Origin of the sequence: Zhihengliuella alba (assembly GCF_039538765.1) — a bacterium.
GTDB lineage: Bacteria > Actinomycetota > Actinomycetes > Actinomycetales > Micrococcaceae > Zhihengliuella > Zhihengliuella alba.
The window spans coordinates 516107-744554 of sequence record NZ_BAABCJ010000002.1 but is presented as its reverse complement, the minus strand read 5'-3'; the positions used below and the strand labels follow the sequence as shown (position 1 = coordinate 744554).

Annotated in this window: 201 protein-coding genes, 1 tRNA gene and 2 riboswitches (2 of these 204 cut by a window edge); of the genes, 120 read left to right on the top strand and 82 right to left on the bottom strand. The window is 72.0% G+C overall.

Going from position 1 to position 228448, the window contains the following annotated elements; genetic code table 11:
- Window positions 1-248, bottom strand: the 5' portion of a protein-coding gene (gene nirD, locus ABD784_RS09070; protein ID WP_344883146.1) for a nitrite reductase small subunit NirD. 172 nt of this gene lie to the left of the window's left edge; 248 of the gene's 420 nt are visible here — the first part of the coding sequence; its start codon is at window positions 246-248; its stop codon lies beyond the left edge, outside the window.
- A gap of 439 nt (window positions 249-687) precedes the next feature.
- Between nirD and nirB the strand changes: the two genes are divergently transcribed.
- From nirB to ABD784_RS09055, 3 genes are read left to right on the top strand one after another with little or no spacing between them, the layout of a single operon-like run.
- Window positions 688-3384, top strand: a complete 2697-nt coding sequence (gene nirB, locus ABD784_RS09065) for a nitrite reductase large subunit NirB (RefSeq protein WP_344883143.1) — start codon at window positions 688-690, stop codon at window positions 3382-3384.
- Entirely contained in the window at window positions 3381-4496 is a 1116-nt protein-coding gene (gene cobA / locus ABD784_RS09060; RefSeq protein WP_344883140.1) for a uroporphyrinogen-III C-methyltransferase, read from the top strand. The genes nirB and cobA overlap by 4 nt, the downstream gene beginning before the upstream one ends.
- Window positions 4496-5707, top strand: a complete 1212-nt coding sequence (locus ABD784_RS09055) for a uroporphyrinogen-III synthase (protein WP_344883512.1) — start codon at window positions 4496-4498, stop codon at window positions 5705-5707. Before cobA ends, ABD784_RS09055 begins: the two co-directional genes overlap by 1 nt.
- On the opposite strand, the gene ABD784_RS09050 is transcribed toward ABD784_RS09055, so the two are convergent.
- Window positions 5697-6245, bottom strand: a complete 549-nt coding sequence (locus tag ABD784_RS09050) for a DUF1697 domain-containing protein (RefSeq protein WP_344883137.1) — start codon at window positions 6243-6245, stop codon at window positions 5697-5699. The two genes, ABD784_RS09055 and ABD784_RS09050, sit on opposite strands and share 11 nt — an antisense overlap.
- Window positions 6246-6285: 40 nt before the next feature.
- A complete protein-coding gene (locus ABD784_RS09045) occupies window positions 6286-7836 on the bottom strand; it encodes an MFS transporter (protein ID WP_344883134.1) in 1551 nt (516 codons plus the stop codon).
- 113 nt (window positions 7837-7949) lie between these two features.
- On the opposite strand from ABD784_RS09045, the gene ABD784_RS09040 reads away from it, so the two are divergent.
- On the top strand, window positions 7950-8531 hold the full coding sequence (locus ABD784_RS09040; protein ID WP_344883131.1) for a TetR/AcrR family transcriptional regulator: 582 nt from the start codon (window positions 7950-7952) through the stop codon (window positions 8529-8531).
- A gap of 31 nt (window positions 8532-8562) precedes the next feature.
- On the opposite strand, the gene ABD784_RS09035 is transcribed toward ABD784_RS09040, so the two are convergent.
- Window positions 8563-8916, bottom strand: coding sequence for a hypothetical protein (locus tag ABD784_RS09035; RefSeq protein ID WP_344883128.1), 354 nt, complete (start codon window positions 8914-8916; stop codon window positions 8563-8565).
- 167 nt (window positions 8917-9083) lie between these two features.
- On the opposite strand from ABD784_RS09035, the gene ABD784_RS09030 reads away from it, so the two are divergent.
- A complete protein-coding gene (locus tag ABD784_RS09030; RefSeq protein ID WP_344883509.1) occupies window positions 9084-11612 on the top strand; it encodes a Tex family protein in 2529 nt (842 codons plus the stop codon).
- Window positions 11613-11695: 83 nt separating this feature from the next.
- On the opposite strand, the gene ABD784_RS09025 is transcribed toward ABD784_RS09030, so the two are convergent.
- The 3 genes from ABD784_RS09025 to ABD784_RS09015 form a co-directional block, all read right to left on the bottom strand.
- Entirely contained in the window at window positions 11696-13270 is a 1575-nt protein-coding gene (locus ABD784_RS09025) for a cation:proton antiporter family protein (protein ID WP_344883125.1), read from the bottom strand.
- A gap of 71 nt (window positions 13271-13341) precedes the next feature.
- Window positions 13342-14127: a DUF305 domain-containing protein gene (locus ABD784_RS09020; protein ID WP_344883122.1), complete on the bottom strand. Its 786-nt coding sequence runs from the start codon at window positions 14125-14127 to the stop codon at window positions 13342-13344.
- Between the two features lie 104 nt (window positions 14128-14231).
- Entirely contained in the window at window positions 14232-14720 is a 489-nt protein-coding gene (locus ABD784_RS09015; protein ID WP_344883119.1) for a hypothetical protein, read from the bottom strand.
- Window positions 14721-14949: 229 nt separating this feature from the next.
- On the opposite strand from ABD784_RS09015, the gene ABD784_RS09010 reads away from it, so the two are divergent.
- Window positions 14950-15453, top strand: a complete 504-nt coding sequence (locus ABD784_RS09010; protein WP_344883116.1) for a ferritin — start codon at window positions 14950-14952, stop codon at window positions 15451-15453.
- Between the two features lie 6 nt (window positions 15454-15459).
- Here the strand turns inward: ABD784_RS09010 and ABD784_RS09005 are convergent, their stop codons facing one another.
- Window positions 15460-15831: an RNA-binding S4 domain-containing protein gene (locus ABD784_RS09005; RefSeq protein ID WP_344883113.1), complete on the bottom strand. Its 372-nt coding sequence runs from the start codon at window positions 15829-15831 to the stop codon at window positions 15460-15462.
- Window positions 15832-16009: 178 nt separating this feature from the next.
- Here ABD784_RS09005 and ABD784_RS09000 point away from each other — a divergent pair, with 178 nt between their 5' ends.
- On the top strand, window positions 16010-17329 hold the full coding sequence (locus ABD784_RS09000; RefSeq protein WP_344883507.1) for a short-chain fatty acid transporter: 1320 nt from the start codon (window positions 16010-16012) through the stop codon (window positions 17327-17329).
- Window positions 17330-17442: 113 nt separating this feature from the next.
- Window positions 17443-18813, top strand: a complete 1371-nt coding sequence (locus ABD784_RS08995; RefSeq protein WP_344883110.1) for an amidohydrolase family protein — start codon at window positions 17443-17445, stop codon at window positions 18811-18813.
- Between the two features lie 6 nt (window positions 18814-18819).
- On the opposite strand, the gene ABD784_RS08990 is transcribed toward ABD784_RS08995, so the two are convergent.
- Window positions 18820-19971: a glycerate kinase gene (locus ABD784_RS08990; protein ID WP_344883107.1), complete on the bottom strand. Its 1152-nt coding sequence runs from the start codon at window positions 19969-19971 to the stop codon at window positions 18820-18822.
- The gene (locus tag ABD784_RS08985; RefSeq protein WP_344883104.1) at window positions 19968-21317 is read right to left on the bottom strand and encodes a mandelate racemase/muconate lactonizing enzyme family protein; all 1350 of its coding nucleotides are present in this window, start codon (window positions 21315-21317) and stop codon (window positions 19968-19970) included. The genes ABD784_RS08990 and ABD784_RS08985 overlap by 4 nt, the downstream gene beginning before the upstream one ends.
- A 303-nt stretch (window positions 21318-21620) precedes the next feature.
- Here ABD784_RS08985 and ABD784_RS08980 point away from each other — a divergent pair, with 303 nt between their 5' ends.
- The 5 genes from ABD784_RS08980 to ABD784_RS08960 all read left to right on the top strand — a co-directional run bounded on the left by ABD784_RS08980 (window position 21621) and on the right by ABD784_RS08960 (window position 27474).
- Window positions 21621-22547 (top strand): carbohydrate ABC transporter permease, encoded by a 927-nt coding sequence (locus tag ABD784_RS08980; RefSeq protein WP_344883101.1) that lies wholly within the window; start codon window positions 21621-21623, stop codon window positions 22545-22547.
- Window positions 22548-22590: 43 nt separating this feature from the next.
- Complete coding sequence (locus ABD784_RS08975) at window positions 22591-23523, top strand: carbohydrate ABC transporter permease (protein WP_425582956.1); 933 nt, start codon at window positions 22591-22593, stop codon at window positions 23521-23523.
- Between the two features lie 202 nt (window positions 23524-23725).
- Window positions 23726-25114, top strand: coding sequence for a Gfo/Idh/MocA family protein (locus ABD784_RS08970; RefSeq protein ID WP_425582955.1), 1389 nt, complete (start codon window positions 23726-23728; stop codon window positions 25112-25114).
- A 9-nt stretch (window positions 25115-25123) separates the two neighbouring features.
- Window positions 25124-26044: an NAD-dependent epimerase/dehydratase family protein gene (locus ABD784_RS08965; protein ID WP_344883092.1), complete on the top strand. Its 921-nt coding sequence runs from the start codon at window positions 25124-25126 to the stop codon at window positions 26042-26044.
- A 98-nt stretch (window positions 26045-26142) separates the two neighbouring features.
- The gene (locus ABD784_RS08960; RefSeq protein ID WP_344883089.1) at window positions 26143-27474 is read left to right on the top strand and encodes an FAD-dependent oxidoreductase; all 1332 of its coding nucleotides are present in this window, start codon (window positions 26143-26145) and stop codon (window positions 27472-27474) included.
- A gap of 44 nt (window positions 27475-27518) precedes the next feature.
- On the opposite strand, the gene ABD784_RS08955 is transcribed toward ABD784_RS08960, so the two are convergent.
- From ABD784_RS08955 to ABD784_RS08935, 5 genes are read right to left on the bottom strand one after another with little or no spacing between them, the layout of a single operon-like run.
- Complete coding sequence (locus ABD784_RS08955; RefSeq protein ID WP_344883086.1) at window positions 27519-28700, bottom strand: M24 family metallopeptidase; 1182 nt, start codon at window positions 28698-28700, stop codon at window positions 27519-27521.
- A gap of 58 nt (window positions 28701-28758) precedes the next feature.
- Window positions 28759-31086, bottom strand: coding sequence for a DUF6807 family protein (locus tag ABD784_RS08950; RefSeq protein WP_344883083.1), 2328 nt, complete (start codon window positions 31084-31086; stop codon window positions 28759-28761).
- 29 nt (window positions 31087-31115) lie between these two features.
- Entirely contained in the window at window positions 31116-32018 is a 903-nt protein-coding gene (locus ABD784_RS08945; protein WP_344883080.1) for a sugar phosphate isomerase/epimerase family protein, read from the bottom strand.
- A complete protein-coding gene (locus ABD784_RS08940; protein WP_344883077.1) occupies window positions 32015-33307 on the bottom strand; it encodes a dihydrodipicolinate synthase family protein in 1293 nt (430 codons plus the stop codon). The genes ABD784_RS08945 and ABD784_RS08940 overlap by 4 nt, the downstream gene beginning before the upstream one ends.
- Window positions 33304-34470 carry a Gfo/Idh/MocA family protein gene (locus ABD784_RS08935; protein ID WP_344883074.1) on the bottom strand — a complete coding sequence of 389 codons (1167 nt, stop codon included), beginning with the start codon at window positions 34468-34470 and terminating at the stop codon, window positions 33304-33306. Before ABD784_RS08935 ends, ABD784_RS08940 begins: the two co-directional genes overlap by 4 nt.
- A gap of 120 nt (window positions 34471-34590) precedes the next feature.
- Here ABD784_RS08935 and ABD784_RS08930 point away from each other — a divergent pair, with 120 nt between their 5' ends.
- The 7 genes from ABD784_RS08930 (at window position 34591) to ABD784_RS08900 (ending at window position 44283) form a co-directional block, all read left to right on the top strand.
- On the top strand, window positions 34591-35628 hold the full coding sequence (locus ABD784_RS08930; RefSeq protein WP_344883072.1) for a LacI family DNA-binding transcriptional regulator: 1038 nt from the start codon (window positions 34591-34593) through the stop codon (window positions 35626-35628).
- Window positions 35629-35877: 249 nt separating this feature from the next.
- Window positions 35878-37194 carry an ABC transporter substrate-binding protein gene (locus tag ABD784_RS08925; RefSeq protein WP_344883070.1) on the top strand — a complete coding sequence of 439 codons (1317 nt, stop codon included), beginning with the start codon at window positions 35878-35880 and terminating at the stop codon, window positions 37192-37194.
- An 81-nt stretch (window positions 37195-37275) separates the two neighbouring features.
- Window positions 37276-39240 (top strand): DUF2264 domain-containing protein, encoded by a 1965-nt coding sequence (locus ABD784_RS08920; RefSeq protein ID WP_344883068.1) that lies wholly within the window; start codon window positions 37276-37278, stop codon window positions 39238-39240.
- A complete protein-coding gene (locus ABD784_RS08915) occupies window positions 39237-40049 on the top strand; it encodes a sugar phosphate isomerase/epimerase family protein (protein ID WP_344883065.1) in 813 nt (270 codons plus the stop codon). The genes ABD784_RS08920 and ABD784_RS08915 overlap by 4 nt, the downstream gene beginning before the upstream one ends.
- Window positions 40050-40226: 177 nt before the next feature.
- Complete coding sequence (locus ABD784_RS08910; RefSeq protein WP_344883062.1) at window positions 40227-41546, top strand: ABC transporter substrate-binding protein; 1320 nt, start codon at window positions 40227-40229, stop codon at window positions 41544-41546.
- Window positions 41547-41771: 225 nt separating this feature from the next.
- Window positions 41772-43046 (top strand): ABC transporter substrate-binding protein, encoded by a 1275-nt coding sequence (locus ABD784_RS08905; RefSeq protein ID WP_344883059.1) that lies wholly within the window; start codon window positions 41772-41774, stop codon window positions 43044-43046.
- A gap of 217 nt (window positions 43047-43263) precedes the next feature.
- A complete protein-coding gene (locus ABD784_RS08900) occupies window positions 43264-44283 on the top strand; it encodes a LacI family DNA-binding transcriptional regulator (RefSeq protein ID WP_344883056.1) in 1020 nt (339 codons plus the stop codon).
- A 109-nt stretch (window positions 44284-44392) separates the two neighbouring features.
- Here ABD784_RS08900 and ABD784_RS08895 read toward each other — a convergent pair whose 3' ends face one another.
- The 6 genes from ABD784_RS08895 to ABD784_RS08870 form a co-directional block, all read right to left on the bottom strand.
- A complete protein-coding gene (locus ABD784_RS08895; protein WP_344883053.1) occupies window positions 44393-45988 on the bottom strand; it encodes an aldehyde dehydrogenase (NADP(+)) in 1596 nt (531 codons plus the stop codon).
- Between the two features lie 25 nt (window positions 45989-46013).
- Window positions 46014-46961 carry a 5-dehydro-4-deoxyglucarate dehydratase gene (gene kdgD, locus ABD784_RS08890; protein ID WP_344883050.1) on the bottom strand — a complete coding sequence of 316 codons (948 nt, stop codon included), beginning with the start codon at window positions 46959-46961 and terminating at the stop codon, window positions 46014-46016.
- A gap of 146 nt (window positions 46962-47107) precedes the next feature.
- Entirely contained in the window at window positions 47108-47998 is an 891-nt protein-coding gene (locus tag ABD784_RS08885; RefSeq protein WP_344883047.1) for a LysR family transcriptional regulator, read from the bottom strand.
- 50 nt (window positions 47999-48048) lie between these two features.
- Window positions 48049-48798: a FadR/GntR family transcriptional regulator gene (locus ABD784_RS08880; RefSeq protein WP_344883045.1), complete on the bottom strand. Its 750-nt coding sequence runs from the start codon at window positions 48796-48798 to the stop codon at window positions 48049-48051.
- A 1-nt stretch (window position 48799) separates the two neighbouring features.
- The gene (locus tag ABD784_RS08875; protein WP_344883042.1) at window positions 48800-49927 is read right to left on the bottom strand and encodes an L-talarate/galactarate dehydratase; all 1128 of its coding nucleotides are present in this window, start codon (window positions 49925-49927) and stop codon (window positions 48800-48802) included.
- Window positions 49928-50092: 165 nt separating this feature from the next.
- Window positions 50093-51565: an LVIVD repeat-containing protein gene (locus ABD784_RS08870; protein WP_344883039.1), complete on the bottom strand. Its 1473-nt coding sequence runs from the start codon at window positions 51563-51565 to the stop codon at window positions 50093-50095.
- 210 nt (window positions 51566-51775) lie between these two features.
- On the opposite strand from ABD784_RS08870, the gene ABD784_RS08865 reads away from it, so the two are divergent.
- Window positions 51776-52438 carry a DUF305 domain-containing protein gene (locus tag ABD784_RS08865; RefSeq protein ID WP_344883036.1) on the top strand — a complete coding sequence of 221 codons (663 nt, stop codon included), beginning with the start codon at window positions 51776-51778 and terminating at the stop codon, window positions 52436-52438.
- A 72-nt stretch (window positions 52439-52510) separates the two neighbouring features.
- On the opposite strand, the gene ABD784_RS08860 is transcribed toward ABD784_RS08865, so the two are convergent.
- The 10 genes from ABD784_RS08860 to ABD784_RS08815 form a co-directional block, all read right to left on the bottom strand.
- Window positions 52511-53143 carry a YdeI/OmpD-associated family protein gene (locus ABD784_RS08860; protein WP_344883033.1) on the bottom strand — a complete coding sequence of 211 codons (633 nt, stop codon included), beginning with the start codon at window positions 53141-53143 and terminating at the stop codon, window positions 52511-52513.
- A 54-nt stretch (window positions 53144-53197) separates the two neighbouring features.
- The gene (locus ABD784_RS08855) at window positions 53198-54382 is read right to left on the bottom strand and encodes an AI-2E family transporter (RefSeq protein ID WP_344883031.1); all 1185 of its coding nucleotides are present in this window, start codon (window positions 54380-54382) and stop codon (window positions 53198-53200) included.
- Window positions 54383-54476: 94 nt separating this feature from the next.
- Window positions 54477-56009: a DUF5129 domain-containing protein gene (locus tag ABD784_RS08850; protein ID WP_344883029.1), complete on the bottom strand. Its 1533-nt coding sequence runs from the start codon at window positions 56007-56009 to the stop codon at window positions 54477-54479.
- 7 nt (window positions 56010-56016) lie between these two features.
- Window positions 56017-57075 (bottom strand): aldo/keto reductase, encoded by a 1059-nt coding sequence (locus tag ABD784_RS08845; RefSeq protein ID WP_344883026.1) that lies wholly within the window; start codon window positions 57073-57075, stop codon window positions 56017-56019.
- 404 nt (window positions 57076-57479) lie between these two features.
- Window positions 57480-57662, bottom strand: a complete 183-nt coding sequence (locus ABD784_RS08840) for a hypothetical protein (RefSeq protein ID WP_344883022.1) — start codon at window positions 57660-57662, stop codon at window positions 57480-57482.
- A 286-nt stretch (window positions 57663-57948) separates the two neighbouring features.
- Window positions 57949-59253, bottom strand: a complete 1305-nt coding sequence (locus tag ABD784_RS08835; RefSeq protein ID WP_344883019.1) for an acyl-CoA dehydrogenase family protein — start codon at window positions 59251-59253, stop codon at window positions 57949-57951.
- 89 nt (window positions 59254-59342) lie between these two features.
- Window positions 59343-59882, bottom strand: a complete 540-nt coding sequence (locus ABD784_RS08830; protein WP_344883016.1) for a mycothiol transferase — start codon at window positions 59880-59882, stop codon at window positions 59343-59345.
- Window positions 59882-60727, bottom strand: a complete 846-nt coding sequence (locus ABD784_RS08825) for a TetR/AcrR family transcriptional regulator (RefSeq protein ID WP_344883013.1) — start codon at window positions 60725-60727, stop codon at window positions 59882-59884. The genes ABD784_RS08830 and ABD784_RS08825 overlap by 1 nt, the downstream gene beginning before the upstream one ends.
- Window positions 60724-62295 (bottom strand): DHA2 family efflux MFS transporter permease subunit, encoded by a 1572-nt coding sequence (locus tag ABD784_RS08820; protein WP_344883010.1) that lies wholly within the window; start codon window positions 62293-62295, stop codon window positions 60724-60726. The genes ABD784_RS08825 and ABD784_RS08820 overlap by 4 nt, the downstream gene beginning before the upstream one ends.
- The gene (locus tag ABD784_RS08815) at window positions 62292-63275 is read right to left on the bottom strand and encodes a PhzF family phenazine biosynthesis protein (RefSeq protein ID WP_344883007.1); all 984 of its coding nucleotides are present in this window, start codon (window positions 63273-63275) and stop codon (window positions 62292-62294) included. Before ABD784_RS08815 ends, ABD784_RS08820 begins: the two co-directional genes overlap by 4 nt.
- A gap of 112 nt (window positions 63276-63387) precedes the next feature.
- Here ABD784_RS08815 and ABD784_RS08810 point away from each other — a divergent pair, with 112 nt between their 5' ends.
- The 3 genes from ABD784_RS08810 to ABD784_RS08800 all read left to right on the top strand — a co-directional run bounded on the left by ABD784_RS08810 (window position 63388) and on the right by ABD784_RS08800 (window position 66324).
- Window positions 63388-64530, top strand: a complete 1143-nt coding sequence (locus ABD784_RS08810; protein WP_344883004.1) for a mechanosensitive ion channel family protein — start codon at window positions 63388-63390, stop codon at window positions 64528-64530.
- A gap of 67 nt (window positions 64531-64597) precedes the next feature.
- Complete coding sequence (locus ABD784_RS08805) at window positions 64598-65290, top strand: YqaJ viral recombinase family protein (RefSeq protein ID WP_425582947.1); 693 nt, start codon at window positions 64598-64600, stop codon at window positions 65288-65290.
- A gap of 182 nt (window positions 65291-65472) precedes the next feature.
- Complete coding sequence (locus ABD784_RS08800) at window positions 65473-66324, top strand: TVP38/TMEM64 family protein (protein WP_344882998.1); 852 nt, start codon at window positions 65473-65475, stop codon at window positions 66322-66324.
- A 47-nt stretch (window positions 66325-66371) separates the two neighbouring features.
- On the opposite strand, the gene ABD784_RS08795 is transcribed toward ABD784_RS08800, so the two are convergent.
- From ABD784_RS08795 to ABD784_RS08780, 4 genes are read right to left on the bottom strand one after another with little or no spacing between them, the layout of a single operon-like run.
- Window positions 66372-67130 (bottom strand): iron ABC transporter ATP-binding protein, encoded by a 759-nt coding sequence (locus tag ABD784_RS08795; RefSeq protein ID WP_344882995.1) that lies wholly within the window; start codon window positions 67128-67130, stop codon window positions 66372-66374.
- Window positions 67127-68233, bottom strand: coding sequence for an iron chelate uptake ABC transporter family permease subunit (locus ABD784_RS08790; protein ID WP_344882992.1), 1107 nt, complete (start codon window positions 68231-68233; stop codon window positions 67127-67129). Before ABD784_RS08790 ends, ABD784_RS08795 begins: the two co-directional genes overlap by 4 nt.
- Window positions 68220-69194, bottom strand: a complete 975-nt coding sequence (locus tag ABD784_RS08785; protein ID WP_344882989.1) for an ABC transporter permease — start codon at window positions 69192-69194, stop codon at window positions 68220-68222. The genes ABD784_RS08790 and ABD784_RS08785 overlap by 14 nt, the downstream gene beginning before the upstream one ends.
- 53 nt (window positions 69195-69247) lie before the next feature.
- Window positions 69248-70240 (bottom strand): ABC transporter substrate-binding protein, encoded by a 993-nt coding sequence (locus ABD784_RS08780; protein WP_344882986.1) that lies wholly within the window; start codon window positions 70238-70240, stop codon window positions 69248-69250.
- A 291-nt stretch (window positions 70241-70531) separates the two neighbouring features.
- Between ABD784_RS08780 and ABD784_RS08775 the strand changes: the two genes are divergently transcribed.
- The gene (locus ABD784_RS08775; RefSeq protein ID WP_344882983.1) at window positions 70532-71572 is read left to right on the top strand and encodes an ABC transporter substrate-binding protein; all 1041 of its coding nucleotides are present in this window, start codon (window positions 70532-70534) and stop codon (window positions 71570-71572) included.
- Between the two features lie 95 nt (window positions 71573-71667).
- Here ABD784_RS08775 and ABD784_RS08770 read toward each other — a convergent pair whose 3' ends face one another.
- Entirely contained in the window at window positions 71668-72582 is a 915-nt protein-coding gene (locus tag ABD784_RS08770) for an MBL fold metallo-hydrolase (RefSeq protein ID WP_344882979.1), read from the bottom strand.
- A gap of 104 nt (window positions 72583-72686) precedes the next feature.
- Here ABD784_RS08770 and ABD784_RS08765 point away from each other — a divergent pair, with 104 nt between their 5' ends.
- From ABD784_RS08765 to ABD784_RS08755, 3 genes are read left to right on the top strand one after another with little or no spacing between them, the layout of a single operon-like run.
- On the top strand, window positions 72687-73844 hold the full coding sequence (locus ABD784_RS08765) for a FecCD family ABC transporter permease (RefSeq protein ID WP_344882976.1): 1158 nt from the start codon (window positions 72687-72689) through the stop codon (window positions 73842-73844).
- Window positions 73841-74872 (top strand): FecCD family ABC transporter permease, encoded by a 1032-nt coding sequence (locus ABD784_RS08760; protein ID WP_344882973.1) that lies wholly within the window; start codon window positions 73841-73843, stop codon window positions 74870-74872. The genes ABD784_RS08765 and ABD784_RS08760 overlap by 4 nt, the downstream gene beginning before the upstream one ends.
- A gap of 1 nt (window position 74873) precedes the next feature.
- On the top strand, window positions 74874-76805 hold the full coding sequence (locus ABD784_RS08755) for an SIP domain-containing protein (protein ID WP_344882970.1): 1932 nt from the start codon (window positions 74874-74876) through the stop codon (window positions 76803-76805).
- A 52-nt stretch (window positions 76806-76857) separates the two neighbouring features.
- Here the strand turns inward: ABD784_RS08755 and ABD784_RS08750 are convergent, their stop codons facing one another.
- Both ABD784_RS08750 and ABD784_RS08745 read right to left on the bottom strand, forming a co-directional pair.
- Window positions 76858-78273, bottom strand: a complete 1416-nt coding sequence (locus tag ABD784_RS08750) for a glucose-6-phosphate dehydrogenase (protein ID WP_344882967.1) — start codon at window positions 78271-78273, stop codon at window positions 76858-76860.
- An 88-nt stretch (window positions 78274-78361) separates the two neighbouring features.
- On the bottom strand, window positions 78362-78862 hold the full coding sequence (locus ABD784_RS08745) for a MarR family winged helix-turn-helix transcriptional regulator (RefSeq protein ID WP_344882964.1): 501 nt from the start codon (window positions 78860-78862) through the stop codon (window positions 78362-78364).
- Window positions 78863-78931: 69 nt separating this feature from the next.
- On the opposite strand from ABD784_RS08745, the gene ABD784_RS08740 reads away from it, so the two are divergent.
- The 17 genes from ABD784_RS08740 (at window position 78932) to rpsN (ending at window position 96784) form a co-directional block, all read left to right on the top strand.
- Window positions 78932-80839 carry an ABC transporter ATP-binding protein gene (locus tag ABD784_RS08740; protein WP_344882961.1) on the top strand — a complete coding sequence of 636 codons (1908 nt, stop codon included), beginning with the start codon at window positions 78932-78934 and terminating at the stop codon, window positions 80837-80839.
- Between the two features lie 10 nt (window positions 80840-80849).
- Entirely contained in the window at window positions 80850-81959 is a 1110-nt protein-coding gene (locus tag ABD784_RS08735; RefSeq protein WP_344882958.1) for a pirin family protein, read from the top strand.
- 47 nt (window positions 81960-82006) lie between these two features.
- On the top strand, window positions 82007-82396 hold the full coding sequence (locus ABD784_RS08730) for a GNAT family N-acetyltransferase (RefSeq protein WP_344882955.1): 390 nt from the start codon (window positions 82007-82009) through the stop codon (window positions 82394-82396).
- Window positions 82397-82445: 49 nt separating this feature from the next.
- Window positions 82446-83579, top strand: a complete 1134-nt coding sequence (locus tag ABD784_RS08725) for a glutathione S-transferase family protein (protein ID WP_344882951.1) — start codon at window positions 82446-82448, stop codon at window positions 83577-83579.
- Between the two features lie 153 nt (window positions 83580-83732).
- Window positions 83733-84779: a ribonuclease HI family protein gene (locus ABD784_RS08720; protein ID WP_344882948.1), complete on the top strand. Its 1047-nt coding sequence runs from the start codon at window positions 83733-83735 to the stop codon at window positions 84777-84779.
- Between the two features lie 11 nt (window positions 84780-84790).
- Complete coding sequence (locus ABD784_RS08715; protein ID WP_425582946.1) at window positions 84791-85948, top strand: serine hydrolase domain-containing protein; 1158 nt, start codon at window positions 84791-84793, stop codon at window positions 85946-85948.
- A 63-nt stretch (window positions 85949-86011) separates the two neighbouring features.
- The gene (locus ABD784_RS08710) at window positions 86012-86806 is read left to right on the top strand and encodes an SGNH/GDSL hydrolase family protein (RefSeq protein WP_344882941.1); all 795 of its coding nucleotides are present in this window, start codon (window positions 86012-86014) and stop codon (window positions 86804-86806) included.
- A gap of 84 nt (window positions 86807-86890) precedes the next feature.
- A complete protein-coding gene (locus tag ABD784_RS08705) occupies window positions 86891-87925 on the top strand; it encodes a CPBP family intramembrane glutamic endopeptidase (protein ID WP_344882938.1) in 1035 nt (344 codons plus the stop codon).
- A 17-nt stretch (window positions 87926-87942) separates the two neighbouring features.
- The gene (locus ABD784_RS08700) at window positions 87943-88575 is read left to right on the top strand and encodes a trimeric intracellular cation channel family protein (protein ID WP_344883504.1); all 633 of its coding nucleotides are present in this window, start codon (window positions 87943-87945) and stop codon (window positions 88573-88575) included.
- Between the two features lie 133 nt (window positions 88576-88708).
- Window positions 88709-88808, top strand: a riboswitch (glycine riboswitch).
- A gap of 267 nt (window positions 88809-89075) precedes the next feature.
- Window positions 89076-91907, top strand: coding sequence for an aminomethyl-transferring glycine dehydrogenase (gene gcvP / locus ABD784_RS08695; protein WP_344883501.1), 2832 nt, complete (start codon window positions 89076-89078; stop codon window positions 91905-91907).
- 10 nt (window positions 91908-91917) lie between these two features.
- On the top strand, window positions 91918-93102 hold the full coding sequence (gene gcvT, locus ABD784_RS08690) for a glycine cleavage system aminomethyltransferase GcvT (RefSeq protein ID WP_344882935.1): 1185 nt from the start codon (window positions 91918-91920) through the stop codon (window positions 93100-93102).
- 37 nt (window positions 93103-93139) lie between these two features.
- Entirely contained in the window at window positions 93140-93520 is a 381-nt protein-coding gene (gcvH, locus tag ABD784_RS08685) for a glycine cleavage system protein GcvH (protein ID WP_344882932.1), read from the top strand.
- A gap of 194 nt (window positions 93521-93714) precedes the next feature.
- Window positions 93715-95145 carry an L-serine ammonia-lyase gene (locus ABD784_RS08680; RefSeq protein WP_344882929.1) on the top strand — a complete coding sequence of 477 codons (1431 nt, stop codon included), beginning with the start codon at window positions 93715-93717 and terminating at the stop codon, window positions 95143-95145.
- A gap of 84 nt (window positions 95146-95229) precedes the next feature.
- Entirely contained in the window at window positions 95230-95721 is a 492-nt protein-coding gene (locus ABD784_RS08675; protein ID WP_344882926.1) for a MarR family winged helix-turn-helix transcriptional regulator, read from the top strand.
- A 350-nt stretch (window positions 95722-96071) separates the two neighbouring features.
- A complete protein-coding gene (gene rpmB, locus ABD784_RS08670) occupies window positions 96072-96308 on the top strand; it encodes a 50S ribosomal protein L28 (RefSeq protein WP_309080910.1) in 237 nt (78 codons plus the stop codon).
- Entirely contained in the window at window positions 96308-96475 is a 168-nt protein-coding gene (gene rpmG, locus ABD784_RS08665) for a 50S ribosomal protein L33 (protein WP_149955989.1), read from the top strand. Before rpmB ends, rpmG begins: the two co-directional genes overlap by 1 nt.
- A gap of 3 nt (window positions 96476-96478) precedes the next feature.
- Window positions 96479-96784 carry a 30S ribosomal protein S14 gene (gene rpsN / locus ABD784_RS08660; RefSeq protein ID WP_344882923.1) on the top strand — a complete coding sequence of 102 codons (306 nt, stop codon included), beginning with the start codon at window positions 96479-96481 and terminating at the stop codon, window positions 96782-96784.
- A gap of 90 nt (window positions 96785-96874) precedes the next feature.
- On the opposite strand, the gene ABD784_RS08655 is transcribed toward rpsN, so the two are convergent.
- Entirely contained in the window at window positions 96875-97558 is a 684-nt protein-coding gene (locus ABD784_RS08655; RefSeq protein ID WP_344882920.1) for a DnaJ family domain-containing protein, read from the bottom strand.
- A 228-nt stretch (window positions 97559-97786) separates the two neighbouring features.
- On the opposite strand from ABD784_RS08655, the gene ABD784_RS08650 reads away from it, so the two are divergent.
- The 7 genes from ABD784_RS08650 (at window position 97787) to ABD784_RS08620 (ending at window position 108226) form a co-directional block, all read left to right on the top strand.
- Entirely contained in the window at window positions 97787-98068 is a 282-nt protein-coding gene (locus ABD784_RS08650; RefSeq protein ID WP_344882917.1) for an HU family DNA-binding protein, read from the top strand.
- Window positions 98069-98288: 220 nt separating this feature from the next.
- Entirely contained in the window at window positions 98289-99071 is a 783-nt protein-coding gene (locus tag ABD784_RS08645; RefSeq protein ID WP_344882914.1) for a copper resistance CopC family protein, read from the top strand.
- Between the two features lie 19 nt (window positions 99072-99090).
- On the top strand, window positions 99091-101151 hold the full coding sequence (locus tag ABD784_RS08640; protein WP_344882911.1) for a cytochrome c oxidase assembly protein: 2061 nt from the start codon (window positions 99091-99093) through the stop codon (window positions 101149-101151).
- Window positions 101138-102022, top strand: a complete 885-nt coding sequence (locus ABD784_RS08635; protein ID WP_344882908.1) for a hypothetical protein — start codon at window positions 101138-101140, stop codon at window positions 102020-102022. Before ABD784_RS08640 ends, ABD784_RS08635 begins: the two co-directional genes overlap by 14 nt.
- A 236-nt stretch (window positions 102023-102258) precedes the next feature.
- The gene (locus tag ABD784_RS08630; RefSeq protein ID WP_344883498.1) at window positions 102259-104178 is read left to right on the top strand and encodes an NHL domain-containing thioredoxin family protein; all 1920 of its coding nucleotides are present in this window, start codon (window positions 102259-102261) and stop codon (window positions 104176-104178) included.
- 460 nt (window positions 104179-104638) lie between these two features.
- Window positions 104639-106798, top strand: coding sequence for an HNH endonuclease (locus tag ABD784_RS08625; protein WP_344882904.1), 2160 nt, complete (start codon window positions 104639-104641; stop codon window positions 106796-106798).
- 180 nt (window positions 106799-106978) lie between these two features.
- Window positions 106979-108226 (top strand): MFS transporter, encoded by a 1248-nt coding sequence (locus ABD784_RS08620; protein WP_344882901.1) that lies wholly within the window; start codon window positions 106979-106981, stop codon window positions 108224-108226.
- Between the two features lie 60 nt (window positions 108227-108286).
- Here the strand turns inward: ABD784_RS08620 and ABD784_RS08615 are convergent, their stop codons facing one another.
- The 10 genes from ABD784_RS08615 to ABD784_RS08570 form a co-directional block, all read right to left on the bottom strand.
- Window positions 108287-109273: a hypothetical protein gene (locus ABD784_RS08615; RefSeq protein WP_344882899.1), complete on the bottom strand. Its 987-nt coding sequence runs from the start codon at window positions 109271-109273 to the stop codon at window positions 108287-108289.
- Window positions 109274-109286: 13 nt separating this feature from the next.
- Window positions 109287-110906, bottom strand: a complete 1620-nt coding sequence (locus ABD784_RS08610; RefSeq protein ID WP_344882896.1) for a helicase HerA-like domain-containing protein — start codon at window positions 110904-110906, stop codon at window positions 109287-109289.
- A 70-nt stretch (window positions 110907-110976) separates the two neighbouring features.
- Window positions 110977-111831: an amino acid ABC transporter ATP-binding protein gene (locus ABD784_RS08605; RefSeq protein WP_344882894.1), complete on the bottom strand. Its 855-nt coding sequence runs from the start codon at window positions 111829-111831 to the stop codon at window positions 110977-110979.
- Window positions 111818-112483 (bottom strand): amino acid ABC transporter permease, encoded by a 666-nt coding sequence (locus ABD784_RS08600; protein WP_344882891.1) that lies wholly within the window; start codon window positions 112481-112483, stop codon window positions 111818-111820. The genes ABD784_RS08605 and ABD784_RS08600 overlap by 14 nt, the downstream gene beginning before the upstream one ends.
- Window positions 112484-112508: 25 nt before the next feature.
- Window positions 112509-113354: an amino acid ABC transporter substrate-binding protein gene (locus ABD784_RS08595; RefSeq protein WP_344882888.1), complete on the bottom strand. Its 846-nt coding sequence runs from the start codon at window positions 113352-113354 to the stop codon at window positions 112509-112511.
- A gap of 275 nt (window positions 113355-113629) precedes the next feature.
- On the bottom strand, window positions 113630-114556 hold the full coding sequence (locus ABD784_RS08590; protein ID WP_344882886.1) for an AEC family transporter: 927 nt from the start codon (window positions 114554-114556) through the stop codon (window positions 113630-113632).
- A 3-nt stretch (window positions 114557-114559) separates the two neighbouring features.
- On the bottom strand, window positions 114560-114991 hold the full coding sequence (gene panD, locus ABD784_RS08585; RefSeq protein WP_344882883.1) for an aspartate 1-decarboxylase: 432 nt from the start codon (window positions 114989-114991) through the stop codon (window positions 114560-114562).
- A gap of 76 nt (window positions 114992-115067) precedes the next feature.
- Window positions 115068-115138: transfer RNA gene (locus tag ABD784_RS08580), tRNA-Gly, on the bottom strand.
- Between the two features lie 67 nt (window positions 115139-115205).
- The gene (locus tag ABD784_RS08575; RefSeq protein WP_344882880.1) at window positions 115206-116477 is read right to left on the bottom strand and encodes a multidrug effflux MFS transporter; all 1272 of its coding nucleotides are present in this window, start codon (window positions 116475-116477) and stop codon (window positions 115206-115208) included.
- 64 nt (window positions 116478-116541) lie between these two features.
- Window positions 116542-117069 carry an SseB family protein gene (locus ABD784_RS08570; RefSeq protein WP_344882877.1) on the bottom strand — a complete coding sequence of 176 codons (528 nt, stop codon included), beginning with the start codon at window positions 117067-117069 and terminating at the stop codon, window positions 116542-116544.
- Window positions 117070-117312: 243 nt separating this feature from the next.
- Here ABD784_RS08570 and ABD784_RS08565 point away from each other — a divergent pair, with 243 nt between their 5' ends.
- Entirely contained in the window at window positions 117313-119019 is a 1707-nt protein-coding gene (locus ABD784_RS08565; protein ID WP_344882874.1) for a fumarate hydratase, read from the top strand.
- Between the two features lie 39 nt (window positions 119020-119058).
- Window positions 119059-119913, top strand: a complete 855-nt coding sequence (kynA, locus tag ABD784_RS08560; protein ID WP_344882871.1) for a tryptophan 2,3-dioxygenase — start codon at window positions 119059-119061, stop codon at window positions 119911-119913.
- 163 nt (window positions 119914-120076) lie between these two features.
- Here kynA and ABD784_RS08555 read toward each other — a convergent pair whose 3' ends face one another.
- The gene (locus tag ABD784_RS08555; RefSeq protein ID WP_344882868.1) at window positions 120077-120985 is read right to left on the bottom strand and encodes a M15 family metallopeptidase; all 909 of its coding nucleotides are present in this window, start codon (window positions 120983-120985) and stop codon (window positions 120077-120079) included.
- On the opposite strand from ABD784_RS08555, the gene surE reads away from it, so the two are divergent.
- Window positions 120878-122098 (top strand): 5'/3'-nucleotidase SurE, encoded by a 1221-nt coding sequence (surE, locus tag ABD784_RS08550; RefSeq protein WP_344882865.1) that lies wholly within the window; start codon window positions 120878-120880, stop codon window positions 122096-122098. The genes ABD784_RS08555 and surE overlap by 108 nt on opposite strands.
- Before the next feature lie 160 nt (window positions 122099-122258).
- Window positions 122259-122840: a dCTP deaminase gene (gene dcd / locus ABD784_RS08545; RefSeq protein WP_344882862.1), complete on the top strand. Its 582-nt coding sequence runs from the start codon at window positions 122259-122261 to the stop codon at window positions 122838-122840.
- 66 nt (window positions 122841-122906) lie between these two features.
- Here the strand turns inward: dcd and ABD784_RS08540 are convergent, their stop codons facing one another.
- Entirely contained in the window at window positions 122907-124328 is a 1422-nt protein-coding gene (locus ABD784_RS08540; RefSeq protein ID WP_344882859.1) for an MFS transporter, read from the bottom strand.
- A 173-nt stretch (window positions 124329-124501) separates the two neighbouring features.
- Here ABD784_RS08540 and ABD784_RS08535 point away from each other — a divergent pair, with 173 nt between their 5' ends.
- From ABD784_RS08535 to mnhG, 6 genes are read left to right on the top strand one after another with little or no spacing between them, the layout of a single operon-like run.
- Entirely contained in the window at window positions 124502-127672 is a 3171-nt protein-coding gene (locus ABD784_RS08535) for a Na+/H+ antiporter subunit A (RefSeq protein WP_344882856.1), read from the top strand.
- On the top strand, window positions 127669-128268 hold the full coding sequence (locus ABD784_RS08530) for a Na(+)/H(+) antiporter subunit C (protein WP_425582945.1): 600 nt from the start codon (window positions 127669-127671) through the stop codon (window positions 128266-128268). The genes ABD784_RS08535 and ABD784_RS08530 overlap by 4 nt, the downstream gene beginning before the upstream one ends.
- Complete coding sequence (locus ABD784_RS08525) at window positions 128265-129998, top strand: Na+/H+ antiporter subunit D (RefSeq protein WP_344882853.1); 1734 nt, start codon at window positions 128265-128267, stop codon at window positions 129996-129998. Before ABD784_RS08530 ends, ABD784_RS08525 begins: the two co-directional genes overlap by 4 nt.
- Window positions 129995-130657, top strand: coding sequence for a Na+/H+ antiporter subunit E (locus ABD784_RS08520; protein WP_344882850.1), 663 nt, complete (start codon window positions 129995-129997; stop codon window positions 130655-130657). The genes ABD784_RS08525 and ABD784_RS08520 overlap by 4 nt, the downstream gene beginning before the upstream one ends.
- Window positions 130654-130923: a monovalent cation/H+ antiporter complex subunit F gene (locus ABD784_RS08515; RefSeq protein ID WP_425582944.1), complete on the top strand. Its 270-nt coding sequence runs from the start codon at window positions 130654-130656 to the stop codon at window positions 130921-130923. The genes ABD784_RS08520 and ABD784_RS08515 overlap by 4 nt, the downstream gene beginning before the upstream one ends.
- Complete coding sequence (mnhG, locus tag ABD784_RS08510; RefSeq protein WP_344882847.1) at window positions 130923-131405, top strand: monovalent cation/H(+) antiporter subunit G; 483 nt, start codon at window positions 130923-130925, stop codon at window positions 131403-131405. The genes ABD784_RS08515 and mnhG overlap by 1 nt, the downstream gene beginning before the upstream one ends.
- Before the next feature lie 49 nt (window positions 131406-131454).
- On the opposite strand, the gene ABD784_RS08505 is transcribed toward mnhG, so the two are convergent.
- On the bottom strand, window positions 131455-131724 hold the full coding sequence (locus ABD784_RS08505; protein WP_309080940.1) for a DUF4235 domain-containing protein: 270 nt from the start codon (window positions 131722-131724) through the stop codon (window positions 131455-131457).
- A gap of 77 nt (window positions 131725-131801) precedes the next feature.
- A riboswitch (TPP riboswitch) is annotated at window positions 131802-131938 on the top strand.
- Between the two features lie 42 nt (window positions 131939-131980).
- Between ABD784_RS08505 and ABD784_RS08500 the strand changes: the two genes are divergently transcribed.
- The 4 genes from ABD784_RS08500 (at window position 131981) to ABD784_RS08485 (ending at window position 137115) form a co-directional block, all read left to right on the top strand.
- Window positions 131981-132616, top strand: coding sequence for an ECF transporter S component (locus ABD784_RS08500; protein ID WP_344882844.1), 636 nt, complete (start codon window positions 131981-131983; stop codon window positions 132614-132616).
- Between the two features lie 9 nt (window positions 132617-132625).
- Entirely contained in the window at window positions 132626-135328 is a 2703-nt protein-coding gene (locus ABD784_RS08495; RefSeq protein ID WP_344882841.1) for an ATP-binding cassette domain-containing protein, read from the top strand.
- A gap of 159 nt (window positions 135329-135487) precedes the next feature.
- On the top strand, window positions 135488-136117 hold the full coding sequence (locus ABD784_RS08490; protein WP_344882839.1) for a DUF6318 family protein: 630 nt from the start codon (window positions 135488-135490) through the stop codon (window positions 136115-136117).
- 692 nt (window positions 136118-136809) lie between these two features.
- Entirely contained in the window at window positions 136810-137115 is a 306-nt protein-coding gene (locus tag ABD784_RS08485) for a hypothetical protein (RefSeq protein WP_344882836.1), read from the top strand.
- Between the two features lie 3 nt (window positions 137116-137118).
- Here the strand turns inward: ABD784_RS08485 and ABD784_RS08480 are convergent, their stop codons facing one another.
- A complete protein-coding gene (locus ABD784_RS08480; RefSeq protein WP_344882833.1) occupies window positions 137119-138027 on the bottom strand; it encodes an aminodeoxychorismate lyase in 909 nt (302 codons plus the stop codon).
- A gap of 165 nt (window positions 138028-138192) precedes the next feature.
- On the opposite strand from ABD784_RS08480, the gene cls reads away from it, so the two are divergent.
- A complete protein-coding gene (cls, locus tag ABD784_RS08475; RefSeq protein WP_344882830.1) occupies window positions 138193-139674 on the top strand; it encodes a cardiolipin synthase in 1482 nt (493 codons plus the stop codon).
- A gap of 40 nt (window positions 139675-139714) precedes the next feature.
- Here cls and ABD784_RS08470 read toward each other — a convergent pair whose 3' ends face one another.
- The 3 genes from ABD784_RS08470 to ABD784_RS08460 all read right to left on the bottom strand — a co-directional run bounded on the left by ABD784_RS08470 (window position 139715) and on the right by ABD784_RS08460 (window position 143201).
- Window positions 139715-141991 carry a chorismate-binding protein gene (locus tag ABD784_RS08470; RefSeq protein WP_344882827.1) on the bottom strand — a complete coding sequence of 759 codons (2277 nt, stop codon included), beginning with the start codon at window positions 141989-141991 and terminating at the stop codon, window positions 139715-139717.
- A 3-nt stretch (window positions 141992-141994) separates the two neighbouring features.
- On the bottom strand, window positions 141995-142495 hold the full coding sequence (locus ABD784_RS08465) for a low molecular weight protein-tyrosine-phosphatase (RefSeq protein WP_344882824.1): 501 nt from the start codon (window positions 142493-142495) through the stop codon (window positions 141995-141997).
- Between the two features lie 82 nt (window positions 142496-142577).
- Entirely contained in the window at window positions 142578-143201 is a 624-nt protein-coding gene (locus ABD784_RS08460; protein ID WP_344882822.1) for a LysE family transporter, read from the bottom strand.
- Between the two features lie 334 nt (window positions 143202-143535).
- Between ABD784_RS08460 and ABD784_RS08455 the strand changes: the two genes are divergently transcribed.
- On the top strand, window positions 143536-145116 hold the full coding sequence (locus tag ABD784_RS08455) for a DEAD/DEAH box helicase (protein WP_344882820.1): 1581 nt from the start codon (window positions 143536-143538) through the stop codon (window positions 145114-145116).
- Between the two features lie 221 nt (window positions 145117-145337).
- On the opposite strand, the gene ABD784_RS08450 is transcribed toward ABD784_RS08455, so the two are convergent.
- A complete protein-coding gene (locus tag ABD784_RS08450) occupies window positions 145338-146018 on the bottom strand; it encodes a MarR family winged helix-turn-helix transcriptional regulator (protein WP_344882817.1) in 681 nt (226 codons plus the stop codon).
- Window positions 146019-146226: 208 nt separating this feature from the next.
- On the opposite strand from ABD784_RS08450, the gene ABD784_RS08445 reads away from it, so the two are divergent.
- The 7 genes from ABD784_RS08445 to ABD784_RS08415 all read left to right on the top strand — a co-directional run bounded on the left by ABD784_RS08445 (window position 146227) and on the right by ABD784_RS08415 (window position 154995).
- Window positions 146227-148395: an MMPL family transporter gene (locus tag ABD784_RS08445; RefSeq protein ID WP_344882814.1), complete on the top strand. Its 2169-nt coding sequence runs from the start codon at window positions 146227-146229 to the stop codon at window positions 148393-148395.
- Between the two features lie 294 nt (window positions 148396-148689).
- Window positions 148690-150549 carry a molecular chaperone DnaK gene (gene dnaK / locus ABD784_RS08440; RefSeq protein WP_344882811.1) on the top strand — a complete coding sequence of 620 codons (1860 nt, stop codon included), beginning with the start codon at window positions 148690-148692 and terminating at the stop codon, window positions 150547-150549.
- 14 nt (window positions 150550-150563) lie between these two features.
- Window positions 150564-151295 (top strand): nucleotide exchange factor GrpE, encoded by a 732-nt coding sequence (locus ABD784_RS08435; protein ID WP_344882808.1) that lies wholly within the window; start codon window positions 150564-150566, stop codon window positions 151293-151295.
- 181 nt (window positions 151296-151476) lie between these two features.
- Window positions 151477-152466: a J domain-containing protein gene (locus ABD784_RS08430; RefSeq protein WP_344882805.1), complete on the top strand. Its 990-nt coding sequence runs from the start codon at window positions 151477-151479 to the stop codon at window positions 152464-152466.
- A gap of 9 nt (window positions 152467-152475) precedes the next feature.
- Window positions 152476-152928 (top strand): heat shock protein transcriptional repressor HspR, encoded by a 453-nt coding sequence (locus ABD784_RS08425; RefSeq protein WP_344882802.1) that lies wholly within the window; start codon window positions 152476-152478, stop codon window positions 152926-152928.
- Window positions 152929-153136: 208 nt separating this feature from the next.
- On the top strand, window positions 153137-153952 hold the full coding sequence (locus ABD784_RS08420) for an AMIN-like domain-containing (lipo)protein (protein ID WP_344882799.1): 816 nt from the start codon (window positions 153137-153139) through the stop codon (window positions 153950-153952).
- Between the two features lie 122 nt (window positions 153953-154074).
- A complete protein-coding gene (locus ABD784_RS08415; RefSeq protein ID WP_344882796.1) occupies window positions 154075-154995 on the top strand; it encodes an alpha/beta hydrolase in 921 nt (306 codons plus the stop codon).
- Window positions 154996-155109: 114 nt separating this feature from the next.
- On the opposite strand, the gene ABD784_RS08410 is transcribed toward ABD784_RS08415, so the two are convergent.
- Window positions 155110-156585, bottom strand: a complete 1476-nt coding sequence (locus tag ABD784_RS08410; RefSeq protein ID WP_344882793.1) for an alanine/glycine:cation symporter family protein — start codon at window positions 156583-156585, stop codon at window positions 155110-155112.
- Window positions 156586-156617: 32 nt separating this feature from the next.
- Complete coding sequence (gene trmB / locus ABD784_RS08405; protein ID WP_425582943.1) at window positions 156618-157421, bottom strand: tRNA (guanosine(46)-N7)-methyltransferase TrmB; 804 nt, start codon at window positions 157419-157421, stop codon at window positions 156618-156620.
- 82 nt (window positions 157422-157503) lie between these two features.
- Between trmB and ABD784_RS08400 the strand changes: the two genes are divergently transcribed.
- From ABD784_RS08400 to clpB, 3 genes are all read left to right on the top strand, one after another.
- The gene (locus ABD784_RS08400; RefSeq protein WP_344882787.1) at window positions 157504-157920 is read left to right on the top strand and encodes a YccF domain-containing protein; all 417 of its coding nucleotides are present in this window, start codon (window positions 157504-157506) and stop codon (window positions 157918-157920) included.
- 45 nt (window positions 157921-157965) lie between these two features.
- The gene (locus tag ABD784_RS08395) at window positions 157966-158451 is read left to right on the top strand and encodes an anthrone oxygenase family protein (RefSeq protein ID WP_344882784.1); all 486 of its coding nucleotides are present in this window, start codon (window positions 157966-157968) and stop codon (window positions 158449-158451) included.
- A 115-nt stretch (window positions 158452-158566) separates the two neighbouring features.
- Window positions 158567-161164, top strand: a complete 2598-nt coding sequence (gene clpB / locus ABD784_RS08390; protein ID WP_344882781.1) for an ATP-dependent chaperone ClpB — start codon at window positions 158567-158569, stop codon at window positions 161162-161164.
- Window positions 161165-161184: 20 nt separating this feature from the next.
- On the opposite strand, the gene ABD784_RS08385 is transcribed toward clpB, so the two are convergent.
- Entirely contained in the window at window positions 161185-161760 is a 576-nt protein-coding gene (locus ABD784_RS08385; RefSeq protein WP_344882778.1) for a septum formation family protein, read from the bottom strand.
- 296 nt (window positions 161761-162056) lie between these two features.
- On the opposite strand from ABD784_RS08385, the gene ABD784_RS08380 reads away from it, so the two are divergent.
- The 3 genes from ABD784_RS08380 to ABD784_RS08370 all read left to right on the top strand — a co-directional run bounded on the left by ABD784_RS08380 (window position 162057) and on the right by ABD784_RS08370 (window position 163906).
- Entirely contained in the window at window positions 162057-162272 is a 216-nt protein-coding gene (locus ABD784_RS08380) for a DUF3073 domain-containing protein (RefSeq protein ID WP_344882776.1), read from the top strand.
- A gap of 139 nt (window positions 162273-162411) precedes the next feature.
- The gene (locus ABD784_RS08375) at window positions 162412-163320 is read left to right on the top strand and encodes a Sir2 family NAD-dependent protein deacetylase (RefSeq protein ID WP_344882773.1); all 909 of its coding nucleotides are present in this window, start codon (window positions 162412-162414) and stop codon (window positions 163318-163320) included.
- Between the two features lie 121 nt (window positions 163321-163441).
- The gene (locus ABD784_RS08370) at window positions 163442-163906 is read left to right on the top strand and encodes a hypothetical protein (RefSeq protein WP_344882770.1); all 465 of its coding nucleotides are present in this window, start codon (window positions 163442-163444) and stop codon (window positions 163904-163906) included.
- Window positions 163907-164006: 100 nt separating this feature from the next.
- Here ABD784_RS08370 and purM read toward each other — a convergent pair whose 3' ends face one another.
- From purM to ABD784_RS08345, 5 genes are all read right to left on the bottom strand, one after another.
- A complete protein-coding gene (purM, locus tag ABD784_RS08365; protein ID WP_344882767.1) occupies window positions 164007-165152 on the bottom strand; it encodes a phosphoribosylformylglycinamidine cyclo-ligase in 1146 nt (381 codons plus the stop codon).
- Between the two features lie 46 nt (window positions 165153-165198).
- Complete coding sequence (purF, locus tag ABD784_RS08360) at window positions 165199-166764, bottom strand: amidophosphoribosyltransferase (RefSeq protein ID WP_344882764.1); 1566 nt, start codon at window positions 166762-166764, stop codon at window positions 165199-165201.
- 138 nt (window positions 166765-166902) lie between these two features.
- Window positions 166903-167244 carry a hypothetical protein gene (locus ABD784_RS08355; protein ID WP_344882761.1) on the bottom strand — a complete coding sequence of 114 codons (342 nt, stop codon included), beginning with the start codon at window positions 167242-167244 and terminating at the stop codon, window positions 166903-166905.
- Between the two features lie 52 nt (window positions 167245-167296).
- Entirely contained in the window at window positions 167297-167638 is a 342-nt protein-coding gene (locus ABD784_RS08350; protein ID WP_344883490.1) for a sterol carrier family protein, read from the bottom strand.
- Between the two features lie 241 nt (window positions 167639-167879).
- A complete protein-coding gene (locus tag ABD784_RS08345; RefSeq protein WP_344882758.1) occupies window positions 167880-169031 on the bottom strand; it encodes an asparaginase in 1152 nt (383 codons plus the stop codon).
- Window positions 169032-169167: 136 nt separating this feature from the next.
- Between ABD784_RS08345 and purD the strand changes: the two genes are divergently transcribed.
- Window positions 169168-170529, top strand: a complete 1362-nt coding sequence (gene purD, locus ABD784_RS08340; RefSeq protein ID WP_344882755.1) for a phosphoribosylamine--glycine ligase — start codon at window positions 169168-169170, stop codon at window positions 170527-170529.
- Window positions 170529-171425 carry a phosphoribosylaminoimidazolesuccinocarboxamide synthase gene (locus ABD784_RS08335; protein WP_344882752.1) on the top strand — a complete coding sequence of 299 codons (897 nt, stop codon included), beginning with the start codon at window positions 170529-170531 and terminating at the stop codon, window positions 171423-171425. Before purD ends, ABD784_RS08335 begins: the two co-directional genes overlap by 1 nt.
- Window positions 171426-171432: 7 nt before the next feature.
- Here ABD784_RS08335 and ABD784_RS08330 read toward each other — a convergent pair whose 3' ends face one another.
- The 4 genes from ABD784_RS08330 to ABD784_RS08315 form a co-directional block, all read right to left on the bottom strand.
- Window positions 171433-173241 carry an ABC transporter ATP-binding protein gene (locus tag ABD784_RS08330; RefSeq protein ID WP_344882749.1) on the bottom strand — a complete coding sequence of 603 codons (1809 nt, stop codon included), beginning with the start codon at window positions 173239-173241 and terminating at the stop codon, window positions 171433-171435.
- Window positions 173238-175118: an ABC transporter ATP-binding protein gene (locus tag ABD784_RS08325; RefSeq protein WP_344882746.1), complete on the bottom strand. Its 1881-nt coding sequence runs from the start codon at window positions 175116-175118 to the stop codon at window positions 173238-173240. Before ABD784_RS08325 ends, ABD784_RS08330 begins: the two co-directional genes overlap by 4 nt.
- Before the next feature lie 156 nt (window positions 175119-175274).
- Window positions 175275-176225, bottom strand: coding sequence for a metallophosphoesterase (locus tag ABD784_RS08320; protein ID WP_344882743.1), 951 nt, complete (start codon window positions 176223-176225; stop codon window positions 175275-175277).
- A 2-nt stretch (window positions 176226-176227) separates the two neighbouring features.
- Complete coding sequence (locus ABD784_RS08315; RefSeq protein WP_344882740.1) at window positions 176228-178594, bottom strand: transglycosylase domain-containing protein; 2367 nt, start codon at window positions 178592-178594, stop codon at window positions 176228-176230.
- A gap of 38 nt (window positions 178595-178632) precedes the next feature.
- Between ABD784_RS08315 and ABD784_RS08310 the strand changes: the two genes are divergently transcribed.
- The 3 genes from ABD784_RS08310 to ABD784_RS08300 are packed head-to-tail and all read left to right on the top strand — an operon-like array spanning window position 178633 to window position 180238.
- Window positions 178633-178788, top strand: coding sequence for a DUF4177 domain-containing protein (locus tag ABD784_RS08310; protein ID WP_309080978.1), 156 nt, complete (start codon window positions 178633-178635; stop codon window positions 178786-178788).
- Between the two features lie 30 nt (window positions 178789-178818).
- Complete coding sequence (locus tag ABD784_RS08305) at window positions 178819-179295, top strand: RidA family protein (RefSeq protein ID WP_344882737.1); 477 nt, start codon at window positions 178819-178821, stop codon at window positions 179293-179295.
- Window positions 179270-180238 (top strand): NUDIX hydrolase, encoded by a 969-nt coding sequence (locus ABD784_RS08300; RefSeq protein WP_425582954.1) that lies wholly within the window; start codon window positions 179270-179272, stop codon window positions 180236-180238. Before ABD784_RS08305 ends, ABD784_RS08300 begins: the two co-directional genes overlap by 26 nt.
- A 180-nt stretch (window positions 180239-180418) precedes the next feature.
- Here the strand turns inward: ABD784_RS08300 and ABD784_RS08295 are convergent, their stop codons facing one another.
- The gene (locus ABD784_RS08295; RefSeq protein WP_309080981.1) at window positions 180419-181096 is read right to left on the bottom strand and encodes a Crp/Fnr family transcriptional regulator; all 678 of its coding nucleotides are present in this window, start codon (window positions 181094-181096) and stop codon (window positions 180419-180421) included.
- A gap of 146 nt (window positions 181097-181242) precedes the next feature.
- Here ABD784_RS08295 and ABD784_RS08290 point away from each other — a divergent pair, with 146 nt between their 5' ends.
- Complete coding sequence (locus tag ABD784_RS08290; protein ID WP_344882731.1) at window positions 181243-182436, top strand: MarP family serine protease; 1194 nt, start codon at window positions 181243-181245, stop codon at window positions 182434-182436.
- Between the two features lie 30 nt (window positions 182437-182466).
- On the opposite strand, the gene ABD784_RS08285 is transcribed toward ABD784_RS08290, so the two are convergent.
- Window positions 182467-182949, bottom strand: coding sequence for a hypothetical protein (locus tag ABD784_RS08285; protein WP_344882728.1), 483 nt, complete (start codon window positions 182947-182949; stop codon window positions 182467-182469).
- Window positions 182950-183133: 184 nt separating this feature from the next.
- Here ABD784_RS08285 and ABD784_RS08280 point away from each other — a divergent pair, with 184 nt between their 5' ends.
- Window positions 183134-184495 carry a sensor histidine kinase gene (locus ABD784_RS08280; RefSeq protein ID WP_344882725.1) on the top strand — a complete coding sequence of 454 codons (1362 nt, stop codon included), beginning with the start codon at window positions 183134-183136 and terminating at the stop codon, window positions 184493-184495.
- Window positions 184492-185094 (top strand): response regulator transcription factor, encoded by a 603-nt coding sequence (locus tag ABD784_RS08275; RefSeq protein ID WP_344882722.1) that lies wholly within the window; start codon window positions 184492-184494, stop codon window positions 185092-185094. Before ABD784_RS08280 ends, ABD784_RS08275 begins: the two co-directional genes overlap by 4 nt.
- On the opposite strand, the gene ABD784_RS08270 is transcribed toward ABD784_RS08275, so the two are convergent.
- From ABD784_RS08270 to acs, 3 genes are all read right to left on the bottom strand, one after another.
- Window positions 185091-186158: a DUF2332 domain-containing protein gene (locus ABD784_RS08270; RefSeq protein ID WP_344882719.1), complete on the bottom strand. Its 1068-nt coding sequence runs from the start codon at window positions 186156-186158 to the stop codon at window positions 185091-185093. The genes ABD784_RS08275 and ABD784_RS08270 overlap by 4 nt on opposite strands.
- A 1-nt stretch (window position 186159) precedes the next feature.
- Window positions 186160-186672, bottom strand: coding sequence for a type II 3-dehydroquinate dehydratase (gene aroQ, locus ABD784_RS08265; protein ID WP_344882716.1), 513 nt, complete (start codon window positions 186670-186672; stop codon window positions 186160-186162).
- 218 nt (window positions 186673-186890) lie between these two features.
- Entirely contained in the window at window positions 186891-188873 is a 1983-nt protein-coding gene (gene acs, locus ABD784_RS08260) for an acetate--CoA ligase (protein WP_344882713.1), read from the bottom strand.
- Window positions 188874-189163: 290 nt separating this feature from the next.
- Between acs and ABD784_RS08255 the strand changes: the two genes are divergently transcribed.
- The 3 genes from ABD784_RS08255 to ABD784_RS08245 are packed head-to-tail and all read left to right on the top strand — an operon-like array spanning window position 189164 to window position 191816.
- Window positions 189164-190279: a hypothetical protein gene (locus tag ABD784_RS08255; protein ID WP_344882710.1), complete on the top strand. Its 1116-nt coding sequence runs from the start codon at window positions 189164-189166 to the stop codon at window positions 190277-190279.
- A 3-nt stretch (window positions 190280-190282) separates the two neighbouring features.
- Window positions 190283-191098 carry an endonuclease III gene (nth, locus tag ABD784_RS08250; protein WP_344882707.1) on the top strand — a complete coding sequence of 272 codons (816 nt, stop codon included), beginning with the start codon at window positions 190283-190285 and terminating at the stop codon, window positions 191096-191098.
- 10 nt (window positions 191099-191108) lie between these two features.
- The gene (locus tag ABD784_RS08245; RefSeq protein ID WP_344882704.1) at window positions 191109-191816 is read left to right on the top strand and encodes an NUDIX hydrolase; all 708 of its coding nucleotides are present in this window, start codon (window positions 191109-191111) and stop codon (window positions 191814-191816) included.
- A gap of 26 nt (window positions 191817-191842) precedes the next feature.
- On the opposite strand, the gene ABD784_RS08240 is transcribed toward ABD784_RS08245, so the two are convergent.
- A complete protein-coding gene (locus ABD784_RS08240) occupies window positions 191843-193660 on the bottom strand; it encodes a bifunctional 3'-5' exonuclease/DNA polymerase (protein ID WP_344882701.1) in 1818 nt (605 codons plus the stop codon).
- 144 nt (window positions 193661-193804) lie between these two features.
- Here ABD784_RS08240 and ABD784_RS08235 point away from each other — a divergent pair, with 144 nt between their 5' ends.
- The 7 genes from ABD784_RS08235 to ABD784_RS08205 all read left to right on the top strand — a co-directional run bounded on the left by ABD784_RS08235 (window position 193805) and on the right by ABD784_RS08205 (window position 199457).
- Entirely contained in the window at window positions 193805-195109 is a 1305-nt protein-coding gene (locus tag ABD784_RS08235) for a CpaE-like family protein (RefSeq protein WP_344882698.1), read from the top strand.
- Window positions 195106-196542 (top strand): TadA family conjugal transfer-associated ATPase, encoded by a 1437-nt coding sequence (locus tag ABD784_RS08230; protein ID WP_344882695.1) that lies wholly within the window; start codon window positions 195106-195108, stop codon window positions 196540-196542. The genes ABD784_RS08235 and ABD784_RS08230 overlap by 4 nt, the downstream gene beginning before the upstream one ends.
- Window positions 196539-197390: a type II secretion system F family protein gene (locus ABD784_RS08225; protein WP_344882692.1), complete on the top strand. Its 852-nt coding sequence runs from the start codon at window positions 196539-196541 to the stop codon at window positions 197388-197390. The genes ABD784_RS08230 and ABD784_RS08225 overlap by 4 nt, the downstream gene beginning before the upstream one ends.
- A complete protein-coding gene (locus ABD784_RS08220) occupies window positions 197387-198001 on the top strand; it encodes a type II secretion system F family protein (protein ID WP_344882689.1) in 615 nt (204 codons plus the stop codon). Before ABD784_RS08225 ends, ABD784_RS08220 begins: the two co-directional genes overlap by 4 nt.
- Window positions 198002-198181: 180 nt before the next feature.
- Window positions 198182-198436, top strand: coding sequence for a DUF4244 domain-containing protein (locus ABD784_RS08215; protein WP_344882686.1), 255 nt, complete (start codon window positions 198182-198184; stop codon window positions 198434-198436).
- Window positions 198437-198733: 297 nt separating this feature from the next.
- Entirely contained in the window at window positions 198734-199048 is a 315-nt protein-coding gene (locus ABD784_RS08210; protein ID WP_344882683.1) for a TadE family type IV pilus minor pilin, read from the top strand.
- Window positions 199038-199457: an Rv3654c family TadE-like protein gene (locus ABD784_RS08205; RefSeq protein ID WP_344882680.1), complete on the top strand. Its 420-nt coding sequence runs from the start codon at window positions 199038-199040 to the stop codon at window positions 199455-199457. Before ABD784_RS08210 ends, ABD784_RS08205 begins: the two co-directional genes overlap by 11 nt.
- Here ABD784_RS08205 and ABD784_RS08200 read toward each other — a convergent pair.
- Window positions 199454-201892, bottom strand: coding sequence for a DEAD/DEAH box helicase (locus tag ABD784_RS08200; RefSeq protein WP_344882677.1), 2439 nt, complete (start codon window positions 201890-201892; stop codon window positions 199454-199456). The genes ABD784_RS08205 and ABD784_RS08200 overlap by 4 nt on opposite strands.
- Window positions 201844-202509, bottom strand: a complete 666-nt coding sequence (locus ABD784_RS08195; protein ID WP_344882674.1) for a GNAT family N-acetyltransferase — start codon at window positions 202507-202509, stop codon at window positions 201844-201846. Before ABD784_RS08195 ends, ABD784_RS08200 begins: the two co-directional genes overlap by 49 nt.
- A gap of 195 nt (window positions 202510-202704) precedes the next feature.
- Between ABD784_RS08195 and trhO the strand changes: the two genes are divergently transcribed.
- From trhO to ABD784_RS08165, 6 genes are all read left to right on the top strand, one after another.
- A complete protein-coding gene (gene trhO, locus ABD784_RS08190) occupies window positions 202705-203658 on the top strand; it encodes an oxygen-dependent tRNA uridine(34) hydroxylase TrhO (protein WP_344882670.1) in 954 nt (317 codons plus the stop codon).
- A 125-nt stretch (window positions 203659-203783) separates the two neighbouring features.
- Window positions 203784-205472 (top strand): DUF7059 domain-containing protein, encoded by a 1689-nt coding sequence (locus ABD784_RS08185; protein WP_344883487.1) that lies wholly within the window; start codon window positions 203784-203786, stop codon window positions 205470-205472.
- An 80-nt stretch (window positions 205473-205552) separates the two neighbouring features.
- A complete protein-coding gene (locus tag ABD784_RS08180; RefSeq protein WP_344882667.1) occupies window positions 205553-206197 on the top strand; it encodes an ArsR/SmtB family transcription factor in 645 nt (214 codons plus the stop codon).
- 82 nt (window positions 206198-206279) lie between these two features.
- On the top strand, window positions 206280-209123 hold the full coding sequence (gene topA, locus ABD784_RS08175; RefSeq protein ID WP_344882664.1) for a type I DNA topoisomerase: 2844 nt from the start codon (window positions 206280-206282) through the stop codon (window positions 209121-209123).
- Between the two features lie 11 nt (window positions 209124-209134).
- On the top strand, window positions 209135-210205 hold the full coding sequence (locus ABD784_RS08170) for a Ppx/GppA family phosphatase (protein WP_344882661.1): 1071 nt from the start codon (window positions 209135-209137) through the stop codon (window positions 210203-210205).
- Window positions 210202-211044, top strand: a complete 843-nt coding sequence (locus ABD784_RS08165; RefSeq protein WP_344882658.1) for a sugar phosphate isomerase/epimerase family protein — start codon at window positions 210202-210204, stop codon at window positions 211042-211044. Before ABD784_RS08170 ends, ABD784_RS08165 begins: the two co-directional genes overlap by 4 nt.
- On the opposite strand, the gene ABD784_RS08160 is transcribed toward ABD784_RS08165, so the two are convergent.
- Window positions 211041-211607, bottom strand: a complete 567-nt coding sequence (locus ABD784_RS08160; RefSeq protein ID WP_344882655.1) for a dihydrofolate reductase family protein — start codon at window positions 211605-211607, stop codon at window positions 211041-211043. The genes ABD784_RS08165 and ABD784_RS08160 overlap by 4 nt on opposite strands.
- A gap of 144 nt (window positions 211608-211751) precedes the next feature.
- On the opposite strand from ABD784_RS08160, the gene proC reads away from it, so the two are divergent.
- Both proC and ABD784_RS08150 read left to right on the top strand, forming a co-directional pair.
- Window positions 211752-212615, top strand: a complete 864-nt coding sequence (gene proC / locus ABD784_RS08155; protein WP_344882652.1) for a pyrroline-5-carboxylate reductase — start codon at window positions 211752-211754, stop codon at window positions 212613-212615.
- 2 nt (window positions 212616-212617) lie between these two features.
- Entirely contained in the window at window positions 212618-213232 is a 615-nt protein-coding gene (locus ABD784_RS08150; protein ID WP_344882649.1) for a GNAT family N-acetyltransferase, read from the top strand.
- 85 nt (window positions 213233-213317) lie between these two features.
- On the opposite strand, the gene ABD784_RS08145 is transcribed toward ABD784_RS08150, so the two are convergent.
- Window positions 213318-213974, bottom strand: coding sequence for a potassium channel family protein (locus tag ABD784_RS08145; RefSeq protein ID WP_344883484.1), 657 nt, complete (start codon window positions 213972-213974; stop codon window positions 213318-213320).
- A gap of 7 nt (window positions 213975-213981) precedes the next feature.
- On the bottom strand, window positions 213982-215388 hold the full coding sequence (locus ABD784_RS08140) for a TrkH family potassium uptake protein (RefSeq protein WP_344882646.1): 1407 nt from the start codon (window positions 215386-215388) through the stop codon (window positions 213982-213984).
- Window positions 215389-215590: 202 nt separating this feature from the next.
- Between ABD784_RS08140 and ABD784_RS08135 the strand changes: the two genes are divergently transcribed.
- The 7 genes from ABD784_RS08135 to ABD784_RS08105 all read left to right on the top strand — a co-directional run bounded on the left by ABD784_RS08135 (window position 215591) and on the right by ABD784_RS08105 (window position 220699).
- On the top strand, window positions 215591-216790 hold the full coding sequence (locus ABD784_RS08135; protein ID WP_344883481.1) for an acetoin utilization protein AcuC: 1200 nt from the start codon (window positions 215591-215593) through the stop codon (window positions 216788-216790).
- Between the two features lie 78 nt (window positions 216791-216868).
- Entirely contained in the window at window positions 216869-217426 is a 558-nt protein-coding gene (locus ABD784_RS08130) for an ArsR/SmtB family transcription factor (RefSeq protein WP_344882643.1), read from the top strand.
- Between the two features lie 356 nt (window positions 217427-217782).
- Window positions 217783-218913: a 3-deoxy-7-phosphoheptulonate synthase gene (locus ABD784_RS08125; protein ID WP_344882640.1), complete on the top strand. Its 1131-nt coding sequence runs from the start codon at window positions 217783-217785 to the stop codon at window positions 218911-218913.
- Between the two features lie 206 nt (window positions 218914-219119).
- A complete protein-coding gene (locus ABD784_RS08120; protein ID WP_344882637.1) occupies window positions 219120-219332 on the top strand; it encodes a helix-turn-helix domain-containing protein in 213 nt (70 codons plus the stop codon).
- A gap of 140 nt (window positions 219333-219472) precedes the next feature.
- Entirely contained in the window at window positions 219473-219571 is a 99-nt protein-coding gene (locus ABD784_RS08115) for a 30S ribosomal protein bS22 (RefSeq protein ID WP_003792170.1), read from the top strand.
- A gap of 187 nt (window positions 219572-219758) precedes the next feature.
- Entirely contained in the window at window positions 219759-220013 is a 255-nt protein-coding gene (locus ABD784_RS08110) for a glutaredoxin family protein (protein ID WP_344882634.1), read from the top strand.
- Window positions 220010-220699, top strand: coding sequence for a redox-sensing transcriptional repressor Rex (locus ABD784_RS08105; protein WP_344882631.1), 690 nt, complete (start codon window positions 220010-220012; stop codon window positions 220697-220699). The genes ABD784_RS08110 and ABD784_RS08105 overlap by 4 nt, the downstream gene beginning before the upstream one ends.
- Window positions 220700-220846: 147 nt before the next feature.
- Here the strand turns inward: ABD784_RS08105 and ABD784_RS08100 are convergent, their stop codons facing one another.
- Both ABD784_RS08100 and ABD784_RS08095 read right to left on the bottom strand, forming a co-directional pair.
- Window positions 220847-221743, bottom strand: coding sequence for a hypothetical protein (locus ABD784_RS08100; RefSeq protein WP_344882629.1), 897 nt, complete (start codon window positions 221741-221743; stop codon window positions 220847-220849).
- Between the two features lie 172 nt (window positions 221744-221915).
- Entirely contained in the window at window positions 221916-222461 is a 546-nt protein-coding gene (locus ABD784_RS08095) for a YceI family protein (protein WP_344882626.1), read from the bottom strand.
- 348 nt (window positions 222462-222809) lie between these two features.
- On the opposite strand from ABD784_RS08095, the gene ABD784_RS08090 reads away from it, so the two are divergent.
- The 6 genes from ABD784_RS08090 to ABD784_RS08065 all read left to right on the top strand — a co-directional run.
- Complete coding sequence (locus ABD784_RS08090; RefSeq protein ID WP_344882624.1) at window positions 222810-223472, top strand: histidine phosphatase family protein; 663 nt, start codon at window positions 222810-222812, stop codon at window positions 223470-223472.
- A gap of 105 nt (window positions 223473-223577) precedes the next feature.
- Window positions 223578-224243: a TlpA family protein disulfide reductase gene (locus ABD784_RS08085; RefSeq protein ID WP_344882621.1), complete on the top strand. Its 666-nt coding sequence runs from the start codon at window positions 223578-223580 to the stop codon at window positions 224241-224243.
- Window positions 224240-224989 (top strand): cytochrome c biogenesis CcdA family protein, encoded by a 750-nt coding sequence (locus ABD784_RS08080; RefSeq protein ID WP_344882618.1) that lies wholly within the window; start codon window positions 224240-224242, stop codon window positions 224987-224989. Before ABD784_RS08085 ends, ABD784_RS08080 begins: the two co-directional genes overlap by 4 nt.
- 155 nt (window positions 224990-225144) lie before the next feature.
- A complete protein-coding gene (resB, locus tag ABD784_RS08075) occupies window positions 225145-226761 on the top strand; it encodes a cytochrome c biogenesis protein ResB (RefSeq protein WP_344883478.1) in 1617 nt (538 codons plus the stop codon).
- A gap of 14 nt (window positions 226762-226775) precedes the next feature.
- On the top strand, window positions 226776-227792 hold the full coding sequence (gene ccsB / locus ABD784_RS08070) for a c-type cytochrome biogenesis protein CcsB (RefSeq protein WP_344882615.1): 1017 nt from the start codon (window positions 226776-226778) through the stop codon (window positions 227790-227792).
- A gap of 69 nt (window positions 227793-227861) precedes the next feature.
- Window positions 227862-228448 carry the 5' portion of an RtcB family protein gene (locus ABD784_RS08065; protein ID WP_344882612.1) on the top strand. It continues 580 nt past the right edge of the window, so only the first 587 of its 1167 coding nucleotides appear in the window; the start codon lies at window positions 227862-227864; its stop codon lies beyond the right edge, outside the window.

Here is a 228448-nt window from a genome sequence, read left to right as displayed (position 1 = left end):
ATCCGGCCGCCCACGATCCCGCGGGACATGACGCGGGCGCCGGTCGCCGGGCAGCGCTGGTCCGTGGCGTGGACGCTGCCGTCCGGGAAGCGGAACAGCGCCACCTGGCGGCCGTTCAGCCAGGCCGCCTCGCCCCACCCGGGGGCGAGGTCCTCGACGCGGCAGGCATCGAGCCACTCCGCCCCGGTCTCGACGGCGGTGACAGCGGTGCCGCCGGCGGCTGCGTTCTCATCGAGCAGGATCGTCATGGTCCACTCCTCTTCACTCTGCTGGCGTCCCCGGGGCGGTTGCCTCCGGGGCGGTTTCATCAGCGACCGTGCCGAGAAGCCTAGGAAGCCCTTGTTACGGCCGGGCCCCGGGGGCCGTCACTGGGGTGTAAACGCTGCCTCACGCTCGGCCGCCGGCCACTGTGAGCCGCCGGCGCCGCCCGCCGGCCGCTCACTCGAGGCAGGTCCAGCCCTGTGTTGCCGGGCATGACGCAGCGTTTCGGTCAGGTTTCGTCCTTCTCACTCCGTCTCATGGGCGAAACAGAAAAGATGTTTCTATGGCGTGACACCCCAGCAACTGCCGGGCAAATCCAGATCCCTACATTCGTTATCGAGACCGCACGCAGAGCGGGCCCGCCGAACGCCGACCGCCACCCGGTCGGCGGCGGGCCGGGTGCACCAACTACCGAGTGAGGCAGCCATGACCAACCCCAGCAGCACGGAGAACCGCCGCATCGTCGTCGTCGGAGGCGGCCCGGCCGCGCACCGGTTCACCGACGCGATGGCGGCGCGGGGACTCGACGGCTTCCAGGTCACGGTCCTCACCGAGGAGCCGCACACCCCCTACGACCGGGTGGCGCTGTCCAAGGCGCTGACGAGCCGGGACGTCGACCTGACGCTCGGGGATGCCGCGCTCTGGCGGCGCGAGGGGATCGAGCTGGTCACCGGCACCCGGGTGGTCGACCTGGATCTGGACACCCGCGAGGCCGTGGCCGCGGACGGCCGCCGGTTCGCCTACGACGAGCTGGTCCTCGCCACGGGCTCCAACGCCGCGACGCTGCCGATCCCCGGCAACGAGCACACGCACGTCTACCGCTACCTCGAGGACGTGTGGACGATCAATCGGAGGATCGCCGAGCTGACGGAGGCCTACGGGCGCACGGTCACCGCCGTGACGATCGGCGGCGGCCTGCTGGGGCTCGAGGCCGCGGCGGGCGTCCAGTCGCTCGGTGCCCGGCCGGTCGTGATCGACGGCGGCCAGTGGCTCATGGGCACGCAGCTCGACGAGGGCGCCGGCCAGGCCATGGGCCGCCTCATCGCGGACAAGGGCCTCGAGGTCCACAGCGGCGTCTTCCCCTCGAAGGTCCTCACGGAGGACGTCGACGGCGAGACGCGGGTGACCGGCGTGGAGATGGCCGACGGCCGCGTCATCGACGCGGACCTGGTGATCGTGTCCATCGGTGTCCGTCCCCGCGACGAGCTCATCCGCCAGATCAACGGGCGGTCCCGCGAGGCCGCCGCTGCGGCCGCCGGGAAGAGCGTCGACGAGCTCGTCGGGACGGACCAGGAGCCGGCCGAGGACTACAGCCCGGTGTTCCGGATGGGGCCCCGCGGCGGCGTCGTCATCGACGAGACCTGCGCGACCGACGTTCCGCACGTCTGGGCCGCCGGCGAGGTCGCGAACTTCGGCGGGTTCTGCATCGGCCTGGTGGCCCCGGCCAACACCATGGCGGAGATCGTCGCGGACCGCATCCACGGCGGCGAGGCCACGTTCGCCGGCTTCGACACCGCCACCAAGCTGAAGCTCTCCGGCGTGGACGTGGCCAGCTTCGGCGACGCCTTCGCCAAGGCCGAGGGCGCGCTGGAGGTCGTCTACGCGGACCCGGCCCGCGGTGTCTACCAGAAGGTGGTGGTGAGCGACGACGCCCGCACGCTGCTCGGCGGCATCTTCGTCGGCGACGCCGCCCCCTACACGTCCCTGCGCCCGCTCCTGGGCCGGGAACTGCCGGCCGAGCCGGGCGCATACCTCTCCGCCGCCGGCGGCGGCGCGGCGCCCGAGACCGAGCTGCCGGACGACGCGACGCTCTGCTCCTGCAACAACGTCACGGCCGGCGCGATCCGCGACGCGGTCGGCGGCTGCGGCACCTGCGAGGGCAGCGAGCCGGTCCGCGAGCTCGCCGGCCTCAAGACGTGCACCCGGGCGGGCACCCAGTGCGGGTCCTGCGTGCCCATGCTGAAGAAGCTCCTGGAGCAGGAGCTCGTCAAGTCCGGGGTCGAGGTCTCCCGGGCGATGTGCGAGCACATCGCCTTCTCCCGCGCCGAGCTGTTCGAGGCCGTCCGCATCGCCGGGCTGACCAGCTACGAGGCCGTCATGGAGCGCTTCGGCACCGGCGACGGCTGCGACATCTGCAAGCCGTCCATCGCCAACATCCTCGCCTCCCAGCACAACGCCTACCCGCTCGACGGAGACCTGGGCGGACTGCAGGACACCAACGACCGGGCGCTGGCGAACATGCAGAAGGACGGCACGTACTCGGTGGTCCCGCGCATCCCCGGCGGCGAGATCACCCCGGAGAAGCTCGGCGTCATCGCCTCCGTCGCCCAGCGGTACGGGCTCTACACCAAGCTCACCGGCGGCCTGCGGATCGACATGTTCGGCGCGCGCCTGGAGCAGCTGCCGGACATCTGGAAGGAGCTCGTCGACGCCGGGTTCGAATCGGGGCAGGCGTACGGCAAGTCGCTGCGCACGGTGAAGGGCTGCGTGGGCTCGTCCTGGTGCCGCTACGGCGTGCAGGACTCGGTCTCCATGGCGATCGGGCTGGAGCTGCGTTACCGGGGCCTGCGCTCGCCGCACAAGCTGAAGATGGGCGTCTCCGGCTGCGCCCGGGAGTGCGCGGAGGCCCGCGGCAAGGACGTCGGCGTCGTCGCCACCTCCGACGGCTGGAACCTGTACGTGGGCGGCAACGGCGGCGCGAACCCCGCCCACGCCAAGCTGCTCGCCCAGGACCTCGACGACGCCACCCTGGTCCGCTACATCGACCGCTTCTTCATGTACTACATCCGCACCGCCGACCGTCTGCAGCGCACCGCGCACTGGATGGACGAGCTCGACGGCGGCGTCGACCACGTGCACGACGTGGTGGTGAAGGACTCGCTGGGACTGGGCGCGGAGCTGGAGGCCGCCATGGAGCGCCACGTCGCGAACTACGAGGACGAGTGGGCCGCCACCCTGAAGGACCCCGAGCGGCTGCGCCGGTTCCGCTCCTTCGTGAACGCGCCGGGCCAGGCGGACCAGAGCCTCGAGTACGTCGAGGAGCGCGGCCAGAAGCGCCCGGCCGGCCCCGTGCCGCTCGGCGCCACCATCCCCGTGGGCTCCCCGGCCGGGGGTGCCCGATGATGCTCCCGGGCACCCCGGACCTGACCGGGCGGACCGTGCTCGTCTGCGGGGAGCCGCGGGCCGCGCGCCGCGCCGTCGCACGGTACCGGGCGGCCGGCGCGGAGGTCCGCACCGCCGAGGCACCGTCCGAGGTGCTGCCCTCCGCCGCGCTGCCGTCCGGCACGGCGGCGGTCCCGGTGGCGCCCCTGGACGGCGTGGCGCTGGTCGTCGCCGTCGGCCCGGAGCCGGGGAGCGCGGACGACGGCGCCTGGGCCTTCCTGCCCGGGCTCTGCCGGGAGCGGGGGATCCTGCTGCTCGCCGAGCCGGGGGCCGCCGCCGCCGGGGGCGTCACGCTCGTCGGCGGCGGCCCGGGGCGCGCGGACCTGCTGACGGTCGCCGGGCGCACGGCGCTGGCCCAGGCCGACGTCGTCTACTACGACCGGCTGGGCCCGGCCGGGCCCGGCTCCGCGACGCCCGCCGCTGAGCTCGTCGCCGCGCTCGCCCCCGGTGCCGAGCTGGTCGACGTCGGCAAGACCCCCGGGCACCACAAGGTGCCGCAGGAGGAGATCGAGCGGCAGCTGGTGGAGGCGGCGCTCGCCGGCCGCTCGGTGGTGCGGCTCAAGGGAGGGGACCCGTTCGTCTTCGGGCGCGGCGCCGAGGAGGTCCGGGCGTGCGCGGCGGCGGGCGTGCCCGTGACGGTGGTCCCCGGCGTCACGTCGGCGATCTCGGTGCCCGGCACGGCCGGCGTCCCCGTGACGCACCGCGGGGTGTCCAAGCTGTTCACGGTCGCCTCCGCGCACCAGCCGTTCTCCGAGGAGGAGCTCGAGCACCTGGCCGGACTCGGCGGCACGCTCGTGGTCCTCATGGGCGTCGGCACCCTGCCGCAGACGGTCGCCGGCCTCCTGCGCCACGGCCTGGCCCCGGCGACTCCCGCGATGGTGGTCGAGCGCGGGTTCTGCGAGACTCAGCGCACCACCGCGGCCCCGTTGGAGGGGCTGGCCCTCGCGGCGGCGGAGGCCAAGTGCTCCTCGCCGGCGGTGATCGTGATCGGCGACGTGGTGGCGCTGGGGGACGAGTGGGTACGGCAGGCCGCGGACCTCGCGACCGGAGACCTGGAGGTCGAACGGACGTGATGGAGACAGCGCCGCCCGTGGACGGCACGGAGCAGGACCCCCGGGCGACGACGGCGGCGGGCCCGCCGGCCGGCCGGCTCGCCGGTCCGGGAGTCGGTCCGGGCCCGGAGGACGCGGCCGGGTCCCTGGCCGGGTTCCGGATCGGCGTGACCAGCGACCGCCGGTCCGCGGATCTCATCGACGCGCTCGAGCGGCGCGGCGCCGAGGTGCTCCACGCGCCGGTCCTGAAGATCGCACCCGTGGCCGAGGACGCGGCCCTGCAGGCCGAGACCGCGGCGCTGATCGCGGCGCGCCCCGACGTCGTGCTCGTCACCACCGCCTACGGCATGCGGCGCTGGATCGACTCGGCCGAGGCGCACGGGCAGGGCGAGGACCTGACGCGGACGCTGGAGCGGGCCACGATCCTCGTGCGCGGGCCCAAGGCCCGCGGGGCCGTGCGCGCCGCGGGGTTCGACGACGACGGCGCCGGCCACGACGAGCGGACGGCCACGATGGTGGACCTCGCGCTGGAGCGCGGGGTCGCGGGGCGGACCGTGGCGGTCCAGCTCCACGGGCTCGGCGACGCGGAAGAGATCGCCCGGCTCGAGGCGGCGGGCGCCCGGGTCCTCACCGTCTCGCCCTACCGGTGGGTGGTGCCGGAGGGCAGCGAGGAGAAGGTCGCCCGGCTGATCGACGCCGTGTGCGGGGGCGGCCTGGACCTCGTGACGTTCACTGCGGCGCCCGCCGTGGACGCGCTGCTGGACGCGGCGCGCCAGCGCGGACGCTACTGGGACCTGGTGGAGGCCTTCCAGACGCATGTGGTCGCCGCGACCGTGGGGCCCGTGACGGCGCAGCCGCTGCAGGCGGTCGGCATCGACCCCCTGGTCCCGGAGCGCTTCCGGATGGGGGCCATGATCCGGCAGGTGGTCGAGTTCCTCGGCGGTCGCGGCACCCGGCACTGCCCGACGGCGCTCGGCGACCTCACCATCCGCGGGTCCGTGGTGGCGCTGGCCGGGCAGGCCCGGGAGCTCGGCGCCTCGCAGCTGGCGCTGTTCCGGGCGATCGCGGACGCGCGCGGCGCCGTCCTCTCGCGGGCCGAGCTCATCGCGATCCTCCCCGAGGGACAGGCCGACCACGCCCTGGACATGGCCGTCAGCCGGCTGCGCCGCGCCCTCCCGGACCCGCGCCTGGTGACCACGGTGGTCAAGCGGGGCTACCGGCTCAACGTCTAGCGGCGACGACCTTCTCCAGCGTGTTGAGGTTGCGCGTGGTGTGGTGCTCCTTCAGGCGGGCCCCGGCGAGGATCCGCGCGAGCGGGTTCTCCAGCGTGGTCCCTCTGGGCGTCTGCCAGTAGAGGACGTCGTCCCGGGCCGTGGCCCGGTCCAGCGCGTCCGGCGCCTGGGCCTCCAGCCGCTCCAGCGCCGTCCGCGCCACGTCCGGCGCGGACGTGAAGGTCGCGTAGGTGTGCGCCGGGTGCCCCGCGTACTCGGCGGCGCGGTCGTACGGGCAGGCGGCGACCAGCTCGGCGACCTCGGGCACCGTCTTGACGAAGAGCCGAGCGGCGAAGCCGAAGCGCTCCCCGATCGCGGTCTCGAGCTGCCCGCGGGCCGCATCGCGGGACAGGCCGGAGGTGAAGAGGACGTTGCCGGTGGCGAGAACCGTCCGCACGTCCCGGGCGCCGGCGGACTCGACGCACGCGATCAGGTCCGGCATGGCGATCCGGCGCCCGCCGACATTGATCCCGCGCAGGAACCCCACGTAGTCGTTCATGGGCCCAGTGTGCCCCACGGGACCCCGGCTCGGGGAGCCCTCAGGCGTGCGGCTCCCCCGTCGGGGCCACCGCCACCGGCTGGCGGCGCAGCGCGCGGTGGATCACCACGGCCGCGACGACGGCGGTCGCCATCCCGATCGACGCGGTCACCGCCACGCCCGAGTCGAAGGCGTGGGCGGCCGACTCCAGCAGCGCGGCGGCCTGGTCCGACGGCAGGCGCGCGGCGACGTCGTGCGCACCCCCGAGCGTCTGGGACGCGGCCGCGGCGTCCGCCCCGCCCAGTCCGTCCGGCAGGCGGAGGTTGCGTGTGTAGGCGGCGTTGAGCAGCCCGCCGAGCACGGCAGTGCCGAGGACGGTGCCCGTCTCGTACGCCGTCTCCGAGATGGCGGAGGCCGCGCCGGCCTTCGCCGGCGGGACCGCGGAGAGCGCCAGGTCGTTGGAGAGGGTCTCCGAGAGCCCGACGCCGAGGCCGAGCACCGCGAACGCGCCCATCAGCGGCAGCACCGAGTCGGCCTGCGCCACCAGCAGGACCAGGCCGTAGGCGACCGCGTTGAGCCCGAGGCCGAAGACCATCAGCGTCGAGACCGCCACGTGGCGGGCCAGCCACGCTGCGCCCAGCCCGGAGACGATCGACAGGGCGAGGCCGGGGACCATGAGGACGCCGGCCTGCATGGGCGAGAGCCCCGCGACCAGCTGCAGGTGCTGGGTGAGGAAGTAGATGAACCCGACCATCGAGAAGATGCTGAGCAGGTTCACGGCCAGCGCGCCGGAGAACGTGGGGTTGCGGAAGAGGCGCACGTCCAGCATGGGGATCGGCCGGCGGAGCTGGCGGCGCACGAAGAGCCAGCCGCTCGCGAGCCCGATCGCGACGGCGGCCGCCGCGACGACGGGGTCCGCCCCCTTGGCGGCCAGTTTGATGCCGAAGACCAGCGGCGCCAGCGCGAGGATGGCGAGGGCGATCGAGAGCGGGTCGACGGGGCCCGGCTGCGGGTCCTTGAACTCCGGGATCAGGAACGGGCCGGCGAGGAGGATCGGCAGCAGCATCGGGACGGCCAGGAGGAAGACCGATCCCCACGCGAAGTGCTCCAGCAGCCAGCCGCCGAGGATCGGGCCGAGGGCGGCGCCTCCGGCGAATCCGGCCGCCCAGATGGCGATCGCGCGGCGGCGCTCGTCCTGGTCCGTGAAGATGCTGCGGATCAGCGACAGGGTGGCGGGCATCAGCATGGAGCCGAAGAAGCCCAGCAGGGCGCGGGCGGCGATGAGCCACTCGGCGCTGGGGGAGAAGGCCGCGAGCGCGGAGACCACGCCGAAGCCGGCGCTGCCGACGAGCAGGAGCCGCTTGCGGCCGATCCGGTCGCCCAGGCTGCCCATGGGCACCAGCAGGCCGGCCAGGACCAGCGGGTAGACGTCGATCATCCACAGCAGCTGGTCAGAGGTCGGGGCCAGCGCCTTGGAGAGCGCCGGCACCGCGAAGCTGAGCACGGTGTTGTCCACGGAGATCAGCAGCACGGGGAACATGAGCACGGCCAGCGCGAGCCAGCGGCGCGTGCTGGCCGGCGTGGTGGGGCGCGCTGAGGTGGTCTGTGTCATGGCTGTTCCCGGGGCTGGAAGGGGTGGATCTGGGATAACTGTACCGGCTGGACGGTTTAGAGGGAAGGCTCTGTGCGCGGTCTCACCGGGGCCGGCTCGATAGAGTGGTCCGCATGGCCCGTCCCCCCGCCGCCCGCGAGAAGATCCTCGCCGCCTACTGCGCGATCGTCAGCAGCGAGGGCGAGCGCGCTGCGACGCTCGAGGCGACGGCCGCCCGGGCCGGGGTCTCCAAGGGCGGCCTGCTCTACCACTTCAAGAGCAAGGACGCGCTCGCCGACGGCGTCCTGGACGGCCTGCGGCAGGCCGCGGAGGCGGATCTGGACCGCATGCGGCAGTCGCCCGAGGGGCCGTCGCGCTACTTCGTGCGCACGTCGGTCGAGACCGGCACCGAGCTGGACACCTTCTTCGTCGTGGTCATGCGCCTCGCGGCCGGGCAGCACCCCGGCGCGGCCGAGGCGCTCGCCGCCGTGCACGGGTCCTGGTGGCAGCTCATCCGGGAGGAGGTGGGCGACGACGCCGTGGCGGACGCGATCATGCTCCTCGGCGACGGCATGTACCACCACGCCGCGATGCCCGGTTCCAGCGCTCCGGGCTCGACGGCCGGATACTTCCGCGGCCGCCTCGACGCGGTGCTGGACCAGGTCGACGAGCTGCGCGCGCTCGCCCGGTCCCGCACGTCGCCGGACGCCGGCTAGGAGTTCCCGGCGCGGCACCGGGCGGCCGCGCTCACTCGGCGGCGGTCGCCTCGTCGGAGGCGGCGGCGGCCTCGTCGAGCAGGTCCTGCGGCGCCGAGTCGCCGGCATCGGCGAGGCGGCGCAGCGGATCGAGGACCTCGGCCGGGACGCCGGCGGCCTCCGCCGGCTCGACGAGCGAGGAGAGGAGTTCGACGTCGGACGCGTCCAGAGTGCCGTCGGTGACGGGCGCGCAGATCCTCGTCACGACCTCCTGCCGGGCGGACTCGGTGACGGAGCCCACGGCGGAGGCGGCGGCGTCCTCGGTGGCCTGCTGGACCTGGGCGCAGCCCGTCGCGCCGATCAGCAGGACGGCGGCGGCCAGGGCGACAGGTCGGATTCCACGCATGCTCCACAGTCTAGGGCCGCGGATCGCGGAGGGATGACCGGCTGCGGCAAGATGGACCGGTGACGATCTCCAACGCAGCCCCCGCAGGCCAGTCCACCCCCAGCGCTCCCGGCACACGGACGGGAGGCTTCGCGGCCCCCGCCGCCCCCGGCGCCGCGACCCGGGCGGTGGTCGCGCGCATCGCCGAGGAGCTCGGCGTCCAGACGTGGCAGGTCCAGGCCGCGGTGGACCTCCTCGACTCCGGCTCCACCGTCCCGTTCATCGCCCGCTACCGCAAGGAGGCGACCGGGACCCTCGACGACACGCAGCTGCGCACCCTCGAGGAGCGGCTGCGCTACCTGCGTGAGCTGGAGGACCGGCGCTCCGCCGTCGTCAAGGCCATCGACGAGCAGGGCAAGCTCACGGACGCGCTGCGCGGGGCGATCGCGGCCGCCACCACCAAGACGGAGCTCGAGGACCTCTACCTGCCCTACAAGACCAAGCGCCGCACCCGGGCGCAGATCGCGCGCGAGGCCGGACTGGAGCCGCTCGCCGAGGCGCTGCTCTCCGACGCCGGGCTGGACCCGCAGGCCGCGGCCGCGGAGTACGTGAACGACGCCGTCGCCACGCCCGACGACGCGCTCACCGGGGCCCGGGCCATCGTCATCGAGCGGGCCGGACAGGACGTCGAGCTCGTCACCGAGCTGCGCGAGCGGCTCTGGAAGCGCGGCGTCCTGCGCTCCGCCGTCGCACCGGGCGCCGGGGAGGCGGCCGCCAAGTTCTCCGACTACCAGGACTTCGCGGAGCCCCTGCACCGCCTGCCCGGGCACCGGGTGCTGGCCCTGCTGCGCGGGGAGCGCGAGGGCGCGCTCGCGCTGACGCTGGCGGAGGCGGACCCGGCCGACGAGGACGCGCTGACCGAGGCCCGGGCCGGCTACGAGGCCGCCGTCGCGCGCGCGGTGGGCGCGGACGCCCCGGCGGGATCGCCGGCGCACGGCTGGCAGAGCCGCACCGTCCGCCTGGCCTGGAAGAGCCGCATCCTCACCCGCCTGGAGACGGACCTGCGCACGCGCCTCTTCGAGGCGGCCGAGGAGCAGGCGGTGCGCGTCTTCGCCGACAACCTGCGCGACGTGCTGCTCGCGGCGCCGGCGGGCAACCGCACGGTCCTCGGCCTCGACCCGGGCCTGCGCACCGGCGTGAAGGTCGCCGTCGTCAACGGCACGGGCCGCGTCGTGGACACGGCGACGATCTACCCGCACGCCAACGGGAAGGCCAGCACCAAGTGGGAGGACTCGCTCGCGGTCCTCGAGTCCCTGGCCGTGAAGCACGGGACCACTCTCGTGGCCGTCGGCAACGGCACGGCCAGTCGCGAGACGGACCGGCTCGCCGGGGAGCTCCTGGCCCGGCTCGCCGCCAACCCCCGCTACGGGGAGGCGACGGCGGCCGCCGGCGTCCGCCCGGCGAAGGTCATCGTGTCGGAGGCCGGCGCGTCCGTCTACTCCGCCTCGGCCCTGGCCGCGGCCGAGCTGCCGGACCTGGACGTCTCCCTGCGCGGCGCCGCGTCGATCGCCCGCCGGCTGCAGGACCCGCTGGCCGAGCTCGTGAAGATCGAGCCGAAGTCGATCGGCGTCGGCCAGTACCAGCACGACCTCACGCCGGCGAAGCTCGACCGGACGCTCGACGCCGTCGTCGAGGACTGCGTCAACGCGGTCGGCGTGGACGTCAACACGGCCTCGCCGGCCCTGCTCTCGCGCGTCGCCGGCGTCGGTCCCACGCTCGGCCGGAACATCGTCGAGTACCGGGACGCCAACGGGCCGTTCGCGACCCGCGCCGAGCTGAAGAAGGTGCCCCGCCTGGGCGCCAAGGCGTTCGAGCAGTGCGCCGGCTTCCTCCGCGTCACCGGGGGCAGGGAGCCGCTGGACGCGTCCGCCGTGCACCCCGAGGCCTACGGCCTCGCGCAGCGGATCCTCGCCGAGGCGGGCCTGACCAAGGGCGACGTCGGCGCGGCGGCCGGCGCCGTCGGATCGCTCCGCCCGGAGCAGTTCGTGGACGAGCGCTTCGGCGTCCCGACCGTCCGCGACGTGATGGCCGAGCTCGCCCGTCCCGGCCGCGATCCGCGCGGCGAGTTCGTCACGGCCGCACTGAAGGACGGCGTCGAGACCGTCGGCGACCTGGAGCCGGGGATGATCCTCGAGGGCACGGTCTCCAACGTCGCGGCGTTCGGGGCGTTCGTGGACATCGGCGTGCACCAGGACGGACTGGTCCACGTCTCCGCGATGAGCCGCGAGTTCGTCTCCGACCCCCGCGAGGTGGTCAAGTCCGGTCAGGTCGTCCGGGTCAAGGTGCTCGACGTCGACCTCGCCCGGAAGCGGATCTCGCTCACCCTGCGGTTGGACGACCCGCTGCCCTCGGAAGCCGCCGCCGGGCGGCCCCGGGGCGGGACCTCCCGCAGCGGGGCCGCCGGTGCCGCGCAGGACGGCACGCCGAAGGGTGGCGGGCCGGCCGGCCACGGCGGAAGCCGCCCCCGGGGCGGCGGAGCACGCGGCGGCTCGGCGGCCGGCGGTGGCGCCGGCGGACGGGCCGGGCGCGAGCGCGCCGGTGGGCAGCCGGGCGGCCAGCGCGGCGGGCAGAAGGACGACCGGAAGCCGCAGTCCGGTGCCGCGGCCGGCGGCGACACCGCCATGGCCGAGGCCCTGCGGCGGGCCGGCCTGGCCTGACCGCTCCGGCCTGACCGCTCTGCTGCTCGGATCCGCCCGTTCCGGCCTGAGTGTTCAGGCCCGCCCACGGGCGGCAGGCGGTGTCAGCGCGCCCCGGGGGAGAGCAGGAGATCGGCCATCGCGATGCCGGCTCCCTCGTAGAGGTTGTAGACGCCGTCCACGCCGAGCCGCTGGAGGTGCTCGGCCTGGTCCGGGTGGTGCGCCACGGCGGTGATGCGACCCTCGAAGCCGGCCTCGCGGAGCTGGTCCAGGGCGAAGAGGTTGGAATCGTGGAACGGCATGGCGAGGACCACCGTCTGGACCAGACCGCCTTGGCAGATCCGGTACCAGAACTCGAGGTCGGTGGCGTCGCCCTCCATCACGTTCAGGCCGGCCTCGCGGAGCCGGCGGACCACGGCGTGGTCGTTGTCCACGGCCAGCACGCGCAGGTCGGAGGCCGCGGTGATCCGCTCGTAGGTGGAGCGGCCGATCTTGCCCATGCCCAGGATGAGCACGTCGGCATTGCTCGTGTCGATGGGGCGGTCGTCGGGCCGGATGCGGTCCGGGTCCTGCACGGGCAGTCGGGCAGCCAGCCCGGGCGCCAGATGGCTGCCGCGCCCGTTGAGCAGGGAGGAGGCCACCATGCTGAGGGCCACCGCGATGCCCACCACGGGCAGCCAGTCCGCCGCGAGCATCGCGGTGCCGACGCCGACGGAGACCACGATGATCGAGAACTCGGAGAAGTTCCCGAGCACCAGTCCCGTGCGCACGGCCGAGCGGTTCCGCATGCCGAACGCGCGCCCCAGCAGGATGAAGCCGAGAGCCCGGAGGGGGAGCAGGAGGACGGTCAGCAGGGCGGCCAGCCCGAGGTCGCTCCAGGTGGGCTGGTCCAGCATGCCGATGCTCAGGAAGAAGCCCACGAGGAACAGCTCCTTGACGCTGTAGAGCGACTTGGACAGTTCGATGGCCCGGGGATGCCCGGCGAACAGCAGTCCCATCACCAGGGCGCCGAGGTCGCCCTTGATGCCGACGGCGTCGAACAGGAAGTAGCCCGGCCCCAGCGCCATGGCGACGCCGTAGAGGACCAGCAGCTCGCCGTGCCCCGCGTGGTCCAGGAGCCGGCGGAAGACCCAGCCGGCGGGGACCAGGAGAACCAGGGCGAGTGCCCACAGGCTGGGCGGCTCGTCCGAGGTCAGGGTGATGAAGGCGACCGCGGCGATGTCCTGGATGACCAGGATGGCGATGGCCGTCTGCCCGTAGAACGAGCCGTCGTCCGAGCGCTCCTCCAGCACCTTCATGCACAGCACGGTCGAGGAGAAGGACAGCGCGAAGCCGACCAGCACCAGCGACTGCAGGTCCGCATACTGGGAGAGTCCGACGGCGGCCAGGAGCCCCAGCAGGCCGGCGCCGACGAGGACGCTGAGAATGATGTGCACGCCCGCCGTGCCGAAGGCCTCGCGGCGCGCCAGCGAGCGAATGTCGAACTTGAGCCCGATCGTGAACAGCAGCAGGGTCACGCCGATGTCCGCGAGCGAGTCCAGACCCGGGAAGCCGTCGAGGCCCAGACCGCCCAGCAGGAAGCCCGCGGCGAGGAAGCCGACCAGCGGCGGGACCCGGAGGCTGTGCGCCAGCCATCCGAGTCCGGCCGCGGTCAGGAGGGTGATGGCGATCTCTTCCACGGGCTCCCGTTCGTCGACGTGCGGCGTGGTCCTACTTTAGGGCCCGCGCGTCGCGAAGAGGGAGGGATGACCTATTGCTTCAGCTCCGCCAGGAGACCCTCCATCTCCTCGATCTCGGCGGTCTGGTCCGCGATGACCCGGTCGGCCAGCGCCAGCGCGTCGGCGTTCCGGCCGGCCTCCAGCTCCTGCTCCGCCATTTCGACGGCGCCGCGGTGGTGCTCGATCATCCCGGCGAGGAACTGCTCGGCGGCCTGCGGGCCGTCTGCTGACTCCAGCTGCTGCAGCTGTTCCTCGGTGAGCATGCCGTCCATCGCGTGATCGCCGTGATCGCCGGCCGCGGCGCCCCAGGCCTCGAGCCATGAGTCCATGGCCTCGATCTCCGGGCCCTGGGCGGCCTTGATCCGCTCGGCGAGGTCGCGGACCGCGGGCGGCAGGTCCTCCTTGGCGAGCATGATCTCGCTCATCTCGAGGGCCTGCCGGTGGTGGGGGATCATCGTCGCGGCGAACGTGACGTCGGCGTCGTTGTGGCCGCTGTCCGCCGTCGTGCCCGCCTCGGCGGAGGCATCCGACGGCGTGCCCTCGGCCGGCGCCCCGTGCCCGCCGGAGTGCGCCGCCGAGTCCGGGGCGGGGTCCGGGGCCGTGGGGCCGCACGCGGTCAGGGCCAGGGAGCCGATCACGAGTGCGACGGCGACGGCCGCCGCTCGTGCCGGAGCCCGTGAGCCGCTCCGGTGGGCGCTGCGGGACGGGGCCCTGCTGCTGTTCACCGGCGGTACGGGGCGCGCGGAGGATGGGCGCACGAAGGACGGGTTCTGCTCGGCGGGGCGCTGGACGGCCCGCGCGGGTGCGGTGTGGGACATGGTGGTTCTCTCTTCCGAAGTCGTGGTGGGCAGGCGTGGCCGTGCCGCCGGTGCGGTCGCGGGGCAGGTGGTGCGGCGGCGCATCGGCGGGACAGGCGAGCGGCCTACGTCCGACTGATCGAGAGGAAGAGGAGCGAGGGCGGCCGGGCCGGCCGCGGGGTCGGCACCCACGCGGGGACCGTGGTGCGCGGGGCGAGCGCCAGCCCGGGGAGGAGGTGCGCCCGCGGGCGCACCAGCCGGAGCAGGACGGCCAGCGCGAGGAGGCACCAGCCAGCGACCGCGACCGCGACGGCCGCGCCGTCGTCGTCGGCCGAGTGCTGACCGACGAACGCACCGACCTCCGCGTCGGACTGCGCCGGTAGCGCCAACTGCGCCGACGGGGCCGCTGCGGGCGCGGACTCCGCGGCGAACGGCAGCACCATGCGGTGGTGCGCGGACCCGGGGTCCGAGGAATGGGCGGCCGAGGAGTGCGGGGACCCGCGGTCCGGCGCGGTCGGCGCGCCCGGGAGCGACATGGCCAGCGTGTGCATCCCCAGCAGGGCTGCGAACAGGAGCGGGAGGAGCAGGAGCAGGCGACGTCGGCGTACGTGCATCTGGCCTCTCCTCTCGGCTCGATTGGCGCATGCGGCGCGACAGCAGGATAGCCCGACGTCCTGGGACCTGTCCTGGGATCGGTTCTGGGGGTCGGGAACAGTCGGCTGCCGCTGAGGTGAGCCTGCCCGAACCGGGGCGGAGGACGGCGGTGTTCGCTTATTGCGGCCGCCCGGATCAGTTAGGCCGAACTCCGGTGACAGCTGTTTGGAACGGGTCTAGATTGAAGGCATGGAACTCAACGGAAAGCTCGCAGAAGCATTCAACGAACAGGTGACCCTCGAGCTGGAGGCGTCCATCGTGTACCGGCAGCTGGCGGTGGACATGGACGCTCTGGACCTGCCCGGCATCGCCGGCTGGTTCCGCGCCCAGGCCGACGAGGAGATCGTGCACGCTGAGAAGTTCATCGCCCACATGGTGGACCGCAGCGCGCATCCGGCGATCGGCGCCATGCACGCCCCGAACACGCGGGCGACGACCGTGATCGCCGCCTTCCAGGCCTCGCTGGCGCACGAGGAGAAGGTCTCCGAGGCGATCCGCAACCTGTACCGGCTGGCCCAGCAGGAGGGGGACATCGACGCGTTCCCGCTGCTGAACTGGTTCGTCGAGGAGCAGCTCGAGGAGGAGGCCAGCGTCTCCGAGATCATCGGCCGCGTGAAGCTGATCGGCGAGGACGGCAACGGCCTGCTGCGCCTGGACGCAGAGCTCGGATCGCGCCAGGCCGGCGAGGAGTAGGCGGGCCTACAGGTCGAGGGACTGCCGCAGCCGGTCGAGCTCGCGGCGGTCCTTCTTCGTCGGGCGGCCGGCCCCGCGGTCGCGCACCGGCACCTGGGGGACCACCACCTTGGGCCGTGCCGGCGTGTGGTCGAGGTAGCAGGACTGGGCCACCTGGGCGCCGACGCGCTTGCTGATCGGCCGCGTGACCTCGAGGAACCGGTCCGCCCCGTTCTGGCGCACGCGGATCTGGGCCCCGGGCGCGACCGTCTGCGACGCCTTCACCGGCCGACCGTCCAGTTTCACGTGCCCCGCGCGGCACGCCGTCGTCGCGGCCGACCGCGTCTTGTAGACGCGCACCGCCCACAGCCACGCGTCGATCCGAACCTGCTCGCTCATGGGAGACCAGTGTAGGCGGCACCGGCTCGCGGGAGCCGCCCGGTAGTGTGACTGGCGTCACTGTTGAGACCCATCGTCGACGCCGGAGGTCGCCATGCGCACGAATTCCGTCCCGCCCGGTCCTCGCCCGGAGGCCGATCCCGACGACCGAGGGCGGGGCGCCGTCCTCGCCTCGGTCATGCGGCCCATCAATCACGTCGTCGAGCGGCTCATCCCGTCCGCGCTGGTCTTCGCGATCGCGCTGACGTTCGTCGTCGCGGCGCTCGCCCTGGCCCTGACCGACGCGGGCCCGGTGGCCGTCGTCGAGAGCTGGGGCGTCGGGCTGGCGGGGCTGCTGTCCTTCATGACGCAGATGGCCCTGATCCTGCTCCTCGGGCACATCCTCGCCAACACGCGGCCGGTCCGCGCCCTGCTGACCCGCGCAGCCCGCGTCCCGCGGACGGCCGTCCAGGCCTACGTCTTCGTCTTCCTCGTCGCCGCCGCAGCATCGCTCATCACGTGGGGCCTCGGGCTGGTGGTCGGCGGACTGCTGGCCCGCGAGGTGGCGGCGCAGGGGCGCGAGCGCGGGCTGCGCCTGCACTTCCCCCTGCTCGTGGCCGCGGGCTTCGCCGGGTTCGTCGTCTGGCACATGGGCTACTCGGCCTCCGGGCCGCTGGCCGCGGCGACGCCCGACTCGTTCGTGACCGAGCAGATCGGCCGCCCGCTGCCGATCAGCGAGACCATCTTCGCCCCGTGGAACCTCGCGGCGATCGGGGCGACCGTGGTGCTCGTGGCCGCCGCGATCATCCTGATCGCCCCGCGGGGACGGGACCGCGTCGTCGAGCTCGAGGTCGACGCCCGCGAGCGGGGCGTCGCGGTGGAGGACGACGTCGTCACGCCCGCCGACCGCGTTGACGCCAGCCGGGTGCCCACGCTCCTACTGGGGCTGCTGCTGGTCGCCTATCTGGTCATCCACTTCGCCGGCGGTGGCTCGCTCACCCTGGACATCGTCAACTGGAGCTTCCTCGCGCTGATCCTGCTCCTGGTCCGCAATCCGTTCGAGCTCATCGCCCTCACCAAGGACGCGGCCTCCAACGTCGGGGAGATCCTCCTACAGTTCCCGCTCTACGCCGGGATTCTGGGCATCATGTCCGGGACGGGGCTGATCCAGATGTTCTCCGACTTCTTCGTCTCCGTCTCGACCCCGGTCACCTTCGGGCTGTTCGCCTTCCTCTCGGCCGGGCTGGTGAACTTCTTCGTCCCGTCCGGCGGTGGGCAATTCGCCATCCAGGCCCCGATCCTGCTGGAGGCCGCCGAGCGGATCGGAGTGGACCCCGCGGTGGCGATCATGGCGGTGGCCTACGGTGACCAGTGGACCAACATGATTCAGCCGTTCTGGGCGCTGCCGCTGCTGGCGATCGCGGGCCTGAAGATGCGCGACATCCTCGGCTACACCACCGTGGTGCTGATCGTGTCCGGGGCCGTCTTCGCGACGACGATGCTGCTGGTCTCCCTGTAGCGTCGCCCGAGCGTCGCGGCGGGAGGACAACGGGGACGAAATATGGGATACCAAAACGCGCGATTCGCTGCTAGGTTGTCATGAGCCTGCTCTCGACGACAAGGAAGTCAGCCATGTGCGTCCACGACCACAACGCCCTGCCCGCCCCCGACTCCGCCCTCGCGCGCCGGAGCGTCCTCGCCGGAGCCGCCGCACTGGCGGGCCTGGGCGTGCTCGGAGTCCCCTCCGCGTCCGCGGCCGTCCCCGCTCTGGCGGCCCCGGCGGCGGGTGCCGCCGCGGCCTCGGCTCCGTCCGGGCGGCCCAGTGCTCCGGGATACCCCGGCTCCGCTCCGGAGACCCGCCCGCTCGTCATCGAGGGAGGAACCCTCGTGGATCCGGTCACCGGCGACGCGACCGCCGATGCCGTCGTGGTGCTCGACGGGGGCCGGGTGGTCGCCGCGGGCGACCGCGACGCCACCCGCAAGGCGGTCGCCGGTGTGGCCGGCCGGGCCGACGTCGTGGACGCCGCCGGCCGGTTCGTCGTCCCGGGCCTGGTGGACGCCCACGTCCACGCGAACGCGCTCGAGGACGCGCGGCTCATCCTCCACAACGGCGCCACCACGGTCCGCAGCGGCTCGTCGAGCTTCTACCAGGACATCGCGCTGGCGGCGCTGCCCGAGTGGGCGCCCGGGCTTTCGCCGCGCATGCACCCGGCGGGGTTGTTCGTCTCGCCGGAGCTCGGCGACTCCGTGCTCGCCGACCCGGAGCTCGCCCCGCTGGCGGCACTGACCGACGGCGTGCGCGAGGAGAAGGCGCTGGCGCACCTCACCGGGGTCAACCGCAAGCGCGGCGCCACGGTCATCAAGACGCGCGCGAACCCGCGCGCCGGCCTGCCGGAGCAGGACCCGCTGGAGCTGGTCTACGGGGAGGAGCAGCTCGCCGCGATCGTGCGGGCGGCCAAGGGCGCGGGCGTGCTCTGCCACTCCTACAGCGCCGAGGGCATCGCCGGCGCGGTCCGGGCGGGCGTGCGGAGCATCGAGCACGGCGTGTTCGTGGACGGTGCCACGCTGGCCGACATGGCCGCGCGCGGCACCTACTTCACGCCCACGCTGGCGGGCATCGCCTCCATGCAGGGCTCCGCCGACCCGGTCCTGGCCGAGCGCGGACGCGAGTACGCCCCGGTCCTCCGCGAGGCCGTCCGGGCCGCCGCCGACGCCGGGGTCGGGGTCGTCGCCGGCACCGACTCCTTCGGCACGGACGTGACGCCGATCGGCACCGAGGCGCGCGCGCTCGCCGACGCCGGCCTGCCGGCCCTGGAGGCGCTGCGCTCCGTCACGACGCGCCCCGCCGCGCTGCTCGGGGTGGAGCGCGAGGTCGGCCGGCTCGTCAAGGGGGCCGTGGCCGACGTGGTGCTGCTGGACTCCGACCCGCTCGCGAGCGCGGCGGCGCTGGAGCAGGTCTCCGCCGTCATCGCGCAGGGCCGGGTGGTCCGCAACGACGGCTGAGGGTGGTCACCGCCCGTGCGCGAGCAGCCCGCAGGCGTGGGCCGTCGTCTCCTCGATCAGCCGGGGGGCCTCGCGCAGGAGCTCGGGGAGCTCGGCCGCGCCGGGCGCGATCGAGAACGCCGCGGTCAGCCCGGCCTCCCGGGTCTGGGCGGCTGACAGCCGCACGGTCCCGGCGATGACGACCACGGCGGCCCCGGCGGGGGAGTGGCGCCGGACGGCGTCGACGACCTTGCCGCCGAGCGACTGCGTGTCGAGGGCTCCCTCGCCGGTCAGCACGAGGTCCGCCCCGGCGAGCGTCTCGGCCAGTCCGACGGCGTCGCCCACGAGCTCCGCGCCCGGCAGCGTCTCCGCGCCGAGCAGCCCCACGAGCGTCACGGGCAGCCCGCCGGCCGCGCCGAACCCGGCGGCGGCGCGCAGATCGTCGGGTCGCCGTCCGGCGGGCCGTCCCACCTCGGCGACCACCTCGGCGAGGTGGGACAACCCGGCGTCGAGCACGGCGACGTCCTCCGCGCTGGCACCCTTCTGCGGCCCGAACACGGCCGCGGCACCGCGCTCGCCCGTGAGCGGGTTGTCGACGTCCACCGCGATGCGCCAGCGAACCTCGCGCGCCCGGGGGTGCAGGTGCTCCAGGTCGATCCGGGCGATGTCGGCCAGCCCGCCGCCGCCTGGCGCCACGGGCTCGCCGCGGTCGTCGAGGAAGCGGGCGCCGAGCGCCGTCAGCAGGCCCGTCCCGCCGTCCGTGCTCGCGGAGCCGCCGATGCACAGGAGGATCTCCTCGGCCCCGGACTCCAGTGCGGCGCGGGCGATCAGTCCCACCCCGTGCGTGTCGGCGCGCAGGGGCTGCAGCGGGACATCGGACACCGCGGGCAGGCCGTTGCCCTCCGCCGCCTCGACGACGGCGGTCCGGCCGTCCGCCGAGAGCCCGAAGCGCGCGTTGCGCGGCCGCCCGAGCGCGTCCACCGTGCTCACGACCTCCGCCGCCCGGCCCCACGCCGCCAGCAGCGCGTCGAGGGTGCCCTCGCCGCCGTCGGCGAAGGGCAGGACGACGACGTCGGCGTCGCCGAGGACCTGCCGCGCCCCGCGCGCCATGGCCTCCGCGGCGCCGAGCGCGCTCACGCTGCCCTTGAACGAATCCGGAACGCAGACGATGCGCTTCATGGGTGCCCCTCCCGGGAGATGGTCGCGTGCTGGACGGTGTGCCGGTCCATGACCTCGGGGTCCGGTGCGAAGCCCAGTCCCGGCGCACCGGGCAGGACCACGGTGCCCGCCGGACCGGGTTCGATCGGCACGCTCCCATTGTGGCCCAGGACACCCCGCTCGGCCGTCTCGTCGGCGCGAACATGACCGTGCGGCCGGTCCCGGCCGTCCCGCTGGTGGTCCTGCTGCTGGTGGTGGCCGTGCAGGGGGTGCAGGCGCTCCGGCCAGTCCAGGAAGGGGACCTCCAGCTCGGGCAGCGCGCGGCCCGAGCCGTCCATCCCCGGTCGGCCACCGGTCCGCTGGACCGGCAGGGCGGCGATCAGCTGCGCCGTCGCGAGCAGCGCCGGACCGTAGTAGAAGCAGTGCGGGACCACGGGCACGCCGAGGCGCTCCCCGGCGCGGTACACCTCCATCATGGCGGAGATCCCGCCGAGCTTGCCGACGCTGGGCTGGGCCACGGTCACGGCGCCGGCGGCCATGTCCCCGATCAGCCCGCAGGTCCCCGAGGCGTTCTCGCCGGCGGAGACGATGCCGTGGCGGGCGTTCAGGCGGGCCAGGGCGTCACGGTCGTCGGGCGGGAAGACCGGTTCCTCCAGCCAGCACAGGTCCAGCCCGGCGAGGTCGGCCAGGGCGGCGTCGGCCGCGGCCTCGTCCCAGCGGCAGTTGACGTCCACCATCAGCGGGGCGTCGCCGGCGGCCCCGCGCGCGGCGGCGACGGCGGGCACCGTGCTCTCGTGGAGCTTGAAGGCCCCGAACCCGGCGGCACGTGCCCGCAGGATCTGCCGGGCGACCTCGTCCGGGTCCTCGCCGTAGTGCACCAGGGAGGCGTACGCGCCGATCGAGTCGCGGGCGCCGGCGTCGAGCAGGCGCCGCAGGGGCAGGCCGGCGCGCTGGGCGGCCAGGTCCCAGAGGGCCGTGTCGACCGCCGAGAGCGCGTAGTGGACGGGCCCCGTCCGGCCGAACGCATGGAAGGCGTGCTCGGCCCGGGGGCGCAGGTCGGCGGCGTCCGCCGGCTGGCCGAGGAAGAACGGGCCGACGATGTCCTCCAGGGCCGCCCAGGTGGCCGGGTTGGTGCGGTGCCCGAACGCCTCGCCCCAGCCGACCAGCCCGTCCGCCGTCGTCACGGACACGACCAGTGACTGCATGGCCGTAAAGGTGCGCGACGATGCGTTAAACGAATCGACCGTCTCCGCCGAGGCGGCGCCGTCCTCCCGCCGACCCGCCGAGAACGGCATCGACAGCAGCCGCAGGTCGATGCGCTCGATGGCCGGTGCGGCCCCCGGTTCCGCCGGACTGGCGGCGTTCACTGGGCGTCCCCCGCGGGCGCGGCCCAGAGGGTGGCGCGCGGCCGGGGCGGGCCGGTCCGCGCGTCGTCGGGGCTCGCCTGATTGATTCGATTCAATGCGTCGTCTCCCTGCCGGTGTAGGAAAATCTCCTGTGTGGTTGACCTCACAGGGCGCCTAGCCTACCGTTGAGGACGACAGATCGGAAAGCGCATTCCATCGGCCGGTTCGCACGGGCCGCCGGGAGTGCCGGAACAAGGAGCCAGCCATGCTGACCCACACCTCTCGCCGGCCATCGGCCGACGGTGCTGCGGCGGAGGCGACACCATGAGCGTCGTCGCCGAGCTGCAGAGCCTCAAGACGCAGAAGGGCGGGAAGCGCCAGTACAAGGACAACAAGGCCGGGCACATCTTCCTGCTCCCGTGGACCATCGGCCTCTTCGTCATCACGCTCGGTCCCATGGCCATGTCGCTCTTCCTGGCCTTCACGGACTACAACCTCCTGCAGGCCCCCGAGTGGTCCGGCATGGAGAACATCGAGCGGATGATCAGCGACGAGCGGCTCCACAACTCGCTGCGCGTCACCTTCATCTACGTGCTCGTCGGCGTCCCGCTGCAGCTGGCCGTGGCCCTCGCGATCGCGATGCTGCTGGACCGGGGCATGCGCGGTCTCCCGTTCTACCGCTCCGTGTTCTACCTGCCCTCGATGCTGGGCTCCTCGGTGGCCATCGCGGTCCTCTGGAAGCAGCTGTTCGGCACCACGGGCCTGGTCAACCAGGTCCTGGCCATGATGGGCATCGAGGGCATGGGCTGGATCTCCAACCCGGACACCGCCCTGAGCACCCTCATCCTGCTCCACATCTGGACGTTCGGCTCGCCCATGGTGATCTTCCTGGCCGGGCTGCGGCAGATCCCCTCGATGTACTACGAGGCCGCCTCGATCGACGGCGCCACCAAGGTGCGCCAGTTCGTCAGCATCACGCTGCCGCTGCTGAGCCCGATCATCTTCTTCAACCTCGTGCTCCAGATCATCGGCGCCTTCCAGAACTTCACGCAGGCGTTCATCGTCTCCAACGGCTCCGGCGGTCCGGCGGACTCCACGATGTTCTTCACGCTGTACCTGTACCAGCAGGGCTTCAAGAACTTCGACATGGGATACGCGTCCGCCATGGCGTGGCTGCTCGTCCTGATCGTCGGCGGCTTCACCGCCCTCAACTTCCTCGTCTCCAAGTATTGGGTGTTCTACGATGACTGAGCAGATCTCCTCCCCCCGGAACGCGAAGGACGACGGCTCGCTGATGGCCGCGCCGGCGCAGAACAAAGACCTCACGCTCACGCCGGACCTGGCGGGCGAGGGCAAGGTGGACAACCTGCCGGAGCCCCACGTCTACCGGCCCTCCACGGGCTCGAGGATCCGGGCGGTGGTCAAGCACATCGTCATGATCGCCTCGGCCCTGCTGATGATCTACCCGCTGCTGTGGATGCTCGTCAGCTCGCTGCGACCCAACGACGAGATCTTCCGCTCGCCGGGTCTGCTGCTGAAGTCGTTCGAGATCGAGAACTACGCCAGCGGCTGGGACGCCCTGTCCCACCCGTTCAGCCACTTCCTGATCAACTCGGCGATCGTGGTCCTCGGCTGCATCATCGGCAACCTGGTCTCCTGCTCCATGGCCGCGTACGCGTTCGCCCGGCTGGACTTCCGCTTCAAGAAGCTCATGTTCGCGCTGATGCTCATGACCATCATGCTGCCGATCCACGTGATCATCGTGCCGCAGTACATCATGTTCTCCCAGATCGGCTGGGTGAATACGTTCTGGCCCATCATCGTGCCGAAGTTGCTCGCCACCGATGCGTTCTTCATCTTCCTGATGGTGCAGTTCATCCGCGGCATCCCGAAGGACATGGACGAGGCGGCCCGCATCGACGGCGCCGGCCACGCCCGCACCTTCCTCCAGGTGATCCTGCCGCTCATGGTCCCGGCCCTGGCCACCACGGCCATCTTCACCTTCATCTGGACCTGGAGCGACTTCTTCACCTCGCTGATCTACCTGACCAGCCCGGAGAAGTACACGGTGCCGGTGGCGCTGAGCGCTTTCATCGACTCCACGGGCGAGTCCAACTGGGGCGCACTGTTCGCCATGTCGATCGTCACCCTGGTCCCGGTGTTCATCGCCTTCCTGATCGGACAGAAGTTCCTCATCAAGGGCATCGCCACCACCGGCATCAAGTAGGCCGGACCGGACCGAGACCCGTGGACGGCATGGTCCGCGGACAGTACGACGCCGGGGCGTCGCCGGCAACGGCGGCGCCCCGCCTCCCCTATCCCTTCCGCCCCGCGTGCGCGCCGTGAGCGTGCGCAGATCCTAGGAGCACGTGCCCGTGAGCACCCCCCGCACCCGCTACGCAGTGATCGGCACCGGCAACCGGTGCCAGATGTACATCGAGGCCATCCTCGGCCCGCACCAGGACGTCGCCGAGCTCGTGGCCCTCGCGGATACCAATCCGGGGCGCGTCGAGTACTACCAGGACGTCGTCGAGCAGACCTTCGGCGAGCGCGTCGGAGCGTTCGACCCCGCCGACCTGACCGCGTTCGTCCGCGCGCAGGGGATCGACCGGGTCGTCATCACCACGCCGGACTTCACCCACGCGGACCTCGTGTGCGAGGCGCTGGAGGCCGGCGCCGACGTCGTCGTGGAGAAGCCCCTGACGGTGAGCGCCGAGGCCTCGGCGCGGATCGCCGAGACGGCGGGGCGGACGGGCCGCGAGGTGATCGTGACGTTCAACTACCGCTACTCGCCGCGCAACACCGCCCTGAAGGCAGCGATCCAGGACGGACTGATCGGCCGGGTCACGTCCATCGACTTCACCTGGGTCCTGGACACCGTCCACGGCGCCGACTACTTCCGCCGCTGGCACCGCATCAAGGAGAACTCCGGCGGCCTGCTGGTGCACAAGTCCAGCCATCACTTCGACCTGGTCAACTGGTGGCTCGGCGACACCCCGGAGCGCGTGTACGCCGCCGGTGGACTGAAGTTCTACGGTGCCCCGAACGCCGCCGAGCGCGGCGTCGTCGTGCACGAGCGCGGCACGCGCGACGACAGCGCCGAGGACCCCTTCGCGCTCGATCTGCGCTCCGACGAGCGGCTGAAGCGGCTCTACCTCGACAACGAGGCGCACGACGGGTACCGGCGCGACCAGGACGTCTTCGCCGAGGGCATCACCATCGAGGACAATCTCGCGCTCGTGGTCGACTACGCCGGCGGCCCCGTCCTCTCCTACAGTCTCAACGCGCACAGCCCGTGGGAGGGCTACCGCGTGGCCGTCAACGGCACCGAGGGGCGCCTGGAGCTCGACGTCGTCGAGCGCGCGGCCGTCCTCCCCGCCGAGGGCGGTGCCCCGGTGGACCCGTCGGTGTACGACGACGAGGTGGGCAGCCACGTGCGCAGCACCGGCGAGCGGCTGATCCTGCAGCGCCACTGGGAGGAGGCCCACGAGCTGGAGATCGTCAACGGCGAGGGCGCCCACGGCGGCGGCGACGGTCTCCTGCTGGCCGATCTCTTCCGCGGCCCGGGCGAGGACCCGTACCGGCGTCCGGCCGGGCTGGTGGACGGGATCCAGGCGATCGCCGTCGGCATCTGCGGCAATGCGTCCCTCGCGTCGGGGCAGGCGGTCCGCGTCGCCGACGTCGACCTCGGGCTCGAGCGGGCCCGCGCGGCCGTCGCGCGCGCCGGCGGGGCGGCCTCGGCAGCGGCGTCCGGAGCGGAGACCAGAGCAGAGCCCGGTGCGGAGACCGGGGCCGGCGTCGCGGCGCCGGTCCGCTAGGGGGGCGTCATGAACGGCAGTGTCCAGCCGATCATCATCACCGGTGGCTCCGGGCGCCTCGGCCGCAGCGTGATCGAGGGCTTCGCCGCGGCCGGGCACCGGGTCGTCAGCGTCGACCGTCAGGCACCCCCGGAGCCGGTCGACGGCGTCCGCTACGAGGACGTCGACCTCCTCGACGCACGTACCACGGAGGAGCTCTTCACGCGACTCGGCCCGGCCGCCGTCGTCTCCCTGGCGGCGATCGCCGTGCCCTTCAGCGCGCCCGAGGACGTCATCCTGAAGACCAACGCCGGCATCGCGCACAACGTCACCGCCGCGGCGGTGGCCTCCGGCGCGCGCAAGGTCATCGTCGCGTCCAGCCCCTCGATCATGGGCTACGGCTCCCCGGCGGGCTGGGTCCCGCCGCGGCTGCCGCTGGACGAGGACGTCACGCCGCGCCCCTGGCACGCGTACGGGCTCTCGAAGTACGTCGCCGAGCAGGTCGCGGCGATGTTCGCCGCCCAGCACGGTCCCGGCGACGGGGAGCACGGCGTGAAGTTCGCGTCCTTCCGGCCCTGCTACGTGATCGCACCCGAGGAATGGGAGGGCGCCCCGACCCAGCAGGGGCACACGGTCGCCGAGCGCCTGGACGATCCGCGGCTGTCCGCGCCGGCCCTCTTCAACTACGTGGACGCCCGCGACGTCACCGACTTCCTGCTGCTCCTGCTGGAGCGGATGCACCTCATCGAGAACGGCGACGTGTTCTTCGTCGGGGCCGCGGACGCGATGGCCCGGGCCCCGCTGGCCGAGGTGTTCCCGGAGGTCTACCCGGAGCTGGCGCACCTGTCCGGCGGGCTGACCGGCTCGTCGCCCGCGTTCAGCATCGAGAAGGCGCGCCGCGTGCTCGGCTGGGAGCCGAAGCGCAGCTGGCGCACCGAGCTGAAGGTCTAGTCCGCCCGGGGCACGCCGCCCGGCGGAAACGCCCTATCGTCGCGGCAGGGGCCGGAGGTAGCGTCGGAGGGAGTCCTCGCCGCACGGAGGTGTCCAGGATGCTCCACCCGCTGCCAGTGGCCGAACAGTGCCAGCGCGCCGCCGACGATGACCTGCGCGTGCTCGTCGTCGGCGCCGGGATCGCCGGTCTCACGGTCGCGGGGCTGCTGCGCCGGCGGGGCCACCGCCCCGTCGTGGTCGAGCGGCGCCGTGAGGGAGCCGACCCCGGCTACATGCTGGCCCTCATGCCCATCGTGGATGCGGCGCTCGAGGATCTCGGCGCGCGCCGGGCCTACCGCGACGCGAGCACACCCCTGCGCCGGTACCGGGTCCTGTCCCACCGGGGCGTCCCGCTGCGGACCGACGACATGACCGACATCGTCGGCGAGTACGGAGACTACCGCGGCATCGGCCGCGGCCCGCTCGTCGACATCCTCAGCCACGAGGGCTGCGACGTCGCCTTCGGGACCACGGTCACCGGCCTCGAGGAGCACGACGGCGGCCCGGTCACCGTCGAGTTCTCGACGCCGGGAGACGCTCGAGAGCCCGCGGCCACGGGCCGGGGGAGCACGACGGGCGAGTTCGATGCGGTGATCGTGGCCGATGGCCTCCACTCCGGCACGCGCCTCCTCCTGCCGGGACCGCTCGCCACGGTGGACGGCGTGGACACCGGCTGGGGCGGATGGGTCGTCTGGGTGGGACTGGACCCGTCCGACGAGCCCGCCGAAGAAGTCACAGAACCACCCGGCGGGGGCGCCGGGCCGGGGAGCGACGAGAGCGCATCCGGGACCGGGGCCGACCTGGGCGTCGAGCTCTGGGGGTCCGGCTTCTTCCTCGGCTCCTACCCGGTCAAGGGCGCACTGGGGGCGTTCCTCGGCGGACCGGAGGAGCTCACCGCGGCCGGCCCGGAGGCCTATGTGGAGCGCGTGCGCTCCGAACTCTCCACGGTCACGCCCCGCACGGGACGCCTGCTGCGGGCACTGCAGGAGGCGGAGGACCCCTTCTTCTGGCCGCTGACCGACGTCCGGGCGCGGCGCTGGGCGTCCGGCCGGACGGTGCTGCTGGGGGACGCCGCTGCCGGCTTCCTGCCCACGGCGGGCATCGGCGCCGGAATGGCCATGGAGTCGGCGTGGATGCTGGCCGGCGCGCTCGACGGCGCCGCCGCAGCGGATGTGCCCCAGCGGCTGGCCGCCTACGAGGCCGCCCAGCGGCCCCGGGTCGAGGCGGCCCAGGACACCTCGCGGCGGCTGGCCCGGATCATGTTCCGGGGTGGACGCCTGATGGCTGGTCTGCGAGACCTGGCGGCCCGCGCCACGAGCGTCGAGGTCGCCGTCAAGCCCATCCTCCGGCTCCTGCAGCACCCCGCCGACCCGGGGGTCTTCCGCCGGTAGCGGGCGGCCGCCGTCCGGGCCCGGAGGCCGCCGCCGGGCCCGGACTAGCGGCGCAGGACTGCCGGGCGCAGGCGGCCGCCCACCTCGACGGCCGGCCAGCGCGGATCCACGGAGAGGACGTCCACGAACGGCTCGCCGTCGCGCAGCGTCAGCAACGCCGTGTCCTCGACCTTGGCGGTGACGCCGTCCGGACCGGAGGCGCTGGGGTTCCAGGCGAAGGCCTGATCGGCGACGATCGCGTCCGGCAGGCCGGGGGAGAGGCGCGGGTCCCGGCCGTCGTACCCGGCGACGCCGCCCTGGTGGTGCCGCGTCCACTCGTCCTCCGCGAAGCCGTGCCGCGGGTAGGAGGCCTGGATCAACGGCAGCATCCCGGTCAACGGCTCGCCGGGGCGCAGCGCGTCGAGGATCTCGCGTTCGACCTCGAGGATCGCGGCGTCGGCCTCCTCTTCGCCGTCGACCGGCTCCCCGAACGCGACCCACCGGGTGGCGTTGGCGATGAGCCCGTCCCGGCGGGCGCAGACCACGGCCATGGCGCGCCGGCCCAGCGGCGCCGTGGTCGGCAGCGGGTGCCGGTGGGCTGCACGATGCTCGCCGGAGACGAGCAGAACCACCGGGTCCGCGCCGATCCGGACCAGCCCGGCCGCCAGCGCGGCGGCGACCTCGCGCTCGGTGGTCTCCGCCGTCGTCGCGGTCAGGACGTCGGTGAGGACCACCGCGGTCTCCTGGCAGAGTCCGCGGTAGCGCTCCACCTCACCGGGCAGCAGGGGCGAGCGCGCCGCGCGCAGCTCGGCCTCGACCTCCGCCTGGTCCAGGACCGTCCAGCCGGCGGCGGCCGGGAACCAGCCGGCGACGTCCTCGAGGGAGCCGTGCCAGTCCACGTCGTGCACGGTGACGCCCTCGGTTCCCCCGAGCTCCTCGGCCCGGAGCCGCTCCGACTCGTTGGAGAACACGCCCAGCTCGGTGCCGCCGTGGTGGACCAGGGCCCGGACGATCGGCGCGCCCGCCAGGCTGATGTGCGTCCGGGCGCCGCCGAGGAACCAGCCCAGCGTGGCGGGGGAGGACAGTACGACGGCGTCGGCCCGGCGGCGCTCCAGGATCTCGACGATCCGGGCCTGCTTGGCGGCGTGCTCGGTGGCGAGCAGGTCGAACTGCTCCGGCGTCAGGGCCTTCCCGGAGAGGGCGGCGGCCGGCGTCGGATGGGTGGCTGCGGGCGAGGACGGGGTCATGGGTGCTCCTGCGGGGTGCGGATGCTGTGGGCGTTGGGCGTTGGGCGGTGGACAGGTCTCAGCGTGAGCGGTGGAGGACGGGCGCCGAGGGCTCCCGGCCGGCCAGCTGCTGCTCGGCGAGGGCCGCGACGGCGTCGCGGGACAGTCGGCCGTCCGCCACGATCACGCGGACGCCGCGCCCCACGGGGTGGCCCGGCTCGGCCAGGACCGGGGCGTCCCACGCGAGGGAGGCGCCCAGGCCCGGGTAGCCGGAGCAGCGGACGAACCACGGATCGGCGTCCGTGGAGACGAGGATCAGCGTCGCCGCGCCGTGCCCCACCGCGAGGTCGGCGGGCGCGACGGCGTCGGAGGAGAAGTCGGCGGAGAAGGCCAGCCAGTCGGTCACGCTGCCGTGCACGGCGTCCTCGCCCTCGGCCTCCGCCGTGAAGATCTCCGCGCCGGAGACTTCCGGCAGGCGCCAGAAGAAGCCGCCGTACCCGCCGCCGGTGCGCCCGTTGGAACCGGGGGAGCCGAGTGGGACGGTGCGCTCGCCGGTGGCGGCGAGGGCGTAGCGGAAGTCCAGGGTCCAGCCGGAGCCGCGGGCCCCGTCCGGCCCGGCCAGATGCGGGGCGGCCTCGTCGCCGAGGGGCCGCGCCAGCACCTGGCGATCCTCGTGGAGGAGGACCTCGCCGTCGTGCCCCGCGGAGCCGGCGCCGATCCACTCCAGACGGGCCTTCAACCGTTGAGCGCACGCGCCGTGCGCCTCGGCCTCGGTCACCACCGTCTCGGAGACCGTGCGGATCCGCCCGTGGTCCGGCCGCCAGATGTAGCGCCCGTCGGCGCGGGTGTAGGTGCGTCCGCCCCAGAAGTTGTTGCCGTCCACGTCCTGCAGCGCCACGGAGACGCCGAGGTGCCACGGGTGGTCCAGCGGCTGTTGGTCGGTGACGACGACGCCGGACAGGGTGCGGACCCGGTCCAGGAAGGGGCGCGGGGAGTTGGTCGGCGCGATGTCCGCGCCGGTGCGCAGCCGGGCGACCTCGATGCCGGAGCGACCGCCGGGTGGCGTGATCCGCAGGGTCCCGCTGCTCGCCGCTTCCGCGGCCCACGGGGCCCCGAGCGACGACCAGCCCGTCTGTGCCCGGACGGCCCGGGCCACGTAGTCCTCGATGTGGGGCACCACCGGGTGGAGGTCGGCGCCCTCGCCCTCCAGCCGGACCTGGCCGGTGGGGATCGGCGCCGGGTCCTCCGCGGTGCGGACGGCCTCCAGCACGCGCATGAAGGAGCCGGTCTCCTCGAGCGGGCAGAGCAGCCGCTCGGCGGCCCCGGTGCGCACGTCGATGAGGTTCTCGAGCAGGTCGGCCCGCCCGAACTCGATGGTCCGCCCCGACGCGATGGCCGCGCCGACGCCGGAGGCCCCGGCGAGGTCGGGGTTCGGGGTGACGACCAGCTCGTCGCGCGTGTAGTGGAGGACGGCCTCGCCCTCCGTGCCGTAGACGGTGATCCAGGGGTCCCGCGCCGTCTCGGCGCACACGGTGAGGGCGCACGTCACGGGGATCCCGGACGTGGTGGTCAGCCGGACGGTGGACGTGTCGTCCGCCTCGATCCGGTGCGCGTGGTAGAGCTCGGTGCTCAGGTCCGCGACGTCGTCGGCCGCCTTGGCGCCGGCGATGTGCAGGGCACTCATGACTGCGTGGGCGAGCGGGTTGGTGACCACCCCGTCGACGACCTGGACGCCGTCCAGCACCCGATGCCCGGCCCACGGGGAGCGCTCGTAGTATCCGCGGGTGCGGACCCAGAGGCCGCTCGCGCCGACGGCGCGCAGCCGGCCGATGGGGGAGGCCTGCCCGTCGCCGGCGAACCAGCGGTCCAGCTCCTGCAGGGCGAGGGAGCCGATGGCCTGGAAGCCCACCTGCACGCGCCGGCCCGCCTGCTGGGCGGCGGCCAGCAGGTCGCGGTACTGCTCCATAGTCGCCGTCGGCGGCTTCTCCACGTACACGTCCGCCCCGAGCGCGAGGGCCTCGAGCGCGATCCCGTGATGCGTGGCGATGGGCGTGGAGACGATGACGATGTCCGGGCGCACCCCGGCCGCGACGGCGTCGGCCAGTGACGCGTAGACCGGCGTCCCGGCCCCGCGCACGTCGGGGCCGGGGTCGTTGAAGTCCACGCCGGCGGCGAGGCGCATCCTGCCGAGGCCGACCAGACGCTCGATGTTGATCAGGTGCTGCCGGCCGAACCCGTTGAGGCCGATCAGCACGACGTCGGGCGCGTCCGTCGACACCCCGCCCGTCGGCGCTCCAGCGGCCTGCGGTGCGGCGGCCTGCGCTCCTGCGGTCTGGGGTGCGGCGGCCTGCGCTCCTGCGGCCTGCGGTGCGGCGGCCCGGGTGTCGGTGCCCTGGAACTCTGTCATCTTGCCTCTGCCTCCGTCGGGTCGGGTCTCTAGCGGGTGGGGACCGCGGCCGCGGCGCCGGCCTCGAGGTGCGGGAGCACCAGGTCCGCGTAACGCTGCTTCATGGTCGCCAGCGTGAGGGCTGCGTCCTGCCCGTTGACCTCCTCGTTGAAGATCTCCACCTCCACCGGTCCGGTGTACCCGGCCTCGGCGACCCAGCGGGAGATCGTCGCGAAGTCCACGTAGCCGTCGCCCATCATGCCGCGCGACTTCAGCGCGTCGGCGGCGATCGGCAGGTTGAAGTCGCAGATCTGATAGCTGGCGATCCGGCCCTCGCGCCCGGCCCGGGCGATCTGCTCCTGCAGCTGAGGGTCCCACCAGACGTGGAACGTGTCCACCACCACGCCGACCGTCTCGGCCGGGTGCGGCGCCGCCAGGTCGAGCGCCTGGCCCAGCGTGGAGAGGACCGCCCGGTCCGCCGCGTACATGGGGTGCAGCGGCTCCAGCACCAGCCGGACGCCGTGCTCGGCCGCGAACGGCACCAGCTCGGCCAGCCCGGCGGCGACCCGCTCGCGGGCGGCCACCACGTCCTTGTCGGCGGGGTCGCCGACGCCGCCGAGAACACCCGCGGCGGCCGGCAGGCCGCCGACCACCATGATCAGTTCCCCGGCGCCGACGGCGGCGGTCTCCAGGATCGCGGCCCGGTTCGACTCCAGCGCGGCGGCCCGGCCGGCGTCGTCCGACGCCGTGAGGAATCCGCCGCGGCACAGGGTGGTGGCGCTCAGGCCGGCGTCGGTGATGATCGCGGCGGCGCGCTCGGCGCCGCCGGCCTGCTCCAGCAGGTGCCGCCAGGGGCCGATGTGCCCCAGGCCGGCGTCCGCGACGGCGGCCGCGGCCTGCTCGAGGGTGAGGTTCGGCGTGGTGCCGGTGTTCAGCGAGAGTTCGAAGCTCATGACGTCGCCCCCGCCCCGTGGCCCGCGCCCGGCTGGGCGATGCCGTAGGTCTCCAGCAGGCCGCGCATGCGCTCCGCGGCGAGCTCGGGCCGCAGCAACAGACCGGCCTGGTCCGCGAGGACGAATGTGCGCGACAGGTGGGCGATCGAGCGCCCGGAGTGCAGCCCACCGACCATCTGGAAGCCGGCCTGGTGGCCGTTGAGCCAGGCCAGGAACGCGATGCCGGTCTTGTAGTAGAACGTCGGCGCCGAGAAGATGTGCTTCCCGAGCTCGCGGGTGGAGTCCAGGATCGCCCGGCCGCGCGCGTCGTCGCCGGCGTCGAAGGCTTGCAGGGCCGTGGACGCCGCCGGGTAGATCGCCGCGAAGATGCCCAGCAGCGCGTCCGAGTACGCCTCGCCGTCGCCGTGGATGAGCTCCGGGTAGTTGAAGTCGTCGCCGGTGTAGAGGCGGACGCCGGCTGGGAGCGCGGCGCGCAGCTGCGTCTCGTGCTCGGCGTCCAGCAGGGAGACCTTCACGCCGTCGACCTTGTCCGCGTGGGTGCGGATGAGCTCGAGGAACGTCGCCGTCGCCTCGGCGACGTCGTCGCTGCCCCAGTAGCCGGCCAGCGCCGGGTCGAACATGGTGCCCAGCCAGTGCAGGACCACCGGCTCCTCGGCCCGTTCCAGCAGCGTGCCGTAGACGGCCAGGTAGTCGTCGGCGCTCGTGGCGACCCGGGCGAGGGCGCGGGAGCACATGATGATGACCTTGGCGCCGGAGGCCTCGACGACGTCGAGCATCTCCAGGTAGGCGTCGCGCACCGCGGCCAGGCCCTCCGGCCCCGGGGCCACGGAGGCCGGATCGAGCTGGTCCGTGCCGGCGCCGCAGGCCACCAGGTCGCGGACCGTGCGCCCGGCCAGCGCCGGATACTTCGCCGCGGCCACCACCGTGGCGGCCTCCTCCGCCGAGCGGCGGATCAGCTCGCAGGTCGCGGCGTAGTCCAGGCCCATGCCGCGCTGGGCGGTGTCCATGGCGTCGGCGACGCCGAGGCCGTAGGACCACAGCTCGTGCCGGTAGGCCAGGGTGGCGTCCCAGTCGAGGGTCGCCGGGGCGCCGGGGGTGTTGTCCGCGTTCATGACCGGGACCACGTGCGCCGCGGCGTAGACCTTACGGGAGGCGATCGGCGCCTCCGGGCGGCCGAACGGGCCGAGCTCCGGGCGGGCCGCGCCCGCGAGGGTGTACTCGGCGACGGACCCGTCCGCGGACGGCAGGGCGAGGCTCGTGCGGGTGGCGGCTGTCGTCGCGGTACTCACAGCGTGATCTCCGGGATGTCGATGGTGCGGCGCTCGGCGGCGGACTGCAGGCCGAGCTCGGCGAGCTGCACGCCGCGGGCGGCGGAGAGGAGGCCGAAGCGGTGCTCGCGCCCGGCGACGGCGTCGGCCAGGAACTCCTCCCACTGCAGCTTGAAGCCGTTGTCCAGGTCGGCGTTCGCCGGGACCTCGAGCCACTGGTCGCGGAAGGACTCGGCGACCGGCAGGTCCGGGTTCCAGACCGGCTTGGGGGTGTGCGCGCGCTGCTGGGCGACGCACTTGTTCAGGCCCGCGACGGCGGAGCCGTGCGTGCCGTCGATCTGGAACTCGACCAGCTCGTCGCGGTACACGCGGACGGCCCAGGAGGAGTTGATCTGCGCGACGACCTCGTCGCCGCCCGGGGTCTCCAGCTCGAAGATGCCGTACGCGGCGTCGTCCGCGGTGGCCTCGTAGGCCTCGCCCTTCTCGTCCCAGCGGGTCGGGATGTGGGTGGCCGTCTTGGAGTTCACGGACTTCACCTTGCCGATGATCCCCTCCATGACGTAGTTCCAGTGGCAGTACATGTCCGTGGTCATCGAGCCGCCGTCGGCGAGGCGGTAGTTCCAGGACGGGCGCTGGGCCTCCTGGATCTCGCCCTCGAAGACCCAGTAGCCGAACTCGCCGCGCATCGAGAGGATGCGGCCGAAGAAGCCCTCGTCCACGAGGCGGCGCAGCTTGACCAGGCCGGGCAGGTAGAGCTTGTCGTGCACCACGCCGGCGGTGATCCCGGCGTCCTTGGCCTGCCGGGCCAGGTCGACGGCCTCGGTCAGCGTCTCGGCGGTCGGCTTCTCGGTGAAGACGTGCTTGCCGGCGGCGATCGCCTTGGACAGCGTCTGGTAGCGCAGCGAGGTCATGGACGCGTCGAAGACGACGTCGATCGACGGGTCGTCGATGAGCGCGTCGAGGTCGGTGGTGTAGTGCTCGACGCCGTGCTTCTCGGCGAGTTCGGCGATCTTGGCCTCGTTGCGGCCCACGAGGACCGGCTCGACGGTCACGCGGGTGCCGTCGGCGAGCGTGATGCCGCCCTGGTCGCGGATCGGCAGGATCGAGCGCAGCAGGTGCTGGCGATAGCCCATCCGGCCGGTGATGCCATTCATGGCGATGCGGAGGACACGGGTCTCGGTCATGGGGAGCTCCTCTGAGAGGGACGGGGAAAGAAGTCCTAGGTGGGAATGCGCTTTCCAAGGTAGTCTCGGGACGGCGCGTGTGTCAACTGTCACAGCCGCGCGCAGGGATAGGCTCTCTGGATGGCAGCGACGGAAGGGAACGGTGTGGCGGTTCGACTGGCCGATGTGGCCCGGGAGGCCGGCGTCTCGCCGGCGACGGCATCGCGCGTGCTCAACGGCTCCAGCCGGAAACCGGCGGAGGAGATCGCCGACCGGGTGCGCGTCGCGGCGCAGCGCCTCGGCTACTTCCCCAACGCCCAGGCGCAGGCGCTGGCGCGCAACACGGCCGGCCTGGTGGGGCTGATCGTCCACGACATCGCCGACCCGTACTTCTCCTCGATCGCCCGTGGCGTGCAGCAGGGCCTCGGGGAAAACGGTGTCCAGCTCCTGCTGAACAGCACGGGCCGGGATCCGCAGCGGGAGCTCGCCGCGGTGCGGGCGTTCATGTCCCACCGCACCGACGCCATCCTCCTGGCCGGTTCCCGCAGCCAGCAGGAGGACCACGAGCTGATGGAGGCCCTGCGCCGCTACCAGGACAACGGGGGCCGCGTCGCCATGATCGGCCAGCCGCTGCCCGCCGCCGGCGGCGTCCAGCTGGACAACGCCGGGGCGGCCGCGGCACTCGCCGACGAGCTGCTCAAGCTCGGCCATCGCCGTTTCGCCGTCCTCGCCGGGGACCAGTCCCTCGCCACCGCCCGGGACCGCGTCGAGGGCTTCGTGGGCAAGCTGCGCGACGCCGGCGTCGAGCCCGTGGCCGTCCGGGAGGGCGCCTTCACCCGCGATGGCGGCTACCACACGGCCGGGGACCTCGTCCGCGACGGCCTCCTCGAGGCCGGGCGGCAGACGTGCGTCTTCTGCGCCAACGACGTCATGGCGCTGGGCACCATGACGGCGGTGCGCGAGCGCGGGCTGCGCCTGCCCGACGACGTCGCCGTCGCCGGTTTCGACGACATCCCCACCCTCGGCGACATGTTCCCCTCCGTCACCACCGTCCGGATCCCGCTGGAGGAGATCGGTCGCATGGCCGGGGAGATGGTGATGGAGGACGGCGACGCCCGTCGCCTGGTGGTCTCCGGTCATCCCGTCCTCCGGGAGAGCACGCGCCCGGTCGGCGCCTGACGCCCTCGGGGCGTTCTCTTGACATGTGAGCGAGGGCACACCTACGCTCCCTCGTGAACGTTCACTCACCGCCGTGCTTCGCCCTCTGGCGCATAAAGTGAACGTTCTCGTCATCGGAGCGATGCCACCGCGGTTGCGTGAGGCGCGCGCCGGTGACGGCCCGAGCGGACCGAGAGGCGGCCCGGGTCGATCCGACAGTTGATCCGGCCTCCAGAGAGGCTCGGCCACCAGAACTCAAGGAGGAGAACGGTGCTCAACAACAGCACAAGGCGCTCATCGCAGCGGTCCCGGCTGGCCCGGGCCGTCGCCACGGCAGCAGTAGCAGGCCTCGCGCTGACGGCGTGCGGCGGCGCAGCAGGAAGCGACGAAGGCAAGGAGGGAGGCGAGCAGGTCAGTCTGCGGTTCTCCTGGTGGGGGTCGGACCAACGGTCCCAGAACACCATGGCGATCATCGAGGCATTCGAGGCGAAGAACCCGGACATCGACATCGTTCCCGAGCCGAACAGCTTCAGCGGCTACTGGGACAAGCTCGCGACGCAGTCCGCGGCCGGAGACGCTCCGGACGTGATGCAGATGGATCTGGCCTACTTCCGCGAGTACGCGGATCGCGGCGTCCTGCGGGACGTGCCGGACGTCGATACCTCCAAGATCAGCGATGACCTGCTGTCCCAGGGGCGAACCGACGAGGGTCAGTTCGGGATCCCCACCGGCTTCGCCTCGATCGCCATGATCGCCCATCCGGGGGTCTTCGAGGAGGCAGGCGTCGACCTGCCAGACGATCAGACGTGGACCTGGGAGGACTTCGCCGACGTCACCGAGCGGATCAGCGAGAATGTCGAGGGGGCCTACGGCTCCACCTCGCCGTTCGAACCAGTGGGCGGCTTCATGACCTGGCTGCGCCAGCAGGATCAGCACATCACGACCAGCGACGGCGAGCTCGGGTTCGAGGAAGCGGATCTGCAGCAGTATCTGGAGTTCCAGAAGGCCTTCGTCGATGCCGGGAGCTACCCCGATCCGACCGTCATCGAAGAGGACCGGGCGGCCGGTACCGAGCGCTCGCTGCTCGCCCAGGGCCGGATGGGCCTCCTGAGCGGCTGGACCAACCTCCTGCCGGCTGCCTCCTCCGCGTCCGGGGCCGAGCTGGTACCACTGAGGACGCCGAGCATGACCGGGAAGGCGGAGGACAACGGGCTGTGGCACAGGGTATCGATGTTCCTCTCGGCCAGTTCGGGGACCGAGCATCCTGAGGAGGCGCAACGGTTCATCGACTTCTTCGTGAATTCGGAGGAAGCCGGGATGGAGAACCTGACCGACCGGGGCCTCCCGGCGAACTCCGAAGTCAGGACCGCTGTGATGGATCAGTTGGAAGGGCGCGATCTGGCCGCTGCGGAGTTCCTGGACGACATCGAGGACGAGGTCTCCGAACCTGAGCCGGTGCCCGTTGCCGGATCGGCGGAGTTCGAGGGGATCCTCCACCGCTACGAGACCGAGGTCTACTTCGAACGGCTGACTCCCGGCGAGGCGGCCGCTGCCGCCTACGCCGAGATGAAGCAGGCCATCGGCTGACCCGGGGTCTCTCGAAACCGGACGGTCACCGAGGATGAAAGGGCGGCGCGCCGACGTGCGCCGCCCGGCACGTGAGGAAGCATGTTGAACGAGAAGACGTTGCCGGTTCCAGGCGACGAGAAGTGCCACCCGCCGGCTGACTGGGGTCGCAGTCCCATCACGGGGTATACCCGCGAGCATTGGGAATCGGCTGCGGATCGGCTCCTGGAGTCGGCGTGGCGGTGGGCCAGCCCTTCGGGCGCGGCCCTCAATCCTCCGGGACCAGCCTCGGCGAGCGGACCGGCGTCGGATGGCTTGGAAGGCTTTGCCCGCAGCATGCTCATCGCGGCCTTCCGCGTCGCGGGCTCGGGCGGCACGGATCGGCGCGGTTGGCTCGCCCGGTACGCCCGAGGCCTGCAGGCGGGGACGGCCCGCCCCGGGGATCCACTGCCGGCCGGTACGGCCGCCGAACCGTGGCCGGTCATCGGCGACCACTTCGACGGCGGCCAGCCGATGGTGGAAGCCGCGTCCGTCGCCCTCGCGCTACGGCTGACCCGACCGTGGCTCTGGGACCTCCTCGACCCGCTGGTCCAGGAGCGCGCCGTCGATTGGCTCTCCGGGGCCCTGCGGGCCGTGCCGGCCCCCAACAACTGGTACCTCTTCCCCTACACCGTCGCGGGCTTCCTCGAGTCCGTGGGGCGCGGCAGCGAGGAGACCCGGGCGGCCCGTAGACGGGCGCTGGCCCTGCTGGAGGGGTGGTACGGCGGCGACGGGTGGTACGCCGACGGCGAGGGGCGAGCCTTCGACCAGTACAACGGCTGGGCGATGCACTTCTATCCAGTCCTCGATGCCTGGATGGACGGCCGTACGGACGTGCACGTGGACCGGCTCGAGACCTTTCTGGCGCGCTTCCGCTACCAGTTCGGATCGGATGGCGCGCCGGTCTACATGGGTCGGTCCATGACCTACCGCTGGGCCGCCGGCACGGCGATCGCCGTGGGGGCCCTGACGGGCCGGACGCCGATTTCACCCGGCCAGTCGCGACGGCTGCTCAGCGGATCGCTTCGATACTTCCTAGAGCGCGGAGCGCTGAACGAGCACGGACTGCCCTCGTTGGGCTGGCACGGCGAGCATGCCCCGACAGTGCAGGACTACTCGGGGCCGGCATCGCCCCTCTGGGCCGCCAAGGCCTTCGTGTGCCTGCTCGCCCCGCGGGACTCCGCGCTATGGACGGCGACCGAGGAACTCGCTCCGGTGGAACGGGAGAGCAGAATGCTCGCCGATCCGGTGCCCAACTTCCTGATCCAGGCGACTGCCGACGACGGCATCGTCCGGCTCCACAACCACGGGTCCGACAAGGTGCGCCCGTACCAGGAAGCCGGTGCAGCGGGCGCCGATCCTCTCTATGCCCGCCTGGCCTATTCGAGCGCCACCGGCCCGACTCGCGCCGGCGAACCCGAGGACAATCATGTCGGCGTGAACTGGCGGGGAAACAGGTCGGCCCGCCGACGCATCCATCCGATCGGGGCCGCCGACCACGGCTGCTGGGGTTGGGCCGCGTCCTGGCACCGGCCGGTCTTCGCGACCGGCTCGACGTCGATCCCGGGGATGACGGTCGAGAGCTACGTGGTCGCCTGTGGAAGCACCGAAGTCCGGATCCAGCGGGTGCGGGGAGCTCTGTACGACGTCGTCCTGGAATGCTCGGGGTGGGCGGTTCCTCAAGGCTCTGCCCTGGAGTCGACGCTCGAGAACCTGCAGGGGTTCGTCTCGCGGGAGACGGCTGTCGCGCCGTCCGGGACCGCGTTCGGCGCGGGGCCCGCCGCGGTTCCTCGGCTGACCGCACCGGTACGGGGCGATGGGACGTTCGTCGCGCGCGCTCGCCTCGCACCGCACGGGACACGGGGCGCGGGGATCGAGGATGTGGAGGTCTCCGCCGACGGTGCCCGCGTGCGATTCCGGTTCGTCCCCTCGTCCGCGCCCCCGGAGCGGAGCGGGGACCCGCTGAACGCGCCGCTGTCGATCGTCGTGGACATGGCGCAGCAGACCGTCCAGGAGGCCCGGCGGTGAGCCGCCGATTCGCCGTCAGCACCCTGGGGATGCCGGGGCGGCCGCTGGCCGAGAGTGCTGCACTGGCTGCCCGTGCAGGCTGCGACGGGCTCGAGATCCGGACCCACGCGGACGAGGAAGTCAACGTCGACGCGGGGGACCGGCGGCTGAGGTCGCTGCGGACCGTCGTCGAGGACGCAGGGCTCCAGGTGGCGTGTCTCGCAGGCTATGTCCGCGTGTGCGCCGAGGCCCCTCCGGGCAATGTCGAATCCGATCTCCGACGGCTCATCGACGCGGCCCAGAGCATGGGAGCCCCGTCGATCCGCGTGTTCCCCGGAGGCGCTCCCGGCGACACTGCTCGGGGGCGGGCGCGCCTCCATGCGGTTCTGCCCGAATTGGAGACGGCGGGCGTCCAACTGCTCGTCGAGACGCACGACTCCCACCCGACGGTCCGAGCCGCCCGGGAGCTCGTGGCACCGCTGGAGCGCCCGGAGCAGTTCGGGGTCCTGTGGGACGCGGTCCACCCCTGGCTGGCGGGAGAGTCCCCGGCCTGTTCCAGGAGCTTGGCCGGTGAGCACCTCGCCTACTTCCAGATCAAGGATCTGGCGCTCCATCCGAAGGATCGGGACCGGCCCCTGCCCGCCGTCCCCGGGGAAGGCGATCTGCCTTTGGGCGAATTCGCCCGCGCACTGCAGGGGTGGCACAGCGATGCCGGCGGCAGAGATGCATGGATCTCTCTGGAATGGGAACTCGCGTGGTACCCCGAGATCGGCTCCGTCCGGCCGGCGCTCGAACAGGCCGGCCGCTGGTTCCAGGCCCTCGCCGAATGATGCTCTCTGAGTATCGTTTCATCTTCAATATGAAAGGTCAGAGCACTAAAAATCCTTGACCGTGATTGCCGTCACATCTAGATTCGAAACCGGAAAACGATTTCCCGGCCGGTTCGGATCCTGGTGGAGGCGCCTCGCTGAGGGGGCCCGGGTGATCGCTCAACGAGGAGGTAGCAAGTGTCACGAGGTAAGAACTCACAGCGCCGAGGCCCCGTGTTCGGTGGCCGTCGGCTGGCGAAGGCGGCGGCCATCGCCGCTGTGTCGGCCCTGGCCCTGACCGCGTGTGGAGGCGGCGGCGAGGCCGCCGAGGGCGAGGGTGGCAAAGTCACGCTCCGCTTCACCTGGTGGGGCTCGGACTCACGGGCCGACACCACCAACAAGATCATCGAGGCCTATGAGGCGCAGAATCCCGACGTCGACATCAAGGGCGAGTACGGCGACTGGAGCGGCTACTGGGACAAGCTCGCCACGCAGGTGGCGTCGAACGAGGCGCCGGACATCATCCAGATGGACGACAAGTACCTGCGCGAGTACGCCGATCGCGGCGCGTTGCTGGACCTCGAGGGCGTCGACGTCTCCAAGTTCGACGAGGGCGCCGTGGAGAACGGCCGCACGGACGACGGGATGTTCGGTGTCACGACCGGCATCAACGCCATGGTCCTGATGGCCAATCCCGCGCTGTTCGAGGAGGCCGGGCTCGAGCTGCCGGACGACACGACGTGGACGTGGGAGGACTACGCCGAGATCACCCAGCAGATCACCGAGGGCGTCGAGGGCAAGTACGGCGCCACGGGCCCCAACGAGCCGGCGGGCTTGCAGATCTGGCTGCGTCAGGACGGCAAGTCGCTCACCACCGACCAGGGTGAGCTGGGCTTCGAGGAGGCTGACCTGGAGAGCTACTTCCAGCACCACCTCGATCTCCTGAAGAATGGCTCCTACCCGCAGGCCTCCGTCATTGCCGAGGATCAGTCGCCGGGCCCGGACCAGTCGTTGACCGGTACCGGGGGCGCGGCCCTGGGCATGTGGTGGACCAATCAGCTCAGCGCGCTGTCGGGTTCCGCGGGTGTGGACCTCGTCCCGCTGCGGATGCCGACCCATACCGGCGACTCGAAGGATGCGGGCCTCTGGTACAAGTCCTCGATGCTCATGTCCGGCTCGGCCCAGACGGAGCATCCGGAGGAGGTCAAGGACTTCATCGACTTCTTCGTGAACTCGCAGGAGGCCGGCGAGCTGAATCTCACGGACCGGGGCCTTCCGTCCAACAGCGACGTCCGCGAACAGGTCATCGGCAGCCTCGAGGGTCCGGACGCGACCTCGGCGGAGTTCATCGCCGACATCGAGGACGAGCTCGGCCCGCAGGAGGCCGTGCCTGCCATGGGCTTCAGCGAGCTCCAGGACATCATCTATCGCTACGAGCTCGAGGTCTTCTTCGAGCGCCAGAGCCCGGCGGACGCCGCGAAGAAGGCGCACCAGGAGATGGCGGCCGCGATCGGCTGATCACTCGGCCGCGGGCCGGGAGGGTGGCACGTCCACCGTCCCGGCCCCTCGCCTTTCCGGGTGCCGGAGGAGGGCGCCACTTCCCAAGCGGCGGCAGGCCCGCTAGGATGTGGTGAGCATCACGGAAAGCGTATTCCCGTACGCGGGAAGTGAAACGTTACAGAGGGCTGAGGGACCGACTTCATGGAGGCCGCAGCACCGCGAGGAGGAACAACAATGGGGACCATGAACAAGAAGAGAGTAGCCCAGGCGGTGGCCATCGCCGCCGTATCCGCGCTCGCGCTGACGGCGTGCGGCGGAGGGGGCGAGAGCGAGGACGGCGAGGTCCAGCTCAGCTTCGCCTGGTGGGGCTCGGACGACCGGTCGGAGCTGACCGAGGAGATCATCGCCGCCTTCGAGGAGCAGAACCCGGATATCAAGGTCCAGGGCTCCTACTCGGACTGGAATGGCTATTGGGACCGACTCGCGACGCAGACCGCTGCTGGCGACGCTCCGGACATCATCCAGATGGACTCGCAGTACCTGCGTGAGTACGCCGACCGCGGAGCCCTGCTCGATCTCTCCGGCGTCGACGTCTCCAAGTTCGACGAGAGCGCCATCGACAACGGGCGCACCGAGGAGGGTCTCTTCGGGATCACCACCGGAGTCAATGCGCCGACCATCCTGGCGAACCCGGCCGTCTTCGAGGAGGCCGGGGTAGAGATCCCGGACGACACCACCTGGACATGGGAGGACTACGCCGAGGTCTCGCAGCAGATCTCCGAGGGCACGGACGGCAAGTTCGGGTCCTCCGGCCCGTCGGAGCCCCTCGGTCTCCAGGTCTGGCTGCGCCAGCAGGGCAAGGCGCTCACGACCGAGGAGGGCACGCTCGGCTTCGACGCGGCGGACGCGGAGGAGTACCTCCAGCACCATCTCGACCTGGTCAAGAGCGGCGCCTATCCGCAGGCGGCCATGCTGGCCGGTGACCAGACCGTGAGCGTGGACCAGTCCCTCATGGGCACGGGCCAGTCGGCCATGGCCCAGTACTGGACCAACCAGGTCAGCACGATTGCGTCCGCGTCCGGCGCCGACATCCAGCCGCTGCGTTTCCCGTCGCCGACCGGCAGCGCCGAGGACGCCGGCACCTTCTACAAGGCCTCCATGCTCCTCTCGGCCTCGGGCCAGACGGAGCACCCGGAGGAGGCGCAGAAGTTCATCGACTTCTTCGTGAACAACGTCGAGGCCGGCGTGATCGGCGGCACCGAGCGCGGCGTGCCGGCCAATAGCGAGGTCCGCGAGGCGGTCATGGCCGAACTCGAGGGCCCCGACAAGGCCTCCGCCGAGTTCGTCCAGGAAGTCGAGCCCGAGCTCGGCCCGGCCGAGCCGATCCCGCCGAAGGGCTTCTCGGAGCTGCAGAACATCGTCTTCCGGTACGAGACGGAGGTCTACTTCGAGCGCCAGACCCCCGCAGAGGCCGCCGAGGCCATGATCGGCGAGATGGAGCGAGCCATCGCTTCCTGACCCGACCCGAAGGCTCGGGTCGCGGCGGGCGGGTGGTGGATCACGCCTCTGGCCCACTCCGCGCCGACAGAACCGAACGAGGCCCCTCTCGCCGCTGGTGGGAGGGGCCTCGTCGTCTCCATTTGTGCCGGTGGCCGAGGCGTGCCAGATCGTCTGGGATGCGCACGTTCTCGTCGAGAGGGTGCGAGACTGTTCGGACGATCCAAGGAGGACAGGCATGTCGACGGCACAGCGGCCCGGCAAGCGCGCCACGATCATCGAGGTGGCGAAACTCGCCGGCGTCTCGCACCAGACGGTCTCACGGTACCTCCGGTCCGACGGCGGCATGAGGGAAGAGACCCGGGACAGGATCCGGGCCGCCGTCGAGGAGCTCGGGTACCGGCCCAACATCGCCGCCCGGGCCATGCGCGACCGGCGCACCGGGAGGCTGGCGCTGCTCCTGCCCAAGGGCGGCGCGATCAGCTCGCTGGAGGTGCTCGAGGGGGCCACCGAGGCGGCGGGCGCCCACGGATACGTGGTCGAAGCCGTCACCCTGGGCGGTGAGCCGCAGTCGAGGCACTTGCGAGTGCTGGAACTGGCCGACTGCGGACTCTTCGAGGGTCTGGTCTCCTTGTCCCCGATTCCGGAGATCGAACGACTCGGTCCCACTCTGCAGACCCCCATCGCGGTTGAAACGCAGTACGACGAGTCGATGCGGGGGATCGGAGACCTCGCCGACGCCTCGATCGTGTCGGAACTGGTCCAAGGGCTGGCGCGGCTCGGACATCGGACGTTCGTCCACGTGGCCGGCAACTACACGAATACGTCCGCCCGTGAACGCAGAGACGTCTACTTGAAGACGATCGAGCGACTGGGGCTCCGGTCGGCCGGTGTCATCGAGACCGGCTGGGATCCCGAGCGGGCGCGTGCGGGCGTCCTCGACCTGTCGGCCGCTGACGGCGTGACAGCGGTGATCGCAGCTAACGACCAGCTGGCAGCCGGAGTCGTCCGGGGAGCGGTGGAACGAGGCTGGCGGGTCCCCGAGGACCTCAGCGTGACCGGTTGGGACAACACAGTCGTGGGTGCCATGCTGCCCCCAGGTCTGACCAGCGTCTCCGTCGACTTCCACCGGATCGGTCGGCGGGCCATCAATCGGCTCCTGGCGTTGCTCGGTGCCGGTCAGGTGGAGGTGGAGCCGGACGCACCCTTGACGGAGATCGTCTGGCGCGGTTCCACTGGTCCTCCCGGTAGCCCGTAGGCGAGCACGACCGGTTCGCCGCGGGGTGTGCGATCAGAATTTACGGACGAAGGCCCTCCGCCATCTGGGCGGAAAGCCTTCGTCGTGGGGACCGAGTGCGTCGGGCGGCTCAGGCGGGGGAGGCGTTCCCGTCGATGCGGCGGTTGAGGCCGCGCGGGTTGGCCTCCTGCAGATCCTCCGGCAGCAGCACGTCAGGAAGGTTCTGGTACGCGACGGGCCGCAGGAAGCGCTCGATCGCCAGACTGCCGACCGAGGTCGTCCTGCTGTCCGACGTCGCCGGGAACGGGCCGCCGTGCACCATGGCGTGGCCGACCTCGACTCCCGTGGGCCAGCCATTGGCGAGGATGCGCCCAGCCTTGCGCTCCAGGACGGGCAGGAGCCGGCGTGCGGACTCCTGGTCCGAGTCGGTCAGGTGCAGGGTTGTGGTCAGCTGCCCCTCGAGGCGCTCCGCCGTCTGAAGTAGCTGTTCGGCGCCGTCGTACCGCACCACCAGCGAGGCGGCGCCGAAGATCTCCTCGTGCAGGACCGGGTTCGCCAGGAACGTCGGGGTGTCGGCGGAGAAGACGACGGGGGCCGGCGCATTCTCCGTCGCCCCGTCCGTTCCGCGGCCGACGATCTCGACGCCGTCCTGCCGGTCGAGCGCGTCCACGCCCGAGCGCCAGGAGTCGCAGATTCCGCGTGTCAGCATGGTCTGGCCGGCATAGTCCGCCGCCGCCCGTCCGACGGCCGCGACGAAAGCGTCGCCGGCGTCGCCCACGGGGACGAAGACCAAGCCCGGCGCGGTGCAGAGCTGGCCGCTGGAACCGGTGACGGAGCCGAGGTAGGCCGCCGCGAGCGCATCGAGGTCGCCCTGCAGTGCTCCCTCGAAGAAGAACACGGGGTTGATCGAACTCATCTCGGCATACACCGGGATCGGCTCCGGGCGGCCCGCGGCGGTCCGCATGAGGGCGGTGCCGGCACCGCGTGAGCCGGTGAAGCCGACCGCCTTGATGGCTGGGTCCGCGACCAGTGCCTGCCCGATCGTCGATCCCGGGCCGAAGACCAGGGAGAAGACGCCGGGGTGCAGATCGAACGCGCGGACGGCGTCCACGACGGCGCGGCCGACGAGCTCACTGGTGCCGGGGTGCGCATTGTGGGCCTTGAACACCACGGGGCACCCTGCGGCGAGGGCTGACGCGGTGTCGCCGCCGGCCGTGGAGAACGCCAGCGGGAAGTTGCTGGCCCCGAACACCGCTACCGGGCCGAGCGGGATCCGGCGCTGGCGGATGTCCACGCGGGGCATCGGCTGGCGGTCCGGGAGGGCTGGATCAATGCGGACCCCGCGGTGGTCCCCCTGGCGGACGACGGCGGCGAAGAGGCGCAGCTGGTTTGCGGTGCGGCCGCGCTCGCCGACCAGGCGCGCCTCCGGGAGGCCGGTCTCCGCCATGGCGCGGGCCACGATCTCGTCCCCCGAGGCCTCGATGTTCTCCGCGATGCGCTCCAGGAAGGCCGCGTGGATCTCCGGATCCAGTGCCCGGAAGGAATCGAACGCCTCGGCGGCCGCGCGCGTGGCCTCGCCGAGCTGTTCCGCGTCGATCAGGGTATAGGCGGGCTCGAGGAGCTCGTTCGTGGCGGGGTCGGCCGCAGCGGTGGTCCCTCCGCGGCCCTGGACGGCGCTGCCGTTGATGAGCGAATGCCCGGCGAGTGCGGTGGCGGTGCTGGTCATGATGCTCCCTTGCTCGGTGGTGCGGTCAGGCGGTGACGAGCGCGGCGTCTGCGGGTCGGATGCCGGCGGTGTCGATGAGGGCCGTGAGGTCGGCGAGGTCTTGTTCGGCGAGGTCCTGCAAGGGTGGGCGGACGCTGCCGGCGTCGCGGCCGACTGCTTTCAGGCCGCCCTTGACGATGGAGACACCGTAGCCCTTCACGCGGTCGCGGATGTCCAGGTAGGGCAGGACGAACCGGTTCAGCTTCTCGGTCACGGCCACGCGGTCCTGGCGGCGCACGTCGGCGTAGAACTCGAGGGCGAACTCCGGGACGAAGTTGTACATGGCGGAGGAGTAGGTGCTCATGCCGAGTTGGAGCATCGGCAGGGCGAAGGTCTCGGCGGTCGGCAGGCCGCCGAGGTAGAACAGGCGGTCGCCGGCGCGGGCGACGACGCGGGTGACGGCCTCGATGTCGCCGGTGGCGTCCTTGAAGCCGATGAAGTTGGGGTGTCTCTCCGCCAGCCGGACCACGGTCTCGGCGCTGTAGATGGCATTGGCCCGGTTGTAGACGATGACCGCGATGCTGGTCGCCGAGCAGACGGCGTCGACGTGGGCCAGGAGCCCGGCCTGATCGCACTCGGTCAGGTACGGCGGCAGCAGGAGCAGTCCCTCGGCGCCGGCGGCCTCGGCCGCGCGGGCGTTCTCCACGGCCTGGGCGGTCGAGCCGCCTGCGGAGGCGAGGACCGGGACCCGGTCCCCGGCGACGTCGACGGCGAGCTGGACCACGCGGGCGGACTCGGCCGGCGTGAGGCTGAAGCCCTCGCCCGTGCCGCCGGCGGCGAACAGCCCGGCGACGCCGTGGCTCGCCTGCCAGTCCAGGTGGCTGCGGTACGCGGCCTCGTCGAGGCGCAGGTCGGCACCGAACGCGGTCACGGGGAAGGACAGCAACCCGTCCTTGAGCTGTTCGGCGAGTTCCTGAGGGGCAAACTGGGGCACGGGTACCGTCCTTGATCGCAGATCCAGCGCGCACGGCGCGCGGGTGACAAGGCGAGCCTATGAACGGATTCAATACCTGTCCAAGCCCGAAATTAGATGGGATCATGCCTCGAGGGTATCGGGCCGTACTCGAGCGATAAGGACCCCTATCGGGGTGGCTCGCCGGCGTCCAGATACTCGGCGAGCCTGGCCACGGCGGGGTTCCGCGTCCCCCGGTGCCAGATCGCGTGGAGCTCGACGGCGTCACCGCCGGCGGAAGCCAGCGGCACGTACTCGACGCCCTCGATGCCGAGCCGGCGGGCCGACTCCGGGACGAAGGCGACGCCCCGGCCCGCGGCGACGAGCGAGACCATCGTCAGGATCTGGCTGACCGAGTGGATGACATTGCCGTGCTCCACGGGCATGTGCCGGACGGCCAGATCATAGAAATACCGGGCCTTGGTGGGCGAGTGCATGATCAGCGGCTGCCCGCGCAGGTCTCGTGCGGCGATCGGCTCGCCGGCCGTCGACAGCGGATGCCCGCACGGCACCGCCAGCAGGAGGGACTCGGCCAGCAGTAGTCGCGACTCGAACTCCGCAGCGTCGAACGGCGGGCGGGCCAGTCCCACGTCCAGTTCGCCGCCGAGCAGCGCCTGCATCTGCTCGGACGTGACCATCTCCTGCAGGTCGATGTCGACGTCGGGGAGCGTCTCGGCCAGGCCTGTCAGGAGGGAGCCCAGGACGCTGAAGCCGGAGGTGGCCGTGAAGCCGATCCGCAGCTGGCCGGCCTGACCCTGGGCGATGCGGCGCGCCGTGGTCGGGGCCTGCTCCGCGGTGGACAGCAGTCGGCGGGCGTCGGTCAGGAAGGCCCTCCCGGCGGCAGTCAGCGCCACGGAGCGGTTGTCCCGCTCGAGCAGCAGGGTGCCGATCGAGCGCTCGAGTTTCTGGATCTGGCGGCTCAGCGGGGGCTGCGTCATGTTGAGCCGCTCGGCGGCGCGGCCGAAGTGCAGCTCCTCCGCGACGGCGACGAAGCTGCGGATCTGGTCCAGTGTGAACATGATGCTCCCGGGGTATCGAACGGCGTCGAGGAATGCCTTAGTCAGGCATCCTAGGGCCGATGGCCCGCCGCCGACAGCCGTCGCCGCGATGCGGTCAGGTGCACTCTCATGGCGGCCGCCGCCCCGGCGGCGTCGCCGTCGGTCAGACTCGCGAGGATCTCCGCGTGCTCCGCCCCTACCTGCGCGTGCGCCGTCGCCCGGTCCGGCCCGACGACGGGCTCGCCGCCGCCGCGCGTCGCCGACCCGGTGTTCGCCCCAGGGGCGGCCGGGGTTTCGAGCCGGGCGCGCGGCATGGCGATCATGAGCGGGCCCAGCCCGGCGATAGCGTCGGCCAGGTACGGGTTGCCCGAGGCCCGGGCGATGCCGAGGTGGAAGGCGAAGTCGCTGCCGAGGGCCTCGGCCGGTCGGTCGGCTGCGTCGCCGAGGCGGACCAGGTGCCGGGAGAGCTCCGCCAGCTCCGCCTCGGTCCGGCGGCCCGCGGCCAGTGCAGCCGCCTCCGGTTCGAGCGCCAGACGGAAGCCCAGCAGGTGGAGGCGGTCCTCGAGGGTCCGGACGGGCCGGACCCCGGGAGCGGCCGCCGGATCGGGCGGCGGGGCGAGCACGAAGCTGCCCGCGCCCCGGCGGGTGTGGACCAGGCCCTCGGCCTGGAGGCGGGTCAACGATTCGCGGACCGCGGACCGCCCCACCCCGTGCTCCGCCATCAGCCCGGCCTCGCTCGGCAGCCGCGTCCCGGGCGGGAGGGCGCCGTCGACGATCTGCGCCCGCAGGTGGGCCGTCAGGGCATCGGTCCGTGTCGCCACCTCAGGCGGCTCCGAACTCGACCGAGTCGGTGGTCCAGGCGCGAGCCTGGTCGGAGAGCGTGACGCCGAGTCCCGGGCGGTCGGGGACGACCATGCGGCCATCGCGGGTCTCGAGGCGCTCGTTGAAGAGCGGGTCCAGCCAGTCGAAGTGCTCCACCCATGGCTCGCGCGGGTAGGCGGCGGCCAGGTGGAGATGGATCTCCATGGCGAAGTGCGGGGCCAGGTCCAGCCCGGCGTGGTCGGCGAGCGTGGCGAGCTTCAGGAACTGGGTGATCCCGCCGACGCGCGGGGCGTCCGGCTGGATGACGTCGCACGCCCGGGTGGCGATGAGTCGCTCGTGCTCGGCGACGGACGCCAGCATCTCGCCCGTGGCGATCGGCGTGTCGAGGGCGGCGGCCAGCGCTGCGTGCCCCTCGGCGTCGTACGCGTCCAGCGGCTCCTCGATCCACACCAGGCCGAACTCCTCCAGCCGTCGGCCCATCCGCAGGGCCGTGGCGCGGTCCCACTGCTGGTTGGCGTCCACCATGAGCGGGACGTCGTCGCCGAGGTGCTCGCGGATGGCGGTCACGCGGCGCAGGTCCTCCGCGCTGTCCGGCAGGCCCACCTTGATCTTGATGCCGCCGATCCCGTCGGACAGCGAGCGCGTGGCGCGGTCCTTGATCTCTTCGATGCTGGCCTGCAGGAAGCCGCCCGAGGTGTTGTAGGTCCGCACCGAGTCGCGGTGCGCGCCGAGGAGCTTGGCCAGCGGCAGGCCCGCACGCTTGGCCTTCAGGTCCCAGAGTGCGACGTCGATCGCGGCGAGCGCCTGCGTGGCCACTCCCGAGCGGCCCACCGAGGCGCCCGCCCAGAGCAGCTTGGTGTTGATGCGGCCGATGTCGCTCGGGTCCTCGCCGAGGAGGAGTTCGCCGACCTCCTTCGCGTGCGCGTACTGCGCGGGCCCGCCGGCGCGCTTGGAGTAGGAGAAGCCGATGCCCTCGTGCCCCTCGGCGGTGCGGATCTCCGCGAAGAGGAAGACCACCTCGGTCATCGGGCGCTGCCGGCCGGTGAAGACCTTCGCATCCGAGATCGGGGTCGCGAGGGGAAGGGTCGCGGTGGAAAGGCGGACGTGGCGAATGGTGTCGTGAGTCATGGAAGTAATCCTGCAAGCCGTCGACTTGTCAGACAAGCTATGGCGGGCAGTCGGTCCGCATCGGCATGGCGGGGTGCCGGCACGGCATGGAACGGCGGCGGGTCCGCTGGGGGCCCGCCGCCGTACTCGCTGTGGAACTGGCGCATCGTGTGCGCTACTGCGCGGTCAGAACCGCTGCTGCGCCTGCGGGTTGAGCTCCTTCAGGTTCTTCTTCGCCTTGCCGTCGATCGACGGGTCGAGCTTGAAGGTGTCGAAGCCCAGGTCGAGGTCGTTCGAGTACACGTAGCCGTTGTAGTAGTACGACGACCAGGTGCCCCCGTCGCTCACGCCCTCGCCGCGATCGAACCACGCGACCTCCTTCGGGTTCTCCGAGTCGGTGAAGTCGAAGACCGACGTGCCGCCCTGGTACCAGGACTGCACCATGAGATCGCGACCCTTCACGGAGATCAGCGAGCCGTTGTGGGCCACGCAGTTCTCGTTCTCCGTGTTCATCCGGGGGATCTTGTAGTAGGAGCCGAACTCCATCTCGCCGCCGGCGATGTCGTAGATCGCGTTGGCGCCGAGCTCCGGGCCGAACTCCTCGGTGCAGGTCGCCCAGCCGCCACCGCCGAGCTCATCGGTGAACACGACCTTGGTGGCGTCGTTGTTGAAGGTCGCCGAGTGCCAGAACGCGAAGTTCTCCGTGTCGCGCACGCGGTCGATCACCTCGGGGTTCTCGCGGTCGGAGATGTCCATCAGGATGCCGTCGCCCATGCATGCGCCGGCGGCCAGATCCTTCTCCACGTAGGTGGTGATGTCGTGGCAGCCGGACGTGGCGCTCGCGTTGCCGCGCTCGTCGCCCTCGTAGCCCCCGTCCGGGAAGAGGGACGGCTCGGAGACGACGGCGGCCGAGGCCGGGTCGCTCGTCGGGATCTTGACCACCGAGATCAGATCATGCGGCGGCTGGCAGTTCGCCAGGGCCTCGTTGGGGGAGTAGGACGAGACGTAGACGTAGAGGTCCTTGCCGTTCTTCGTCGGGGCCAGGGAGTTCGTGTGGGAGCCGCACTTGGTCTCGACCGCCTTGACGTACTTGGGCGCCGTCGGATCGCTGATGTCGAAGATCCGGATGCCCTCCCAGTAGTCCTGGGTGTCCGAGGTCCGCTCGCTGCCGCAGGAGGAGTCGGCCATGCGGGCGTCGACCGACGTGACGAGCAGGTCGCCGTGGACGGAGACGTCGTTCTGGGCTCCGGGGCAGTAGACCTCGACCACGGTGCGGGGCTCGGCCGGGTCCGAGAGGTCGTAGACCGTGAAGCCGTCGTAGTTGCCCGCGAAGGCGTAGTCGCCCTGGAAGGCGATGTCGGAGCCGGTGCCCTGCAGCGCGCCCTCCTGCGGGACGTTGCTGAGGTGCTCCATGTTGCTGCTGGCCACATCGCCAGGCGCGACATCCGGAGCGGAGGTCTGGGAGGCCCCGTCGGGGGCGGAGAGCTGCTCGGCGAACGCGTCCTCGGCGAACGCCTGGTCGGGGACGAGCGCGTCGTCGTCGGCGGGCACGGCCCAGGCAGGGGCCGTGGCGAAGAGGGCCGAGCCGGCGAGCAGCACGGCCGCGGCCGCTCCGAGCGCCGATCGGCCCCTCGGGCGGTTCTGTTGGGATAGACGCATCTTGCGTCTTCACCTCCTAGGTCGGGTGTCTGTAGTCTGTCGGGTGAACGAGCATTCGTCCAGAACTTTTCGGAACAGTTCGTTCGGTCGTGATCACCCGCACGAGAGGAACCAGACGTGGACCGCGAAACCCCGAGTCATCGTTCAATCTTCAACGAAACGAGGGGGTCCGTACGGCGACGACTGGCGGCCTCGAGCGCGGCGTGCATTATGACACTCGCACTCGTTTCCTGTTCGGCGACGGCCGCGGTGACGACGGGGAAGGGCCCCAAGAAGTCCGAGGCCCCGGCCTCGTCCCCCGCCGTCGTCATGCCCGGGGCACCCGGTGAGGAGGGCGAGACCGGCTCGCCCGGGGACCTCCCCGAGGATCCGGGGACGGACCAGTGGAACGACGCCGACGCCCACTTCATGGCGATGATGATCCCGCACCACGCCCAGGCCGTGGAGATGACCGCCCTGGTCCCGGACCGCGCCCAGTCGGAGCAGTTGAAAAACCTGGCCTCGCGCATGCACCTCGAGCAGGGCGCGGAGATCGACTACATGGCCGAGTGGTTGACGACGCGCGAGCTCGACGTGCCGCCCGAGGCCGACGGCGGCGGCTCCGGCCATCACGGTCACGGCGGGGACGCTCCGATGGAGGGGATGCTGACCGAGGAGGAGATGGCGGCGCTCGCCGCGGCCGAGGGGACCGCGTTCGACCGGCTGTTCCTCGAGGGCATGATCAAGCACCACCGCGGGGCGCTGGCCATGTGCAGCGACGTCCAGATCCACGGGATCGACCTCACCACCCAGGAGCTCGCAGCCCACATCGCCTCCGGCCAGTCGGCCGAGATCGCCCGCATGCAGGACCTGCTCGCGGCCCTGCCCGGGTGAACCCGCCGCGGCCCGTCGACCGGGTGCGCTAGGAGCGCCCTCGGGGAGATGGCCGGTGCCCGCCCCCGCCCATCACTCTGCGGAGGGGCTCTTCGGCGGCGACGGCTTCCGGGGCGGCGTCGAGAACCCCGGCTGCGGGTGCGGGGCGATCCGCTGCTCGAGCAGGGCGACGAGCTCCCGTGCGCGGCGCACCCGCGACTCGGGACGCTTGAGCGTCTGGACCCGGTGGTAGAGGGCGAAGCGGTTCGCCGCGTTGAGCTCCGCGTAGATCCCACGGGCCCCGGGATGCTCCGCGAGGGCGGCGGCCAGCTCGGCCGGAGGCTCCGCGCTCGCCGATCCGGCGTAGGCGCGCTCCCAGCGGCCGTCCGCCCGCGCCGCCTCGACCTGGGCGAGCCCGGCCGGCTGCAGGCGCCCGTCCGCGATCAGGCGCTCCACGAGACGCACGTTGCGCTGGGACCACATCCCGCCCGGGCGGCGTGGCGTGAAGCGGTTGGCGAAGGTCTCGGCGTCGCGGGCGTTGCGCCGCCCGTCGATCCAGCCGAAGCACAGCGCCTCCGCGACGGCCTGATCGTACGTGAGCTGCGTCGTCGTACCGTTCTTCTTGGTCAGCACCAGCGACACCCCGGCGCTGGACGCGTGGTGCTCCAGCAGCCACGCGTGCCAGGCGTCGGCGTCGGGCACGAGGAGCTCGGGGAGATCTGCCATGGGTCCTTCCGGGGGATGTGGGTGGCGGGGGGCCGGTCCTGTCCGCGGGTCCCGTCAGCGCTCGGCGACCGGCTCCGGGTCGTGCAGCTCCGGATGCGAGCGCCCGGACCAGACCTTGATGATCGCCCAGGTAGCGGCCGTGAGCGGCACCGCGAGGATGGCGCCGATCAGTCCGCTGACCACCGTGCCCATGGTCAGGGCGAGCAGGATGACCAGCGGGTGCAGGCTCAGCGTGTGGGCCATGACGATCGGCTGCAGGAAGTTGCCCTCGAGCTGGTTGACCAGGATGACCACGCCCAGCACGATCAGGGCGACGACCCAGCCGTTGGCGACGAGGGCCACGAGGGTGGCCAGCACGCCGGCGACCGTCGCACCGACCATCGGGATGAACGACGACAGGAAGACGATCACGGCGAGGGGCAGCGCCAGCGGCACGCCCAGGAGCAGCAGCGCGAGGCCGATGCCGACGGCGTCCACGGCGGCGATGATGGCCGTGCCGCGGATGTAGCCCCCGAAGGTGTCCAGCGCCTCGTCACCGGAGGCCCGCCACTTGGGCAGGTGGGCGTCCGGCATCCAGGACAGGAAGAAGGCCCAGATCTTGTCGCCGTCCTTGAGGAAGAAGAACAGGATGACCAGCAGCAGGACCGTCCCGGTGAGGAAGGAGCCCGCCGCGGTGATCCCGCTCAGGGCCCCGGCGCCGAACTGGCTGCTGGTGAGCCAGTCGGCGACGGTGTTCACCGAGTCGTTCAAGGCGGTGTTGAACTGGTCCTGGCTGACGTCGAACGGCAGGTTCCTGGACATGTCCTGGACCGTGGACTGCAGCTGTGTGAAACCCTGTACCGCCTGGTCCACGAGCCGCGGCCACTCGCTCATCACCGAGACCACCAGGCCCCACCCGAGACCGCCGAGCACCACGATCGAGCCGAGGAAGACGGTCCACGCCGAGAGCAGGGGGCTCATGACCCGGCGCAGCCGCGCCACCAGCGGCCACAGCGCGCAGGCGAGGATCAGGGCGATCAGCAGGGGCAGGACGGCGAGGCTGACGATCCGCGAGCCCCAGACGATGACGCCGACGACGGCGAGGACCAGCAGGATCTGGGCGGAGCGCGTCGCCGATGAGCCGAGGAAGTCGCCCCACATGCGGGCGACTCGGTCCGAATGGGTCCGTGCGGCCGCGCGGGCGACCGGCGGCCGGCTCGCTGCTTCCAGACGGCGGCGGCGGAAGAGTCCCATGGGCATGACGCTCCTTCGTGGGTGACGCGTGCTCGGTCCTCGCCGTGCGGGGAAGACCTGCGGATGGACGAAACTGTGTTCAGGCTACAGCGGGACGGGGTCAGAAACTCGACGACGAGCCCGTGCCGGAGAAACCGCCGCCGGTCGGCCCGTACCCCGTGGCCGTCCCGGACCCGCGGGCCGCGTCGACGGCCGAGGTGCCCGCGGTGTACCAGCCCGCGAAGACGGCGCTGTGCAGCAGCAGGGTCGCCGGGTGGGAGACCTCGAGGATGCCGGCATGGGGCCGGTCCGCGGAGCGCCTGCTCTCCGCCATCTGCTCCCGCAGGGTGTCCCTCTCGTCATCCGACTCGGCGTAGGCCTCGATGACGGCCTCGGCATAGGCCTCGAACCGGTCCGAGAGACCCGTGCGCAGCTCCTGCAGCTCGTCCAGGGCCAGATCGGGCGTGATCTGACGGGCGCCGAGACGGGAGCCGATGGTGCTCAGGTCCACCCGGGCCCTTCCCGCGAACTCGAGCAGCGCGGTCGCCTCCGGGCCGTCGGCCGCGGCCGGCTCGAGATCCACGATTCCCGGGGCCTCCTCCAGATCGGCGCGCAGGCCGTCGGCCTGCCGCTGCCAGGCGGCGAGCCACTCGCCGGTCATGGTCAGCAGGTCCGCGGTGTCCGCGACCACGTCGTCGAACGAGTCCAGCCGGGCCGCATCGTCCGCCCAGGCCTCCGCCCGCTCCGCAGCCTCACTGCGGGACCGTGCGGCCGGGTCCAGGGCCTCCAGGGCGGTGCGTTCCGAGCGGACCCGGGTCCAGTCGTCGGCGAAGGACCGGTACCGCTCCAGCACGGCCCGCCCGTGCGGCGACGTCGTCGGGATGCGGGCGGCGTCGCGCTCGGTCGCGTCCAGGTCTGAGGCCACGCTGGCCAGGTGCCCGTCGCCCCGGTCCAGGGCCTCCTCGACCCGGCGGCGGTTGCGTCCCCGGGTCGAGGCCACGGCCGCGCCGACGGTCCCGCCGGCCACTGCGGCCACGCCGAGCAGGATGTAGGGCGCCGGGCTCCGGTACCAGGGCCTGCCGATCCGGCTGGCCGCCTCCTCGGCGCCGGCCAGCACGCCCGCGTCCCACTCCTCGACGCGCAGCCGGTCCTTCGACGCTTCCTGGATGTCGTCCTGGGTCGACTGCGAGACGTCGAGGTCCTCGCCCGCGTACGTTCCCACGTGTCGCCCGACCGGGTCGACGGCCAGGATGAAGACGCCGTCGGCCCAGGTCCGGCCGTCCTCGCTGAGCCATTCGGGATGTTCCGCGCGGGCGTAGGCGAGGACGGCCTCGTTGAGATTGGCCGCTTCGCCGCCGTCCAGGGTGAGGACCACGAGGTCGACGGGGCGGTGGAAGTCGAGGTCCTCGAGCGCGGCCGTCAGGCTCGCCTCGTCCAGGACCGCCGCCGTGTCGAGCACCTCCACGCCCGACGGCGGTCTCGCCGCTGCCGGGCCGGCCAGGCCGAGCAGGGCGCAGAGCGCCAGGAGCGACGCGGCCACGAGCGGCGCCGCCAGGGCGCCGATCTGCGTCCCGCGCGAGCGGGCGTCCCGGACCGGGGCCTGGGCGGGGAGGGCCGGGGCGGGGAGGGCCGGGGCGGCGCTGACCGGTTCCACGGCCGACTCAGCTCCCGTTCTGGCCGCGTCGCGACTCGGCGCGGTTCTCCCCGGCGGTGATGCGGTCGATCAGCTTCAGCTCCTCAGCGGAGAACGCCGGCGCGTCCAGGGCGCCGAGGTTCTCGTCCAGCTGCGCCGTCGAGGAGGCGCCGATCAGGACCGAGGTCGCGCCGCCGTCGCGCAGGAGCCAGGAGATCGCCATCTGGGCGAGGGTCTGCCCGCGCTCCTCGGCGACGCGGGCGAGGCCGCGCACGATCGCGAGGTTCTCGGGCGTGAGCGCGTGCAGCGTCGTCCGGCCGCCGCTGGGGGTGGCGTGCTCGTCCTTGAGGTACTTGTTGGTCAGGAGGCCCTGGGCCAGCGGAGTGAAGGCGATCGAGCCCATGCCCTCGCGCGCCAGCGTCTCCAAAAGCCCTTCCTCGACCCACCGGTTCAGCAGGGAGTAGGCCGGCTGGTGGATGACGAGCGGGGTGCCGAGCCCCCGGGCGACCGCGGCGGCCTCCGCCGTCTGCTCCGCCGTGTAGGAGGAGATGCCGACATACAGGGCCTTGCCCTGGCGCACCAGGGCATCCAGGGCGCAGATGGTTTCCTCGAGCGGGATCTCGGGGGAGGGGCGGTGCGAGTAGAAGATGTCGACGTACTCGAGGTTCATCCGCTGCAGGGACGCCTCCGCGGAGGCGAGGATGTACTTCCGGGAGCCGCGGGTGCCGTACGGGCCGGGCCACATGTCCCAGCCGGCCTTCGAGGAGATGACGAGTTCGTCGCGGTAAGGCGCGAAGTCCTTGGTCATCATGCGGCCGAAGTTCTCCTCGGCGCTGCCGAAGGGAGGTCCGTAGTTGTTCGCCAGGTCGAAGTGGATGATGCCCCGGTCGAACGCGTGCCGGAGGATCTCCCGCTGGACGTCGAACGGCCGGTTGTCCCCGAAGTTCCACCAGAGCCCCAGGCTCAGTGGCGGGAGCAGCAGTCCGGAGCGCCCGACGGCGCGATAGCCGATCGAGTCATAGCGCTCCTCGGCGGCCACATAGGGTCGGTGCGTCTCCTCGACGCGCGAGCAACGGAACTCTTCCACCTGGACTCCTCGAAGTTGGGGCACTCATCGGCAGCGCTCGGCGGTGCGGCGGCCGGCGCTGTCGCGGCCTGTCTCTCCTTGCATTCTGCCACCAGCGCCGAGGCCGGGCGGGCCCGCCCTGGGGTCGCGGCCTCCGGACATGCGAGAAGCACCGGCCGAATGCAGACAAGGAGGCGATAAACCGCATTCGACCGGTGCTTCGTGATCACTCGCACCTTGAGAAGGTAGAACCAGCCTAGGAGGCGTTTCTTGGAGGTGCCTGAGCGCCGCGTCTGAGTGCGCTGAGGTCCCGGGCTGACTCGACGCGGAGGTTCGAGCGGCACGGAGCGGGCCGACCCGGTGGGTCGGCCCGCTCCGTGCCGGGGACTCCCGCCGTCCGGCCGGTGCCGGCGGCGGGGACGGGATCAGTAGTTGGACGGCGGATCCGAGCCCGGGAACGACTCGTCGATCCACTCCTCGACGCGCTCGTCGTCGTGACGGCGCTTGAGCTCCTCCTCGGGGATCTCGACGGGCTCGTCCTCGGACTTCGCGTTCAGGTCGTTCCGGTCCAGATCCTGCGGATCCGTTCCGGGTGCGCTGTTGCTCACGGTGTCTCCTCTCCGTTGGTGCTCTCAGTCTGCGTGGAGATGGGCCGCTTGGCCAGCCGGGGCGACCCCTGCGGCGATGCTCTAAGGAAGCTGCCAGCTACTGTCCAGCGGTGTGTTGCTCGGGGTGGGCCGTGGCGTGCTTAAACGAATGAGCACCGGCCGGCGGTTGGGGGGGAACCGTTGATCCGACCGGTGCTCTCATCACTCGCACCTTCATGAGGTGATTCCACTGTAGGAAGTGGACCTTGGCGCGTGCTGTGAAGCGAGTAGCAGCACGGTGGGAATCTCAGCCGGCGAAGGCCGAGCGGCCCGTGATGGATCGGCCGATGATCAGTGCCTGGACGGTCTCGGTGCCCTCGTAGGTGTGGATCGCCTCGATGTCCGCGAGGTGGCGTGCCACCCGGTGCTCCAGCAGGATGCCGTTGCCGCCCAGCAGGTCGCGGGCGTTCGCGGCGATCGAGCGTGCCGTCCGGGTGCACGTGTACTTGGCCAGCGACGCCTGCTCCGGCGTCAGGGAATCGGCCTCCGCCCGGGCCGTCATGTGCCGGACCATCGTCTGCATGGTCACCAGCTCGGACTGCATCCTGGCCAGCCGCTCCTGCACGATCTGGCTGGCCGCCAGCGGCCGGCCGAACTGCACCCGCTGCTGCGCATACTGGACCGCCGTCTCGTAGCAGGCCGTGGCGTGGCCGACAGCGGACCAGGCCACGCCCAGCCGCGTGGCGAAGAGGACGCGGGCGGTGTCCTTGAAGGTGCGGGCCTCGGGGAGGACGTGCGTGTCGGGGACGAAGACGTCCTCCATGCGGAGGTGTGCCTGCCAGATGGCGCGCAGGCTGAGCTTGTTCTCGATCGTCGTCGCGGTGTAGCCGTCCCACTGCTGCTCCACGAGGAAGCCGCGCACCGCGCCGTCGTCCTCGGTCCGCGCCCAGACCACGGTGACTCCGCCCTCGGGGGTGTCGGCCAGCGAGGCGTTGCCGATCCACTTCTTCTCGCCGCTGAGCCGGTAGCCTCCGTCGACGCGCGTCGCCCGGGTCTCCAGGGACACGGAGTCGGAGCCGTGGGCGGGCTCCGTGAGTGCGAAGGCGCCCCAGACCTCGGCGCGGGCGAGTCGGGGCACCCAGTGCTCCACCTGCTCGGGTGAGCCGCAGTAGGCGACCGAGCGGAGCGCCAGTCCGCCCTGCACGCCGCAGATGGTGCCCACCGAGCCGTCGGCGCGGGAGAGCTCCATGTTCACCAGGCCGGCGGCGAGGGTGGTCATCGGGGCGAATCCCTCGACGTGGACGCCGTCGCGCAGCAGGTCGAGCTCGCCGAGCCGGCGCCCCAGGTGCAGCGGATAGTCCGCGCGGTTCCAGTAGTCGTCGATCACCGGGCGCACATCGTCGAGACCGAAGGCGCGGGCCCGGTCGCGGTAGGCGCGGTCCTGCTCCGGGAGGTCCGCGAAGACGCCGGCCGGGTCGGTCTCCACCTCGCCCCAGACCTCGTACGACGGCGCCTCCGCGCCGTGCGGGAAGTCGTCGCCGCCCGCAGTGCCGCCGGGCGCCGGGCCGGGGCCGGGGGCCGACGGGCGGGTCGAGTGGGTCTCGGGGTTCATGGGTGGCTCCCTTGGCGTGGCCGCGCGCAGCGGTGGACGTGTCGAGACCACTATTGATGAAACTCAGTTCCACGTCAAGGAACTCAGGTTCATCCCGGTTCGCCTGTTGCCCCGTCCTCCAGTTCTCGGACGATGTCCAGATGGCCGGCGTGCCGTGCGTACTCCTGGAGCACGTGGAACCCGATCCAGAGCAGAGGCGGTGCCGGCGGCGTCGGGAACCGACCGCCGAGGCCGCCGTGCGTCGAGAGCGCGTTCCTGCGCAGGATCCGGGTCGTCGTCTCGCCGCCGGCGAGCAACTGGGTGCAGAGCTCGTCGGCGGTCCGCCGGGCGTCGTCGGTCGGCGGTGCCTCCCACGGACCATCGGCCGCTCCGCCAGCGTGGTCGCCGAATGGGGCGGGGACTGACTCGGCGAGGAATCCCCAGCGGAACCAGCGCTGCTCCATGTGGACCAGGTGGTTGAGCAGTTCGAGCGGCGTCCAGCCGGAGGGCAGCCGGGCCCGCGTCAGCGCGGCGGCGTCGAGGCCGCCCAGCTTCGCGACGACCACGCGACGGTAGTAGTCCAGGTAGGCGACGAGGTGTTCGGCCGGGTCGCTCGTGTCGAGCCGGGGTTCCTGCGGTTCGAGGGTCATCACTCCGCCTGCGCCGGCGGAGGGGCGGGGCGACCGCGCAGCTGGGCACGGACGGCCTCCAGCACGGCCGCCTCGTCCAGACCGCCGTCGAGCCCGGCCTCCAGGACTGTGACGACGACACTGGCCGGGCGGCGCGGGCCGTGCGAGGGTCCGGGCGTCCCGCCGGTGGCGCCCTCGCCGGAGCCGCCGGCTGCGGGCGGGATGCGCAGCAGCTGCCCGACGACGCCGCGCAGGTCCGCCTCGAGCCTCGCGCGCGCGGCAGCGGTCGCCGCGGCCGCTTGGTCCTCGGCCCGCAGCCACTCGCGCAGCCGTGTGTTGTGGACCGCGACGATGGCCGCGGCGAGCGCGGCCGACGTCGCGTCCTCCTCCAGCAGCGGGCGGAGGGCGCGGCGGAAGGCGCGCTCGTACCGGTGGGTGCTGACCAGCTCGCGGTCGCGCAGGGCCGGGACCGCGGTTAGGAGCCGGTGGCGCAGACGGGAGACCTCGGCGTGGCCGGTGTGGTGGTCGAAGACGGAGAAGGCCGTGGCGAGGAGCGTCTCGAGGATCTCGGCCTCCGGGGTCCCGGGCCGGTCCCTCCCGGCATGGGCCTCCCGGCACAATCCCGCGGCCGCGCCGTTCCCGGGCATGGGGTCTGCCAGCTCGCGCAGCGGCGCGAGGCCGTGCTCGACGGCGGCCAGGATCCCGTCCAGGTCGGCGAAGACCATGCCCTCCTTGGAGCCGTAGCGGCGGAAGAAGGTGCTGCGGCTGATGCCGGCTGCCGCGGCGAGCTGGTCCACGCTCGTCGCCTCGAACCCATCGCTGATCAGCAGGCGCAGGGCGTCCTGCGGGATCGCGGAGTCCGTCATGACGGCGAATCTAGCACGCGCTCGTCCGCCCGCTCGTCGTCGCGCACGTGCCGGAACCCCAGGGCCAGGACGCCGCCGAGCAGGGCCGCGCACCCCGGGAGGAGCAGCGACTGGCCGAGCCCGGTCGCGACCGCCTCGGCGAGTTGGGGCGGGATGGCGCCGGCCAGCAGCTCGCCCGGATCGCCCACCCCGCGGGCCGCCGCCGCAGTGCCGTCGCCCGACGCCGGCGCCGCGGCCTGGGCCGCCACGCTCGCCGAGATCCGCGCCTCCATCAGCAGCGCCACGACGGCGGAGCCGACCACGCCGCCGAGCTGGCGGGACGTGTTGTAGATACCGGAGCCGGCGCCGGCGTTGGAGTGGTCCAGGTCCCGCGTCGCCGTCAGGGAGATCGCGGGCCAGACGAACGCGCTGCCGGCGCCCATCAGGGCGGCGGGCACCAGCAGCCAGGGCAGCGGGATGTCCAGCGGCAGGAGGAGGCCGTAGCCGATGATGGATCCGCCGAAGCAGAAGAAGCCCAGGGCGGCCTGGATCCGTGGGTCGCGCCGGTTCACGAGGGAGCCCGCGTAGCGGGCGAGCAGCGCCCCGACCACCGCCATGGGCGCGATCAGCAGGGCGGCGACCGTCGGCGTCGTGCCGCGCACCGACTGGAGGTAGAACATGATGGGGATGTTCAGGCAGTAGATCACCAGGCCCATGCAGGTCACGGCGGCCGTGGCCAGTGTGAAGTTGCGGTCCCGGAACAGGCCGAGCGGGACCAGAGGGTCCAGCCGCGGCCACCAGCGGCCCTGCGCCGACTGCCAGAGGACGAAGACCACCATGATGACGGCCCCGGCGGCGATGAGGTGCCAGATCCCGACCCACCCGACCACCGGGCCCCAGTCGTACGACTCGGCCTCCTGCAGGCCGAAGACCAGGAGCAGGATCCCGACTGCCGAGAGCCCGACGCCGGCCCAGTCCACGGTGCGGGCGTGCGTCTCCAGCCGTGGCACGGCGACGACGACGCGCCAGAAGGTCACGACGCCGATCGGCACGTTGACGAAGAAGATCCACTCCCAGCCGAGGGAGTCCGTCAGGATGCCCCCGAGGAGCGGCCCGGCCAGCGAGGCGATGCCGGCGATCGCACCCCAGACGCCCATCGCGGTCCCGCGCCGCTGGGCCGGGAACAGGCGGGTGATGAAGGTCATCGACTGCGGGGTCATCAGGGAGGCGCCGAGTCCCTGGGCCACCCGGGCGACCACCAGGGTGGTCAGGTCCCCGGCGAGGCCGCAGGCGAGCGAGGCGGCGGTGAAGACCCCGAGCCCGACCAGGTAGAGGTTCTTGGGGCCGTACCGGTCGCCGAGCCGGCCCGTGATGAGCATCGGGACCACGAGGGCCAGGAGATAGGAGCTGTGGACCCAGACGACGCCGGAGACGCCGGCGTCGAGGCCGCTCATGATCGCCGGCATGGCCGTCGTGACGATCGTCGAGTCCACGAGGATCATGAAGAAGCCGATCGCCAGCGCCCAGAGGGCGCGCCACGCGGCCCGGTCCTCCTCGGTGATGGCCGCGTCGGGTGCGGCGCGGCTCACGGCAGCAGGACCGAGCCGTCGATGCACGTCACCGAGTGACCCGCGAGCCAGACGCCCTCGGCGTCGCGGTACGGGTAGAGGTCGCCGGCGCGGCCCACCCGGGTGCCCTGCCGGACGGAGTACGCGTCCTCGGCCAGGCCCTCCGACATGAGCCAGCGCGCGAACCCGGCGTTGAGGCTGCCGGTCACCGGGTCCTCGGGCAGCGCCTCGCCAGGGCAGAACGCCCGGACCTCGTAGTCGGCCGGTGCCTGCTCCACCGCCGAGCCGAAGGCGCTAAGGTTCATCGCCGCCGTGTCCGGCAGAGGCTCGAGCTCGGCGCGTGCGCCGCTCGGGCGGACCGCCTCGCGTGCCGGATCGTGGCGCATGACCTGATCGGCCCCCGGCCGCGAGTACGCGCCGATGACTCCGACCTCGAGCCCTTCCAGCGCGGCGAAGTCCGGCTCGATCCGCAGGACCGTCTCTGCGTCCTTGAGCAGCAGACCCGCCCAGTGCGGCCCGTTGACGAGCCACTGGTGCGCGACGACGTCGTCCGGGCCCAGCCCGAGCGCGGAGACCGCCCACTCCAGGACGTCGTCCTCCAGCGGGCCGGTGCGCACGAACTCGGGTCCCTTGAGCGCCAGCCGCGGACTCGTCCCGGCGGACTCGATCCTGACCTCGATCAGACCGGCGCCGCACTCCTGCACCAGGACGCCGGGGCGCGACGGCCGGCCCCCGGACTCGAGCCACGCGTGCGCGGTGCCGAGCGTCGGGTGGCCGGCGAACGGGAGCTCCGTGGTCGACGTGAAGATCCGCACGCGGTAGTCGGCCCCCGGGCTGGTGGGCGGGAGCACGAACGTGGTCTCCGCCAGATTCGTCCAGCGGGCGAAGTCCTGCATGTCCTGGGTGCTCAACCCGGACGCGTCCAGCACCACGGCCAGCGCGTTGCCGCGGTACGGCGCGGTGGAGAAGACATCGACCTGTTTGAAGGGGACAAGAGCCATAGGTGAATCGTGGCACAAGGGACCCTCGCTTGGGGCACGGCGGGCCAAGATGACCCGGGCCGCCGGGCGGGGAGCGGCCCATCCTCCCGGTCGGATGTGCCACGCTTGGACCATGCAATCTTCCGTCCTGACCGCCCCTGCAACGGATGAGCCGATCATCGATCCGGACCGGTTCGGCGAGCCGGACCCCGGGATGGGCAAGTTGACCGAGGAGGTCGTGGCAGGCCTGCCCGCCTACCTGCAGCCCTGGGTCGGCGCCGGCATCGCGATCGTCGTCGCGTTCGTGGTCACCTGGGTCGGGGCCGCCGTGGTGAACCGGGTCCTCCGACGCAAGCCGCTCCTGCGCGACGACATCAAGCGGGCCCGCTGGCCGTTGTTCCTGCTGCTCAGCTGCATCGGCACGCTGGGCTCGTTCGCCGTGACCGCGCCGGAGTCCGAGTGGCGCGGCTCGGTCGACTTCCTCCTGCTGGCCACGATGATCGCCGCGTTCGCATGGCTGGTGACCGTCCTGCTGCACCTCGTGGAGTCGATCCTGCTCTCCAAGTACCGCAGCGAGCAGTCCGTGGACGCCCGGCACATGGCCAAGCTCCGGACCCAGGTCTCGCTGCTCCGGCGGGTCGTGGTCGCGGCCGTGCTGGTGTTCGCCGTTGCAGGCATCCTGCTCCTGATCCCCGAGGTGCGGGCGCTCGGAGCCGGCATCCTGGCCTCCGCGGGCCTCATCTCCGTCATCGCCGGCATGGCGGTCCAGTCCACGCTCTCCAATGTATTCGCCGGGCTGCAGCTCGCCTTCACCGACGCCCTCCGCGTGGACGACACCGTGGTGATCGAGGGCTCGCGCGGCAACGTCGAGGAGATCACCCTGACCTACGTCGTCGTCAAGCTGATCGACGACACCCGGATGATCCTGCCCTCCACGTACTTCACCACCACCCCGTTCCGGAACTACTCGCGCGGGACGGACGACGTCTCCGGGGGCATCGAGATCGAGCTCACCTGGAAGGCGCCCGTGGAGCTGCTGCGGAAGCGGCTGGAGGACACGGTCGCGGCGAACCAGGCGTGGGACGGACGCGATGCGAGCCTCGCGGTCTCCGATGCGAAGGGCGGCCTGATGACGGTGTTCATCTGGCTCACCGCCCGCAATGCGGGCGACCTGTGGAACCTGCAGAACAGCGTGCGCGAGGAGCTGCTCCGCACGCTCCAGGAGCAGCACCCGGACGCGCTGCCGGAACCGGTGATCCGGGGCGGCGGCGCCTGACCCGATCGGTCCGCGACCGGACGGGATCGGGCCACGCGGGCCCGCCTGACGGAGTGGCGGGTCACCGATGGGGCAGAATGGTCCGGTGCCGTTCGACCAACCATCCGCCCCTGAGCAGCGGGAGAACCATCCCTGCCTGCGCCGCGTGGTGGCCGATTCCAGCGACCGGGTGGCGTGGCTGCGGGCGCGCACGCGCGGCATCACCGCGACCGATGTCGCCAAGCTCTCCACGCCGCGCAGCATCGAGGTCGCCGTCGAGGCGAAGCTCGGAGGGTCCGGGTTCACCGGGAACCCCTACACGGAGTACGGACGCACCAGGGAGCCGGTGATCGCGGACTGGGTCCTGCGGAACCACGGGATCGAGCCGAGCAGCCTCCTGTTCCACGCGGAGGCGGAGATCCGCCACCTGGCGACACCGGACGGCATCGCGATCCGCCCCGACGGGCGCGTGGAACTGGCCGAGATCAAGACGACCAACAAGGTCTGGCGCTCCATCCCGCGCCACTACCTCCGCCAGGTCTGGTGGCAGCAGTATGTGATCGGCGCCGAGCGTACGCTCATGGTCTGGGAGGAGCACCGGGACTTCCGGCCGCTGCACGACGAGCCCCGGATCCAGTGGGTGGACCGCGACGACGAGCAGATCGCCGATCTCATCCGCAATGCCAACCGCCTGATCGACCTCCTGCACCACCGCACGGTCGCCCAGCAGGAGCGCGCCGCCCGCCGCGCCGACTACGGACCCGCCGCGCTCAACTACTGAGCCCGGCCTCTCCCGCGCCCCCTGCAGTGGTCCCGCCTCTGCACGAGCCGTGTCGCCTGCTCCGGGCCTTCCCCGAGCGGACCCCGAGACCGGGCGGCGAGCCCCCTGAAATACCGGCGCGACGGCCCGGAGATCCGGACGGATCCCTCCTCTGCGGGCCGGTCAGGATCTAGTCTGGCGCCATGGACACTCACGACGCCGTCGATGCACCGGCCCGGAGGCCGGGCCGACCCGCCCGGAGGCCGCTCCGCTCCGTGCTCCTGACGATCACCCTGGTGGTACTCGGCGCGGCCGCCATCGCGGCCGCCGTCCACTTCGGCCGGCCCCTGCTGCCGCTCTTCAGCGACCCGGAGACTGCCCGGGAGACGATCGGCGGGCTGGGCGCCGCGGCTCCGCTGGCCTTCATCGGCCTGCAGGTGGCGCAGGTGGTCATCGCGCCCCTGCCGGGCCAGGTCAGCGGGCTCGTGGGCGGGCTGCTGTTCGGGCCGTGGCTGGGGCTGCTCTACACGATGATCGGGGCGTTCATCGGCTTCTGGCTGGTGTTCGTCCTCGCCCGACGGCTCGGCCGGCCGTTCGTGGAGCGCTTCGTCAAGCCCGCGACGCTGGAGCGGTTCGACCGCCTGATCGCCCGGCGCGGCGCGTTCGTCCTGTTCCTCATCTACCTGCTCCCGGCCTTCCCGGACGACATCGTCTCCTTCGTGGCCGGACTGAGCACCCTGCGGATTCGGACGCTGCTCCTGGTCTCCCTGGCCGGCCGGCTCCCCGGCTACCTGGTGCTGAGCTTCGCGGGGGAGGGCCTCACCGGCGAGAACATGAACCCGATCGTCGTCGGCGGGGCGGTCCTGCTCACGCTGGGCATGGTGGCCCTGTGGCAGCGCCGCTGGATCCACGAGTTCGTCGCCAGCGAGGACCACGCGGCGTTCCTGCGCGCCTCGTGGCGGTTCTCGCTCGGCTGGACGATCCTCCTGGCCATCGGCCTCGCGGGCCTCGTCGCCTTCCTGCTCTGGGCGGCCCTCGTTCCTCCGGTGCAGTAGGGTCCCACCGGTGCAGGAGGGGCCCGCTGGGTCAGCAGGGGGCCGGGTCAGTGCGTGAAGATCGCCACGGGGCGGTCCTCGATCCGGTGCACCCGCACGTCGGTGTCGAAGACGTCGGTGAGCACGTCGTCGCGCATGATCTCGTCGGGGCTGCCGGTGTGGCAGACCTGGCCGTCCCGGAGCGCGATGATGTGGTCCGAGTAGGACGCCGCGAAGTTGACGTCGTGGATCACGATCACGATGGTCTTGCCCAGTTCGACGGCGGCGCGGCGGAGCTGGCGCATCATCAGCACGGCGTGCTTCATGTCCAGGTTGTTCAGCGGCTCGTCCAGCAGGATGTACTCGGTGTCCTGGGCCAGCACCATGGCGACGTACGCGCGCTGCCGCTGGCCCCCGGAGAGCTGGTCCGTGAACCGGTCCTGCAGAGCGGTCAGGTTGAGGAACTCCAGGGCGCGGTCCACGGCGGCGCGGCACTCCGGGGTGGGCCGTCCCTTCGAGTGGGGGTAGCGGCCGAAGCCGACCAGGTCGCGCACCGTGAGCCGGGCGGTCATGTGGTTCTCCTGCCGGAGCACGGAGATCAGCCGGGCGAGGTCGGCGCTGCGGGTCGTGGCGACGTCGTGCCCCTTGACCGTGATGTGCCCGGCCGAGGGGTCCATCAGGCGGCCGATGATGGTCAGCAGCGTCGACTTGCCGGCGCCGTTCGGGCCGATCAGGGCGGTGACGCCGCCGGCGGAGATCCCGCCCGTGACGGGCCCGAGGACCCGGAGGCCGTTGTAGTCCTTGACGACGTCGCTGAAGGCGATCACAGCTTGCCCTTTCGCAGCAGGAGCAGCAGGAAGAGGGTGCCGCCCGCGAATTCGATGATGACGGTCAGGAAGCCCGACGCGTAGAAGACGTGCTCCAGGACGAACTGCCCGGCGGTCAGGGTCAGGAGACCCAGCAGGAACGCCATGGGCATCACGTACTGGTGCCGGTGCGTCCCGGCGACCTGGTACGCGAGCGTCGCGACGACGAATCCGAAGAAGGTCATCGGCCCGGCCAGCGCGGTGGAGAACGCGACCATGACGGCGATCAGCACCAGCATCACGGTCAGCTCGCGTTTGTGGTCGATGCCCAGGTTCTGCGCGGCGTCGCGGCCCAGCAGGAGCACGTCCAGCCGGAAGCGCCGGCGCCACAGCACGAGTCCGACGGCGGCGCACACGGCGAACGCGAGCGGGAGGTAGTCGGAGTCGACGGAGCTCATCCGGCCCATCAGCTCCACCGAGAGCATGTCGTAGTCCGTGGGGTTCAGGAGCCGCTGGACGAAGACCGAGATCGAGTCGAACGCCATGCCCAGGACCACCCCGACCAGCAGCAGCACGTAGAGGCTGCCGAACCGGCCGGAGAACAGCCAGCGGTACAGGAGCGTCGCGAAGACCACCATCAGCAGCGTCTCCGCGATCAGCTTCGGGATGCCCTCGACGCTCGCCAGGAAGACGCCGCCGAAGACCCAGACCAGGATGGTCTGCATGAACGTGTAGAGCGAGTCGAAGCCCATGATCGACGGGGTCAGGATCCGGTTGTGGGTCACCGTGTGGAAGACCACGGTCCCGACGCCCTGCGTGAAGGCGACCACCAGCATGGTGCCGAGCATGGCGAGCCGCTGGTCGATCGCGAAGGCGAACGAGCCGCGGATGAACAGGAAGAGCAGGCAGCACGACGCCGCGGCGGCCAGGGCTCCCACCAGGACCAGCCGCTGGCCCGGACCGAGGCGTGCGGGACCGAGGCGAGGGGGACCGAGGCGTGCGGGACCGGGGTCGCGCCCGGTGACGGCCCGTTCCCCGCCGGGCTCCGGCGTCGTACCCCCGGCATCCGGGCCGGCGGGCGCGGCGTCAGGGGCGGGCGTGCGGTTCGAATCAAGCATTGACATGTCTGCGCTGCCTCAGGACCAGGGCGATGAACACGACGGCGCCGACGACGCCGAGGATGACGGACGCCGGGATCTCCATCGGCATCACGATGGTGCGGCCGATCAGGTCGCACACGAGCAGGAGCACGATGCCCAGGAGGGCGACCCACGGCAGGTTCCGGCGCAGATCGTCGCCGAGGACCATGGACACCAGGTTCGGGACGATCAGCCCGATGAACGGGATGAAGCCGACGACGACGGCGGTCACTCCCGTGGCGAGTGCGACGATCGAGACGCCGAGGAAGACGACCCGGTGGTAGTTCAGGCCGACGTTCGTGGCGATGTCGCGGCCCAGGCCCGCGACCGTGAAGCGGTCCGCGACGAAGTAGGCGGCCCCGCAGGCGAGGGCGGCCAGCCAGAGGGGCTCGTAGAAGCCCTCGACGATCCCGCTGAAGCCGCCCGAGCGCCACGCGGACATGGTCTGCAGGAGGTCGAAGGTCCCCGCGATGAAGGTGCTGAAGGATCCGACGACGGCGCCGAGCATGATCCCGACGAGCGGGACCACCAGGGAGTCCTTGACGCGCACCCGGTTCAGGAAGGCGATGAAGATCCACGTGCCGCCGAAGGCGAAGACGATGGCCACGGCCATCTTCGCCAGCGGAGGAGCGCCCGGATTCACGAGCAGCACGGCCAGCATCCCGAGGCCCGCCCACTGGGCCGTGCCCGCCGTGGTGGGCTCCACGAACTTGTTCTGGGTGATGAGCTGCATGATCACGCCGCAGATGGCCATCGCGGCGGCGGCGAAGACCAGGGCCAGCGTGCGCGGGACGCGTGAGACCCAGAACATGTGCTGGACCCCGGGGTCCGTCAGGAGCCCGTGCAGGGTGATCTCGTAGCCGCCGATCAGCAGCGATGCCGCAGTCAGCGACAGGGCCGCCACGACGATGGCGGCCAGGAAGAGGCGTGAGGAGGCGGTGCGCATGGGGGCCTTCGGGGAGGGGCGCGGGCCCCGCGTGGGGCCCGCGCCGGTGGCTGCTACTCGGCCGAGAACGCGTCCGCGATCTGCTGGTAGGCGGCCGTGTAGGCCTCGATGCCCTCGGTGACGTAGAACGTCGGCTCCAGGTAGATGATCTGGTCCCCGGCGTGGAACGTGGTGTCGCCCCAGACGCCGCCGAGCGCCTCGACCAGCGACTCCGCCGGCGTGAACTCCTCGCCCTCGGCGGAGACCGCCGCGTCGCGGTCCATGACGATCATCCAGTCCGGATCGGCCTGGGCGACGGTCTCGGGGGCCAGCCCGGAGTCGTTGTGCACGGACTCGCCGTCCAGGTCCTGCTGGGCGAAGACGTCCTCCAGGTTCACGCCCTCGAGGAGCCGCCCGATGCGGCCGGCACCGTTGTCGATCCGGCCGCCGGAGGCGTTGGCCAGGAAGACGGTCTCGCCGCTGGTGGCCTTCTCGGCGGCGGTCTGGGCGTCGTCGAGGGCGGCCACCAGCTCCGCGGCCCGCTCCTCCTCGCCGAAGATCTGGCCCAGCACCTCGGTCTGGTGGCGGAGGCCGCCGAGCCATCCGTCCTCCGACGCCTCGTCCGGCTGCACGTCCACGACCGGGGCGATCTTCTCCAGGTCCTCGGTGTACTCGGTGAAGCGTCCGCCGCCGATGATCAGGTCGGGCTCCGCGGCGCTGACCGCCTCGAGCTGGGCCTCGCGGTGCGAGCCGGCGTCGGCGATCTCCGGGTCCTCCTCCCACTCCGCGTAGCCCTCGGCCGGCAGCAGGGGCTTCGGCACGGCGACGGGCTCGACGCCGAACGCCTTGACCGTCGCGAACGTGGTGTTGTTCAGCACCGCCACGCGCTGCGGCTCGACGGGGACCTCCATCTCGCCGTTGTTCGTCTGGACGGTGACGGTCCGCGGCTCGGCGGACGACGCCGGGGCGTCGCCCGCCGCGGGGGCGGTGCTGCCGCAGGCGGCGAGCGACAGGACGGCGGCCCCGGCCGCGGTCAGCGTCAGGGCGGACTTCAGTGAAAGCTTCATCGACTTCTCCTGGGCGAGAGCGGAGCGCCGGGCGGCCATGGCCACGGACGCTGCAGAATTAGAACACGGGATCGTTTCGAAAACCCCGTGTCGCATTGAAAGCTACACCAAGGGTTGCCTAACTTGGAAACGGGCGAGGGGCGTCGGGTCATCGTGTGACCTGTTTCTCACCCGCGGGCACATTTCCGTAACACTAGTTTTGTGTAATTGGGCTGAGTGAGGCTAGCCTTACTCCTTGGCGACCCGTGCTCGCCGACCCCTGAACACGATCCCCGACCGCAAGGACGTCCCATGGCCATCACCCGTCGCGCCGGACTGCTCGCAGCAGCAGCCGCCGTCGTTCTCACCGCCTCGGCGTGCTCCGGCTCCGCCGCACCCGCGGAGTCCGCAGACTCGCAGCAGGGCGCGGGAGGCTTCCCCGTGACCGTCGAGCACATCTACGGCGAGACCGTCATCGAGGAGCAGCCGGAGCGCGTCGCGACCGTCTCGTGGGTCAACGCCGACACCGCGCTGGCCCTCGGCGTGGTGCCCGTCGCCATGCCCGAGGACTCCTGGGGCGGCAACGAGAACGGCTCCACCGACTGGAAGGACGCCAAGCTCGAGGAGCTCGGCGCCGCGATCGGCACCGAGAACGCCCCGGTGCAGTACTCCGAGGCCGACGGCATCAACTACGAGGCCCTCGCGGAGTCCACGCCGGACGTCATCCTCGCGGGCTACTCGGGCCTGACGCAGGAGGAGTACGACAAGCTCTCCAAGATCGCGCCGGTCGTCGGCCCGCAGAAGGAGAACTACCTCGCCTCCTGGCAGTCCGTCACCGAGGCCACGGGCGCCGCCCTGGGCAAGTCGGACGAGGCGGAGAAGGTCGTCGCCGACCTCGAGGCGCAGTTCGCCTCGGTCGTGGAGGAGAATCCTGTCCTGGAGGAGACCACCTTCATCGCCGGCAACGTGGACGCGGCCGCCAACACGCTGAGCCTCTACGCGGGCGACGACACGCGCCCCCGCTTCTTCAAGGCGCTCGGCATGGAGCAGGCCCCGGTCGTCGACGAACTGGTCGAGGACGGCCAGTTCTACGGCGACGTCTCGCCGGAGCGCAGCGCCGAGCTCGAGTCGGACGTCTTCTACAGCTGGGTCGCCGGCGAGGAGGGCGCGGAGGCCGTGCGGAACCACGACCTCTTCAAGCAGATCCCGGGCGTCGCCAACGGCGGCTTCGTCACCACGACGGACGACCACTCGACGCTCGCGATCTCCTCGGCCTCGGCGCTCAGCCTGCCGTGGGCCATCGAGAACGTCGTGCCGGACGTCGTCGCGGCCGCCGAGGCCGCAGCCCAGTAGGCACCCGCCAGAGCAGGGGCCCGGCCGGTCCGCGAGCAGCGGAACCGGCGCCCGCGGGGGCGGTCAGGGAATGGACCGCCCCCCCGGAACGGGCATCAGAGGGCGGCCCGCCCGGCCGGGTCGAGCGTCGCCAGATACGAGAGTTGAGCAGCAACGGAATGCTCCGCAGCACCGCGCACCGAGGAGTCGACGTCGGCATAGACCACGTCGGCCACTCGGCGCACGTCCGGTGCGGCGGGGCTCCCGCCGTCCTCGGGGGCGATCCGCTGCGCGTCCGGCGGCGGATCCAGCGGCGGATCCAACTGCAGATCCAATTGCACGACGGCGTCGCGCACCTGGCGCAGCCGCTCCAGACGGTGCATCCGGTAGGCGGCCGCGATGGCGGCGAGGTCCGGGAGGACGGGGCCGTGGGCCGGGAGCACCGTGGCGGCGCCGAGGCCGGCCAGCAGCTCCAGGCTCCCGAGATAGTCGCCGAGCGTCCCGTCCGGGAAGTCGAGGATGGTGGTTCCGCGGCCCAGGATCGTGTCCCCGGTCAGCACGGCGCCGTGCGGCCCGTCGTCCGGGAGCAGGAAGCACACCGAGTCAGAGGTGTGGCCCGGCGTCGCCAGGACGCGGATCCGCAGGCCGGCGGCGGCCACCACCTCCTCGGGGCGCAGCGGATCGCCGTCGCCGGCCAGCGTCCCGTGCAGCGGATGCCCGGGCGCCGCCGGCCGGCAGTGCTCGGGCAGGACCGCCCGCACGGGCGCACCGGTCAGCGCGTGCAGCCGGTCGATCCCCTCCGTGTGGTCGGGGTGCCGGTGGGTCACCAGGACCAGCTCCACCGGGCCCTCGGCGGCCAGCGCTCCCAGATGGCCGGCGTCGTCAGGCCCCGGGTCCACGACCACCGTGCCTTCGGCGCCGGGGAAAGCGAGAACATAGGATTGCGTGCCGTCCAGGGTCATGGGCCCCGGGTTGGGCGCCAGCAGCTGGCGGGCGAAGGCGGAGACGGACTGCGCGGGACTCTGCGTCATGCCCCCCAGTGTGGTCGGCCGCGGGAGCGGATGACAACGCGCGCGGCCGGACGCCGCCCGGCGGGCCCGGCCGAGACCTCCACGACGACGCGACGGAAGACGACATGACTGAAGCTCTCACCCGGCGCGTGCCGGGCGCCCGCGGGCCCGCTCGCGCCGGCGGCGGGGCGCCCGCCACTCCCGGCGCCCCCGACGTCCCCGGCGCCGTCCAGGGGCCGGCCGGCGGCTCGGGCGGTGGGCAGGGTGCCCCGGCCGGGCGGCGCCGCTCGCTCCCGCGCGTCCTCGCGATCGCCGTCGGACTCGGCGCGCTCCTGGTCCTCGCGGCCGGCCTCTCGCTGACCGTCGGGGCCCGCAGCACCGGCCTGTCCGTGGTCTGGGACGCGCTGACCGCCTTCGACCCCGCCGACGGGGACCACCTGGTGGTGCACTCGCGGATCCCGCGAACCGTCGCCGGGCTGCTCGCCGGACTCGCGCTCGCGCTCGCCGGCACCGCCCTGCAGGGCATCACCCGGAATCCGCTGGCCGACCCCGGCATCCTGGGCCTGAACGCCGGCGCCGCGCTCGCCGTGGTCCTGGGCATCCACCTGGCCGGCGTCGTCGACGTCACCGGGTTCGTCTGGCTCGGCTTCGGCGGCTGCGCACTCGCCGCCGTCGTGGTCTACGTCGTCGCGAGCATCGGCCGCGAGGGGGCCACGCCGGTGAAGCTCGCGCTCGCCGGCGCCGCGCTCACGGCCGGATGCACCTCCGTCATGCACGGGGTGCTCATGATGGACCAGACCGCGCTGGACGGCTTCCGCTTCTGGCAGGTCGGCACCCTCGGCGTGCGGACCACGGAGACCATGGTCTCGCTGATCCCGTTCCTCGTGGCCGGCGCCGCCGTCTGCCTGCTCTCGGCCCGCCTGTTCAACGCGCTCGCCTTGGGGGACGACGCCGCCGCCGGGCTCGGCATCCGCGTGGGCCGCGGGCGCGGCCTCGCCGCCGTCGGCGTGGTCCTGCTCGTCGGCACGGCCGTGGCGATCGCCGGGCCCATCGCCTTCGTGGGGCTCGTCATCCCGCACGGGCTGCGCGCCCTCATCGGCGGCGACTACCGGGCGCTGCTGCCGTTGTCCGCGCTCGCCGGGCCGGTGCTCCTGCTCCTCGCCGACACGCTCGGCCGCGTGGTCCTGCCGCCCTCGGAGGTCCAGGTCGGCGTCATGACCGCCGTGATCGGCGCGCCCTTCTTCATCTGGCTGATCCGCACGCGGAAGCAGGTGGCCCTGTGACCGCGACCGTCACGGACCGCACCGTCCCCACGCTGCGCCGGCCCCACCGCGGGCGGCGGATCGCCGCGGCCCTCGGCGGCGCCGTCGTGGTCCTGTTCCTCGTGAAGCTGCTCCTGGGCTCCCTGACCGTGACCGTGCCCGAGCTCCTCGCCGTGCTCTCGGGCGAGACCGTCCCGGGCGTGAGCTTCATCGTCATGGAGGACCGGCTGCCCACGGCGCTCGTCGGAGCGCTCGCCGGCGCCGCGCTCGGACTCTCCGGCACGATCTTCCAGACGCTCCTGCGCAACCCGCTGGCCAGTCCGGACATCATCGGGATCGGCTTCGGGGCCGCCACCGCCGCCGTGACGGGGATGCTGGTGCTCGGCCTGCAGGGGCCCTGGCTCAGCGTCGCCGCGTTCGTCGGCGCCCTGGCCGTGGCCCTCGTGGTGTACTTCCTCGCGGACTCCGGACAGCACACCGGCGGGCGCCTGATCCTCATGGGCATCGGTGCCGGCGCCATGCTCCACGCGGTCATGAACTACCTGCTCACCAGCACCGACGTGCGCAGCGCGGGCGACGCGCTGCACTGGCTGGTCGGCTCGCTCTCCAACAGCAACTGGGAGCGCGTGGGGACCCTCGCGGCGGCGCTGGCCGTGCTGGCACCGCTGACGGCCTTCGCCGCCACCCGGCTCAAGGTGCTCCAGCTCGGCGACGACGCCGCCGCCGGCCTCGGCGTCGACGTCTCCCGGAGCCGGCTGACGCTGGTAGTGCTGGGAGTCGCGCTCACCGCGGCCGCCACATCCGTCACGGGACCGATCGCGTTCGTCGCGTTCCTCGCGGGCCCGCTGGCCCGGCTGCTCACGGGCGGCCGCACCGACTTCCTCTGCTCGGCGCTCGTCGGCTCGGCCCTCGTGCTGGCCGCCGACTTCGCCGGCTCCAATCTCTTCGGCGACACCAGTCTTCCGGTCGGGGTGGTGACCGGCGCGCTCGGCGCGCCGTTCCTGCTCTGGCTCCTGGTGCGCTCCAACCAACAAGGAATGGGAGGCTGACATGGCCCGTCTCGAAGCCCAATCGCTCACCCTCGGCTACGACAAGTCGATGATCGTCAACGACCTGACCCTGGAGCTGCCCGCGGGCGAGGTGACGATGATCGTCGGCGCCAACGGCTGCGGCAAGTCCACGCTGCTGCGCGGCATGGCCCGGCTGCTCAAGCCCTCGGCCGGCTCCGTGGTGCTCGACGGCAAGGACATCCACACGCAGCCGGCGCGCGAGATCGCCAAGGTGCTCGGCCTCCTGCCGCAGACCCCGATCGCCCCGGACGGCATCACCGTGCGCGAGCTCGTGGGGCGCGGCCGCTACCCGCACCAGGGCTGGTTCCGCCGGTGGTCCGCCGAGGACGATGACGCCGTCGGCCGGGCGCTGCACGCCACCGGCACCGAGGAGCTCGCCGAGCGCGCCATCGACGAGCTCTCCGGCGGCCAGCGCCAGCGGGTCTGGATCGCGATGGCCCTCGCCCAGGAGACCGACCTGCTGCTGCTCGACGAGCCGACCACCTACCTCGACGTCGCCCACCAGCTGGAGGTGCTCGACGTCGTCGCGGACCTCAACCGCCGCCGCGGCACCACCGTGGCGATCGTCCTGCACGACCTGAACCTGGCCGCCCGCTACGCCGACAACCTGGTGGCGCTCAAGCACGGCGACGTGTACGCGCAGGGCCACCCGGCCGCCGTCGTGACCGAGAAGATGGTCCAGGACGTCTTCGGCATGCCCTCACGCGTGATCCCCGACCCCGTGGCGGGGACGCCGCTGGTCCTGCCGATCGGCCGCCACCGCGTGGTCCGCGACCCGGAGCAGAGCGCAGGCCGCCCGGCCGCTGCCGACGGAGGCGCCGGCACCGTGCCCAGCGTCGCCGCGGCGCCCACCGCCGCCGTCGCGGAGGACGCCGAGCACGCCGGCGTCGACGCGCCCCGGCCCGGTGCCGAGGGCAGCGACGGGCTGCTCGCCGCGCTCGACGCGTGCCCCACGGTGGCCTTCGAGCTGACCGCCGTGGCCGCGACGACCCTGAGCCCGAGCTACCGCCGCGTGACCTTCACCGGCGCGGACCTGGCCCACTTCGGGACCGGCGGGCACCCACTGGACCTCCGGATCAAGCTCGTCATCCCGTCCTCCACCGCCAGCGGCGCGGACCACTTCGCGGCCCTGCGCCCGGATGGGCGGATCGCTGCGGACGACGTCGCGGGCTGGTACCGCAAGTGGCTCGCCGTGGACCCCGAGGAGCGCGGGTGGCTGCGCACCTACTCCATCCGCTCCTTCCGCCCCGCCGGGCACCCCGGCAACGTCGGCGAGTTCCCGGAGATCGACATCGACTTCGTGCTGCACGTCAAGCGCGAGGGTGGCAAGCTCATCGGCGGGCCTGCGTCGGTCTGGGCCGCCGAGGCCGAGCCGGGCGCCCGGATCACCATGCTCGGCCCGAACTCCAGGCTGTGCGCGCCCGACTACGCCGGCATCGAGTTCCGCCCCGGGACGGCCCGGCGCGTCCTGCTGGCCGGCGACGAGACGGCCGCGCCGGCCATCTGCTCCATCCTCGAGACCCTGCCGCCCGGGATGACCGGCAACGCGTTCATCGAGGTCCCGGGCGTGGACGACATCCAGGGCTCGTTCACCCGGTCCGGTGTGTCCGTGCAGTGGCTCCCGCGCGGATCGCGGCCGCACGGCGAGCTCCTCAACCAGGCCGTCCGCTCCGCCGTCGCGATCCCGGCGGCCGGCGCCGTCGTTCCCGGGCAGGACCCGGAGGACATCGACGTGGACTCCACGATCCTCTGGGAGACCGCGGAGGCCGGCGCCCACCCGTTCTACGCCTGGCTCGCCGGGGAGGCCGGGACCATCAAGGAGCTCCGCCGGTACCTGGTGCGCGACGCCGGCCTGAACCGCAAGCAGGTCTCGTTCATGGGCTACTGGCGCCGCGGCAAGGCGGAGATGTAGCGGCCGGCGCCCGTCTGGTCCGGCCGGCGCCCGCGAGCGGCGGCCGGCCGGGCTACTCCGCGGTGGTCTCCCAGTCCTCGGGTCCGCGGGAGCCGGCCGGGTACGTGTCCATGGGGACCTCGTTCGCCGCCCAGGCCTGCAGCACCGGCGTGACGATCCGCCAGCACTCCTCGGCCGCGTCGCCGCGGACGGCGAGGCGCAGGTCGCCGTCGAGCATGGAGGCGAGCACCTCGCCGTAGGGCTCGAGCTGGCCGCCGCCGAGCTCGCCGGTCAGCTCCGTCTGCTCGAGCGTGAAGGGGTCGCCTCGCCCGTTGGTGGTGACCCGCAGGGTGAAGCAGTCCGGTTTGAAGTCGATCGTCAGCGAGTCGGGTGTGTTCCGCCCCTGCAGCCCGCCCGGCACGTGCGCCGGGTCGCGGAAGTGCACGATCGCCTGCTTCTGGCCTCGGCCGAAGGACTTGCCGCTGCGCAGCACGAAGGGCACGCCCGCCCACCGGTGGTTGGCGATCTCCACCTGGATCTCGGCGAGCGTCTCCGTGTTCAGCTCCGGGTCGACGCCCTCCTCGCTGGTGTAGTCGGGGACGTCGCGCTCGCCGATGCGGCCGGCGGTGTAGCGTGCGCGGCGGGAGTGCCGGGCCGGGTCCGGGACGCGGGCGGCCCGCAGGACCTGGCCGACGGCGTCGCGCAGGTCCCTCTCCTCGATCGAGGCCGGCTGGTCGATCGCCATCAGGGCCATGACCTGCAGCAGGTGGCTCTGCAGCATGTCCCGCAGGGCGCCCGCGCGGTCGTAGTAGCCGGCGCGCCCCTCGAGGGTGACGGTCTCGTCGTAGAAGATCTCCACCCTCTCGATCGAGTCGCGGTCCCAGACCCGCTCGAAGAGCCGGTTCGCGAAGCGCAGGCCGAGGATGTTCAGGACTGTGTAGAGGCCCAGGAAGTGGTCGATGCGGAAGATCTGCTCCTCGGGGACGATGCGCGTGAGGAGTCGGTTGAGCTCCCGGGCGCGCTCGCCGTCGGTGCCGAAGGGCTTCTCGGCGGCGAGGATGGTCTGCTCCGGGAGGTCGACGTCCACCAGCGCCTCGCAGACCTTGGCGGTGATGTGCGGGGGGAGCGCGAAGTAGACCACCAGGCGGTTCTCCGCGGCGAGGTCGAGGGAGTCGACCAAGGACTGCAGGGCTCGAGCGTCGGTGGCGTCGCCCGCCGTGTAGCTCGTCGTCTCCAGGGCCCGGTCGAGGGCAGTTCGGTCGGGCGAGTCCTGGCCGCCGTCCGGCTCCGCGGGTGCGGGGACGCCCTGCTCGAAGGCCTGCCGCACGAGGTCCCGCCACTCGGCGTCGTCGATCTCCTTCAGGTCCGAGCCCGCGACGCGCACCTCCCGCGAGGGCTCCGCCGCGAGCAGCGTCGCGAGGCCGGGCAGGAGCAGTCGGGACGTCAGATCGCCGGAGGCTCCGAGTATCAGCAGCGTCGTTTCAGCCATGGTCATACTGTGGCACGTCGCCCGCGGCGGCGGAACCGCCCGGTGCGGGGTTCCCCGTCGGCAGGACGGACGTGCCGCCGCCGGCGGGTCAGTCCTCGGCTGCGGCCAGTCGGTGCAGGATCCGGGCGAGCTCCGCGCGGTCCTCCGCCGGCAGGACGGAGAAGTACTCGTCGGAGAGCCGCCGGCGCTCCTCGTGGATGCTGCGGGCCAGCCCGAGGCCGTCGGCGGTGAGGGCGACGAGGACCGCGCGGCGGTCCGCCGGGTCGGGGCGGCGGGCCACGAGTCCCTTGCCCTCCAGCTGATCCACCACCTCGGTGGCGGTCCGGGCGGCGATCCGCAGCCGCGCGGCGAGGTCCTTGGGCCGCATGCACGCGGGCCCCTCCGGCCCGTCCCCCCGATCCTGCTGCGGCACGGGCCGATCCTGCTGCCGCACGGGCCGATCCTGCTGCCGCACGAGTACGTTCAGGGCCCGCCACTGGAACGGCGTGAGGCCCCAGGGTGCCAGCTGCTCCGTCCACGTCCCGCGCAGGCGGCGGAACGCGGCGTGCATGAGGTGCCCGAGGTCGGCCGGGTCGTGATCGTGCTCCATACCACCCACCCTACCCGTTGTTACCCAGCCACATTGTGAGGTAACCTCACCAATCGGAGGTGATGCCGGGTGGCACTCACAGCACAGACGACGCGTGGGTCCTTTCCCCGCCCAGCGGACGACGGCGGACGCGGCGGACCGGCCCGCGTCTCCGGCGCCGACCGGGAGCAGCTCGAGCGGCGCCCGGCCGAACTGCGCCGCATCGCAGCGCTCTTCGCGCCGCATCGCGGGACCATCGCCGTCGTCGTCCTCCTCATCACCGTCTCCTCGGTGGTGGGCCTGGCCCAGCCCTTCCTAATCCGCGCGGTGATCGACGAGGCGCTGCCGCGCCAGGACCTCGCGCTCCTGCTGCGACTGACCGGTGCGATGGTGGCGGTCGCGGCGGCCACGGCCGCCGTCGGCGTCGTCCAGACCTGGCTGGCCACCCGGATGGGCCAGCAGGTCATGCACGCGCTGCGCACCCGGCTCTTCACCCATCTGCAGGCGCAGTCCCTCGGCTTCTTCACGCGGACCCGCGGCGGCGAGGTTCAGTCCCGGCTCACGCACGACATCTCCGGGATGCAGGGCGTGGTCACGTCCACGGCGACATCCGTGGCCTCCCACCTGACCACCACCGTCGCCACGGCGGCCGCGATGGTCGCCCTCTCGCCGCGGCTGAGCCTGATCTCCCTGGCCGTCCTGCCGCCGGCGGTCCTGCTGTCCCGCCGCGTCGCGCTGCTCCGCCGGGACATCACCGCGGCCCGCCAGCGCGAGCTCGCCCGGCTCCACACCCAGGTGGAGGAGGGCCTCTCCGTGTCCGGGGTGCGCCTGGCGAAGACACTGGGCACGGCGGAACGCGCGGCCCGGGCCTTCACCGAGTCCTCGGAGCGGCTGATCGGGCTCGAGATCCGCTCCCAGCTCGCCGGGCAGTGGCGGATGGCGACGATGGGCCTAGTCTTCGCCGCGATCCCGGCGGCGATCTACCTGGCGGCCGGCCTCTCCGGGGCCGGCACCGCCGGCGCCGGGCTGAGCATCGGCACCCTCGTCGCCTTCACCGCCCTGCAGGCCGCCATCTTCCGCCCGGTCATGGGGCTGCTGAACGTCGGCGTCCAGTGGGTCACCGCCCTGGCGCTGTTCAGCCGCATCTTCGAGTATTTGGACCTGGTCCCGTCCGTCGCGCCGCCGGCCTCCCCGGTCCGTGTGGACCCCGCGCGGGTCCGCGGCGAGGTCCGGTTCGAGGGCGTGGACTTCCGGTACGACGGCGAGGCCGTCCTCAGCGGCGTCGACCTGACGGTCCCGGCGGGCAGCACGACGGCGATCGTCGGGGCCACCGGCTCCGGCAAGTCCACGCTGGGCGCCCTGGTGCCGCGGCTCCACGACCCGAGCCGCGGGCGCGTCACGATCGACGGGGTGGACGTGCGGGAGATGGATCCGGCGGACCTGGCCGCGATCGTCGGCGTCGTCAGCCAGGAGTCGTATCTGCTCCACTCCAGCATCCGGGAGAACCTCGGGCTCGCCGCGCCGGACGCGGACGAGGACCGCCTGTGGGAGGCCCTCGAGGCCGCCCGCCTGGCCGACACGGTCCGCCGCCTCCCGGACCGCCTGGACACCCTGGTGGGGGCCCGGGGGCACCGCTTCTCCGGCGGAGAGCAGCAGCGGCTCGGGATCGCCCGCACCCTGCTGAAGAACCCGCGCGTGCTGGTGCTGGACGAGGCCACGAGCGCCCTGGACACCGCCACCGAGGCGGAGGTCCAGGCGGCCCTGGACCGGCTGGCGGCCGGGCGCACCACGCTCACGATCGCCCACCGGCTCTCCACGGTCGTCGCAGCCGACCAGGTGGCGGTGCTCGACGCCGGCCGGATCGTCGAGCGCGGCGCCCCCGGCGAACTGCTCGCCGCCGGCGGCGCCTTCGCGCGGCTGGCCGCCGCCGGCCCCGGCCTCAATCACCGCCCCGGCCAGTACTCCGGGGCAGGTGCCGATTCCAGCCGCCGGCACTAGGCTGGGCGCCATGAGCGACCTGCAGACCGCGCCGGACGAACTGGTGTGCCGGGCCGGCGACCCGTGCACCGGCGTCGTCCTGCTGGAGCCGCGCGACGTGCCGCTCGGCGGGACCCGCGCCATGGACGTCCGCCGCACCCTGCCCCAGCGCCACCGCAGCCTCATCGGCGCCTGGTGCTTCCTGGACCACTATGGCCCGGACCGGGTCTCGGCGACCGGAGGCATGAACGTCCCGCGCCACCCGCACACCGGGCTGCAGACGGTCAGCTGGCTCTTCACCGGCGAGATCGAGCACCGCGACTCCGCCGGGTTCGAGGCGATCGTGCGTCCCGGCGAGCTCAACCTGATGACCGCCGGTCGCGGCATCAGCCACTCCGAGTTCTCCACCCCGGGCACCGAGGTGCTCCACGGCGTCCAGCTGTGGCTCGCGCTGCCGGACCGGGCGCGGGGCATGGAGCCCACCTTCGAGCACTACGCGCCCCGGCCCGTGCACCTGCCGGGCCGAGCACCCAGCACCGCCCCCGGCCGCACGCCCACCGGCGAGGCCCCCGGCGGCGTTCCCTCCGACGGCGACGTGTCCGGCGCAGGGGGTGCCGAGCTGCGCGTCTTCCTCGGTGAGCTCGCCGGCAGCGCCTCGCCGGTGACCGCGCACCACCCCACCGTCGGCGCCGAGATCCTCGTCGACGCCGGGGCCTCCGTGACCCTCGAGCTGGACCCGGACTTCGAGCACGGCATCCTGCTCGACGCCGGCGATCTGGCGATGGACGGACACATCGTGCCGGGCAACCACCTGGCGTACCTCCCGACGGGGCGCACCGCCGTCGTCCTGGCCGCGGGGGAGCGGCCGGTGCGGGCGGTCCTCATCGGCGGCGCCCCGATGGGCGAGCGGATCATCATGTGGTGGAACTTCGTGGGCCGGGACCACGACGAGATCGTCGCCTACCGCCGCGCCTGGCAGGCCGAGATCGGCGCCGAGCCCGCCGACGGGAGCGCCCCGGCGTCGGCGGAGTACGACGACGGCGCCCCCTACCCGCGCTTCGGCAGGTTCCCGGAGGGCACGCCTCCGCCGCTGCCGGCGCCGACGCTCCCGAACGTCCGGCTCCGGCCGCGCGAGCAGTAGCCGGACCCCGCAGCCAGCATCCACAGCCCGACCACGCAGGAGGAACCATGTCAGAGGAAGCCCCGCACATCGACGGCGGCGCGGACCAGAACGCCGACATCCTGGTCCGGCACGACCCGGACCGGCAGCGCTACGAGCTCGTCGACGCGGGCGCCTCCGGCGAGCCCGTCGTCGGCAGCGCCCACTACCGGCCCTACGGCGACGACGCCAGGATCTTCTTCCACACCGTCGTCGACGACGAGTACAGCGGCCGCGGCCTCGCCGGGACGCTCGCGGCCTTCGCCCTGCGGGAGACCGTGGAGACCGGGCTGCGGATCATCCCGGTCTGCCCCTACATCAAGGTCTACGTCGCGAAGCACCGGGACGAGTTCGGCGGCCACGTCGACCCGGTGCGCCAGGAGCACGTGGACGCCGTCCAGGGCGGCGACGGGGAATAGCCCGCCCGGCAGGGCCAGTCAGCAGAGTCACGACACCGAGGAGACCCGCATGGCAGACGAGACGAACAGCAGCGACCGGGGCACCGCCCATTCCACCCGCGGCAGCTACGTGACGGGCGGGGAGTTCACCCGGGACACGAACTACATCGAGGACCGGATCGTCTCCGACGTGGACGCCGTGAGCGCCCTCCCGCCGGCGGAGCCGTCCAAGATCGGCGAGCTCGGCGTCGGACTGACGGAGGGGGCCACCGCGTGGCCGGCGGAGCCGGGCAGGTACCGGCTGGTGGCTGCCCGCGCCTGCCCCTGGGCCAATCGGGCACTGATCGTCCGCCGTTTGCTTGGGCTCGAGGACGCCATCTCCCTGGGCACCCCGGGACCGGTCCACGACGCCCGGTCGTGGACCTTCGACCTGGACGAGGGCGGGAGGGACCCCGTGCTCGGGACCGAGCGGCTGCAGGAGAACTACTTCAAGCGGTTCCCGGACTACCCGCGCGGCATCACCGTCCCGGCCCTGGTGGACGTGGAGTCCGGCGCGGTGGTCACCAACAACTACCCGCAGATGACCCTGGACTTCTCCACGGAGTGGCGGGACCACCACCGCGAGGGCGCGCCGGACCTGGTGCCGGCGGCGCAGTGGGAGGAGATGAAGCCGGTCATCGAACGGATCTTCACGGAGGTCAACAACGGCGTCTACCGGTGCGGCTTCGCCGGGAGCCAGGAGGCCTACGACGAGGCCTACGACCGGCTCTGGGCCGGGCTGGACTGGCTGGAGGAGCGCCTGGCCGGCCGGCGCTACCTCATGGGGGACACCATCACGGAGGCGGACGTCCGCCTCTTCACCACCCTCGTGCGCTTCGACCCGGTCTACCACGGCCACTTCAAGTGCAACCGCAGCAAGCTGTCCGAGCTGCCGGCGCTCTGGGGCTACGCCCGCGACCTCTTCCAGACGCCCGGCTTCGGCGACACGATCGACTTCGTCCAGATCAAGCAGCACTACTACGTGGTCCACGAGGACGTGAACCCCACCCAGATCGTCCCGAAGGGCCCGGACCTCTCCGGGTGGCTCACCGAGCACGGACGCGAGGCGCTGGGCGGCAGTCCGTTCGGCGACGGGACCGCACCCGGGCCGGTCCGCCCCGGCGAACGCGTCGCACCCGGGCACAGCCCCCTCTACCCCGCGTAGCCGGCACGGCCCGGCACCGGACCGGTGTCGGGCCGGTGTCGGGCCGACGGGCGGCGGGCGGCGGGCGACGGTCGGGGGCCCACCCGACGCCCGGCCCCGGGGCCGCCGACAGCCGGCGCCTTCCCGCGGGAGGCCCGTGGCAGGATGGACGCCATGACGATCACGGCAGCCGCAGACGGCTCAGCACTGGGCAACCCGGGCCCGGCGGGCTGGGCCTGGTACATCGACGAGGCGAACTGGCGGGCCGGAGGTTGGCCGCACGGCACCAACAACATGGGCGAGCTCATGGCCGTCCTGGACCTCCTCAACGCCACGGCAGACCGTGCCGGCGAGCCGCTGCACATCCTGTGCGACTCCCAGTACGTCATCAACTCGGTGACCAAGTGGATGAAGGGCTGGAAGCGTCGCGGCTGGAAGAAGGCGGACGGCAAGCCGGTCCTCAACGTCGACCTGCTCAAGCAGCTGGACGCGGCGCTCGCCGGCCGCACCTACACGTTCGAATGGGTCAAGGGGCACGCAGGCCACGAGCTGAACGAGGCCGCCGACGTGCGCGCCCGTGCCGTCGCCACGGCCTTCCAGCGCGGCCTCGAGCCGGACAGCGGCCCCGGCCTGACACTTGGCTCGGCCGCCGCGCCGGTCATCGCCGCGCAGGCGAGTCGCCCCGCGGCGGGCCGCGCCACGGCCAGCGGCACCACGGCCAGCGACACCACGGAGCTGCCCCCGGAGGCACCCGGTCATTCCGCCCCGTCAGCCCTCGCGGAGGCGCCGGTGGCCGGGCGGCACACTGCCGAGCCCGATCTCTTCAGCTCGCTCGAGGAGCCGGCGTTCGACGACGTCCAGGAGCTCGGCACGGGCAGCGTGGAGACCGACGCGGTGGTGACTCTCGAGCGCGAGCTGCTGGAGCCGGCCGTGCGCGCCGACCCCAGCCAGGTGTCCTACCTGCTCCACCCCGACTTCCGTCAGGTCAGCTCCACGGGCCAGCTGCAGGACCGCGACACCGCACTGGCCCTCCTCGAGGAGGGCGCCCAGAGCCCCGCCGGGACTTTCGAGCTGCTGGACGCCGGGCGGACGGGCGCGGGCGCGCTCCAGGTCCTCTACCGGCTCTCCGGTGCCGGCTACAGCGCCGTCGTCAGCTCGCTCTGGGAGCGCCACGGCGACCGCTGGCGCCTGCGCTTCCGCCAGTCCACCCCCGAACGCTGAGCGCCGGCCCCATGCCTTTCGTGCATCCACGCTTCCAGGTCGTCGCCGACGCCTTCGAGGGCTTCGCCCGCGACGAGCCCGGCTACTCCGGGCAGCTCGCCGTCTACCTCGACGGGGTGCCGGTCCTCGACCTCGCGGTCGGCGAACACCTCGGACCGGACGACGTCACCGGCGTCTTCTCCTGCTCCAAGGGGGCCGCCGGGCTGGTCATGGCGCTGCTCGTCCAGGACGGCCTCCTCGACCTGGACGATGCCGTGGCCCACCACTGGCCCGAGTTCGACGCCGCGGGGAAGGGGGACGTCACCGTCCGCCAGCTCCTCTCGCATCAGGCAGGGCTGACCGGCGTCGAGGGCGGATTCTCCGAGGACGAGTACATCCAGTCCGAGCTCGCCGCCGCGAAGCTGGCCGCCGCGGCTCCCCGCTGGCGCCCCGGCACGGCCCACGCCTACCACGGGCTGACCATCGGCGTCCTGATGGAGGAACTGGTCCGCCGCATCACCGGCAGCCGGCTCCAGGAGGTCTTCGACCAGCGCGTCCGCGCCCCGCACGGGGCGGACTTCTACCTCGGGCTGCCGGACGAGCAGGACCACCGGTACCGGGACGTCCTCAAGCCGCTCCAGCCAGGACCCCCGGTCGACGTCGACCCGTTCGGCCACCTCGGGCTCGCCTTCAACTCCACCGCTGGATTCGCCGACGCGGGCGGGGCACCACTGGATCTGCTCGACCTGCCCAACCAGCGACGCATGCGCCGCGCCGGGATCTCCGCGGCCGGCGGCGTCGCCAGTGCCCGCGGCATGGCGCGGGTCTACGCGGCGGCGAGCACCGGCCTCGTCCTGGAGGAGGGCGGGCGCGCCGACGCACTGCTGTCCCAGGAGACACAACTCGCCTTCGCCCAGACGCAGGTGTACGGCCCCGACCTGGGCCACGGGGAGCTGGGCGCCTACGGCGTGGTCTTCATGGCCTCCCACCCGGGCAATGACTACGGCTCCTGGCGGGTCTTCGGGCACAACGGGGCGAACGGCTCGATCGGCTACGCCGACCCGGCCTACGGGCTGGCCGTCGGCTACGTCCCAGCGCGGGCGGAGGCCAACGGCACCGCGTCGCGCAACGGCAGGCTCAGCGCGGCACTGCGCCGGGCGGCCCTGCAGGCGCGTACGCCGCAGGGATGATTTTCCCCGCCGTGTGCCGTCCTACGGCACACGGCCTACCGAGGACGGGTCTAGGGTGAAGCAGTGGATTTCAGCAAACGGTATGTGGCACTAGGGGACTCCTTCACTGAGGGGGTGGGCGATCCGGATGCCGGCCGTCCCAACGGCGTCCGCGGCTGGGCCGACCGGGTCGCGGAGCAGCTCTGCGCGTCCGAGGCCGACTGGGGGTACGCGAACCTGGCGATCCGTGGGCGGAAGCTGCCCCAGATCGTCGCCGAGCAGGTCCCGCGCGCCCTCGAGCTCGAGCCCACGCTCGTCACCATCTCGGCCGGCGGCAACGACATCCTGCGGCCCCGGGTCGACGTCGACCAGATCGCCCAGCAGCTCGAGGGCGCGCTGAAGGACCTCAAGTCGACCGGGGCCGACGTCGTCGTCTTCACGGGGTTCGACGTGTCCAACTCGGGCCTGATCTCGGCGACGCTCGGCCGGGTCGCCCTCTTCAACGAGCGGCTGCGCGAGATCGCGGACCACCACGGGATCGTGCTCGCCGACTACTGGCGCTGGCGCGAGTTCCAGAACTGGGGGTACTGGGACGAGGACCGCCTCCACATGAACACCGCCGGGCACACCCTCATGGCCACGCGGGTCCTCGACGTCCTGCGGAAGGACCACACGATCGAGGTCCCCGAGCTCCAGACCCCCGCCGCCCGGACGCGGGCGGCGGAGCTGAAGCGCAACGCCGAGTGGGGCAGGACCCACCTGGTCCCGTGGATCCAGCGCCGGCTGACCGGCCGCAGCTCCGGTGACGGGATGTCGCCGAAGTACGCCGACTACGTCCGGCTCGGCGAGGCGGAGGCCGACGCTCCGGGACATCCCTGAGCCCGCACGGGCCGGACCCTGGGTTGCCCCCGGTTTCCCTCGCTTGCCCTTGGAACGCCCGGACCGTCGGCTGACGATGGAGGCATGAGCCTCCGAGAACTGCCCCGTACCGCGTCGGTGCCCGCGTCCTTGCCCGCATCCGTATCGACTCCGCCGACGGCCCCGGCCCCGGGGCACCGGACGGCGTCCTCGACCCCCGCCCTCCGCCTGCCGCGCCCGGGCGGGAGGCGGCCGCTGCCGCCGTGGGCGGCCGGATTCGCCGCGTCGTTCGCGATCGTGCAGATGGTGGTCGCCGTGGCCGTCTGCCTGCCCGTCTTCGCCGGGCTGGCGAGCTCCGACTACCTGATGGCGCTGACCCCGTTCCTCATGTGGGCGCCGGCGCTCGGTGTGCTGGTGCTCCATGCGGTGCTCCGCCCGCCCGTGCGGCTCATCGACTGGAGCGGGCTCCGGCTGGCATCGCGGCGACGGGCCGGCCGGGCGCCGGCCGCCCGACGCCCTGCCACGCCGGCCGGCGTCGTCGGCTGGTCGCTGCTCCTGCTGCTGGTCCTGGCCGCCGCGGCGGCGGCCACGATCGGCCTGGCCGCACAGCTCGGCGCCGTCGACTGGGAGCCGGACCCCGGCGCCACCTCCGCCGCGGCCTGGGTGCTCCCGCTGGTGCTGGTCGGCATGCTCGCCGCGGCGGGCGAGGAGATCGCTTGGCGCGGCTACCTGGCCAGCACGCTCGCCCCCTGGGGCTTCGTCCGCTCGTCGGCGGCGATCGGGGCGTTCTGGGCCCTGTGGCACCTGCCGCTCACCGCCTCCTACGCGATGGACGGCGCCACGGCCTGGCGCGACGTCGCCGCCACTACCGTGAACCTCTTCCTCGCCGCGCTGGTCCTGGCCGCCGTGCGATACGCCTCCCGGTCCGTGTGGCCCGCGATCGCCGGGCACGCGATGCTCAACACCGTGCTCGTCTTCGCGTACTCCAACCTGATGACGCCCGCCCGGACGCTCGACGACGCCTCCTACTGGACGTTCCAGTCGGTCGGCTGGGGCGTGCTGCTCGTCGTGGCCGCCCTCGGTGCCGCGTTCGTCACGGTGCGGCACCGCCCCTCGGCCGGGGCGGTCGCGCGCGACTAGGCTGTGGTCCCGTGGTGATGCTCATTCTGGACCTCCTCGGGACCTTCTTCTTCGCCGTCTCCGGGAGCCTGCTCGCCGCGCGGAAGCACTTCGACATCGTCGGCTCGCTGCTGCTGGCCTCGCTCGCCGGACTCGGCGGCGGCGTGGTGCGCGACCTCGTCCTCGACGACGGCGTCCCCAACGCCTTCGACCGGCCGGTGTACCTGGTGCCGGTCCTCCTCGCGGCCGTCCTGGTCCTCACCAGCCTGATCCACGAGACCCGTTTCCGGCGCACCCTCCTGCTGTTCGACGCCGGGGGCCTCGCCCTGTTCTGCATCGGCGGCACCGTGACGGCCCACGAGGCCGGCATCAACGTGGTCTCGGCGGCGCTCCTGGGGCTCACGTCCGCCGTCGGCGGCGGCGTCCTGCGCGACGTCGTCGCGAACGAGGTGCCGCAGCTGTTCAACCCGAGGGGCGTCTACGCCATCCCGGCCATGCTCGGGGCCGGGCTGACCGGCCTCATGCTCGAGCTCGGCTGGTTCACCCCCTACGCCGCCGTCGGCGTCGCCGCGCTGGTGTTCGGCCTGCGGGTGCTCTCGCTCCGGCTCGGCTGGCACGTCCCGCTCGCCGGCGGGGGCCCGGGCGGCGGGACCGCCCGCCGCCGCCGCTGACGCCCGCCGCCGTTGACGCCGCCGCCCCGTCCGCGGTCCGGCGGTCGGCTGTGGCCCACCCGACCAGCCCGTGTTGGCTCCGTCTCAGAGGGGCATTAGAATGGGGGCGTGCCCGCACCCGGGCACGAGCCCCTGACACGCGGCGGGAGAGTCCCGACCGAAGCCACGGCCGGGCGCCGTAGGAGCAATTTCCTCCCCGGGAATCTCTCAGGCCCCCGTACCGCCGCGAAGAGGCGACTCTGGAAAGCAGTGGCCCCACCCTCGGGCGGGCCGCTCACCGACGGTGCAAGCGCGCCACCCGCACGGGTGGGGCGCGGAATCTCTCAGGTCCACGTACAGAGCGGGGAGGGCGAGTGCGCACCGGTCCCCGAAAGGGCCCGACCGCGCCGGAACCGAACGCCCGCCACTCCAGGGAGCCCTCCTTGTCCGTCTCTTCGCTCACGGAAACCGCCACCGCCGCCAACACGGCCGATCTCGAGCGCGTCTTCGCCGACCGCCACATCGGGCCGCGCGGCGAAGCCGCCGAGCACATGCTCGCCACCCTCGGCTACGAGAGCCTCGGCGACCTCGTCGACGCCGCGGTCCCCGCCGACATCCGGCAGCAGGCACCGCTGGAGCTGCCCGCCGCGCGCAGCGAGGCGGAAGTCCTGGAGGACCTGCGCGCCATCGCCTCCCGCAACGTGGTCAAGACGCAGATGATCGGGCAGGGCTTCTACGGCACCCACACCCCGCCGGTGATCCTGCGCAACGTCCTCGAGGACCCCGCCTGGTACACGGCCTACACGCCGTACCAGCCGGAGATCTCCCAGGGCCGCCTCGAGGCGCTGCTGAACTTCCAGACCATGATCGGTGACCTGACCGGTCTGCCGGTCGCCAACGCCTCCCTGCTGGACGAGGCCTCCGCCGTCGCCGAGGCCGTCCTGCTCATGCGCCGCGCCAACAAGGCGAAGGCCACCGCCAAGACCGTCCTGGACGCCGACCTCTTCCCGCAGAGCATCGCCGTGGTCGCCGGCCGTGCCGACGCCCTCGGCTTCGAGGTCGAGGTCGCGGACCTGTCCCAGGGCCTGCCCGACGGCGAGATCTCCGGCGTCGTGCTGCAGCAGCCGGGCAACTCCGGCCGCGTGGTGGACCACGCCGGCATCATCGCCGCCGCCAAGGAGCGCGGCGCCATGGTCACCGTGGCGGCGGACGTCCTCGCGCTCACGCTGATCACGCCCCCGGGCGAGCAGGGCGCGGACATCGCGGTCGGCAACACTCAGCGCTTCGGCGTGCCGCTGTTCTTCGGCGGCCCGCACGCCGCGTACATCGCCGTGCGCACCGGGCTCGAGCGCACGCTCCCGGGCCGCATCGTCGGAGTCTCCTACGACGACGCCGGCGCACCCGCCTACCGCCTCGCCCTGCAGACGCGCGAGCAGCACATCCGCCGCGAGAAGGCGACGTCCAACATCTGCACCGCGCAGGCGCTGCTGGCCATCGCGGCCTCGATGTACGGCGTGTACCACGGCCCGGCCGGCCTGAAGGCGATCGCCCAGCGCACCCACCTGCGGGCGCGCACCCTGGCCGCCGTCCTGGGAGCGGCCGGCTTCGAGCTCGGCACCGAGGACTACTTCGACACGCTCACCGTCCGCGCCGAGGACCGCGCCGAGTCGATCATCGCCGACGCCGAGGTCGCGGGCGTCAACCTGCGCCTGATCGACCAGGACACCGTCGGCATCGCCACCGACGAGACCACCACGCCGGCCCACCTGGCCGCCGTGGCCGGGGCCTTCGGCATCGACGGCGCCGAGGCGCGCATCGCTGCGGCCGAGGCCGAGCTCCGCGCCGCCGCCGGCGATGCCCTCCCGGCGTCCGTCCGCCGCACCAGCGACTACATGACGCACCCGATCTTCCACACGGTGCGCTCGGAGACCCAGATGCTGCGCTACCTGCGCCGCCTCTCGGACCGCGATCTGGCGCTGGACCGGACGATGATCCCGCTCGGCTCCTGCACCATGAAGCTCAACGCCACCGCCGAGATGGAGGCCATCTCCTGGCCGGAGTTCTGCGCCATCCACCCCTACGCGCCGGAGCACCAGACGGCCGGGTGGCGCCAGTTGATCTCCGACCTCGAGCGCCGGCTCGCCGCCATCACCGGCTATGCCGCCGTGTCGATCCAGCCCAACGCCGGCTCCCAGGGCGAGTACGCGGGCCTGCTCGCGATCCGCCAGTACCACGTCGCCAACGGCGACGTGGACCGCGACGTCTGCCTCATCCCTGCCTCCGCCCACGGGACGAACGCCTCCTCGGCGGTCCTCGCCGGGCTCAAGGTCGTCGTCGTGAAGACCGCCGCGGACGGCACGATCGACGCCGCGGACCTCGACGCGAAGATCGAGAAGCACCGCGGCAGCCTGGCCGGCATCATGATCACCTACCCGTCCACGCACGGCGTCTACGACGCCGACGTGCGCGAGGTCTGCTCCAAGATCCACGACGCCGGCGGACAGGTCTACATCGACGGTGCCAACATGAACGCCCTCGTCGGCCTGGCCCAGCCGGGACGGTTCGGCGGCGACGTGTCCCACCTGAACCTGCACAAGACCTTCTGCATCCCGCACGGCGGCGGCGGCCCCGGCGTCGGCCCGGTGGCCGTGGCGGAGCACCTGCGCCCGTTCCTGCCGGGCTCGCCCACCGGCCCCCACAACGGCCACCACGGCACCCCCGTGGCCTCCACCGCGTACGGCTCCGCCGGCGTGCTGCCGATCTCGTGGGCCTACGTGGCGATGATGGGCGCCGAGGGCCTGACCGCGGCGACCGGGAACGCGCTCCTGGCCGCGAACTATGTGGCCAAGCGGCTGAACGAGTACTTCCCGATCCTCTACACGGGCAAGTCCGGGCTGGTGGCCCACGAGTGCATCCTGGACCTGCGCGAGCTCACCGCGAAGTCCGGGGTGACGGCGGAGGACGTGGCCAAGCGGCTCATCGACTTCGGCTTCCACGCGCCGACACTGGCGTTCCCGGTCGCGGGGACGCTCATGGTGGAGCCGACCGAGTCCGAGGACCTGGCCGAGCTGGACCGGTTCATCGACGCGATGATCGCGATCCACGGCGAGATCGAGCAGGTCCTCGCCGGCGACTTCGGGGTGGAGGAGTCCCCGCTGCGGCGGGCACCCCACACGGCGGCCGCCGTCGTCTCCTCCGACTGGGACCGTGCCTACACGCGCGAGCAGGCGGCGTTCCCGCTGCCGCGCCTGCGCCAGGACAAGTACTTCCCGCCCGTGGGCCGCGTCGACGGGGCGCACGGCGACCGCAACCTCGTCTGCTCCTGCCCGCCGCCCGAGGCCTTCGAGAACTAGAGAGGCAGTCATGACCGACTCCACCACCACCTCCGCGCCGGCCCCCGCCGACGCGTCCGGCGCCGAGCCGCAGGACGGGCCGCGGCGCACCGCGCTCCACCCGGTGCACGCCGAGCTCGGGGCGTCCTTCACCGACTTCGGCGGCTGGGACATGCCGCTGAAGTACGGTTCGGAGCTCGCCGAGCACCAGGCCGTCCGCGAGGCGGCCGGGCTGTTCGACATCTCCCATATGGGCGAGATCCGGGTCCGCGGACCGCAGGCCGCGGCGTTCCTGAACTACGCGCTGGTCGGGAACCTCGCCGTCATGAAAGTCGGCAAGGCCAAGTACACGATGATCGTCGAGCCCGGCGGCGGCATCATCGACGACCTGATCGTCTACCGCCGCGGCGAGCAGGACTACCTGGTCGTCGCCAACGCCGGCAACGCTCCGACCGTCTACGCGGAGCTCCGCGAGCGCGTCGGCGGGGCCGGGACGGCTTTCGACGTCGACGTCGTCGACGAGTCGGCCGAGACCTCGATGATCGCCGTGCAGGGACCCGCGGCCGAGGGCATCCTGCTCGGCCTGGTCCCCGCCGAGCAGGCCGAGACCGTCACCGGCATGAAGTACTACGCGGCCGACGCGGTCACGGTCGCCGGGACCGAGGTGCTGCTGGCCCGCACGGGCTACACCGGTGAGGACGGGTTCGAGCTGTACGTGCCGAACGACGGCGCCGTCGACCTGTGGCGGACGCTGCTGGAGGCCGGGGAGCCGGCCGGGCTGATCCCGGCAGGCCTCGCCGCGCGCGACTCGCTCCGCCTGGAGGCGGGCATGCCGCTCTACGGCAACGAGCTCACCCGGCAGACGACGCCGATCGACGCCGGCCTCGGCGCGATCGTCTCCTTCAAGAAGGAGGACGACTTCGTGGGCCGCGCGGCCCTCGAGGCCGCCCGCGAGGCCGGCACCGCCCGGCGTCTCGTCGGATTGAAGGGGCTGGGCCGCCGCGCCGGACGCACCGGCTACCCGGTGCTCAAGGACGGGGCCGAGGTCGGGGTCGTGACCTCCGGCCAGCCGAGTCCGACGCTCGGCTACCCCGTGGTCATGGCGTACGTGGACGCCGAGCACGCCGAGCCGGGCACCGCCCTGGACGTGGACCTGCGCGGGAAGCCGCAGCCCTTCGAGGTCGTCGCGCTGCCGTTCTACCAGCGCCAGAAGTAACGTAGTCACCACCGTCTCCGACAACTTAAGGATCACCATGAGCAAGGTTCTCTCCTCCCTCCGCTACTCCGCCGAGCACGAATGGGTCGACAGCTCGAGCCCGGCGAAGGTCGGCCTCTCGCAGATCGCCGCCGACGCCCTCGGCGACGTCGTCTACGTCGATCTGCCGGAGGCCGACGCCGAGATCACCGCGGGCGAGGCCTGCGGCGAGGTCGAATCCACCAAGTCGGTCTCCGAGATCTTCGCGCCGGTCACCGGCCGCGTCGTCGAGGTGAACCAGGAGGCCGTGGACAACCCGGCGCTGCTGAACTCCGACCCGTACGGCGCCGGCTGGCTCTTCACCGTCGAGGTGTCCGAGGAGGGCCCGCTGCTCTCGGCCCAGGACTACGCCTCCACCAACGGCGGCGACGTCGAGTAACTCCGGCTAGCACCGCGAGCACAGGCTCGGACGGCGTCGCGGGGCGGCGCTCCCGGGCCACACCCCCGCCGACCGCGGGGCGGCACCCGGACCGGAGCCGCCCCGCACCCGGCCCGGCGCCGCCGAAGCGAAACCAAGATCCACCGTCGACGGCGACCGGCGGTCCCGTGGACCACGATTGGCAGGAACCAGACATGGCACTCAGCGTTTTCGACCTCTTCAGCGTGGGGCTCGGCCCCTCGTCCTCGCACACGGTCGGCCCCATGCGGGCAGCGGCGGAGTTCGCACGCGAACTGGTCGGCACGGGCCGGATCGACGCCCTCGCCGGGCTGCGGATCGACCTCTACGGCTCCCTCGCCGCGACGGGCCGCGGCCACGGCACCATGACGGCGATCCTCCTCGGCCTGGAGGGGTACCAGGCCGACGAGATCCTGCCGGCCACCGCCGAGGAGCGCATGGCCGCGCACGCCGAGCAGGGCCGCATCGACGTGGCCGCCCAGCTCGGACGCTCCGTCCCGCTCGACTACCGCGTCGAGGACATGGTCCTGCACCCGCTGACCGTGCTGCCCCGGCACACCAACGGCATGCGCTTCCAGGCGCTCGACGCCGCCGGCGAGGCGATCGCCGACTCCACGTTCTTCTCCATCGGCGGCGGGTTCATCGTCCGCGAGGGGGAGGAGGACGCCGTCGTCCAGGAGATCGAGGAGCACCTGGACGCCGTCCCGTACCCGTTCCGCACCGCCGCCGAGCTGTTCGAGCACTGCCGTGCCACCGGCCGGCCGGCCAGCTCGATCATGCTCGCCAACGAGTGCGCCGTGCGCCCCGAGGCCGAGGTGCGCGCCGGCATCCTGCGCCTCTGGTCCGTCATGGAGGACTCCAAGGATAACGCCCTGCAGCGGAGTGGCCTGCTCCCCGGCGGGCTGAAGGTCCGCCGCCGGGCGCCGGCCTGGCACGCCCGGCTCTCCGAGGAGGACGCGGACCGGGACCCCAAGTACTGGCAGGAATGGGTGAACCTCGTGGCCCTGGCGGTCAATGAGGAGAACGCCTCGGGCGGCCGGGTCGTCACCGCGCCCACCAACGGCGCCGCCGGCATCATCCCGGCCGTCATGTTCTACGCGACCCACTACTCGCCCATCATGGAGCAGGCCGCGGCGGGACCCGAGGAGGCCCTGCGCGAGGCTCGAGAGGACGTGATCGTCCGGTTCATGCTCACCGCGGCGGCGATCGGGGTCCTCTACAAGGAGCAGGCGTCGATCTCCGGGGCCGAGGTCGGCTGCCAGGGCGAGGTCGGCTCGGCGTCCTCGATGGCCGCCGGGGGACTGGCCGAGATCCTCGGCGGGACACCGGACCAGGTGGAGAACGCCGCGGAGATCGCGATGGAGCACAACCTGGGGCTGACCTGCGATCCGATGGCCGGGCTGGTGCAGGTGCCGTGCATCGAGCGGAATGCGATCGCCGCGGCCAAGGCCATCAATGCCGCCAAGATGGCCCTCTGGGGCGACGGGCAGCACCGCGTCAGCCTCGACGAGGTCATCGTCACCATGCGCGAGACCGGCAAGGATATGAGCCACAAATACAAGGAGACAGCGCTCGGAGGGCTCGCCGTCAACGTCGTGGAGTGCTGACGGGCGCGACGCCGAGCGTAAAAAGCCATAGTGAGAGGCCGATTGACCGCCCTAGTCGCGGCACGGTGTGAAAAGATTGAACCCATGAGCGAAGCACAGTGGCTGACTTCAGAGGAACGCCGGGCGTGGTTGGCCCTCTGGGCCGTCTTCTTCAAGCTCCCGGGTCAGCTGGACAGCGAGCTCAATCGGCTCGCCAAGATCACGGTCTTCGACTACCACGTGCTCGCGATGCTCTCCGAGCAGTCCGATCGATGTCTGAGCATGAGCGAGCTCGCTGGGAAGACCAGTTCCTCGCTCTCCCGCCTGAGTCACGTGGTCAAGAAGCTGGAGTCCCGCGGCTGGATGACCCGCTGCGCCAGCAGTTTCGATGCGCGCGTCACCATGGCGACCCTCACCGAGGAGGGCTACCGTACGGTGCTCGAGCTCGCGCCCCGTCACGTCGCCTCCGCGCGGCGCCTGATGTTCGACCAGCTCGACGACGCCGACGTCGCCGACCTCGCGCGCGTGGGCCGCAAGATCATCGCGGGGCTGGACGCGAACCACTGGATCTTCCGGGACGAGGCCGTCACGGAGTAGTATTCGCCCGTTTTGCGCCGGAGCCGTCCGGGGCTTAGGATAGTAGACGCGTTAAGTCATGTCTGCGTGCCCCAGGGCCGCCGGTGTGGCTGCCCGTAAACCGAATAAAGCGGCCCCATGGGATAGGGAAAACATCGCGAGATGATCTCCGGGCCGCCGAGTTCACCGTGTTTCGCGCAAGACAGGGCGCTTCGGTTGGTTCTCACCCAGCCTGGTTACCTTCATAGTCGCAGTAGAGAACGGTGTCACAACTGGTGGCGGGACGTTATCAGCGCAGATCAGAGACAGCAACCAGGTAGCTGTATCTGTCGATGAGTACCGCCAATATTTACTACTACTGAGGAGTGATCATGGCAGCTGTATGCCAGGTGACCGGTGCAGTCCCGAACTTCGGGCACAGCATCTCCCACTCGCACCGTCGCACCAAGCGTCGGTTCGACCCGAACATCCAGAAGAAGCGCTACTGGGTTCCGTCCCTGCGCCGCAACGTCACGCTGACGCTGTCGGTCAAGGGCATCAAGACCATCGACGCACGCGGCATCGACGCTGTGGTGGCCGAACTGATCGCGAAGGGAGTGAAGCTCTAGTGGCCAAGGACAAGGACGTACGTCCCATCATCAAGCTCAAGTCCACCGCCGGGACCGGCTTCACCTACGTGACCCGTAAGAACCGTCGTAACGATCCGGACCGCATGGTCCTGAAGAAGTACGACCCGGTCATCCGCAAGCACGTCGAATTCCGAGAGGAGCGCTAAGACATGGCCAAGAAGTCCAAGATTGCCAAGAACGAGCAGCGCAAGGTCATTGTCGAGCGCTACGCCGCCAAGCGCGCCGAACTGAAGAAGACGCTCGTCGACCCGAACGCCACCGACGAGGCCCGCGAAGAGGCCCGCCTGGGTCTGCAGAAGCTCCCGCGCAACGCCTCGCCGATCCGCGTCCGCAACCGCGACTCGATCGACGGCCGCCCCCGCGGCACCCTCCAGAAGTTCGGCATCTCCCGCGTCCGTTTCCGCGAGATGGCCCACCGCGGAGAGCTCCCGGGCATCACCAAGTCCTCCTGGTAGGACTCCCACGGCGCGAGCCGTAGTCCTCCAGAGCGAAGGCCCCCGTCCTGAGACGGGGGCCTTCGTCGTACCCGCAGCCCACCGGGCGCGCTACCGCAGGGGGCGACGGCGCAGCCGCCACCACGGCCGACGGGCCGCCCGCTCGGCCTCCGCGCTGCGTCGTGCCCGCTCCTCGGCGCGCGCGGCACGTTCGTCGCGGCGCCCCCGCCAGCCACGCAGCTCCTCGTCCACGTCGCGGGTCGGTGTCACCACCGGGGGACCGCCGAGCAGCTGGCGCCGGGCCTCCACGACCCGGCCATTGAAGTCCTCCAGGGCCTCCCGCACCTGCCGCTCCGTGCCGAGGCGGTCCAGCCGCTCCTGCAGTTCCTCGGCCTCGCGCCGCAGCAGCAGGGCCGGCGGCCCCAGCCCGCTCAGGTTCTCCCGCTCGATGAGGCCCTTGATCCACCAGTCGGGATCGTAGGTGCCGCCGAGGCCGGGCAGGGGCCTGCCGGCGTACTCCAGGTCGTCGAAGTCGCCGCGGGCCATCGCCTGATCGATGGCCCGGTTGGCCACCTCCGCGACGTCGTCGTCCGCGCTCAGGGTCGTCTCGATCTGCGGCGCGGCGCCCTCGGGGCCGGCGTGGACCCGTTGCGCTGCGTCCGTGAAGGACTCGTCCGGCCGCTCCTCCTGCTCGGCCCGGTAGCGGGCCGCCCGCAGCAGGGGGTCCGTGTCGCGCAGCGGCGGACCGGAATCGTCGGGTGCGTCCGGTCGGTCGGCTCCTGTGTGATCGGCCATGCTTCTCCTCCTGGCGTGAGTCTAGGGGGTGCTCCGGGGCACAGAAAGGGCCCCCGAACCCCCGGAATCCCTTGAAAACTCGGGGAAAACCTAAAAAATCAGGCCAAAACCCGGGATTCTGGGCGTGTTCGCCAGCCACGGCTGGTAGTTTTCACTCAGAAGACCTCGCGACCGCGGGGCAGCCCGCCCGGTTCGGCGCGGGAGGAAGAGCTGTCCAGGAGGACCACATTGGCTATGAACCGTAAAGAGCTCGTTGAGGCCGTCGCCGAGAAGACCGGCAACTCGCAGGTCGCCGTGAACGGCGTCCTCGACGCCGTGTTCGATGTCTTCGTCGACCAGGTCGGCAAGGGCGAGAAGGTCTCCATCCCGGGCTGGCTCGCCGTGGAGCGCACCGATCGCGCCGCCCGCACGGGCCGCAACCCGCAGACCGGTGCCGCTATCGAGATCCCGGCCGGCCACTCGGTCAAGCTGACCGCCGGCTCCAAGCTCAAGGCGGCCGTCGCCAAGTAGTCTGCCCCGCAGGCTGCAACGAACCGCGTGTTCGTTTCCCCACACGGGGACTCTGGAAGGCCCGTCCCGCCCGTCTCGGGCGGGACGGGCCTTTCTACTTGTCGTAGAATTCAAGGCGGGCGTCCGTCCCACGGACCGCCCGTCCACGTGCGTGACGGCGCCGCCGACAGCAGGCCACCGCCACTGCAGAAGCCGATCAGATCCGACGCGTAAGGACCTCATGCACTCGCTCCGGAGCAGCCGAGCAGCTGCCGCACCCGCCTCCTCCCTCCGTGCCGCGCTGGCCGCCGCGTTCGCGTGCCTGGCGGTCCTCGCCGCCGTCGCGCTGGCACCCGCGGCGCACGCCCACGATCAGCTCCTCTCCACCGACCCGGAGTCCGGCGCCGCCCTGGAGCGCTCGCCCGAGACGATCGGCCTGACCTTCAGCGGCGAGATCCAGGAGATCGGCAGCGCCTTCGAGCTCACGGCGGCGGATGGGACGGACTATCCGACCTCCGCGGCGATCGAGCGGACCGACGTGACCGTGACGCCGTCCGACGCCCTGCCGGCCGGGGAGTACACGCTGTCCTGGCGGGTGATCTCCTCCGACGGCCACCCGATCGAGGGCACGACCGCGAACGGCCAGGCCGTCACGTTCTCCGTGGCCGGCGCCCCGGCCGAGACCGGCCCGAGCGAGTCCAGCCCCGCCGCGTCGGATGCAGCGGAGCCGCCCGCCTCCCAGCCGGCCGGCGAATCGACCGCCGCCGGCGCCGCCACCGAGACGCAGGACGACGAGAAGCAGGACGACGCGACGCAGGACGACGCCGCCGAGCAGCCCGCGGGCGATCCGATGGCCGCGCTGTGGATCGCTCTCGCCGCGATCGCGGCCGCCGCGCTGGTCTGGATCGTCGCCGCCAAGGCCAGGCGCGTCACCGAGGGCCAGAAGCAGGCACGCGCGTCGGACAGCGACCAGCGGGGGACCGGCGGCGCGTCCGGCGACTCCACGTCCGGCGGACGGTCCTGATGGCCGCAGGGCGGTGCGCGTGAAGCCGCAGCAGCTCGCTGTCCCCGCGGTCTTCGCGGGGCTGCTCGCGTGCGTCGTCGCACTCGTCTACACCGGGACGGCGGCCGCCGGGCAGCTGGCCGACCCGGGGGCCATCACGCGCTGGGGCCTGCCCCTGGCGAAGACCATCCACCACGGTGCGATGGCCACGACCGTCGGCGCGCTCGTCTTCGCGGCCGCGATCCTGCCGCGGGGGCTGAAGCCCACCCGGACCGACGCCGGCGCCGGCGGAGAGCACCCGGCCTTCACCCGCACCATGAACCTGGCGGGCGGTGCCGCGACCGTGTGGACGCTCGCCGCCGCCGTCGTGCTGGTCCTGACGTTCTCCGACGTCTCCGGCCTGCCGCTGCAGACCACCGACGCGTACACCACCGGGATGCTCGACTTCATCCTCAACATCCCGACCGGCACCGCCTGGGCCTGGATGGTGGTTCTCGCCGCCGTCACCGCCTCCTGGGCGTTCGGTGTCCGCTCGCCGGCCGGCATCGCCATCGGCGCGGTCCTCGCGATGGTCGGCGCCCTCCCGCTGTCCCTCATCGGCCACGCCGGAGGCAGTGACGATCACTGGGCCGCCGTGAACGGGATGCTGCTGCACCTGGTCGGCGTGTGCCTCTGGGCCGGCGGCATCGCGGTCCTCGCCTGCCTGGCCGGCCGGCTCGACGCGCCTGCGCCGGGGCGCGCGCCGGCCGAACGGCAGCGGCCGGTGCTGACCGGCGTCGTCCTCTCCCGCTTCTCCTGGCTCGCGACCGTCGCGATCGGCCTGGTCCTGCTCTCCGGGGTCGTCAGCGCCCTCCTGCGCGTGCAGTCGTTCGCGGACCTCGCGTCCCCGTACGGGGTCGTCCTCCTCGCGAAGGTCGCGCTGACCGTCCTGCTCGGTGTGCTGGGCTACCTGCACCGACGGCGCACCATCCCGGCGCTGCTCGCCGGGCGGATCTCCGCCGCGGCCGCGGCCTGGCGGATCGTGGCCGTCGAGACGATCGTGATGGCCGCCGTCTTCGGTCTGGCCACGGTGCTCGGCCGGACGGCGCCGCCGGTGCCGGAGCTCGAGCCCGAGAATCCGTCCCCCGCGCGGTTCCTGACCGGCTACGAGCTGCCGCCGCCCCTGACGGCGGAGTCCTGGGTCACGAGCTGGCGCATCGACTGGCTGTGGGTGGCGATCATCGCGATCCTGGCCGTGTTCTACCTCTACGGATTCGTCACGCTCCGCCGCCGCGGCGACGCCTGGCCCGTGCTGCGGCTGGTCTCGTGGCTGGTGGGCCTCGCGGCCCTCTTCTACATCACCTCCGGAGTGCTGGCCGTCTACGGGATGGTCCTCTTCTCCTCCCACATGGTCGGCCACATGGCCCTGACCATGGTGGTGCCGTTCTTCCTGGTGCTCGGCGCGCCGGTGACGCTGGCCCTGAAGGCCGTGCCGGCGCGCACCGACGGCTCCCGCGGACCGCGCGAGTGGATCCTCTCGATCGTGCACTCGCCGGTCTCCAGGGTGATCACCCACCCGTTGTTCGCGGCCGCGAACTTCGCCGGATCCATCATCATCTTCTACAACACGGATCTCTTCCGCTTCGCCTTGAGCGAGCACGTCGGCCACGAGCTGATGAACGTCCACTTCCTGCTCACCGGCTACATCTTCGCGCTCAACATGATCGGCGCGGACCCGCTGCCGAAGCGGGCGCCGTACCCGTTCCGGCTGGTGGTCCTGCTGGCGACCATGAGCTTCCATGCGTTCTACGGCGTCTCCATCATGGGCAGCGAGTCGCTCATCCAGGCGTCCTGGTTCGGCAGCATGGGCCGCGAGTGGGGAGCCGACCCGATGGCGGACCAGAAGTTCGGCGCCGGCGCGATGTGGGGGATCGGCGAGGTGCCGACGCTGCTGCTCGCCCTGGGCGTGATGTTCGCCTGGAGCCGCTCCTCGGAGCGGGAGGCGAAGCGGCGGGACCGCAAGGCGGACCGCGACGACGAGGCCGAGCTGGCCGCCTACAACGCCATGTTCCGCGACCTGAACCAGCACGATGAGGAGCTCGACCGCCGTGGCCCATCCTGACCCCCGCCCCGCGCCCCGGACCGGCCTCGGGCCCGCACGTACTGCCCCGCGGCGACTGCGCCGGCGCCCGGGCAGGTTCGCGGCGAGCGCCGCCGTCGTCCTGTTGGCTCTGACGGGCTGCGGGAGCGACGGCGGAGCCGAGCCGCCGAACGACGACCAGCACTCCGGCGTGACCGGAGCGGAGGGCTCGGGCGGGGACGGCTCGGGCGAGGACGGCGCGTCGCCGCGGCCCGTCACGGTCGAGAACGTGGCGGCGGCCGCGGGCGTCCTGCAGGCGGCGCAGCTGGGCTTCGACCGTTCGGCCGTCGCCTCGACGGAGGATCTCGCCCGGCTGCGCGAGGACCGGCCGGACGCGATGGACGGCGTCGTCGTCGCGCCGTCGTCCTGCCAGGAGCCCCTGCAGCGGCTGAACTGGTCGCCGGTGCTGCTCGGCGAGGAGGCCGCTCGGACGGACTTCGCGGCGGAGAGCGTCCCAATGACGGGGACGGTCGAGGTCGCGCGCATCGCCGACCGGGGAGCGCTCGAGGCCTACTACGGCACCGTCCGGACGCTGCTGGAGGAGTGCCCGCAGGTCACCCTGAACGTCCAGAAGCCCAGCGGCGAGGACACGACGACGCCGGCGAGCGGACCGCTCGCGTTCCAGGCCCCCGCGGTGGAGCGCGAGGTCGACTCGGCCGTGTTCTGGAGCCGGTTCCCGCACGACGCCGACCTCGAGCAGCAGTCGGTGGTCCTCCTCGAGGAGGCGGGGGACTACGTCGCCATGGTCTCCTTCGCGGGGCAGGAGGGCGTGGAGGACGAGCGGACCACGCGGCTGGCCGAGGCCGTCATGGACGCGACGATCCGCGAGCTGGCCGCGCAGCAGGAGAAGTAGGGGCGGTGGGGGACCGTGCCGGACGGACAGTGTCGCAGGGACGGCGCTCGAGGGACACCGACGTAGTCCGGCGTCAGCGAGTTCGGCCCGGGGAAGAATGCCGGGCGATAATTGGTTGTCAGGACAGTGGCCCGCCCGCGCGGCGGACCAGCGTCCGCGGCCTCGCCCAGGCGATACCGCAGCCTCCGAGCCCACCACGTCAGCCGACACAAGGAGCCCCCGTGACCGAGACCCCCGTGACTGAATCCATCCGCGCCAGCTATCGCGTGCGCGCGTCGGAGCTCGTCGGCCGGAACTGGCTGAACACGGGCGGGCGAATGGTCACGCTCGAGGACCTCCGCGGCAAGATCGTGGTGCTCGACTTCTGGACGTTCTGCTGCATCAACTGCCTCCACGTCCTCGACGAGCTGCGCCCGCTGGAGGAGAAGTACCGGGACGAGCTCGTCATCGTCGGAGTCCACTCGCCGAAGTTCGAGCACGAGGCCGACCCCGACGCGCTGGCCGCCGCCGTCGAACGCTACGAGATCCACCACCCCGTCCTCGACGACCCCGAGCTGACCACTTGGCAGGCCTACGGCGCGCGCGCCTGGCCGACGCTCGTCGTCGTCGACCCCGAGGGCTACATCGCCGCGCACCTGTCCGGCGAGGGGCACGCGAACGGGCTCGAGGCCCTCGCCGGCGAGCTGATCGCCGAGCACGAGGCCAAGGGAACCCTGCACCGCGGGGACGGGCCCTACGTGGCCCCGCCGGCGCGCGAGGGCGACCTGCGGTTCCCGGGCAAGGTCCTGCCGCTGCCGAACGGCCATTTCCTGGTCGGCGACTCGGGCCACCACCGGATCGTCGAGCTGGCCGGCGACCTGGAGACCGTGGTCCGCACCATCGGTGAGGGCGCCAAGGGGTACGCCGACGGCGACGCCGCCACCGCCCGCTTCAACGAGCTCCAGGGGCTGGCGCTCCTCCCGGAGGCCGTGGCCGCCCGAGTCGGGTACGACGTCGTCGTCGCCGATACCGTCAACCACCGCCTCCGCGGGGTGCGGCTGGAGACCGGCGAGGTGACGACGCTCGCCGGAAACGGCGTGCAGCGCCTGCTCGACGCCGAGCGCGCCCGCGAGAACGAGGCCGACGGCTGGCACTGGGACCTCGGCACGGACCCGCTGAACACGTCGCTCTCGTCCCCCTGGGACGTCCTGTGGAGCGAGAAGGCGCAGGCCGTCGTCGTCGCGATGGCCGGCACACACCAGATCTTCGCGTTCGACCCCCTGACCGGCCGCGTCACCGTCCACGCGGGCACCGGACTGGAGGGCCTGCTCGACGGCGGGCGGGACACCAGCTGGTTCGCGCAGACATCCGGGCTCGCCGCCGACGCCGCGGGCGACATCTGGATCGCGGACTCGGAGACCTCCGCCCTGCGCGTCCTGCGGCTGGACGACGACGGCCGCGTCGCGGCGGTGGAGACCGCGATCGGCGAGGGCCTGTTCGATTTCGGTTTCCGCGACGGGGACGCCGCGGCCGCCCGGCTGCAGCACCCGCTCGGCGTGACGGTCCTGCCGGACGGCTCCGTGGCCGTGGCCGACACCTACAACGGGGCCGTCCGCCGGTACGATCCCGTGACCCGGACGGTCTCCACGCTGGCGCGTGGCCTGGCGGAGCCCTCGGACGTGGTGCTCGACTCGACCGTCGATGGCGATCCGGTGCTGCTGGTCGTCGAGACCAACAAGCACCAGCTGGTCCGCATCCCGCTGCCCAAGGAGGCGCTCACCGTCGACGAGGGGGCTGCGCAGACCCAGCGCCCGAAGACCCCGGTCGCGGCGGGCGCGCACGAGATCCTGGTGCGCTTCTCGGCGCCGAAGGGTCAGAAGCTCGACGACCGGTGGGGTGATCCCACGCAGCTGAAGATCTCGGCGTCGCCGGAGGAACTGCTGCTCAGCGGGGCCGGGACGTCCGTGGGTCTGTCCCGGACGCTCGAGCTCAACCCCGAGGTGCCGGACGGCGTTCTGCACATCACGGCGCGCGCCGCGGCCTGCGACGGCGAGCCGGGCGGGGAGATCCCCGACCACGCTGCCTGCCACCTGTACCAGCAGGACTGGGGGATCCCGGTCCGGCTCGACTCCGACGGAGAGACGTCGCTGACGCTGGATCTGCGAGGACTCGACTAGGCCGCAGCCGACGCCGGACCGACGCCGGACTCGCCCTCCACATCCCCTCCGTTCGGCACGCCACTCCACAGGCGGGGGTCCTGCTCTGACCCTCGGAGGCGCTCCGGCGGAGGATTGATGCATGGAGAATGCAGCGGTTCCGAGGCATGGACGGGTGGTCGGCTCTGGTGTCGACACCACCGTCCGGCCCGCTACCGCCGCCGCGGGTTCTGCCGCCACCGCGGGCACCGTCGCCCCGGCAGTGCAGGACGTGGCGGCTGTGCCGGCGTCTGCCGCTCCCGCTGAGCCGGAGTCTGCCGCTCCCGCTGAGCCGGCGTTTGCCGCCACCGCCACCGCGGGCACCGTTGATCCTGCCGTGCCGGACGTGACTGCTGCGCCGGACGGCTCCGCTCCCGCTGCCGCTGCCGCTGCCGCTGCCGCTGCCGCTGCCGCTGCCAGCTCTTCCTCGTCCCCTGCTTCGGTGTCGCCGTTGGTGGCGGGGCTGTTGGAGCGGTGGGAGGCGGTCTCGGCCGTGTTGGACGGGTTGGTGGTGGAGACGGTCGAGGCGGTCTGCGCGGGCCCGCTGGACGCCCACGCCGCGGCCTCGCTGGTGCATCTACTTGAGGCCACGGGGCGGCGGGCCGATCAGGGGCGGGTGCTGGGGGCCAGGGCCGCTGACGAGGCGGATCTGGCCGGGGCCGGCGCTGCGGGGACGGGGCGGGGCCTGTCGGAGTTCAAGGGCACGGCGGACTGGTTCCGGTACGCCGAGCGGGTCAGCACCGCCGAGACGAACCGGCGGCTGCTGCTGTCCCGGACCCTCCTGCCCCGGCGGGCGCTCACCGGGGAGCGGCTCGAGGCGAAGTACCCGCACCTCGGCGCCGCCACGGCCGAGGGGGACCTCTCGGCGGAGGCCGCGGTGATCGCGGTGCGCTCGTTGGAGCGGGTCGAGCCGCGGGCGCGGCAGCTGGGCCCGGAGGCGGTCGGGTTGTGGGAGGCGATGGAGGCCGGTCTGGCCGGGACGGCCCGCGGCGTGGACCCGGGCACGGTCGAGGCGGTCGGGCGGCAGTGGGAGGCCGCGATCGACCAGGACGGCCTGGCTCCCTCCGAGGCCGTGCGGAAGGCCCAGCAGGGCTTGTTCTACAAGGGCCAGCGGCAGGGGCTGCACCGGTTCCACCTGAACGTCACGACGGACCAGTTCGAACTGCTCCGCACGGTCACCGGCGCCGCGACCAACCCCCGCAACACCACCCCCGACACAACCAACAGCGCAGGCAGCGGCGCCGGCAATGGCAGCGACGGCGGCTCCGGCAATGGCAGCGGCAGCGGCAGTGGCAGCGGCAGCGGCTCCAGCAATGGCAGTGGCGCCGGCAGCACCGACGCCACGAGTGCGCCCGGCACCGGAGCTGCCGGCACGGGAGCTGCGGGCACCGTTGGCGGCCCCGACGCCGCGGGCAGCGGCCAGCCCAGCGCCGAGGACGGCGCACGTCCGGTCGCCGGCGAGGATTCAGGCTCGGGCAGTGCCCTGCCTGAGCGGGTCGCCGGGCCCGGGCCCGAGCAGCGCGTGCCCGGCACCGACGCCGCGGTTCCGACCGGCCACGCCGGCGAGCACGAGAACCGGCCGGCCGTGCCGGTCGGCGTCGGCGAGTACGAGAACCGACCAGCCGGTGCCGGTGCCGAGCCGGCCGGTGCCGGTGCCGAGCCGGCCGACGCTGGTGGTGCCGGTGGTTCGTCGGTGGCGTTCCTGCCCGAGCCCGGCGCCGCCCTGGTGGACGATCGGTCGCGGGCGCAGCTGGAGCTCGACGGGATCCTCGCCGCCCTGAGGATCGCCCTGGCCACCGACCGGCTGCCCTCCACCGGAGGCCAGCGCCCCCAGATCATGGTCGCCCTGGACCACCAGATGCTCCTGAACCAACTCAACAGCCACGACACCGCCAACCCCACCGGCGGCGTCTGCTCTCCGGGACGGCCGGACCGCCCCGACCCGACCGGCAACCCGCCGACCGGCCGGGCAGACCGGGCAGGCCGGGCAGGCCGGGCGATTTCGGCGAGTAGTGCCCCGCCGGATCGATCACCCCACCGCCCCGGCGCCCCGAACGCCCCCGGCGCCCCCGATGGTCCCGGTGCTCCCGACGTCCCCGGGGTGCCCGGGGTGCGGTTGCCGGTGAGCCGGGGCGTGTACTCACCGGTCATCCCACCGGCCCAGCTGCGCGCCCTGGCCTGCGACGCGTCCGTCCTGCCCGCCGTCCTCGGCTCCGCCGGCCAGATCCTGGACCTCGGACGCACCCAACGCACCTTCACCACCGCCCAGCGCCGGGCCCTGACCCTCCGCGACCGCGGCTGCACGTTCCCCGGCTGCACCGTCCCGGCCACCTGGTGCGAAGCCCACCACGTCATCCCCTGGCACCAAGGCGGTACCACCGACCTCGACAACGGGGCCCTGTGCTGCGGGTTCCACCACACCCTGGCCGACAACAGCACCTGGGACATCGACATGAGCACCGGCATACCCCTCTGGCGGCCCCCGGCCACCGTCGACCCGACGAGACCCCTGATGCGCAACACCCACTTCCACCCCGACACCACCGCCCAAACGACCCTGAACCTCACACCACCGACCGAACCCGCCCCCATCCCCTTTTGAGCATGCGTCCTCGGGTATGGCTCGGTGGGCCAGTCACGACTGGGGAGCCCGCTCTCGTGGTTGCTCCCCGCAACTACTAGGGTGGTCCTAGTTGAATACTGAGTGAATGACCGTCCGCCCGTGCATCGACGAGCGGACGGCCGAGGGAACCGGGAGGGGTGCCGCAGCACGGTGGGCAGCATGTTCAGCGCACTACGGAACCCGAACTATCGACTCTGGGTTGCCGGCGCTCTAGTCTCCAACATCGGCACGTGGATGCAGCGCGTCGCCCAGGACTGGCTCGTTCTCACCGAGCTCACGGACAACAACGGCATGGCCGTCGGCATCACCACAGGACTGCAGTTCGTACCCATCCTCTTCCTCGGCGCGTGGGCGGGTCTGATCGCCGACCGGCACGACAAGCGCCGTCTCCTCATGATCACGCAGACGGCCATGGGCCTGTGCGCGCTGGGGCTGGGCCTCCTGGTCTGGTGGGACGCTGCTGAGCTGTGGCACGTCTTCGTCCTGGCATTCGCGCTCGGAGTCGCCAGCGCCTTCGACGCGCCGGCCCGACAGGCGTTCGTCTCGGAGGTCGTCGCCAAACCGGACATTCCGAATGCCGTCGCCCTCAACAGCGCATCCTTCAATATGGCGCGGCTGGCCGGGCCAGGCGTCGCGGGTCTGCTCATCTCCTGGGTGGGCACCGCGCCGGCATTCATGATCAATGCGGCCAGCTTCCTGGCGGTCCTGATCGGTATCTGGCGGATGGACGTCTCCACGCTGCGCCGCAGCGAACCGGCCCCGCGCGGCAAGCGGCAGATCCGTGAGGGCATCGCCTACGTACGGCAGCGACCCGACCTCGTCGTCATCCTGGTGATGGCCTTCCTCATCGGCACCTTCGGATTCAACTTCCAGATCACCAACGCCATGATGGCGACCACCGTGTTCGGCCGCGGGCCGACGGAATACGGCATCCTCGGCTCGCTCGTGGCCGTCGGGACGCTGTCGGCGGCGATCCTGGCAGCCATCCGGGGGAGGTTCCGCATGCGCTACCTCATTGGCGGTGCACTGGGCTTCGGGGTGGCCGGAGTAGCAGCGAGCCTGATGCCGACCTTCTGGCTCTACGCGGCCCTGCTGGTCCTTGTCGGTCTGACCTCGGTGACGTTCCTCAACAGTTGCAACACCTCCATTCAACTGTCGGTGGAGCCACGCTTCCGCGGACGGGTCCTGGCTCTCTACATGGCGGTGGTGCAAGGTGGCACACCCATCGGCGCACCGTTGATCGGTTGGATCGGCGATGTCCTGGGGCCGCGTTGGGCGGTGGGCCTCGGCGCGGGCATCGCCCTGCTGGCGGGTGCCTGGGCGCTGTATCTGATGCTCCGGGGCCGCTTGGTGCTCCGCGACGACAACCCGCCCACGGGGACGCTCCCGATCGTCAAGCCGACCTGACGTGTGCGGCGAGCCGCTGACAGAGGCGGCAGAGGCGCTCGGCCGGACCGAGGGCAGACTCTATTCGGAGGCGACCGGAGTGACTCGGACGCTGTCCGCGCCGACGTCGAGCTTCGCCGTGAATCCGTAGGCCTTCTCCAGCGCGACGTCCTCGCGCCGCCCCGTCGCCAGATCCTGCTCGACGAGCGAGAGCCGAATGTTCATCTCCATTGGGCGCAGGACCCAGGAACCGTCGAAGGCGGTGATCTCCACCTTCGGGTATTCGACGACCTTCCACTCGATGGTGTCAGCGTCGACGCGAGCGTCGGTGTCGTAGGTCAGGGGGCAGCCCGTCGGCATGAGGACGTTCTGCTCGACGCAGCTGTCCACGTAGGCGTTGACCTGCTCGGTGACCTCGTCGATGAGCGTCGGCGTCGGCTCGGACTTCAGCTTCAGCGGCTCCTCCGCGCTCCCTGCGTCCGTGACGACGCGGCGGGTGGGTTCGGCGTGGAAGTACTTCTGCTCGAAGGACGCCTCGACGACGGCGGGAGGGAGGACCGGGAACGTCTGGGATCCCTTCTCCACGGGAGAGGCGACCCCGTTGACGTGGATGTCGCCGGTATCGGCTGCGTCGATCCGCAGGGTCGGCAGACTGCCTTGGTCGAAGGACCAACGGTCGAAGAAGAGCCAGTCGGTTCCGGTCTTGACCAGATCGAACTTCGCCGTGTGGGTCTTTCCGGACGCCACGAAGGAGGCTTCGACGGTAGCGCGACCGTCGTCGATGCTCGTCTCGGAGACCTCCACATCGGCGATGTGCTCCGCGGAGGCCCGAACGGCGTCCGGCGTGAGCATCAGCCCGTTGCCGGCCGGGACCTCGGCGCCGAGCAGCCCGAGGGCCGTGGCCGGGTCGCCGGATTCGAGGGCCCCGAAGTAGTCCTCGACCGCCCGCTCCGGGCCGAAGACACGGGCGTTGACGACGGCGATCGCCATGGCCGCAGCGACCAGGACGAACATCAAGGCCATCAGCCAGAGGGCGACGACCTTGATGGGTTCGGATCTGTTGTGCACGCGTGCCAGAGTATCAGCGGCGGCGTCGGCGGGTTCCGAAGAGGCCCCGCGCCAGCTCCTTGCCCAGTACGCCCGCGACCTGGACGGCCATGTCCATGAGCGGGTTGTCCTGACGGCGGGTGGACGTCGACGGTCGACGGCCCGCACCGGTCCGGCGCGCCTGCCCCGAGGAGCCGCGTGTGCCCATCCCCTCGGTGTCTGCGCGTCCGGAGTCCGGCTCGGAGGGGCCGGTGCCCTCCTCCCGCCGGTCCTGGCCGGCAGGACCGGAGCCGGGTGCGCCGGCCGCGCCGTCGAGCTTCTCACGCGCCGACGCGCGATCTACGGCGGTGCCGTATTTTTCCAGCAGGGAGGAGCCCGCGACGGCCTGCTCGACCACCGTGTCCTCCGAGGCGCCCATGTGCGTGCGCGGGCTCCACAGGCGGGTCCAGGCCACGGGCGTCGGGGCGCCGCGCTCGTTCATGACGGTCACGATGGCCTCGCCTGTCCCTGCCGAGGTGAGCGCCTCCTCCAGGTCGTAGTCGGAGAGTGGGAACGTGGACGCCGTCGCCTTGAGCGCCTTGGCATCGTCCGGAGTGAAGGCGCGCAGGGCGTGCTGGACACGGTTCGCGAGCTGACCCAGGACCTCGGCCGGGAGGTCCTGTGGTGTCTGGGTGATGAAGAAGACCCCCACGCCCTTGGAGCGGATCAGGCGCACCGTCGTCGTGATGGAGTCCATGAACGCCTTGGAGGCATCCTCGAACAGGAGGTGCGCCTCGTCGAGGAAGAAGACCAGCTCGGGCTTCTCCGCGTCGCCGACCTCCGGCAGCTCCTCGAACAGGTCGGCGAGGAGCCAGATGAGGAACGTGGAGAACAGGAGAGGCTGGCGCAGGAGTGCCGGCAGCTCGAGGCAGGAGATGATGCCGCGGCCGTCCTCGGCGGTCCGGAGCAGCTCGGCGGTGTCGAACTCGGGTGTGCCGAAGAACTGGTCGCCGCCCTGCGTCTCGAGGCCGACGAGGCTGCGCAGGATCACGCCGGCCGTGGCCTTGCTGAGTCCGCCGAGATCGGCGAGCTCGTCCTTGCCCTCGTCGCTGGTGAGATGCTGGATGACGGCCCGGAGGTCCTTCAAGTCGTCGAGCTCCAGGTCCCTCTGGTCCGCGTAATGGAAGACCAGCATCAGGCTGGCCTCCTGCGTCTCGTTCAGACCGAGGACGCGGGCGAGCAGCAGCGGCCCGAACGAGGTGACGGTCGCGCGGATGGGCACCCCGGTGCCCGCGCCGCCGAGCGAGAAGTACTCCACGGGGAACGTCGTGGGGGACCAGTCCATCCCGACGCTGCTGGTACGTACGGTGAGCTTCTCCGAGCCCTCCCCGGGAGTCGAGAGGCCTGTCAGATCGCCCTTGATGTCAGCGAGGAACGTGGGGACGCCGGCCTCACTGAGCTGCTCGGCGATGAGCTGGAGGGTGATGGTCTTGCCGGTGCCCGTGGCGCCCGCGATGAGCCCGTGGCGGTTCATCATGCGCAACGGCAGGCCCACGGCCGCTTCCGGGAAGACCTCGCCCTCCACCACTGCGGCCCCGAGCCGCACCGAGTCCCCGTCGAAGACGTAGCCGGTCCTGATGTTCTCTGCGCGTTCGGCCGCGCTCTTCTCCGCCATGATCACAGCGTAGAGCGGGACGGCCGCTCTGGGCAGCCCCCTGCCGGCCGTTGAGCATTGTTTGAGCGAATCAGAACGGGTTCAGCAGCCGGTGCACGAACCGGCGGGTGCGCTCTTCGCGGGGCTGCCGCAGGACCCGGTCCGGATGCCCGCGCTCGACGACGACGCCACCGTCCATGAACACGACCTCGTCCGCGACTTCGCGGGCGAACGCCAGCTCGTGGGTCACGAGGACCATGGTCCAGCCCTCCTGCGCCAGTTCCTTGATGACGGAGAGGACGTCCCCGACCAGCTCGGGGTCCAGAGCCGACGTCGGCTCGTCGAAGAGCAGCAGCGACGGCTTCAGCGCCAGCGCACGGACGATCCCGACGCGCTGCTGCTGACCGCCGGAGAGCTCGTGCGGGTAGGCCTCGTGCTTGCCGCCCAGCCCGACCCGCTCGAGCAACCGCACGGCCTCCGCGACGGCCTCCTTCCGAGGACGCCGCTGGACCTGGACCGGGCCCTCGATGACGTTCTGCAGCACCGTCATGTGCGGGAACAGGTTGTGCTGCTGGAAGACCATGGCGCTGCGGCGACGCAGGCTGTCCCGCTCGCGCCGCGGCGTGGCGGGGGAGAAGTCGACGACGGGGCCGCCGTCGAACTCGACGCGGCCGGCGTCGGGCTGCTCCAGTCCGTTCAGGCACCGCAGCGCCGTCGTCTTCCCGGAGCCGGAGGGGCCGATGAGCGCGAGGACCTCGCCCTGGCGGACCGACAGGTCGATCGAGGTCAGCACCTCGTGGTCGCCGAAGGACTTCTGCAGTCCGGTCACCTTCAGCAGGGGCGTCCCCGACCGGTTCGAGGGGACGTCGGCGCGGCGGTCCGCGCGGGCAGCGGCGTCGTCGGATCCGCCGGCCGGGCCTCCGAGGGGTGGGTCAGTGGGCGACATAGCGGTCCAGCCTCTTCTCGAGTTGGTTCTGACCGGCGGACAGGACGGTGCAGAACACCCAGTAGACCAGCGCCGCCGCCAGATAGACGACCATGAACTGCTGGCTGAACGCGGCGATGTTCTGCGCCTCCTTGAACGCCTCGCTGACCAGGATGAGCGAGGCCAGCGAGGTGTCCTTGACCAGGGAGATGAACGTGTTGGACAGGGGTGGCACGGACACGCGGGCGGCCTGCGGGAGGATCAGGCGGCGCAGGGTGAGCGTCCTGGACATGCCGATGGTGTATCCCGCCTCCCACTGGCCCTTCGGGACGGAGAGGATCGCGGCGCGCACGACCTCGGCCGCGTAGCCGCCGACGTTGAGCGAGAACGCGATGATCGCGCTCGGCCAGGGATCCAGCGTCACGCCTACTGACGGCAGACCGTAGAAGATGACGAACAGCTGCACCAGCAGCGGCGTGCCCCGGATCGCCGAGACGTAGGCGCGGGCGATCCCCGAGAGCACCCTGTTGCGGCTGATGCGCATCAGGGCCACGAGGACGGCGAGCACCATGCCGAGCGCGAAGCTGGCCAGCGCCAGTGGGATGGTGCCGCGCAGCCCCCAGAGGGCTATCGGGCCGAGCGACTCGAGGAAGAGGTTCCAGTCGAAACCCATGGACGGCTCCTGCCTGTCTGCTGGTCTACTGGGAGACGTCCTCGCCGAAGTACTCGGTGGAGATCTCGGCGAGCGTGCCGTCCGCGGACAGCTCGGAGAGTGCGGTGTTGACGGCTTCGACCACGGACTCCGAGCCCTTCGGGAACGCGAACGCGACCTCGGAGGTCTCCTCCGTCTCCGCGGCGATCTTGATGTTCTGGTTGTTCTCGGTCTTCTGGTAGTCCAGGACCGTCAGCTCGTCGTTGATCGTCGCGTCGACGCGGCCCTGCTCGAGGAGCGTGACGGACTGCGCCCATCCCTCGACGGGCTCCACCTCGGCGCCGGAGTCGACGGCGAGCTGGTGCCAGTTGCTCGAGCGCGACTGGGCGGTGCGCTTGCCCTCGAGGTCCTCGAAGCCGTCGATCGAGGTGTCCTCGGCCAGCGTGACGACGACGCCGCGGCTGATGGTGTACGGGTCGGTGAAGAGGTACTCGGCCTCGCGTTCCTCAGTGATCGTGACCTGATTCGCGACCGTGTCGAAGCGGCCGGCGTTGAGCCCGGCGAACATGGCGTCCCACTGGGTCTCCGCGAATTCGACCTCCACGCCGAGCTTCTCGCCGACGGCCTGCGCGACCTCGACGTCGTACCCCGTCAGTTCCCCGCTGCCATCGGCGTGGTAGGAGAACGGGCGGTAGGTGCCCTCCGTGCCGACGGTCAGGACGCCGGCCTCCTGCACCTCCTCGAGGGTGACGCCACCGGCTGCGGGGGCGGAGGACGCGGCGGGGTCGGAGGTGGCTCCGCCGCAGGCCGCGAGCGACAGGGCGGCCGCCGACGCGGCGACGAGGCCCAGGGCGCGGCGCGCGGAGGGGGTCGAGGAGAGCGAGCGAGTCATGTGCATTCCTTCGGCGGGGCGATGGCCGGCGGGTCCGTCGGCCAGGGGCGAGGGCGCACCCCGTGGGGGCGGCACCTCGTCTGTAGCCTCCAGCGTAGAACCGGTCCCGGATATTCCAGAGCGATTATTCCGCCGTGCGTCGTCGTTGCACTCGCAGTGCATTCACGCCGCGGGCATCGGCGCCGGCGAACAGGATCGAAGTTGGTGGCAGTGCCAGTGCCAGTGGCACTAGCAGTATCGGTGCAGTACCAGGACCAGCCAGTGCCAGCGCCGCGTCAGTGCAGGAGCAGCGGAACGAGCATCATCGCCGGGATGGCGGCGATGGTCGTCAGCAGGACCGTGTCCTTCGCCAGCGTCACGCCGGCCTCGTAGCGCGACGCGGTGACGTACACGTTCTGGGCGGTCGGCAGCGCGGCCATGACCACGACGGCGAAGAGCTGCTCCCCTTCGAGCCCGAAGACGAGGAAGCCCAGGAGCCAGGCCAGCACGGGGTGGATCAGGAGCTTCAGCGATGTCGCCACGATCGTGTCGGTGCGTCGCCCGGCGGCGCGGGAGAGCGGCCGGTTGCCCACCAGGGAGATGCCGAAGGCGATCAGCATGGCCGGGATGGAGGCCCCCGCGATGATCTCGACCGGGTCGGCGAGCTGCTGCGGCAGCTCCCAGCCGAACAGGGCGAAGAGCAGGCCGAGCAGGGAGCCGATGATCATCGGGTTGCGCAGCGTCTGGAACACGAGGGCGACCGGCGTGGTCCGGTGGCGCGTCGTCGTCGTATCCAGCAGGGCCAGGAACACCGGGCTGAACAGCGCCAGCTGGAACAGGATGATCGGGGCCGCCTGGGTGATGTCGCCGAGGACGTAGATCGCGATGGGCAGGCCCAGATTCGCCGAGTTGACGGTCGAGGCGCTCATCGCGCCCATGATCGCCTCGGGAGCCTCGCGCCGCAGCCACCAGCGGGTGATGAGGAAGTAGACCACGGCGACGGTCGAGGCGGAGATCGCGGCGACCCAGAGCGGGGGACCGAGCACCGTCGTGGGCTCGGAATCCGCGAGCGTGGTGAACAGGAGGGCCGGGCTGGCCACGAAGAACGTGAGCCGGTTCAGGACGTAGCGGGCCTGCGGCCCCAGGACACCGGTCCGTCCGACGGCGTAGCCCACCAGGATCACCGTCCAGACGACGGCGAACCCGGACAGGACCCCCGTCAAGGGCTAGTGGGAGCGGCCGAGGTCGGCCAGCGAGAGGGGCGGCCGCGAGACGTCGTCGCCGAGGGCCTGCGCCGGGTCGTGCCCCAGCTCGATCATGCGGTTGTCGGCGTCGACGTGGACGATGGCGGGCACGTACTCGCGCGCCTCGGCTGTCTCCATCTCGGCGTAGCTGATGAGGATGACGGTGTCGCCCGGGTGGACCAGGTGCGCGGCCGCGCCATTGATGCCGATGACCCCGCTGCCCCGCTCGCCGGCGATCGTGTATGTCTCCAGCCGGGCACCGTTCGTGACGTCGACGATCGCGACCAGCTCGCCCGGGAGGATGTCCGCGGCATCGAGCAGGTCGGAGTCGACGGTGACGGATCCGACGTAGTGCAGGTCCGCATGCGTGACCGTGGCACGGTGGATCTTGGACTTGAACATTGTGCGCCTCATGACTGATCCAGTCTACGCCCGGAGCCGGGGAGGCGCCGAAGAGAGCTTCAACACAGCTCCGCCAGCGCATGAAAAGAGCGGGTGACGGGAATCGAACCCGCGTGTCCAGCTTGGGAAGCTGGCGCTCTACCATTGAGCTACACCCGCGCAGCCCGCCCAGTAGAAGCCTGGGCGAGCCGTGGAACAGCCTACCAGCTCTCGAGCGGGAGCGTTGCTACGGCCTGTCCGGCGCGGCGTCGGCGGCCGGCTCGTAGCCCATCGCCATCCACCCATTGCGTCGATAGGCCGGTGTCCCGGTCGCGAGGACCAGCACCGTGACTGCCACGATGGCGACCATGACGCCACCCATGGCGACCGCGTCCCCGCCGAGCAGGCCCACCACCGGGCTGACGAGTCCCGCGATGCCGGACTGCAGGGCGCCGATCACGGCCGCCGCGGTGCCTGCCATGTGCCCGTAGTTGTTCAGCGCCAGCACGGAGGCATTCGCGGGGATCATGCCCTGCGTCCCGAGCACCAGCCACAGGCAGGCGATCACCCCGGGCAGGCCGCCGAAGCCGGTGGCGAGGACGGCGAAGAGTACGACGGCGAGGGCCAGCTGGGCGACGACGGCGACCCGGAGGATCCGGGCCGGGGACGTCCTGCGTACCAGCGACGCGTTGAGCTGGGCGGAGGCGACGAGCGCGACGCCGTTGAAGGCGAACAGCAGGGCGAACTGGCCCTCGCTGAGCCCGTAGCCCTGCTGGAAGACGAAGGGCGACCCCACCACGTAGCTCATGATGACGCCGAGCCCGAGCCCGGGGATCACGGCGAGCGCCATGAACTGACGGTCCCGCAGGAGGTGCCAGTAGGTGCGGGCCACCCCGGTGCGGGGGCGGGCGCTGCGGACCGTGGCGGGCAGCGTCTCCGGCATCCACTTCCAGACGATGGCCAGCAGGATCACACCGATCAGGGCCAGGGCGTAGAAGACGGCGCGCCAGTGCCAGGCGCCGGCGATGGCCTGCCCGATCGTCGGCGCGAAGAGCGGCGCGACGCCGATGACGAGCATCAGCCGGGAGAGGAGCCGTGCCGCGTCGGATCCGACGAAACGGTCGCGGATCACCGCGATCGCGACGACGGCGGCGGCCGCGTTGAAGAAGCCCTGCAGCACGCGGAGCCCGATCAGCGTGCCGATGTCCGGCGCGATCGAGCAGAGGATCGACAGGACCGTGTGCAGGGAGATGCCGATCAGCAGGGGGAGCCGGCGGCCGAACCGATCGGAGAAGGGGCCGATCACCAGCTGGCCGACGCCGCCGCCGATCAGCAGGGCGGAGAGCGTGAACTGCACGGCCGCGCGGCTCGCGTCCAGGTCCTCGGCCACCGCCGGCAGCGAGGGCAGGTACATGTCCGTGGTGACGGCTGGGAGCGCCGCGAGGGCGCCGAGCATCAGGATGTACTTGATGCCCGGGACGTAGCGGGGCCGGGCTGACGGGGACGGGGCGTCGTTCACCCGTCCACTCTAGTCAACCCGGCCCCGCGGAGTCAGGGCCCCGCGCGCGGCGGGGCTGGGAGGATCAGGCCTCCGGCTGCGCCGGCTGGCCGTTCTCGTCGACCTCGACCGGACGGAAGTCGCTGCGGATCGCCTCGACGCCCTCGGCGGGGATGTCGAAGCCGATCTGGTGGCCCGGATTCAGGACCAGCCCGGCGCCGTTGAGGTTCTGCACGACGGCGGCCCCCGTGACGCGGACGCCGAAGGGCGCCTCCGAGATGTACTGCTGCGGCACGCGGCCGAGGTGGCTGAACAGCGCGACGCGCGGCTCGCCGTCCGGGTTCTGGAGGATCAGGGGCGAGACGTCGCCGCTCTCCTCGGTGACCTCCTCGCGGCTGAGGAAGAAGATCTCCGAGTTCAGGAAGGTCGCGATGACCTCTCCGGCCTTCTCGGGGTCCTGCTGGCCGGCCAGGAGGGTCTCCTCGAGGTGGCTCTGCGGCTCCGACGGATCGAAGTCGGCCGCGGCCTCGCCGGGCTGCTGCTGGCTCGGGTCCTGCAGGCTGGCATCCTGGTCGGTCGGCTGGGGATCGTTCGGCTGGGGGGTCTCAGTCATGTCTCCACCCGACCACGGTGGACCCTCGAACGCAACCCGTGCGACGGCGTCGTACTCGCCCGCGTGGCCCGGGCGCCGGCGTCGCGCCGGCCCTCCAGTGACCCTCCACCGGCCCTCCGCCGGCCCTCCGCCGGCCCTCCGCCGGCCCCTCGCCGGTTCGTGGCGCCGGCCGGGGAGGGAATAAGGTGGGACCCGCGCACATCGCGGTGCCGCCACCATCTGAGAGTTCTGCAAGGAAGCACGATGACTGATTTCCAGTACGAGGACCTGCTGCCGATCGGCGCGGACGAGACCGAATACCGCCTGATCTCCACCGAGGGCGTCAGGTCCGTGGAGGGCCCCGGCGGGCGCCGCTACCTGGAGATCGCCCCCGAGGCGCTGGAGCAGCTCGCCCGCACGGCGCTGCACGACATCTCGCACTACCTGCGCCCGGCGCACCTGCAGCAGCTGCGCAACATCCTCGACGACGACGAGGCGAGCCCGAACGACAAGTTCGTGGCGCTGGACCTGCTGAAGAACGCGAACATCGCCGCCGGCGGGGTGCTGCCGATGTGCCAGGACACCGGGACCGCGATCGTCATGGGCAAGCGCGGCCAGAACGTCATCACCGCCGGCCCGGACGAGAAGGACCTCTCCAAGGGGATCTACGACGCCTACACGCAGCTGAACCTGCGCTACTCGCAGCTGGCGCCGCTGACCACGTGGGAGGAGAAGTCCACGGGCAACAACCTGCCCGCCCAGGTGGAGATCTACGCCGACACGACGCCGGGGCACGAGGAGCAGTACAAGTTCCTGTTCATGGCCAAGGGCGGCGGCTCGGCCAACAAGTCGTTCCTCTACCAGGAGACGAAGGCGATCCTGAACGAGAACGCGATGCTGAAGTTCCTGGACGAGAAGCTGCGCTCGCTCGGCACCGCGGCCTGCCCGCCCTACCACCTGTCCATCGTCATCGGCGGCACCAGCGCCGAGTTCGCCCTGAAGACGGCGAAGTACGGCTCGGCCAAGTACCTGGACACGCTGCCCACGGAGGGCGCGATGACCGGCCGCGGCTTCCGCGACGTCGAGCTCGAGGAGAAGGTGCTGGAGCTGACCCGGAACTTCGGCATCGGCGCCCAGTTCGGGGGCAAGTACTTCTGCCACGACGTGCGCGTGGTCCGCCTGCCCCGGCACGGCGCCTCGCTCCCGGTGGCCATCGCCGTGTCCTGCTCCGCCGACCGCCAGATGCTGGCGAAGATCACCGTCGACGGCGTCTTCGTGGAGCAGCTGGAGACCGATCCGGCGCGGTTCATGCCGGACGAGTCGCACCCCGCGGTGGCCGCGCACGACGACGAGACCCACGGCGTCACGGGCACCGGCGGCAGCTCCGTGGTCAGGGTCGACCTGAACCAGCCGATGGACCGGATCCTCGCCGAGCTGACCAAGCACCCGGTGAAGACCCGACTCTCCCTCACGGGTCCGCTGGTGGTCGCCCGCGACATCGCGCACTCGAAGATCAAGGAGCGCCTGGACGCCGGCGAGGAGATGCCGCAGTACCTGCGGGACCACCCGGTCTACTACGCGGGCCCGGCGAAGACGCCGGAGGGACTCGCCTCCGGTTCGTTCGGGCCGACGACGGCGGGGCGCATGGACTCCTACGTCGACCAGTTCCAGGCGGCCGGGGGCTCCATGGTCATGCTCGCCAAGGGCAACCGCTCCCGGCAGGTCACCGACGCGTGCAACGCCCATGGCGGCTTCTACCTGGGCTCCATCGGCGGCCCGGCCGCCCGGCTCGCGCAGGACTGCATCAAGAAGGTCGAGGTGCTCGAGTACGAGGAGCTCGGCATGGAGGCCGTCTGGCGGATCGAGGTCGAGGATTTCCCCGCGTTTATCGTGGTGGATGACAAGGGCAACGACTTCTTCGCCGAGACGATGAAGCCCACGTTCACCGGCATCCCGGTGCGCGCCAAGTAACCGCACCCGCTACAGCGTGGTGGCGGGAAAGGACGATTCATGACCGTAGACAAGAACACCCGTGCGCTCGAGTCCGAGATCGAGACCGACTTCAGCGACAAGATGAGCTACGGCTCCTACCTGGGGCTGGACACGCTGCTGGAGTCCCAGCATCCGGTGAGCAAGCCGGAGCACCACGACGAGCTGCTGTTCATCATCCAGCACCAGACGTCGGAGCTCTGGCTGAAGCTCATGCTGCACGAGCTGCGGGCCATCCAGCAGCGGCTGCGGGCCGACGATCTGCGGTTCGCGCTCAAGCACATCGCCCGGGTCAAGCACATCCAGCGGACCCTGACGGAGCAGTGGAGCGTCCTCGCCACGCTGACGCCGAGCGAGTACGCCGAGTTCCGCGGCGACCTGGGCTCCTCCAGCGGCTTCCAGTCCTACCAGTACCGCGCGGTGGAGTTCGCCCTCGGCAACAAGAACGCCGACATGGTCAAGGTCTTCGCGGCGGAGCCCGCCGCGCAGGAGATGCTCCGCGAGACGCTGGCCGCTCCGAGCGTCTACGACGAGTTCATCCGGCTGCTGGCGCGCCGTGGCTTCGCTGTGCCGGCCGAGCTGCTCGAGCGAGACGTCACCGAGGCGCACGTCTTCTCGCCCGGCCTGGTGCAGGTCTACAAGGACGTCTACGAGCATGCGGCCGAGCACTGGGACCTCTACGAGGCGTGCGAGGAGCTCGTGGACCTCGAGGAGAACTTCCAGCTCTGGCGCTTCCGCCACCTCAAGACGGTGGAGCGGACGATCGGTTTCAAGCGCGGCACGGGCGGCTCCTCGGGCGTCGGCTTCCTCCAGAAGGCGCTGGAGCTGACGTTCTTCCCCGAGCTCTACGCGGTCCGCACCGAGATCGGCGCCTGACCGCCCCAGCCATCGGCGCCCGGCCCGGTGGGGGAGGTGCGCGCGGAGCTTCCCCCGACGGGCCGGAGCTCTCGCCGGCACCGCGGTGTCCTGCAGCGGTGCCGTGGTGTTCTGCAGCGGTGCCGTGGCAACGGGGCCCTGCAGCGGTGCCGTGCCCCGACGGTCAGCGGCGCGCGGTGCCCTCGAGCAGCCAGCGCGGCAGCCACGACAGGTCCTGCCGGACCGGTTCCAGCTCCTCGCCGCCGGCGTCCGTGGGATTCGGCTCCGTGGGATTCGGCTCCGGGGGCAGGAACGAGGGCAGGGGCTCGGAGACGACGTCGGCCGCGGTCTCCAGGGCCGCCACGTACTCGTCGTAGGTGGCCGCGTCCGATGCCGCGAAGTCGGCGGTGGTCTCCGGGCCGAGGTAGCGCAGGTGCCAGGGCTCGTAGGCGTATCCGGTCGTCTCACTGTGGCCGTCGGGATAGCGCAGGATGAAGCCGTAGTCCTCGGCGTGCTCGGCGACCCACGCTCCGGCCGGGGTGTCGCCGAAGCAGCGGTGCAGCGAGCACTTGCCGGAGGCCAGCCCGACGTCGACGGCGAGCCCGAGCTGGTGCTCGCTGGTGCCGGGGTCGGCCGAGATCCGCTCGGCGTAGGCGGTGCCGTACTGCGCCACGTACCCGCGGAAGAGTTCCGCCTGGCGGTCGTAGGAGCGGTAGCCGCTCTCGGCCACGAGGTCGTGCCCGGCATCCCGCGCCGCGGACAGGAGTTCCTCGACCGCGTCGGCGGCGGGGGCGACGAGCTCCACTCCGGTCCCACCGACTTCCACGAGGTCCTCGGGGACGTAGTCGATCGGATCCAGGGGGCGCTCGGGGTTCACGAGGACGGCGTGCGAGTCGGCCGTCGAGGTCTCCTCGACGCTCGGGGCCTGTGCCGGTGCCTGTGCCCGTGCTTGGTTCTGCGCCTGGGCCGTGGGCGTCGGTGCGGCGTGGGCCGCCGGGGCGGCCAGGAGGGCGCACGCGAGCATGGACACGCCTGCGGCGGCGCGCCACTCACGGCCGCGCGGGCGGGCGCGGCTCCGGCTCTTCTGTTCCATGCTGTCGTCCAGCGTAATCGACGCGACGGCGCGGCGGGTAGGGGTTCGGGTGCGCGGCCAGACGCGCGGTCGACGGGCCGGTGGGCCGCGGACCGCCCCGGACCTGCGGCCTGGGCGGCGAGTGTCGCCGCCCTGACCGGAACCGCCGCCACGGCGTCGCCCACCGGGTCCGACCTCGACGGGGTCCGGATCCTGCTCACGAACGATGACTCCATGCAGGCGGCGACAGCATCCGGCAAGGACGGATACGGCCTCTACGAAGCGCGCCGCGCGCTCTGCGAGGCCGGGGCCGACGTCGTCGTCGTGGCGCCCTGGGACTACCAGTCGGGGGCCAGCGGCGCCGTCACCAACAGCGGCCAGGTGACTGTCGAGGCCCGGGAGGAGCTGCCGGCCGGCTTCGGGGGCGACTGCGGCGACGCCCCCAGTGGCGGCCCGGTCTACGGGCTCTGCCTGGACGCGGGCGCCTGCACCCCGGACAGCCCCGGAGCGCGCCCGGCGGACACCGTGAAGTTCGCGTTGCACGGCGGGCTCGACCACCTCGTCGGCTGGGAGGACGGGCCCGATCTCGTGGTCTCCGGCATGAACGGCGGTCCGAACGTCAGCTCTTCCGTCAACGACTCGGGCACCGTCGGCGCGGCGATCGCGGCGATCGGTTCGGGTGTCCCGGCGGTTGCGCTCAGCGCCGCCGGCGAGGGGCATGCGCCGGCCTCGTTCGAGACCTACCGCGCCGGAACCGACTACGCGGCGGCCCTCATCGGGGACCTCCACCAGAGCGGATACCTCAGCTCGGACTACGTCGTGAACGTCAACGTCCCGCACATCGCGGACGGAGGCGAGCCGAAGGGGGTCGTCTGGACGCGTGTGGGCGTCGGCACCGCAGCACTGCACCAGTACACGCCGGACACCGCTGCCGGTGAGAACACGTTCACCATCGGTTTCGGCAGCTGCCCGGGCTCCGAGCACTGCCAGCAGGAGACACGCGAGGACGCCGACATCGACCGCCTCGACGGTGGCTACGTGACGATCTCGGCCCTCACAGGCGACCGCACGCTGGTCGGCAACGAGGCGAACGAGCTGCGTGGGTACGTCAGGAGCGGCCGCAGCGAGCGCTGACGCCACGCCAGCCATCCGGGGCCGCACGCGATCGGCAGCCGGATGCCTGAGATCTGGCATCGATGGCCGCCGCGCCGCGAGGACACTCCTCCGGCCGGCGGCCGTCGTCGTACGCGGTCCGGAACTCGGGCGCGGGCCGGCGGTGCGCTATTTTGGTCGGGTGCTGCTCTCCGACCGCGACATCCGTGCCGAACTCGACGCCGAACGCATCGGCCTGGACCCGTTGGACCTGTCGATGGTCCAGCCGTCCAGTGTGGACGTGCGGCTCGACCGCTCCTTCCGCCTGTTCGACAACCACAAGTACGCCCACATCGACCCGGCCGTCGACCAGCCGGAGCTGACGCGTCTGGTCGAGGTGGATCCGGACGAGCCGTTCATCCTGCACCCGGGCGAATTCGTCCTGGGCGCCACCTACGAGCGGGTCACGTTGCCCGACGACGTCGCCGCGCGCCTCGAGGGGAAGTCGTCGCTGGGGCGGCTCGGCCTGCTGACGCACTCCACGGCGGGGTTCATCGATCCCGGCTTCAACGGACACGTGACCTTGGAGCTCTCCAACATGGCGACGCTGCCGATCAAGCTCTGGCCCGGGTCCAAGATCGGCCAGCTGTGCTTCTTCCGGCTCACCTCGCCCGCCGAGCACCCATACGGATCGGGCGAGTACGGCAACCGCTATCAGGGCCAGCGCGGTCCGACGGCGTCGCGGAGCCACCTCAACTACCACCGGACCGAACTCTCGAACTGACGGGCTCTGGACCTGGCGGGCTCTCGACCTGACGGGGCCTCGAACTGACGCCCGCCCCCGCCGGCGTCAGGCGCGCCCCACGTCCTCGGGGCGCCGGACCGGAAGCAGCAGGGCGAGCCCGAGGAGCAGCACCAGCAGGATGCCCAGGATGCCGTACCGCTGCGCGTCCCCGGCGGCGACGTGCGGGGTCGCCAGGACGATCGCGAACGTGAACATCGCCGGGGCGAGGAAGCTCACCGCGCGCCCCGTGGTGGCGTAGAGCCCGAAGATCTCCCCCTCCCGGCCCGGCTCCGCGAGCCGCGCGATGTAGGCCCGGGAGGAGGCCTGCGCCGGCCCCACGAAGAGGCACAGCAGCAGACCGAAGATCCAGAAGCCGCGGCTGTCGGGGGAGAAGAAGACTCCGAGCGCGGCGACGACCAGACCCATCAGCGAGCAGACGATCACGGCCTTGGGCCCGAACCGGTCGTCGAGCCGTCCGCCGATCATGGCGCCCACGGCGGCCACCACGTTGCCGGCGATCGCGAAGACGATGACGTCCGCCGTCGCGAAGCCGAAGGTCCCGGCCGCGATGATCCCGCCGAACGTGAAGACCGCGGCGAGGCCGTCGCGGAACACGGCGGAGGCGAGCAGGAAGTAGAGCGTGTGCCGGCTGTCCCGGTAGAGGCGCATGATGTGCTGGCCGAGCTGGCGGTAGCTGGTGAGGACACTGACCCGCTGGGTGCGCCGGCGCTCGATCTCCGGGACGGCGAAGAGGACGGGCAGGGCGAACACGAGGAACCAGACGGCCGAGAAGACGGCCACCAGACGGAGGTTCAGCGCCTCGCCGGTCTCCGCGCCGGGCCAGTCCAGCACGGGCTGCACGAACCCGAACAGCACGAGGGCGAGCGCCAGGATCCCGCCCAGGTAGCCCATGCCCCAGCCGAAGCCGGAGACCCGGCCGATCGTCTCCGGCGTCGAGACCTGGGGGAGCATGGCGTAGTAGTTCACCGTGGCGAACTCGGCGAAGATGCTGGTCAGGGCGATGAGCGAGACGCCCAGCAGGAGGAAGTCCGGCGAGGGGTAGACGAAGAAGCACGCGGCGGTGGTCAAGGCCACGAGGCCGGAGTTCACTCCCAGCCACAGCCGGCGCCGCCCGCCCGCGTCCGAGCGCTGTCCGGTCACCGGGGCGAGGACGGCGATGGCGAAGCCGGCGATCGCGAGCGCGGTGCTCAGGGCGGCCGAGTTGGCGTCCGTGTCGCCGAACTGCTCGCTGGTCAGGTACACGGTGAAGACGAAAGTGGTCATGACCGCGTTGATGGCGGCCGAGCCCCAGTCCCAGGAGGCCCAGGCGAGGACCTGGGACCGACGCGGGGCGGCGGCCGGGGGCGGCGTCGCCGGGCCGTACGGCTCGCCGGGGCCGGTCCCGGGCCACGCGGGCCGGACGCGTCCCCGCCCGGGGTTCTCGCCGGCCGCGGGAGTCTGATCGTCGGCGCCCCGGGATGCTCTCATGATCGCGATCATATGCGGCCCGCACCCCTCCGGGATACCGCTCCGGCCGGTCCGTGGACGGCCCGGTTCCGGTGCGCGGCCCGGATCCGCCGCCGCGTCCGGAGGGGTCGTCCGATGCGACCCGGCCGGGGGTGGTCCGGTAGTGTATTTCAGACTGAGAGGGGTGTGGTGCGGTGATCGTGACGATGCTGGTCCTCTTCGGCGCCGCGCTCGTCGCACCCCTCCTGTTCGCTCGGATCGGCCGCGCCTCGTTCTACTTGGTGGCGCTGGCCCCCGCGGCCGGTTTCGTCTGGCTGCTGACGCAGATCCCCGCCGTCGTCGCGGCCGACCAGGGCGCCCTGAACGGCGCCCCCAACGCCCCGCCGTCGTACATCGTCCAGTGGGTGCCGTCGCTCAGGCTGGAACTGGCGTTCCGCCTCGATGCCCTGGCGGCCGTGCTGTGCCTGCTGATCCTCGGCATCGGCGCGCTGGTCCTCTTCTACTGCGCCCGCTACTTCAAGAGCGACGACCCGGACATCGGTCCATTCGGCGCGCAGCTGACCGCGTTCGCCGGCGCGATGTTCGGCCTAGTCCTGGCGGACGACCTGATCCTGCTCTTCATCTTCTGGGAACTGACCACCGTCCTGTCCTACCTGCTGATCGGCTACTCCCGCCATCGCATCGCCGCCCGCCGGGCCGCGCTGCAGGCGCTGCTGGTCACCACGTTCGGCGGGCTGACCATGCTGCTCGGGCTGATCCTGCTCGGCGAGCGTGCCGGGACCTACCGGATCTCGGAGATCATGGCCGACGCCATCGCCGGGGCCGACCACCTCTCCGGCACGTCCATCGACGTCGCGATCCTGCTGATCCTGGTCGGCGCGATCTCCAAGTCCGCGCTCGTCCCGTTCCACTTCTGGCTCCCCGGCGCCATGGCCGCCCCCACGCCGGTGTCGGCGTACCTGCACGCGGCCGCCATGGTGAAGGCGGGCGTCTACCTGATCGCGCTGCTGGCCCCCGGATTCAGCGGGACGGCGTTCTGGCACCCGGTCCTGGTGGTCCTCGGCCTCGCCACCCTGCTCGTCGGCGGCTGGCGGGCCCTGCGCCAGACCGACATCAAGCTGATCCTCGCCTACGGCACGGTCTCCCAGCTCGGCTTCCTCATCCTGGTCAGCTCGCTGGGCACCCCGAACGCCGCCCTCGCGGCCCTGGCGATGACACTCGCGCACGGGTTCTTCAAGGCTGCCCTGTTCCTGGTCGTCGGCATCATCGACCACCAGGCGGGCACGCGCGACGTGCGCGAGCTCTCCGGCCTCGGCCGTCGCGCGCCGAAGCTCTTCCTCGTCGCGCTCGTCAGCGCCGCCTCCATGGCCGGGGTGCCGCCGCTGTTCGGCTTCGTCGCCAAGGAGTCCGTGCTCGGCGCGGCGCTGGAGCTCGGCGAGGCGGGTACGACGGCGTTCGGCGGCTCCCTGCTCGGGGTCGCCACGGGCACGTGGATCGTGGTCGGGATCGTCCTGGGGTCGATCCTCACCTTCGCCTACAGTGCGCGCTTCGTCTGGGGCGCCTTCGCCGCCAAGCGGGATGTGGCGCCCACGGAGTTCACGCCCGTGCCGTGGCTGTTCCTCGCCGCGCCGGCCGTGCTGGCGGCCGCCACGGCAGTCCTCGCCTTCGTCCCGGCGCCGCTGGAGCACCTGGCCCAGCCCTATGCCGATCTCTTCGGCACCGCCGAGCACCCCGCCCATCTGGCCCTCTGGCACGGCCTCACCCCGGCACTGGGTCTCTCCGCGGCGATCCTCGCGGTGGGCGCGCTGATGTTCGCCGGGCGCTCCGCCGTCGGAAGACTCCAGGACCGCGTCCCCGCGCTCGTCGATGCGGAGGCCGTCTACCGCCACACGGTCGGCGGCATCGACAACCTGGCCGTCTGGGTCACCGGCCGCACCCAGCGCGGCTCCCTGCGGTTCTACCTGATGGTCATCATCGTCGTCGGCGCGGCCACTCCGGCGTCCGCGGTGATCCTCCTGGACCAGCCGGTGCCCCTGCACACCCTGGCCTTCGAGTCGCCCACCCAGCTGGTCATCGGCCTGACGATGATCGCTGGCAGCCTGTTGGCGGTGCGGGCCCACCGGCGCTTCCTCGCCGTCCTCATGGTGGCCGTCACGGGCTACGGGATGGCCGTCATCTTCGCGCTCCACGGGGCACCGGACCTGGCGCTCACGCAGCTTCTGGTGGAGACCATCGTGCTGATCGCGATGGTCCTCGCGCTGCGCTCGCTTCCCGTGGAGCTGTGGTCCTCCAGTCCCTCCGGCCACCGGATCCTGCGCGCGCTGCTCGCCGTCGGCTTCGCCCTCGCGATGGTCTCCGCCACCGTCGCGGCGCTCGCCGGCCGTGTCGCCGATCCGATCTCGCTGGCCCTGCCGGACATGGCGTACGTCGATGGCGCAGGGGAGAACATCGTCAACGTCATCCTCGTGGACATCCGCGCCTGGGACACGTTCGGGGAGATCACCGTCCTCGCCGCGGCCGCCACCGGCATCGCGAGTCTGATCTTCGTGCGCGGCCGCGGCGACGGCGGGAAGGCCCTGCAGGACATCGAGTCCGGCACGGTGGACCGCGGGTCGGAGCACATCCACTCCTCGCGGCGCAGCGCCGCCCTCGCCATCGCCCGCCACTTCGCCCGCACCGACCGCGAGGCCTGGCTCGTCGCCGGCCGGACACTGGCGCCGGAGCGCCGGTCGATCGTCTTCGAGGTGGTCACCCGCCTCATCTTCCACACCCTGCTGCTCGCGTCCGTCTACCTGCTGCTGGCCGGGCACAACCTGCCCGGCGGCGGGTTCGCGGGCGGCCTGCTCGCCGGGCTGGCCTTCTCGATCCGCTACCTCGCCGGTGGCCGCTACGAGCTCGCGGAGGCGACGCCGATCAGCCCGGGCACGCTGCTCGGACTGGGGCTCGCGGTCTCCGCCGGCAGCGTCATGGTGCCGTTCCTCGTGAGCGGGAACCTCTTCGAGTCCTTCGCCCTGGAGTTCACCCTGCCGGTCTTCGGGGACCACAAGTTCGTCACGTCGACCGTGTTCGACGTCGGCGTGTACCTCGTCGTCGTCGGGCTCGCGCTGGACGTGCTCCGCAGCCTCGGCTCGGAGATCGACGAGCTCTCCGAGGGCCGCGGCATCACGGAGCGGCACGACGACGGCGAGTCGTGGCAGCACGACCGCGACGCGCGCGGCGGCTCGGACGACGTCGTCCGGCGCGACGCCGCCCCCGACGGCGCCCCTCAGCCCGACGGACCTGTCCCGCCCGACGACCTCGCCCCGGGGAACCGGATGATCCACGACAGCGCCTCCGGCGCGCGGACGGAGGCCGACCCGCGATGACCACAGCAACAGCAACAGCAACCGCAATCGCCACGGCGACCGCCGCCGGGTCCGGCGAGCCCCTGACCATCAACGTGCTCCTGCTGGTCGTGATGGGCGTCTTCTTCGTCGCCGGCATCTACCTGCTGCTCGAACGCAGCCTCACCCGGGTCCTGCTCGGCATCCTGCTGACGGCCAACGGCGTCAACCTGCTGATCCTCATCGCCGGCGGGCCGGCGGGCCTCGCCCCGCTGTACGACGGGGAGGTCGCCGCCCGCGACTACGCCGACCCGTTGCCGCAGGCCCTCGTCCTGACGGCGATCGTCATCACGTTCGCGATCACGTCGTTCATGCTGGCGCTGATCTACCGCTCCTGGGTGATCGCCCGGCGCGACGAGGTCGTGGACGACCCCGAGGACATCCGCGTCGCCGAGCAGCACCACTTCGACCCCGAGGAGGACGCCGTCATCGCGGCCGAGACCACGGAGTTCGCCCCCGACAACGACGACCCGGAGAAGCCGCCCACGGCCGGCGCCCGTCCCGGCCGTCCCGCCGGCCCGGACCGAGCCGCCGAGGCCGGCGGCCGGCCGGGCCCGGAGCGGGGTGATGCCTCGTGAACGAGCTCCTGGAGCTGATCACCAGTGTCGCGCCACTCGCCGTCGCCCTGCCGATCCTCGGCGCGGCGCTGGCCTTCGTCCTCCGCCGCCGCAGCCGCGCCCAGCGCACGATCACCATCGGCACCCTGTGCCTGACGCTCGTCCTCGAGATCTCCATGATGGTGAATGCGTGGCGCAACGGCGCCCAGGCCGTGTTCCTCGGGGACTGGCAGGCGCCGTGGGGCATCACCATGGTCGTGGACGAGTTCTCGTCGCTGATGCTCGTCGTCTCGACGGCAGTCAGCCTGGCCGTCCTCCTCTATGCCACAGCACAGGGCATGGTCGACGGCGACGGGGACGGACCGGTCTCGATCTTCCACCCCACGTACCTGATCCTCGTCGCGGGCGTCTCCAACGCGTTCCTCGCCGGCGACCTGTTCAACCTGTACGTGGGATTCGAGATCCTGCTGACGGCGTCGTACGTCCTGCTCACGCTCGGCGGCACGGCGCCGCGCATCCGCGCGGGCATCACCTACGTCGTCGTGTCCGTGGTGTCCTCGATCCTCTTCCTGATCGCGATCGGCCTGATCTACGCGGCCACCGGCACCGTGAACATGGCCGACCTCGGGATGAAGCTCGGCGACCTGGAGCCCGGCCTGCGAATGATCCTGCACCTCATGCTCCTCGTGGCGTTCGGCATCAAGGCGGCCGTGTTCCCGCTGTCCTTCTGGCTCCCCGACTCCTACCCGACGGCCCCCGCACCCGTGACGGCGGTGTTCGCGGGCCTGCTGACGAAGGTCGGCGTCTACGCCATGGTGCGCACGGAGACACTGCTGTTCCCGGGCGACAGCCTCAACACCCTCCTCATGGTGGTGGCCCTGCTGACCATGCTGATCGGGATCCTCGGCGCCGTGGCGCAACAGGAGATCAAGCGAATGCTCTCCTTCACGCTGACCAGCCACATCGGCTACATGGTCTTCGGGCTCGCGGTGGGCAACGTGGTCGCGCTCGGCGCCACCGTCTACTACGTGGCGCACCACATCATCGTCCAGACCTCGCTGTTCCTGGTCACCGGGCTCATCGAGCGCCGTGCCGGAACCTCCAACGTGGACCGGCTGGGGTCCCTCGCCAAGCTCTCCCCGGTGCTGGCGGTCCTGTTCTTCGTGCCGGCGATGAACCTCGCCGGGATCCCCCCGCTCTCCGGGTTCCTGGGGAAGCTCGGGCTGATGCAGGGAGGCATCGATCTGGGCACGCCCCTGGTGTGGGTGCTCCTGGCCGGCGCGGTGCTGACCTCGCTCCTCACGCTCCTGGCCGTGGCGCGCGTGTGGAACCGGGCGTTCTGGCGCAAGGCGTCCGATGCCGAGGAGCCCGAGCCCGTGCTCCTGCGCAGCCTCGCCGCCGCGGAGGCCACCGCGGAATCGTCGGTCGACGACGGCGCTGCCCCGGTCGACCCGGTCGGCCCCACAGCACGGACCGCGGGCGTGGAGCGCGGCCGCGCGGTGCCGCACATGATGGTCGGGGCCACTGCCGGTCTGGTGGCCCTCGGCGTGGCACTGACGGTGTTCGCGGGCCCCCTCTTCGAGTTCAGCGACCGTGCGGCCGCCAGCATGTTCGAGCGCAAACCTTACATCGAGGCGGTCCTCGGCGAGGGATCGTACGACGGCGAGGCACCGGTCGACGTCGTCGAGGGCAATATCGATGGCGAGCCCGAGCAAGGATCCGGCTCCGAGCAGGGAGGGGGCGGACGATGAGCAACGCAGGCGACGCGCAGGCCGGCCGCCGGTGGTCCCGCCTCCGGGCCCGAGCGCGGCAGCGTCGGCGGCGCTTCGCCGTCGAACTGCCGCTCCTCATCGGCATGATGCTGGTCTGGGGCGCGCTCTGGCGGGACTTCTCCCTCGGGAACCTGATCTTCGGCCTGCTCATCTCGACGGGGATCGTCTCGCTGTTCCGCCTGCCGCCGGTGCGGCTCACGGGCCGGTTCAATGTCTGGTGGGCGCTCGTGTTCATCGTCAAGTTCGTGGGCGAGGTGGCCGTGGCCAGCTTCCAGGTGCTCTGGTGGTCCCTCCGGTACGGGCCGCGCATCCGCAGCGCCGTCGTCGCCGTCCGGCTGCGCGCCCGCGAGGACCTCATGGTGACCGCCACGGGGCACACGATGACGCTGATCCCGGGCTCGTTCGTCGTCGAGGTGGACCGGGGGACCGGGACCCTCTACATGCACGTGCTCAACCAGTCCGGACCGGACAGCGCGGAGCGGTTCCGCCGGCACGTGCTGGACACGGAGAAACTGATCATCCGGATCATCGGTACCCCGGAGGAGGTCCGGCGCGTCCGCGACGAGGAGGCCGGGCGGGCGGAGCCGCCGGCCCAGCCGACCCTCGAGGCCGCCCGCGGACAGGAGGACGTCTCATGATGCTGACCGCTGCCGCGTGGACCGCGGGGATCCTGCTGAGCCTGGCCGCCGTGCTCGTCATCATCCGGCTGATGCGCGGACCGTCCATCCTGGACCGCGCGATCGCCATGGACGTGCTGCTGGCGATCATCATGGCCGCGCTCTGCGTGGACATGGCCGTGAACGGGCACCTCAACCACATGGCTTTCGTGGTGGTCGCCTGCGTGGTCGGCTTCATCGGCACGGTGACCATCTCGCGCTACGTGACGGACCGGAGGAACACCTGATGCCCGACGCCAGCCTCTGGGTCACCCTCCGCGACGCGACGACGGCGGTCTTCCTCGTCGTCGGAGCCCTCATGTCGCTCGCCGCGGCCGTCGGCATGCTGCGCTTCCCCGACCTCATGTCCCGCATGCATGCGGCGACGAAGCCGCAGGTCCTCGGGCTGCTCCTGATGCTGGCCGCCGTCGCCCTCCAGATCGGATCGTGGAGCGCCGTGCCGGTGCTGGTCCTGGCGTGGCTGCTGCAGCTGGTCACCGCGCCGGTCAGCGCCCACATGGTCGGCCGGGCGGGGTATCGCACCAAGCACCTCCGCCGCTCGATGCTCGTCAACGACGACCTCGGCGACGTCGTCGAGCACGCCGCCGGGCGGGAACGCGACCGGGCCGCGCATCACCACGGGGGCGCGCTGCACGACCAGGCCGCGCCGGACGACCGGGAGTCCGGCCCGGAACGCGAAAGCGCGGCCGACGACAGTCGACCGCGCTAACGGCACCGGGAGGCGCCGGGGGCTCGTGGGCCCCGCCGGGAGGAAGGTCTCAGACCTCGTCCGCGGTGCGGCGCAGGTACGCGATGGCACCGTCGGTCCCGCGCTTGGTGAGGACCTGGATCACCGCAGTGACCACCGACGACGCGATGGCGAAGCCGAGCGCCTGGCGCAACGAGGCCTCGGCCACGGCCTCCTTGTCGCCGGGGCGAGGTGCGGGCTGCCCCGTGGCCTTGCGCCAGAGCCCGTCGAGGAGCTTGGAACCGGCGATGCCGGCTGCGACGGACACCAACGCGCCGAGCGCTTTCAGGATCAGTTTCATGCGGGCGACTCCCGTATCTCTTGCTGGCGACCTGCGATTACCAACTCAGCATAACGCGGCGCTAAACTTAGCCTCACCAGATACGACAGGGGAGCGTTCGCCGTCGTCAGCGCCGGGAGACCGGCCGACGGCAGAACGCTGAGAGTGCGCACAGACGCAGACCCTCGAACCTGCTCCGGCTAGTACCGGCGAAGGGAGTCGAGCTCTTGGGGTGCCCAGCGGCACCCTCCCCTCCTTGACCTCAAGGAGGAAGAACATGGCAACACCGATCAATTCCACGGCCGGGCCCGCCGCCAAGGCGCCCAAGGCCGCGTGGCGCGTCGTCGACATCGTGGTGGCGTCCGTCATCGCCGTCGTCTCCGGCGTGATCTTCTGGGCCTGGAACATGTCCTACGCAGGGCTCGACTTCCTGTGGGCGGCGTTCCCGCCGTCGTCCGGCATCGTCATGGGCATGTGGCTGTTCCCCGGCGTGCTCGGCGCGCTGATCATCCGCAAGCCCGGCGCGGCCCTGTACTGCGAGCTGCTCGCCGCCGTCATCTCCGCCTTCATGGGCTCCCAGTGGGGCTTGACCGTCCTGATGTCCGGGCTGCTGCAGGGACTCGGGGCCGAGGCCGTGTTCGCCTCCCTGCGCTACCGCCGCTGGGGGCTGCCCGCGGCGATGGTGGCCGGAGCGGGCATGGCCGTCTTCGGCACGGTCAACGACCTCTTCATCTCCAACTGGTACCCGATGTACACGCTGCCGATGAAGTTCGCCCACATGGGCTTCGCCGTGCTCTCCGGCCTCCTGATCGCCGGGCTCCTCTCCTGGATCGCCACCCGCGCGATCGCCCGGACGGGGGCGCTCTCCTCGCTGGCCTCGCGGAGGGCGGCGCAGGAACCGGTCGCCGGCTAGGGCATGGCGATGAGTCCAGAAGTGACGAGCCCGCAGAGGCTCAGTACAGAGGACGGACGCGAGGACGCGGACGGAAGGATCGCGAGCCAGTGCGGGGATGCTCCACAGTTCGGTGGCGCGCCGCACCGGGACGGGACCGCGGGCGCCGAGGTCGTCGCGTCCGACTGGGGCTGGCGGCATGCGGGCCGGGAGCGGCCCGCGCTCGCCGGCGTCGACTTCCGGGTCGCGCCGGGCGAGCGGGTCCTGCTCGTCGGGCCGTCCGGGGCCGGCAAGTCGACGCTGCTGCACGCCCTCGCGGGGGTGCTCCACGCGGACGACGACGAGGCCGAGTCGACCGGCTCCCTGGCCGTCGGCGGGGCTCCGGTCCGCGCGACCGGGAACGGCTCAGAGCTCGGCTCAGGGACCGGCGTGGCCGGAGCAGCCGTGACCGGCGCTGCCACGACCGGCCTGATGCAGCAGGACCCGGAGACGCAGGTGGTCCAGTCCAAGGTGGGCGACGACGTCGCGTTCGGCGCCGAGAACCTCGCCGTGCCGCGCGAGGAGATCTGGCCGCGCGTCCGCGAGGCGCTCGACGCCGTCGGACTCGGCGATCTCCCGCTCGACCACCCGACGAGCTCGCTCTCCGGCGGCCAGAAGCAGCGTCTGGCGCTCGCCGGGATCCTGGCGATGCGCCCCTCGCTGCTGCTGCTCGACGAGCCCACGGCCAACCTCGACCCGGACGGGGTCGAGGAGGTGCGCGACGCCGTCGTGCGTGTCCTCGAGCGGACCGGGGCGACGGCGTTCATCGTCGAGCACCGGCTCGGCGCCTGGGCACCGCACGTGGACCGGGTGCTGGTCCTGGAGCCGGCCGGCGGGGTCCTGGCGTCCGGGACGCCGCGTGAGCTGTTCGGTCCGGGGCCGATGCGCGAGCGGCTCATCGACGCCGGCGTCTGGGTGCCCGGGTACGTTCCGGAGGTGTCGCCGCAGGCGCACGCCGGGACCGGCAGGGCCGCGGTCCGGGCCGGCGGGGAGACCGGTGGCGAGGCCGCAGGGACCTCCGGCCCGTCTGGTTCGTCTGGGGCGGTCGGGGCGTCGATCGCGACGGCCCGCGGTCTGGCGGTCGGCCGCGGGGCCGCCAAGCGCGGCGACACCCCGACGCTGGCGGGCGTCGACCTCGACCTCACGGCCGGCCGCGCGCTCTGTATCACCGGCCCGAACGGCGTCGGGAAGTCCACCCTCGCCCTGACGCTCGGCGGGCTCCTGCCGGAGTTCGCCGGCGACTACGAGTATGCGAGAGCGGGCGGCCGGCTGCCGCGGCGGCCGTACAGCTGGCGGGCAGCGGATCTGGTGAGCCGGATCGGTTCGGTGTTCCAGGAGCCGGAGCACCAGTTCGTCACGACGACCGTACGCGAGGAGCTCGAGTACGGGCAGCGGCACGCACGCGACGACGACGGCGAACGACTGTTCTCCGAGCACGAGATCGCCGAGCGGACGGACCGGCTGCTGGCCCGGCTCCGCCTGTCCGAACTGGCCGAGGCGAACCCCTTCACGCTGTCCGGCGGGGAGAAGCGGCGACTGTCCGTCGCAGCGGTCCTCGCCACGCGGCCGCGCGTGCTGGTCCTGGACGAGCCGACATTCGGGCAGGACGCCAACACGTGGCGGGAGCTCGCCGAGCTGATGCTGGCGGAGCGGCGGGCGGGGACCGCGATCATCGCCGTGACGCACGACGAGCACTTCGCGGCCGCCATCGGAGCCGAGCAGGTGGACGTCCGGGATCTCGCGCGGCGGGCGACGCCGGACGGGAGCGAGGCCGTCAAGGCCGCCGCTGCGGACGGCGCGGTCCGCGCCGTGGGCGAGCCGCGCGGAGAGCATCCCGGTGAGGCCGCGGGCGCGCACCAGCCGGGGAGGAGCAGCCGGCCGAGCCGGCCGAGTCGCCTGAGTCTGGAGCCGAGCACCGGCGCCGCGACGAGCTACCTGGGCCGGACGAACCCGCTGGCGAAGCTCGTGGCCCTGGCCTTCGTGACGATCCCGCTGGTGGTCTCGATGGACTTCGTGAGCGCGGCGATCGTGGTTGCGGCGACGCTCGCGATGCTCCCGCTGAGCGGTGTGCGTATCCGCGATTTCCTGCGGCGAACCTGGCCGCTCATCATCGCGGCCGTCTTCGCCGCGTGGGGAACGGCCCTGGTCGGGGAGAAGACGGGGGAGATCCTGTTCGAGGTCGGCTGGTACAGCATCTCGACGGGGTCCGTCGCCGGCGGCCTGGCGACGGGGCTGCGCATCTTCGCGGTCGCGCTGCCGGCGGTGCTGATCGTGGCGAGCACCGATCCTACCGATCTGGCGACCGGGCTGGCGCAGAAGGCGCGTCTGCCGCATCGGTTCGTCCTGGGTGCGCTCGCGGCGATGCGTCTGGTGGGACTGCTGGCCGAGGAATGGCAGGTGCTCGGCATGGCCCGCCGGGCGCGTGGCGTCGGCTCCAACGGCAGTCCCTGGCAGCGGGCGAAGGCGAACGGTGGGCAGGCTTTCGGGCTGATCGTGCAGGCGATCCGCCGTGCCTCGCGGCTCGCCGTCAGCATGGAGGCGAAGGGATTCGGCGGGCCGGAGCGGACCTGGGCGCACGAGTCGGTCTTCACCGGCAGGGACGCGGTGGTGGTCCTCGGTGGGCTCCTGCTCGGCGTCGTGACGGTGGGGGCGGCCGTGGGGCTGGGGACGTGGAACGTCGTCTGGGCATCGTAGTCTCGTCGGCTGCTGGAGGGGCGTCGGAGGGCATCTCCGGCGCCCCTGCTGTGTCATCAAAGTTATGTCATTCGCTGTGGAAAACTCGGCGGTCGCCCGTCGCGGAGGTTAGGCTCGTGTGGCGCTGGGGGAGTGAAGCACATCACGAGGGGTAGATTCATGCGGTTGAAGAGGTCTGGCGTTCTGGGCGTCGCGGCGGTGTCCGCGGCCCTGGTGCTGAGCGGTTGCACGGACTCTGACGGTACGACGACGGAGCCCACCGAAGCAGCGCCGACCACCTCTACGGCCCCCGAGACCAGCGCCTCTCCCACCCCGAAGCCGGCCACTTCCACGTCGCCCGCTGAGAACATTGAGCCCCCGGTGATGCCGGAGGAGGCCAAGGAGTTCACGGCCGAAGGTTACGAAGCGTTCGTCAACTACTGGTTCGAGGCGCGCGATTATGCCCTGGAAACCGGAGATACATCAATTCTGCCTCCGCTGTCGGGCGAGGACTGTCGTCACTGTGAAATGACGATCAAGATGATCGATGACGTTTCGTCGAAGAACCAGTGGATTGTCGGAGGCGCAATGGATGTGGGCGATTTTTATACACCGTTCAAGAAAGATCAAGACGGCTCCATCCACTCTGTTATAAAAATCGCGCAGAACCCAGGGAAGGCCTATTCGTCGGATGGGCCTGTCACTGAGGATGACACAGATTTTCAAGTATTCGACGCGGCCTTTGAATTTAAAGCCGTGTATAGCGATGCTTCGGGTTGGGTGGCTACGAGCATAGAAATGATTCAGTGACGAATTCCCTCCAGGTCTGGAGAATGATCGCGATGAGTCTCATCGGGACTCTCCTAACCGTGAGTCCAGCTGCAGCGTCCACCCCGGCTCCGCCCTCTGCGAGTGCAGAGGCAGAGGGAAGCAAGCTCAATGCTTGGGTGACCTCGCCGACCACTGGCCAAGGTTCGAGCGGTGGCGATCAGGGCAGTGGCTCTGACGCTAGTGGTGAAATCGTTGAGGAAAGCGGCCAGGAGTCACCAAAAGTGCGTGAGATTTGGCTTCCCTACTGTTTAGATGATGCCGGTTCGTCTTTAGATCAGACTTGCATCGAGGCAACTCGGTCACTTTGCGGGGAGGAGGAGCGTCTCTTTTTACGCTATGTCTTTCCCCCGGGTAGCGGAGAGAGGGTCACGACTAACACTAGACGGTGCCTGAGCGCTCAAGAGCAGGATAGGGCCGATGTTGCAGAGCAAGCGTCGCAACCCATTATTCTTACGAACCGAGAATTCCGTTCTCTGCCGCTGGCCGGATCGCAAATCAATTTTCAGGATGAGGTCGAGGGGTGGGGTGTCGCGCTGGTCGGGCATCACGTGAATGTATGGGCCGATAGTGAGGCGCAGACCTTGACGACGACTATTCTCGGTACCGAGGTGGAAGTGCGTGCGACTCCGATCGAGTATCGGTGGTCGTATGGGGATGGTCGGACGCGCACTGTGGCCGAGGCCGGCAGTCCGCGGCCCGACGATGCGGATCCGTACGAGTTCTCGACGCCGACGAGCGTGGTCTACGAGGAGACTGGAAACTACGACATCGGTCTCGAGACCGTGTACACGGGCCAGTTCCGCTACAACGGTTCGCCGTGGCTTCCGGTCTCCGGTGTGGCCGTTGTTCCCTCGGATCCGCGTGGTGCCAGCATCTGGGAGACGGTCACCCGCAACGTCGCCGAGGATTGCGTGGACAACCCGGATGGGTGGGCCTGCCGGTCGCCCTGGCTCACCACGCCGCCCTGGGAGAAGTAGGGACTACTCGATGGCCTCGATCAACCCCGACAGCTCGGCCGTGAGCTCGCCATCCGTGGAGATCGCCTCACCGTCGATGGAGGTCACCGGTGTCAGCAACCGGACGCTGGAGACCAGCCACACGGCGTCCGCCTCGAGCAGGTCCTGCGGGACGACCGGGCCGTAGCCGAGCTTCCAGCCCGCCTCCTCAGCCTGATCGAAGAGCGCGCCCTGAGTGGTCCCCGGAAGGATCCCGGTCCGCAGCGTTGGCGTGATGAGTCGCTTCTCGTCTCCGTCGCGGGTCGCGAGCAGCACCGTCGACGTCGGCCCCTCGAGCACCCGCCCGTCGCTGGACGTGAAGATGACATCGTCCGCACCGTTGCTACGGGCGTAGCGCAGGGCCGCCATATTGACGGCGTAGGACAGCGTCTTCGCGCCCATCAGCAGCCACGGCGCACGCTCCGCAACCGTCGAGTCGTAGCCGCGGTCCAGGAACAGCACACGCACGCCGGACTCGCGCTGCTTGCGCCCGAGAGCCGGGGCCGGCGAGACCGTGACCCACGACGTTCCGTGCCCGGAGCCCTCCGAGCCGCGCGTGGCGATCAGCTTCACGACCGCCTCGGCCTCCCCGCCCGGCGCGTCGGCGGCGGAGGCGCTGCGGCGAGCCTCGTCGTCGTACTGCGCTACTGCCGTGGCCACGGCGGCACGCCAGGCGTCCTCGGCAGGGACCTCCAGATCCGACAGCTGGGCCGATGACTGCAGTCGCGCCAGATGCATGTCCAGTTTCCGGACCGCGCCGCCCTTGTACAGCGCCGACTCGAAGACGCCGTCGCCCCGGGTGACGCCCTGATCCAGCACGGAGAGCTGGGGCGCCGAGGCGTCGGCCACGCGACCGGCGGGAGCGGAGGGGTCGATGAACACCAAGACAGTCATGGGCACCAGATTACTTGCCGCGCGAATCGCCTCGGCGCGACGGGCCGGGCGCCGCACGCTTTCATGCCCGACTAGGCTGGACCCGTTGCCGCGCGTCGTCGCGCAGAGATCGGCACGGCTGACGCCCGAACGGGCGATTTGCGCGGCCGAGGAGGAAGGTGGAACGTGGTCGACGCAGTGTCGCTCCTGAACGACATACCCGTCTGGTTGCTGGCCCTGGCGTGGGCGTTCGACGTCGTGGTCCGAGTCCTGATGCTCGGCATCGTGCCCGGGAACCGCCGTCCCACCACCGCGATGGCTTGGCTGCTGGCAATCTTCTTCATCCCCGCCCTCGGCTTGGCCCTCTTCCTGCTCTTCGGGAACTTCAAGCTCTCGGACCGTCGCACGCAGAAGCAGGTCCAGGTCAACCGCCGCGTCCTCGAGTCGACGCAGCACCTCGAGAGCGAGGACGTCACCGGCGACGCGCCGGAGTGGATCGAATCGGTGGTCTTCCTCAACCGCCAGCTCGGAGCCTTTCCGATGCACAGCGGCAACCGGTTCGACTTCATCACGGACTACAAGCGTTCCATCCTCGCCATGACCGGCGAGATCGAGCGCGCCGAGAAGTACGTCCACGTGCAGTTCTACATTATCGGCGACGACTCGGAGTACGTCTCCCCGTTCCTTGAGGCCCTCGAACGCGCCGTCGACCGAGGCGTGAACGTCCGGGTCCTCTTCGACCATCTGGGCACGCTCCGCGTCGACGGATACCAGAAGCTCAAGAAGCGGCTCACCGACGCCGGCATCGAGTGGCGCGCGATGCTGCCCATCTCGGTGCGCAAGTGGCGGTGGCGCCGCCCCGATCTGCGCAACCACCGCAAGCTCGTCATCGTCGACGGCGAGGTCGCCTTCACCGGCAGCCAGAACCTGATCGAGCCGGGCTACAAGCGGGAGGCGGCGCACCGCATCGGGCGCGCCTGGACCGACATCATGGCGCGGGCCGAGGGGCCAATCGTCACCGGCCTCGACATCGTCTTCGCGACCGACTGGTATCAGGAGACCGACGACGATCTCCTCGCCGACGTGGTCTCCGGAGGTCTTCAGCCGAGCCGCGGCGACATGCGCGCCCAGATCGTCCCCAGCGGCCCCGGATTCGAGTCAGAGAACAACCTCCGGCTCTTCAACGCGCTCGTCTACGGAGCACTGGAGCGCCTGACGATCACGAGTCCGTACTTCGTGCCGGACGATTCGCTGCTCTACGCGATCACGACGGCGGCGCAGCGCGGGGTCCGGGTGGAGCTGTTCGTCTCCGAGCGCGGCGACCAGTTCCTGGTGCACCACGCGCAGCAGTCCTACTACTCGCAGCTGCTCAGGGCCGGGGTCCGGATCTTCCGGTACGGTCAGCCGGCCGTCCTGCACACCAAGTGCTTCACGGTCGACGACACGGTGGCGGTCTTCGGATCCTCGAACATGGACATGCGCTCCTTCTCCCTCAACCGCGAGGTGTCGGTCATGCTCCTCGGGGCCGAGGCCGTCGAGGAGGTCAACCGGGTCCAGGACGAGTACCGGCTCGAGTCCAAGGAGCTCACGCTAGAGGAGTGGAACGCGCGCAAGCCCGCTGCCCGCTGGCTCGACAACGTCTGCCGCCTGACGGCGACCCTCCAGTAGCCGCAGCGCGTAGTCCGGCGGCGGGCCGGCTACCGGGGGCTTACGCGTCGGGGAACGGGGCGCCCAGCGCGTTCAGCACGCCGAAGGCCTTGGTCCGGACCTCGTCCCACTCGTCCGCCGGATCGGAGTCTGCCGTCACGGCGCCGCCGACGCCCAGCGAGAGCCGCCACGAAGCGTCGTCGGAGTCCTCGGCCGTCATCACCAGGCTGCGGATGACCACCGAGAGGTCGCAGGCGCCCGAGTCGGCGAAGTAGCCCACCCCGCCCGAGTACAGTCCGCGCGGCAGCCCGTCCTCCAACCGGTCCAGGATCCGCATGGTCGAGATCTTCGGGGCGCCGGTCATCGAGCCGGGCGGGAAGGCGGCCAGGACGGCCTCGGCCCGCGAGGCCGCCGGCCGGAGGCGTGCCTCGATGGTGGACACCATCTGGTGGACGCTGGCGTAGGACTCGATGGCACAGAGCCGCGGCACACTGAGCGTCTCCGGCGACGCGTTGCGCACCAGGTCGTTGCGCAGCAGGTCAACGATCATCACATTCTCCGCCCGGTCCTTCGGCGAGGACTCGAGATCGCGGCGCAGCGCGGCGTCCTGGTCCGGGTCGGCTGCGCGTCGCCGCGTGCCCTTGATCGGCTCGGCCCGCATCCATCCGTCGGCGTCGATCCTCAGGAATCGCTCGGGCGAGGTTCCCGCGAGAGCGACCCCGCCGGCGCGGAGGTAGACGGCGAACGGCGCGGGATTGGTCCAGCGGACCTGTCGGTAGGCGCGCCATGGATCCCAGCCCGGTGCGCGCGCCTCCAGAGCCGTGGTGAGGCAGACCTCGTAGCTGTTGCCCTCGCGGATCTCGGCCTGAGCAGCACGGACCTTCGCCTGGTAGCCGGCGGCATTGTCCCGGCAGGCGAACACCGGCGAGGGCTGCGGTGCGGGTTGCGCCGGGGCCTCGCCGGAGCAGGCCTGCAGGGCGTCCCGGACGCGGGACGTCCAGGCGTCCAGGGACGAGCCGGGCCCAGGGGAACTGTCCACCAGTGGACTCTGCGACTGGGGGGACCCCGGAACCTCCTCCTGCAGGGTCCAGGCCCGGCCGTCGTGGTGGTCGATGACCAGTGCGCGGCGGGAACGGAACAGCAGCGCGTCCGGGAGCGGCGCCGCAACGGGGGAGCCGCCGACCTCCCGCTTCAGCTCGTATCCGAGCCATCCCGTCCAACCGAGCTGGAAGTTGCACCCGCTGGAGGTGTAGCCGAGCGCTCCGTGGCCGGTCAGCCGGCGCGATCCGCCGTCCTCCGCCGGATCCCACCAGCGGGCCAGCCACTCCGTGAAGGAGCCCGGAACCCGGGCCGTGGCGGCGCCGACCCGCACGACGCTCCGGGGCGCGGGAGGCGAGGCGCCGTCGGCGACGGCCCCATGCTCGACCACCGTGGTCCCGTTCCCCGCCTGCTCCAGCCAACCGGGATCCGAGGCGACGGGGCCGCCGCCGGCATCGTCCGGGGCGGACGCAGCGCCGTCGTCGGCCAGCGCGATGATGCTGAAGCGATTGCGGGCCCCGGCGTCCCGGGCGTCCGGGTTCGACGACTCCAGCAGCGCCGCATGACGCGCGCGGTGCGCTCCGAGGCGCTCGAAGACGTCGGCGGCGACGACCGGGCCGTCCAGCCGGATCTCGTCCACCCGCTGGCTGATCGAGCGCGCGGCGACGACCTCGGACCGCAGCAGGTCGTGCAGGCCCGGCAGGTGCAGGAGGGCGGTCGCGGTCGACTCGACGGCCGATTCACCCTCGGAACGCCGGACGACGACGTCGGCGGCGGCCCGGACGTCGTCGCCCTCGAGCCAGCGGGCCTCCTGCGCGGCCCACTGCTCCCAGTACGGCCGGTACGTGTCGCCGTCGCGGTCCAGCGCGCGTGCCCGACGGACGTCGTCGTCCTCGTCGACCCACACCACTGCGTCCAGCAGGGGCCGGGCCGCCGCGGACGCCACGCCGACGCCCTCGACCACCACCACGTCCGCCGCCGGCGTGAGCCGGTGCTCGCCGGGGCACCCGCTGGCCCAGTCCCAGGCCCGCCACGGGGCGTCGCGCCCGGCGGAGAGCTCGGGCAGGATCTCGGAGGCGAAGGTCTCGATCGCGGCGGCGAGGCCGTCCCATCCCGGGTAGAGGTCCTCGAGGTGGAACAGCGAGACACGGTGGTGCCGGCGCAGCCGCGTGACCAGCTCCAGCGCCAGTGTGCTCTTGCCGGCGCCCGAGCGGCCGTCGATGGCGATCAGGGTCGGCGCGGTCCGGCGCGGGCCCGGTGAGGGCGAGCCGTCCAGGCCGGCGGGAGGCGAGGGGGTCAACGGTCAGCTGTCCGCGGGACGCGCGGAGCTCCGGATGTACTGGATCAGCCCCGGCATCGCCGCCATGATGAGCCGGTGGGCGGTCTCGAAGTCGCCCTCGTCGCCGAACCAGGGGTCGTAGATGCCCTGCGCCGAGAGGCCCGCCTCGGAGACGTCCGGATCGAAGGAGCGCAGCATGCGGACCTTCTCCGCGTCCTCCGGCGACGGGGCCAGCTGCCGCAGCGCGGCGTAGTGGTCGGTGTCCAGCGCCAGCACCAGATCGGTGCGCTCGAAGTCGGAGGCGTCGAACTGCCGCGCCACGTGGCCGGTGGTGTCGATGCCCTGCCGGTCTAGGAGCGCCCCCGCGCGGGCGTCGATGGGGTTGCCGATCTCCCACTCGCTGACGGCGCTGGAGGAGACGACGACGCCGTCGACCCCGGCCGCCTCGAGCTCGGTCCGGATGAGGTACTCGGCCATGGGGGAGCGGCAGATGTTGCCTGTGCAGACGGCGGTGATGCGGAACATGGGACCAGTCTAGGGAGCCGCGCGGGAGTGCGTGAGCCGCGGCACGCGCGTCGGCCCTCCGGCGCGGCTGCGGGGGCCGGGGCTAGTGCGTCAGGAGCAGCAGGACGGCGACGAAGATGAACAGCGTGCCGAAGCTGAGGTTCATGATGCGCTGGCCGCGTGCGCCCTCGGTGAAGCGGCGGAACGACTTGGCCGCCGCGGCGAAGAAGAACCACATCACGGCGATGTCCACGAGGACGACGGTCCCGATGAAGGCGGCGTACTGGGGCAGCAGAGGCGCCGAGGGGTCGATGAACTGGGGCGTGAACGCCAGGAAGAACACGATCGCCTTCGGGTTCAGCAGGTTCACCCAGACGCCGCGGCGGAACATGGAGGCAGCCCGCTCCGGGGTCCGCACGCCCGCGTCGTCGGCCTCGGGCGTCGGCTTCGCCAGCAGCAGCCGCACGCCCAGGTAGACCAGGTATGCGGCGCCGGCGTAGCGGATGATGTTGAACGCCAGCGGTGAACTCGCGACGAGCAGGCCCACGCCGGCGGCGACGACCAGCACGTGGATGAGCAACGCGAGCTGCTGACCGAGGATGCCCCAGAAGGAGCGGCGGAAGCCCGAGCTGATCGCATTGGACATCGTATTGATGGCGCCGGCGCCCGGGGTGAAGCTGATCAGAGCGCAGGCGCCGAGCAGGGGAAGCCATACACTCAACGTCACCGGGAGATCATAGGGCGGGCGCGCCGGGGAGCATAGCCGGGCCCGGTTCCGGGCCGATCCGGCCCCCAGTGACGTGGACCACCGACAGGACCGAGCGGTCACTGGTAGTGTTGATCTCCTGCGACACGAGCGGCGGACGCATTCCGCGCCGGCCCCGTGTCCTGCGTCGATCCTCCTGTCGTGCATGGCCCCACCGGCCATCGATACGTCCGAGCCTCCGTCCCAGCGACGGAACCGGACCGCGGTCAGAGACTTCGGCGACCTGCCGGCGCCAGCCGGCTGCCAGACCGCCGAGTGCTCCTGCCGACGGTCCCACTCTGATTGAAAGACAGTGATGACTTCCTTCGCTCAGCTCGGCGTGCCCGAGCGCCTGCTCACCATCCTCGACGGCATGGGCGCCACCAGCCCGTTCCCCATCCAGGAGGCGACCCTCCCGTCCACCATGGCGGGACGCGACGTCCTCGGCCGCGGCCAGACCGGCTCCGGCAAGACCCTCGCCTTCAGCCTGCCGATCGCGGCACGGCTCGCCGCCTCCGGCGTCCGCCGGGCCCCGTACCGGCCCCGCACGCTCATCATGGCGCCGACCCGCGAGCTGGCGACCCAGATCTCCCGCACCGTCGAGCCGCTCGCCTCGGCCCTCGGCCTCAAGACGGCCGTCGTGTTCGGCGGCGTCTCCCAGCACCGCCAGGTCCAGGAGCTCAAGTCCGGCGTGGACGTCCTGATCGCCTGCCCCGGCCGGCTCGAGGACCTCATCGGCCAGGGCTACGTGGATCTCTCCACCGTGGAGATCTCGGTGCTCGACGAGGCCGACCACATGGCCGACATGGGCTTCCTGCCCATGGTCCGCCGCATTCTGGACCGCCTGCCGCGCGGCATCCAGCACATGCTCTTCTCCGCCACCCTGGACAACGGCGTCGACACGCTGGTCAAGCGCTACCTCGACCGTCCGGTGACGCACTCCGTCGACGCGCCCCAGGCCGCCGTCGAGACGATGACGCACCACGTGCTGGTGGTCGACGCCGACGAGAAGAAGGAGCTGGTCCGCTCCCTCGCCGCCGGCACCGGCCGCCGCATCATGTTCATGCGCACCAAGCACCACGCCAAGAAGATGGCCCTGTGGCTGTCCAAGTCGGGCGTGCCCGCGGTCGATCTGCACGGCAACCTCAGCCAGAATGCGCGCGACCGCAACCTGGCGGCCTTCTCCGCCGGTGACGCCAAGGTGCTCGTCGCCACGGACGTCGCGGCGCGCGGCGTGCACGTGGACGGCGTGGAGCTGGTGGTCCACATCGATCCGCCGACCGAGCACAAGTCCTACCTGCACCGCTCCGGCCGCACGGCCCGCGCCGGCAGCGAGGGCGCGGTCGTCACCATCTCGACCTACGACCAGCAGCGCGAGGTCTCCACGCTCCTGAAGGCGGCCGGGATCTCCGTGCCGTTCCAGCGTGTGGCACCGGACGACGACGCCGTGCTCGCCCTCCGCGGTGCCGAGGCCGACGTCGTCGAGTACGTCGCGCCGCAGCCGCGCCAGCAGCAGGCACGCCCCAAGGCGGACCGGCCGCGCGGCGGCGGCGACGGGCAGGGCGAGGGCCGCCGCGGCGGCCGCTCGCGCCGTCGTCCCGGAGCTGATGCTCCCGCGGGTCAGCGCGCCCAGGGCGAGGGGCGGCGCAGCCGTCCCCAGCAGTCCGACCAGTCGGGCCAGGGCCAGCGCGGCCAGGACGCGCGTCCGGCGCGTCAGCGTCCCGCCCAGGACGGCGAGAGCCGCCGCGGTGGGCGGCCGCAGGGCGCCGGCCAGCAGGCCTCCGGCGGAGGCGGGCGCCGTGACGGCCAGGCCGGTGGCGAGGCCCCGCGTGCCCCTCGCGCGCGCCGCGGCACCCGCCGGGCCACCGCGCCGGCGACCGGGGACCGTCGCCGCTGAGGCACGGCCCCGATCGGACGATGCGCGGGCTGGGCCACAGGCCGGCCGGGAGCGTCGGCGGGTCTGAGCAGGCGTAGGCCCTGCATCGCCCCCGACCAGGCTTAGAGGGAAGGGCGGCAGCCGCACCGATGGTGTGGCTGCCGCCCTTCCGTCTGTCGTTCCTCTGCCGTGCCCCCCGTCGGGGCCCGGGGGCGCGTGGTCCCCGAGGGTGCGTGGCGTGGTCAGCCGCCCGCGGGGGCGCCGCCTCCGGCTCCAGTGGCGGAGCCGTCGGTTGCTCTGCCGGCTGTTCCTGTGGTCGCTCCGGCGGCTGGTCCTGTCGTCGCTCCGCTGGCTGTTTCTGGGGTCGCTCCGGCGGCTGTTCCTGTGGTCGCTCCGGCGGCAGTCGTCGAATCGATCGTCGTCGAGGCGCGCCGGAGGAAGCCCTCGATCAGACGGAGTTCCTCGTCCGAGTAGTCCTCGGCCATCGAGGCGAGCGCCATCGCCAGGGGCCTGAAGATGCCCGAGCCGGTCTGGCGGGCCAGGTCGGTGGTGTGCAGCTCCACCCGGCGGCGGTCGGTGGCGTCCCGCCGGCGCTCCACGTGTCCCTGCTTCTGCAGGCGGTCGACCAGTGCCGTGGTGGCCGGCGCGGAGAGACCGAGTCGCCGCGCCAAGTCGGACGCCGTGGCGGGATCGCCCGAGCGCTCGCTGTCGAGCACGGCGTTGAGCGCGTGCAGGTCGGTCTTGTGCACCCGTGCCGACCTCGCCGCCGAGTCGATGTAGCGGTCGGAGGCGACCGTGACCTGCTGGAGTGACTCGATCAACCGCCAGCGGAGCTCGGCGGAGTCCGCCGGTCCGGCCGACGCCGGCGAGGCTGCCTCGCGCGCCTGTGGTGCTCGGCCCGTCTGGTGAGCTCTCGGTGTCATGCTGCTCGGTCTCTTGGTGCTGGAGGTCGGTGTGGCCTCGTCGTACGGGACGGGTACTGCGGGGCGCGCGGGGTTCGATCATATCGCCGCCCCCGGGGACCGGCTAGTATTTCCATTGTCGAACTAATTCGACGGATCAGGCGCATCGCCGGGGTGCCGCGGCTCCCCGCCCTCGCCGCCTTCCCGGCACGGACAATCGGAGGTACCTGTGGATCGACCGGAGCATCCATCCCATCGCGGCACCGGCCCCGCCTTCCTGCGCGGCCTGCTGGCCGTGGCGGCGTTGGCCCTCTGGCTGGGCGTGATGGCCGTGGGCGGCCCGACGTTCGGCAAGATCGGCGATGTGCAGACCACGGATCGCACCACGTTCCTGCCGGCGTCCGCGGAGGCGACGCGCGCCGTCGAGTGGCAGTCGAAGTTCGCCGAGTCGGACTCGACGCCGGCCGTCGTCGTCATCGAGTCGGCCGAGGGCCTGGCGCCGCCGGCCGCCGAGCCGCTCGTCGAGGACATCCGGACGGCCGAGGTGGGCGGCGCCGCGATCGTCGACGGGACCGTCGTCGGACCCCTCCCGTCCGACGACGGCCGCGCCCTCGAGCTGATCGTCCCCGTCTCCGGCGGTCTCGACGTCGAGGCCGCCGTCGCGGAACTGCGCTCGCTCGCCGATGCGGCCCTCGCCGCCGGCGACCTCCCGGAGGACGCGTCCGTCTACGTCACCGGCCCGGCCGGATTCGCCGCCGACCTGACGGAGGCGTTCGGCGGGATCGACGGCGTGCTCCTGGCCGTAGCGCTCGCGGCCGTCCTCGTCATCCTCGTGGTGGTCTACCGCTCGGTGCTCCTGCCGATCTCCGTCCTGCTCACGGCGGTCGCAGCCCTCTGCGCGGCCATCGTGGTCGTCTACCAGATGGCCGCGGCGGGCCTGATCCGCATCGACGGCCAGAGCCAGGGCATCCTCTCCATCCTCGTCATCGGCGCGGCGACCGACTACTGCCTGCTGATCGTCGCCCGGTTCCGGGAGGCGATCGCCGCAGGGCTGGAGCGCTGGGCGGCGGTGCGGCAGGCGTGGCGGCGCTCGGTGGAGCCGATCCTCGCCTCGGCCGGCACCGTGGTGGTCGGCCTGCTGTGCCTGATGTTCTCCGATCTCAACTCGAACAAGGCACTCGGCCCGATCGCCGCCAGCGGCATCGTCTTCTCGGTGCTGGCGGCCATGACGCTGCTGCCGGCGCTGCTCGGCTTCATGGGACGCTTCGCGTTCTGGCCGGTCATGCCCAAGCCGTCGCCGGAGGGGACCGATGCGGAGGAGCGGACCGTGGCCGAGAGCCGGGCCGCCTACCCGTTCTGGTCGGCCATCGCGGGCTGGGTCCGCCGCCGGCACCGGCCCGTCTGGATCGTCACGGGCCTGGTGCTCGCCGTCGGCTGCCTCGGCGTGACGCAGCTGCAGGCGTCCGGCGTCCCCGAGTCATCCCTGGTGCTCGGGGAGTCCGAGGCCCGCGACGGCCAGGAGGCGATCGCCCGGCACTTCGACGCTGGCTCGGGCTCGCCCACGCAGATCTACATCGACGAGGTGGCCGCGGACGAGGCCCTGGAGGCGGTGGCCGGGCTCGACGGCGTCGCGTCCGCGGCTGCGACGGCGGACGGCGGCGGCCCGGTCAGGCCGGGGATGGAGCCCCGCGTGGTGGACGGGAACGTGCAGATCAGCGTCACGCTGACGGATCCGCCGGACTCGGCCGCCGCGGAGGAGACCGTGCTGGAGCTGCGCTCGACGGTCCACGCCCTGGACCGCGCGTCGGTGGTCGGCGGCCCGACGGCGACCGCGCTCGACCAGCAGGCCACGGCCCAGGACGACGTCCGGAAGATCATCCCGCTGGTCCTGGGGGCCATCCTCCTGATCCTCATGCTCCTGCTGCGGTCCATCGTCGCGCCGGTCGTCCTGGTGGCCACCACGGTCCTGTCCTACGGCACGGCCATGGGTGTCTCCGCGCTGGTCTTCAACGGGATCCTGGACTTCCCCGGCGCCGACCCGACGGTCCCGCTCTTCGGCTTCACGTTCCTCGTGGCCCTGGGCGTGGACTACAACATCTTCCTCATGAGCCGGGCCCGCGAGGAGGTGGCCCGGCTCGGCGTCCAGGACGGCATGACCCGCGCCCTCACGGTGACCGGCGGGGTGATCACCTCGGCCGGCGTGGTCCTCGCGGCCACCTTCGCCGCGTTGACCGTGGTCCCCATCATGTTCATGGTCCAGCTCGGCTTCATCGTCGCGTTCGGCGTCCTGCTGGACACGCTGGTGGTCCGGACCCTCCTGGTGCCGGCGCTGGCGCACGATCTGGGCCGTTGGCTCTGGTGGCCCTCGGTCCTCTTCCGGCGCTCCGAGGGGCGCTGAGACCCTCCGCCGGACCACCGGTCCGAGTGGCGGAGGGGCCCCGGGCGGCATCGCTGACGGCGAACAGGGCGGCGCGGCCCTCGTCACACGCCACAAAGTGCCTAGTCAGGGCCTTGGGATGAGCTCGTCGCATCGTCCCCGCCGATGGTTCCCGCCAAAGTTGAGTCAACTCCGCTCAACTCTGGATTGACAGCGGACCCGGCGTGAGTAAAGTTGAGTCCAGAACGCTCAAGCCAGCGTGCCGGACACCGGCGGCCGGACCGAGCGGACCCATCGTCAGAAAGAAGGAGCACCATGTCACGTGCAGTAGGAATCGACCTCGGAACCACGAACTCCGTCGTGTCCGTCCTCGAGGGCGGTGAGCCGACCGTCATCGCGAACGCCGAGGGCGCGCGCACCACCCCGTCGGTCGTGGCCTTCTCGAAGTCCGGCGAGGTCCTCGTCGGCGAGATCGCCAAGCGCCAGGCCGTCAACAACATCGATCGCACCATCGCCTCCGTCAAGCGCCACATGGGCACCGACTGGAGCGTCGAGGTCGACGACAAGAAGTACACCGCGCAGGAGATCTCCGCGCGCACGCTGATGAAGCTGAAGCACGACGCCGAGTCGTACCTGGGCGAGAAGGTCACCGACGCCGTCGTGACCGTCCCCGCCTACTTCAACGACGCCGAGCGCCAGGCCACCAAGGAGGCCGGCGAGATCGCGGGCCTGAACGTCCTGCGCATCGTCAACGAGCCGACCGCGGCCGCCCTGGCCTACGGCCTCGACAAGGGCAAGGAGGACGAGCTCATCCTCGTCTTCGACCTCGGCGGCGGCACGTTCGACGTCTCCCTCCTCGAGGTGGGCAAGGACGAGGACGGCTTCTCGACCATCCAGGTCCGCTCCACCGCGGGCGACAACCGTCTCGGCGGCGACGACTGGGACCAGCGGATCGTCGACTGGCTGCTGGCCCAGGCCAAGTCCAAGGGCGCCGACCTGTCCAACGACAAGATCGCCCTCCAGCGCCTGAAGGAGGCCGCGGAGCAGGCCAAGAAGGAGCTCTCCTCGGCCACCAGCACCAACATCTCGCTGCAGTACCTCTCGGTGACTCCCGAGGGCCCGGTGCACCTGGACGAGCACCTGTCCCGCGCCAAGTTCCAGGACCTGACCAAGGACCTGCTGGAGCGGACCAAGAAGCCGTTCCAGGACGTCATCCAGGAGGCCGGCATCAAGGTCTCCGACATCGCACACGTCATCCTGGTCGGCGGCTCCACCCGCATGCCGGCCGTCGCCGAGCTGGTCAAGGACCTGGCCGGCAAGGAGGCCAACAAGGGCGTCAACCCGGACGAGGTCGTCGCCGTCGGCGCCGCGCTCCAGGCCGGCGTGCTGAAGGGCGAGCGCAAGGACGTCCTGCTCATCGACGTCACCCCGCTCTCCCTCGGCATCGAGACCAAGGGCGGCGTGATGACCAAGCTCATCGAGCGCAACACGGCCATCCCGACCAAGCGCTCGGAGACCTTCACGACGGCGGACGACAACCAGCCGTCCGTGTCCATCCAGGTCTTCCAGGGCGAGCGCGAGTTCACCCGCGACAACAAGCCGCTGGGCACCTTCGAGCTGACCGGCATCGCGCCGGCTCCGCGCGGCGTGCCGCAGATCGAGGTCACCTTCGACATCGACGCCAACGGCATCGTCCACGTGTCCGCCAAGGACAAGGGCACCGGCACCGAGCAGTCGATGACCATCACGGGCGGCTCCTCGCTGTCCGAGGAGGACATCGAGCGCATGGTCAAGGAGGCGGAGGAGCACGCGGCCGAGGACAAGGCACGCCGTGAGGCGGCCGAGACCCGCAACGCCGCAGAGCAGTCGGCGTACTCGGTGGAGAAGCTCATCAAGGACAACGAGGACAAGCTCCCCGAGGACGTCAAGACCGAGGTCCAGGCCGACGTCGACGCGCTCAAGGCCGCGCTGGAGAAGCAGGACAACGACGACGAGGTGAAGACCGCGTTCGAGAAGCTCCAGAGCTCCCAGACGAAGCTCGGCGAGGCCCTCTACTCGCAGGCGCAGTCCGAGGGCGCGGCGGGCGACGCCGCGGCCGACGCCGACGCCGACGGGGCCAAGGACGACGAGGACATCGTCGACGCCGAGGTCGTCGACGAGGACGAGAAGAAGTAAGGACGGTTCCTTCCATGCCGCATCACGGTCACGAGGAAGAGCACGGCGAGGAGCCGGTGCGCTTCAACGACAAACGGAAGATCGATCCGGAGTCGGGTCAGCCACGCGGCACGGAAGCTGCCGGGGAGGGGTCGGCCGACCCCGCCCCGGCGGACGCCGGATCCGCGGAGGCCGGCTCCACCGAGGGCCAGGCTCCGGACGGCCGCGCCCCCGAGGGCGGCTCCGACGCCGAAGCGGGCAGCGCGGAGGCTGATGCCGCCGACGCCCTCGCCGAGGCGGAGCGCATCATCAACGGTGCCTCCGGCGAGGACGCTGCGCCGGAGGCGGCGACGGACGTCGAAGCCGAGCTGCGCAACGATCTGCTCCGCCTGCAGGCGGAGTACGTGAACTACCGCAAGCGGGTCGAGCGCGACCGCGAGCAGGTCCGGGAGCTGGCCGTGCAGTCGGTCCTCACCAGCCTGCTGCCGGTCCTCGACGATCTGGACGCCGCGCGCCAGCACGGCGACCTCGAGGACGGGCCGTTCGCGGCCGTCGCCCGCAAGCTCAACACGATCCTCGAGGGCCACGGGCTGGAGGCGATCGCCGACGCCGGCGTCGCGTTCGACCCGAACGTCCACGAGGCGCTGATGCAGCAGCCGAACCCGGAGGTCCCGGCCGACCACGTCGCCCAGGTCCTCCGCACCGGCTACCGCAAGGGCGAGCGCGTCCTGCGCGCCGCAGGCGTGATCGTCTCGACCGGCGAGTAGCCGGAACACCTCCCGGGCCCCGCGGGCCCGGGGGCGTGCATCGCCGTCGTCCCGGATCGTCCCGTCGCCTCCCCGAGGCGGCCGGGGTCTCCGGTACGACGGCGGTGCTCGCCAGGGCGGGCCCGACCCGCCGCCGACGCGGCGCACTAACATTCACCGACACACGAGGAGGAGACGCCGGATGGCAAGCCAGGACTGGGTCGACAAGGACTTCTACGCGATCCTCGGTGTCTCCAAGGATGCGTCGGACGCGGACATCAAGAAGGCGTACCGCAAGCTCGCCCGCAAGTACCACCCGGACACGAACCCGGGCGACGCGGACGCCGAGAAGCGCTTCAAGGACGTCACCGAGGCCAACACGGTCCTCTCCGATCCCGAGCAGCGCCAGCAGTACGACGCGATCCGGGCCATGGGCTCCGGGGCGCGCTTCAGCGCCGGCGGCGCGGGAGGGCCCGGCGCCGGCCCGGGATTCGACGACGTGTTCAGCAACCTCTTCGGCGGCGGCGCGCAGGCCGGCGGCTTCGGTGGTCGCCGGTCCTACGGGCCCGCCGGCGGGCAGGTCCCGCCCGAGTTCGCCGACCTGTTCGGCGGCGGGGGCTTCGGCGGCGGCTTCCAGGAGCCGCCGCGCAAGGGCGCCGACCGGACGGCCACCGCGAACATCTCGTTCGGGTCCTCCATCCAGGGCACCAAGGTCAGCCTGCGCGATCCGTCGGGCGAGATCGTCGAGGTCCGCGTCCCGGCCGGCATCAAGGACGGCCAGACCGTCCGCGTGCGCGGCAAGGGCCAGCCGGGGCAGGCCGGCCCCGGCGACCTGATGGTCAAGGTCCACGTGAAGCCGCACCGGTTCTTCGCCCGCGACGGCAACGACATCCGGGTCCATGTGCCCGTCTCCTTCGCGGAGGCGGCCCTCGGCGGCGAGATCGAGGTCCCCACCCTCGCCGGCGACACCGTCCGGCTCAAGGTCCCGGCCGGGTCGAGCTCCGGGCGGACCCTGCGCGTGAAGGGCCGCGGCGTCAAGACGGCGAAGGCGACCGGGGACCTGCTGGTCACGATCGACGTCGTGGTGCCCCAGAACCTGTCCGGCGAGGCCCGGGAGGCCGTCGAGGCGTTCGCCGCGGCGACGGCCGACGCCGATCCCCGCGCGGGGCTGGCCGAGAAGGCCGCGCTCTAGGGGACCGCCATGACTGACGATGTGACGCCGGTGTTCGTGATCTCCGTGGCGGCCCAGCTCGCCGACATGCATCCGCAGACGCTGCGGCAGTACGACCGGCTGGGCATCGTGAGGCCGCAGCGCCAGCGTGGCAAGCAGCGTCGGTACAGTGCGCGCGACGTCGAGCTGCTGCGCGAGGTGCAGCGCCTCTCCAAGGACGGGGTCTCGCTCGAGGGGATCAAGCGGATCATGGAGCTGGAGCACCAGGTGCAGGCGCTGCAGTCGCGCGTGAGCGAACTGACCGAGGAGCTGGAGGCCGAGCGCTCCACGCGGCGCCTGCAGTCCGACCTCTCGCGGGTCTTCGCCGCCGGCTCGGCGGGCGACGTGGTGACGCTGGCCCGCGGCGAGCGTCCCCGTCCGCGCAGTCAGGCGCTCGTGGTCTGGGAGCCCCGCCGCCAGTCCGGCCGCCAACTGGGTCGCTAGTCGGGGCAGCGCCGGCCAGGCAGTTCTGGTCGGGCCGTTCTGGTCGGGCCGTGCTGGTCAGGCACCGCGAGTCAGGCGTCGCTGGTCAGCTGTGGATCAGCCGGTCGCGGGCGGCTCCGCACCGCACGCGCCAGGGCCCGGCGCGGCGCTAGGCTGGGAGGACAGGCGCCCCGTTCCGGCGGCGCCGGACCCGGGAGGATGAACGGTCATGGCAGCACCAGTCACGGAACCGCGCGCAGGGGAGCCGACGGCAGGCCGCGAGGCGGCCCGGAGCGGGCCCCTTCCCTCGAGGCTGTCCCGGCCTGCGTCCCCGTCCCACGCACGACGGCGACGCGTGCTGCCGGCGGTGGGCCTCGGCGTCGCACTGGCCCTGGCCGTGGCCGCGTGCAGTCCCGGCGGCACCGAGCCCGAGCCGACCGAGGGGAGCACCCCGGCCACGCCGGACGCCTCGTCCCCCGCGGCGTCGGGGACAGGAACGGCCGAGCCGGACGCCACCGCACCGGAGAGCCGCGGAACGGACGCGGACCCGTCCGCGAGCGGCGACGCCCCGACGCCGGCCGACGGCGATTTCGGCACCGACCCGCGGGAGAGCGAGGGCTTCCCGGAGGCCCTCGACGTTCCGGCCGAGGGGGACGAACTGCTGCTCGAGGACGCCCGCGTCGGCGGCCACGACGGGTTCGACCGGATCGTCTTCGACCACACCGACGGGGCGCTGCCGGGGTACCGCGTCGAGTACGTCGAGGAGCCCACGGAGCCCGGCAGCGGCCACCCCATCGAGATGGCCGGCTCCGCCTACCTCGCCGTCCACGTCACCGGTCTGCGTCCGGGCATGGCGGGGGAGGAGCACGGCCACGCAGTCCTGGACAAGGCGTGGACAGGCGACTCGGACATCCTCCTGGAGACCGTCACGACGAGCGTCTTCGAGGGCGCGTCCAGCTACTACGTCTCGCTCGACGAGAAGCGCCCCTTCTCGGTGCAGATGCTCGAGGACGGATCGCGGCTCGTGATCGACGTCGAGAACTGACCCCGGACGACGAAGGGCGGACGAACCGTATGGCATCGAGACTCCGCGCGGCCGGCCGCGGCGGGCGTGCCCATCCGGAGGCGAGCCACCCTGTGGCCCCCACGGCGTACGATCCCCCTGTGGTGGCACGGGACTATGCGGAGTACACGGCCGAGGCGCGCCGCCGGTTCGACGAGCTCTGGGCCGTGCGGCGCGGCCTCGCGGACCGGCAGCGCCGCGCCGTCGAGGGCGTCGGGCACGCGCTCCGGCACGGTTCCATGGACCGCGCGATCCCGGAGCGGAGGCTCCTGTACCTGGACCTCACCGGACCGCGGCCGCTGGCCGCGATCGCGCTCGGCGACCTGGACACGGCGAGCCACATCACGTGGCACCTGCAGGGTGTGGGGATCACACCCGACACGGCCATGTGGGGGACGGTCCGCGAGGCCGGGCAGGTGCTGCTGGAGCAGCGCCGGGTCGGCGCACCGAACCCGGCGTCCATCGCCTGGCTCGGCTACCGCCCGCCCGGGTACCTCATGGCCCTCTCCGCGATCCACGCCAAGGCGGGGGTCCCGCGGTTCGTCGAGGACTACCTGCGGCTGCAGCGCTTCCGGCCCGACCGCCCGCACCTGGCACTGGAGGGCCACTCCTACGGCTCGATCGTCGCCGTGCTGGCCCTCGAGCACTTGGCCCGCGTCATGCCGCCGGGACAGCCGCTCGTGGACGCCGTGGTCTCCACCGGCTCGCCCGGCCTGCCGTCGAGGTTCCGGGACAGTGTGGAGTCGCTGCGCATCCGCGACGAGCGCCTCTTCGACGCGGTGGCCCGGAGCGACTACATCGCGCGGGCCGGCCGCTGGCTCGGTCAGCTCAGCGGGGCCCGGTCGCGCGTGGGCCGCGAACTCGGCGTGGAGGCCCGCCCGGAGCTCGGGCTGCACCCCGTGACCGGCCACAACTCCTCCCACTTCGTTCCGGGCAGCCTGCAGAGCGTCTACGGGTACCGCGACCCCGGCACCACGTCGCTGCGGAACATCGCCCGCGTGACCACGGGGCTCGCTCCGATCTGAGCCCACCCCCGGGGCCGCACCCTGCAGACCTGCCGGCGGCCGGCCCCCTGATCGGGAGCCGGCCGCCGGCATCGTGTCTCGGCCCGCGGGGCGCGGGCGGGAGCGGGTGGCCCGCTACTTCGCGTGCTTGGCGTGCGCGGGCTCGAACGACTCGACGTCCTCCGGTGTCCACGCGGTGATGCCGCTGAGCTCGGGCATGTCCGTGGCCAGGAAGACGGGATCCTGGCCGAGCGCGCGCTGGGCGCTGTAGTGCTTGAGCAGCTTCAGGGCGATCCCGCCCAGGAGGAAGATCGAGACCAGGTTCGTCAGGGCCATCAGTCCCATGATCCCGTCCGCGAAGCTCCACACCACGTTCACGCTGGCCAGCGCGCCGATCAGGACGGCGGTGGTGGCGAGCGTGCGGTAGGCCGTCATGACGGCCTTGCTGCGGGTCATGAATGCGATGTTCGCCTCGCCGTAGTAGTAGTTGCCGATGATCGAGCTGAAGGCCAGCAGCAGGATGATGACCGCCAGCAGGACGGCGGACCAGGCTCCGAGCGAGTCGGCCAGCGCGCCCTGGGTCAGCTCGATGCCCTGCGTCTCTCCGAGCGGATCCGGGACGGAGACCAGGATGATGAACGCCGTCACCGAGCAGACCACGAAGGTGTCGAAGTAGACGCCGAGCGTCTGCACCAGGCCCTGCTTCACGGGGTGGGACACGGCCGCCGTCGCGCCGACGTTCGGCGCGGAGCCCAGGCCGGCCTCGTTGGAGAACATGCCGCGCTTGACGCCCTGCATGATGACCGCGCCGAGACCGCCGCCGACGGCGGACTGGAAGTTGAACGCCTCGGTGAAGATCGAGCCGAGGACCCGGGGCAGCTCCGAGATGTTCACGACCACGACGAGGAGCCCGACCAGGATGTAGAGCACCGCCATCGCCGGCACCAGGGACTGGCTGACCTGGGCGATGCGGCGGATCCCGCCGAACACCACGAGCGCCGTCAGCACGGCCAGCGCGACGGCGATCGTCACCATGAGCGTCGGATCGCTGTTGCCCGCGGCCCCGGAGATGGCCTGGGCGATCGTGTTGGCCTGGAGGGAGGAGAACGCGATCGGGAAGCAGATCACCAGGATGACGGCGAAGACGATGCCGAGCCAGCGGGCCTTGAGCCCCTTCTGCATGTAGTAGGCGGGGCCGCCGATGTAGCCGTCGCTCGACTTCTCCTTGTAGAGCTGGCCGAGGGTGGACTCCACGAAGCTCGAGGCGCCGCCGATGAACGCCATGATCCACATCCAGAAGACGGCGCCGGGACCGCCGATGGCGATCGCCGTGGCGACGCCGGCCACGTTGCCGACGCCCACGCGCGAGGCCGCGGAGACGGTGAAGGCCTGGAAGGAGGAGATGGACTTCGGCTTGCCGTCCCGGCCCACCAGCGCCTTGTCGGTGAGCGTGCGGAGCATGTTCGGCAGCATGCGTGCCTGGACGGCTCCGGTGCGGATGGTGAAGTAGAGGCCGACGATCGCGACGACCGGCAGGATGATCCAGGTCCAGAGCCAGCCGCCGGATTCGCCGAGCCAGGCCTCGATGGCCTCGTTGTGGAAGAGTTGCATGCGAGCGAATATACCCGCCCGGTCATGCAGCGTCAGCGCCGCCTGTACGCCAGGTCGAAGATCGAGCGGCCCGCCGCCAGCGCCTTGGTCTCGAAGCTCGTCTGCACCCGGCCCTCGAAGCGCGGCGCCCAGCCGCCGGCCTCGCCGTCGTGCAGGTTCTCGAAGCGGGTGTCCGCCTCGAGGACGTCACGCATCTGGTGCGCGTACTCCTCCCAGTCCGTGGCGAGCCGCCAGAGACCGCCGGGGCGCAGGGCCCGGTGCGCGCGATCCGCGAAGCTCTCCTTGACGAGGCGGCGCTTGTGGTGGCGAGACTTGTGCCAGGGGTCCGGGAAGAAGACCCACAGCTCGTCGACGCTGCCCGGGGCGAGCAGGTGCTCCAGGACCTCCGGGGCGTTCGCCTGGATGACACGCACATTGGTCAGCCCCTGCTTGCCGGCGCGCAGCATGAGCTGGGCCAGGCCAGGGGCGTAGACCTCGACCGCGAGGTAGTCGCGCTCGGGGTGCGCGGCCGCCGCTGTGACGATCGCCTCACCGAGTCCCGAGCCGATCTCCACGGTCAGGGGCGCGGTCCGGCCGAACACGGCCTCCTGGTCGAAGCCGGCCTGGCGACTGACGGAGGTGTCGGCGATGTCGCGGGGGACCTCGTAGAGGTACTGGCCCGCGTACTTCTCCCAGGCGGCCAGCCGGCGGCCCTGGAGGCGCGATCCGCGGCGCACGAAGGACACGGGCTCGGAGCGGTAGTAGCTGGGGTCGTCGACGGCGCGGCCGCTGACGGGCTGCTTGCGGTTCTCCGGGGAATTCACCCTGAAAGGGTACCCGTCCCGCCGTCCGGGCATCCGAGGCCTGCGGGACCGGCTTGCGGGCGAATCAGGGAGAACCCCTATGGCCGCATCCGGCCGCAGGGGACAGAATGAGGCCATGAAGTCCACACTCTCCGCCATCCTGAACGTCATCTGGCTCGTCTTCGGAGGCCTGTGGCTCGCCCTCGGCTACTTCGCCGCCGGCATCGTCTGCTGCATCCTCATCATCACCATCCCCTTCGGGATCGCGTCCTTCCGGATCGGGCTCTACGCGCTGTGGCCGTTCGGCCGGACCATCGTGGAGCGCCCGCGCGGCGGCGGGGTCGGGGCCACGCTCGGCAACGTCATCTGGGTCCTGGTCGCCGGGATCTGGATCGCCATCGGCCACGTGCTCACCGCGATCCCGATGTTCCTGAGCATCATCGGGATCCCGCTGGGCATCGCCAACCTCAAGCTGATCCCCGTCTCACTGGTGCCGCTGGGCAAGGAGATCGTGCCCTCCGATGCCGTCCTGCCGACCTACCGCCGCTACTGACGTGACCGGCGCACGGTCCGCCGGTCCGCCTCCGGGAGCCGGGCGGTGAACGCCTGGCTCGCGCTGGCCGCCATGGTCGCGACGGGTACGACGGCGGTCGTGTACTGCAACTTCTCGTTCCGGGTCATGCCCCGGCTCGCCGCCCTGGCGCCGGCCGACGGCATCCTGCGCATGCAGGGCTTCAACCGGAATGCGGTCCGCCCGCCCTTCATGGCCGCGTTCTTCGGTGCGGCGTTGCTCAGCGTGCTGCTCGCCGTCCGGGCCGTGACGGCGGGACCCGGCACGGCGGCACCGGTGCCGGGAGCCCTCCTCGTCGGAGGAGCGGTGCTCTACCTCGCGGGGTTCGTGCTCACCGTGGTCTACCACGTGCCGCGCAACGAGTCGCTGGCGCGGCTGGATCCGCGGGCGGCCGGCGCGGTGCCCGTCTGGCGGGCCTACCTCCGCGAGTGGACGCGGGCCAACACGGTGCGCGCCGTCCTCTCGACGGGATCCGCCGCGGTCTTCTGCGCCGCCGCCGTCCTCTCGGCCTGAGGACGCCACCGCCTCTGCCAGGGGGAATAGATCCTCGCGCGACAAAGTTGAGCATAGTAGACTCAAGTTTGAGTGGATCGTCCGCGCTGACAGCGATGCAGAGAAAGGATCACGAGTGGACACCAAATTCACCACCCAGAGCCAGGAGGCCCTGTCCTCGGCCGGCATGAACGCCTCGACGGCCGGGAACCCGCAGATCGAGCCGGTGCACCTGCTGAAGGCCCTCATGGACAAGCGGGAGTCCGTCGCCGTCGCACTGCTGAAGGCCGCCGGCGTGGATCCCGACGTGGTCTCCGTCCAGGCGAGTGGCGCCATCAAGGCGCTCCCGGCGTCGTCCGGGTCCTCCGTGGCGCAGGCGCAGTTCTCGCGGCAGCTCCTGCAGGTGGTCGGCGCGGCCCAGCAGGCGAGCTCCGAGGCCGGGGACAGCTATGTCTCCACCGAGTTCCTCCTCATCGGTCTCGCCGGCGACACCGGCCGGGCCGGTGAGATCCTCCGCGAGGCGGGCGCGACCCCCGAGGCGCTGACGACGGCGCTGCCGGGGCTGCGCGGGGACCGCACCGTGGGCAGCCCCGACCCCGAGGCCACGTTCCAGGCCCTCGAGAAGTACGGCACGGACCTGACCGCGATCGCGCGCTCCGGCAAGCTCGACCCGGTCATCGGCCGGGACGCCGAGATCCGCCGCGTGGTCCAGGTGCTGTCCCGGCGCACCAAGAACAACCCGGTCCTCATCGGCGACCCCGGCGTCGGCAAGACCGCCGTGGTCGAGGGGCTGGCCCAGCGCATGGTCGCCGGCGACGTCCCGGAGTCGCTGCGCGGCAAGACCCTGATCGCGCTGGACCTCGGCTCGATGGTCGCCGGCGCCAAGTACCGCGGCGAGTTCGAGGAGCGGCTGAAGGCCGTCCTCGAGGAGATCAAGAACTCGGACGGGCAGATCGTCACGTTCATCGACGAGATCCACACCGTCGTCGGCGCCGGCGCCTCCGAGGGCGCCATGGACGCCGGCAACATGCTCAAGCCCATGCTGGCCCGCGGCGAGCTGCGCCTGATCGGCGCGACGACGCTGGACGAGTACCGCGAGAACATCGAGAAGGACCCCGCGCTCGAGCGCCGCTTCCAGCAGGTGTACGTGGGGGAGCCGAGCGTGGAGGACACGGTCGGCATCCTGCGCGGCCTCAAGGAGCGCTACGAGGCGCACCATAAGGTCCAGATCGCCGACTCGGCGCTCGTGGCCGCCGCGAACCTCTCCAACCGGTACATCACCGGCAGGCAGCTGCCGGACAAGGCGATCGACCTCGTGGACGAGGCCGCCTCCCGCCTGCGCATGGAGATCGACTCGGCCCCCGAGGAGATCGACGTGCTGCGCCGCGCCGTCGACCGGCTGACCATGGAGGAACTGGCCCTCGAGGGCGAGACCGACCCGGCATCGGTGGAGCGCCTCGAGGCGCTCCGGGCCGACAAGGCCGACAAGGCGGAGCAGCTCGATGCGCTCAACGCGCGGTGGGAGGCCGAGAAGGCCGGCCTCAACCGGGTGGGCGATCTGAAGGTGCGGCTCGACGAGCTGCGCATGCAGGCCGAGCGGCTCCAGCGCGAGGGCGACCTGGAGAAGGCCTCCCGCCTGCTCTACGGGGAGATCCCGGCCCTCCAGCAGCAGCTCGCCGAGGCGCAGGAGGCGGAGCAGAACGCGGGCGGCCACGAGCTGATGGTCTCCGAGGAGGTCTCCGCCGAGGACATCGCCGAGGTGATCAGCGCCTGGACCGGCATCCCCGCCGGCCGCATGCTGCAGGGCGAGTCCCAGAAGCTGCTCGCCATGGAGGACTTCCTGGGCCGCCGGCTCATCGGGCAGTCGAAGGCGGTCTCGGCCGTCTCGGACGCCGTCCGCCGGGCGCGGGCCGGCATCTCCGACCCGGACCGCCCGACGGGGTCGTTCATGTTCCTCGGGCCGACGGGCGTCGGCAAGACCGAGCTGGCCAAGGCGCTCGCCGACTTCCTCTTCGACGACGAGCGGGCGATGGTCCGCATCGACATGTCCGAGTACTCGGAGAAGCACTCGGTCTCGCGACTGGTCGGCGCCCCTCCCGGATACGTCGGCTACGACGAGGGCGGCCAGCTCACCGAGGCCGTGCGCCGCCGCCCGTACTCGGTGGTCCTCCTCGACGAGGTGGAGAAGGCCCACCCGGAGGTCTTCGACATCCTGCTCCAGGTGCTCGACGATGGACGCCTCACCGACGGCCAGGGCCGCACGGTGGACTTCCGCAACGTCATCCTGGTCATGACCTCGAACCTCGGCTCGCAGTTCCTGGTGGACCCCGCCCTGGACGACGACGCCAAGCGCCAGGCGGTCATGAACGTCGTGAACGGCTCCTTCAAGCCGGAGTTCCTGAACCGGCTCGACGACGTCATCATGTTCGATCCCCTCTCGCTCGAGGAGCTGGGACGGATCGTCGACCTGCAGGTGGCGGCGCTCGCCCGCCGGCTGGCCGAGCGTCGGCTCACCCTGGACGTCACGGATGCGGCCCGCGAGTGGCTGGCCCTCACGGGCTTCGACCCCGCCTACGGGGCGCGGCCGCTGCGGCGGCTGGTCCAGCGCGAGATCGGCGACCGGCTGGCCCGGGAGCTCCTCGGAGGCGGGATCGCCGACGGCGACGAGGTCCTGGTGGACATCGAGCCGGAGGAGAGCAAGCGGACCGGCCTCAGGGTCACGCGCGCGGCCTAGCGTCGTCGGCGGCGGCCGGGTCAGGAGGCCGGGGGCAGGACCGAGTCGGTGGCCCGGTCGTCCTCGGACGTGAGGGAGAGGAAGCAGGCCACGTCGCGGTCCCCGGCCTCCCAGGAGCCGCTGGACGGCTGGCTGAACTGATAGCTCCACTGATGAGCCATGAGGACGTCGGTCTCCAGCTTGATGGCCTTGCAGGCCTCGGCGGCCCGCTCCGTCGTGCCGGCCTCGCCCGGGTAGGGGACGTCCTCGAGCGTGGCCGTCCCGATGAACTGCGCGTTGTGCGGGGTCTGGCACGTCACGATGGTCGCCTCCTCCAACGGGCTGTCGAAGCCCGTGAGGCAGTCGCCGACCTCGAAGGCCGACGCCGGCGCGTCCGCGGCGATGATCCCGTCGATGCCCGGGTCGTCGTTCCTGACGACCGGGGCCGACGACTCCTCCGGCGCCGTGCCGCCGAGCCGGAAGACCGCGTAGACGACGAGCAGGACCACGGCCAGTGCGCCCACGACCAGCCAGACCCGGGACGGGCGCTTCGTCTCCGTCTCGGCCGGTCTCGGCGGCTGGTAGGGAGACGTCTGAGGGCTCTCCGACGGTTCCAAGGGGCTCCTTCTGGGCGGCGTTCCGGGCGGCGGGGCGCAGGTCGTGGGACGCGCGGTGGCGCATGTCCCACCTTAGCCGCGACGACCGCCGGAATGGCGCAGAGACGGAGCGGTGCGGCGGCCGTGCGGGTGGTGATCAATCCCGCATGGTTTCGGCGTTCTCACGCTGCCGCCGACACCGCGATCGGGGCTGAAACATGTTAACCTTGGAATACGAACGATCCAATCACTTAATCCGGGGCCTCCTCCTTCGTGGAGGACCACCTCCGGATCACTACCGCGAAGGGGGTCACGCCATGGGGCGCGGCCGTCAGAAGGCAAAAGCAACACGGCAGGCACGGGACATCAAGTACTACTCCCCGTCCACTGACTTGTCTGCCCTCGAACGCGAGCTCGGTGCTACCCGCACTGCGGCCACCGCGCACGCCGACGATCCCTTTGAAGCGGATTACGGGGACTACGCGGACAAGTACACCGATGGCGACGACGAGGATGAGCGGCGCTTCGGCTGAGTCAGACCTCGAATCGGGGGCCGGGAGTGGTGAGGCCACGCCCGGCCGCCATCGTTTAAGCCCCTCCGGCGGTGGGCCCGGCGCCCACGCCGTCGACGACGCCGCCGCGAGCGCCGCCCGGAAGCCCGCCCAAGGCAGCGTGGCGATCAACACCGCCCACAAGGCCGCGCTCCGCTCGATCGCCCGGGTCGTCGACGAGACGGCCGAGCCGCAGGACCCCGAGGTCGCGCGGGCCGGGATCGCGGCCATGCTCGCGGCCGGCCGGACCATGGTGCTGACCGGGGCGGGCGTCTCCACCGACTCGGGGATCCCCGACTACCGCGGCCCCAACGGGTCGCTGCGCCGGCACCGGCCCATGACGTACCAGGAGTTCCGGCACGATCCGGCCGCCCGCCACCGCTACTGGGCGCGGAGCTTCGTGGGCTGGCGCCACATGCACCGCGCGGCCCCGAACCGGGCGCACTACCTCCTGGCCGAGTTCGAGGAACGCGGATGGGTCAGCGGGATCGTCACCCAGAACGTCGACGGGCTGCACGCGGCGGCCGGCTCGACCGCGATCCCGCTGCACGGGGACCTGTCGCTGGTGCGCTGCCTGAACTGCGGCTCCGTGGAGGACCGGCGCTCCCTCGACGCGCGCCTGCAGGCGGCCAACCCCGGATACCTGGAGCGGGTGGAGCTCGACCCGGACGCGGTCAACCCGGACGGCGATGTCACCCTCGACCAGCGCTTCGTGGACGATTTCAGGATGGTCGGCTGCCTCGTCTGCGGCAGCGTGGAGCTGAAGCCGGACGTCGTCTACTTCGGCGAGAGCGTGCCCGTCGAGCGGAAGCAGGAGGTCGCCCGACTGCAGGCGGACTCCGACTCCCTGCTCGTCGTCGGCTCGAGCGTCGCGGTTATGAGCGGCTACCGCCTGGTGCTCGACGCCCTCCAGCGCGGCCAGCAGGTCGGGATCGTCAACGGCGGTCCGACCCGCGCCGACGCCCGGGCGCAGTGGCGATGGCGGACCCGTGTGGTGCCCGCGCTGGAGACCCTCGCCGCGCAGGCGTAGCCCGGCCGTCCCCCGGGACGGCGGCGGGCCCTATGGGCGCCGCCGCATCGGTTGTAGGCTGGCCGGCAAGGGGCGCCGGCCGACCGCGGCGGCGCCCGGCAGAAGGAAGGAGAACCAGCTCGTGACTTCTACAGCAAGCGTCCAGATCCGCAGCGGTAGCCCGCGGATCGACCTCGAGTCCACGCCGGACCCGAGCCCCCGGACCGATCCCGCCACGGCCCCCGAACCCGGTCCGGCGCCGGTCCCGGACCCCGGACCCGACCCGCGGCCGGACCCGTTCCCGAGCCCCGACCCGGGCCCGTCGACGTCGCCCGATCCATCCGGTCCGCCCGTGCCGGAGCGCAGCCCGTCGACGACGCCGGCCCCCAGCCCGGACGTCGAGCCCGCGCCGGAGGAGCCGCCCCGGGTGGACCCGACCGAACCGCCCCGGCCCGACCCGACGCGGAACCCGCCGATCGAGCCCGACCCGCTGACGAACCCGGATCCGATCGGCCCGGAGCCGGCCGAACCGCAGTGGGAGCCCCACCCGGGGCCGGTCCACCCCGGCGGCCCCGACCGGGTGGACGGCGCGCGCCGAGCCGCCTAGGCGGGGCGGGCCCGCGACGGCGCCGAAGCGGCCCGAACCAGCGAACGGCGGCCGGCCCCCGTGAAGGGGACCGGCCGCCGTCGTGGTACCGCTGGGGCGATCAGCTCGCGTAGGAGCCCTGCATCAGGACGGCCCCGCCGTCGACGCCCTTGGCGCCCTGGACGAAGTCCGCGCCGGCCGACGGCGCGTCGCCGCTGACCCGGCCCACGGTGCCCATGGCCCAGCTGGCCACGCCGCGATCGGTGAGGCGCGCGATCGCCGCATCGGCGGAGGCCGGATCGACGATGGCGATCATGCCGACGCCGAGGTTCAGCGTGCGCTCCAGGTCGGCCTGCGGGACGCCGCCGAGCTGGCCGATGAGCCGGAAGATCGGAGGCAGCTCCCACGTCCCACGGTCCACCGTGGCCATGACGCCCTGCGGCAGCACGCGGGCCAGGTTCGCCGCGAGGCCCCCACCGGTGACATGGCTGAAGCCGCGCAGCGGCGCCGCGTCCGGCGCGACGTCGGCGTTGAGCGCCCGGACGAGGTCCAGGCAGTCGGCCGCGTACACCTTGGTCGGGACCAGCAGCTCCTCGCCGAGGGTCTTGCCGAGCTCCGAGACCTCGCGGTCCAGCGCCCAGCCGGCGTGGTTGATGACGCGGCGCACCAGCGAGTAGCCATTCGAGTGGATGCCGGAGGAGGCCATCGCGATGACGACGTCGCCCTCCCGGACGCGCTCCGGGCCCAGCAGGCGCTCGGCCTCCACGACGCCGGTGGCGGCGCCGGCGACGTCGTACTCGTGCTCCCCGAGCAGGCCCGGGTGCTCGGCCGTCTCGCCGCCGACGAGGGCGGTCCCGGCCAGCGAGCAGGCCTCGGCGATGCCGCGGACGATGTCCGCGATGCGCTCCGGGACGACCTTCCCGCACGCGATGTAGTCGGTCATGAACAGCGGCTCGGCGCCGACCACCACGATGTCGTCGACCACCATGCCCACCAGGTCGTGCCCGATCGTGTGGTGGAGGTCCATGGCCTGGGCGATGGCGACCTTGGTGCCGACGCCGTCAGTCGAGGTCGCCAGCAGCGGCTTCTTGTAGGCGAGCAGGCGGGACGCGTCGAACAGGCCGGCGAAGCCGCCGACGCCGCCGAGGACGGACGCGCTGTGGGTCGCCTTGACGGCGTCCTTCATGAGTTCGACGGCGCGGTCTCCCGCCTCCACGTCGACACCGGCGGAGGCATACGTGATCGGCTGGTGGTCGGTAGCGCTCATGCGGCTTTCGTTTCCTATCGTCGGATGGGGTGGGGCGATGAGGTTGTCAGGCGTTGGTGGCGCTGCGGTCGGCGTCCGTCAGGGTCGACTCGAACTCCGCGTCCGGTCCCGGGTCGCATCCGCCCTCGGGCTCGGTCGCGGGGTTGCCGTTGCTGCGCTCGAGCAGGTTCTTGCCGAGCCGGTCCGACGTCGGCAGTGGGATCGGGTAGTCCCCGGTGAAGCAGGCGGTGCAGAGGCGCTCGCGGGGCTGCTCGGTGGCGCCGATCATCCCGTCCTCGGAGATGTAGGCCAGCGAGTCGGCTCCGACGGACTGGGTGATCTCCTCGATCGTCGCGCCGTTCGCGATCAGCTCCGCCCGCGAGGCGAAGTCGATGCCGTAGAAGCACGGCCACTTGATGGGCGGGGAGGAGATCTTCACGTGGATCGCGGCCGCGCCGGCCTCGCGGAGCATCCGCACGATCGCGCGCTGGGTGTTGCCGCGGACGATCGAGTCGTCGACGACGATGACGCGCTTGCCCTTGATGATGGGCTCCAGCGCGTTGAGCTTGAGCTTGATGCCGAGCTGCCGCAGCGTCTGCGACGGCTGGATGAACGTCCGCCCCACGTAGGCGTTCTTGACGAAGCCGTGCGCGAAGGGGATCCCGGACTCCTCGGCGTAGCCAATCGCAGCCGGCGTCCCGGACTCCGGGACGGGGATGACGATGTCCGCCTCGGCGTCGTTCTCCCGGGCGAGCTGCCGGCCCATCTCCACGCGGGACTCGTAGACCGAGCGGCCGTTGATCGACGCATCCGGCCGGGCCAGGTACACGTACTCGAAGACGCAGCCGGCCCGCTTGGCCTCGGCGAAGCGCCGGCTGCGCACACCGTTCTCGTCGATCGCGATGAGCTCGCCGGGCTCGATCTCCCGGATGAAGCTCGCGCCGACGGTCGCCAGCGCCGGCTGCTCGGACGCGACCACCCAGCCGCGGTCCAGCCGGCCGAGGACGAGGGGGCGGACGCCCTGCGGGTCGCGTGCCGCGTAGAGGGTGCTCTCGGTCATGAAGACGAAGCTGAAGGCGCCGCGCAGCTTCGGCAGCAGGCCCATCGCGGTGTCCTCGAGGGTCTCGCCCTCGCGGCCGCGCAGCAGCGCCGTCACCAGGGCGGTGTCCGTGGTGTTGCCCTGCGCGATCTCGCCGCGCATCTGGTCGCCCTGCTCGGCCTGGACCATCTCCATGAGCTCGGCCGTGTTGATCAGGTTGCCGTTGTGGGCCAGGGCCACGGTGCCGTCGTGCGTCGCGCCCAGCGTCGGCTGCGCGTTCGCCCAGTGGCTGGCGCCCGTGGTGGAGTACCGGCAGTGACCGAGCGCCAGGTGTCCGGTCAGGGCGTTGAGGGTGTTCTCGTCGAACACCTGGGAGACGAGGCCCATGTCCTTGTAGACGTTGATGCGCTGGCCGTCGCTCGTGGCGATGCCGGCCGACTCCTGTCCGCGGTGCTGGATGGCGTACAGGCCGTAGTACGCCAGTTTGGCGACTTCCTCACCGGGTGCCCACACGCCGAAGACGCCGCATTCGTCCTGCGGCCCCTTCTCGTCGGGCAGCAAGTCATGATTGAGCATTCCGTCACCACGCGCCATGGGTCCCATTCTCTCACGGCCGGAACGGTGCTGGACGATCATGTCGGCGGTCCCTGCGCCGCATCGGTCCGGCCGAGAGGACCGCCGTTCCGGGGCGCATGGACCGTTCCCGGCGGGGGTGCGGAGTACGACGGCGGCTCAGGGACGGCCGTCGCCGGCCCCGGCGTCGTGGTCCTCGACGGGGACGGCGCGCATGCGGCGGACCTTCCGGCGCAGCGAGCGGTCGATCAGCAGGTAGGCGAGGCAGGCCAGGAAGACACCGATGATGCCGAAGATCACAGCCAGGAACGCGGCGACGGAGCCGCGGGTGAACTCCTGGTGCGGCTCGCCGCTGTAGGCGGAGACCAGGGCGACGAGGATGCCGAGCCCCGCCCCGACGGCCATGAACGGCCAGAACCTGGGGGAGCGGCGCACCTCCACGTCGATCGACGAGGGGTCCTGGGCGCGCTGGTCCTGCGGGTCATCGGGGTGCTGATCCATGCGACAAGGGTACCCACTGGCCGTGGGCACCGCGTCTCGCGGCCGTGGACCGTCAGGCCCGGGAGATGCGGGTGAGCCGGGGGAGCGCCTCGGCCAGGTCGGCGCGCACCCCGGACGCGGAGACGCGGCCGGCGGCGACGGCGTCGTCCCAGTCCACGCGGCCGGTCGCGAGCGCGAGCCAGACCCCGGCCCTCATCTCCACCACGTTGGGCGGCGTCCCGCGCGTGTGCCGGGGCCCCGGCACGCACTGCGCCACCCCGAACGGCGGCACGCGCACCTCCACGGAGTTGCCCTCGGCGATCTCGGAGAGCTCCTCGAGGGCGTAGCGGACCGCCCTGGCCAGGACGGGCCGGGCGAGCACGACGGCGTCCGCCGCGTCGAGCACGTCGCCCACCGCCCGCTCGTGCCGGGTCTGGTCTGGGTTGGTCTGGTCCGGGCTGGTCTGCCTCGGGCTGCTCTGGTCTAGGCTGGTCTGCTCCGGGTCGGGCTGCTCAGGCTCCGTGCCGTCGCGCTCGGGCAGGAGCGCCTCGTACTCCCGCAGCCACGCGCGCACGGCCTCGCGGCCGGCGGAGTCGTCGATCCGGCGTCGTACTCCCATGCGTCAGCCCACCGATCCGTTCGTCTGCACGGTTCGCTCAGTCCAGGAGCGCCAGGACCGGCGCGGCCAGGCGGATCCGGCCGACCGGCTCCCCGCCGCCCAGGATGGGGCGGGTGGTCTTCTCCAGCACGGGGCCGAGCTGCTCCGGCTGCACGGCGCCGGCGGCGGCCATCAGCGTCAGGCCCACGAGCGTCGCGGCGCGGCCGTTGCCGTCGAGGATCTTCACCGCGCAGGCCGTCCCGTCGGGGGCGCCGAGCACGAGCACGCCCTCCGCCCCGAGCTTGCAGATGATGCCGAGGTCCTCCATCACCACCGTGTTGTCCTCGCCTTCGCCGTGGACGGCCCACGGGTAGTCGAGCATGGCGGTGGCCACGGTGGCGGCGCGGGCATTGGCGTTCTTGTTCGAGGGAGCCGCCGCCAGCCGGCCCACGGCACGGGCCAGGCCGCGCAGCGAGAAGGCGGGCACCGGGGCGCCGCAGCCGTCCACGGCCAGGTGCGCGATCCGCTCGCCGGCGAACTCCTCGACGACCTCGACCACATGGCGCTGCAGCGGGTGGTCGGCGTCCAGGTACGTCTCCAGGTCCCAGCCGTTCTCCACGCAGGCCCACAGGAATGCGGCGTGCTTGCCCGAGCAGTTGAAGGCGAGCCGTGACTTCTCCGCCGCCAGCGTGCGCCCGCCGATCTCCAGCTCGCCGCGGGTCAGGGCCGTGCGGGCGGGGCCGTCCTGCGGCCACGCGGTGGGGCAGCGGAGGTCGTCCTCGCTCAGGCCGGCCTTGGCGAGCATGGCGGCGGCCAGCTCCATGTGCTCGCGGCTGCCGACGTGGCTGGCGCACGCGAGGGCGACCTGCTCGCCGACCAGCGGCGCGCCGGCCTGCATCGCAGCGATGGCCTGGAACGGCTTGAGCGAGGACCGCGGGAACACCGGGGCCTCGATGTCGCCGACCTGCAGCTCCACCTCGCCGTCCGGGCCGACCACGACGGCCGAGCCGATGTGGCGGGACTCGACGAACCCGTTGCGGTCCACGACGGCGAGCTCGACGGCGTCGTCCACCGTGAAGGTCCCGCCGACCCGCGCGGACGACGGCGCCGGGCCGCCCGTCTCGATTCCGCCTGCCTCGGCGGTGCCCGCGGGGGCGGGAGAGCCGGTAGGGGCGGGGGCGCTGCTGGGGGTGCTCTGCTGTTCGGCCATGCCACTATTGTGGCCGACGGCCGGGGCCGTGCGGGACGCGTCGGTGCGCGCGTCGGTGCGCGCCCGGGTGCTGCCCGCGTCATGCGCCCGTGACCGGCTGCCCCGGGGCTGCCGGCGACCGGTAGGCTTGGCCAGCGTGAAGGTTCTTGTGATTGGCCCCGGCGGCCGCGAGCACGCCATTGTCCGTTCCCTGCAGGCGGATCCGTACGTCACCGAGGTGCACGCAGCCCCCGGGAACGCCGGAATCGCCCAGGACGTCCCCGTCCACGCCGTCGACGCGCAGGACCCCGCCGCCGTCGTCGCGCTGGCCCGGGACCTCGAGGCCGGCCTGGTCGTCGTCGGGCCCGAGGCCCCGCTGGCCGCCGGCGTCTCGGACGCGCTCCGCGAGGCCGGGTTCCCCGTCTTCGGCCCGTCCCGGGCCGCGGCGCAGCTCGAGGCCTCCAAGGCGTTCGCCAAGGAGATCATGGCCGAGGCCGGCGTGCCCACGGCCATGGCCCGCGTGGCCGCGAACGCCGCCGAGGCGGCCGACGCCCTCGACGCGTTCGGCGCCCCCTATGTCGTCAAGGACGACGGGCTCGCGGCCGGCAAGGGCGTCGTCGTCACCGAGGACCGCGCCGAGGCGCTCGCCCACGCCGAGGCCTGCTTCGCGGCCGGGGGCACCGTGGTGGTCGAGGAGTTCCTCGACGGCCCCGAGGTCTCCCTCTTCGTCGTCTCCGACGGCACGCACGCCGTCCCCCTCGCGCCCGCCCAGGACTTCAAGCGCATCTTCGACGGGGACCAGGGCCCCAATACGGGCGGCATGGGCGCGTACACGCCGCTCGAGTGGCTGCCGGAGGGCTTCGTCGACGAGGTGATGGAGCGCGTCGCCCTGCCGACCATCCGGGAGATGGCCAACCGCGGCACGCCGTTCGTGGGCGTCCTGTACTGCGGACTCGCCCTGACCCGCCGCGGCGTCCGCGTCATCGAGTTCAACGCGCGCTTCGGGGACCCGGAGACGCAGCCGGTGCTCGCGCGCCTGAAGACCCCGCTGGGCCGGCTGCTGCTCGCCGCCGCCACGGGCGGACTGGACGACGCCGACCAGCTCGCCTGGCGTCCGGAGACCGCGGTGGGCGTGGTGCTCGCCTCCGCCGGCTACCCGGACTCGCCGCGCAGGGGCGACGCCATCTCCGGGCTGAAGGAGGCCGCCGCGCTCGACGGGGTCTCCGTCCTGCACGCGGGCACGGCCGCCGGTGCGGACGGGCAGATCCTCACGGCGGGAGGCCGCGTGCTCGCCGTCGTCGGTCTCGGCGCGGACCTCCGGGCCGCGCGTGCCACCGCCTACGAGGGCGTGGGCCGGATCTCCTGGGACGGGGCCCAGTACCGGCGGGACATCGCCGAGAGGGCCGCCGAGGGCGGCATCGAGGTGCCGGACCCGGCCCGCGGCCGGCACCCCGCCGACTCCCGCCCCGCGGGTGCGGCGCTCGGCGCGCCCGACGAGAACGAGACGGAGGTCCGCTGATGGCCGGCTTCGCCGCAGACGCCCCGGCCCTGGAGGGCTGGACGCACGTCTACTCGGGAAAGGTGCGGGACCTGTACGTGCCCGCCGACGACGCGGTCACCGACCGGGTCCTGGTGGTCGCGAGCGACCGGATCAGCGCCTACGACTTCGTCCTCGCCTCCGAGATCCCGGACAAGGGCAAGGTCCTGACCCAGTTGAGCCTGTGGTGGTTCGAGCAGCTCGACGTCCCGAACCACGTGGTCTCCACCGACGTGCCGGCCGAGGTCGCGGGGCGGGCCATGGTCTGCCGCAAGCTGGACATGTACCCCATCGAGTGCATCGCCCGGGGCTACCTCACCGGCTCGGGCCTGGCCGAGTACCGGCAGTCCCGCACGGTCTGCTCCCTGCCGCTGCCGGAGGGGCTCGTGGACGGCTCGAAGCTCGAGCCGGCGATCTTCACCCCGAGCGCGAAGGCGGACGTCGGCGAGCACGACGAGAACATCACGTACGAGCAGACGGTCGAGCGCGTCGGCGTGGAGGTGGCCGCCGAGCTGCGGCGCCTGACGCTGGACGTGTACACGACGGCGGAGCGCATCGCCCGGGAACGCGGCATCGTCCTCGCCGACACCAAGGTGGAGTTCGGTCTGGATCCGGTCAGCGGGGCCATCACGCTCGGCGACGAGGTCCTGACGCCTGACTCCTCCCGCTTCTGGGACGCGGAGACCTACGAGCCGGGACGCTCCCAGCCCTCGTTCGACAAGCAGTTCGTGCGCGACTGGCTGACCAGTGCGGAGTCCGGCTGGGACCGCAGCAGCGGCCAGGAGCCGCCGGAGCTTCCGAACGACATCGTCGAGAAGACGCGCGCCCGCTACATCGAGGCGTACGAACGGCTCACCGGCACCGTCTTCTCCGCCTGAGGCGGGCTCAGACCAGGCTGTCCCGCCAGGCCCGGTGCAGGGCCGCGAAGCGTCCGCCGGACTCGATGAGCTCGGCCGGGCTGCCGTCCTCGACGATCCGGCCGTCGTGGACCACCAGCACCCGGTCGGCGATCTCCACGGTGGACAACCGGTGCGCGATGATCAGCGCGGTCCGCTCGCCGAGCAGGCGGTTCAGCGCCTCCTGCACCAGTCGCTCGCTCGGCAGGTCCAGCGAGCTGGTGGCCTCGTCGAGGATCAGCACGCGCGGATCGGCGAGGAAGGCCCGCGCGAAGGAGATCAGCTGGCGCTGGCCGGCGGAGACGCGCCCGCCGCGTTTGTTCACGTCGGTGTCGTAGCCCTCCGGCAGCGACTCGATGAACTCGTGCGCGCCCACCGCCCGAGCCGCGAGGACCACCTCCTCCCGGCTCGCTCCGGGCCGGCCGAGGGCGATGTTGTCCGCCACCGAGCCGGAGAACAGGAACGCCTCCTGCGTCACCATGACGACGGCGCGGCGCAGGTCCTCGCTCGCGAGGTCCTTGATCTCGACGCCGTCGAGCGTGAGGGAGCCGGCGCTGAGGTCGTAGAACCGGGCGATGAGCTTCGCCAGCGTCGACTTGCCGGCCCCCGTCTGTCCCACCACGGCGACGGTCTGCCCCGGTTCGATCGTCAGGTCGAACCGGTCCATCACCACCGGCCCGGCGCCGTAGCCGAAGACCGCGTCGCGGAACTCGATGCGTCCCTCGGCCTGCGGGAGCGGCACGGGGTCGGCCGGCTCGACGACGCTGGGCTCCTCCTCGAGCAGGCCGGAGACCTTCTCGAGCGCGGCCGTGGCCGCCTGCAGGGAGTTGTAGAACATCGCGATCTGCTCCACCGGCTGGAACACGCGCTTGGAGGCGAGCAGCAGCGCGACCAGCGTGCCGACCGCGAGGCCGCCGCCGAGGACCCGGAAGCCGCCGGTCAGCAGGACCGCCGCCACGGTCAGGTTCCCGATCAGCAGGAGCGTCGGCTGCAGGACGCCGAAGAGCGAGATCGTCCGGAGGGTGTTGTCCTTGTACTCGTTCGCGACCGCCGTGTAGGCGGCGTCGCCGGCGGCCTCGCGCCGGAACGCCTTGACGGCCCGGATGCCGGTCATGGTCTCCACGAAAGAGGTGATGACGCGCGCCGAGACCACACGGGACTCGCGGTACACCGTCTCCGAGCGGGTCTGGTACCAGCGGAAGATGATGCCGATCGGCACCGCCGCCCCGAGCACCACCAGACCGGAGCGCCAGTCGAGGATGAAGACGCTGGCAGCCGTGAAGACGATGAACACGGAGCTGGAGACCAGCTGCGAGACGCCCTGGTCCAGCAGCTCGCGCAGCGTCTCGAGGTCGGAGGTCTGCCGGGAGATGACGCGCCCGGAGGTGTACTTCTCGTGGAACTCCAGGCTCAGCCGCTGGGTGTGCCGGAAGACCCGCAGGCGCAGGTCCAGCAGCATCGCCTGGCTGACCTGCGCCGTGCACAGCGTGTACCAGCCCAGGAGCCCGCCGGCCGTGAGCGCGGCCAGGACGTAGAGTCCGCCGGCGACGCCGAGCGCGGACCACTCGCCCTCCCGGACGCGTGGCAGCGCCCAGTCGATCGCCCACGCGATGAGCAGCGGGAACGAGGCCCTCGCCGCGTTGGAGACCAGCACCAGCAGGGCGGTGAGGGCGAGCTTGAGCTTCAGGGGGCCGGCGAGTGATTTCAGGAGGACCCAGGAGCGACGCCTGACGTGGCGCCGGTCCTCGGCGGACAAGCGGATGTGGTCGTCGTGGGCGACGCCGCCGAGCTGGCTCATGCCCGCCCTCCCTTCGTCGTGGACGCCGAGGCGGGGGCATCGTCGTCCGGATCGTGCGACAGGACGTCCTCCACGGTCGGGGGCTCGTCCAGGCTGGTGATGATGTGCCGGTAGTGCTCGCTGCGGGCGAGCAGCTCCGCGTGCGTGCCCACGTCCTCGATGCGCCCGTGGCGCAGCACGGCCACGCGGTCGGCGAGCATCACGGTGGACGGGCGGTGGGCCACGATCAGGGTGCTGGTCCCGTGCAGGACGCGCCGGAGGCGGGCCGTCACAGCCTCCTCCGTGCGGACGTCGAGGGCGGAGAGCGGGTCGTCGAGGACGAGCAGTCTGGGGTTGGCGGCGATGGCCCGCGCCAGCGACAGCCGCTGCCGCTGGCCGCCGGAGAGCGAGAGCCCCTCCTCGCCGATCACGGTCTCGACGCCGTCGGGCAGGTCGTGGACGAACTGTGCCTGCGCCACGTCCAGGGCCTCGGCCAGCAGCTCGTCCCTGCTCTGGCCCGGTCGCGGCCGGGCGCCGAGCAGCACGTTCTCGCGGACGGAGAGCGAGAACAGGATCGTGTCCTCGAACGCGACGGCCACAGCGGTGCGCAGCGCCTCGACGTCGTACCGGCGGACGTCCACACCGTCCAGGACGACGGCGCCCTCCGTCGCCTCGTAGAGCCGTGGCACCAGGGCCAGGAGCGTGGACTTGCCGGACCCGGTGGCGCCCACCAGCGCCATCGTCTCGCCGGGGACGACCTCCAGGTCGACGCCGTCGATCACCGGCCGCGTTCCCGGCGGGGTATCCGGGTAGGAGAATCGGACGCCCCGGAGCTCCAGGTGGCCGCGGGGGTCCGTGGGCTGCTCGGGGTCGGCGGGGGACGCGATGGTGACGGGGGTGTCGATGACCTCGTAGTGACGGTCCAGCGCGGTCTTGGTGGTCAGGGTCATGCCCAGGAGCATGCCGATGCCCTCGACGTGGACGGCGAGCACGGCCGCCGTGGCGAAGAAGGCCACGAGCTCGCCGACGGTGAGGCGGTCCGTGGCCGTGAGCCCCAGACCGACCGTCAGGCCCAGCCCGAGGGTGATCTCGGGAACGGCGACCACGAGCATGAGGAAGCCCGCGAGGGACCTGGCCTTGCTGATCTCCGTCTCGCGGAGCTTCTGCGCCTGCTCGCGGAAGCCGTCCAGGGCCTCCCGGCCGCGGCCGAACGCCTTGATGACGCGGATGCCGTGGATGGACTCCTCGACGGTGGTGGCCAGGTCGCCGGCGCGGTCCTGGCTGAGGCGGCTGGCCGCGTGGAACACGCTGCGGAAGCGGAACGCGTTGATGGTGATGGGGATGGCGCCGGCGAGGTAGATGAGGCCGAGGAGCCAGCTGGAGGCGAACATGAAGACCAGGCCGACCAGCACGGTCACCGAGGACACCACCAGCATGATCGAGCCGAACGCGAGCCAGCGCCGCAGCAGCGAGAGGTCCCCCATGGAGCGCGAGAGCAGCTGGCCGGAGCCCCAGCGGTCGTGGAACGCCACCTGGAGGCTCTGGAGGTGCCGGAAGAGGTTGACGCGCAGACCGGTCTCGATGCCCGCGGTGGGGGAGATGACGAAGATGCGGCGCGCGAGGATCAGGCCGGCCTCGGCCAGGCCCAGGAGGGCGACGACGCCGACGCCCATCCACACGGCGCGCGCGGTCCCCTCGTCCGCCACGATGGTGTTGACCAGGACCCGGAGGACCTGGGGAATGGTCAGCGCGACGATTCCGGCGCCCATGGCTGCGAGCAGGCCGAGGATCAGCCGCGGCAGGATCGGCTTCAGATGCGGGATGAGTCGGCCGTACGTCTGCAGGAGGGTCGGCTGGTGCGCCGAAGTCCCGTGACCGCTCTGCTGGTGCTGCACCACTGGGGGAGGCCTCGATCGGGTCGAAGGGTCGGGAGGGGCCGCCCACGATGGCGCTAGTGGTTGGCAGCCCTCAACTAGTCTGCCACGCCGGGGGCGCTGCGCAACACATGTTTCACGTCGAGAGTGGGGTTCTCCGGGGGAGCAGCACCCTGTGGGCTAGTTCTCGCGGGCCGTCAGGCTCAGGAGCACGGCCTCCGGGCGGCAGGCGATGCGGAAGGGCGCGAAGCGGGAGGTGCCGATTCCGGCGGAGACCTCGAGGGGCACCTCTCGTCCGTTGTGCTCCCACATCGTGAGCCCGCTGGCCCGCCACGTCGGCAGATCGCAGTTGCTCACCAGGGCACCGTAGCCGGGGACGCAGACCTGCCCGCCGTGCGTGTGCCCGGCGAAGATGATGTCCGCGCCCGCGTCCGTGAACTGGTCCAGGACCCGTTGGTAGGGGGCGTGCGCGAGGGCGATGCGCACGTGGGGAGCGGCCCCTCCGCTGGCCGAGCCGTTGGGCCATCCGGCGAAGGAGTCGTACTCCAGATGCGGATCGTCGACGCCGGTGAAGTCGAGGCGCAGCCGCCCCATCGGCAGAGACTGGTGCCGGTTGGAGAGGTTGATCCAGCCGGCGGCGCCGAATCCGGCGTGCATGCGCCGCCAGTCCAGCTCCTTGGTCGCGGGCTTGCGGCCGCCGGTGGGGCTCGGACTCGCCGCGGCCGTGAGGTAGCCGAGCGGGTTCTTCATCTTCGGCGCGAAGTAGCAGTTGGAGCCGGGGACGTAGACGCCGGGGAATTCCATCAGTGGCCCGAGGGCGTGCAGGAGCGGGTCCACGGCGTCCCGGTGGCCCAGATTGTCGCCGGTGTTGACCACCAGGTGCGGCTCCCAGCGGGCCAGGGAGCGCAGCCAGTCCTGCTTGCGCCGCTGCCCGGGCAGCATATGGATGTCCGAGAGGTGAAGGATCTTCACCGGGGACGAGCCGGGCGGCAGAACCGGGACGGACTCGTGCCGGACCGTGAACTGCTGGCGCTCCCACAGGCCGTAGGCCAGCGCTGCGCCGCCGGCAGCCGCGGCAGCGCCGACGGTCAGTGCGGTCCGCCGCAGCGGCTGCGCGAGCGCCTCATGCATGCCTAGCCGTTCCCTCCGTTGCCGTTGCCATTGCCGTTCCCGCGGCCGTTCCCGTTGCCGCGGGCCGACCCGCTCTCCTCCGAATCGCCGGAGTCGCCGGAATCGCCGGAGTCGTCGTTGGAGTCGCCGGAGTCCTCGTTCGAGTCGCCGGACTCATTGGACTCCTGCGAGGACTGCTCGGAGTCGTCCCCGGAGTCATCCCTCGAGTTGCTGCTCGAGTCGCTGTCGGAGTCGTCGTCCTTGGATGACGGCTTCGACTCCGGCCGTCCGAACGATTCCGCGGGGAACTGATCGGCGATCTTCTCCATGTAGTCCACCCACAGCGGGCCGGCGAACTGAGCCGAGTCGAAGTAGTCGTAGTACTTGCCGTTGATGGTCGCGGGGTAGGCGAAGTCGGAGCGCTTCTTCTCGCTGCCCACCCAGGTGGCCGTGGAGATGCCGGTCGAGTAGCCGACGAACCACGTCGAGGAGGACTCGTTGTTCGTACCGGTCTTGCCGGCGATGGGAACGTCGATGCTGCTGTTCTTGGCGACGCGATCCTGGGCGATCTTGGTCAGCGTGCCGTTGAGGTTGCGCACCACCTTGGCGTCGAGCGCCTTCTCGCACTCCACGGGCTGGACCGGGTAGGAGTTCCCCGACGAGTCGGTGATGGACTCGAAGGCGCGGGGGCGGCAGAACTGGCCATCGTTGGCGAACGTCGCGAAGCCGGCCGCCTGCGCCAGCGGCGTGACGTTTGCGGTGCCGAGCACCATGGACGGGTTGGAGGGATCGATGGGCTGCGGCATGCCCGTCTCGGGATGACGGTTGGCGTAGTCGAGGATGCCGACCTTCGAGGCCGCTTCGGAGATCTTGCAGAGGTCCAGCTTGGCCGCCTCCGCCACGGTGGCCGTGTTCACGGACCACTTCAGGCCGTAGTCGACCGTCATCGTCTTCTTGAAGCCCTGGCTGGCGTTGCCGAAATCCCAGCCGCCGGTCGCAACGGCGTACCCCTTGGGCTGGCAGGAGGCCTTCCACTTGTAACTCTGCGGATAGCTGTCCCGGCGGGCATCGATCTTGTCCCACATGTTGCGGCCCGACTCCAGCCAGGCGATGGCGGTGAACGGCTTCATCGAGGAGCCGCCCTGGAAGCCGTTGGCCCCGCCGTGCTCGCCGCCGACGTTGTAGTTGATCACGGTGTACGCCGGATCCTCGTCGTTGGGCGCGTACTTCTTGTTCTGGGCCATGGCCAGGATGTTGCCGGTCCCTGGCTCCACGGACACCACGGAGGCGCCGAGCTGGGACTCGTCGTCCGCGGGGATGATCTTCTGCGCGGACTCGGCGGCCGCCTTCTGCGCCTTGAGGTCCAGGGTGGTCTTGATCTCCAGCCCGCCGCGGTACAGCAGGCGTTCCCGGTCCTCGCCCGTCTCGCCGAAGGCGGGGTCGCCCATGATCAGGTGCGTGACGAAGTCGCAGAAGTAGGGCGCGGACTCCGAGGCGATGCAGCCCGAGCTGGTCGTCTGCGGATTCAGGGTCTCGGTCAGCGGCGTGGCGACGGCCTCGTCGTATTGCTCCTGGGAGATCTTCCCGGTGCGCAGCATGGCACCGAGCACCGTGTTGCGGCGCTTCTCGGTGAGCTCGGGGTTCTCGACCGGGTTGTAGACGTTGGGGATCTGCACCATGCCGGCCAGCGTCGCGGCCTGCGGGATGGACAGATCGGCGGCGGAGACGGAGAAGAACCGCTGGGCGGCGGCCTCGACGCCGTACGTCCGGCCGGAGAAGAGGACGAGGTTGAGGTAGCCCTCGAGGATCTCCTCCTTGCTCATCTCCTTCTCGACTGCGATGGCGAGTTTGGCCTCGCGGAGCTTGTCGCCGTAGGTCTTGGTGCCGGAGATCGTCAGCTCGTCCCGGTCCACCCCGTTCTGCACGCCCGCGTTGATCAGCACGTTGTTGACGTACTGCATGGTCAGCGTGGAGGCGCCCTGCTGGCTGGAGGACGTCAGGTTGGACACGACGGCGCGGGCCATGCCGCGCAGGTCGACACCGCCGTGCTCGTAGAACCGGTAGTCCTCGATCGCGACGATCGCATCCTTCATGGACTGCGAGATCTGGTCGGCCGAGACCGGCTTGCGGTTCTCCGCGTAGAACGAGGCGATCTCGGTGCCGTCCTTGGCGAGGACCCGCGACGGGACCGAGAGCGGCTCCTTCTTCAGCTCCGCCGGGAGTTCCTCGAAGAACTCGATGCTGGCGTTGGCACTGGAGCCGGCGAGCGACGCGATGGGAACCAGGAGTCCCGCCGCGAGCACGCCGCAGATCGCGCTCACACCGAAGAAGGCGATGACTTTGCCCAGGGTGGTAGCGGTATCGAATACGGGAGATTTGCGACCGGCCATGCCTTCCAGTCTAACCGGGAGCGGCTACGCTTTTCCCTATGACCACTTGGGAATACACCATCACCCCTCTGCCCCTGCACACGCCGAAGGACGTCCTGGACACCTGGGGCTCGGAGGGCTGGGAGCTCGTGACCGTGACCCCGGCGCCGAACGGCTCCGGGCATGTCGCCTACCTCAAGCGTCCGAAGTCCTAAGCGTCTGAGCTGGGAAGACAAGGAGATACCGTGACTGAAACCACTGCGTCCGCCGTCGAGGCGAAGCTCGCCGACCTGGGCCTGACGCTCCCGGAGGTCGCCGCCCCGGTGGCCGCGTATGTGCCCGCCGTCACCAGCGGCCAGTACGTCTACACGTCCGGTCAGCTGCCCTTCATTAAGGGTGAACTCCCAGCCGCCGGAAAGGTCGGGGCGGATGTCACCCCCGAGCAGGCCAAGGAGCTCGCCGGCACCTGCGTCCTGAACGCCCTCGCCGCCGTGAAGTCCGTCATCGGCGACCTGGATCGGATCACCCGCGTGGTGAAGGTCGTCGGGTTCGTCGCCTCGGACCCGGCCTTCACGGGCCAGCCCGGCGTGGTCAACGGCGCCTCCGAGCTGCTCGGCGAGGTCCTCGGCGAGGCCGGCGTCCACGCGCGGTCCGCCGTCGGCGTCGCCGTGCTCCCCCTGGACTCCCCGGTTGAAGTTGAACTCGTCGTCGAATACGCCTAGCTGCTTCCGCCCGGTCCCGGGCGGCCCGGCGGGGCTGCCCAGCCGGCGCTTCGCGCTGCCGCCGGAGCAGGTGCCGGCGGCCGAGAACTGGGTCGCGCACGGCGAGCGGGCACCCCGTGCCGTGCGCTTCGCGTCCTCGGTGGCGTTGATCCGGGACGGGAACCGCGGCGTGGAGACCTACCTGGGCTACCGTCGGGGCACCTCGCCGCTCGGCGTCGTGGCGTTCCCGGGCGGCAGCGAGGAGGGGAACGACGGCGACGGGGACGTCCCGTGGTTCGGTCCCTCCGTCGGCGACTGGGCCAAGCGGCTGGGCGTGCTGGACCATGTGGCCGCCCGGCGTCGCGTCGTCTGTGCCGCGCGGGAGCTCTTCGAGGAGAGCGGCGTCCTCCTGGCGGGCGCCGATCCGCTGTCGATCGTGGAGGACTGCTCCACGGGCGAGTGGATGGAGCAGCGACGCGCCGTGGCGGAGCAGGACCTCTCCTTCACGGAGATGCTCGCGAGCCGCGGGCTCGGGCTGCGCACCGATCTGCTGCGGCCCCTGGCGCGCTGGATCAGCCCGGACTTCGCCCTGCGCCGGTTCGACACCTGGTACTTCGCCGCGGCCATGCCGGTCCGGCAGCAGGCGGTCCTGCTCGACGGCAAGGGCACCTGGGCGCAGTGGATGCCGGCCCGCCAGGTCCTCGACGAGCGGGCCACCACGGCCCTCGGGGACCGGATCGGCCACCCGGACACGGTGGGCCGGACCTTCAGCGAGCTGACCGTCCCCGCAGTGGAGGCGATCCTCGAGAAGATGGCGACCACGCGCGGCACGGTGGCCTATCTGGCGCACCCGCGCGAGGCCAAGACCTACCACCCGCAGCTGCGCGAGGCCGACGGCGGCTTCTCGCTCGAGGTGCACGTCTCGGAGGCCAGCGAGGGCGGCACCTGCTTCCGCGCCCGCTGAGGCCAGGCCCAGGGCCGCCGGTCGTGACCCGCCTCGGGCCCGGACCGGGGATCCCGCCGGGCGCGGCCGGAACACAGGCTGGAACTCAGGCTGGAACGACGTCGGCCGCCCCACCAGGTGGGGCGGCCGACGTCGTCTCCGGACCCGTCCGCCGAGGCCGGCGGGTACGGGTGCCGGTTCCTAGCGCGAGCGCTGGCGCAGACGCTGGATGTCCAGGATCACGACGGCGCGCGCCTCGAGGCGCAGCCAGCCGCGCTGGACGAACTCGGCCAGCGCCTTGTTGACGGTCTCGCGGGAAGCGCCGACCAGCTGGGCCAGCTCCTCCTGGGTGAGCTCGTGGGCCACCAGGATGCCGTCCGTCGCCGGGCGGCCGAAGCGGTCCGCCAGGTCCAGGAGGGCCTTGGCGACGCGTCCCGGGACGTCCGAGAAGACCAGATCCGCCAGCGACTCGTTGGTGCGGCGCAGGCGGCGGGCCAGGGCCTGGAGCAGCTGCACGGAGACCTCGGGCGAGGTCTCGATGACCTTGCGCAGGTTCTCGTGCCGCAGGCCGGCCAGGCGCGTCTCCGACACGGCGGTGGCGGTGGCGTTGCGCGGGCTCGGGTCGAAGAGCGCCATCTCGCCGAACAGCTCGCCCGGGCCCAGGACGGCGAGCAGGTTCTCGCGACCGTCCGGAGCCGTCCGGCCGAGCTTGATCTTGCCGGAGACGATGAAGTAGAGCTGATCGCCCTGATCGCCCTCACGGAAGACAGAGGCGCCGCGCGAGAGGTCGACCTCGGTCAGCTCCTCCGTCAGTGCGGCGAAGACGTCATCCCCCAGCGTCTGGAAGAGCGGTGCGCGTCGAAGTACCTCGATGTCCATGAATTCTCCTGTCCAAGATTTGAAAGCGCTCTGCTTCATTCTGCCGTACCGGTCGCCCCTGTGACACCTTCCACAGGGATGACTTTGGTTTCCGCCGTCGGGTGCGCGCCGCACGGGCACAGCCTGCCGACGTAGAATCACTGGCAATGCTATTTGGATTCAGCTGGCTCGACGCCATCCTTGCGATCATCCTGATCGGCTTCCTCGTGTCCGGGTGGCGCCAGGGCTTCTTCGTGACCCTGGGCCGCATCGTCGGGCTGATCGCTGGTGCCGTCGCCGCGTTCTACGCCGTGCCGATCGTCTCCGACTGGGTCCCGGCCGCCGGGTGGCGCCTGTTCTGGATGGTCGCGGTCGTCGTTGTGCTGATCATCATCGGCCAAGCTATCGGTACGGCGATCGGCGCGCGAATCCGCCTCTGGCTGAACCTGCCCGCGCTGAAGTCCTTCGACCGGCTGATCGGCGCCGCGGCCAACACGCTGGTGGCCGCGCTGGTGATCTACGCGCTGTCCTTCTCCGCCGCCGCCATGGGCATCCCGACGGTCTCCAAGGTCCTCTCCGACTCCAAGGTCATCGGTGCCATCCGGCAGTACACCCCCGAGCCCGTCGAGCAGGCGCTGGCCAATGCCAGGTCGATCGTCATGGACGAGACGCTCCCGGAGCTGATCGAGCCGTTCGCGCCGACCGACGTGGCGCCCGCCCCGGACACGGAGGAGCCGCCCGCCGGGCCGGGCATCGAGGCGGCGGCGGACGCCGTCGTCCGCGTCTCCGGCACCGCCTTCCAGTGCGGCGTGAACCAGACGGGCAGCGGCTTCGCGATCGACGAGGACCGCATCCTCACCAACGCCCACGTGGTCGCCGGCGTGACCGAGCCCGTGGTCACCACCCGCGACGGGCTCGCGCTGCCCGCGACGGTGACGCACTTCGATCCGGATCGGGACCTGGCGGTCCTCGACGTCGACGGGCTGGGGCTCGACCCCATCCCGGTCGGCGGGGACCTGGACACGGGCGATCCGGCGGTCTTCATGGGCCACCCCGCCGGCGGGCCGTTCCGGGCGCTGAGCGCGACCGTCCAGTCGCTGCGCTCCGTGGCGGTCCAGGACATCTACGGGGGAGACCCCGCCCCACTGAGCATCTACCAGCTCGGCGCGGCGATCGAGCAGGGCAACTCCGGCGGCCCGCTCGTGGACCAGGAGGGCCGCCTGGTCGGCGTCGTGTTCGCCAAGGCCGTCGGCGCCGACGACGTCGGCTACGCGCTCGCGCTCGAGGAGGTCGCCCCCGTGGTCGCGGCCGCGGACGAGTACGACGACCGCGTGTCCAGCGGAGCCTGCAAGGCCGCCTGAGTCCTCGGCCGAGCCGGCCCGTCCGCGCCCTCAGATCGAGGTCAGGGCCGTCAGTCCCAGCACCGCTAGCGTCCCGAACGCGGCGCCCCAGAGGACGATCGAGATGCTCTGCCACAGGATCACCTGGTCCTTGGAGGCGCCGATGCCGACCATGAGCATCGAGGTGATCTGGCTGGGCAGCACCCACTGCCCCAGCAGGCTCACGCCCGGGACGCCGAAACGGTTGAACATCCGGAGGAACTTCTGCTGGCCCCGGGACGGCTCGCGGCGGGACCGCTCGGCCAGCCGGCGCTGGATGCCCGCACCCAGGGTGACCAGCAGGAACATGCAGACCCAGTTGCCCACCACGGCGGCCAGGACCGCCGCCCAGACGGGCAGCCCGACCACGACCCCGACCACGGACCCGAAGTAGGACTCCACGAACGGGATCGCCCCGGCGAGGGCGATGACGAGGGCCTGCAGCAGGGCGGGGAGCGGGGTGGCCAGGTCCTGCAGCCAGTTGATGACGTCCATGGTGTTCTCCTCGGTTCGTTCTGGTCCGCGGCGGGCGCCGCTGGGATTCCGGTGCGCTTCTTCCCTGCGCTTGAACACCAGTCCACCAGCGCCCGCGGGGCGCGCCCAGTGCCGCGGCGGCCGGCGAACGCATGCGATCCGCACACGGCGGGTCTGACAAATGTCACTGCCCTACGCTGGAGCCATGAGCCTGCCCAGTACCGTCCAGGAACGGAATTCGCACCGCGCCATGAACGCCTTCTGGTGGTGGACGTGGGCGTCCCTGGTCTTCCTCTACGCCGTGATGTACACGGTCGCGTTCGGCGAGCTGGTCCGCGGCAACGACGCCGCCGGCGGCGGCACCCCCGCCCGGGTCCTCGGCATGGTCCAGCTGGCGCTCCTGGCCGCCTCCGCGTGCGCCGCGACGTTGACGTCGCTCCGCTTCCGCGACGGCTGGCCGGACGCGGGACCTCCCTTCTGGCGGGTGGCCGGCACGGTCGGGCTCGCCCCGCTCGTGCTGGCGCTGAGCAGCTGGGCCAGCCCCGAGTCCGGGGTGGCGCCGCTGCTTCCGCTCTGGCTCGCTGTCTCCCATGCCGCCTGCCTCGTGGCCCGGCCGGCCCGGTGGCGGCTGTTCTGGGTGGGCGTCGTGCTCGTGGCGGCGATCGCCGTCGTCTTCCGGGTCCTGCACCCGGACGCCCCGCTGATGTCCGGGCCGGCGACCGACGGCGGGGCGGGCGCCCTCATGGTCCTGGTCTACGGCGCCGCCATCCCACCGATCGTGCTCGGCTCGGTGTGGTGGTGGGACGCGATCGTCCGCCTCCAGCGGGGCCGGGCCGCCGAGCGCGAGCTGGCCGTGGCCCGGGAGCGGCTGCGCATCGCCGCCGACCTCCACGACATCCAGGGGCACCACCTGCAGGTGATCGCCCTGCAGGCCGAGCTGGCGGAGCGGCTCGTGGAACGCGACCCGGCCGGAGCCCTGGAGCAGATCGGCAAGGTCCGGCTGGCGGCGGCCGAGGCCATGGGGGAGACCCGGGCGGTGGTCAGCGGTCTGCGCCGGGTGGGCTTCGCCACCGAGCTGGAGAACGCTGCCGACGTCCTGCGGGCCGCCGGGATCGACTGCCGGGTGCACGGCTGGGGCCGCGAGCTGGCGGGCGCGCCCCGGGAGGCGCTCGGCTGGGTCATCCGCGAGGCCTCGACCAACATCCTCCGGCATGCTCAGGCGACGCGCGCCGAGCTGCGGTTCGAGGAGCGCGGTGAGTCGGTAACGCTGACGGTCCGGAACGACGGCGTCGTCCCGCCGCCCGGGACCGGTCCGGAGCCGGGCATCGGCTCGTCTGGACTACTGGGCCTCCGGGCCCGCGTCGAGCAGGCCGGCGGACGCTTCGAGGCCGGGGCGCGCGACGGGGAATTCGTGGTGCGGGCCGTGGTGCCCGTCGGCCACGGCGACTCCGGGGCCCCGGCACCGGCGCCGGCGGGCGCGGCCAGCCAGTCGAGCCAGTCCAGCCCGTCGAGCCCGTCGAGCTCGTCCAGCCCGTCGCACGCGTCGACCCGTGGGGGCGCTTCGTGATCCGCGTGCTGGTCGCCGACGACGAGGACCTGATCCGGGGCGCGCTTGTCGCGCTGCTCGGGCTCGAGGAGGACCTCGAGGTCGTGGCGAGCACCGGTGACGCGCAGGACGCCGTCGAACTCGCCGTCCAGCACCGCCCGGACGTCTGCGTGCTGGACCTCGAGATGCCGCCGACGGACGGAATCGTCGCCGCCGCGGCGATCCGTCGGCGGGTGCCCGCGAAGACGCTGATCGTGACCCGGCACGCCCGTCCGGGCGTGCTGCGCCGAGCGCTGCACGAGGGCGTCAACGGGTTCGCGCCGAAGTCCATGCCGGCCGAGGAGCTGGCTCGGGTCATCCGCGATCTAGCGGGCGGGAAGCGCTACGTGGACCCGGAGATCGCAGCGAGCGCGCTCAGCGGCGAGAAGTGCCCGCTCAGCGACCGCGAGCTGGACGTCCTGCGGGTGGGCCGGGAGGGCGCCCGCATCGCGGCGATCGCCCGCGAGCTGCATCTCGCGGAGGGGACCGTCCGGAACTACGTGTCCTCCATCCTCGCCAAGCTCGGCGTGGACACACGGCAGGAGGCCGCCCGCCTGGCGTGGGAGAACGGCTGGATCTAGATCTGCTGCCCGTCCTCGGGCCAGTGCCCCTCCGGCGTCCAGTGGAGCTCGGCGCCGTGCTGGCCCGTGTGGGCCAGGGGCACGCCGTCGAGCGCCAGCGTGAACATGCCGGCGCGCTCGCGGGGCACGGAACCGCTGGCGTCCATGAAGAAGCCCTCGTTGGAGATCCACCGGCAGTCCAGCGTGCGCACCAGGCCGGTGAAGCGCTCGCGCACCTCCGGCGGCAGGTAGGAGATGACGGCGGAGTGGAGGACGACGGCGGTGTGCCCGGACGGCACGGCCCGCACCAGCGGCTCGACCAGCTCGAGCAGGTCGCCGCGATGCAGCTCGACCGGTCCGCCGGGCGCTCGCTCCCCTTCGCGCTGGTGCAGCGTCAGGGCGCCGAGGGCCGCGGTGAGGCGGTGGAGCCGCTCCGTCTGGCCCGGCCAGACCAGGCATTTCAGCCAGCGGGCGGTCTCGGGATCCGATCCGTCGAGCGGGTTGAGGTCCACGCCCTGACGCGAGGCGATCTCGGGGAGCCGGTCCGGAAGGGGTGGGTCCCCGGCCGTCGTGCACTCGAGCAGCGGGGCACCCGAGGCGAGGTTCTCGGCGCCGAGGATCGCCCCGTCGTCGTACTGGTAGGCGTACCGGTCCGGCAGCAGGCACAGACCCGCCGACGGTCCCAGCTCCACGAGCGCGAGCGGCTGGCCCGTCTCCCGCTGGATCCGGGAGAGCACCGGCAGGAGCGTGGCGCAGCGGGCCGGCTCGTTGGTCTGCGTCCGGCGGACGGCGAGCTCGGTGGCCACCTCGTCCCACCGCTCGCGGAGGAAACCGGCGAGCACCGGGAAGGACTCGTCGGGGCAGCCGAGGAAGCGGGCCGCCGCGAAGACCAGGTTCGGCTGCTGCTTGTCGGCGGGCAGCCGGCGGACCAGGTCGAGCAGGCCGTCGTCGGCCGCGACGCCCTCGGCCCACTCCGCGTACAGCGGGGAGTGCGCCGGGAACCAGACGCGTGCGTACTCGGTGAAGCGTCGCGCCGTGTTGGCGCGCTCCGTGCCCGGGTCCGCGGCGTCGGTTCCGAAGAACATGTCAGGCGCTTCGCTCGTCGGACCCGCCGTGCCCGTCCGTGGAGCCGGGGCCCGGTGCGGAACCGGAGGCGGCGGACTCGAGCAGGTGGGCGAGCTGGGAGATGCCGAGCCGGTACCCGTTGACGCCTGCGCCGATGATCACGGACGCGGCGACGGGGGAGATGAAGGAATGGTGCCGGAAGGCCTCGCGGGCGTGGACGTTGGAGAGATGGACCTCGATGACGGGCCGCTCGATGCCGGAGACGGCATCCGCGAGCGCGATCGACGTGTGCGTGTAGGCGCCGGGGTTGAAGACCACGCCGTCCGCCTCGAGCCGGGCCCGGTGCAGGGCGTCAATGAGATCGCCCTCGTGGTTCGACTGCACGAACTCGACCTGCAGGCCGTGGCGTGCGGCCTCCTCGCGGCAGAGCGACTCGACGTCCTGCAGCGTCTGGTGCCCGTACACCGCCGGCTCCCGCGTCCCGAGCAGGTTCAGGTTCGGACCGTTCAGGATCAGGATCTTGAGAGCTCGCATGGGCCCATATAAGCACACCGATCGACGCGGTTCGTCGGAAAGCGTCACATCCCGCGGGGCCGTTGCGGCGCGGCCGACCGACGCCCGGGCGCGGCCGACCGGCTCCTGGGCGCGGCGGACCGTCTCCCGGGCGCGGGCCTGCTGCAACGTCGACGGCGGGTCCCTCCCCTCGCCGGGGCGGGACCCGCCGTCGATCGGCAGCGCCGCGGGCGGCCGGACTACTTGCGCATGTCCTCCGCGATCTTGGTCATGACCGCCGGATCGGAGAGCGTCGTCGCATCGCCGACCTCGCGCCCCTCGGCCACGTCCTTGAGCAGCCGCCGCATGATCTTCCCGGACCGCGTCTTCGGCAGCTCGGGGACCACCAGGATGTGACGCGGCTTGGCGATGGGGCCGATCTGGCTGCCGACGTGGTTGCGGAGCTCCGTGACGATGTCGTCGCCCTCGGTCGCGTTGCCGCGCAGGATGACGAACGCGACGACGGCCTCGCCGGTCGTCGGGTCCGAGGCGCCCACGACCGCTGCCTCGGCGACCTTCTCGTGGGAGACGAGTGCGGACTCGATCTCCGTGGTGGAGAGGCGGTGGCCGGAGACGTTCATGACGTCGTCGACCCGGCCGAGGAGCCAGAGGTCCCCGTCCTCGTCCCGCTTGGCGCCGTCCCCGGCGAAGTACATGCCCTCGAAGCGGGACCAGTAGGTGTCCTTGAAGCGCTGCGGGTCGCCCCAGATGCCGCGCAGCATCGAGGGCCACGGGTCACGGACCACCAGGTAGCCGCCCTCGCCGTTCGCCACGGACTCGCCCGTCTCGTTCACGACGTCGACCGTGATGCCCGGCACCGCCACCTGGGCCGAGCCGGGCTTGGTCGCCGTGACTCCGGGCATGGGCGTGATCATGTGGGCGCCCGTCTCGGTCTGCCACCAGGTATCGACGATCGGCGCGGGGTGCTCCTTCTTCTCCCCGTTCTTCCCGGCGTTGGAGCCGATGACGTCCCGGTACCACATCCAGGCCTCGGGGTTGATGGGCTCCCCGACGCTCCCGAGGACCCGGAGGCTCGAGAGGTCGTAGCGGTCCGGGATCTCCCGGCCCCACTTCATGCAGGTGCGGATGGCGGTCGGCGCCGTGTAGAGGAGGGATACCTTGTACTTCTCGACGATCTCCCACCAGATGCCCTGGTGCGGCGTGTCCGGCGTTCCCTCGAACATGACCTGCGTGGCGCCGTTGATCAGCGGGGCGTAGGCGACGTAGGAGTGGCCGGTGACCCAGCCGATGTCGGCCGTGCACCAGTAGACGTCCGTCTCCGGGTGCAGGTCGAACGTGTCCCGGTGGGTCGCCGCGCACTGGACCAGGTAGCCGCCGGTCGTGTGGAGGATGCCCTTCGGCTTCCCGGTGGTGCCGGAGGTATAGAGGATGAAGAGCGGGTGCTCCGCGTCGTGCCCCTCGGCGGTGTGCTCGGCGCTGGCGGCGGGGACGACGTCGTGCCACCACCGGTCGAGGCCGTCGGTCCACTCGACGGGCTCGCCGTTGCGACGCACGACGAGGACGTTGTCGACGGTGTGGCCCGGGGCGGACAGGGCCTGGTCGACGGCCGGCTTCAGGCTGCTCGGCTTGCCGCGGCGCCACGTGCCGTCGGCCGTGACCACGAGCTTGGCCTCGGCGTCGTCGATCCGCGAGCGCAGTGCATCGGCGGAGAACCCGCCGAACACCACGGAGTGGACCGCGCCGAGCCGGGCGCAGGCGAGCATGGTGATCACGGCCTCCGGGATCATCGGCAGGTAGACGGCCACCCGGTCGCCCTTGGCCACGCCGAGGGACGAGAACGCGTTGGCGGCCCGCTTCACCTCCTCCGTCAACTGCGCGTACGTGTAGGTGCGGGACTCCCCGTCGGCCCCCTCGAAGTAGATGGCCACGCGCTCGCCGAGGCCCGCCTCCACGTGGCGGTCCAGCGCGTTGTACGCGGCGTTGACCTTGCCGCCCACGAACCACTTCGCCACCGGCGCGCCGGACCAGTCGAGGGTCTCGGTGAAGTCGGCGTCCCAGGTCAGCGTCTCGCGGGCCCGGTCGGCCCAGTAGCCCAGACGGTCGGCGGCGGCCCGCTCGTAGAGCGAGGCGTCCGCGACGGCGTTGGCCGCGAAGTCTGAGCTGGGCGGGAAGGCGCGCCCCTCGTGCAGCAGATTGTCCAGTGCGGAAGTCGCTTCGGTCACGACGGATCCTTTCCGTTCAGTGGCGGGTTTCTGTGTCTCAGGTTACACACGGTCGCCGGGAGTTAAGTGTCCGTCGTCACGGGGCCGGGGATGGGAGGCGCGGAATCTGCGATGAGCGGTTCCAGCGCACTGCCCGCGGGGCGGGCGGCCACGGCCGGAGCGTCGGGATGCCGCGCGGGGGCGATCGGCGGGTCCGGGGCGGGGCCCTGCCCGAGGAGGCCCGGGGGCGCGGGAATCGGCCCGGACTACTAAGCTCGGAAGACAGCAGGCACTCGCACAAGGAGACGGTTATGGGCTCGAGGATCGACAGCGCCCCGGGGGCGGGGACGCCGGCCGAGGCGGAGCGCGAGGAGGTCGATACGGTCGCGGGGCCGTACACGCTCCGGGATCTGGTGGTCATGGTCTCCGCGGCCGTCGTCCTGATCGGCTCGCTCCTGCCCTTCGCCTTCATGCAGGCGCTCACCACGGCATGGCTCCAGGCCGGATGGCAGTTCAACCAGTTCGTGTACTTCCTCCTGCCCCTCTCGATCGGGGTGGCGTTCGGGTGGCGGCGCCTGGCCGGCCGCACCCAGGTGCGCGTCGCGTCGCTGTCGCTCGATCAGCTCGGCTCCGCCGCCGCGGTGCTGTCGGCGGCCTACTTCTTCTTCGCGGGCATCAATTTCATGAGCCCCACCTATGTGCTGTGCCTCCTGGGGGCGCTCGGCATGGTCGGCGGGACGACGGCGGCGCCCTACATCGGGGCGTTCGCGGCGGATTTCGCCCCAGGTGAAGGCCCGCTGCTGGCCCGCCCGGTGCGGCCGGCCCCCCGCCGCTCGCGGGCGGCCGCAGCCGGTGCCGGGCCGGCTGCGGGTGAGCCCGCGGCGGGTGAGTCCGGGGCGGCAGGCCCCGCCGCCGCAGCGCCCGCCGACGAGTCGCACCACCCGGAGGCCGGCTGGCCCGTCGACGTGGGCCCCGGCGGCCACCGCTCGGAGGACCTCGAGGGCCGTGACGACCGACGCGGTGCGGCCCCGGCGCTGGCGCACGCCGGCGTCGTCGCGGGACCGGCCGACGCCCGCACCGCGGACGCCGGACGGGAGCACGTCCGCTCGGGCTCCCCGTCGCCCGCCCCGTCGCCCGCGCCGTCGCCCGCAGAGGGCCGGGAAGCGCAGGGCGACGCGGTCCGCGCCGGCGTCGAGTCGCCGTCGCACCACGCGGGCGACGCCGCGCCGGAGCCGAGCGAGGCCTTCTGGTTCGCCGTGCCCGCACCGCGGGACGCCATGGACCCGGAGACCCGCCGACCGCTGTTCGCGGTCCAGCCGGGCGAGTGGAACCTCGCGCTCGCCGAGCGCGGCGACCACCTGATGGTGCAGCACACGGACGGGCGGATCGGCCTCCTGTTCGACCTCGAAGCGATCCAGCGGGCCTGAGGCGTGGCGGAGAAGAAGCAGCGCCGGGCGGGGTCCGCCCACCCAGAGTCCGCCCTGGGCTTGAAGCGCCGGGCCCGGAGGATCTACCGGGGACTCGTGGAGACGTACCCGTACGCCGTTCCGGAACTCGACTTCCAGACGCCGTTCGAGCTGCTCATCGCGACCGTCCTCTCCGCGCAGACCACCGACGTCCGGATCAACGCCACCACGCCGCTTCTGTTCGAGAGGTATCCGGACGCGCTGGCGCTGTCCCAGGCGGACTCGGCCGAGCTGGAGGAGATCCTCCGCCCCACGGGCTTCTACCGGGCGAAGGCACGGAACATCCAATCGCTGGCCCAGCGCCTCGTCGACGAGTACGACGGCGACGTCCCGGCCCGGCTGGACGACCTCGTGACGCTGCCCGGCGTGGGGAGGAAGACCGCCAATGTGGTGCTGGCGAATGCCTTCGGCGTCCCGGGAATCACCGTGGACACGCACTTCGGCCGGCTCTCCCGGCGATTCGGCTGGACGGCGTCCGACGACCCCGTGAGAGTCGAGCACGAGGTGGGGGAGCTCTTCGACAAACGGGACTGGACGATGCTCTCGCAGGTCGTGATCTTCCACGGTCGGCGCATCTGCCACGCCCGCAAGCCGGCCTGTGGGGCCTGTCCCGTGGCCACCTGGTGCCCGTCCTACGGCGAGGGAGAGACGGACCCGGAGAAGGCCCGGCGCCTCCTGAAGTACGAGCTGGCCCCCGGCCGCGAGGAGCTGCTCGGCCTGATGCGGTCCGGCCGGACCCGGCAGGAGCTGCGCGAGCTCGGGTACGGCCTCGGCGCATGAGGGGGCCGCAGTGACGGCCACCGCCCGGGATGTGCGCGCCCAATTGCTCCGGCTCGCCGAACGCCACCGGGTCCTGCGGGCGGAGGGAGCCGACACCCGTCTGCCGCACCAGTCGAGCCTCGCCGCAGCCGACCCGGCGGCACTGCGGCATGCCGCCGTGCTGATCCTGTTCGGCCGGCTCGACGAGCGTCTCGCCGAGCACGCCTCCGAGGTCGTCCCGGAGGACCTGGACCTGTTGTTCGTGGAGCGTGCGGCGACGCTGCGCCAGCACGCGGGCCAGGTCGCCTTCCCGGGCGGCAAGGTCGACGCGACCGACGCGTCGGTGGTCGGGGCGGCCCTCCGCGAGGCGGAGGAGGAGACCGGCCTGGACCCCGCCGGCGTCGAGGTGCTCGGGACGCTCGTGGATCGCGAGCTGCCGGTGACGGACTTCCTCGTCACACCGGTCCTCGGCTGGTGGGCCGAGCCGTCGGAGGTCTTCGTCGTCGACCCGGCCGAGTCGGCGCACGTCTTCCGCGCGCCGGTCGCGGACCTGCTCGACCCCGGGAACCGGGTGCTGACGGTGCTGGAGCACGAGGGACGCCGTTTCGAGGGGCCCGGATTCCTCGTGGACGGCACGCTCATCTGGGGCTTCACCGCGCTCATCGTCTCGTCGATCTTCGACGAGCTCGGCTGGACGCGCGAGTGGGACCGGACCCGGGAGCACCGCGTCCGCCGCTAGGCGCGGAGAGCGGCCCTGCTGGCCCGCTACTTCGCCTGATCGTAGGAGTCGACGACGGCGACGGTCACCGGCGTCTCCACGAGGTCGGAGCGGAACACCAGCGCTGTGGCCCTCGCCGCGGCCTCGTGGACGATGGCCACGACCTCGTCGACCTGCCCGTGGGGGACGTGGAGCATGACCTCGTCGTGGAGGAAGAAGACGATCCGCGAGCTGAGGTCCGGCAGCCGGTCGCGCAGGCCATGGCGGATCTGGCCGAGCCAGCACAGGGCCCACTCCGCGGCCGTGCCCTGGACCACGAAGTTCCGGGTGAAGCGGCCACGGGCGCGGGCGACGGAGTCGGCGCGCGCCTGATCGGCCGCCGTCGCATCGAGGGCGTTGGCGGCCCGGCGGGCCGCCGCGTAGGCCGCATCCGGCGCGGGCGAGCCCCGCCCCAGGAAGGACGTGACGATCCGTCCGGCCTCGCCGTTGCGGGCGGCCTGCTCCACCAGCCCGACGGCGGGACCGAACGTCCTGCTCAGCTGGCCCATGAGACGGCCGGCCTCGCCCGTCGTCTGTCCGTACATGGCGCCGAGCATCGCGAGCTTGGCCTGGCTGCGGTCGCCGCCGAATCCCATGTTCGCGATGCCCTGGTAGAGGTCCTTGCCGGTCGACGCGGCCGCGAGCGCCTCGTCGCCGCTCATGGCCGCGAGGATGCGCGGCTCGAGCTGGGCCGCGTCGGCCACCACCAGCTTCGAGCCGTAGTCCGCGTGGACGGCGGAACGGATGGTCGCCGGAATCTGGAGGGCGCCGCCGCCGCGCGCGGACCACCGGCCGGTCACCACTCCGCCGACCGTGTAGTCGGGCCAGAACCGGCCGTCGCGGATCCACGCCTCGAGCCACGCCCACCCGTTGGCGGTGAACAGGCGGGACAATCGCTTGTACTCCTCGAGCGTCTCGAGGGCGGGATGGTCGTGGTCGGCGAGCTCCCACTGGCTGGTACCGCGAACGTCGATCCCGACGCGGTGCAGAGCGCGGAGCAGCTCCTGCGGCGAGTCGGGGTTGAGCCGGGGTGAGTCGAGCTGCTCTCGCAGGCGGTTCGCGACCGCCTCGAGCTTGACCGGACGGTGCCCGTCGGCCGGCCGGGGCCCCAGCCGCTCCTCCAGCAGGGCCCGGTGGATGTCGGCCCGCCACGGCATCCCTGTGGCGCGGATCTCCGCGGCGATGAGGGCGCCGACGGTCTCGGCCGTGGCGAGCAGCTCGAGCTTGCGCCCGGGCACGTCGGCCGGGATGGCGGCGTGCTGGGCCCGGAATTCCGCGGCCACTGTCTCGACGCTCGGACCGGTCGCGGCAGGCGCTGCGAACAGTGAGCCCTGGCCCGGGGGCGCGTCGATCCCGGGCCTGCGGCCGCCGTCGTGCTCCGGCTCGCGGGCGCCGGTGTCCTCGGCGCCCTCGGCGGGGAGGGCCTGCGCGTAGGCGCTCCCCGCGGTGACGGGGGAGCGGCGGAGGATCGTCCGGATCAGTCCGACGTCCCAGGCCCGGTCCACGGTGTGCGAGTCGCTGAGCAGGACGGCGTACCAGCGGCGGGTCGACTCCCAGACCCAGCGCAGGGCACGCGACTCGCAGTACGTGACGAGGTCGGCGAGGTCGGCGAAGGTGAAGGACTGGACGGGCAGCGTCGGCTGGCCGTGGGCATCGAGGAACAGGACGGCGCCCAGGGGTTCTGTGTCCTCGGAGCCGTCCCGGCGGGGCGGGGGCGCATCGTGCTTCTCGGGCAGTCGGCGCAGGTCGAACGCGTCCGCCCTCGCCTCCGCGGACCAGGCGGCGACGACGACATAGGAGGGACGCTCCCCGCTCGATTCATGCACACGGCCATTGTGGCAGGGGCGCACCACAGAATGCGTCGGCGTGCTCGGGGACTCGTCCTCCACAGCCCACGTCTCCCCGGCCCGTCATCCACAGGCGGGTCCCGCCGAGGTCCTGGGAGGGGACGCTGCGGGAGGCTGGCGCACATGAACGAGCAGAGATTCGTCGCCGCGCCGGCCGCGACCGCCGCACCGGGGAGGAGGCCCGGCGAGCGTCCGCGGGGCGCGCCGCAGCGGGCAGGCTGCCACCTGCTCACCTCCGACACGTCGCACGCCGACCTCGTGGCACTGATCGCCGCGGCGGCGGGCGCGGAGCTGACCGTGCACACCGAGGCGTCGACCCTCCCCGCCGTCGCCCCGGGCGGGGTCCTCCTCGTGGCCGCCGATGGGCTGGACGCGTTCGACGGGGCCGCAGACGCCACGGGGAACGGCGCCTGGGGTGGGACTGCGGGCGGCCTCGGCGCGGCGGGAGGCATGATCCTCACCGGAACGGCCGGGGACCAGGACCGCCTCTGGCGGGCCGCAGCCGTCCACCCGGGCGCGCGCGTGGCGATCCTGCCGGAGGCGTCCGCGTGGCTCGGCGAGTACCTCGGGGCTCTCGCGACGACCGGAGGCGAGGGCCGGGTCAGCGTGTTCCTCGGCGCCAGCGGGGGCGCCGGGACGACCACGGCCGCGGCGCTGACCGCCGTGGCCGCGGCGCGCGCCGGGTACTCCGCCGTGCTGGTGGACGCCGACGCCGCCGGCGCGGGACTCTGGCCGGTTCTCGGCCCCGGGTCCGCGGAGGGCCTCAGCTGGGAGGACACCGTCGACTCGCACGGCCGGATCCCGCCCCAGCAACTGCTGGAGATGCTCCCCGCCGTCGACGGTCTCCGGATCATGACGAGCCTCGACGGTCTCTCCGCGTTCCCGGCGGGGCCTCTTCAACAGGGCCAGCGGCCGGGCAACAGGCCCGGTTCCGTTCTGCGCGAGGTGCTCGCCGCGGCAGCGCGGGCCTTCCAGGTCGTCGTGGTCGACGGCGGCCGTGGCATCCCGCCGCAAGCAGCCGAGCTGGCCCACGCGACGTTCCACGCGATCCCCGCCGCGCGGGCGGCGCGGCTGGGCCTCTCCGGGGGCCGGCTGGCGGCCGCCGGCGGGCTGGCCTACGCCGTGGTCACCGGCCCCCTGCCCACCGGGGCGGACTCACCGTCCATCGCCCGGCACGCCGGAATCCCGCTCGCTGGGCACCTTCCACGGATGGCCTCGGTGCGCCGGGCGGGCACCGAGGGGCGGCTCCTGCGTGCGGCCGCCAGGAGGGCCGTGGCCCGGCGGATCGAGCCCCTCCTCGTTCTCTGCGTACCGCCCGCCGACGGCGTGCAGCCACCGGCCCAGGCCTCGCCTCCGCCGGCGGACGAGCATCGCGTCGAAGCGGAGCCGGTGACAGCTCGGACCGCCGGACAGGGAGCCGCGCGATGAGCCGCCGTGCATCGAGCCGGGACGTGACGGTCGGCGGCGCTGCCGACGAGAGGACGAACGGCGACGCCCAGGGACCCGGGGACCGCTATCTCGACGAGCGCCTGCTGGAGGAGGTCCGCAGCCGGGCGCTGACCCAGGCCGGACGGATCACGGGCGCCGATGTGGCGGATGCCGTCCGGGCGTCGGGCCTCGTGGTCGGGAGCGGCTCCACGGCCCGGGTGGTGCGTGTGCTCCAGGAGGAGCTCACGGGGCTCGGGCCGCTGCAGCGCTACGCGGAGCTCGTGGGCGTGACGGACGTCCTGGTCGACGGCGAGGGAGCCGTCTGGGTCGACGGAGCAGAGGGCCTGCGGCGGGCCGACTACCGGTTCCCGGACGCGGAGTCCGTTCGGCGGCTCGCTGTCCGCCTCGTCGCCGCCGGCGGGCGGAGGCTCGACGAGGCCGAACCGTGCGGCGACGTCGTCCTGGGTCCCTACCGCGTCCATGCGGTCCTGCCGCCCGTCGCCACGGGCGGACCCGTGGTCTCCGTGCGCGTCCGGGCCTCCGCCAGCGTCCACCTCGAGGGCCTGCTCGGGACGGACAGCCCGTGGCTGCCGGTCCTGCGCAGCATCGTCGCGGCGCGGACGAACTTCCTGATCAGCGGCGGGACGGGATCCGGGAAGACGACCCTGCTGAGCGCGATGCTGGCCGCGGCACCGGAATCCGAGCGCCTCATCGTGGTCGAGGACTCCCACGAACTCGCCCCGGACCACCCCCACGTGGTGAATCTGCAGTGCCGCGCCGGCAACGTGGAAGGCGCCGGGGCCGTCGCCCTCGACGAACTCGTCCGCCAGTCGCTGCGGATGCGGCCCGACCGTCTGATCGTCGGGGAGTGCCGTGGCGCGGAGCTCCGCGACTTCCTCGCCGCCATGAATACCGGGCACGACGGCGCGGGCGGGACGCTGCATGCGAGCTCGACCGACGCGGTGCCCGCCCGGCTGACGGCCATGGGGGCGCTGGCGGGCCTCGGTCCCGAGGCGACGGCCCTGCAGGCGGCCAGCGCGGTGGACTTCGTTGTCCACATGCGCCGTCCCCGCGCAGCCGGGGCCCGGGCCCCCTCCGCGCCACCGGGGGCGAACCGCCCTCCCGGGGCCGTCCCCGGCTCCGGGACGCCTCGGCGGGGCCCCGAGGCGCTGGCGGCGGTCGAACTCCGCGGCGGTGCGCTGACGTCCGTGACGGTCGCCCGGACGGGACCCGAGGGGCGGCTCGAGCTGACGTCCGAGGCCCCGCGGCTCCTCGGGCCCCTGATCGAGCACGGCCTGCCGGCCGAGATGCTCGCGACAGCACGAGCGACGGCGACAGCGACAGGGGCGGGGGCCGAGACCGGGACCGCGGAGGAGGCCGGAGGACGCGCCGCGGCCCGGCACCGGGTCGAGCCGGTCCGGGACACCGCATGAGCCGGGAAGGCCTCATCATCGCTGCGGCAGTCGCTGCCGCGTTGGCCGTGCTGCTCCTGTTCCCGCGGCGAGCCGCACCGCCGATCCCGGCGCGCACGGTCTGCGGGGGACGGGAGAGCGTCGGCCGGGTGCAGGGGCGCCTCGGCGCAAGACTGCTGGACGCCTGGCTGGACCGGGCCGGCGATCGAGAGGTCGAGGCCCATACGCGGGCATTGCGGCAGGCGGCGTCCCTCCTGGACTCGGGGCGTATCCCGGCCGAGGCGTGGGAGATGCTGGCCATGACGTGGTCGTCCGGCCCGGCCGCCGACGCCCCGGAGCGCCGGCGGCGTGACGATATCGTCGCCGCCGCGACGGCTGCCCGGACCGCGCACACCCTGGGCCACCCGTCCTCCCACGGCATCCGACGGCATGCCGAACGCAGTCCCTATGCCCCGGTGTGGGAACGGGTGCACTGGTGCCTGCGCCTCAGCGAGGAGACCGGGGCGCCCCTGGCGGTGCTGTTGGAACGGCTGGCCGAGCAGACCGAGGCGGCCTACGACCTCCACCGGTCTCGGCAGTCGGCGCTCGCCGGTCCCCGGGCCACGGCCCGCATGCTGGCCGGGCTCCCGGCGATCGGCTTCCTGCTCGCCGTGCTGCTCGGCGCCCGGCCGGTGGAGCTGTTCCTCGGCAACCCGCTCGCCCAGCTCAGCTTCTCGGCGGGCGTGGCCTTCTGGTTCGTGAATCAGGCCTGGACCCGCAGGCTGATGCGCGGCGCGCGGGGCCGGACAGGGGCCGGCGCCCGACCGGCGGCCGGCGACGACGTGCGCGGGGCGGACGGGAGTCGGCGCCCCGCCGGTGATCGGCCGTGAGCTCTCTGGTGCTGCTGGCCGCGTTCGCGGTCGGTGTCTCGGTCTGGATCGGCCTGGGATCGACGGCGAGATGGGGCCAGAGCAGCAGCACGAGCCGACTCGGGGGCCGGACGGCCAACGGCTCCGTCGGCGCGGGCCCTGCCCGTGCGGACGGAGCCGGGAAGCCGGGCGACGGTGCGGAGGCGGGTCCGGTGGACGACGCCGATGTGCCGCTCCTGCTGGAACTCAGTGCTGGACTGCTGCAGGCAGGGCAGCCCGTGACGGGGGTGCTGACGACCCTGGCACGCGTCGTGCCGGGGTGCGAGCCGTTGGCCCGGGTCGCCCAGGCCGTCCTGGCCTCCGTGGAGTGGGAGCGGGCCTGGGCCGAGGCTCCGCCCTCGTTCCGGCCACTCGCTGAGGCCCTCGGGTTCGCCCACCGCTCCGGCGCCGCGGCGGCGAGGCTGCTGCGCACCACAGCCGCCGAGCACCGCCGTGCCGCGGCGCGCGCCGCAGAGCGGCGTGCTGCCGAGCTGGGCGTCCGACTCGTGGTGCCGCTCGGCCTGTGCGCGCTGCCGGCCTTCATCTGCATCGGAATCCTGCCCTTGGTGATCTCGATGATGCCGGAGTTCTGACCGGGCTTCCGCTCGAGGCGCCCGGCGCTCGCGCCCTCCGACTCGCCCTCCACACCGGGGACGGGGCCGCGAGTTCTGCAGAGGTCGCGGTCCGACCGCACGGGACCGGCCCGAGTCCGCGCACGCTGGTGATCAGGCCAGCGAATCCGGTGGCCGCAGCATCGAAGGAAGGCAGGAGCCATGCAGCACGCAGCAGCAGTACCGACCGAGGAGATCGCGGATGTCGTCGATCTCAGCCAGTTCCAGGACGCAGGGCAGGAGCAGCTCACCTTCGCCGGGCCGGAGTGGGCCGGCGAGCAGGGGATCGCCACCGCAGAGTTCGCGATCGTCGCCCTCGCCGCGGTGGCCTTCGCGGGGGTGCTCGTGACGGTCCTCTCCAGCGGCGACGTCAGCGAGCTCCTCATGGGCCTGGTCCAGAAGGCTCTCTCGTACTGACCCGGCGAACGAGCGGCCCGGCCCCACGGTCCGAGAACGAGGAGACCCGAGATGAAGCGTCCAGTCCGAACGGACCGCAGCCGACCCGGCGACGAGTCGGCCGAGCGAGCCCTGCCTCCAGGCGGGGCGCCGAGGCGGCGGCCGGCCGCAGCTCGACGCGGTGCACCGTGCCGGAGCGAGTCGGACTGGTGCGACGCGGACCGGGCCGCCATAGGCCGGGGCAACAAGGCCCGGGGCAACACCGCTCGGGTCGATGCGGGTCGGGGCGACGCGGGGAGCAGCACCGCCGAAGTAGCGGTGCTGCTCCCCGCGGTCGCCCTGCTCCTCGTCGCCGGGCTCGGCATCGGAGCTGTCGGAGTCGGGCAGATCCAGCTCGAGGAGGGAGCGCGGGCGGCGGCACGCGAACTCGCGCGCGGCGAGGGGCCAGCGGCCGCGACCGCGGCGGCGCGGCGCCATGCCGGCCCCGGGGCGCGGATCAGCATCTCGGCCGGAGGCGAGTACAGCTCCGCCAGCCTCAGCCGATCCGTCCGGATCCCGCTGATCGGCAGCGAGGCGTTCACGCTGGAGGCGACGGCGCAGGCCCGGACGGAGGCCTTTCCGGATGCCCGCTGAGACTCCCGCCCCCACCGAGCGCGGCTCGGGCACGGTGCTGATGATCTCGGTCGTCTCCGCCGTCTCCTTCGCCCTCGCCGCGGTGCTGGCGCTCACCCACGTCGCGGTGCAGGCCACGCGTGCGTCGGCGGCCGCCGATCTGGCGGCACTGGCCGCAGCCGATGCCGCCCGCGGACTGGCCAGCGGAGAGCCCTGCGCCGTCGCGGCGGAGGTGGCCGAGCGGAACGACGCCGAACTCGCCGCCTGCCGTCGGAGCGGAGGCGGTGGCATCGTGGACGTGACGACGTCAGTCGGCCTCGTCGGGGAGTGGGCCCCGTGGCCCGGCGGAGGACCCCCTCCGCTGGAGGCCACGGGCACGTCCCGGGCCGGCCCGCCGCCGGCGCCATGGCTCCCCGCGGCGGAACGCTAGTGCGAGTCGCGCAGCAGCCGGCGCAGCAGGGTGGTGGCGCCCGCCTTGCTCAACGGGTTGTTCTTGTTCCCGCACTTCGGCGATTGCACGCAGGACGGGCAGCCCCACTCGCACTCGCAGGCCTCGATGGCGTCCAGCGTGGCGGCGAGCCACGTCCGGGCCCGCTGGAAGCCGCGCTCTACGAAGCCGGCGCCGCCGGGATGGCCGTCGTAGACGAAGATCGCCGGCGACTCGGTGTCAGCGTGCATCGCCGTGGAGACCCCGCCGATGTCCCACCGGTCGCTGGTCGCTACCAGCGGCAGGAGGCCGATCGCGGCGTGCTCGGCGGCGTGCAGGGCGCCCGGGATCTCGTCCGGGGCGACGCCGGCCGAGACCATGGCTGCCTCCGGGATCGTGAACCAGACCGCCTTGGTGTTCAGGTCCCTCGGCTCCAGGTCGAGCGGTTCCTCGCCCAGGATCTCGTTGCTGGAGATGGACTTCCGCTGGAATCCCACTACCTGCGTGGTGACCCGGACGTCCCCGTAGTGCATCCGCACGTCGCCCCACTCGACGGAGGTCTCGACCTCGAGCACCTCGACGCTGGTGATGTCCCGGGCCTGCGTGTAATAGTTGGGATTCGCCCTCCGGACCAGGACGCAGTGGTCCTGCTCGTTGAGCTCCTCGACGAGGTAGGTCTGTCCCTGGTGGACGTACACGGCATCCGGGTGCGCCTGATAGTGCGTCTGCGGCGAGTCCATCGTTCCCAGCAGGGTGCCGGAGTCCGCGTCGATGAGGCTGACCGGCCCGCCGCCGTCGGCCCGGAGGTTGACCATGGCGGCCGCGGACTCCGGGTGGGTCCAGTACCAGCCGGAGGGACGCCGACGGAGGTAGCCGCGCTCGACCAGCCGATCCAGCAGCTCCCCGGCCGTGGGCCCGAACAGGTCGACGTCCTCCCGCCGCAGGGGATGCTCGGCAGCCGCAGCACAGAGGTGGGGGCCGAGCACGTAGGGGTTCGCCGGGTCGAAGACCGTCGCCTCGACCGGCGTCTCGAAGATCGCCTCCGGGTGGTGCGCCAGATACGTGTCGAGCGGGTCGTCGCTGGCGACGAACACGGCGAGCGCGTCCTGGCCGGCTCGTCCGGCGCGGCCGATCTGCTGGTAGAACGACGCGCGGGTCCCCGGCCAGCCGGCCACCACGACGGCGTCCAGTCCGGACACATCGATCCCGAGCTCCAGTGCCGGTGTGGAGGCGATCGCGAGCAGTTCGCCCGAGCGCAGCTGCCGCTCGAGCTCGCGCCGCTCCTCGGGGAGGTAGCCGGAGCGGTACGCGGCGACCCGGCCGCGCAGCTCGGGGTGGACCTCGTCGAGCATGCTCTGTGTGATCGAGGCGATCGTCTCGGCCCCGCGCCGCGACTTGATGAAGCCGATGGTGCGGACGCGCTCGCAGACGAGGTTGGCGATCAGGTCCGACGTCTCGGCGATCGAGGTCCGTCGTCGCGGAGCGCCGTTCTCGCCCCGGGCGTCGGTCAACGGGGGCTCCCACAGGGCCACCGTGGTCTGCCCGTGCGGCGAGAAGTCGGTGGTCACGGCCGTGGCCCGGTCGCCGATCAGCCGTCCGAACGAGTCGGCGGGCTCCGCGCTCGTCGCCGAGGCGCCGATGAAGACCGGCGCGGAGCCGTAGTGCGCGCAGACCCGGCGGAGGCGGCGCAGCAGGTTCGCCACGTGCGAGCCGAACACGCCGCGGTAGCTGTGCGCCTCGTCGACCACGACGAAGGCCAGCCGCTTGAAGAAGCGCGACCACCATGCATGGTTGGGCAGGATCCCGTAGTGCAGCATGTCCGGGTTGCTCAGCAGGAAGTTCCCGTGGTCGCGCAGCCACCGCCGCTCACCCTGCTCGGTGTCGCCATCGTAGGTCGCCGCACGAACATGGGGCAGGCCGAGCGCGGCGACCGCCGCGAGCTGGTCGGCCGCGAGCGCCTTGGTGGGCGAGAGGTACAGGACGGTCGCGCCGTCGCCGTTGGGGGCCGCCTCGGCGGACGTGACGATGCGGTTCAGCGCCGGCAGCTGGTAGGCGAGCGACTTGCCGGAGGCCGTCCCGGTGGCGATGACGACGTGCTCGCCGCCGTGGGCGCTCACGGCGGCCTGGACCTGGTGGAGCCACGGTCGGTCGACGCCGAGGCGTTGGTAGGCGGCGACCACGCGAGAGTCCGCCCACTCGGGCCACGGCCCGGGCACGGCATCGCGGGCGGGGAGCACCTGGGTGTGCAGGAGCTGCTCGGGAGCGGTGCCCGATCCGAGCAGCGGGATCAGCGAACCGTGGCTGACCTGGAACGCGCTGGCGCCCCCGGGGGTCGTACCGGCCGTCGCCGGAGCGTCCGCCGGACGGTCGCCGGGAAAGAGTGGGCTGCTCAGCTCTGCGCTGCCTCCAGAGTCACCATGGCACCCAGCGGCGTCCATCCCAGGTACCCGTAGAGCGCCTGCCCGTCGAGGGACGCGACGAGCAGTCCCTCCTCGACGTCGTGCTCGAGCGCGAGGGAGGCGAGCGCGCGCATGACGAAGGAGCCCAGGCCCCGACGGCGGAACTCGGGAGCGGTGATGATCCGGTCGAAGACCGCGAAGCCGTCCACCACCGAGACGTGGCCGCTGGCCGCGACGACGTCCGCATCGTCCTCCAGATGCACGGAGACGTAGGACCGGGTGCCGTCGCGCTCCGTCTGGAGGACGAAGCCCTCGGGATTGCGGGGGAGCTCGACGTCCTGGTCGCCCATGTCGGTGACCATCAGCACGTCGTTGGCGTCGACGGTCACGAGGGCCAGGTCGCCCGTGGCCTCGAGGAAGCCCTCGGGGTCCTCCACGAAGACGGTCAATCGGCGCGCCGGGTGCTTCTGGAGCGTCTCCGCGATCGCGGAGAGCTCGCCGAGCGACGGCTCGTGGATGACGTACTCCCAGTCGCCGATCGTGTCGTGGCGCAGGGCCGCGTGGACGCGGCCCTCGTGCCGGCTGTCGTATCCCCGGGCCGAGGACCAGCCGGTCACCCACGTCTTGATCAGTTCGTCACTCGCAGTCGATCCCATGCCATGACCCTACCGCGACGGTGCGGGCTCCGGCAGCGTCGATGCACAACTGTTGCCGAAGCGGAAAACGCGCGCGGCGCACCGGATCGGCGGCGTCGCGGCGGCCGCGACGGCGGCTGCCGGGCGCCGCCGTCGAGCGGGTCCCGTCGTGCCGGCGGCGTGCCCGCCCCGGGCGCCGGACAGTACCCTTGAAGGGTGTCTGTGAACCGCATCGTGCTCTACTACGCCTTCGCCCCGATCTCCGATCCGGAGGCGATCCGCCTCTGGCAGCGCTCGCTCCTCGAGCAGCACGGGCTCAAGGGGCGCGTCATCGTCTCCCGGCACGGGATCAACGGGACTGCGGGCGGCGAGGTCCGGGCGCTGAAGGCCTATGTGAAGGCGACGCGCGAGCACCCCGCGTTCAAGCGGCTGGACGTCAAGTGGTCCGAGGGATCGGCCGAGGACTTCCCGCGCATCTCCGTCAAGGCCAGGGAGGAGATCGTGTCCTTCGGTGCCCCGGACGAGCTCGAGGTCGACGAGAACGGCGTCGTCGGCGGCGGCGAGCACCTGCGCCCGGAGGAGCTCCACGAGCTGGTCGACCGGAAGCGGGCCGCGGGCGAGGAGGTCGTGTTCTTCGACGGGCGCAACGCCTTCGAGGCCGAGATCGGCCGGTTCAAGGACGCCGTCGTGCCCGACGTGAGGACCACGCACGACTTCGTCGCGGAGCTCGACTCCGGCAAGTACGACGACCTCAAGGACAAGCCGGTCGTGACGTACTGCACGGGCGGCATCCGCTGCGAGGTCCTCTCCTCGCTCATGGTCAAGCGCGGGTTCAAGGAGGTCTACCAGTTGCAGGGCGGCATCGCCCGCTACGGCGAGGCCTATGGCGACTCGGGGCTGTGGGAGGGCTCGCTGTACGTCTTCGACAAGCGCATGCACCTCGAGTTCACTCCCGAGGCCGTCACGATCGGCCGCTGCGTGGGCTGCGGCACGGGCACCAACAAATTCGAGAACTGCGCCGACCTCGCCTGCCGGAACCTGCGGCTCTTCTGCGCCAACTGCGCCCAGGACGAGGCGAAGCGGCTGTGCCCGGACTGCGCGGCGGGCGGCGGGCGCAGTACGACGGCGGCGGCCCCGGCGGCCGGGACCGACGAGGCGGCGGCCCGTTGAGCGGCGCCGGAACCGGGCACGATCCGGCCGTCGACCCGTCCAGATCTCAGACGGACGGCGCCGCGGCGGTCTGGGACGCCCCGGAGGACGCCCCGCGCAGCGACGACCAGGCCCTGCTCGACGCCCTGGCGGGCGACCTGCGTGCCGCCGGCTATGATCACGACGGCGTCACCGAGCTGCTCGGAGAGGCAGCCCACGCGGCACTGCTGCGCGAGCAGCCCGTCCCGGCCCGCCTAGTGCTGGACGGCGTCTACGCCGATCACCGGGGCACCGCCACCGGTACCGGCACCGGCACCGGTGCCACCGCCGAGGCCGGCAGCGGCCGGGCGGACTCGGGGCGGCTGGCCCGTGCCGTCGTCGTCGACCTCTTCCTCCTGGGGGCCGACATCCCGGAGGAACTGCTCGACGCCGCGTTCCCCGCCCTCGGGCACGCGGGCCTGGCCGGCTTGAGACTCGCGGGGCCCGCGCCGGACGATCCTTCCCCGCACGCGCCGGTGACCGGCGGGCCCGCAGCGCAGCCGCGGAGCCGCCGCTGGCGCGCCTCGGCCGACCTGCGCCCGCACGCCTCCGACACGGGGGCGGAGCTCTGGGTGGCCAGCGACCTGGGCTCGCACCAGCGCCCGGGCGTGCTGCGGACGGACCACGTGCTCGGCATCGGCCAGGCCTCGCTCACCCTGGCCCAGACGACGATCCGCCGTCCGGCCGCACGCGCGCTGGACCTCGGCACCGGATGCGGCATCCAGACCTTCCATCTGCTCGGGCACGTCGGGCACGTCGTCGCCACGGACGTCTCCGCCCGGGCGCTCGCGTTCGCACGGTTCAATCTCCTGCTCAACCATGCCGCACTCGGCATCGACCCGGCGGACCTGGGAGCCCGGGTGGACCTGCGCCGCGGGAGCCTCCTGGAGCCCGTCGCCGGCGAGAGCTTCGACCTGGTGGTCACCAACCCGCCGTTCGTCATCACGCCGCGACGGCCGGCCGAGCGCGCCGAGGACCGGTTCACCTACCGCGACGGCGGCCTGCCCGGGGACTCGCTCGTGGCCCGGCTGGTCAGCGACCTGCCCGGCATCCTCACCCCGGGCGGCACCGCGCAGCTGCTGCTCAACTGGGAGATCACGAGCGCCGACGACACCCCGTTCGATCGCCCGCGCGCCTGGCTGGGCAGCGGCGCCGCGGGGGAGCACGCGGCGGAGGCCTGGCTGATCCAGCGGGATACCGAGTCGCCGCTGGAGTACGCCGAGGTCTGGCTCCGGGACGCCGCCGAGGCGCGCGACCCGGAGCGGTACCGGGCGAGCTACGCGGCCTACCTCGACGACTTCGCCTCCCGCGACGTCGAGTCGATCGGCTTCGGCATGCTCTGGCTGCGCCGCCCGGACGACCCGGCCAGGCGCCCCGTCGGGCACCGGTTCGAGGAGATCGGGCACCCGATCGAGCAGCCGATCGGGCCGCATCTGGACCGTGCGGTCGCCGCCGCCGACGGCCTCGAGGCGGACCTGGTCGCCGGGGCCTTCGAGCGGCAGCACCTCGTCGTCGCCGAGGACGTGACCGAGGAGCGGCACCAGCGGCCCGGTGCGGAGCATCCCGGAGTCATTCTGTTACGGCAGGGCGCGGGTCTGCGCCGGACCAGCCTCCTGAGCACGGCGGAGGCCGGATTCGTCTCCGCCTGCGACGGCGAGCTCGCGGTCGGGCAGATCATCGGCGCCATCGGCGCCCTCCTCGGCGACGACGACCCCGACCTCGCCGAGACCCTCGCCGCCGGAGTCCACCGGCTCGTCCGTGACGGATTCCTGAACAAGTTGGGCGCTACCCGCTAGTCTTTTCGGATATGACCCAGAACACTCATGGGATACCGGCAGTCGCGCCGACTCCCGGTCCAACCGAAACGGGGGAGAAGTTGCCCAAGCCGACGCCGGACAACCCGGTGGTCATCAAGGATCCGCAGGCCATCCGTGCACTGGCGCACGAGGCCCGCCTGGAGGCCCTCGAGGAGCTCATCTCCTCGCAGTCCAGCCGGACGGCCACCGAGCTGGCCTCCCGCTGCGGTCTGACCCCCAGCGCCATGAGCTACCACCTCCGCGCCCTGGAGAAGTACGGGTACGTCGAGCGGGCGCCGAGCGAGGGCGATGCCCGCGAACGCCGCTGGCGCGCCGCCGGCGACCGGATCGTCGTCGAGTCCTTCAACCAGAAGGCCCCGGCCAAGACGGCGTTCCTCAACGTCCAGCTGAACGCGTTCCGGGAGCGCCTGGCCGCGGAGATCGACCGCCGTGAGGCGGAGGCCGCGGCGGGTGTCGAGCCGGCGCCGGACCGCGCCCCGGTCCTCACCACCGGCATGGTCTTCCTCAACGACGACCAGCGCCAGGAGTTCGTGAAGCGGGTCTACGACATCGTGCGCGAGTACGAGTCGAAGGCCGGCCCGGAGGAGCGCGGAGTGGACGGCAAGCGCCTCTACTACATGCTCTCGTTCCTGCCGGAGATCGTGGAGTCCGAGCTGCCGAAGCCGAAGCCCGCCATCCAGCGCCCCGGCTTGCCGAAGAGGTAGAACAGGCTACCCTAGTGCGAGTATGAGCTGGCCCGCGCCGTGGAGATACCCGGCTGCGGGCCGAGGTTGCTAGAGGAGTGTTGTGCCCGCCAAGGCGAAGGAAAAGTCCGGCAAGAAGCTCGTCATCGTCGAGTCCCCGGCCAAGAGCAAGTCGATCGCCAAGTACCTGGGCGAGGGGTTCGTCGTCGACGCCTCCGTGGGCCACATCCGTGATCTGCCGCAGCCGTCCGAGCTGCCCGCCGAGCTGAAGAAGACCTCGGTCGGCAAGTTCGCGATCGATCTGGACAACGACTTCGAGCCCTACTATGTGGTCAATCCGGACAAGAAGAAGAAGGTCGCCGAGCTCAAGGCGCAGCTGAAGGACGCCGACGAGCTCTATCTCGCAACCGATGCGGACCGCGAGGGCGAGGCCATCGCGTGGCACCTGCTGGAGGTGCTCAAGCCCAAGGTTCCCGTGCACCGGATGGCGTTCACGGAGATCACCAAGGAGGGCATCGCCCGCGCCCTCGACAACATCCGCGAGCTGGACACGGACCTGGTGGACGCGCAGGAGACCCGGCGCGTCCTCGACCGCCTCTACGGCTACGAGATCTCCCCGGTGCTGTGGCGCAAGATCGCCCGCGGGCTCTCCGCCGGGCGCGTGCAGTCCGTCGCGACCCGGCTGGTGGTCGAGCGCGAGCGGGAGCGGATGGCGTTCCGCTCGGCCAGCTACTGGGACCTCTCCGGAGAGTTCGCGACGACGGCGGGCGAGTCCTTCAAGGCCAAGCTGACCGGCGTCGACGGCGCCCGGGTCGCCTCCGGCCGCGACTTCGACGACAAGGGCCGGCTCAAGGACTCCAAGGCCGGCAAGTCCGCCGTCGTGGCCCTGGACGAGCAAGCGGCCACCTCGCTGGCCGAGGGCCTCACCGGTGCCGAGTTCTCGGTCACCGGGGTCGAGACCAAGCCGTACACCCGCCGCCCGGCCGCGCCGTTCACCACCTCGACGCTGCAGCAGGAGGCCAGCCGCAAGCTGCGCTGGTCCTCGCGGAACACCATGCAGATCGCCCAGCGACTGTACGAGAACGGCTACATCACCTATATGCGTACCGACTCGGTGGCGCTGTCCAACGAGGCCGTCACGGCTGCGCGCCGGCAGGCCTCCGAGCTCTACGGCGGCGAGTACGTGCCGGACAAGCCGCGGGTCTACAAGTCCAAGAGCGGGAACGCGCAGGAGGCCCACGAGGCCGTCCGTCCCGCCGGCGACTCGTTCCGCCGCCCTCGCGACGTGCGCAGCCAGCTCTCCGGCGACGAGTTCAAGCTCTACGAGCTGATCTGGAAGCGCACCGTCGCCTCGCAGATGGCCGACGCCAAGGGCTCGACGGCGTCCGTCCGCCTGAGCGGGACATCCTCCGACGGCCGCTCCGCCGAGTTCGGCGCGTCCGGAACGGTCATCACCTTCCGCGGCTTCATGGCCGCCTACGAGGAGGGGCGCGATGTGCCGGAGGGGCAGGACGAGAGCGGCTCCGACGCCCGCCTGCCGCAGCTGGCCGAGGGCGATGCCCTGGTCGGCTCGGACGTGCAGGCCCTGGGCCACGAGACGACGCCGCCGGCCCGCTACACGGAGGCGTCGATCGTCGCGGAGCTGGAGGCCCGGGAGATCGGCCGCCCGTCCACGTACGCGCCGACCATCTCGACGATCATGGACCGCGGGTACGTGACCAAGCGCGGCGGCGCCCTGGTGCCGAGCTGGATCGCCTTCTCCGTGGTGCGCCTGCTGGAGGAGCACTTCGCCCAGTACGTCGACTACGGGTTCACGGCCCGGCTCGAGGAGGACCTGGACGAGATCGCCCAGGGCCATCTGGGCCGCTCGGAGTGGCTGCGCCACTTCTACTTCGGCGAGGAGGCCGAGCACGGGCTGCGGCACGTCGTCGAGAACCTCGGCGACATCGACGCCCGGGCGATCAACTCGATCGAGATCGCCGACGGCATCGTCCTGCGCGTGGGCAAGTTCGGGCCCTACCTGGAGAAGCCGGTCCCGGCCGACGCGCCCGAGGGCACGGAGCCCCAGCGCGTGAACGTCCCGGAGGACCTCGCCCCGGACGAGCTCACCGCCGAGAAGGCGATCGAGCTCATGGAGCAGCAGGGGCCGTCCGAGCGGGAGCTCGGCGTCGACCCGGAGACCGGACGGACGATCGTGGCCAAGGACGGCCGCTACGGTCCCTACGTCACGGAGGTCATCCCGGAGATGACCGACGCGGAGCTCGAGGCCATGCCCACCGAGTACTACAAGAACGGCAAGCCGAAGCCCAAGAAGAAGCCGGCGAAGGTGAAGCCGCGCACGGGCTCGCTGTTCAAGTCCATGAGCATCGAGACCGTGACCCTGGAGGAGGCCCTGCAGCTCCTGTCGCTGCCGCGCGTCCTCGGCGAGGACGAGGGCAAGGAGATCACGGTCCAGAACGGCCGCTTCGGCCCGTACCTCAAGAAGGGGTCTGACTCCCGGTCGATCGAGTCCGAGGAGCAGATCTTCACCATCACCCTCGACGAGGCGAAGAAGATCTACGAGCAGCCGAAGCAGCGCGGGGCCCGCTCCGCAACGGCTCCGCTGGCCGAGTTCGGCGATGACCCGACCACCGAGAAGCCGATCGTCGTGAAGGACGGTCGCTTCGGTCCCTACATCACCGACGGGGCCACCAACATCACCGTGCCGCGCGGCATGTCGATCGAGGAGCTCACCCGCGAGAAGGCGATCGAGCTGCTCGCCGAGAAGCGGGCCAAGGCGCCCGCCAAGCGGAGCACGACGACGTCGCGCGCCAAGTCGGGCACCGCGAAGTCCGGCACCGCGAAGTCCGGCACCGCGAAGTCCGGCACCAAGACGGCGGCCAAGAAGCCGACCACCAAGAAGGCGTCGGGCACCAAGTCCGCCGCCTCGGCCCGCACCGAGAAGTAACGGGGAAGCACGTGCGCCTGGGTGTTCTGGACATCGGATCCAACACCGTCCACCTCCTGCTGGTGGACGCCTACCCGGGCGCACGCCCCGTGGCCTTCGCCTCGCACAAACGGCCGCTCTCCCTCGTCGCCTACCTCGACGGCGAGGGCGCCATCACCGAGCGCGGGCAGCGCGAGCTGCTGGACTTCGTCGCCGAGGCGCGCGACTTCGCCGCCCGGCACCGGGCCGAGGACATGCTCGCGTTCTGCACGTCGGCGATCCGCGAGTCCGCCAACGGCGAGCTGGTGCTCGAGCGGGTCATGACCGAGACCGGCGTGCACCTGATGGAGCTCACCGGCGAGCAGGAGGCCGGCATGACCTACTACGCCGTCCGGCGCTGGTACGGCTGGCAGGCGAACAGCATCCTCGACCTGGACATCGGCGGCGGGTCCTTCGAGATGGCGCTCGGCACGGACGAGTTCCCGGCCGTCGCCCGCTCGGTTCCCCTCGGCGCCGGGCGACTGACCCGGGAATGGCTCCAGGGGGACCCGCCGGAGATCTCTCGCATCCGGCAGATGCGCGACTACGTCCGCGAGACCGTCGCGGGACCGGCGGCGGAGCTGCGCGAGCACGGGCGACCCGACCTGGTCGCGGGCACGTCGAAGACCTTCCGTTCTCTGGCGCGGATCGCGGGCGCCGCCCCCTCGGCGGAGGGTCCCTACGTCAAGCGGGTGCTGCGCCGTGAGGACGTCAAGCTGTGGATGCACCGCCTGGCCGCGATGACCTGGGAGCAGCGGGGAGAGCTGCCGGGCGTCTCGCAGATCCGCGCCCCGCAGGTCCTGGCCGGTGCCATCGTCGCCTACGAGGCGATGTCGGCGCTCAAGGTGAAGTCCCTCAAGATCTGCCCCTGGGCACTGCGCGAGGGGCTGATCCTCCGGCGCTTCGACCACCTCCTGGTAGACAGCGGGGCACCCTCAGGCGATACCGTTGGCGTAGGACACGTGGAACTCTTGAAGCAGCAGCAACGCCACCCGGACGCCATGTCCGAGGCCGGACGGCAGGACCGGCCGGGCGCGTCGATCCTGGACGGGAGTCAGCTATGACAACGAAGACCGACGTGATCCTCTCGAGTTCCTCGGTCTACCCGCTGACCGTCCTGGACGCGTTCAGCATGGCCCACGACCTCGGGTACGACGGCGTGGAGGTCATGGTCACGGGCAACCAGATCTCGCAGAGCCCGGACCGGCTGCTGACGCTCGCCGAGCGCTACGAGCAGCCGATCCGCGCCATCCACGCGCCGACCCTCCTCCTCACGCAGCAGGTGTGGGGCTCGGCGTGGAACAAGATCGAGCGCAGTGCCGAGATGGCCCGCCAGGTCGGCTGCGACGTCGTGGTAGCGCATCCGCCGTTCCGCTGGCAGGGCACCTACGCCACCGGGTTCGCGGACGGCGTGCGGCGCATCTTCGAGGAGACGGGGGTGCGGATCGCCGTCGAGAACATGTACCCGTGGCGCGCCCGCGGCCGCGAGGCGAAGATGTACCTGCCGCACTGGAACCCGGTGCCCCAGCCCTACGACTACGTCACCTGGGACTTCTCCCACGCCGCGATCGCCAACGCCGACTCGCACCAGGCCTTCAAGGAGCTCGGCGAGCGGCTGACCCACGTGCACCTGTGCGACGGCACGGACAACGGCAAGGACGAGCACCTGGTCCCCGGGCACGGGACGCAGCCGGTGCGCGAGGCGGTCGAGTTCCTGCGCGAGAGCGAGTGGGACGGCGTGGTGGCCGTGGAGGTCGCCACGCGCCGGGCCAAGGGCACCGGCGCGCGCGAGGAGTGGCTCGCCGAGACCCTCGAGTTCGCGCGGCGGCACCTGGCCCGGCCGGAGCCGGCTGCGGAGTCCGCCGGCGGAGACGACGGGGCCCGAGCCGAGGCCTCCGACTAGCCGCGCCTCGTCGCGTACCGGGTCATCACCACGCCGCCCGGGAACGTCCGCGTCTCCACCAGGTCCAGCCCGGTCCGCCGGCCGGCCGCGGCGAAGAGCGGCGTGCCGCCGCCCACGAGGACGGGGTGGGTGACGACCGTGTACTCGTCGATCAGGCCGGCCCGCATGGCGGCCCCGGCCAAGGTAGCGCCACCGACCCTTATCGGCCCGCCGTCACCGGACCTGAGCCGGGCGATCTCCGCCACCGCGTCCCCGCGGACGAGGCGGGCGTCCCAGCCGACCCGCTCGAGCGTCGAGGAGAAGACGACCTTGGGCGTCTCCCGCCAGTTCCGCGCGAAGTCGACCTGCGCCGCGGTTGCGTCCGGGTGCTCGTCGCCGGTCGGCCAGTAGGAGCTCATGGTCTCCCACAGCCGCCGCCCGTAGAGCAGGAGGTCCACCCTCAGCTCCTCGTCGAGCCACCACGCGAACAGCTCGTCGCTCGGGGCGCTCCACCCGAGGTCGTCCCCGGGCGCGGACACAAAGCCGTCCAGCGTCGCGTTCATGCCGTACACGAGTCTCCGCATCGCCCCGCCTCCGTCCCCTCGGTCCCGGCAGTCTAGGCCGCTCCGGCGCGCCGCGGCAGACCGGCGGCGGGATGCGGTGCCGCCCGGGCCGGCCGCCCCGACGCCGAGTAGGGGCGCTCGAGGCCTGCATGCCACAATGGCCGGATGGAACAGAGCGCGAACCAGACCCCGTCCACCTCTGACCTCAAGCTGGCCTTCCTGGGCACTGGCTCGATGAACGGCGCCATCATGCGCGGCATCATCAGCGCCGGTCACCGCCCGGAGCTCATCACCGCCACCGTGCGCACGCCGGCCAAGGCCGAGGCGCTCGCGGAGGAGACCGGCGTCAACGCCGTCGCCACCGAGAACGACGCCGAGGCGAACCTCGCCGCCGTGGCCGACGCCGACGTCGTGTTCCTCGGTGTGAAGCCCGTGGGCATCGAGGCCCTCGCTCGCGAGATCGCCGACGCACTCAAGCCCGACGCCGCCGTCGTCTCGGTGGCAGCGGCCATCACCCTCGAGATGCTCGAGCGCGCCCTGAAGCCCGGGCAGCCCGTAGTGCGCAGCATGCCGAACACCCCGCTGACCGTCGGTCTGGGCGCGGTCGGCATCGCCGCCGGCAGCAGCGTCTCCGACGAGCAGCTGGCCCGCGTCGTGACCCTCTACGAGGGGGCCGGGATCGTCAAGGTCGTCCCGGAGCACCTCATCGAGGCCGTCACCGGCGTCTCCGGCTCGGGCCCCGCCTACGTCTTCTACCTCGCCGAGGCCATGGCCAAGGCCGGCGAGGAGCTCGGCCTCGACGCCGACACTGCCCGCGACCTGGCCCGGGCCACCGTCGCGGGGGCCGGACGCATGCTCGACGGCGACGTCGACCCCGCGCAGCTCCGCCGGAACGTCACCAGCCCCAAGGGGACCACCGAGCGCGCCATCATGAGCTTCGACGAGTCGGGGCTGCCGGCGATCATCGCCAAGGGCGCGAAGGCGTCCGCGGACCGCTCCCTGGAGATCAGCCGCGAGCTGGACTCGTAGCCATGCGCGTCCTCGTGCCGGGCGGAACGGCGGGGGCGCCCGCGCTCCTGCTGCGCGAGTTCCGGGCAGAGGACGAGGCGGCCGCCCGCGCCGCTCACCGCGAGTTGGCGCCGGAGAACTTCGACTTCCTCCTGGAACCGGACCTCGCCCCGCACCCGGCGCACGACCGGGTGGAGCCGGCGGCGGCCGGGACCGGCGCCAGGGGACCGGCCGGCGTCGCGTGGGCGGATTGGCTGCGCCACCAGGCGGCGACCGCCCGCGGCGAGGACCTGCCGCCCGGCCGGGTGCCCGCGTGGTTCCTCGCGGCCGAGGTCGACGGCGAGCTCGTGGGCCGGGTCAGCGTCCGTCTGGACCTGAACGACTGGCTGTACAGCGTCGGCGGGCACATCGGGTACGCGGTGCGGCCGGCGTTCCGCCGCCGGGGCTACGCCGCGCGGATCCTGCGCGGCGGCCTCGAGGTGCTGCGGCGGGAGCGCGGCCTGGACGAGGCAGTGGTGGTCTGCGATCCGGACAACGGAGCCTCGGCCGCAGTCATCCGTTCGGTGGGCGGGGTGCTCGCCCCGGTGGAGGGCAGCGAGTACAACCTGCGCTTCGAGGTGCCCGTCCCCGCCCGCTGAGCTCGACCGCTGAGCTGGACCCGCTGACCACGCCCGCCGGGCTCGGCAGGCCACCGGTGCGTGCCGAGCCCGGCGCCCGGTCGGGCTACGGGCGGGCCGCGAACCGCTCCAGCAGATCTACGTGGCCGGAGACGATCAGCATGTCCCGGTGCGTCACCTTGGTGTCCGGCTGCGCGTAGGTGAAGTCCTCGCCGGGGCTCTTCACGCCCACGACCGTCACCCCGTACTTGGAGCGCACCTGGGACTCGCCGAGCGTGAAGCCCTGGGTCTCCTTCGGCGGGTACATCTTCACGATCGCGAAGCCGTCGTCGAACTCGATGAAGTCCAGCATGCGCCCGCCGACCAGGTGGGCGGCGCGCACCCCGGCGTCGGCCTCCGGGTAGACCACGTGGTTGACGCCGATTCGGTTGAGGATCTTGCCGTGCGCCGGCGTGATCGCCTTGGCCCACAGGTGCTCGATGCCGAGGTCCACGAGGTTCACGGCGATGAGCACCGACGACTCGATCGACGTCCCGACGCCCACCACCGCCGCGCTGAACTCCTGCGCGCCAAGCTGGCGGAGCGCGTCGATGTCGGTGGCGTCGGCCTCGACGATGTGCGTGAGGGTGCCGGCGTACTTCTGGACCAGGGACGTGTTGCGCTCGATCGCCAGGACCTCGCGGCCCTGGTGGATGAGCTGCTCGGCCACGGCCGAGCCGAAGCGGCCCAGACCGATGACCATGACCGGTGCGTTGTGGTCCATCCGATTGTCAGCCAATGATCGGCCTCTCCTCTGGGTAGTGGAAGCGCTGGTCGCGCTGGCGTGCCGCCAGGCTCGCGGCGAGCGTGATGGTGCCGAGTCGGCCCGCGTACATGAGCGCCGCCAGGATGTACTTGCCCGACGGCGGCAGCTCCGCGCTCAATCCTACGGACAGCCCGCACGTGGCGAACGCCGAGATCGTCTCGAAGAGCACCCGGTCCAGGGGCTCCTTGGTGATCCACAGGAGCAGTGCGCAGCCGATCGTGACCAGGGTGGCGGCCAGGACGACGACGGAGAGCGCCACGCGCATCGCTCCCTCGGGGATCCTGCGGCCGAAGGCCCGCACGTCCGAGTGGCCCTTGGCCTCCGCAGCGATGGCCAGGAAGAGCACCGCGATGGTGGTGACCTTGATGCCGCCGGCCGTGGACACCGAACCGCCGCCGGCGAACATCAGAGCGTCCGTGATGAGCATGCTCGTGGGGTTGAGCTCGTTCTGGTCCACCACCGAGAACCCGCCCGAGCGCGTCATGACGGAGCCGAAGAGCGAGTAGAGGATCTTGTCGCCGAAGCTGAACTCCCCGATGGTCCGCGGGTTGTCCCACTCGAGGGCTCCGAGGACCACCGCGCCGGCGAAGCAGAGGATGATGCTGACCACGACGGTCAGCTTGGCGTGGAGGGACCAGCGCTTGACGTGGTGGCGGCAGGTGAGGATGACCATCAGCACGGGGAAGCCGAGGCTGCCGATGAAGACGCCCACCATCACGGTCATCGTGATCAGGAGGTTGTGCTCGTAGCCGACCAGGCCGTTGGCGTGGGAGACGAAGCCGCCGTTGTTGAAGGCGGAGACCGCGTAGAAGAGGCCGTGGAAGACGGCGTCGCCCAGGTCGCGGTCCTCGAACCAGTAGGCGGGGATGAGGATGACGGCCAGACCCATCTGGATGAGCGTCGTCGTCGTGATGATGATGCGCAGCAGCGTGCCGACCTCGCCGAGGCGGCCGGACTCGTTGGTGTTCATCGACTGCTGCGCCAGGAGCTTGCCGCGCACGCCGAGCCGGCGGGAGACGGCCATGGCGAGGATCGACGCCAGCGTGATCACGCCGAGTCCGCCGATGAACATCGCCACCATGATGACGATCAGCCCGAAGAGCGACCAGTGCTCGCCGGAGTTGACCGTGGTCAGCCCGGTGACCGTGACGGCCGAGGTGGCCGTGAACAGGGCGTCGTGCAGCGGCGTCACGGTGTGCTTGACCGAGGCGGCCGGAAGCGAGAGCAGTGCCGTGAACACGCTGATCACGAGGAAGAGGACCACCAGGAAGAGGCGGCTGGGCGACGACGCCGCGATCTCGTCCACCGCGTCCCGGACCTGCTGCAGGGTGCGCACGATCCACGGGGTGTGCTCGACGGGCGGCGCGGACATGGGACCACCATAGTGCAACGACGGGGCCGTCGGAGGCGTGCTCGTGCACCGCCGAGCGGCCGGTCCGGGCCCGTAGCCGGTCCCGCGCCGGGCCCCGCGGGCCAGCTCCGCGGGCGGGTCCCGTGACGGTACGCCCGGGCCGTCGGCGGCGACCCCGGCCGTGACCGGGGTCGCCCTCCGGTTCGGTAGGCTGGCGGCTGTGATGATCCGCAAGCGGGAAGCGCCGCCCACCACGGTGATCTGGAGCGATTCACTCCTGGAGTACCGCTTCAGCGAGACGCATCCGATGGACCCGGACCGGCTCCGGCTCACCGTCCGCCTGGCCCGGGATCTCGGGATCTGGGAGCGGGAGTCGATCACCGTCGTCGAACCCCGGATCGCGACCGACGACGAGCTCGCCGCCGTGCACGACCGCGACTACATCGCCGCCGTGCGCCGCGTCAGCGTCGACCCGTCCGCCCCGGAGCCGCTGCTCGGCCTCGGCACCGACGACAATCCCGCGTTCGGCGGCATGCACGAGGCCTCCGCGCGGCTCGCGGGCGCCTCGCTCCTGGCCGCCGACGCCGTCGTCGCCGGGCGTGCCCTGCACGCGGTGAACTTCGCCGGCGGGATGCACCACGCCGGCCGCTCCGCCGCCGCGGGCTTCTCCATCTACAACGACGCCGCACTGGCGGTCCGCCGCCTCCTCGACGGGGGCCTGGAGCGGGTGCTGTACGTCGACGTCGACGCCCACCACGGCGACGGCGTCGAGCAGATCTTCTGGGACGACCCGCGGGTCCTGACCATCTCCCTGCACGAGTCGGGGATCTCGCTCTTCCCCGGGACCGGCTTCGCCAACGAGGTCGGCGCCCAGCCCGCAGCCGGCCAGGCCGTCAACGTGGCGCTGCCCATGGGCACCGACGACGCCGGCTGGCTGCGCGCCTTCCACGCCGTGGTCCCGCAGCTGGCCGAGGCGTTCGCGCCGGAGGCGATCGTGAGCCAGCACGGCTGCGACGGGCACGCGCGCGACGACCTGACGAACCTGCGGCTCAGCGTCGACGGGCAGCGCCAGAACATGCTCGACGTGCGCGACCTCGCGGAGCGGCTCTGCGGGGGCCGCTGGGTGGCGCTCGGCGGCGGCGGGTACGACGCCGTCGGAGTGGTCCCGCGGGCCTGGGCCCACCTGCTGGCCATCGCCTCGGGCGCGCCGATCCCGCTGCGGACCCCGGTGCCGCAGGAGTGGCTCGAGTTCGTCCGCGAGCAGTACGGGGTCGAGGCGCCGGAGGGCATGAGCGACGGCGTCGAGCTGTGGTGGCGCTCGTGGGAGGTGGGGTACGACCCCGCCGACGCCGTGGACCGGGCGGTCATGGCCACCCGCAAGGAGATCTTCCCGCTCTACGGCCTGGACCCGTACTTCGACTGACCGACGAGCCGCGCGGCCGCCCCGTCACGAAGCGCCTCGAAGAATGCCGTCCGGCGTATATGCGATTAGGGTGATGCCATGGTGTTCGAGTCTGTGTTCCCGGTGATCTCCGACGCGACGCGGCGTCGCATCCTCGAGGAGCTCCTCGACGGCGACCTGGCCGTGGGCGAGCTGGTGGAGCGGCTGGGCGTCAGCCAGCCGACGGTGTCCAAGCATCTGAAAGTCCTGCGCGAGGCCGAACTGGTCAGCACCCGCGCCGAGGGGCAGCGGCGCTACTACGGCGTGGAGGTCGCTGCGCTGGTCGCCGCAGCCGAGTGGTTCACCCCCTTCGCGGAGCTGGCGGCCACGGCCGGGCGCCCCGCCTCCGTCCTGCGACCCGCGGTCCAGCCGGCCACGGTCGGCGAACCCGGCCGGGCTCCGCGCGCCGCCGATGCGGCCGCGGCGGCGCCGGCGCTGCGCGGTGTCCCCGCGACCGGGGAGGTCGTGCGCGAGGGCGCCCCCCGGGAGGCGCAGTCCAAGGAGTTCGGCCGCGCGGTCGGGGCGACGGTCGAGCAGGTCGCGGACCGAGCGCAGCACCTGTTGAACCGGCTGCCGAAGCCCCGGTTCACGCAGGGCAGGATCGGCCGCCGCCGCTGACCCGATCACGCTGCCCCGATCACGCTGCCCCGATCCCGCTGCCCCGCAGGACGGGATCTCTGCCTCGGGTCCGGCGCTCCGCGCCCGTGAGGGGCCGCCGGCGGGGAGGACGCGAACGGTGCCGGAGGACATGCCGCGTCACACTGGGCGGGGTGCGCGGGCGCGGTGTACGCTTCTGGTCATGATCAACCGTTGGTATGCGTATTTTGCGTCGGCTCTGGAGGGGCCCACGCGCTTCTAGCGCATCCAACGACCTTCAGAGCCGACAGGACCCGGGCATCCGCCCGAGGTCCTTTTTCTATCCCCGGCTCTGCAGGTGCAACGCGTGCAGGGCCGCCATCCCGGAAGGCCCCCAGATGAGCATCACCGCCGAGACCACCGCGCCCGCCGCCGACCACCGCGCTGCGGACCGGGGCACCAACAACGTCCGCGTCAAGGATTTCTCGCCCCTGCCGAGTCCTGCCGAGCTCCGCGCGGAGCTTCCCGCCGCGCCGGGTCTGCAGGCGCAGATCGAACGCCACCGCGACGAGGTCCGTGCCGTGCTCGACGGCGTGGATCCGCGCCTGCTCGTCATCGTCGGGCCCTGCTCCATCCACGACGTGGACGCCGGGCTGGAGTACGCCGCCCGCCTCGCCCGGGTCGCGGAGCGGCACCGCGGCGAGCTGCTGATCGTGATGCGGACATACTTCGAGAAGCCCCGCACCACGGTCGGCTGGAAGGGCCTGATCAACGATCCGCAGCTCGACGGGTCGCACCGGATCGAGGAGGGGCTGCGCGCCGCTCGGAGCTTCCTGCTCCGGGTCGCCGAGCTGGGCCTGCCGACGGCCACCGAGTTCCTCGAGCCGATCACGCCGCAGTACGTGGCGGACCTGGTCTCCTGGGGTGCGATCGGGGCCCGCACCACGGAGAGCCAGATCCACCGCCAACTCGTCTCGGGCCTCTCGATGCCGGTCGGCTTCAAGAACGGCACGGCCGGGGACCTGCAGATCGCCATCGACGCCTGCGGTGCCGCAGCGGCCGAGCAGTCCTTCGTCGGGATCGACGACGACGGGCGCGCCTCGCTGGTCTCGACCCGCGGCAACCGGGACGTCCACCTGATCCTGCGCGGCGGATCGGACGGGCCCAACTACTCCGCAGCGCACGTCGCGTCCGCCGCGGGGACGCTCTCCGCGGCCGGCCTGAACCCGCGGCTCATCGTGGACGCGTCCCACGCCAACTCGGGCAAGTCGCACGAGCGCCAGGCCGTGGTGGTGGAGGACCTGGCCGCGCGGATCTCCGGGGGCGAGGAGGGCATCGCCGGGATCATGGCGGAGAGCTTCCTCGTCCCCGGCGCGCAGAAGTTCACCCCCGGTGCGCACGATCCGGCGACGCTCGTCCCCGGGCAGTCGATCACCGATGCGTGCATGGGATGGGACGTCACGGAGGTGAGCCTCGGCCGGCTCGCGGACGCCGTCGTGCACCGCTCCCGCGCCGCCGGCGAGGCCTGAGTCGGCCGGAGCCGTGACCGCGTCACCCAGGCGCACGGAGGCGGGGTGGTTTCGCTTTAGCCCCACCGGCCACTATTGTTGCTTCGAGATGACACGGCTCCGAGCCGATCACGCATGCGCCGCGGACGGCCGTCCCAGCTGACGGAACGGGTGCCGCTGCGCGGGACTCGGCGGGGTCCGTCGGCAACGGCAGGAGAGTGTGAGATATGGCGGATGGTCAGAATTTCGCGGACGCCCGCTTCATGACCGTGGCGGAGGTCGCGGAGGTCATGCGGGTGTCGAAGATGACCGTCTACCGTCTGATCCACTCCGCGGAGCTTCCCGCCGTCCGGTTCGGCAGGTCGTACCGGGTGCCCGAGAACGCCGTGGCCGCCTACCTGCGCAGCGCGCAGATCGACGGGGACTCGGCCACGGGCTGAGTCACGACGACGGGCGCCGGAACCCCTCGTGGTCCGGGGCCCGCTCCGGAGCGGGTAATCTGTTAGAGAACGTTTAACGTCCGTTGGTTGCGCTCGTGTGCCTTCGGGTGAGACGCAACTACGTATTGAGTGAGGTATTCATGGGCTCTGTTATCAAGAAGCGCCGCAAGCGTATGGCGAAGAAGAAGCACCGCAAGCTGCTTCGCAAGACTCGCCACCAGCGCCGCAACAAGAAGTAGCACCGCGCGGCCCAGCCGCGTGTGCGAGAGAAGCGGGGCGCCCCTCCTGATGGGAGAGGCGCCCCGCTTCTCGTGCATCCGGAGGGATGAGATGCGTCACCCTCAGGTGTCCGCGGCGCAGCGTCCCGGCCCGTCGCGGAGCCGGCCGGAGGAGGGCCGGTCGCCGTACCGGCGCTACATTGGAGACATGACAACGGACGTTCCCGCACCCGAGGTGGTGCTGCTGACCCGGTCCGGATGCCATCTCTGCTCCGAGGCGAGGGGCACGGTCGAGTCAGTCACCGCTCGGCTGGGCCTCGCATGGTCCGAGCGCAGCATCGATGACGACGCGGAGCTGGCCGCGCGTTTCGCGGAGGAAGTCCCGGTGCTGATGGTCGACGGCGTCCAGCGCGACTTCTGGGTCATCGACCCGGTCCGGCTCGAGAGGCTCCTCACCCGGTGACGGACCGCGAGGCACAGCACGGCGAGCGGGCCCTCCCCGAGGCGACACTGGAGCGGCTGACCGTGTACCTGCGCGCCCTGGAGGCGGCGCAGCAGGCGGGGGAGCGGACGGTGTCGTCCGAGACCCTCGCGAGCGCGGCCGGGGCGAACCCGGCGATCCTGCGCAAGGACCTCTCGCTGCTCGGCGGCTCGTTCGGCCGCCGCGGCGTCGGCTACGACGTCGCCGGGCTGGCGGACCACATCGGCGCCACGCTGGGGCTCAAGGAGCGCTGGCGCGTGGCCATCGTCGGCGCCGGAAACCTCGGCCGCGCCCTGGCGGGCTTCTCCGGTTTCCGCGGCCACGGATTCGAGCTCATCGCCATCCTCGACCGCTCGCCGGCCGTGATCGGCCGTCCCGTCGCCGGGCTGCGGGTCCGCCCCGCCGAGGACCTGGAGTCCATCGTCGCGGCGGAGGCGGTCAACATGGCCGTCCTCGCCGTCCCGAACGCCGCCGCGCAGAGCGTGTGCAACGAGCTCGTGGCCGCCGGGATCCGCAACATCCTGAATTTCGCGCCCGTCGTGCTGCAGGCGCCGGCCGACGTCAACATCCGCCAGGTGGACATGTCGCGAGAGCTGCAGATCCTCGCGTACTACGCGCACCAGGGCGTCGGGCATCAGGACGCCGTGCCCCCGCTGGCCCCGGAGTAGGCGCCGGGCGGGCCCGGTTCCGCGGGCGTCGACTGTTGCCGCGGGTCGAGCGCTGCCACCGGAGCCGAGCGCTGCGAACGGCGACGGCCGGCCGGCTCCGGTGGGGGAGCGGGCCGGCCGTCCGGTGCCCTGGATGCGGTCCGGGTGCTAGCGGCGGCGCCAGCGCTTGGCGTCCCCGGCGGCGCGGATGTACTCCGACGACGGGCGCAGCCACGCGAAGACGATGCCGGCGATGCCCAGCAGCGTGATCGCGATCGAGAGCAGGTCAGCGCTGAAGAGGTTCAGCAGCGAGAGCCCGGCGAGCACCGTCCCGGTGATCCGCGCCCCGTTGCTGCCCTTGCGGATGAAGAACGCGATCAGGGCGTAGATCGCCACGCCGATCAGGATGAAGACGAATCCCGTGGTCTTCACCATGGTGAGCAGGGCGTCCATGTCGAGGCCGGCCAGCTGCATCTGCTCGGCGAGCATCGGATCCTGCGAGATGACGTCGTCCATCTGGCTCGCGAGCACCCGGTTGGGGAGGATCAGCAGCATGATGCCGCTGATCAGCGAGAGCACGCCGGCGGCGAGGATGAGCCCGAACGACGTCTTGATCTCCTTCGGCGGCTCGCTGGGGGCCTGCGGGGGCTGCATGCCGAATCCCGGCTGCGGGTAGCCGTACGGCTGCCCCGGTCCCTGGTGGCCGTAGCCCTGCTGGCCGTAGGGCGCCTGCCCGGGCGTGGGCTGGCCGTAGCCGCCCTGCTGACCGGTGCCCTGCTGGCCGTACGGCGGCTGTCCCGGCGTGGGCTGGCCGTAGCCGCCCTGCTGGCCCGAGTGCCCCGGCTGCCCGTAGGCGGGGGGAGGGGGCGGCGGGTACTGGCCCGGGTTCTGCTGGCCGCCCCGCGGACCGTTCTGGTCGCGGGCGCCGCCCTGCGGGTCGGGCGAGCCCTGGCCGCCGCCGTCCCGGCCGGAGGAGTCGTCGCCGTTGCCCTCCCGGGGGACGCGGATGCCGTAGCGCGGCGGTTCGTCCGGCGAGTTGAATCCGCCGCTTCCGGTGGTGCTCATGTTTCCTCCATATGCGTGGGTTCCATCTGCCTCCAGACTAGTGCGCGCGGGGTGCTTCGGGACCCCCTCGGCACGACGGCGGCCGGTGCCTCCCGCGAGAGGCACCGGCCGCCGTCGTCGAGGTGGGCCGTGCCGTGGTGCGCGGCGCGGCCGCCGCGCCCGAGCGACTGGGTCAGTCGGCCTTCACGAAGGAGAGGTCGAGCGTGATGGTGACCTTGTCGCCGACCAGGACGCCGCCGGCCTCGAGGGCCGCGTTCCAGGTCAGGCCGAACTCCTTGCGGCTGATGACGGTGGTGGCCTCGAACCCGGCACGGGTGATGCCGAACGGGTCGACCGCCGTGCCGTGGAACTCCACGTCCAGCTCGACGGGCTGCGTGTTGCCGCGGATGGTCAGGTCGCCGACCAGCGTGAACTCGCTGCCGGAGCCCTGCAGGTCCTTGCCGGTGAAGGTCATGGTGGGGAACTTCTCCGCGTCGAAGAAGTCCTCGCCCTTCAGGTGGCCGTCGCGGTTGGCGTCGCCGGTGTCGACCGAGGCGATCTGGACCACGGCCTCCAGCGTGGAGTCGGCGATGTCCTGGCCGACCACCAGGGTGCCCTCGACGTCGCTGAAGCGGCCGCGGACCTTGCTGATGCCCGCGTGGCGGACGGAGAATCCGACCTCCGAGTGCGAGTTGTCGATGGTCCAGGTGCCTGCCGTGATGTCTGCTGCGATTGCCATGCATCTCTCCTTGCTGACGGTGCGGGTCCTGCGGGGCGGGACCCGTGCTGTTCGGTTGCGGCGGTCTTGCGACCCCGTTGCCCTCCACTGTAATACATGCATTTGCATATAACTAGTCCTGCGGGTGAAATTTCTCGCGAGGGCCGGCGCGGCCGGCGCGGAGAGGGGCTGCTCGGCCGGGGAGGCGGGGCTCCCACCTCGCACCAAGGGTTTGCCGGTATGGTTTCTACGAATTGTCGAAGTCGTGCGGGTCGCCCGCGCGGGCCGTCGCGGGAGCGCCGATGCGGCCCTGCGACGGCGACCGCCCCTGTTAGGCGGCCCGTGTCCCCGAGTGAGAGAATGAGGCCCATGGCCCAAGCAACCGTCCACCTCCTGCGCCATGGAGAGGTGCACAACCCCGACCGCGTGCTCTACGGCCGCCTCCCGGGCTACCACCTCTCCGAACTCGGCCACCGGATGGCCGAGCGCGTCGCCGAGCACTTCGTCGCCGAGCGCGACGCCGGCGCGCAGATCGTCGGCATCGCCGCCTCGCCGCTGCTCCGCGCGCAGGAGACGGCCCGTCCGACGGCGGAGGCCCTCGGGCTCGAGCTGGAGGAGGAGCCCCGGATCATCGAGGCGGAGAACCGGTTCGAGGGCATGTCCCGGATCAAGGAGCAGCTGCGAAACCCCCGGATCTGGCCGATGCTGGCCAACCCGTGCCGGCCCTCCTGGGGCGAGCCATACCGGGACCAGGTCGCGCGCGTGATGGAGGCGGTCCAGGACCACCGCGGCCGCGCCGTCGAACTCGGCGGCAGCGGCGCCGAGACCATCCTCGTGGCGCATCAGCTGCCCATCTGGGTGACGCGCCTCGCCGCGGAGAACCGGCGCCTCTGGCACGACCCGCGCCGCCGCCAGTGCTCGCTGGCCTCGATCACCAGCCTCGACTTCGACGACGAGAAGCTGGTCGGGGTGCGGTACGCGGAGCCCTGCGCCGACCTGCTGGCCGACGCGGCGAACCTGCCCGGCGCCTGAGCGGGCCGGCCCCCGCGGCCGCCCGGCCGGAGGGCCGCCGGCGCCCCGGGGCCGGACCGTGCCCCGCCCGCCGTCCCGATCCCGCCCCCGAACTCCAGCTCCACCATGGAAAGCACACAGATGAACCACGTCGATCCGACAGCAGCGCAGACCGGCCCGTCGTCCCCGCGACGGCCGAGCCGGCGCACGCTGCTGCGCACCGCGGCTGCTCTGGCCGCCGTCGTGCCGCTGGCGGCCTGCGGGCCGGCCGAGGACCCGCTGGCCCAGCAGGCGGGGGCCGGCAGCGGCAAGAACTTCATCGCCGGCGACGGCTCGGTCGAGGTCTACGATCCGGCCGACCGCGGCGAGCCGGTCGAGGTGACCGGCGAGTTCTACGACGGCTCCCGGCTCGACTCCGCCGACTGGGGCGGGCAGGTCACCGTCCTGAACTTCTGGTACGCCGCCTGCGCGCCGTGCCGCGTGGAGGCGCCGCACCTGGTCGAGCTCGCCAACGCCTACGCCGACCAGGGCGTGGAGTTCGTCGGCATCAACGTCCGCGACCAGGAGGCCACCGCGGCGGCCTTCGAGCGGACCTTCGACATCCCCTACCCGTCGGCTCCCGACCCGGACGGCACGATCCTGCTCGCGCTGAGCCAGTACGTGAACCCGCAGGCCGTGCCCACCACCCTGGTGCTGGACCGGCAGGGCCGGGTCGCCGCGCGCATCCTCGGCGTCGCCGAGAAGTCGACCCTCGAGGCGCTCATCGAGGAACGGCTCGGCGAGACACCGTGAATCCGTTCGCCGAGATCGTCCAGGACGGCTCGCTCCTGCTCGCCGTCCCCGTCGCGGTGCTCGCCGGGCTCGTCTCCTTCCTCTCCCCGTGCGTGCTCCCGCTCGTGCCGGGGTACCTGGGCTATGTGACCGGGCTGACCGGGGCGGACCTGGCCGAGCAGCGCCGCGGCCGCGTGGTCACGGGCATCGCCCTGTTCGTCCTCGGCTTCACGGCCGTCTTCATGCTGGCGGGCGTGCTCTTCGCCCAGATCTCCATCTGGCTGCGCTTCCAGGGCGCCTGGGTCACCCAGCTGCTCGGCGTCGTCGTGATCGTCATGGGCGTGGTGTTCATGGGCGGCCTCGGCTGGTTCCAGCGCGAGCGCAAGGTGCACTACCGGCCGCCGGCGGGTCTCTGGGGAGCGCCGGTCCTGGGCTTCGTCTTCGGGCTCGGCTGGGCGCCCTGCATCGGCCCGACCCTGGCCGCCGTCCTGGCGATGAGCTCCGGCCCCGATCCGGACGTGGCCAAGGGCGCCCTCCTGACCTTCGCCTACTGCGTGGGACTCGGGCTGCCCTTCCTCCTGATCGCGCTCGGCCTGCGCCGGGGCATGGGCGCCCTCGCGTTCTTCCGCCGGCGCCAGCGTGCCATCATGTTCGTCGGCGGGGGGCTCCTGGTCCTGCTCGGCCTCCTGATGGCCAGCGGCGTGTGGGGCCTGTGGGTCGCGGAACTGCAGAACTGGTTCGCTAACGAAGTGAGGCTTCCCGTCTGATGGCTGAGGACAACGCACGCGAGGACGAGTACCGCAAGGCCGACGCCTACGACGCCGCGGCCGCACGCGAGGGCGACGCCGGAACCGGCGACCGGGGAGTGAAGGCCGACCCCGAGGCGCCCGCCGCCGGCCGGGCCGGGCGCGACGACGTCGCCATGCCCGCCCTGGGCTTCAAGGGCACGGTCCGCTGGGTCTGGACGCAGCTGACCTCCATGCGCACCGCCCTGTTCCTGCTGATGCTCCTGGCCGTCGCCGCGGTCCCGGGGTCGCTGTTCCCGCAGCGCGACGCCAACCCGGAGGCCGTCGCCACCTACATCGAGAACGACCCCACCGCCGGGGAGTGGCTGGACCGCTTCCAGCTCTTCGACGTCTACTCGTCCGTCTGGTTCTCGGCGATCTACCTGCTGCTGTTCATCTCGCTGGTGGGCTGCATCCTGCCGCGCGCCAAGAAGCACTGGCAGGCCATGCGCACGCCGCCGCCCCGCACCCCCGCCCGCCTGGGCCGCCTCCCCGAGCACGGGACGCTCGAGCTGGACGCCGTGGAGACGGGCGACGGGTCCGACGGCGGCCGGAGCGATGCCATCATGCGCGGGGCCGCCGCCCTGTTGAAGAAGCGCGGCTACCGCGTCCAGGAGCGACCCGCCGCGGAGAACCGCGGCGTCGCGTCCGTCGGCGCCGAGCGCGGATACGTGCGCGAGGTCGGCAACCTGGTCTTCCACATCTCGCTGGTCGGGATCCTCGCCTCGGTCGCCATCGGCGGGGCCTACGGCTACAGCGGGCAGCGGATCCTCGTCGAGGGCGAGTCCTTCGTCAACACGCTCGTCTCCTACGATTCCTTCAGCCCCGGCACGGCCTTCGAGCCGACCGACCTGGAGCCGTTCTCCGTCACTCTGGACCAGTTTGACGTCACCTACGACCGGGAGACCAGCAGCTCCTTCGGCCAGCAGATCGGCTTCGACGCGGCCGTCACCACCCAGGAGCCCGGCGGGGAGCGCCGGCAGGAGCAGCTCCGGGTCAACCACCCGCTGCGGATCGGCGGCAGCTCGGTCTACCTGGTCGGCAACGGGTACGCGCCCGAGGTGACCGTCCGGGACGGCCAGGGCGACATCGCCTTCCAGGGGCCCGTCCCCTCCGTGCCGCAGGACTCCGTGTTCACCTCGCTGATGGTCCTCAAGGTCCCCGACGCGGAACCGGAGCAGCTCGGCTTCGTGGGTCTCTTCCTGCCGACCGCCGGCGAGGTCAACGGCGTCGGTGTCTCACTGGACCCGGCCCCCGCCCTGCCGCAGCTGCAGCTGAACTCCTACTACGGGGATCTGGGCCTGGACGAGGGCACGCCGCAGAACGTCTACGTCCTGGAGACCGACACGCTGACCGAGCTGAACAGCCGCAACCTGGACGCCGGCGGCCTGGTGATCAACCCGGGGGAGACGGCCGAGCTGCCCGACGGCAAGGGCAGCATCACCTTCACGGGCCTGAAGCGCTACGTCGGCCTGGACATCCACCACGACCCGGGCAAGACGCCGGTCCTGATCTTCGCCGTCCTGGCCCTGTCCGGGCTGGCGGTGTCCCTGTTCACGCCGCGTCGCCGCGTCTGGGTCAAGGTCCGGGACGACGCCGAAGCCGGGGCACCCGGCCCGCTTACCATGGAATACGGCCTCCTGGCCCGCGGCGAGGACCCGCGGCTGGAGCACGAGGCCGCTGAATTGCGGGCGCTGTTCCAGAAGCAGTGGAGCACGCCGCACGAGCCCGGTTCCGGCCGGGCGGACGACTAGGGAGTACACGCAATATGCCGGTCATCAACGAGCAACTGGGCGCCTACAGCGACCTGTTCATGCTTCTGGCCGCGTTCGCCTATGCGGCGGCGCTGGTGGTGTTCGCCTGGGATCTGGCGAAGTCGAACGCGACCATTCGCTCCATCGAGCAGGAGGTCCTCCGCCAGGAGGCCGACCAGCTCGCCACCGTGGGCGGCGGCTCCGCGTCGACGCGCCCCGCGGGCGGCCCCGCCCTGGTCGATGAGTCGATGGCGTACACGGCCGCCTCCGGCCAGCGGAGCATGGCGCGCATCGCCGTCGTCCTGACCTGGCTGGCCGCGGCCATCCACACGGTCGCCGTGGTGACGCGGGCGATCGCCGCGGCGCGCGTGCCGTGGGGCAACATGTACGAGTTCCTCAGCACCGGCGCCCTGATCGTGGCGCTGGTCTACCTGATCGCGCTCCTGAGGAAGGACCTGCGGTTCATGGGCGTCTTCGTGACGCTGCTGGTCACCGTCATGCTGTGCGCGGCGACCATGGGCTTCCCGACGCCGGTGGGCCACCTGGTGCCCGCCCTGCAGAGCCCCTGGATCATCATCCACGTCTCGATCGCGGTACTCGCCTCGTCGCTGTTCACCATCTCCTTCGTCGCCAGCGTGGTCCAGCTGATCCAGCACCGCCGCCAGGCCCGGCTCGCCGCCGGCGGCGAGGACAGGCTCCCGTTCCTGCGCCTGGTTCCCAGCGCCGGCGCGCTGGAGAACTTCGCCTACCGGATCAACGCCGTGTCCTTCGTCCTCTGGACGTTCACGGTGATGGCCGGGGCCATCTGGGCGGAGGCCGCGTGGGGCCGCTACTGGGGCTGGGACCCCAAGGAGGTCTGGAGCTTCGTGATCTGGGTGGTCTACGCCGGCTACCTGCACGCCCGCGCGACCCGCGGCTGGACCGGCGTCCGCTCGGCCTGGCTGAGCATCGTCGGCTACGCCTGCATCATCTTCAACTTCACCGTGGTGAACATCTACTTCAGCGGCCTGCACTCCTACGCCGGGGTCTGAGCCCACCCCGCACCCGGGTCCCGCATCAGGGGGTGGGCGCGGGGGCCGCGAGCGCGTATAAGTAGGCCCATGGAGAGGATCAACGACCGGCTGGTGAACTGGGCGTCCATTCTGGACGCGAAGACGCGCGAGCAGGCGGAGACCACGGCCCGGTTGCCGTTCGTCCATCCGCACGTCGCCCTGATGCCGGACGCCCACCTGGGCAAGGGGGCGACCGTCGGGTCGGTCATCCCCACGCGCGAGGCGATCATCCCGGCGGCCGTCGGCGTCGACATCGGATGCGGCATGATCGCCGTCAGGACCGACGCCCGGGGTGACCGGCTCCCGCCGGGGCGCCGCGCGCTCCGCGAGGCCATCGAGCGGGCCGTCCCGCTCTCTGCCGGGCACTACAACCGCAAGGTGGTCGGCACGGCGCGCCCGCGGATCGACGAGCTCACGCGGCTCGCCGCGGAGGCGGACTTCGACCCCGCGGGTTACGCGCGGAACTGGGAGCTGCAGCTGGGTTCCCTGGGCTCCGGCAACCACTTCATCGAGGTCTGCCTCGACGAGGAGGACGCCGTCTGGCTGTTCCTGCACTCCGGCTCCCGCGGCGTGGGGAACCGGATCGCCCAGCGGCACATCCGGACGGCGCAGGAGCGCATCCGCCGGGACGGCAT

Bases quoted from the DNA above. Each gene is read 5' to 3' on its own strand.
- ABD784_RS08565 (WP_344882874.1), top strand. From the start codon at position 117,313: ATGACTGATTTCCAGTACGAGGACCTGCTGCCGATCGGCGCGGACGAG.
- ABD784_RS08200 (WP_344882677.1), bottom strand. From the start codon at position 201,892: ATGGACGCCGCTGGGTGCCATGGTGACTCTGGAGGCAGCGCAGAGCTG.
- ABD784_RS08835 (WP_344883019.1), bottom strand. From the start codon at position 59,253: ATGAACCCCGAGACCCACTCGACCCGCCCGTCGGCCCCCGGCCCCGGC.
- ABD784_RS08605 (WP_344882894.1), bottom strand. From the start codon at position 111,831: ATGTCGCCCACTGACCCACCCCTCGGAGGCCCGGCCGGCGGATCCGAC.
- ABD784_RS09000 (WP_344883507.1), top strand. From the start codon at position 16,010: ATGCGGCCCATCAATCACGTCGTCGAGCGGCTCATCCCGTCCGCGCTG.
- ABD784_RS08400 (WP_344882787.1), top strand. From the start codon at position 157,504: ATGAAGTCCACACTCTCCGCCATCCTGAACGTCATCTGGCTCGTCTTC.
- ABD784_RS08810 (WP_344883004.1), top strand. From the start codon at position 63,388: ATGCAATCTTCCGTCCTGACCGCCCCTGCAACGGATGAGCCGATCATC.
- ABD784_RS08110 (WP_344882634.1), top strand. From the start codon at position 219,759: ATGACAACGGACGTTCCCGCACCCGAGGTGGTGCTGCTGACCCGGTCC.
- ABD784_RS08770 (WP_344882979.1), bottom strand. From the start codon at position 72,582: ATGACGCAGAGTCCCGCGCAGTCCGTCTCCGCCTTCGCCCGCCAGCTG.
- ABD784_RS08515 (WP_425582944.1), top strand. From the start codon at position 130,654: ATGATGCTGACCGCTGCCGCGTGGACCGCGGGGATCCTGCTGAGCCTG.
- ABD784_RS08205 (WP_344882680.1), top strand. From the start codon at position 199,038: ATGCCCGCTGAGACTCCCGCCCCCACCGAGCGCGGCTCGGGCACGGTG.
- trmB (WP_425582943.1), bottom strand. From the start codon at position 157,421: ATGCCCGGACGGCGGGACGGGTACCCTTTCAGGGTGAATTCCCCGGAG.
- ABD784_RS08150 (WP_344882649.1), top strand. From the start codon at position 212,618: ATGCGCGTCCTCGTGCCGGGCGGAACGGCGGGGGCGCCCGCGCTCCTG.
- ABD784_RS09005 (WP_344883113.1), bottom strand. From the start codon at position 15,831: ATGAGCGAGCAGGTTCGGATCGACGCGTGGCTGTGGGCGGTGCGCGTC.
- rpmB (WP_309080910.1), top strand. From the start codon at position 96,072: ATGGCAGCTGTATGCCAGGTGACCGGTGCAGTCCCGAACTTCGGGCAC.
- ABD784_RS08480 (WP_344882833.1), bottom strand. From the start codon at position 138,027: ATGACTGTCTTGGTGTTCATCGACCCCTCCGCTCCCGCCGGTCGCGTG.
- ABD784_RS08830 (WP_344883016.1), bottom strand. From the start codon at position 59,882: ATGACCCTCGAACCGCAGGAACCCCGGCTCGACACGAGCGACCCGGCC.
- ABD784_RS08920 (WP_344883068.1), top strand. From the start codon at position 37,276: ATGTTGAACGAGAAGACGTTGCCGGTTCCAGGCGACGAGAAGTGCCAC.
- ABD784_RS08675 (WP_344882926.1), top strand. From the start codon at position 95,230: ATGAGCGAAGCACAGTGGCTGACTTCAGAGGAACGCCGGGCGTGGTTG.
- ABD784_RS09015 (WP_344883119.1), bottom strand. From the start codon at position 14,720: ATGCACGTACGCCGACGTCGCCTGCTCCTGCTCCTCCCGCTCCTGTTC.
- ABD784_RS08780 (WP_344882986.1), bottom strand. From the start codon at position 70,240: ATGAAGCTTTCACTGAAGTCCGCCCTGACGCTGACCGCGGCCGGGGCC.
- mnhG (WP_344882847.1), top strand. From the start codon at position 130,923: ATGCCCGACGCCAGCCTCTGGGTCACCCTCCGCGACGCGACGACGGCG.
- ABD784_RS08765 (WP_344882976.1), top strand. From the start codon at position 72,687: ATGACTGAAGCTCTCACCCGGCGCGTGCCGGGCGCCCGCGGGCCCGCT.
- ABD784_RS08450 (WP_344882817.1), bottom strand. From the start codon at position 146,018: ATGACACCGAGAGCTCACCAGACGGGCCGAGCACCACAGGCGCGCGAG.
- ABD784_RS08255 (WP_344882710.1), top strand. From the start codon at position 189,164: ATGGGCTCGAGGATCGACAGCGCCCCGGGGGCGGGGACGCCGGCCGAG.
- ABD784_RS08725 (WP_344882951.1), top strand. From the start codon at position 82,446: ATGGCAGACGAGACGAACAGCAGCGACCGGGGCACCGCCCATTCCACC.
- purM (WP_344882767.1), bottom strand. From the start codon at position 165,152: ATGAGCGCTACCGACCACCAGCCGATCACGTATGCCTCCGCCGGTGTC.
- cobA (WP_344883140.1), top strand. From the start codon at position 3,381: ATGATGCTCCCGGGCACCCCGGACCTGACCGGGCGGACCGTGCTCGTC.
- gcvT (WP_344882935.1), top strand. From the start codon at position 91,918: ATGACCGACTCCACCACCACCTCCGCGCCGGCCCCCGCCGACGCGTCC.
- gcvH (WP_344882932.1), top strand. From the start codon at position 93,140: ATGAGCAAGGTTCTCTCCTCCCTCCGCTACTCCGCCGAGCACGAATGG.
- ABD784_RS08775 (WP_344882983.1), top strand. From the start codon at position 70,532: ATGGCCATCACCCGTCGCGCCGGACTGCTCGCAGCAGCAGCCGCCGTC.
- ABD784_RS08135 (WP_344883481.1), top strand. From the start codon at position 215,591: ATGATCCGCAAGCGGGAAGCGCCGCCCACCACGGTGATCTGGAGCGAT.
- ABD784_RS09035 (WP_344883128.1), bottom strand. From the start codon at position 8,916: ATGCGTGGAATCCGACCTGTCGCCCTGGCCGCCGCCGTCCTGCTGATC.
- ABD784_RS08095 (WP_344882626.1), bottom strand. From the start codon at position 222,461: ATGGCAATCGCAGCAGACATCACGGCAGGCACCTGGACCATCGACAAC.
- ABD784_RS08500 (WP_344882844.1), top strand. From the start codon at position 131,981: ATGGCAACACCGATCAATTCCACGGCCGGGCCCGCCGCCAAGGCGCCC.
- ABD784_RS08875 (WP_344883042.1), bottom strand. From the start codon at position 49,927: ATGACTCACGACACCATTCGCCACGTCCGCCTTTCCACCGCGACCCTT.
- ABD784_RS08495 (WP_344882841.1), top strand. From the start codon at position 132,626: ATGAGTCCAGAAGTGACGAGCCCGCAGAGGCTCAGTACAGAGGACGGA.
- ABD784_RS08620 (WP_344882901.1), top strand. From the start codon at position 106,979: ATGTTCAGCGCACTACGGAACCCGAACTATCGACTCTGGGTTGCCGGC.
- ABD784_RS08600 (WP_344882891.1), bottom strand. From the start codon at position 112,483: ATGGGTTTCGACTGGAACCTCTTCCTCGAGTCGCTCGGCCCGATAGCC.
- ABD784_RS08885 (WP_344883047.1), bottom strand. From the start codon at position 47,998: ATGTTCACACTGGACCAGATCCGCAGCTTCGTCGCCGTCGCGGAGGAG.
- ABD784_RS08380 (WP_344882776.1), top strand. From the start codon at position 162,057: ATGGGGCGCGGCCGTCAGAAGGCAAAAGCAACACGGCAGGCACGGGAC.
- ABD784_RS08960 (WP_344883089.1), top strand. From the start codon at position 26,143: ATGCTCCACCCGCTGCCAGTGGCCGAACAGTGCCAGCGCGCCGCCGAC.
- ABD784_RS08950 (WP_344883083.1), bottom strand. From the start codon at position 31,086: ATGACAGAGTTCCAGGGCACCGACACCCGGGCCGCCGCACCGCAGGCC.
- ABD784_RS08705 (WP_344882938.1), top strand. From the start codon at position 86,891: ATGAGCCTCCGAGAACTGCCCCGTACCGCGTCGGTGCCCGCGTCCTTG.
- ABD784_RS08595 (WP_344882888.1), bottom strand. From the start codon at position 113,354: ATGACTCGCTCGCTCTCCTCGACCCCCTCCGCGCGCCGCGCCCTGGGC.
- ABD784_RS08610 (WP_344882896.1), bottom strand. From the start codon at position 110,906: ATGGCGGAGAAGAGCGCGGCCGAACGCGCAGAGAACATCAGGACCGGC.
- ABD784_RS08130 (WP_344882643.1), top strand. From the start codon at position 216,869: ATGGTGTTCGAGTCTGTGTTCCCGGTGATCTCCGACGCGACGCGGCGT.
- ABD784_RS08895 (WP_344883053.1), bottom strand. From the start codon at position 45,988: ATGACCAGCACCGCCACCGCACTCGCCGGGCATTCGCTCATCAACGGC.
- ABD784_RS08335 (WP_344882752.1), top strand. From the start codon at position 170,529: ATGGCCGGCTTCGCCGCAGACGCCCCGGCCCTGGAGGGCTGGACGCAC.
- ABD784_RS08755 (WP_344882970.1), top strand. From the start codon at position 74,874: ATGGCCCGTCTCGAAGCCCAATCGCTCACCCTCGGCTACGACAAGTCG.
- ABD784_RS08270 (WP_344882719.1), bottom strand. From the start codon at position 186,158: ATGTTCTTCGGAACCGACGCCGCGGACCCGGGCACGGAGCGCGCCAAC.
- ABD784_RS08800 (WP_344882998.1), top strand. From the start codon at position 65,473: ATGGACACTCACGACGCCGTCGATGCACCGGCCCGGAGGCCGGGCCGA.
- ABD784_RS08295 (WP_309080981.1), bottom strand. From the start codon at position 181,096: ATGGACATCGAGGTACTTCGACGCGCACCGCTCTTCCAGACGCTGGGG.
- ABD784_RS08505 (WP_309080940.1), bottom strand. From the start codon at position 131,724: ATGAAACTGATCCTGAAAGCGCTCGGCGCGTTGGTGTCCGTCGCAGCC.
- ABD784_RS08970 (WP_425582955.1), top strand. From the start codon at position 23,726: ATGTACATCGAGGCCATCCTCGGCCCGCACCAGGACGTCGCCGAGCTC.
- ABD784_RS08745 (WP_344882964.1), bottom strand. From the start codon at position 78,862: ATGGAGCACGATCACGACCCGGCCGACCTCGGGCACCTCATGCACGCC.
- proC (WP_344882652.1), top strand. From the start codon at position 211,752: ATGGAACAGAGCGCGAACCAGACCCCGTCCACCTCTGACCTCAAGCTG.
- resB (WP_344883478.1), top strand. From the start codon at position 225,145: ATGCCCGCCCTGGGCTTCAAGGGCACGGTCCGCTGGGTCTGGACGCAG.
- ABD784_RS08465 (WP_344882824.1), bottom strand. From the start codon at position 142,495: ATGTTCCGCATCACCGCCGTCTGCACAGGCAACATCTGCCGCTCCCCC.
- ABD784_RS09045 (WP_344883134.1), bottom strand. From the start codon at position 7,836: ATGACACAGACCACCTCAGCGCGCCCCACCACGCCGGCCAGCACGCGC.
- ABD784_RS08100 (WP_344882629.1), bottom strand. From the start codon at position 221,743: ATGAGCACCACCGGAAGCGGCGGATTCAACTCGCCGGACGAACCGCCG.
- ABD784_RS08715 (WP_425582946.1), top strand. From the start codon at position 84,791: ATGCCTTTCGTGCATCCACGCTTCCAGGTCGTCGCCGACGCCTTCGAG.
- ABD784_RS09055 (WP_344883512.1), top strand. From the start codon at position 4,496: ATGGAGACAGCGCCGCCCGTGGACGGCACGGAGCAGGACCCCCGGGCG.
- ABD784_RS08730 (WP_344882955.1), top strand. From the start codon at position 82,007: ATGTCAGAGGAAGCCCCGCACATCGACGGCGGCGCGGACCAGAACGCC.
- ABD784_RS08645 (WP_344882914.1), top strand. From the start codon at position 98,289: ATGCACTCGCTCCGGAGCAGCCGAGCAGCTGCCGCACCCGCCTCCTCC.
- ABD784_RS08165 (WP_344882658.1), top strand. From the start codon at position 210,202: ATGACAACGAAGACCGACGTGATCCTCTCGAGTTCCTCGGTCTACCCG.
- ABD784_RS08655 (WP_344882920.1), bottom strand. From the start codon at position 97,558: ATGGCCGATCACACAGGAGCCGACCGACCGGACGCACCCGACGATTCC.
- ABD784_RS08825 (WP_344883013.1), bottom strand. From the start codon at position 60,727: ATGACGGACTCCGCGATCCCGCAGGACGCCCTGCGCCTGCTGATCAGC.
- dnaK (WP_344882811.1), top strand. From the start codon at position 148,690: ATGTCACGTGCAGTAGGAATCGACCTCGGAACCACGAACTCCGTCGTG.
- ABD784_RS08455 (WP_344882820.1), top strand. From the start codon at position 143,536: ATGACTTCCTTCGCTCAGCTCGGCGTGCCCGAGCGCCTGCTCACCATC.
- ABD784_RS08345 (WP_344882758.1), bottom strand. From the start codon at position 169,031: ATGGCCGAACAGCAGAGCACCCCCAGCAGCGCCCCCGCCCCTACCGGC.
- ABD784_RS08990 (WP_344883107.1), bottom strand. From the start codon at position 19,971: ATGAAGCGCATCGTCTGCGTTCCGGATTCGTTCAAGGGCAGCGTGAGC.
- ABD784_RS08140 (WP_344882646.1), bottom strand. From the start codon at position 215,388: ATGTCCGCGCCGCCCGTCGAGCACACCCCGTGGATCGTGCGCACCCTG.
- ABD784_RS08860 (WP_344883033.1), bottom strand. From the start codon at position 53,143: ATGGCAGATCTCCCCGAGCTCCTCGTGCCCGACGCCGACGCCTGGCAC.
- ABD784_RS08805 (WP_425582947.1), top strand. From the start codon at position 64,598: ATGGGGCAGAATGGTCCGGTGCCGTTCGACCAACCATCCGCCCCTGAG.
- nirB (WP_344883143.1), top strand. From the start codon at position 688: ATGACCAACCCCAGCAGCACGGAGAACCGCCGCATCGTCGTCGTCGGA.
- ABD784_RS08680 (WP_344882929.1), top strand. From the start codon at position 93,715: ATGGCACTCAGCGTTTTCGACCTCTTCAGCGTGGGGCTCGGCCCCTCG.
- ABD784_RS08930 (WP_344883072.1), top strand. From the start codon at position 34,591: ATGGCAGCGACGGAAGGGAACGGTGTGGCGGTTCGACTGGCCGATGTG.
- ABD784_RS08520 (WP_344882850.1), top strand. From the start codon at position 129,995: ATGAGCAACGCAGGCGACGCGCAGGCCGGCCGCCGGTGGTCCCGCCTC.
- ABD784_RS08975 (WP_425582956.1), top strand. From the start codon at position 22,591: ATGGCCGCGCCGGCGCAGAACAAAGACCTCACGCTCACGCCGGACCTG.
- ABD784_RS08555 (WP_344882868.1), bottom strand. From the start codon at position 120,985: ATGGAACAGAAGAGCCGGAGCCGCGCCCGCCCGCGCGGCCGTGAGTGG.
- ABD784_RS08750 (WP_344882967.1), bottom strand. From the start codon at position 78,273: ATGGCTGAAACGACGCTGCTGATACTCGGAGCCTCCGGCGATCTGACG.
- ABD784_RS09040 (WP_344883131.1), top strand. From the start codon at position 7,950: ATGGCCCGTCCCCCCGCCGCCCGCGAGAAGATCCTCGCCGCCTACTGC.
- ABD784_RS08355 (WP_344882761.1), bottom strand. From the start codon at position 167,244: ATGGATCAGCACCCCGATGACCCGCAGGACCAGCGCGCCCAGGACCCC.
- panD (WP_344882883.1), bottom strand. From the start codon at position 114,991: ATGAGGCGCACAATGTTCAAGTCCAAGATCCACCGTGCCACGGTCACG.
- ABD784_RS08430 (WP_344882805.1), top strand. From the start codon at position 151,477: ATGGCAAGCCAGGACTGGGTCGACAAGGACTTCTACGCGATCCTCGGT.
- ABD784_RS08570 (WP_344882877.1), bottom strand. From the start codon at position 117,069: ATGACTGAGACCCCCCAGCCGAACGATCCCCAGCCGACCGACCAGGAT.
- ABD784_RS08315 (WP_344882740.1), bottom strand. From the start codon at position 178,594: ATGGCCGGTCGCAAATCTCCCGTATTCGATACCGCTACCACCCTGGGC.
- ABD784_RS08115 (WP_003792170.1), top strand. From the start codon at position 219,473: ATGGGCTCTGTTATCAAGAAGCGCCGCAAGCGTATGGCGAAGAAGAAG.
- ABD784_RS08955 (WP_344883086.1), bottom strand. From the start codon at position 28,700: ATGACCCCGTCCTCGCCCGCAGCCACCCATCCGACGCCGGCCGCCGCC.
- ABD784_RS08420 (WP_344882799.1), top strand. From the start codon at position 153,137: ATGGCAGCACCAGTCACGGAACCGCGCGCAGGGGAGCCGACGGCAGGC.
- ABD784_RS08145 (WP_344883484.1), bottom strand. From the start codon at position 213,974: ATGGACCACAACGCACCGGTCATGGTCATCGGTCTGGGCCGCTTCGGC.
- ABD784_RS08125 (WP_344882640.1), top strand. From the start codon at position 217,783: ATGAGCATCACCGCCGAGACCACCGCGCCCGCCGCCGACCACCGCGCT.
- ABD784_RS08235 (WP_344882698.1), top strand. From the start codon at position 193,805: ATGAACGAGCAGAGATTCGTCGCCGCGCCGGCCGCGACCGCCGCACCG.
- rpsN (WP_344882923.1), top strand. From the start codon at position 96,479: ATGGCCAAGAAGTCCAAGATTGCCAAGAACGAGCAGCGCAAGGTCATT.
- ABD784_RS08900 (WP_344883056.1), top strand. From the start codon at position 43,264: ATGTCGACGGCACAGCGGCCCGGCAAGCGCGCCACGATCATCGAGGTG.
- ABD784_RS08230 (WP_344882695.1), top strand. From the start codon at position 195,106: ATGAGCCGCCGTGCATCGAGCCGGGACGTGACGGTCGGCGGCGCTGCC.
- ABD784_RS08310 (WP_309080978.1), top strand. From the start codon at position 178,633: ATGACCACTTGGGAATACACCATCACCCCTCTGCCCCTGCACACGCCG.
- ABD784_RS08720 (WP_344882948.1), top strand. From the start codon at position 83,733: ATGACGATCACGGCAGCCGCAGACGGCTCAGCACTGGGCAACCCGGGC.
- ABD784_RS08195 (WP_344882674.1), bottom strand. From the start codon at position 202,509: ATGGGATCGACTGCGAGTGACGAACTGATCAAGACGTGGGTGACCGGC.
- ABD784_RS08160 (WP_344882655.1), bottom strand. From the start codon at position 211,607: ATGCGGAGACTCGTGTACGGCATGAACGCGACGCTGGACGGCTTTGTG.
- ABD784_RS08085 (WP_344882621.1), top strand. From the start codon at position 223,578: ATGGAAAGCACACAGATGAACCACGTCGATCCGACAGCAGCGCAGACC.
- ABD784_RS08790 (WP_344882992.1), bottom strand. From the start codon at position 68,233: ATGTCAATGCTTGATTCGAACCGCACGCCCGCCCCTGACGCCGCGCCC.
- ABD784_RS08965 (WP_344883092.1), top strand. From the start codon at position 25,124: ATGAACGGCAGTGTCCAGCCGATCATCATCACCGGTGGCTCCGGGCGC.
- ABD784_RS08215 (WP_344882686.1), top strand. From the start codon at position 198,182: ATGCAGCACGCAGCAGCAGTACCGACCGAGGAGATCGCGGATGTCGTC.
- ABD784_RS08700 (WP_344883504.1), top strand. From the start codon at position 87,943: ATGCTCATTCTGGACCTCCTCGGGACCTTCTTCTTCGCCGTCTCCGGG.
- ABD784_RS08785 (WP_344882989.1), bottom strand. From the start codon at position 69,194: ATGCGCACCGCCTCCTCACGCCTCTTCCTGGCCGCCATCGTCGTGGCG.
- ABD784_RS09020 (WP_344883122.1), bottom strand. From the start codon at position 14,127: ATGTCCCACACCGCACCCGCGCGGGCCGTCCAGCGCCCCGCCGAGCAG.
- ABD784_RS08330 (WP_344882749.1), bottom strand. From the start codon at position 173,241: ATGAGCCAGCTCGGCGGCGTCGCCCACGACGACCACATCCGCTTGTCC.
- kynA (WP_344882871.1), top strand. From the start codon at position 119,059: ATGACCGTAGACAAGAACACCCGTGCGCTCGAGTCCGAGATCGAGACC.
- aroQ (WP_344882716.1), bottom strand. From the start codon at position 186,672: ATGCGAGCTCTCAAGATCCTGATCCTGAACGGTCCGAACCTGAACCTG.
- ABD784_RS08865 (WP_344883036.1), top strand. From the start codon at position 51,776: ATGACACTCGCACTCGTTTCCTGTTCGGCGACGGCCGCGGTGACGACG.
- ABD784_RS08120 (WP_344882637.1), top strand. From the start codon at position 219,120: ATGGCGGATGGTCAGAATTTCGCGGACGCCCGCTTCATGACCGTGGCG.
- ABD784_RS08870 (WP_344883039.1), bottom strand. From the start codon at position 51,565: ATGCGTCTATCCCAACAGAACCGCCCGAGGGGCCGATCGGCGCTCGGA.
- ABD784_RS08540 (WP_344882859.1), bottom strand. From the start codon at position 124,328: ATGAGAGCATCCCGGGGCGCCGACGATCAGACTCCCGCGGCCGGCGAG.
- ABD784_RS08935 (WP_344883074.1), bottom strand. From the start codon at position 34,470: ATGACCGAGACCCGTGTCCTCCGCATCGCCATGAATGGCATCACCGGC.
- ABD784_RS09010 (WP_344883116.1), top strand. From the start codon at position 14,950: ATGGAACTCAACGGAAAGCTCGCAGAAGCATTCAACGAACAGGTGACC.
- ABD784_RS08435 (WP_344882808.1), top strand. From the start codon at position 150,564: ATGCCGCATCACGGTCACGAGGAAGAGCACGGCGAGGAGCCGGTGCGC.
- ABD784_RS08425 (WP_344882802.1), top strand. From the start codon at position 152,476: ATGACTGACGATGTGACGCCGGTGTTCGTGATCTCCGTGGCGGCCCAG.
- ABD784_RS08980 (WP_344883101.1), top strand. From the start codon at position 21,621: ATGAGCGTCGTCGCCGAGCTGCAGAGCCTCAAGACGCAGAAGGGCGGG.
- ABD784_RS08995 (WP_344883110.1), top strand. From the start codon at position 17,443: ATGTGCGTCCACGACCACAACGCCCTGCCCGCCCCCGACTCCGCCCTC.
- ABD784_RS08290 (WP_344882731.1), top strand. From the start codon at position 181,243: ATGCTATTTGGATTCAGCTGGCTCGACGCCATCCTTGCGATCATCCTG.
- purF (WP_344882764.1), bottom strand. From the start codon at position 166,764: ATGGCGCGTGGTGACGGAATGCTCAATCATGACTTGCTGCCCGACGAG.
- ABD784_RS08945 (WP_344883080.1), bottom strand. From the start codon at position 32,018: ATGAGCTTCGAACTCTCGCTGAACACCGGCACCACGCCGAACCTCACC.
- ABD784_RS08285 (WP_344882728.1), bottom strand. From the start codon at position 182,949: ATGGACGTCATCAACTGGCTGCAGGACCTGGCCACCCCGCTCCCCGCC.
- ABD784_RS08410 (WP_344882793.1), bottom strand. From the start codon at position 156,585: ATGCAACTCTTCCACAACGAGGCCATCGAGGCCTGGCTCGGCGAATCC.
- ABD784_RS08735 (WP_344882958.1), top strand. From the start codon at position 80,850: ATGAGCGACCTGCAGACCGCGCCGGACGAACTGGTGTGCCGGGCCGGC.
- ABD784_RS08815 (WP_344883007.1), bottom strand. From the start codon at position 63,275: ATGGCTCTTGTCCCCTTCAAACAGGTCGATGTCTTCTCCACCGCGCCG.
- ABD784_RS08090 (WP_344882624.1), top strand. From the start codon at position 222,810: ATGGCCCAAGCAACCGTCCACCTCCTGCGCCATGGAGAGGTGCACAAC.
- ABD784_RS08905 (WP_344883059.1), top strand. From the start codon at position 41,772: ATGAACAAGAAGAGAGTAGCCCAGGCGGTGGCCATCGCCGCCGTATCC.
- ABD784_RS08225 (WP_344882692.1), top strand. From the start codon at position 196,539: ATGAGCCGGGAAGGCCTCATCATCGCTGCGGCAGTCGCTGCCGCGTTG.
- ABD784_RS08320 (WP_344882743.1), bottom strand. From the start codon at position 176,225: ATGCATGAGGCGCTCGCGCAGCCGCTGCGGCGGACCGCACTGACCGTC.
- ABD784_RS09050 (WP_344883137.1), bottom strand. From the start codon at position 6,245: ATGAACGACTACGTGGGGTTCCTGCGCGGGATCAATGTCGGCGGGCGC.
- ABD784_RS08280 (WP_344882725.1), top strand. From the start codon at position 183,134: ATGAGCCTGCCCAGTACCGTCCAGGAACGGAATTCGCACCGCGCCATG.
- ABD784_RS08855 (WP_344883031.1), bottom strand. From the start codon at position 54,382: ATGCCCATGGGACTCTTCCGCCGCCGCCGTCTGGAAGCAGCGAGCCGG.
- ABD784_RS08530 (WP_425582945.1), top strand. From the start codon at position 127,669: ATGACCACAGCAACAGCAACAGCAACCGCAATCGCCACGGCGACCGCC.
- ccsB (WP_344882615.1), top strand. From the start codon at position 226,776: ATGCCGGTCATCAACGAGCAACTGGGCGCCTACAGCGACCTGTTCATG.
- ABD784_RS08490 (WP_344882839.1), top strand. From the start codon at position 135,488: ATGCGGTTGAAGAGGTCTGGCGTTCTGGGCGTCGCGGCGGTGTCCGCG.